Origin of the sequence: Knoellia koreensis, assembly GCF_013041615.1 — a bacterium.
GTDB classification, from domain to species: domain Bacteria; phylum Actinomycetota; class Actinomycetes; order Actinomycetales; family Dermatophilaceae; genus Pedococcus; species Pedococcus koreensis.
Genome location: NZ_JABEPQ010000002.1, coordinates 283,598 through 514,283 on the forward strand (window position 1 = coordinate 283,598; position 230,686 = coordinate 514,283).

Consider the following 230,686-nt stretch of genomic DNA (forward strand, 5'->3'; position numbering starts at 1 on the left):
GCCGGCACGGCGCACCCGCCGCTCGCGCAGCGTGCCGCCCGCCTCCATCCACGACCAGTGCTTGTCGATCGACTCCATGACCTCGTCGACGCCTTGCCCTTGCGCCGCAACGGTTTTCACGACCGGCGGCCGCCAGAGTCCGGGTTCGGTGCGATCGCCGAGGCTGATCATGTGGCGGATGTCGCGCACCGTCGCGTCGGCGCCCTCGCGGTCGGCCTTGTTGACGACGAAGACGTCGCCGATCTCGAGGATGCCGGCCTTGGCGGCCTGGATGCCGTCGCCCATGCCGGGCGCGAGCAGCACGATCGTGGTGTCGGCGAGACCGGCGATCTCGACCTCCGACTGGCCCACGCCGACCGTCTCGACGAGCACGACGTCGCACCCGGCGGCGTCGAGCACGCGCAGCGCCTGCGGCGTCGTCCACGACAGGCCGCCCAGGTGGCCGCGGCTGGCCATCGAGCGGATGTAGACGTCGGGGTCGAGCGCGTGGTCCTGCATGCGCACGCGGTCGCCGAGGAGCGCGCCGCCGGAGAAGGGTGACGAGGGGTCGACGGCGAGGATGCCGACGCGCTTGCCGCGTTTTCGGTATGCCGCGACGAGGGCGTTCGTCGACGTGGACTTCCCGACGCCGGGGCTGCCGGTGATGCCGATGATGTGCGCGTTCCCGGTGTGCGGGGCGAGGGCCGCCATCACCTCGCGCAGGGCGGGGTGGGCGTCCTCGACGAGCGAGATCAACCGGGCGACGGCCCGAGGCGACCCTGCCCTGGCCGACTCGACCAGGGCAGGGACGTCGACGGTGCGGGGAGCCAAGCGGTCAGGCCTTGGCCGGCACGCGCAGGATCAGGGCGTCGCCCTGGCCGCCGCCACCACACAGCGCGGCCGCGCCGACGCCGCCACCGCGGCGACCCAGCTCGAGCGCGAGGTGCAGGGCGATGCGGGCGCCGGACATGCCGATCGGGTGACCGAGCGCGATGGCGCCGCCGTTGACGTTGACCTTCTCCGGGTCGATGCCGAGGGTCTTGGTGGAGGCCAGCCCGACGGCAGCAAACGCCTCGTTGATCTCGACGAGGTCGAGGTCGGCGGGCGTGATGCCTTCCTTCTCACACGCCTTGGCGATCGCGTTGGCGGGCTGCTGCTGCAGGGTCGAGTCGGGGCCGGCGACGACGCCGTGGGCACCGATCTCGGCGATCCAGTCGAGCCCGAGCTCCTGCGCCTTCGCCTTGCTCATCACCACGACCGCGGCGGCGCCGTCGCTGATCTGCGAGGCGGAGCCGGCGGTGATGGTGCCGTCCTTGGCGAACGCCGGGCGCAGCTTCGACAACGACTCGGCGGTCGTGTCGGCGCGAATGCCCTCGTCGGTCTTGAACTCGATCGGGTCGCCCTTGCGCTGCGGGATCGAGACGGTGACGACCTCGTCGTCGAAGAGCCCGTCCTTCCACGCGCGCGCGGCCAGCTGGTGGCTTCGCGCGGAGAACTCGTCCTGCTCCTCGCGGGTGAACGCCTGGTCGCCGGTGTTGGCCTGCTCGGTGAGGGCGCCCATGGCCTGGTCGGTGAACGCGTCCCAGAGGCCGTCGAAGGCCATGTGGTCCTTCATCGACACGTCGCCGTACTTGTAGCCCTCACGCGACTTCTCGAGCATGTGCGGGGCGTTGGTCATCGACTCCTGGCCGCCCGCGACGACGATCTCGAACTCGCCCGCGCGGATCAGCTGGTCGGCGAGCGCGATGGCGTCGACACCGGAGAGGCACACCTTGTTGATGGTGAGCGCGGGCACGTTCATCGGGATGCCGGCCTTGTCGGCGGCCTGGCGGGCGGGGATCTGGCCCGCGCCGGCTTGGAGCACCTGGCCCATGATCACGTAGTCGACCTGGTCGGGCGCGACGCCCGCCTTGTCGAGCGCGCCCTTGATGGCGAAGCCGCCGAGGTCGGCGCCGGAGAAGTCCTTGAGCGAGCCGAGCAGCCGGCCCATCGGGGTGCGCGCCCCCGCGACGATGACGGAAGTGGGACGGTCGGTCATGACAGGAGGCCTCCAACGCCTTCGGGGAAACTGCCTTCCCTCACTCTAATGCCGCCGTGGACCCCTGACTCCGCCGCCTCGGGTGGCGCTGACCACACCCATCACCAGCCCCCGGTATGCCGCGGCCCCACCTCCCGCACGTGCTTGCGTCTGCGTTTTTGCCGCGCTGGTGGGCAACTCCGCAGACGTCACGAGTGAATGCTTGCTTGCGTCTGCGTCAGTGGTGGCCACAGCAACCGCTCACGCAGACGTTGCCGTCCGGGCTTCAGCCCTGCAAGCCTGCGCGGGCGCGGGACTCGACCGTGATCGTGATGGAGCCGCCGAGCCTGTCGAGCAGGACGCCCACGAACGGCAGGTCGGCCTCCCCCGTCAACCGCACCACGGCCGTCTCGCCGTCAGGGCTGCCGGTCCCGGAAGCGACGACCCAGTTGTTCATGCCCGGCGGGAGTGGGCGTTCGGCGAGGTACTTTGCCGCGGTGTCCCGCACGGTGGCGTCACTGACGGCCACGGCATCCCCGAGGCCGGCGTCGTAGACGCCCAGGTCGAGCGAGTCGGCCGCGTCGAGCGCCGCACCGTCGGCGGCATCCAGCAGCCGCACCCGTGACAACTGCGCCGACGTGACGGCGGCAGCACCCATCACCAGCAGGATCGCGATGACGGTGTAGCCGAGGATGAGGATCGTGACCTGTCCCCGCTCGCCGTTCGCGCGTCGCGCCCGGAGCCGCCACATCATGGCGCGCCCCGGAAACGGTCGACCACTGCGACGTGCGTGGCGCTGACGGGCACCTCGAGGGGAACCACCTTGCGTGCGAAGGAAGGCACCAGTGGGAGGGGCACGGAGACGCTGGCCTCCATGGTGATCCGGCCCTCGGGCCGCAGGCAGGGCGAGCCGTCACAGGCCATGGCCAAGGTTCCAAGGTCACCAAACCCCTGGTCCTGGAATGCAATTCGCGCCGCCGCGTCAGCCCGCGGCGCGGCCTCCCCCTCTGACTGTGCCGTGACGAACGCTCGGCCGGCTTCGCGCGAAGCCGCCGACACGGCATACGAACCGGCTTGGAGGCGGCCCAGCATCATCACGAGGTAGATGAGCGGCACCATCAGCAGCACGGCCAGGAACACGAACTCGACGACGGCGGTCCCGCTCTCCCCCACCCGCCTCAGCCGCAGGGCCCAGCTGCGGACCCCGAGGATCACTGCCGCTCCTCGAAGGCGCGACCCACGACGTCGAAGCCGTCGCCCGGGCCCACGAGACCGATCACCGGCAGGGGCGCCCGCACCCGGACCACGACGACCTGGACGCCGTCGGCATCCTCGACGGACACCGACACGTCCCGGGCGAATCGGTCCGAGAGGGACGAGGCGATGAGGCTGCGGGCGCGTTCCGCACCGATCGCCGGGTCGACGTCGGCGCGCGCACCGAACCGCGCCCCCTCGGACGCCGAGGCGATGAGGGTGTTGCGGACGTGCAGCGCGAGGCCCAGCTGGACGATCCCCAGGAAGAGGAACGTCAGCATGCTGCCGACCAGGACGAAGTCGACGACGGCCGCCCCGGTCTCCCGACGACGCACCATCGGCGTCAGTTGCCGCCCTTGCGGACGTTGTTGAGGGACTCCTCGAACAGTCCCACCAGGGCGTCACCGGCGAACTGCCACAGGACCACGACGATGCCGGCGGTCATGAGCGTGATCATGACCCAGCCCGGCACGTCGCCACGCTCACGACGCTGCGCAGCGAGCCCTCCCACGTGGTCGCGCAGCCTCAGCTGCGAACGGATCAGCATGCGGTGGATGGTTGTCATTTCTTCTTCCCCTTGTGTGTGGCAGTGGTGCTGTGGTCTCACATCGAAAAGCGCAGGAACGAGAAGCCCGGAAAGACGGCGAACAGGATCGTGACGGGCAGGACGAGAAAGACGACGGGCAGCATCATCGCGATCTCCTTCTTGCCCCCCGCCTCCATGACCGCGCGACGACCGTCCTCGCGGACGTCCTGGGCCTGGGCCCGCAACACGTCGGCCAAGGGCGTGCCGCGTTCGACCGCGACGATCATCCCGTCGACGAAGCGGGCCAGGCTGGCGAGCCCGGTGCGGTCGGCAAGGCCTTGCAGAGCGGTCGGGAGGTTGGCCCCGGCACGGGCATCGGCGAGGCACCGGGACAGCTCGTTGGAGAGCTCGCCGCGCGACAGGCGGCTCACCCGCTCCAGCGCCCCGACCGCGCCCTCGCCGGCACCCACGGCCAGGGCGAGCAGCTCGGCGATCGTCGGGAACTCGGCCAGCATCCGCTCCTCGCGGCGCTTCGCCGCCCGGGTCAGCCACTGGTCGCGCGCCACCACGCCGGCCCCTCCGCCGCACAGCGCGACGATGACGGCCGGGACGACAGAACCGCCCTTGCTGAGCCACATCAGGCCGCCGAGGACGAGCCCGATGGCGAGCCCCGCTGCGCCCCAGAGCACCTGTTCGGCGCGGAACCGGTCGACGTCCGGCGCCTGCCCGGCGCGCAGCTGCCGGCGTCGGACGGTGGCTGCGCCACCGAGGACTCGCTCCAGCCTGCCGCCCAGCTCGCGGACCAGGGGGCGCGCGAGCGTTGCGAGGGCGCCGCTACCACCGACCTGGCGGGTGGCCAGCAGTCGCGACGGTCGCGGCGCGTCACGCAGGTAGGGCAGCAGGCGGTCCTCGAGGGTTGCCTTGCGGTTGAAGGGAAGTCCGGCCCAGACCAGCAGGATTCCCAGGGCGAGGGCGAGACCCAGCAGGGCGCCGGCTGGGCTCAGCGGGAGGCTCGTGGGAAGGCTCATCGCAGCACCCGCTCGTCCTCGGGCAGGCGTCCGATGTGGACCATGACGCGGTACGCGAACAACGAGATGACCGCACCCGCGAGCAGCACCAGTGCACCCGTGGTGGTGCCGTAGGCGCGGATCGACTCCGGCCGGGTCGCCAGCATCGCCAGCACCGCCCACGGTGCAGCGACGGCCAGGCGCGCGGCATTCACCGTCCAGCCCTGTCGTGTCTCGAGCTCGGACCGGGTGCGCGCGTCCTCGCGCAGGAACGTCGAGAGGGTGCGCAGCAGCCGGCCGAGGTCACTGCCGCCGACCTCCCGCGCGATCCGCAGGGACTCCACCAGCCGGTCGCCGACCGGGTCGCTGAGGCGCTCCTTGAGCCGGTCGAGGCATTCCTGGAACCGCCCGGTCGTCCGGTAGTCCTCGGCGAAGGCCTGGAAGGCGGGGCGCAGCTCTGGCGGCCCGCGCCGGCTGAGCTGCGCCAGCGCCTCGGGCAGTGCCAGCCCGGCACGCACCCCGGAGGCGATGTTGTCGACGGCGTCGGGCCACAGCTCGCGCAGGCTCGCGCGCCGACGCCGGGCCCGCCCACGGACGAGCGCGAGGGGGGCGTAACCCGCCATGACGGCGAAGCACAGTGCTACGGGGGCCACCCCGGTGGTCGCCAGGATCGTGAGCCCCACGATGACGAAGGCCAGCACGCACGCGACCATCAGGCTGCGCGGTCCCATCGACTCGTACCCGGCCTGCACCAGCTGGTCGCGCAACCGCTCGGTCATGGTGACCCGCCGGGCCTTGTCCACCGCGGGGGTGGGCACCCAGAACGACCACCAGATGCAGAACACACCGCACCCGAGCAGCAGACCGACGACGACACCCATTTGCAGTCCTCTACTCCTGCGCCAGCAGGGCGGCCACGTCGTAGCCGGCCCGTCGGAAGCGCTCGGGGTGGGGTGGGAAGCCGTCAGAGCGCCGCAGTATGCCGTCGTGCTGGGTGAAGATGTCGGCCACCTCGACGACGTCGCCCTCGACGCGTCCGGGCACGGCCACGATCTCGCGCACCCGTCGGACACCGTCGTGCTCGAGGGCGACGTGGACGACGAGGTCGATCGAGCTCGCGACGGTCGGCACGACGAACCGGCTGCCGACGTTCTCGCCCGCCAGCAGTGGCAGGGTGCACATCTTGGTGATGGCCTCGCGAGCGCTGTTGGCGTGGATGGTGCACATGCCGGGCAGGCCGCTGTTCAGGGCGATGAGCAGGTCGAGGCTCTCGGCCTGGCGCACCTCACCGACGATGATGCGCGAGGGCCGCATGCGCAGCGCCTCCTTCACCAGGCGTCGCAACGGAATCTCGCCGGTGCCCTCCAGGCTTGGCTGACGACACTGCATCGAGGCCACGTCGCGCAGGGGGATCTTGAGCTCGAAGACCTCCTCGCACGTGACCACGCGTTCGCGTGAGGGAATGGCCGCACTCAGGCAGTTGAGGAGGGTGGTCTTGCCGGCCTGTGTTCCCCCGGCCACCAGGACGTTGAGGCCGGCCGCGACTGCGGCCCCGAGGAACCGCGCCGCCTGGGGCGTGATGGTGCCGAGCCCGACGAGGTCGTCGAGGTGGTTGGCGCGGACGACGAACTTGCGGATGTTGACCGACCAGTGGCGACGCGTGACGTCCGGGATGACGACGTGCAGCCGGGAGCCGTCGGGCAGGACGGCATCGACGAACGGGCTGGACAGGTCGACCCGGCGGCCGCTGGTCTTGAGCATCCGCTCGACCAGGTCCTGTACCAGGTCGGCGGAGAGGATCGTCGTCGTCAGCTCGGCAACGCCCCCGCGCGCGATGAAGACCTTCGACGGCTCGTTGATCCAGATCTCCTCGACCTCGGGGTCGTCGAAGTAGGGCTGCAGCGGGCCGTACCCGGCGACGGCGTCGAGCACCGACTTCACGGCGTCGTCGACGTTCGGCAGGGTGGGCAGCCCGCCGTGCAGCGATCGTTCGTCGTAGTCCGCCACCGCCTCGCGCACCAGCTTGTCGAGGCTGCGCGGGTCGCGGGCAGGGTCGATCCCCGATCGCCTGATCAGTTCCCGAACCTCGGACTCCACCGTGGTCACGGCGTCCATGCCGCCCCCTGTCTGCGCACGTCGTTCCCGCACGTCATCGGCATACTAGGACGAACCACGGCAACCCGGGGCAGTTCATCCACAGCTGTGCACAACGCACCCGACCGGCCTCATCCACAGCCGTAGCGTCGCCACATGCGACTGCAGCTGACCCTCACCCTCGCCGGGTCCGGTTCACCGCGGACGGTCGAGCTGGAGGTGGATGCAGCGCCTGGCTCCACGGCCCGCGACCTGCTGACGGCGGCGCGTTCGATGCACCCGTCGGTCCCGCCGGATGCCGCGCTGTCGGCGCGTGGCCGCCTGATCGAACCGGATGCTGTCCTGGGCCACCCACCGCTCGCGGACGGAACCGCGCTGACCCTCGGTGACGCACCGGCCACCACCGCTCCTGCCACCGCGGGCACGCCGGTCGCGCTCGCCATCGCGCACGGTCCCGATGCCGGTCGCACCCTGCACGTCGGGCGCGGCAGCCACGACGTCGGTCGCTCCCCGCAGGCGGGGGTCACCATCGATGACGAGCGTCTCTCCCGACGCCACGCGAGCATCGAGGTCGACGCCGACCGGGTCGCTGTGCTCGATCTCGGTTCGACCAACGGCACCCGGCTCGACGACGACGCCGTGGGGACGATCCCCCGCACGCTTGCGCCGGGGCACCGCCTGACCCTGGGCTCGAGTGTGCTGGTCGTCCGCCCTTCCGACCGGGTCCCCGCCGTCGTCGAGCAACGCCCCGACGGGACCGTCGCCGTGAACCGCCGCCCACGACGTCCCTTGTCGTTCCCCTCGGCCACCCTGACCGCGCCCAGCCCGCCCGTGCCCCCTACTCGTGGGCGCATGCCCTGGGTCGCAGCGCTCGTCCCACTGCCCGTGGCCGGGGTGCTGGCCCTCTTCCTGGGGCCGATGATGCTCGCCTTCGCGGTGATGAGCCCGGTGATGCTGCTGGGCACGGCCGTGACCGACCATTGGTCGGGACGACGTCGGTATGCCGCGGAGCTGGCTGCGCACGAGGCTGCGCTCTCCGGCGTGGCCGGCGCCGTGGCCGCGGCGGCGGTCGACGAGGCGCGGGTGGAACGAGCGCGGCACCCCGATGCGGCGGAGGTGCTCGAGGTCGCGGACGGACCGGGCGCCCGCATCTGGGAGAGGCGCCGCGACGACCCTGACTTCCTCGCCCTCTCCGTCGGCACGTGCACCCGGGCGGGTTCGGTCACCGTCGTCCGGCCGGACTCCGACCCCGGTCCACGCAGCTCCGTGTTGTCCCAGGTGCCGGCGGTGGTCCCGCTGCGCACCGTCGGGCCACTCGGCATCTGCGGCGAGCGTGCACGGCTCACCGGCCTCGCGCGGCTCCTGCTCGGGCAGGTCGCGACCCTGCACTCACCGGCCGACCTCGAGCTGTTCGTCCTCTGCGACGGGCCGGCGAGCGCGCAGGAGTGGGGCTGGGTGTCGCGGTTGCCGCATGTCCGGACGTCGGACGGACGGGTGCGCCCGGCCGCGTTCGGCGTCGGTGCGGGCTCCGACTCCGTGGCACGGGTCGTGGCGGCACTGCATCGCGAGGTCCAGCAACGCTGTTCCGCGCGTGGCGCAGCAGCCGCGCACCACGAGTGGGCAGGGTCCTGGTGCGTGCTGCTGATCGACGGGTCGGACGACCTGCGGGCCACGCCCGGGCTGGCGAGCATCCTCACCGACGGACCAGCGGTCGGCGTGGTCACGATCGCGCTCGCTGACACGGAGGGCGGACTGCCGCTCGAGTGCCGTGCCCTCCTCGACCTCGGCCGACCCGACCGGGCGGCCCTGTCGATGCCCGGGCCACCGGTGGCCGACCTGGTGGTGGACGGGGTCGGTCCATGGTGGGCGGACCGGACCAGCCGCGCCTTGGCCCGGCTCCGCGACGCCACCCGTGGCGACGACGACTGGGCCCCGGACGGCGCAGTCAGCCTTTCGGCTGCCGTCGGACGAAACCTCTTGGACCCCAGTCAAGTTCGCGACTGGTGGGAAGTCACGCCAGCCACCACGACGGCAGTCATCGGCGTGGATGCGGAAGGTGCCGCCTCGATCGACCTGGCCGCCGACGGGCCTCACGTGCTCGTGGGCGGCACCACCGGATCGGGCAAGTCTGAGCTGCTCCGCACGCTGGTCGCGTCCCTCGCCGCGGGCAACCGTCCCGAGCACCTCTCGTTCGTGCTCGTCGACTACAAGGGTGGAGCAGCCTTTCGCGCCTGCGCCGACCTGCCCCACGTCGCCGGCGTGGTCACCGACCTCGACGACCACCTCGCCGCCCGCGCGCTGACCTCGCTGTCGGCCGAGCTCAAGCGCCGCGAACGACTCCTGGCAGCTGCGGGAGTCACGGATTTCGCGGCATACCAACGCATTTCAGGGAGTGCGCCACTCGCGCGCCTGGTCGTTGTCATCGACGAGTTCCGCGCCCTGGCGCAGGAGCTCCCCGACTTCGTCGAAGGCATGGTGCGGTTCGCGGCCCTCGGCCGCTCGCTCGGTGTCCACGTCGTGCTCGCGACCCAACGGCCCGCGGGGGTGGTCACCGCCGACATCAAGGCCAACGTCAACCTGCGCATCGCACTGCGCATGCGTGACGCGACCGAGTCACTGGACGTCATCGACCATCCCTCGGCAGCCGACATCGACGCATCCACACCGGGGCGAGCCTTCCTGTCGTCCGGCGACGGGGCACCCCATGCTTTCCAGGCGGCGACCGTGGCCCCGGCGCCCACCGAGGATCGCAAAGTGCTCCGCGCCCGCGAACGACTCGGGCTCGACCGCACGGGGCCATGGGTGGACGTCGGCCAAGGGTCCGAGTCCGCTCGCACGGACACCGAGCTCGAGGGCCTGGTGCGGGCAATCCGTTGTGCTGCAAGCGATATCGGTGCGCGCTCCGCATCGCCCGCCTGGCTGCCCCCACTGCCCGATGCGATCGAGCAGGACGCGCTCGACGCGACTGGCGGCACACCGATCGGCCTGCAGGATCTGCCGGCTTTGCAGACCCAGCGGCCATTCGTCCTCGATCCCGATGCCGGTGGCCACTGGGCCTTCGTCGGCTCCTCCGGGAGCGGGCGCAGCACTGCCTTGCGCACCACCGCCTTCGCACTCGCCCGCACGTTCGGACCCGATGACCTGCACGTGTATGCCGTGAGCGGCGGGTCGCTCGCGGGTGTGGCCGAGCTGCCCCATTGCGGTGCGCACGTCACGTGGGACGACCTTCCCCGGTTGGCCCGACTGGTCACCTGCCTCGAGGAGCAGGTGGCCGAGCGCCGACGAGGCCTGAGCACGTCGGGTCACGCGAGCGTGTCCGGCTGGCGCGGCGCCGACGACCAGGCGCCAGCTCGGCTCGTGCTGCTCGTCGACGACCTCGACCTGGTGGTGCAGCGCACCGACGAGGTCGAGCACGGGCGGCTGACCGAGCGGCTCCTCGGCCTCTTCAAGGACGGCGCCGGCGCGGGGCTCACGGGTGTCCTGGCCGGTCACCGATCATTGCTCGTGGGCCGCATGGCCGCTCTCTCCTCCACGCGGGTGCTGCTGCGGCTGGCCGACCCCGGAGAGCTCGTCCTGGCCGGCCTGTCGGCCAAGGACCTGCCGGGCCACCAGCCACCTGGCCGGGGGTTGCTCGCCGATGGCACCACGGTCCAGCTGGCGAAGCCTCCCGGCGTCGCGGGGTCGGGTCCTGCTGCCGGGACAGGCTGGCGCGCACCGCGCCGGGTCGACGCGATCCCGTCAAGCGTCAGCACCGACCAGCTCGTGACCGACGAGCCGGGCCTCGCCCTGGGCATCGGTGGTGACGACTCACAGGTCCAGGTGCTCGACCCGGAGCGGGACGGGCGGCGTTGGCTGGTGACGGGACCGGCCGGTTCGGGCGTCAGCACGTGCCTCACCCTCATCGCCCACCAGCTCGCGCCGACGGGACGACAGGTCGCCGTGGTGTCGACCCAGGCCCTTCCCGCTTCCTCGCTCGCGGCCGCCGGCCACGTGACGGTGTGCGACCCCGCCTCGCCCGAGACCCTTGTCGCGCTGCGCCGACGGGTTCCCGACCTCGCGGTACTCGTCGACGAGGCGCACGACCTCCTCGACTCACCGATCGAGGGCGTGCTGCGTGAGATCAGCTCGCTGCTCGACCGCGACGGCGGGCTGCTTGTGTGCGGCGCAGACGCCGCGACCCTCGCGCTGCGGCACCGTGGCCTGGCCGTCGAGGTGGCTCGGCACCGCACGGGCCTTGTGCTCTGCGGTGACAGCTCCCGCCCCGTCGACCCGTGGGGGTTGCGGCTGCCGCCAGACCCCAGCGCCGGTCCCGGACGCGGCCACGTCGTGCGACGCGGGGTCGCCGTCCCCGTCCAGGTCGCCCAGCCCGAGGCTGCGAGCGCCACGGCCCGGCCCGCGCTGCCGGCACCGAGGGCGGTGGCCTAGTCCTGGTCGGGCTCCCTCGTGGTCTTCGCCCGGGCAGCCACGATCACGCCCGCGAACGCGAGGACCAGCAACGGCACCCCGACCAGGGGCTTCCCACCCGTGACCAGCGACCACGCGACGGGCAGCAGCAGGATGTTCCAGACGATGGTCGGGGTGTTGGGCCAGTTGTCACCGCGTAGCCAGCCGCGCGCCAGCACCCCGAGCAGCACCGCGAAGACGAGGATCAGAAGCGCTGACATGACCACCCGCGTCGCGTCGTCGCTCGCACCCAGGCCCAGCTCGACGAAGTAGAAGACGACCAGACCGAGCAGCACCACCGCGTGCAGCGCGCACAGCAGCCCGGCCGCCAGCCGGTAGGGATCGCGCTCGCGCGCCGCACCCTCCACGGGGCTGCCGGCGTGGGCGTCGGATCGGGCGTCAGGGGCCGGGCGCTCGGGCTCGTCGGTCACGACCACAGGCTACGGCCGCGACCGGGGCCGGCCACACGGGCGGTGAGCACGCGGCCTACCCTCGTCGTCGAGCACCCCACCCACCCGAGGTGAGTGTGAGCAATGCCTCACGTTTACGACGAAGTTACCTGGCGGCAACCCCTCCACAAACGCCGCAAGATCTGTGAGGCTGGAACAGAAACGCCGGACAACCCGTTGGCATGAAGGCTCCAGGGCCCCCACAATGTGTCCGAGAGCGTTTCACCATGCACGGACCACCGGGCCGATCCCCCCATCGGCCCTCTGCGCATGAGCACGACCCCGAGCACACCACGCACCGCCGCGCCCGTGCCGTGAGGTCCGCATCCTGGGCCCCACGCCCACGGCTGCGACTACCCCCTGCACGACAAGGAGCACGATCTTCATGGACTGGCGCGACCGCGCTGCCTGCCTCGACGAGGACCCGGAGCTGTTCTTCCCGATCGGGAACACCGGCCCGGCGATCCTCCAGATCGAGGAGGCCAAGGCTGTCTGCCGCCGCTGCGAGGTCCTCGACACCTGCCTGAAGTGGGCCATCGAGTCCGGTCAGGACGCAGGTGTCTGGGGTGGCATGTCCGAGGACGAGCGACGCGCACTCAAGCGTCGGAACGCCCGGGCCCGCCGCGCCGGCTGACCTCCAGCTGCACGAACCCTGACGCCGCTCAGCGAACGCTGGGCGGCGTTGCCATGTCCGCAATGCCCCGCAATGCATCGGTATGCCGCGTGGTCACCTCGGCGCCCGGGTCACGATCGCGCAGCTTGGCACCGGTCGCGCACCTGCGGGTGCGCGATCCGTGGCGAAGTGCGCGAACGTCCCTCGCTGGACCGGTTCAGCCCGTGGCGTCGCCGCGTCCCAGCGGGCGCAACCGCGCGACCAGCTCGACGCGCGTGCCCTTCGGCTCGGCGGCCATCCACTGGATGCGGCCGCGCAGGTCCTGCACGAGCGAGCTGACGATCTGGGTGCCGAGCCCGGACCCACCCGGCCGGAAGCCCTCCGGCAGCCCCACCCCGTCGTCGGTGATCGACACCGTCAGCAGGTCCTCCCCCGTCTCCGGCTCGACCGAGCGCTCCGCCGCCACGCAGATCGTGCCGCCACCGGCGCCTGCGAGGCCGTGCTCGACGGCGTTCTGCACCAGCTCGGAGAGCACCATCGCCATCGCGGTGGCGTCCTCGGGGCGCAGCGTGCCGAACGACCCCTCGACCCGTGACTCGATCGGCTGCTCGGTCTTGGCCACCTCGGTGATCGCCTGGAGCCCACGCACCGCGATCTCGTCGAAGTCGACCGTCTCGTCGAAGCCCTGGCTCAGCGTCTCGTGCACCAGCGCGATCACGCCGACCCGGCGCACCGACTCCTCCAGCGCCACCCGGCCGGGCTCGCCCTCGGGGATGCGCCGGGCCTGCAGCCGCAGCAGTGCCGCCACGGTCTGGAGGTTGTTCTTCACCCGGTGGTGGATCTCGCGGATCGTCGCGTCCTTGGTGAGCAGCTCCTGCTCGCGGCGGCGCAGCTCCGACACGTCGCGCAGCAGCAGCAGCGCGCCCACCCGGTGACCGCCCTCGGTCAGCGGGATCGCCCGCATCGACACGGACACACCGCGGCTCGTCACCTCGGTGCGCCACGGCGCCCGACCGGTGACGACGACAGCGAGCGACTCGTCGACCGGTGACTCGTCGCGCAGCAGGTCGGCGACGACCTTGGCGAGCAGCTCGCCGATGACGTCGCCGACGTGGCCCAGGCGGTGCACGGCCGACAGTGCGTTGGGGCTGGCGTACGTGACGATTCCATTGGTGTCCAAGCGAATCACGCCGTCACCGACACGTGGCGCGCCACGTCGCTGACCGGTGGGCGCCGACACGTTGGGGAACTCCCCCGCCGCGATCATCCGGGCGATCGAGTCGGCGAGCGCCTGGTAGGTCAGCTCGAGCCGGCTCGGTGTGCGCATCGCCGCCAGGTTGGTGTGGCGCGTGATGACCGCGAGCGCCTTGCCGTCGCGCACGACGGGGATGGCTTCCTCGCGCACCGGCATGTCGTCGCGGAACATCGGGTCCTTCTGCCGCACGATCCGCCGGTCGAGATAAGCCTGGTCGAGCAGCGACTGCCGGCCGCGGTGCGTGCGTCGCCCGACGACGTCCTCGAAGAACACCATCTGCCCGGTCGTGGGCCGCACGTGCGCGACCGCGAGCCACCCTTCGATCCCGCCGGGCACCCACAGGACGAGGTCGGCGAACGACAGGTCGGAGATGAGCTGCCAGTCGCCGACGAGCAGCTGGAGCCACTCGACCTCGTGGGGCGTGAGGTCGGTCGCAGACCTCAGCACCTCGTTCAGTGTCGCCACGCACGCGAGCCTAATCGGCGCGGCATACCAGCTCGTCGGCCGTCTCCCCGCGGGACCGCCCGCGGTGTCGGCGCCGTGTGGTTGGCTCAACCACGTGACCACGGTCGAGGTGGTGCGTGCGGTCGGGTTGGGGCTGCCGCGCACGCGTGAGGTGTTCGTGCGCGACCGACGCAAGTTCCGTGTCGGCCAGATCGTGTATGCCGCGTTCGCGGCCGACGAGCGCACGCTCGGCTTCGCCTTCCCGAAGGATGAGCGGGACTGGCTCGTCGCCTCGGAGCCGGAGACGTACTTCCTGCCGGGGCGCTCGGACCTGCGGTTCCACTGGGTGTGCGCCCACCTCGACCGGCTCGACGACGAGATGATGCGCGAGCTGCTCGTCGACGGGTGGCGCATGGTCGTGCCCCGGATGCTCCACGGGATGCCCGACCTGCCCGCACCGGCTGCGCAGGCGTGGGACGCGATCGACCGGCGCGACTGGGCGGACCTGCGACCGCTGCTGCACCCCTACCTGCACTGGCACGACCGCGACGTCGCGCTGCGCGGGCGGTCCCACGTGATGGCCCACCTCGCCGACCACCCGACACCGCGACCACCCGACGAGGTCGAGGTGCGCGACGGCCAGGTCTACCGGTGGGTGCGTCGGCTTTTGCCCCGCCCGGGGGTGCGCAACCGCTAGCGTCGCCGCCATGACCACCCAACCACCGGCCGATGCGTCGGCGCCAGACCCGACCGGACCCGCACAGGGGATCGTGCGACTGACGTTGCAGGGCAACATGTTCACCACCAGCATGGTCACGCCGACCGTGCGCATCAACGGCTACCCGATGCCGGCGAGCTATGGCACCCAGGACATCCCGGTGTGGGCCGGTCCGACCCGTGTCGACATCGAGACGCAGTGGACGAGGACGTACGGCCAGGCCGGGTTGGCCTTCGACGTGGCACCCGGGCAGGTGGTCGACGTCTTCTACGCCGCGCCGTACCACGTGTTCGCCAAGGGGGCGATCGGCCACACCAAGCAGCGACGTGCCGGGCTGGCGCCGCTGCTCATCGGGCTCGCGGTGTTCGTCGTGTTCGTGGGCCTGGTGATCGGGCTCGGGAGCTGAGCGGGCACCTGCACGGCCGGGCTTGACCCTGACACCGTGTGAGGCCCCAACGTCGGTGAGGTCATGTTCACCATCGGAGAGTTCGCCACGATCGGCCGGGTGTCCGTGCGCATGCTGCGCCACTACGACACCCTCGGCCTGCTGACGCCCGCGCGGGTCGACCCGCACTCGGGCTACCGGTCCTACGAGGCCGACCAGCTGCGCCGCCTCAACCGGCTGCTCGCCCTGAAGGACCTCGGCTTCACCCTCGACCAAGTGGGCCAGCTCCTCGAGGACGACGTCACCCCGGATGAGCTGCGCGGCATGATGCGGCTGCGCCAGACCGAGCTGGTCGAGCAGATCGCTGCCGACCGCGCCCGGCTGGCCAGGGTCGAGGCGAGGCTCCGGATCATCGAAGGAGAAGGATCCATGAGCACCACCGACGTCACCATCACCACGACCCCCACCGTGCGGCTCGCGAGCCTGCGCGGCCACGCCACGAGCGCCGACCACGAGGATGTCGGACCTGTCGTCTCAGGCCTTTTCGAGCGGGTCGGCGCGTTGGCGGCCGGCTCGCGGCACGGGGAGGCCATGGCGTGGTACCAGACGCTCGAGGACGGCAGCCTCGACTGCCGGGCGGGGTTTGTGCTGCTCGATGCCGCCGGCGCACCAGATGGCCTGGAGCTCGTCGAGCTGCCCGCACTGGAGTCCGCGGCCGTCCTGCAGCACCACGGCTGCATGGAGGACATCGGCGGCAGCTACCAGCGGCTCGCGGTGTGGATCGAGGAGAACGGCTACCGCACCGACGGCAGCGCGCGTGAGCGATACCTCGTGAGCTACCCCGAGCCTGAGGACGACTGGGTCACCGCGATCGAGATGCCGGTGTCGACCAGCTGACCGTGTCCGCGGGGCGGCTGGCCGGGCCTGCGTCAGCCGCTCCGCGACGCCAGCCACTCGTGGTGGACGGCGAGCATCCGCTCGAACAGGTCACGCAGATCAGTTTCGTCAAATCCCTTGAGGGACAATCCGATTCGATCCCGAATCGCGCTGCACCACTCCTCGAACCCCGTCAGCTCGCGCTCCTCACGGCGGCCCGGCTCGACGCGCGACCACAGGACGCCACGCACCGTCTCGACGCCGCCCGCGTCACGTCGCTGGCAGACCAGCAACCGGCGGAACGGTGACTCCGGGTCGCTCGCGAGGCGCCCGTGCGCCACCTCGACCGCAGTGGGATCGCTCGGGCGGCTGGTCACGGTGACCCCGCCGAAGGTGCCCCGCGCGTCGTGTCGGAACGACCAGCCGTGTACCCCGACGCTCTCGAGGGTGTACTCAAACCCGGCCCCGTCGGTCACCGAACCGTCAGCGAGCGGCAGCGGGTCGGCAAACCCGTCCCCCAGCCCGACGTCGAACCACCACCGGCCAGCCTCCCCCGGCACCTCGACCACGAGCACGAGGTGGTTGAACGGTCCCATGGGGACCGGGCGCCCGGTCCAGACGTGCCCGTGGCGTCTCTCCACGGCATACCCGAGGCTGCGCAGCAGCAGCTCGGCGGCACCGTTCTGGTGGAAGCAGTAGCCGAGCCTGCCCACGTCGCCGACGCGCGCGACCGAGTCGAGCGGGTCGACCGATGGTGGCTGGCCGAGCATGATCCCGAGGTTCTCGTAAGGGACCCGGGCGAGGTGGCGCCGGTGGATGTCGATGAGCGTGGCCAGCGTCGGGTCGGGTGCGTGGTCGAGCCCCAGACGACGCAGGTATGCCGCCCGCGCGCCTTCGTCAAGAACGCGCACCTTCACTGCCTGCCGGCATCGACCGGTCGGAGCGACATCATGGGTGGTCGCGCGGTGGTGGTGGACCGAGCAGGCCCATCAGGTCACGGGCCGTCGTCTGGGGCGTAACCGGAACGATGTCCTCGGCCCACTCTGCGAGGAGGGTGTCCTGATCGGACACCGGATTGGTCCTGCTGATCGCCGCCAGCAGCTCGGCAGCAAGTTCCGATGTAGTGACGATCTCGATCGTGACCACCAACCGCTCCTCGTCGACGACCAACTGCAGTTCGCCGACCTCGGTTCGAGCGACGATGACCACCTCACCGCTCTCGTCGTTCGAGGACGTCCGCCTCGTCTCATGTGACCCAAAGACTCCATCAACGGCACTTCCCACCCGCGTCAGGTCAAACTGCCACGCGCCCTCAGACGAGATGAGCATCGGCTCCCTGGACATCAGCCACTCCTAGGACTCATCTCGACGAGCAAGCGATGCCGTTCGTCTATCGTGTCCGGTTCGGTCTGCATCAGTTGGCGGGGTCCTCCGGGCGCGCCAGGAGGGCTTGACCGTAGGTCTTCTCCCCGTTGGTCTCGCTGGGCTCCCAGACGTTCGCATCATCGCCGTAGAAGAACTCGCCGGACAGCTTGCCGTCCCGACGCACGAAGCCCATGACGGCTGCCCGCCAGAGCTCACCGCGCTCACCCTCGGTTGCCGCCCGGAGCCGCTCGAGCAGTGGAACGTACTTGCGCTCGGTGATGTCGACGAAGAACGGCTCGCCACGACGGTCGTACGAGTACACGACCACGCGCGCGGGGTCTCCTCCGAACCACCCGATCAACGCGAACGAAACCCACTCGTCGTCCGGGAACTCGGCATCCTTCTGCAGGACCTTCACCAGCTCGTTGAGGATGGCGCTGCCATCCTGGTTGGCGACGATCCGCTCGTCCTTCTTGCGCCCGAAGATCATCGCGGCCGCGCCTTTTCCATCACCTGCATCGACGTCTTCGGCGTGATCCGCCACTCGTCGGCCTCGGCCCCCCAAAGAAACGTCAGGTCGGGCTCCTTCGACCCCTTGTCCAGCCGGAACAGGCATGCATCCCACGGCCCACGGTCGGGGTCGGACGTCTCTTCTCGCAATTCTGCGAACAGATCAAGCGATTTCCGTTCGACGTCTCCCACGCCGGCCCACTCCCAGTCATCGCCTCGATACACGAAACCTGTCATCGACGACACACCCGTCTCGAACTCGGCCCAGACGAACAAGTGATCCCACCGCTTCTTGCGGAGCTTCGGCTCACTCAGGAGCTCGGCGACCAATCGCTGGATGACGGGTGCGTCCTTGCTGCGTTTTCCAAACATCAGTCTCCTAGGCTAGTGAATCGACCATGTCACGGATGGTGGAGCGAGGCACTCGGTCAAAGGCTTGGTTCGCTGCATTGTCAAAGGTCTTCCTGAGTTCATACACGGCCCTTCCCGTCGCGGGGTCGACGACCTCGTATGACACGGCCACCTGATCCGGGCGAATGCTTTTCGGTGGGAGAGGGTTGCCGGTTACTCGAACCTCCATCCCATGCTCTGTCCAGTCCGCCCACTCGTTCTCCATCCGTTTCCATGCGCTGTTGTTGAAGTGGGCGTTCTGGGGGAAGAGATTCTTGCGCAAGGCACCCGGCAGGAATCGGTGGGCCAGGTAGTGGCCACCCTGGTCGCCCGCCTTCCCCAGTTTGCCAACTTCCGCCTGAAGCGCCTTGTCTGCGCTGGTTCTGGAGGTCTTGAACGTCTCCTTGATGGTCATCTCAAACTTGACCGTCAGTCCGCCGCGAGTCTTGAACTTCGCCACGTTCTGTCCGACGGTCACAACGGTCCGACGTCCGAGACCGCTGCGTAGACCAGCTGCCATCGCACGCAGGGCACCGCCACCTCTCGTCAGCAGACTCTTCAGTCCTCCCAGCGTGGTGAGGCCGCGGACGCCGGGTATGGCACCGAGCGCAGCCAACGCGACGTCCCACAAGGACGCTTGGCCCTTCAGGTACTTCATGATCGTGTCCGCCAACACCAGCAACGCCGCCGCGAACACCACCCACGCCAACGGCCCACCAATGATCAACGCCACGATCCCCAACACCGCCACCACAATCTTGGCGATCTTGATGATCACATCCCACGCTTCAGCAGCCCAGTCCTTGAACTTCTCCCACCGCGACCGCTCCGGAATCCCCGCATCAGACGCCTCCCGGATCCGACCCGCAGCCGTCTTCGCATCCGCCACCCGCAAACTGCTCGCCTCAAGAGCCAGCTGCCGCGCCGCATCCAGACGCGACTGCGCCGCCACCACCGCAGCATCCGCCGACCGCGCCGCCGCCTGCGCCGACGACAACCGCTGCTGCGCCGCCCGCACCGCCGACTCCGACGGCAACTCCACCCCCGCCGGCGGCGACGAATCCGCATACTTGCGCGCCGTCGCCAACACACTGCTACCAGCCGCCGACTCCACCCCACCCGACGCCACCGACGCCGCAGCCTGCGCCGCCTCCAAATCAGCCCGCGCCGCCCGACCCTTCACCAACGCCCGATCCGCATCCCCCTGATGCACCTCAAGACGCCCAGCCCACCACGTCAGAGCATCACTGGCCTGACGGTAGCTGTTCTTGCACTTACCCAACTGCCCCGGCAAATCCCCCGTCTTCTCCCGAAACGCATCCCCCGCCTCACCAACCCACTTACCAATCGCCTCATCACCAATCAACGCACGAAGCTTGCCCTCCGCATACTCCGCATCATCCGCCAACCCACCCCACGACCTAGCCATCGACCGGATCGTCACCGGATCACCCGGAGTCGGATCCGACCCCAGATCCAACACCCACCAATCAGACGGACGCGTCATCACTCAACTCCCCCTCGATGCGCTCTACCAGCCAGCAGGGTAGCAATCCTCTCTCAGGAGGTCGCGGCGCCGGAGCGGATGACCGAGCGCAGGGTGCGCAGGGCCACCGAGAGTGCGGCGATGTTGGGCTTGTCGAGCTTCTCGATGCCGGCCAGGGCCGACTTGGCTCGCGTCAGCGACTCGGCGTTCGCCTTGGCCCACTGCTCGTAGCGAGCGACCGGTTCGGCATCGGGCGACGACGCGTCCATGACGCTGCGCACCAAGCTCTCCAACACGGCATACAGGTCGTCACGAAGCGCACCGCGAGCCAGCGCGTCCCACCGGTCGTCGCGCGGCAGGCCCGTGACCCGGGTGAGCATGGCGTCGATGCCGAACTTCTCCGACAGCACGAAGTAGAGCCGCGCGACGTCGGCCGGAGCCGCGCCCGTGTCAGTCGCGATGTCGACGATGTCGAGCAGCGAGTACTGGTCGAGCAGGCTGGCGGACTGGACGGCGAGCTCCTCGGTCACACCGAGCTTCTCGAGCTTGGCGGCATTGCGCTCGAGCCGCTTGAGCTCGGCCCCCTTGAGCAGCTCGGGGATCTTCGGCGCGAACTCGGCCACCACCGGCCGGAACCGCTGCACCTCGCTCGCGACGTCGAGCCGCGAGGGTCGCGAGGTGAGGAACCAGCGGATCGAGCGGTCGATGAGCCGGCGGAACTCGAGGTAGAGCTGGCTCTGGACCTCGGTGGGGAGCTTGTTGTCGAGCGCCTCCACCTGGGCCACGAAGCCTGGCAAGTCGAAGATCTCGCGCGCCACCACGAACGCCCGGGCGATCTGCTCCGGCGTCGCGCCCGTCTCCTCCATGGCCCGGAAGGCGAAGGTGATGCCGCCCCGGTTGACCATCGAGTTGACCACCGAGTTGGTGATGATCTCGCGGCGCAGCGGGTGCTCGGCGAGCTGCTCGGCATACTCCTCGCGCAGCGCCGGCGGGAAGTAGTCGGTCAGCGTCTGCTGGAACCACGGGTCATCCGGCAGCTCGGTCGGCAGCAGGTCGTCCTTGAGGGCCAGCTTGGCGTAGGCGACGAGTACCGAGAACTCGGGCGACTTGAGACCGAGCCCGTCGGCGAACCGCTGGTCGATCTCGGCATCGGTCGGCAGGAACTCCAGCGCTCGGTCGAGGTCGCCGCGCTCCTCCAGCCAGTGGATGAGCCGCTGGTGCACCGGCAGCATCGGGTGCTCTTGGGCGCGGGCGTTGCCCAGCAGGACGTTCTGCTCGTAGTTGTCGCGAAGCACTTGTGCCGCAACGTCATCGGTCATCGACGCGAGCAGGGTGTTGCGCTGCTTGAGCGTCATGTCACCGCCCTTGACGAGGCCCGTGAGCAGGATCTTGATGTTGACCTCGTGGTCGGAGGTGTCCACCCCGGCCGAGTTGTCGATGGCGTCGGTGTTGACCCGCACGCCGTTCAGCGCGGCCTCGATGCGGCCGAGCTGGGACAGGCCCAGGTTGCCGCCCTCCCCGACGACCTTGACCCGCAGCTCCTTGCCGTCGACCCGGATGGCGTCGTTGGCCCGGTCGCCGATGTCGGCGTTGGTCTCGCTGGCGGCCTTGACGTAGGTGCCGATGCCGCCGTTCCACAAGAGGTCGACCGGCGCCTGGAGGATCGCCTTCATCAGCTCGGCCGGCGTCATCGTCGTCGTGCCCTTGGGCAGGCCCAGCGCCTCCACCATCTCGGGCGTGACGGGGATGGCCTTGAGCGACCGGGCGAAGACGCCACCACCCTTGCTGATGAGCGAGGTGTCGTAGTCGGCCCAGGACGAACGCGGCAGCTCGAACAGCCGCTTGCGCTCGGCAAAGCTTGACGCCGCAACGGGATCCGGGTCGATGAAGATGTGCCGGTGGTCGAATGCCGCCACGAGACGGATGTGTTCGGACAGCAGCATTCCGTTGCCGAAGACGTCGCCCGACATGTCCCCGATGCCGACCGCCGTGAAGTCCTCGGACTGGCTGTCGACACCCATCTCACGGAAGTGCCGCTTCACCGACTCCCACGCACCACGCGCAGTGATGCCCATGGCCTTGTGGTCATAGCCGGCGGAGCCACCAGAGGCGAAGGCATCGTCCAGCCAGAAGCCGTAGGACTGCGCGACCCCGTTGGCGATGTCGGAGAAGGTCGCCGTGCCCTTGTCGGCCGCGACGACGAGGTAGGGGTCGTCCTCGTCGTGCCGCACGACGTTCGCGGGCGGCACGATCTCAGTGCCCTCACGGTTGTCCGTGACGTCGAGCAGCCCGGAGATGAAGACCTTGTAGGACTCGATGCCCTCGGCCAGCCAGGCGTCGCGGTCGACGGCCGGGTCGGGCAGCTGCTTGGCGTAGAAGCCACCCTTGGAGCCGGTCGGCACGATGACGGCGTTCTTGACCATCTGCGCCTTGACCAGACCGAGGATCTCGGTACGGAAGTCCTCGCGCCGGTCCGACCAGCGCAGGCCACCACGCGCCACCGGCCCGAACCGCAGGTGCACGCCCTCGACCCGCGGCGAGTAGACGAAGATCTCGAACTGCGGCCGCGGCGCCGGCAGGTCGGGCACCTTCTTGGGGTTGAGCTTGATCGAGACGTACGGCTTGGGCTCACCGTCCTCGCCGGCCTGGTAGAAGTTCGTCCGCAGCGTCGCCTGAATCACGCCGAGGAAGGCGCGGATGATGCGATCCTGGTCGAGCGAGCTGACCTCGTCGAGACCCTTGGTGATCTCCTCCACGACCGCCGCCTCGGCGGCCTCGCGCTCCCCACCCGCCCCACCGGCATACCGGCTCGGGTCGAAACGAGTCTCGAAGAGGGACACCAGCTTTCCGGCCAGCCCACGGTTCTGCACGAGCGCCGACTCGACATAGTCCTGGCTGAACGTCGACCCGGTCTGGCGCAGGTACTTCGCGACCGTGCGCAGGATGACGACCTGCCGCCACGTCAGCCCGGCGCCGAGGACGAGCGCGTTGAAGCCGTCGCTTTCGGCCTGGCCCCGCCACACGGCTCCGACGGCGTCCTGGAAGAGCTCGCGAAGCCGGTCGCGCCCGCCGTCGCCGGCCCACACCTTCTCGCCCTGCACCCGCAGCCCGAAGTCGTAGACGTACATCGTCACGCCGTCGCCGCGCTGGATCTCGTACGGCCGCTCGTCGACGACCTCGACACCCATGTGGGTGAACATCGGCAGGATCGCGGTGAGCGACAACGGCTGCCGCCGGTAGAGCTTGAACCGGCGCTCGGTCGCCGGGGCGCCAGGCTCCTGGTACATGTTCAGGCCGGTCGCGTCGGCGTCGGCGAGGCCCTCCATGTGGCGGATGTCGGCGATGCCGACCCGCGGCGAGAAGTCCTCCTTGAAGGCCTCCGGGAAGGCGCGGCCATACAGCCCGGTCAGCCGCGCTGCCGCTTCCTCGCCGTGCTCGCTGCGCCCGGCCTCGCTGAGGTCCTCGTCCCAGGTGCGGGTCGCGTCGACGAGCTGCCGCTCGAGCACCGACTCGTCGACCGACGGGATCGACTCACCCGCCGGCACCCGCACGACGAAGTGCAGGCGGGCCAGCACCGACTCCGACACCCGGGTCGTGTAGTCGACCGTCGCGCCCGGAAATGCTTGACGCAGAATGGATTCCATCTTGAGGCGGACCGAGGTGTTGTAGCGGTCGCGCGGGATGTAGACCAGGCACGACACGAACCGGCCGAAGCGGTCACGCCGCAGGAACAGCTTGGTCTTGCGCCGCTCCTGGAGGTAGAGCACGGCGGTCGCGTTGTCGTAGAGCTCGTCGACGTCGGCCTGGAACAGCTCGTCGCGCGGGTAGGTCTCGAGCACCTCGAGCAGGTCCTTGCCGGAGTGCGAGTCGGGCAGGAAGCCACTGCGCTCGAAGATCGCCTCGACCTTGTCGCGCAACACCGGCACCCGGGTGACCGACTCGGTGTAGGCGCTGGAGGTGAACAGGCCGAGGAAGCGCTTCTCCCCCGTCACCTGGCCCTGGTCGTCGAACTGCTTGACGCTGACGTAGTCGAGGTAGGTGTTGCGGTGCACCGTCGCCCGCGAGTTGGCCTTGGTGATGATGACGAGCTCCTTGGCCCGTGCCACCTGGCGCGCCTGCTCGGACAGCGTGACGCCGTCCCCCTTGGGGTCGTAGCGCAGCAGCCCCAGCCCGGTGCCGTGGACGGCCTCGAGCCGGTCGACGTCCTCGCCGCGGTGCAGGGCGTACTCGCGGTAGCCGAGGAAGGTGAAGTGGTTGTCGGCGAGCCAGTCGAGCAGCTCGCGTGCCTGGTCCACCTCGGCGGCGGGTATGCCGGCCGGCGGCGACTTCTCGAGGTCGGCCGCCAGCTGCTGGCAGGTCGCCTTCATCTTGGGCCAGTCCTCGACCGACTCGCGCACGTTGCCGAGCACCTTGCGCAGGTTGGCCGCGATCTCGTCGCGGTCCTCCTGGTCGCTGTCCCGGTCGATCTCCAGGTGCATCCACGACTCGCGCACCTGCCCGAACTGGCCGTCGTCGCTCGCCCCGTCGAGCAGCACCTCCTGCAGCTCGCCCGCGGCGTCCCGGCGCACGGTCATCGCGGGGTGCACGACGAGGTGCACGAGCCGGTCCATGCGCAGCAGCTCGGAGGTCACCGAGTCGACGAGGAACGGCATGTCGTCGGTGACGATCTGGATGACGGTGTGCCCGCTGGCCCAGCCCTGCTCGTCGACCTCGGGGTTGAAGACGTCGACCTTGGCGGTGCCGACCGGCCGGCTCTGCGCGAGCTCCTTGTGGCACAGGGCGGCACCGAGCAGGTCCTCGGGCGCGCGGGCCAGCAGGTCCTCGGTCGCGACGTGGCGGTAGTACGCCCGCAGGAACTCCTCGACCCCCTTGCCTCCTGCGTGGTCCGCGCGCTCGGCGGCGCTGCGCAACAGCTGCTGACGGGACTGCTCCAGCGACCCAGACATGTCGGTCGGCTTCATCCTCACGTCTCGAAGTACCCACGAGGAGGCACGGCGATGTGCATCCGAGGACTGAGACTATCGCTCACCTCCGCAGGCGGGCACCCGGCCTTTGGACGGCCCCTGTCGCCCCCTGCCGGACTGCCTCCTCCAACCGGCCCCGGCAGCACGATTTTCGATGTTTTCGCAGGTCACGCGCGCGCCCAGCGTGCGAAATCGCGGAACCGGTGCTTGGCTGGACTGTCCCCATCAGTGGCTGAAAGGAAGCCCACAGTGATCATCCTCGGAGTCATCCTCATCCTCATCGGTTGGCTGGCCAGCATCAGCATCCTCACGACGATCGGCATCATCCTCGTCGTCGTCGGGCTGATCCTCACGCTGTTGGGCGCCGCCGGGCGCGAGATCGGCGGACGGAAGACCTGGTTCTGACGTAGCGGGCCAGGGGCCCGCCACCTGACGACGAGACCCTCGCGGGGCCTGTGGGAACCGCGGGGGTCTCTTCGCGTCTTCTCACTACAGTGGGGGTATGCCGTCGGAGCCGGGACCAGCGGACCTCACCTCCGCGTTGGGCGCGGCCCTCGCGTCACTGCGCGAGGGCGCGGGGTCGGGCGTCGACGACGCCCTCGACCTGTTCCCCGTGACCGGCGACCGGGACACCCAACGCGCGCTCGACACCTACCTTGAGCAGCTCGCCGACCTGCTGCGTGAGGTCGAGGCGTCCGCGGGTGAGCTCGAGGCGACCCTGCGCATCGCCGGATGCGGCAGGGTTCGCCCGACCGGTGTCGGGGCGAGCGCACCCGACGGGCCGGGTGCACCGCTGCGCGAGGACGTCAGCACCAGGAGGTCGCGGTGACCCTGACCGGTGACCCGGCGTCGATCTCCCAGGTCGGCTCGAGCCTTCGACGGCTGGCCGAGCAGCTGCGCCGCGACGAACGGCGGCTGCGGGCCGCCCTGCCCGCGGACCAGCCTCGCGGCGGTGCTGCGCTGGTGCGCGCACGACGCCGCTGCGACCAGCTGGCAACCACCGTCGAGCGCACCGTGACCCAGCTCGACCGGGTCGGGGCTGCCCTGCAGGACCACGCCCAGGACCTGGGTGAGGGCGTGGCCGTGGCTCGGACCGTCGGTCACCGCGCCGAGTCGGCTGGGCTCACCCACCGGCGTGGCACCGTGGCTCCCCAGTGGGGCGTGGCCGGCGTTGCCGACGAAGGGGCCGCCAGCGACCAGGCCAGGGCGCTTGACGACCTGCAGCGTGAGCTCGACACGGCCGCGACGATCCTCAGCCGGCGACGGCACCGGCTGGTCCAGCTGCTGCAGGAGTCGACCGAGGCACTGGGTCGCGAGGCCGAGTCCCTGCGCGGCTGACCTCGCAGGAGCCGGCGCACTAGGGTTGGCGGGGGCCGGGCCTGCCCGTTCCACCGACGATCCGCCTCGAGGAGACCTTGCATGAAGATCGCCCGCACGATCGAGTACGCCGCCCCGCCCGCGGAGGTGTTCGCGGTACTCGCCGATCCCGCCTTCCAGGACGCCAAGTGCGCTGCCACTGCGGCGATCTCGCACTCCGCGAACGTGGAGACCAAGGGTGACCAGACCGTCATCACCACCGAGCGCGTGCTGCCGTCGGACGACCTGCCCGACTTCGCCCGGTCGATGATCGGCGACACCCTCAAAGTGCAGGAGACCCAGACCTGGAGTGGCGCGGGCAGCGACGGCAGCCGCACCGGCACCGTCGAGATGTCGGTGCCCGGCGCGCCGATCACCCTCAAGGGCAAGCTGTCCCTGAAGCCGTCCTCGGCCGGGACGGTCGAGACCTTGGACGCCGACCTCAAGGCCGGCGTGCCGCTCATCGGCGGCAAGATCGAGAAGGCGGCCGCGCCCCCCATCGAGGAGGCCATCACGATCGAGACCCAGACCGCCAAGGAGTGGCTCGGCCGCTGACCTCAGCTTTTCCGCGTCACGCGGGAAAGCTGGCTTCGCTCGGTCTACTAATGCGAGTGAACCTCACACTTCCAGCATCACGCGGAAAAGCTGTGGCGAGGGAAGCGGGCGAGGTGAACACGCGGCATACCCACGACAAGGCCCGGAACCGATGAGGTTCCGGGCCTTGTCGCGCGTGGGGCGTCAGCCCATGTGCGGGTAGGTGTGGTTGGTCGGCGGGTTGAACGTCTCCTTGATCGAGCGCGAGCTCGTCCAGCGGAAGAGGTTCTGGGCGGCGCCGGCCTTGTCGTTGGTGCCGGACGCGCGGCCGCCGCCGAACGGCTGCTGGCCCACGACCGCGCCGGTGGGCTTGTCGTTGATGTAGAAGTTGCCCGCGGCGAAGCGCAGCCGGTTCGTGGCGTCGGCGATCGCGGTGCGGTCCTGGGCGATGATCGAGCCGGTGAGGCCGTAGGGCGCGAACGACTCCATCTGGTCGAGCACCTTGTCGAACTGGCGGTCCGGGTAGACGTGGACCGACAGGATCGGGCCGAAGTACTCGGTGCGGAACGACTCGTCGGTCGGGTCGTCGATCTCCAGGACGGTCGGGCGGACGAACCAGCCCTCGCTGTCGTCGTAGGTGCCGCCGGCGACGACGTCGACGCCGGAGGTGGCGTGCGCGCGGTCGATTGCCTTGCTGTGCTTGTCGAATGCGCGCTCGTCGATGACGGCGCCCATGAAGTTCGACAGGTCCGTGACGTCGCCCTGCTGCAGGCCCTCGGTGATGGAGACGAGGTCCGCCTTGATCTTGCGCCACAGGCTGCGCGGCACGTAGGCGCGCGAGGCGGCGGAGCACTTCTGGCCCTGGTACTCGAACGCGCCGCGGATCATCGCGGTGCGCAGGACGTCCGGGTCGGCCGATGGGTGGGCGAGGATGAAGTCCTTGCCGCCGGTCTCGCCGACGATGCGCGGGTAGGTCCGGTAGCTCGTGATGTTGGTGCCGATCTCGCGCCACAAGTGCTGGAACGTCGCGGTCGAGCCGGTGAAGTGCAGGCCCGCGAAGTCGGGGTCGGAGAGCGCGACCTTGGAGACGTTGAGGCCGTCGCCGGTAACCATGTTGATCACGCCGGGCGGCATGCCGGCCGCCTCGAGCAGCGACATGGTGAGGTGCGCGGCGAACTGCTGGGTGGGCGACGGCTTCCACACGACGGTGTTGCCCATCAGCGCCGGAGCCGTCGGGAGGTTGCCGGCGATGGCGGTGAAGTTGAACGGCGTGATGGCGTAGACGAAGCCCTCGAGCGGCCGGTGGTCGGTGCGGTTCCAGACGCCGTGGGCGTTGAGCGGCGGCTGCTCGGCGAGGATCTGCCGGGCGAAGTCGACGTTGATGCGCCAGAAGTCGATCAGCTCGCAGGCGGAGTCGATCTCTGCCTGGTATGCCGTCTTGCTCTGGCCGAGCATGGTGGCCGCGTTGAGGTGGGCACGCCACGGGCCGGCGAGCAGGTCCGCTGCCTTGAGCAGGATGGCGGCGCGGTCGTCGAAGGACAGCGCGCGCCAGCCGGGCGCCGCGGCCTTGGCGGCGTCGACGGCTGCCTGCGCGTCGCCGACGCTGGCGTTGCGCATCGTGCCGAGCACCTTGCGGCGGGCGTGCGGCTGACGCACCTCGATCTTGCGTCCCGAACCCATGACCCGCTTGCCGTCAATGGTGTGCGGCAGGTCGATCGGGTTGCTGCCCAGCTCCGCCAGGGCGACCTCGAGCTTGGCCCGCTCGGGGCTGCCGGGGGCGTAGTCGAGCACGGGCTCGTTGTACGGGGCGGGCACCTGGGTGACGGCATCCATGGCGGACTGGACTCCTCGGGGTTGCGAAGACATGGCGTGCCGGAGCGGTGATCCCGGCCCCACTTATGGTGACACGTATGCCGACCGCCGACGAAAGCGCCACCCTCACCTACCGCTGGGCCGGCCCCGCCGACCCGGCGACGCCGACCATCGTGCTGCTCCACGGTCTCGGCGACTCCGGCGACTGTTGGCCGGACGCCGTGCGACGGTGGTCGCCGGCACACCGCGTCGTGGGGGTCGACCTGCTCGGTCACGGGAGGTCGCCACGCTTCACACCGGAGCAGCTCACCTCTGCCGACCCGATGGAGCAGATGTATGCCGCCGCCGAGGCCACCGTCGCCCGGATCGTCGCCGACCGAGGGGGTCCGGTCGCTGTCGTCGGGCACTCCATGGGTGGCGGGGTCGCCACGGCGCTGGCTGCCCGCCGGCCGGACCTGGTCGCGGCGGCGGTGCTGGAGGACCCGGCCTGGCGCGACCCCGCGTTGCGCGTGCAGGGGCCGGACGTGATCCGTGAGCGACTGGCCGACGTGCAGGCCTGGCACGACGACCCCGACGCCCAGCTGGCCGAGGGACGCCGCGACAACCCGACCTGGCCCGAGTCGGAGTTCGGTCCCTGGGCGGAGTCCAAGACCCAGGTGGACACCGCCTTCCTGGCGCTCGGTGTCGCGTCCCTCGTGGCGCCGTGGGACGAGCTGCTGGCGTCGATCCGGGTGCCGACGTTGGCGCTGCTCGCCGGGCGGGGCGGCCCGGTGACTCCTGACGTCCGCGAGCGGGCCGGGCGCATCGACAATCCCCACTTGGTGATTCGCGTGGTGCCGGGTTCGGGGCACTGCATCCGCCGTGACGTGCCCGACGACTACCACGCCCTGGTCGACCCCTTCCTCGCCCGCGCCCTCACCCCTGCCGACCGCGTGACGTCTGCGTGAGTGGTTGCTCTAGCCACCGTTGACGCAGACGCAAGCAAGCGCGCGGGGTGAGGGGTCAGGGGTGAGGGATGCGGACGCCCGGTCAGAGGAGACGCAGGACCTCGTCGAGCTCGGTGGCGTCGTACCACAGCAGGTCGTCCAGGCCGGTGTCACCGGCGGTCTCGTCGAGGTGGAACGACACGATGCGGCGCAGCGGCACCGGCTCGGAGACGGTCACGGCGGACGTCTCGTCGCGGGTGCCGTCCGGCTCGACCGAGGCCGGGTCGACGTCGGCGGCCGCGATGACCCGCTTGCCGATCTCGTTCCCCTGCAACGCGAAGGCCGCCTCGGCCGCCTCCGTGAAGGCCGCGTGCTCGAGCTCCTCCTCGGCCAGGTCGGCGGGGTTGTCGCGCTCGAGCCGAGACGTCACGGCATACGCGGCAACGGGGGCGGGTCCGGCCTCGCGCGACTTCGCGAGCGCACGCAGGCCGGCGGCGGTCAGGGGCAGGTAGATCCGGGTCTGGCTCATCCCACGTCCTCGTAGTCGGATCGGTCGGGCAGCGGCGCCGGGTCGTGCAGGGCGACCGCGGACGTGCGCAGTGAGGTCTCGATGACGCGCGGCCTGCGGGTGACGTCCATGAGGTTGGACCCTATGGCCTTGAGGTCCTCCTCGCCCGGACCCAGGATCGTCACCTCGGCGCCGTCGTGGTGCACGCGGTGCAGCTCGCGCAGCGCCCGCAGGGTCACGCGGTTGCGCCACTGTCGTTCGACGCGGGTGCGCCACTGGGTCGGAGCGTCCTTGACGAAGCTCACCTGTGGGGCCAGCACGTAGACCTCGTCGAGCCCGAGTCCTGCCATGAGGTCGAGGTTCGTCGACGACCAGGCGCCACCGTCGATGTAGCGGTGGTCCCCGATCCGGACGGGCTGGTACCAGCCGGGGATCGCGCAGGAGGCCATCACCGCGTCGCGCAGGTCGACCTGGGGAGCCCCCTCACGGCCGAAGGCGACCCGCTCACCGGTGTCGTAGTCCAGCGCCACCGCCGTGATGCCCGGCCGCTTCACCCAGCCGGTCGGGACGACGTGCCCGACCATGGCTCCGACCGCTGCGATGCTGCCGCGCCCCTCGGGCATGATCGCCGACAGCACGGCCGTCGGCGGCAGGCTTCGCAGGTGAAGTGCGTTGCGCCGCAACAGTTCTCGCGACCCGACGCCCACCTTGGGCCAGCCGGGTCGGTCGCCGCCGGTGTCGTTGTCGTAGTCCCAGAGGAACCCCGCGAGCAGTCCGGTGTCGATGCTGCCGACGAGCTGGTGGTGCAGCAGGTCGGCCACCGGCACGCCCGCCCCGAGCAGGGCCGCCAGCACCGAACCGGCCGACGTGCCCACGATCTGTTCGAAGTCGCGAGCGTCGACGCCCACCTCGTCCTCGAGCGCCTTGAGGGCACCCACCATCCACGCGGCGCCGAGCACGCCACCGCCCCCGAGCACGAGCCCACGACGCGGAGCCGCGGTCGACCGGCGCGGGCTCACCGCTTGGACCGGTGGCTCTCGAGCAGCTCCCCGAGGGAGTCGACGATGCTCTGCCCGAGCACGTCGATGTCGGGCATCGAGTCACGATCGGCGTTGAGCCCGTAGTAGACCCCGCCGTCGTAGGACGTGAGCCCGATCGAGAGCGCCTGGCCGCGGGCGAGCGGCATCACGGGGTAGGTCGACAGCATGCGCGCGTCACCGGCATACAACGTGTGCTGGGGGCCGGGCACGTTGGTGATGACGACGTTGAACAGCCGCCGCGACACCGCCGACCCGAGGCGGGCGCCCAGCGAGTGCAGCGTCGGCGGCGCGAAGCCCGCGAGACCGGCCAGCGACTCCGCACCCACGGCCTGCCCGCCCTCCATCTGCTGGCGCATGGCGAAGGCGATCTGGTGCAACCGCATCGACGGTCCCGGCTCCCCCACCGGCAGGTCGACGAACGAGGCGGTGAGCCGGCTGCCGACGTGACCGCCGTTGTCGTCGTAGACGCTGATCGGAACCATGGCGCGCACCGTCGTGCCGGGGTGCACGGCCTCGCCGCGGGTGAGCAGCCACGACCGGAACGCGCCGGCGATGGTGGCCAGCACCACGTCGTTGATCGTCACGTCGTCGGCGTAGTTGCCGCGGGTCAGCTGGGTGCGGACCTTGCGGTAGTCCTTGAGGTCGGTGCCGATCATGACGTAGCGCCGCGCCTCACCGACGGTTGCGTTGAGCGGTGACTGCGGCGCCGGCCGCGCGGCCGTCCGGGCGAGCGTCGACACGACGTCACCCACGGCCGACAGCGCCCGCGAGCCGACCGCCTTGACGTCGACGATGCCGCCGCGGATGTTCTCGATGACCTCGCTCGGTCGCCGCACGACGTCGACGAGCGCGCCGGTGAGCAGCTCGACGTCGCTCGGCTCGCGCGACGGACGCCATGTGTCCGTCACCAGCCCCTCCGCCGCCGGGTCTCCGTCGACGATGACGTGGGCGATGTCGACGGCGTTGATGCCGTCGACGAGCGCCTGGTGCGACTTGGTGACGATCGCGAACCGCCCCTGCGCCAAACCCTCGACGAGGTAGACCTCCCAGAGCGGTCGGTTGCGGTCCAGGGCGCGCGGCTGGATCCGCGCGACGAACTCCTGCAGCTGCTCGTCGCTTCCCGGCTTCGGCAGGGCGGACCGGCGCACGTGGTAGGTCACGTCGAAGTTCTCGTCGTCGACCCACACCGGGTTCGCCAGCCGGCCCGGGATCTGCCGCACCCGCTGGCGGTAGCGCGGGACGAACGCGATCCGCGTCGAGATCAGCTGCACCAGCCGGTCGTAGTCGAACCCGTCGCTCGGCGGGTCGAACACCATGACCGACCCGACGTGCATCGGGGTCGTCGCCTCCTCGAGATAGAGGAACGACGCGTCGAGCGAGTTGAGGCGGTCGGGCACCCCCACATGGTGTCAGAAGTGGCCCCCTAGACTTCGATTCGTGACGAAGACCTCTCGACGTGCCGTGTCGTATGCCGCCGGGCTGGCCCTCGTGACCGCCCTCACCGCGTGTGGAGGTGGCGACCCGGCGGGCGGTGGCGGCGCCACGTCGTCGAGCTCCACGTCGTCGAACCCGACGTCGTCCGGCAGCCCCACCAGCAGTGCCACGTCGACCACCTCCGCGTCGAGCTCGTCGACATCGACGCCGGCCGGCCGCACAGTCGAGGTCACCATCACCGGCAGGAAGGTCGACCCGGCACCGGCCACCGTCAAGCTCGGGGTGGGCGAGAAGCTCACCCTGACCGTGACGAGCGACCACGACGACGTGCTGCACATCCACGGCTTCGACATCGAGAAGAACCTCAAGGCCGGTCAGCCCACGACCGTCGAGCTCACGGGTGACGCCCCCGGTGTCTACGAGGTCGAGACCCACGAGCCCGAGCTGCGGCTGCTGAAGATCGCGGTCCAGTGACCCTCGGCGTCCTCGCCGCCCTTCCGGCACACGGCGTCGGGTCCCGCGAAGACCTGCCCCTCCCGTTCTCCTACCTGCTGGTCGGCGCCGGGCTCGCCCTCGTCATCTCGTTCGTCGCGTTGGGCGCGCTGTGGAAGACACCACGGCTGCGCGACACCGACGGGCGGCTCGTGCCCAAGACGCTCGCCCTGGCCCTCGACTCCCCCGCGTTGCGCGGGATCGCCGTGCTGGCAACGCTTTTCGTCGCAGCCTGGACGCTCATGTCACTTGTCTTCGGGAAGGACAACGCCAACAACCCCGTGGCCAGCGTGGTCTACGTCTGGCTGTGGGTGGGCCTGGCCTTCCTGTCGATGCTGGTAGGCGGGGTGTGGCGCCTCGTCAACCCGTTGCGCTGGCTGCACGCCGGCCTGTTGCGGCTCGCCCGCGTCGAACCCGACTTCGCCCTGGCCGAGTACCGCCTCGGCTACTGGCCCGCCGCGGTCGGCCTGGCCGCCTTCGTGTGGCTCGAGCTGATCGCACCGGACAACGCCGACCTGCCCGTGCTGCGGGTGGCGGTCTTCGGCTACCTGCTCGTCGGCGTCATCCTTTCGCTCGTCTTCGGCCGCCCCTACCTGCGCCGTGGTGATGCGTTCACGGCGTGGTCGTCCCTCTACGGCACGCTCAGTCCCCTGGGGCGCCGGGCCGACGGGCGGTGGGTCTGGCGCACACCGCTGCACGGACCGCTCCAGGTCGGGTTCGACCGCGGACTCCTCGCGGTGTGCGCGGTCCTGCTGGGCACCACCGCGTACGACGGGTTCTCGGGCGAGTCCCGCTGGTACGGCTTCGTCCAGGGCCGCTCGTTCCCGAGGCTCTGGGAGACCGCCGGCCTGCTCGGGGTGTGCCTCGTCGTCGCCGGGTCGCTGGCCCTCGCGGCCTGGCTGTCGGCCCGGCTCGCCAGGGTGTCGTGGCACGGCGTGGCCAGCGCGTTCGCCCCGTCACTCATCCCCATCGCGGCCGGCTACCTCATCGCCCACTACTGGTCGCTGTGGGTCTGGGAGGGCACCAACGGCCTGTCCAAGTTCTCCGATCCCCTTGGTACGGGCGGGAACTGGCTCGGCACGGCAGGAGTGACCCCTGCGGCCGCTCTCATCACGCCGAGCCTCGTGGCCGCCATCCAGGTTGTCGCCATCATCACCGGGCACGTGCTCGGTGTGGTCGTCGCGCACGAGCGCGCGCTCGCGCTGTTCCCGCGCCGGGCCGCCGTGGCCGGTCAGGTGCCGCTACTGGTGCTCATGGTCATCTACACCGTCGGCGGGCTCACCCTGCTCTTCAGCTCCTGACGCGGCTCAACGCCCCAGCCGCACCCGGCCGCGCTCTCGTCGCGAAACCGGCTGTGCGGCATACCGATCGGCGAGGCTGGTCACGGCTCGCCGCAAGGGCGACTGGGGTGCGTGCTCGGCCAGTGACGTGCCCGCCAACATGGCCCCGTCGACCGCGGCCGGGTCCCACGGGAGGAAGACGACGTCGTCCATGCCCGCGAACCGGCCGAGCGCCTCACTGATGCGCCGCTCGGGGTGCGACCCGACCGCCGCGGCGCGTACCTTGTTGACCACGACAACCCGCGACGCCGGCGTGGGGACCACACCGAGGTCCTGCACCCCTCGCACGAGTCGCTGGAGACCGACGGGGTCGCCGGCACCGACGACCACCAGCTCGTCCGCCTCCTCGAGGGTCGTGAGCGTGGTGGCGTTGCGGCGTGGAGCGATGGTGTCGTAGGACAGCTCCTCGTCGTCCTCGATGCCGAACCCGCAGTCGACGACGACGAAGCGCACGAGCTGCCGGGCAAGGGTCAGCACGTGGGCGACGGAGGGGGCGCGCAACTCGGTCCAGCGGTGGGCGCGCGGTATGCCGGTGAGGATGCGCAGTCCGCCGCCCACCTCGGGTGCCAGGCGGGCGAGCGCCGGCAGGTCGAGCGTGCCCTGGTCGGCGGCTCGACAGGCTGCCGCGACGCCCGGGGCCTCGTCGAGCAGCCCCAGCGCCTGGGCCTGCGACGAGCCGTAGGTGTCGAGGTCGACCAACAGGGTCGGGGCGCGCGAGGCGAGCTCGACCGCGAGGTTCAGGGCGACCGTGCTGCGCCCGGGCGCACCCGTCGGGCCCCAGACGGCGAGCACGCGACCCGGTTCGGCGTCGGGGTCGGCTGCTGGCAGCTCCTCGGGTGGTGGCTCGTCGTCGGGGCTGAGGCCGGTGCCGGCGCCCTCGGTCAGCTCGTCGAGCCGGTCCTGCAGGTCGGGCGCCGGGGTGTCGGCGACGACCACGACCTCGAGCCCGAGCTGGCGCAGCCGCCGCTCCCCCATCTCGTCGCCCGGGGCGACCACTCCCGCGACCAGCACCGAGTGCTGGGTCAGCTCGTGCAGGGCCGCACGGTCCAGCGCTCGCAGGTCGGCCGACACCAACGCCACCTCGCCGAGGCCGGCGGCGGCCGCAGCGAGCAGGTCGGGCAGGTCCGCGCATCGGCGCACCACGGCATACCCGTCCGTGCCCTCGACGGTCGTGACGAGGTCGGACTCCCACGGGCCCGGAACCGCGGTGAGGACGGTCCGGCTCATCCGGCTTTCCCGTCGGCGGACACGACCGGGACCACCGTGATGCGGGCGCCGGCGTCGACGTCGCCGATGATGCCCTTGATGCGGTCCGTGGGTGCCATCACCTGGATGGCGCGGTCGCCACCGCTGGAGCCGAGGCTGCCGGAGGAGTCGGCGACGCCGGCCACCGAGACACCGCTGAGGGCCAGCTCCGGACCGCGGTAGGAGCGGGTGCCGCCCGAGGAGCCACGGTCGACCGGGTTGACGTAGACGTCGACCCGGGTGCCGACCCGCAGCGTGGCCGCCGACCCGGCGTCGACGCTGAGCGTCAGCGGCTGGACGTCGACCTGGTCGCGCCCACCGACGGCGGACAGGGGGACGAGCTCGCCGGCCGGCACCTCCCGCAGGACGAACCGGTCCGCGGGCAGTCCGGAGGTCGCGGAGACGTAACGCGCATCCTGCGAGCCGAGCTGGACGTCGACCCGGACCAGGTCGTCCTCGCTGAGCGGCTGGCCGGGCACCAGTGGTTTACCTGCGGCGAAGACGGGTACCCGGTCGTCGGCCCGTGACACGACGTACGAGCCCATGGCCACGGAGGCGAGCACCAGTACCAGACCGATCAGCAGGCGTGTGTCACGCCACCCCGGCTTGCGCAGGCGGTTGGCAGTGGGCACGGGCAGATCCGTCACGGTTCGTCCCCCTTGGTCCTGGTCTGGTGGCGGCCACCTCGCGGTGGTGCGGGCCCATCATGGCGCACCGACGTGGTCCAGCGTGGTGCGAATCCACAGCGGCGGGGTCATCCACAGGGCCAAAGTCGCAGGCGTCCTCGACCAATGTTTCTGAGAGAATTTCGTGTTCGACCGGACGTGAACGCAAGATCATGGTAAAAAGTTGGTCAAGAGCAGGTATGACCCCCGTCAAGCAGGGTGGGGATCAGTCGAGAGGGGTTGGCTGTGGCCAAGCGCTTCATCCAGTTGTCCGAGGTGTCCGAGGTGCTGGACATCTCCTCCGCACAGGCGTACGCCCTGGTGCGGTCCGGCGAGCTGCCCGCGATCAAGGTCGGCGGGCGCGGCCAGTGGCGGGTCGAGGTCGCGGAGCTCGAGAGCTACATCCAGCGGATGTACAACGAGACCAAGAACTTCGTCGCCGCGCACCCGTTCGGTCAGGGCCAGGACTGACCGACAACATCTGTTCACCGGGGTGGCCCACGACGGGGGTGGGCCACCCCGGTGGCTCTTGGTGGGGGCTCTCCCGGGGCCATGTCACGGGCACCCGCAGGCGACCCCGCGCGTCGCCGCCGGCGTGGGTCGGCAGCCCCACCTGACGGGTTGCCCCCGGTGCCGCGGCACGGTCGCCGGGCCGTCAGGCAGGGCGCACCAGGACCAGCGCGGTGAACGGCACGACCCGCCGACCGGTGACGTTCTCGGGACGTCGCGGCAGGTCAGCGGCATGTTCGGCGAGTTCCAACGCATCCGACCAGACGGCGTCGATCGTGCCCGTGGTGACCGCGCCGGTGAGGTCCGTGACGGCGACGACCGCCCGGTCCCGGCTCAGCCCGCGCAGCACGTACCCCAGGCCGAACGACCGGCCCATCCCCTGGCCCGCGGCCCGCGGCCGGAGGCCGACGAGCGAGACCAGCGCCCCGAACGGCACCACCATCGGCTGCGCCGACGGCCGCGGGTCCGACAGCAGGACCCACCCGTCCCCGACATCGGCGACCGGCCCGCTGACCCGTACTCCGGAGACCAGGACGGCATCGACCTGCTCGCCCCGGGCAGCCGAGAGCCGCTCGTAGAGCCCGATCGCGGCGCGTTCGCGCCGGGTGCGGTCGGCGACCTCGGCGTCGAGCTCGCGGCGCTGCTCCGCATCCCACTGCGACTCCAGGTCGGAGAACAGGTCCTCCCAGCGCATCCGGTCGCTCCTTCGAACTGTCCGGCTCCGTGGGCGGTCCGGGTGTCGGCGAGCCTAGCGAGATCCTCAGGCTTGCGCAGTCAACCAAGGCTGGCTAGCCTCAGTCACACGCAAACGAACGCAAACAGCCATATTGGCTGAATGGGGGCCACCATGACGACCACGGACCGCACACCCACCCGCGTCCTCACCACCGCACTGGCCGCGCTCGTGGCCACGGGGCTGGCGATCCTCGCCCTCGGCGCCCTCACGCGCTCGCTCTGGGACCGGGTCGCCGCCCCTGGCCCGAGCAGCCTCGACGAGGTCGTTGCCGCGCTCGCCGCGGCGACCGCCCTTGCCCTGGCCGTGTGGCTCGGCCTCGGTCTGGTCATCGGGGTGCTCGGCCACCTGCCCGGTCGGGTGGGCGCGCTGGCCCGCGCGGCGAGCGGCCGGTGGACCCCGGTCGTGACCCAGCGGCTGGCCGCCGTGCTCGTGGGGGCCGTGGTCGGCGCCGTGGCAGCGCCCGCCAGCGCGGTCGGCGACTCGGTCGTCCCCGCCCCGGGGTTCAGCGCGTCCGCCGCTGCCTCGTCGACGCCATCCGCGACCGCCACGACCGCGATGCCCCTCCCGCCCGCGGGTCCGGGCTTCACCTCGACGGCGCCGACGAGCGCGCCGACCAGTGCAGCGACCACCGGGCCGACCAGCGAGCCGACCAGCGAGCCGACGCCGGCCGCGACGTCGCCGGTCGCCCCGACGAGCGACATCGCTCCACCGGGGTGGACGCCGACCCGCCCCCTGGTGCGACCTCAGCCCTCACCCGAGCTGGTCACCGGACGCGTCGCGGACGGCGCCGAGGAGGGATCGGTGGTCGTGCGACGTGGCGACAGCCTGTGGGCCATCGCGGCTCGGCACCTCGACGCCGGAGCCAGTGACGCCGAGATCGCCCGCGCGTGGCCCCGCTGGTATGCCGCCAACCGCGACGTCATCGGTGACGACCCTCATCTGCTCCACCCCGGAATGGTCCTGCAGGTCCCCGGCAGCCGGACGGCGGTGACCCGATGAGCGCCCAGGGGCAGCTGCGACCCATCCGCATCCTGCCTGCGCCCCGTCAGCGCCCGCCGGTGATCCCCGATCCCGAGTGGTCACCGTCGGACGCCGCACCGTCCCCGTACATCCAGGACGCCCTCGCGGTCGACTTCACGACCCTCACCGACGAGCAGCTCTTCGGCGCCCAGCCGACCCGACGCGACGACCTGCCCGACCCGCAGGAGTGGGGCGCCCATGTCGCACAGGCACTGGTCGAGGTGATGGCCGGCTCCCGGCCCGCGCCGCAGCTCCTGCGATGGACCGTGCCCGAGGTGTATGCCGTGGTCGCGCGGCGCGCGGTCGTGTCGGCCCGGCGGGCGGGCTCGCGCCGGACGGGCAGCGAGGTGCGCCGCACCGTCGTGCGCCGGGTGCGGGTCTGCGAGCCCGCCGACGGGGTTGCCGAGGTCAGCGCGGTCGTGGTCGACGGCAGCCGGGTGCGCGCCGTGGCGTTCCGGATGGTCGGGCTCGACGGGCGCTGGCGTGTCGAGGCACTCCAGGTGGGCTGACCGCGGGAGCCAACCACGCGGCATACCGAATCGTGGTGCGGCACAACGCGAAGCGGCCGGTGCGAGGCCTCCCCCGCGCCGGCCGCTCGTGCTTCTGCCTGCTGGCTCAGGCCTTGCGGCCGTGGCACATCTTGAACTTCTTGCCGGAACCGCACGGGCACGGGCCGTTGCGGGAGACGCCCTTGAGCTGGTCCTCGCTCAGCTCGTCCTGCGCCGAGCCGACCCGGTGCTCGACCTCGCCGGTCTCGGTGGGCGCGGAGTACTGCAGCTGCTGCTGGCGACGCTGCGGCTCCTCCAGGCCCTTGGCCCGGAACGTCGGGTGCTGCGCCACCGGCTCCGCCGTGGGGTCAGCGGCCGGTGCGGTCGCCGCGAGCGCGTCGACCCGCTCCTGCTCGGGCTGGTCCGGCTCGCCCTGCTCGGGCGCGCCGCTCTCACGGCCACCCTGAGCGTCCTGTGCGTCCTGCCCGCCCGCGGCGGTGGCGTCGCTGCCGACACCCGACCCGGCGAGCATGTCGGTGACGCTGACCGGCTGCACCGCCGGCGCCGCGGCCTGCTGCTGGTCGACGTCGACCTGGACGTTGAAGAGGTAGCCGACCGACTCCTCCTTGATCGACTCCATCATCGCCTGGAACAGCTGGAAGCCCTCGCGCTGGTACTCCACGAGCGGGTCACGCTGGGCCATGGCGCGCAGGCCGATTCCCTCCTGGAGGTAGTCCATCTCGTAGAGGTGCTCGCGCCACTTGCGGTCCAGGACGGAGAGCACGACCCGGCGCTCGACCTCGCGCATGACCTCCTCGCCGAGCTCGGCCTCGCGGGCGTCGTAGGCGTGGTGTGCGTCGGAGGTGATCTGCTCACGCAGGTCGTCGGCGCTGATGCTGCCGCGACCACCGGCGGCCTCGGCCACCTCCTCGGGGGTCACGGACACGGGGTACAGCGTCTTGAGTGCCGTCCAGAGGCGTTCGTAGTCCCAGTCGTCAGAGAAGCCCTCGGCGGTCTCGGCGTCGATGTAGCCGTTGACGACGTCGTTGATGAACAGGCGCACCTGCTCCTCGAGGTCCTCCCCCTCCAGGACGCGGCGGCGCTCGTCGTAGATGACGGTGCGCTGGCGGTTGAGGACGTCGTCGTACTTGAGGACGTTCTTGCGGATCTCGTAGTTGCGGCCCTCGACCTGGGCCTGCGCGCTCTGGATCGAGCGGCTGACCATCTTGGACTCGATCGGCACGTCGTCGTCCATCTTGGCGGTCGTCATGAACCGGTCGACCATCGCCGCGTTGAACAGCCGCATCAGGTCGTCCTGCAGCGAGAGGTAGAAGCGCGACTCACCCGGGTCACCCTGGCGGCCGGAGCGACCACGGAGCTGGTTGTCGATGCGGCGCGACTCGTGCCGCTCGGTGCCGAGGACGTAGAGCCCACCCAGCTGGGTGACCTCGTCGTGCTCGGCCCGGACGGCCTCCTCGGCCTTGGCGAGGGCGCCGTCCCAGGCGGCTTCGTACTCCTCCGGGGTCTCCTCGGGGTCGAGGCCCTGCTGCTTGAGGGTGGCGACGGCCATGAACTCGGGGTTGCCGCCGAGCATGATGTCGGTGCCTCGACCGGCCATGTTGGTGGCGACGGTGACCGCACCCTTGCGGCCGGCCTGCGCGACGATCGCCGCCTCACGCTCGTGCTGCTTGGCGTTGAGCACCTCGTGCGGCACACCGTTGCGGCGCAGCTGGTCGGAGAGGTACTCGCTCTTCTCGACCGAGGTGGTGCCGACGAGCACCGGCTGGCCCTCCTTGTGCCGCTCGACGATGTCCTCGACGACGGCGTTGAACTTGGCCTCCTCGGTGCGGTAGACGAGGTCGGGCTGGTCCTTGCGGATCATCGGGCGGTTGGTCGGGATCGGCACGACACCGAGCTTGTAGATCGAGTTGAGCTCGGCGGCCTCGGTCATGGCCGTGCCGGTCATGCCGGAGAGCTTGTCGTACATGCGGAAGTAGTTCTGCAGGGTGATCGTGGCGAGCGTCTGGTTCTCGTTCTGGATGTCGACGCCCTCCTTCGCCTCGATCGCCTGGTGCATCCCCTCGTTGTAGCGACGGCCGGCGAGGATGCGGCCGGTGTGCTCGTCGACGATGAGGATCTCGCCGTTCATGTTGACGTAGTCCTTGTCCCGCTTGAACAGCTCCTTGGCCTTGATGGCGTTGTTGAGGTAGCCGATGAGCGGGGTGTTGACGGACTCGTAGAGGTTGTCGATGCCGAGGTAGTCCTCGACCTTGGCGATGCCGGCCTCGAGGACACCGACGGTCTTCTTCTTCTCGTCGACCTCGTAGTCGCCCTCGCCGGACTCGAGCTCACCGCGGGTGAGCTTCTGGGCGATGCGGGCGAACTCGGTGTACCACTTGGTCGCCGCGTCGGCCGGGCCGCTGATGATGAGCGGCGTGCGGGCCTCGTCGATGAGGATGGAGTCGACCTCGTCGACGATGGCGAAGTTGTGGCCGCGCTGCACGAGCTCCTCCATGGACCAGGCCATGTTGTCGCGCAGGTAGTCGAAGCCGAACTCGTTGTTGGTGCCGTACGTGATGTCCTTGGCGTACTCGGCGCGCCGCTGCTCGGGCGTCATCGACGCGAGGATGACGCCGGTCTCGAGGCCGAGCATGCGGTGCACGCGGCCCATCAGCTCGGACTGGTACTCGGCGAGGTAGTCGTTGACGGTGACGACGTGGACGCCCTTGCCCTCGAGGGCGTTGAGGTAGGACGGCAGGGTCGCGACGAGGGTCTTGCCCTCACCGGTCTTCATCTCGGCGACGTTGCCGAGGTGCAGCGCGGCGCCACCCATGATCTGGACGTCGAAGTGGCGCTTGCCGAGGGTGCGCTTGGACGCCTCCCGAACGGCCGCGAACGCCTCGGGAAGGATGTCGTCGAGGGTCTCGCCGTCGGCGAGGCGCTTGCGGAAGCTGTCGGTCTCGGCGCGCAGCTCGGCGTCGCTGAGCTTCTCGAAGTCCTCCTCGATCGAGTTCACCTGGGCGGCGATGCCCTCGAGCTTCTTGAGGACGCGGCCTTCACCGGCGCGCAGCAGCTTTTCGACGATCTTCGGCACGAAGTCTCTCCTGGATGGTTCACGGCCGACGCCATCCCTGTGGCGCAGCCCGACCTAGGCTAGTCGACTCGTTCACCCCGGGTGACCAGCACCGGACGGCGCCGCCGCGAGCGGGCGCCTACCCCAGCCGAACGCTTGGTGAGGCGCCCCTGTTCCGTCCCTGCGAGCGCCTCAGGTGGCGAGGAGGTCCTGGTAGTCGGGGTGCTTGTCGATCCACGCGGCGATGAAGGGGCAGAGCGCGACGACCTGGCGGTCCCCTGCCGCGCGCACCTGGTCGAGCGCGCCGCGCGCCAGGGCGCCGCCGACGCCCTGGCCACCGTACGCGTCGTCGACCTCGGTGTGGGTGAAGACGATGCGCCCGTCGCTGAGCCGGTATGCCGCGAAGCCCGCGACCTCGCCGTCGACCTTGGCCTCGAAGCGGCTCTCGTCGGGGTTGTCGATGACCTCGATGTCTGCCATGTCCACCACCCTCTCACCCGGGCGCCGGTCAGGCGACGGCTGCGACGTCGGTCTCCTCGTGGTCGGGGTTCCACAGGCCACGTTGCGGGGTGCGGGTGATCGCAAGACAGGCCAGGGCGGCGAAGAGGCACAGGCCGCCGGCGGTGAGCCACGCGGTGTCGTACGACCCGGTCCCCTGGCGCACCCACCCGGCATACGAGGCCGCGACGCCCGCCCCGACCATGTGCGCCGCGAAGACCCAGCCGAAGACGACGCTCGACCGCGCGACGCCAAAGTGCCTGCGGCACAACGCGATCGTGGGCGGGACGGTGGCGACCCAGTCGAGCCCGTAGAACACGATGAAGAGGAACAGGCTCGGGTGGATGTCGGGTCCGAGCAGCGCGGGGACGAACAGCAGCGACAGCCCGCGGAAGCCGTAGTAGCCGCACAGCAGGAAGCGTGGGTCGACCTTGTCGGTGAGCCACCCCGAGGCGATCGTGCCGACGAGGTCGAAGACGCCGACCAGCGCGAGCAGTCCGGCGGCGGTCGTCTCCGGCATGCCGTGGTCGTGGGCGGCAGGGATGAAGTGGGTGCCGATGAGGCCGTTGGTCGACCAGCCGCAGATCCAGAAGGTGCCGAACAGGATCCAGAAGACCGGCGAGCGGGCGCTGTCGCGCAGTGTTCGCAGGGCGAGCCGCGCGGGCCCGGGGCCGGTGACGGTGGGGTATGCCGAGTGGTCACCGCCGGCGGTCCCGGTCGCCGGGGCGCCGAACGGGCGCAGGCCGACGTCGGCCGGGCGGTCACGCACGACCAGCAGGACGATCGGCGCGAGCAGCAGTGCCGCGCCGGTGACGACGAGGGCTGCCCACCGCCAGCCGGGCCCCGTTGCGAGGGCGGCGATGCCGGGGAGGAAGACGAGCTGGCCTGCCGCCCCTGCGGCGGAGAAGATTCCGGTGACCAGCCCGCGGCGCGCCTCGACGAACCAGCGGTTGGCGACGACAGAGCCGAGGACGAGCGCCATGGCCCCAGTGCCGATGCCGACGGCCAGGCCCCACAGCAGCCAGAGCTGCCACGCCTGCGTCATGACGGTGGTGAGGCCGGAGCCGACAGCGACGAGCAGCAGTGAGGAGACCACGACCCGGCGGATGCCGAAGCGCTCCATCAACGCCGCCGCGAAGGGCGCGGTGAGGCCGTAGACCACGAGGTTGGCCGTGACCGCACCGGAGGTGGTGGCCCGCGACCAGCCGAACTCGGTCTCGAGCGGCACGAGCAGCGCACCGGTCGAGGAGCGGAACCCCGCGGCGGCCACCAGCGCGCCCAGGACCACGAGGGCGACCCACCAGGCGCGGTGGATCCGGGGCGTGTGGCGGGCTGGCGCTTCCGTGGTGTCAGCCGCAGCACCGGCGGCAGGAACGGTCACGGTCGCACGCTATCTGCCACGATGCCCGGCCGGACATGCGCGAAACGGCCAGCCGTCAGCCAGATCCCGCCACACACCCTGCAACGACCCCGGTGAGGCCGAGCCAGCCGGCCATCGCCTCGAGCTCCCCCTCGAGCGCCGGCCGGGCCTCGGGCGGCGCACCCGGCTCCCAGTGGACCGCGTGCACCCGCAGCACCCCGGCGACGCGGTCGGCCTTGAGGTCGCAGCGCGCGACGAGGTGTTCGCCGAAGAGGAACGGCAGGACGTAGTAGCCGTGGACCCGTTGCGGTGCAGGCACATAGATCTCGAGCCGGTAGTCGAACCCGAACAGCGCGGCGGTCCGGTCCCGCTGCCAGATGAGCGAGTCGAAGGGGCTGAGCAACGCCTGCGCGCGCACCTTGCGCGGTCGCCGGGCCAAGGGGTCGAGGTATGCCGGTCGGCGCCACCCCTCGATCGTGGCCGGCACGAGCGCCCCCTCGGCGACGAGCGACTCGATGGCCGGTCTGGCCTGCTCCGGCTTGAGCCGGAAGTAGTCACGCAGGCACTGCTCGGTGCCGACACCGTGCGCCCGGGCCGAGAGCCGGATCAGCTCACGGAAGGCCACCTCGTGGGGCGGGCGGTCCTGCGCCCGCTCGGCCACGTCGAGGACGGGACGCGGGAGCACGCGTGACAACGCGGCATACCGGCGCTCGAACTGACTGGTGCGCCCCGCGGACGTGATGCGACCACCCCAGAAGAGGTGCTCGAGAGCGTTCTTCACGAGCGACCAGTTCCAGCCCCAGTTGTCCTTGGCGCGCGGGAGGTCGTGCTCAAGCGCGGCCTCGAGCTGGCGCGAGGTGATGGGGCCGCGGCGCTGCACCTCGTCGAAGACCGCCTCCACGAGCTCGGGGTGGTTGCGGGCCACGGCCTGCATACCGCCCCAGGCGTCGGCGTGGGCGCGCTGCATGCGGAAGTCGAGCAGTGGCCACGTCGTCGGGGGCACGAGCGACGCCTCGTGGGCCCAGTACTCCACGAGCCGGCGGGGCGCGCGGTCGCGAGCCCGGTCGAGCAGCGCCGTGTCGTAGGGGCCGAGGCGGGAGAAGAACGGGAGGTACTGGCTGCGGGTGAGAACGTTGACGCTGTCGATCTGCACGACCTGCACCCGGTCGATGACCCGTTGGAGGTGGCGCATGGTCGCCTCGCCCGGAGCGGGGCGCGGGTCGAGGAAGCCCTGGGCCGCGAGCGCGATGCGCCGGGCCTGGGCCTTGGTGAGTCGGACGGGTGCGGGCCCCGTCATTCGTCCGGTTCGAGGAGGTTCTCGCGGACGGCGTACATCGCCGCCTCCATCCGCGAGTGGAGCTGGAGCTTCTCGAGGATGTTGCGGACGTGGTTCTTGACGGTGTTCTCCGAGATGAACAGCTCGGCCGCGATCTCCTTGTTGGCCAGGCCGCGCGCGACGAGCCGCAGCACCTCGAGCTCTCGCTCGGTGAGGCGGGGCGCATCCACGGATGCGGGGCGGTCGTTCTGCCGGCGGCTCATCAGCGCGAACTCGGCCAGCAGCTTGGACGCCATCGACGGCGAGATGAGCGAGTCACCGCTCTGGACGGCGCGGATGCCGTCGGCGATCTCCTCACCGGGGACGTCCTTGAGCAGGTAGCCGTTGGCGCCCGCCTTGACCGCCTCGTAGAGGTCGGACTCCTCGTCGGACATCGTGAGCATGATGATCTTGGTCGAGGGCACGAGCTCCTTGATGCGGGCGCAGGCCTCGATGCCGGAGGTGTGCGGCATACGCACGTCCATCAGGACGACGTCGGGCAACAGCTCGACCGTGCGGTCGATGGCCTCCTTGCCGTCCCCGGCCTCCCCCACGATGTCGATGTCGTCGTCCTGCGACACGACCATCTGCAGACCCCGTCGGTACAGCACGTGGTCGTCGGCGATCACCACCCTGATGGGATCGCCCGACACACCTTCCCCTTGCTCCCTCACGCCGGTCATCTTGTCACGCTGCGGTGACGGCGGAGTACGTCTTTCGCCGTGGACGTCCCGCGAATCCCGGACGCGCCGTCACCACCTCGGTCACCACTGCCGGCGACCGAGGTGGTGAAGCCGTCTGCGGGTGACGCGTCAGGAGACGCGTTCGGTCGCGCCGGCCGGTTCGACGTCGAGGTGGATGACTCCGTAGGACCAGCCGCGCCGGCGGTAGACGACGCTCGGCTGCCCGGTCTCCTCGTCGTAGTAGAGGAAGAAGTCGTGGCCCACGAGCTCCATCTCGCGGACAGCGTCGTCGAGGGCCATCGGCGCGCTGGCGTGGACCTTCTCGCGGACCTCGATGGGCGAGTTGCCCTGCGCGCCGAACTTGTCGTCGTCGAGGGGCGTGGCGTCGTGGTCGTGGTTCTCGGAAGTCGCGTCGAGGTCACCGGCGCCGTTGCTGCGCGCCGTCGCGAACGCCACCGACTCGGGCGTGCGGCGGCCGCGGTGCACGCGGCGGCGGTCCTGGGCGCGGCGCAACCGCTCCATGAGCTTGTCGAGAGCCACGTCGAGCGCGGCGTACTTGTCGTCGAGGCACGCCTCGGCCCGGACCACGGGCCCCTTCACGTGGCAGGTGATCTCGACCCGCTCGCAGGCCTTGGCCTGGCGGCGGTTCGGCTCGTGACTGACCACGACGTCGATCCGTTGCACGCGCGGGGCGAGCTGCGGCACCTTCGAGAGCTTCTCGTCGAGGTGGGCACGGAATCGATCGGAGACCTGCATGTGGCGTCCGGTGACGACAATTTCCACGGTGTCCTCCATGGGTTTCGGCGGTGTTGGGAGGTTGGGGTGGCACACCCCTTTTCAACCGCGGCACCACCTCCCCGACTCGCCGGGGAGCCGCCCCGCCCTGCTCGACAGGGCGCCGTTCGGACCGGGTCCGAGGCGCCCTGGAGTCGTGTCCTGCACACGGGCCAGGGGGGCCATGAACCGACGGTAGACCACCGGGGCGCGTTGCGACAGGCGGCCTGACCCAACGTTTACCGTGAGTATGCCGAGTGCAGGCTGGAAGTGGTCGCGCCGCCGCGTCGCTGGGTGGCGCACACGACGGCACACCGCACCTCGCTTGCCCCCGCTCGGCGCAGCGCCCTGGCCGCCTCGACGAGGGTGGCGCCGGTGGTGAGCACGTCGTCGACGACCAGGCACAGCGCGCCGGGCACGGCGTGCTGCCACCGCGACGCGACCTGCATCGAGTGCTCGAGGTTGACCGCGCGCTGGGTGGCGGACAGACCGGCCTGGTCGGCCACCCGACGCCGCGGTCGGAGCAGGTCGGTCAGCATGACCTCGGTCGGGGCGTAGTCGCAGACCGCGTGAGCGGCGAGCAGCGTCATCGGGGCGTCACCCCGGCGTCGCCGGGCGGCACGTGAAGAGGGAACGGGGACGACGAGGACCGGGCCGGCACGGTCCCGCCAGGCGGCCTGCGCTGCCGGCCACTGCAGGAGTGCCGCGTCCACCGCCTCGCCGAGCAGGTCCCCCAGGACCGGCACGAGGTCACGCCGGTCGTCGTCCTTGGCGGCCGCGACCAACCGGGCGAGCGCACCGGCATACCTGCCGGTCGAGGTGACCGGCGGGAGGCCCGGCGGTCGAGGGTCCGGGCTGGACCAGCGGGGCCCTCCCGCCCAGAGGGCGTCCCGGGCGTCGGCGGAGCAGCGCGCACAGACGCCCGGGCCGGGCTCGCGGCAGGCGGCGCACGACGACGGGAGGGCCAGCTCGGCGAGCGCTCGCAACGACTGCGTGAGGGGTGCGTGCATCCCGGGACGTATCGGTGCAAACATGACGAGATGGTTGCGTTCGCGGGGGAAGCCGTCGATTTGCCGGCCCGAACCTGTGGACACGACTACGCTGTGGCTCGCCTTGTGGACAACGCTGCGCGGGTCAGAGAGGGGTGAGCGGATGCGCTGGCTGCCTCAGCTTGCCGTCTCCACGCGTCTGCGGATCGCCCTGGCCCTGCTCGCCGGCCTCTTCGCCTACATCACGCACGAGCTCGTCACCGCGCTGCCCTGGATCCTGCTCGTGATGGTGCTCGACCTCGCGGCGTCCGGGCTCGCGGCGCTCTCGGGGGACGACGGACGTGGGCGGCGCCTGCAGGTGCTGGGCCTGGTCCTCGCCGCCGCACTGGTCGCGGGCATCGCGATGGGGTATGCCGGCGCCTGGGCAAAGCTGCTGATCCTCATCCCGGCGTACCACGCCGGGTTGCGCTTCTCGCATCGTGGCGCCGTGCTGGCGCCGGCCGCCACCATGGCGACGGCAGTGCCTGCGGCCTGGCAGCTCGACCACCTCGACGGAGCCGAGGGACTGGCACTGGGATTCAGTGCCCTCATGGGGCTGTTGTTCGGGATGCTCGGGGCGTGGTCGGCGAAGCTCGAGCCCGAGGTGAAGGTCGTCGACACCAACCATGCGGCCGAGGCGGGGCTGTTGCTGCGACGGCTGCACGAGCTGGCGGACACGCTCGAGACCGGCTTCGACGCGCCCGCGTCGGCCGAGATGGCCCTGCAGGACCTGGCCGCGCGGATGCGCTCGACCCGCAGCGCCATCCTTGTGGGGTACGGCTCGGACCCCGCGGTCCCGCTGGCGATCCGAGGGGCCGACCGGACGCCGTGGCCGGACCCCACGGAGACCGGCTCGGTGCTTGCCCCGGCCTGGCACGACCGGGTGGCCACCATGACCGACTGGGCCGAGGACCTCGTGGGCCGCTCGGTGATCGCCGTGCCCATGACCAACAACAACGGCGAACGCCTCGGTGTTCTCGTCGCCGACCGGCCGCTCGTCACTCCCTTCACCGAGGACGACCTGGAGTCGGCCGCCGAGGTGGCCACGCGGCATTCGACGAACATCGACCTGGCCGTCCTGTTCGCCTCACTGCGCGAACGCGCCGGCCTCGAGGAACGGGAGCGGCTCGCGCGCGAGATGCACGACGGCATCGCGCAGGAGATGGTCGCGCTCGGTTTCAACATCGACGCACTGCGGCACGCCGCGCGCAAGCAGGAGTCGCCGATGGCCGCCGACCTCGACGGGCTGCGCGAGGAGGTGTCGCGAGTGCTCGCAGACCTGCGGCTGCACATCGCGGACCTGCGGATCGCGGTGCGCCCGGACACGGGACTTGGTGCGCTGATCGGTGCGCGCCTCCAGAACTTCGGCTCGACCTCGGGCGTCACGACGCGAATGCACTTGACGGAGAACGGATTCCGGTTGCCAGCACACACCGAGGTGCTGATCTACCGTCTGTTCCTGCAGGTGCTCGCAGACGCTCGGCACTCCCTCGACGCGACAGATGTCGAGGTGCGGCTCAACGTCGCAGCGCCGAAGGCAGAGCTGTGGGTGTCGCACAACGGCACCAGCTCGTTGACGAGCCGGGACTTCAGCGAGAACCCACTGACCGGGTTGGGCGGCGAGATCACCGTCGAATCCCGTGTGGGCACTGGCATCATCGTCCGCATGCGCATGAGGGCACGAGGGGCGGCGTCGTCCGCCACGCTCTCCAACGAAAGGATCCCCCAACCGTCATGACCATCAACGTCGTGGTGATCGACGACCACACGCTCGTGCGTGAGGCCGTCTGCCGGATGATCGACAGCGAGGAGGACCTGGCCGTGGTCGGCCAGGCCGGAGGGATCGCCGAGGGCAAGGCGGTGCTGGCCGCCAACCTCATCCACGTGCTCGTGGTGGACGTGTCCATGCCGGACGGCTCGGGGCTCGTGCTCGCGCGGGCTGCCCGTGAGGCGTCCCCCCGGTTGGGCATCGTCGTCCTGACGATGCACAACGACGACGAGACGCTGTTGGAGGCGCTCGACCTCGGGGCGTCGGCGCTGGTGCTGAAGTCGGCGCCGTCGGACGAGGTCATCGCGGCCGTCCGGCGGGCGGCTGTGGCCCCTGACGCGTTCATGGCGACCGGCCTCGCAGAAGCGTTGCGGCGCAGGGACTCCAGCGACAAGCCGAGGCTCACGCCCCGCGAGTCCGAGGTGCTCGACCGGCTCGTCGCCGGCGACTCGATCGCGGCGGTGGCGAAGCGCCTCTACATGAGCGAGTCGACCGTCAAGACCCACGTGTCGAAGGTCTACGAGAAGCTCGGCGCCCACAACCGTGCATCAGCGGTGATGGCGGCCCTGCGGCTCGGTCTGGTGAAGACCGACGCCGTCGGGCACGCCCGCCGCTGACCCTGCGCGACCGGTCAGCCCATCCCGCTGAACGTGTCGACGATGCGGATGGCGCCGGGGCCGATGATCACGATGAACAGTGCGGGGAAGATGCACAGCAGCATCGGGAAGAGGATCTTCACGGGCACCTTCTGCGCCTTCTCCTCCGCACGCTGACGACGCACCAACCGCATCTGCACGGACTGCTCACGCAGGACGTTCGCGATGGGCAGACCGAGTCGGTCCGCCTGCACGAGGGCGCTCACGAAGTTCTTGGCCTCGGGCACCGTGGTTCGTTCGGCCAAGGATGAGAATGCCGCGCCGCGGGACTTGCCGATCTGGATCTCGGACAGCACACGGGCGAACTCGCCTGCGATGGGGCCGTCAACCGAACGCGCGACCTGGAGCAGCGCCGCGTCGAAGCCTTGGCCTGCCTCGACACAGACGGTGAGCATGTCGAGGGCATCGGCAAGGCCCCGCTGTAGCTCGTCCTGACGCTTCAAGCCCTGGTTGTAGAGCAGCAGGTCCGGCAGGAAGAAGAGGAGCGCGGCGCCGGCGGCCGCGTAGAGGAGGCCACGAAGGCTGATCCCGCCGATGACCAACCCGAGGGCAACGCCGATGAGGACGCCGACGCCCTTGCCGGTCATGATCCTCTCGGCAGTCCAGCCGGCCGGGTTGCCTGCGAGGTCGAGGCGCCGCTGCAGCTTCTCGGAGGTGCCGTTCGGTGAGAGCCGGAACGCGAAGCCGCGCAGCGCGCGCATGACGGGCAAGGCCAGCCGCTCGTAGGCGGGCAGCTCGGCGCGGCCCACCTCGCGCGTGTCGACACCATGCTCGATGAGGGCCAGCGAGCGGGCCACGCCGGTCGCCTCGCCCGCACCGTAACCGAAGGCCAGCACGAGCAGCGCGAGGGCTGAGCCGATCGCGACGACGCCCAGGATCAACAAGACAGAGCCCATCATCACACCTGCACATCCACGACTTTGCGCATCCAGTAGACGCCTATCACCAGACTCACGACCCCCATGCCCAACATGGCCAGCCCCAAGGGGCGGGTCCACAAGAGCTCCACGTACTCCCGGTTGGTCTGCATGGTGTAGAGGAAGATGCCGATCGGCAGCGCGATCAGGATGTATGCCGACAGGCGTCCCTCGGCGGACAGCGCGCGCACGTGCCGTTTGAGCGACTCGCGCTCGCGCAGGGTGGCCGCGGTGGTCCGCAGGGTCTCGGCCAGGTTGCCACCGACCTCACGCTGGATGCGGATGGCCATCACGGTCCAGCGCATGTTGCTGCTACCGGTGCGCTCGGACAACCTCTCCAACGACTCTCCGATGTCCGCGCCGATGCGGGTCTCCGCCAGCGCCCGGCTGAACTCCTTAGCCGCGGGCTCGGCTGCGTCCTTCGAGACCGCGTCCAGGGCTTGGAGGAGCGAGAAGCCGGTGGAGAGGCTCGAGGCCACGAGGGTGAGGACATCCGGCAGCTGCGCCTCGAACTTCTTGGAGCGCCGCTTGGCGAGGAAACGCAGCACGAACGCTGGAAGGACCAGGCCGAAGCCGACCCCGAGCAGCATGGCGAACAGCGTCGTCAGTGGACCGCCCCGCAAGAGCAGCATCGACGTGGCAGTCGTGGCGAACACCGCCACGATCCGCAGCACCCACCACTCCCCCGCCCGCAGCGGGAGGTCCGCACGCTCGATGAGGGCCATGGTCTTGCTCGTCGACTCACGGCCTTCCATGACGCGGTCACCGATGTTGACCAGGTTGGCAGAAAGGCTTGCAGCGCTCACACCGCTCGAGCCTGCGTAGGGCACGGAGGTGGTCGGGTTCACGTAGCGCTCGATCGCATCGACGCGCTTGGACCTGCGCGAGCGGAGCGTGGGAGCCAAGAGCGCCAGGGCGAGCACCATCAGGCCCAGGAACATGGCACCGACGGCGATGAACACCATCGTGTTGCTCTGGCTCAGGGCGTTGAGACGGGCCAGCGGCGGATGCGGCGCGGAGGGGTTCGACACGGGCGGCGCAGCGACCGCCGGCGTACTCGACGGCTTCGGAGCAGGAGCGCCGAAGTCGAATGTCGTCCTGACCGAGAACGGCCGGTCGCCCGCCATGCCCGTCAGCGTCACGGGCAGCACCGAGGAGAGCCCGGGCTCCGGTCGAATCGTGAAGTTGACCTGCGAGTCCAGGACCTTGGCGGCGGCCTCGAACGCGGCCTTGACCGCCTCGGCGTTTCCGGCAGCTGCCACGCTGCCACCGCCCGCCTGCGCGAAGTCCTTGAGCACCGAGGCATCGGCTTCGGCGCTCTTGAAGGCGATCGCCTCGGTACGGACCCCGTACTTCTTCACGGCGGCCGTGGCCGACGCCTGGTCTGCCTTCCGGCTGGCCGTGTCGCCACCGTCGCTCAGGAGGATGACACTGCGGTCGTCGTAGCCCTGGAGGCTCGCGGCAGCCAGTGCCACGGCGTCGTACAGCGACGTCTCTCCCTTGGACACCAACGAGTTCACGGCCTGCTGGACGGCTGCACGGTTGGTCGTGGGTGCGACGTCGATGCCCGCCGTGCCGGAGAACGACACCAGTCCGACCGCGACATCCTTGGGCGCATCCGCAAGGAACGCAGCAACGGACGCACGGACGGTCTGCATGCCGCTGGCACCCATCGAGCCGCTGGTGTCGACGACCAGCATGTTGGCCCGCTTCGTGGTCGCCACAGGCCGCGTGGACACGGGGTAGTCCTTGCCAGCGACGGTGGAGCGAAGACTGCCCGGATCGACCGTCAGGACCTCCTGCCCACCACGCACGGTGAGGACACCCGTGAGGTTGTCCGCGGCATACGCCATCGACCCGACGGAGGCGGGCACCGGCTCACCCGCGGCGCTGGAGGCGCCGGAGACCGTGACCCCCAACGAAGCCGCGAGCACCACTGCGAGCAGACCCCGAACAGGTCCGAACGGCATACGGATGGCCACTTAGTTTCCTCGGATGAACAGGTCGGGGGCGAAGTCGATGCCCAGGTCGTGCAGCTCCTCGGCGAACTTGGGTCGAAGACCGGTGCTGACGAGACTGCCGCGGAACCGACCCTGCTCGTCGCGGCCGGCGCTGTAGTTGAAGGTGAAGATGTCCTGCATCGTGATGACGTCGGACTCCATGCCCGCAACCTCGCTGATGGCGACGATCCGACGGGAACCGTCCTTGAGACGCGCCTGCTGGATCACCAGGTCGACGGCACCGGCCACCTGCTCGCGGATGGCCCGGACCGGAAGCTCGACACCCGCCATGAGGACCAAGGTCTCCAGACGCGAGAGCGAGTCTCGTGGGCTGTTCGCGTGCACCGTCGTGATGGAACCGTCGTGACCGGTGTTCATGGCCTGCAGCATGTCGAGCGCGGCGCCGTCACGGATCTCACCGACGACGATTCGGTCAGGGCGCATACGCAGTGAGTTCTTCACGAGCTCACGGATGGGGATGGCGCCCTTGCCCTCGATGTTCGACGGGCGCGACTCGAGCCGCAGGACGTGCTCCTGGTGGAGCTGGAGCTCGGCCGCGTCCTCGATGGTCACGATGCGCTCGTCCTCAGGGATGAAGGACGACACGACGTTGAGCAGCGTGGTCTTACCCGATCCCGTACCCCCGGAGATGATGATGTTGCGGCGGCCACGGACGGCGGCGTCCAAGAAGTCGCGCACGCGCGGGGTGAAGGTGCCGAAGGCCATGAGGTCCTTGGCCGTGAACGGGTCCGTCGAGAACTTTCGGATCGTCAGCATCGACCCGTCGAGCGCGATCGGTGGGATGACCGCGTTGACGCGCGAGCCATCAGGGAGTCGGGCGTCAACGAGCGGGCTTGCCTCGTCCACGCGACGGCCGACGCGGCCCACGATCTTGTCGATGGTGCGGCGCAGGTGGGCCTCGCTCGAGAAGCGGGTCTCGACCGGGTAGATCTTGCCGGCTCGTTCGACGTAGATGGACTCCGGCCCGTTGACCATGATCTCGGAGATCTCGCTGTCGCGCAGGAGCGGCTCGAGCGGTCCGTGCCCGAGGATCTCGTCGGAGACCTCCTGGGCTATGCGCGTCCGGTCGGCCAGCGAGAGCGGGGTCTCCTCCTGGTCGATGACGTCCTGGAGGGTGTGCCGGACCCGCGTCTCCAGCTCACCCTGGTCGAGGTGGGGGTCGTAGAGCTGCGGCCCCAACGAGTCGAGGAGTGCCTGGTGCACGCTTGCCTTCACCGAGGCGAAGGGGTCGAGGACGCGGTGCCGTTCGGGTGCAGCCGGGCCACCGCTCCTGCCCTCTTTTTCGGCGCTGTTCGGCTGGGCAGCGCGTCGAACGCTGTCCAGACGGTCGGCGAGGCTCACGAACGACCACTCCTTCCGAGGCTCCACCGACGCTGAGTGGCGGCTTCGTTCTTGGTTTCGGGGATCACCGGCCGACCCACGACACGGACGTACTTGTCGGTCAGCTCCTTGAGGGCTGCGCTCACCGGGTGGCGTGGCTCGTCGATGACGATCGGGACGCCCTTGTTCACCGAGGCAGGCACCTGCGAGCTGGTCGGCACCGTCAGGGCGATGTCCTGACGGATCGCGGTGACGACGTCCTCAGCGCGCAGGCCCACCTTGGCGTCCGACCGGTTGAGGACGACGAGACGCGACTCCTTGGGCGTGCCCAACAGGTCGAGCGTGTCGAGGCTGAGCCGCAGGTTCTTGACCGCCGGGATGTCGAGGGTGGCGATGAGGATGAGCAGGTCACTGTTGTCGAAGGCCGCGAGCACGTGCTCGGTGAAGGCTGGCGGCGTGTCGATGATGACGAAGTCGTAGACCGTCTTGGCGACTCGCAGCATCTCGTGGATCGTGCTGCCCGGAATGCGGTCAGCGTCGCTGGGGTCGGGGGGCGCGGCGGCGGCGTCGAGACCACTGGTGTGGCGAGTGACCACCGAGGCCAGACCTTGGGCATCGATGTGGCCGGCCATGCCGACCAGGCTCATGATCGAGTTCTGAGGGAGCATCTGCAGGCTGATCGCGACGTCACCGAAGGCGAGGTCGAGGTCGACGAGCAGGACCTTCGAGCCACTCGTGGCGAGGTATGCCGCGATGTTGGTCGCGAAGGTCGTCTTGCCCACTCCGCCCTTGGCCGAGAAGACCGTGATGACCTTGCCGTCGCGGCTTCCCTCGTTCGTGGTGTGGCCGGCGACCCGCTGGGAGATCTCGCGGCTGCGGCGCGCCGCGTCGGCCAGAGAGGTGAGGTCGTCGGCCTGGACGACCTCCCGGACACCGGCGCGCAACGACTGCGCCAACACGGTCATGTCGACGCGGCGGCGCAGCAGGATCACGCCCAGCTCGGGCCGTTCGAACCGCATCGCCTCGCTGAAGGTGCACGCAGTGCCGAACTCCACATCGGGGCCGATGACGACGAGCTGCTCACCGGGATCGGCGTCGAGGGCCCGGCTGATCGCCGTCGGTGAGTCGAGACGGTCGACATCGCCGAGCGCGACGCGGAAGCTCTCGATCGAAGCCGGGTCGTTGTCCCAGAGGATCGTCACTTCAGCACTCCCCTCAGGTCCACCAGGTTGGTGTCGTCCACCCGGGTCACGGTGCCCATCTTCAGGTCGGAGCTGCGCAGGCCTGCGTAGAGGTTGCCCTTCTGGATGGCGTGCACGAGCTTGACCGAGTCCTGGGGCTTGACGGCGACGGTCACGAGGAAGGCAGGGGCACCGGTGTTGGCGGCCGGCTTCGCTTCGCTGTCGGCCACGGTGGCGACCGGCGCTCCGGGCGTGAGGGCGGCGTCGCCCATGCCGATGACGAGGACGTCGTCCATGATCATGCTGGTGCCGCTGATCCCAGCTGCGTTGAGTGCCTTGGACTTGCTGTCGTCACCAATCGACTTGATCTGGTAGGTGTCGTAGATCGCGATGCGGCTGCCCGGTGTCACGAAGCTGCCGACGTGGGCGGGGTCGGACAGGCTGACCGAGATGGCGATCATCCCCTGCGGCACCTCGATGGCCTTCGCGCCCGTGGGCGTAGTGCCGAAGCGAGATGCCTGGAGGTATTCGCCGGGTGCGATATCGGTCAGGGCGAGGAGGTTCTCGTTCTTGGTGTCCACGTTGGTCAGGACGCCGACCGGTGCAGCCTTGGCCGGCACCTGGGTGCGGACGATGAGGCCGGACCGGACGGCATCCTTCAGCGTGGTTGACGTGGGCACCATCGCGGTCGACACGTAGACCGTCGTCGGCTGGTTGGCCGCGACCGCGCGGCTGTCAGCGCCGCGGGCGTAGAGGAACACTGCCACCACGCCCACGAGGGCGATGAGGGCTGCAGCGAAGATGGCAATGATACGACGTCCCATGATGAAGTCAGATTCCTTAGCCGAGGGGTCCGACCTGGGTGAGCCCGTAGTTGGGCGCACCACCGCCGGGTGGGTTGGTGAGTTGCTGGAGTTGGGCGGCGGTGATCAGGTCCTTGGTGAACCAACCACTCATGCACCTGTCACCGCCGGTGCAGGGCACGTTTCCCGTAACGATGGATGCCTTGGTGCTGCTGGAGAAGTACCAACCCGTCAGGTAGAAGGCCGCGTATCCCGACACGTGGTAGTACGTGTTGTTTCCATTGCCCGAATTGCAGTTCGTCGCTGGGTCAGTGGGATCGACGGACGTGGTGTTCGTCATGCAGTCGAAGATCGGCAGGTAGACGATCGTGCCCACAAGCGTGTTGAAGCTGGCATCGGGGCAGGGCGTCGAGTTGCCGGGCTGACCGTGGTACCAGTCGCCGTTGGTGGTGGCGACACTGCACGTCGTGACAGTGTCCAACTGCGAGAAACCACCCGGAGCGGTGTGCCCATTCCACGTCGGACAGGTCCCGATGGCCCCCTTGGTGTAGATGGTCTTCTCCCAGCTCGTCGACCAGGGGTTGCCAGGGCCGTAGCCGTACGGCGTGATGCTCCCATCCGGGCTCGGCGGGTAGACCGCTGGTGGCCCCGGAGGAGGTTTGTAACCAGTCTGTCGCGCCCATTCGCAGTACGACACGACGATCGGTAGCACGTTGAGTGTGGTGGGGTTGACGGGCCCCCAGCCTGCTCTGGCGCAAGCCACGACGGTGGATTGAGAGGTCCCCCCGACCAGCATCCGAGCGAACTTGTTCGAGATGGTCGACGTGCCCGCTGGTGTCTTCGTCTCGGTCCTCGCCTCGAGGTACGGCAGACCAGCGGCTCCGGTGGGAACCGTTGGGCAGTCGGTTACGCCTGGTGTCGCATTTGATGGGCAGGGAGTGAGCGTCGCGGGGCTCAGCGCAACCGCGGCCGCGCTGCCACACACCGACCGGACCCTGCTGACTCCGTCGTTGGCGTTCGCGTTGTCGATGGTGTCGAGATTGCTCCCGGCGGCGGCGCTGGGCGAGCAGGCGGTCGGGGCATCGGCGCACTTCTGTGCGGCCAACATAACGGTGGCGTCAGCACCGTTCTGGAGCTGACGACGCTCCCACATGAGGTTGCCCACATCCACACTCAGGGCCGCCGCACCGAAGAGCACAGGGACGAGAAGGATCACCGTGAGCACCGCAGAGGCGCCTCGCTCCCGCGACGAGCGGGACCTCGCGGACAGCCCAATGCAGTGCTTGCTCATGCGCATGTCATCGTCGCCGTTCCCTTGATCGCCGGCTTGGGAAGACCCGGCACGAACTTGAGGACCGTGTAGTCATACGGAGCCGCGACCGTCACCGTGATCTGGGATCCCGGACCCGCCGAACAGTCCCAAGCTGTCGAGCTGACGGTCAACGATCCGGAGGTCAGAGGGCTGGCGGCGTTCCTGATGCGTCCGTCGATGTAGCCCTGGCTCCAGCCGGTCGCCACCGAGGCGTTGGTGACGACCATGCGCGCCCCGTCACGGGCTGCATTGGTGAGGAGGATCTGCTTGTTGAACATGATCCCGAAGTCGATGATGCCACCGACAAGCAAGAGCAGAACGGGCAGGATCAGCCCGAATTCCACTGCGGCAGCGCCTCGTTCGCGACGCGACAGCCGCACTTGACGAGTTCGCATCACAAAGCGCTCGACGGCACGTTGAACAGCTCGATCATGTTCTGGCCGAACAGTGCCACGGCGCCGACGATCACGACGGCGATGAGACTCACCATCAGCGCGTACTCGACGGCTGTCGCCCCGTGGTCGGCTCGGTTGGTCCCGAGCCGACCACGGGAACCACCCGCCGGAGAATCGAAGCACCAGATCACGTTGACCGGCATATCGACGACGACCGAATCGCTGTACTGATCCTGGTTCATCCAACTCTCCTTCTGGCGCGTGGCATCCGACCCGTCGGTGCCTCCGTGTTGCTCAGACGCTGGTGGCGACCGTGTTGAACAGGTTCTGGAGGTTGCCCCCCAGCAGGGTGACGGCGACGATGATCACGATCGCGATTAGGGCCACCATCAGGCCGTACTCGACCGCAGTGGCACCCTGCTCACTACGAAGCATCATCCTGCGAATACGCGTGGTCACTGGTACTCCTCTGCGGATGGGGCCGCAGGCCCGGTTGCGGCGGGCTTGCGACTCGAGTGAATTCGTCAGACCGAGGTCGCGACGGTGTTGAAGAGGTTCTTGAGGTTGTTGCCCAGGAGGGTGACGGCAACGATGATGACGATCGCGATGAGGGCGACCATCAGGCCGTACTCGACCGCGGTCGCGCCCTGCTCGCGAAGGGCGAGACGGGTCTGCAGCTTGGCGATGAACTTGGTCATGGGTGTGAGTCCTTTCGAGACCTACGGTGGACAGACGGGCGTCTGCGGCGACAACACTCCCAGCGGCGGGACGCAGGCAAATCCACTGAGAAGGCACACCGCCCTCCCACCTTCGATCGGCCCACATCAGACGAACGGTCGATGACCTGCGAGCCGGCTTGCCCCTGAGGTGCCTCAGCCGAGAAGGTGGCGCCCATGTTCCGCTTGCCCAGATTGCGGAGCTTGCCCGAAACGGGCTGGATCATCGTGGCGGCCGGCTTGCTCCTGTCCTGCGCCTTGACCGTACGAGCGATCTCCGACCCCAGTCCTTGGTTGCACCTGAAGGTAGGAGAGTTCCTCCTCGACGGTGGCCGATTCGGCGCCGCTGACCCGTGGGCGCCCTACGCGCAAGGGCACTACGAACCGACGCAGTGGTTGCCGTCCGTGGTCGTGGCCAAGATCTACGAGTGGTGGGGTCTTCCAGCCGTCGCATGGTCGCGCACTGCGGGCATCACCTTGCTGGCGCTGGGACTGCTTCTGTCGCTTCGAACGATTGCGCGGTTGCCGGTCGCTCTCGTCGCAACGGCGCTGGCCATCGTGTGCGCGTGGCCGAGCCTGACCGAGCGACCCCAAGTGGGCGGTTTCGTCCTGCTCGTCCCTGTGATCGCTGCCTGGTGGCGCACCGCCGTCGACGGAAGGGTCCGGTGGTGGCTCGTTCCGCTCACCTGGCTGGCAGCTTGCGTGCACGGCATCTGGTCGCTCGGTCTCGGCACAGGCTTGCTGGTGGTCGCAGGACTGGTGGTGGAACGTCGATTCACGACCAGCCAGCGGGTCCGGATGATCGCCTGCCTTGCTGGGTGCCTGGCCGTGACAGCCCTGACTCCGCTGGGCCCCCGGCTCACGCTCGCCCCATTCACAGTGGGAAGTAACGCCCGGCAGTTCGTCTCCGAGTGGATGCCCTCGTCGGCACGCACTCCGGCCGTGGCTGTCACACTGCTCGCCCTGGCCGTGGTGTTCTGGCTCTGGTCGCGCAGGAGCGCGCGCCCCCAGCTTTGGCAACTCTTCCTCTGGCTGGCCGCCCTCGGCCTCACTCTCTTCATGCGGCGCACGGTCCCTGTCGGCGGCTTCCTCGCGGCATACCTCCTGGCCGACGCGTGGGCGACGCGTGGAACGTTGGCACCAGTGCGCTTTCGCCCCTCCCGGCACGAGGTCATCACGTTCGTGGCGGCGGCGCTAGCCACCCTGCTCGTGGCGATCCCCTTGGCACGAACCAGGGGTGACCTAACGCCGGGCCTGCCGACGCGCCTGGAGCATGAGCTGCGAGCCCTCCCCGCTGGCACCCACGTCATCTCCGACGGTGACCTGTCGGGATGGCTGATGTTCACCGCCCCCAATGCCCACCCGGTCTTTGACATCCGCGTCGAGGCCTACACGCCGGCCCATGTCCGCGGCTTCATCGCCGCGCTTCGCGCCGAACCATCGTGGCGGGAGTACCTGTCGCGAACGGGGACCCGAGCGGCCCTGCTCAAGGACGACAGCGCTCTCACCTCCGCCCTCACCGACCAGTGGCGCTGGCGCGTCGCCGGCCGCGACAGCGGGTACGTCCTGCTGGTGGTGCCATGAGCAACGAGCCCTCGCCGACTCGGCAGACACCAGCATTCCTCACGGTCACCGCAATCGCCCTCGTGTTCGTGGTGGCCCTCGCGCGGGGCCTTGGTTCCGTCGAGGAGCCGGACACCTGGTGGCACATCAGGGTGGGCGAGTACCTCCTCGACACGCGTCGGCTCGTGTGGCCGGACCCGTGGGCTCCGTTCACCGACAAGCCTTACGTGGCAACCCAATGGCTACCCGAAGCGATTGCCGCACAGCTCTACCGCTGGTTCGGCTTGGGCGGTGTCCTATGGTTGCGTGCAGTGGCCGTGGTGGCCCTGACCCTGGTCGTGTATGCCGCGTGCCGCCGGTTCGGTGGCCGTCTCGCGGCAGCCCTCGGGGCCGGCGTCGCCATCGTGGGAGCCAGTGCCAGCCTGAACCCACGCCCACAGCTCGTGAGCTTCGTGCTGTTCGCCGTGGTCGTCGGTGCGTGGATCGACACGGCTCGCGACCGACGTGCTCGCTGGTGGCTGGTCCCGCTGTTCTGGCTGTGGGCCTGCAGTCACGGACTGTGGATGTTCGGGGTGCTGGTCGGGGTCGTCACCACCGTGGGTCTGCTCCCCGAGGCCGTCCGGGCCGGCGAGCTCCGCCCGTTCCTGCGGCGGTTCGCCGCCTTGCACCTCGCCTGCGTCCTCGCCCTGCTCGTCACACCGCTCGGGCCTCGACTGATCCTGGCTCCATTCACCGTCGCGGCGAATGCGGCGGGCATCGCAGAGGAGTGGGCGCCGACACCGGTCAACAATGCCTTCTCCTTCATCACCATGACGGCCATCGTCGGCATCGCGACCTGCTGGCTCCTTCGGCCGCGACGCCGACCGATGTGGATGTACCTCTGGCTGGCCCTGTCGGCGGGCCTCACGCTCTACATGTGGCGGCTCGTGCCGCTCGGGGTCATCCTCGTCGCGCCACTGCTCACCGACGCCCTGCAGGAGCTCGTGACCGGAGCCCGGGAGCGCGTGAGCCGTCCGGAGCGCCGAGCCCTCGTGGGCGCGACGGTCGCTGCTTTGCTCATCGCAGCCGGGGTCTGCGCCACCCCGCACGGACGGACGGCATTCGGCTACCCCGACCGGATGGGTGCGATCAGCGCCGCCCTGGACCAGACACCGGCGGGATCGGTCGTGATGCCCGACTTCGGTGTGAGCGGATGGTTGATCTACGCACACCCTGAGCTGGCGCCCGCCGCGGACCTTCGGATGGAGTCGTACTCCCCCATCTACTTCCAGCGGTACCTCGACGCAGGGAACGCCCAACCGGGCTGGCAAGACTTCGTCCGTGACGTCCGGGCCCGATACGCGCTGGTCGAGCGCACCTCGGCCCTGGCCGACGCCCTCGTGCGGGAGGCCCGCTGGCAACTGGTAGCAACCAGTCCCCAGTTCGTGCTGCTGCGCGCACCCGCGGCGGGGTCATGATCGACGCCCAGCCACGCCGCCTCATCCTGCTCGCGTCGACCGGCTTGGCCGTTGCCACGGCCGTGGCGGGCATCGGCCCGCTCTCGGACCCGGATGCATGGTGGAACCTGCGCGCGGGTCAGTACCTGCTCGCCACCGGCCGGTTCGACGGTCCCGACCCCTGGAGCCGGTTCTCTTCGCACGACTTCGTCCTCACCGAGTGGCTCGGCTCCGTCGTCGCAGCGCGGGCATACGACCTGGCCGGGCCACCAGCCCTGGTCTGGTTGCGGACTCTGGGTGCCGTAGTCGTCGTGGCGGTGCTGCTCCTGACGTGTCGCGAGATCGCCCCCGTGCCCACCGCGGTGTCCGGGGCGTTGGTGGGCCTCGTCGGGCTGAGTGGGAGCCTGGCCGAGCGCCCCCAGACGCTCGGGCTGGCCTTGTATGCCGTGAGCCTGCTCGGGTGGCGACATGCCGCCCTGCGCTCGCGCGCGGCTACGTGGTGGATGGTCCCGCTGACGTGGGTGGCGGCTGCCAGCCACGGCTACTGGATCCTGGGCATCGCGGTAGGGCTGGCCACGACAGCGGGCCTGGCATTGGACGATCGGTCGCGGGATCGGTTGGGGCACAACGCTTTGGTGCTCGTCGCCTCGGTAGCCGCTGCTGGGCTGACCCCGGTGGGCCCTCGGCTGTTGACCATGCCCTTCAAGGTCCACGGTGCCGCTGCCGGACTGGTCGGCGAGTGGGACCGTGCATCCCTCGACCACCCGCTGGTCCTCATCTCGCTCGGGACCATCGCCGCGGTGTGCCTACTCTGGGTGCGGACGGGTACATCGTGGTGGCAGGCGAGCCACCTCGCCCTTGCGCTCGCCTTCACCGCCACGTACAGCCGTTTGACCGCGCCCGCGATGCTACTCGCGGCTCCCCTGCTCGCGGAGAGCTTGAATCGCCTGCTCAACCCGAGCCGCAAGGGCGTGGACAAGCCGGATCCGTGGGAGCGGAAGGCATTCGCCGTCGCGGCGATGGCCGTGCTGCTGCTCGGCGCGGCGCTGGCGCCGAGCACTGCTCGCGACCTTCGGCACACCCCGACGGCACTGGCAGCCACCCTTGCCGCGATCCCCGCAGGAACGGTGGTCTTCAATGACTACAACGTCTCGAGCTGGATGCTGTACCACGACCCGGACCTCCAGCTCGTGATCGACAGCAGGTTGGAGGTCTTCAGCGACGACTGGGTCAAGGCCTACTCGAACGCGCTCTCGGCCGGCCCGGGATGGCAAGACTTCGTCGGCTCGACTGACGCCAGTGAGGCCGTGCTGCGCTCAGACCGCCCCCTCGTCGCGCGACTGGTCAACCAGGGCTGGCTCGAGGTCGCTGCCGCCGACGGCTATCTTGTTCTGAGGAAGCCAGGATGAGCCAACCACGAACGGCGCTGGCCGATCTCCGCGACGAAAGAGGAACCCAAACCGCACGCTGGAGGGCACGGTCGCGGGTGGTGCTGTTCCCCTTGGCCGCCTACGTCGCGACGAGAGCTCTCGTGCTGCTGGTGATCGTGTTCGGGCCCCACCGCCAGGTGCGCGTCGAGGACGTCGCTGGATACAAGCAGACAAGCTCCCCCGCGACACCGGGAAGTCTCCTCGACGTGCTGACCTCCTGGGACGGGCAGTGGTACTGGGACATCGTCATCCACGGATACGCGGCCTCGGCAACGAACTCCGTCGGGCAGCCGGTGCAGACGAACCTGGCCTTCTTCCCTCTGTTCCCTCAGTTGGTCAGCTGGACCATGGACCTCACGGGTGCAGCCTTCGCGCCGGCTGCGGTTGCCACGAGCACGGCGCTGGGGGCGTTGGGGGTCACCATGGTGCACCTCTTGATCCGGACCATCGTTGATGAGCGACGGGCACGGGGGTGCGTGCTGCTCCTGTGCACCTTTGCGTCGTCACCCATTCTCAGTGCTGCGTACACCGAGAGCCTCGCACTGGTTCTGGTGGCCCTGATTCTCCTGCTCCTGCACCGACGGGCCTATCTATGGGCAGTCCCGGCCGTGCTGCTCCTCGGCCTGACGCGCAACGTCGTTCCCCCGCTGTTGGTCGTGGTCCTCGTGCACTGGGTCCTGCAGGTACGCAGACACGGCAGGGACCACCGGCGGGACCTGCGACTGGCACTCCTGACGGCCGCCGGCATCGTCGCTGTGGGGCTGTGGCCAGTCCTCGCCGCCTTGCACACCGGAGAACCCACGGCTTACACCTCGACCCTCAGTGCATGGCCGGGCTTCACTGGCAGCATCTTCCGGCCGGCATGGGTCTCCACGGCGATGCGCTATCCAGCCGTGGGAGTCCTGCTCGCCATAGGAGGACTCGGGCTCTGGCTGGCTACTCGGCTCCTCCCGGGACGTCGCCGCTGGGGGCCCGAGCTCGCAACGTGGGCGATCGCCTATCCGGCCTACCTGCTCGCGACCACTAGCCCGTCATTCAGCATCCTGCGGTATCTGATTCTCGCCTTTCCCCTCGGCCTCCTATGGCTCCCTGATGCTTCCTCGGGGGCCCAGCTCCGTCGACAGCGCTTTGCGCTCTGGGGCCTGGCCGCGACAGGCCTGGTGGGTCAGTGGTTCTGGGTGACCAAACTGCTCGTGTACGCCGGAGCACACGGGGGTTGGGGCTACCCCTAGGGCAACGCACCCGCGGGAACGATCAGGTCCGTTGCGGCCCCGATCCGCTGCCAGCGGTTGCCGGCTCGCAGCAGGACCTGGTGCTGGTCCGTCGTGGCCACGAGACCCCGTTCGCCGTTCACGGTGGTAATCGCTTGTGCCCCAGCGAGTTCCGGCCCAGCGCTGATCGGTCCGCCCAAGGGGACGAACCACGGCCGCACGACCTGGGCAGAGGTCTTGCGCCCCAGCACGGCCAGCTCGGTCTCGTCGACCCACACGACGTCTCGCATGAGCGAGAGGCTGGGCGCCAGGGTGAGGGGCTCTGCCAGCGACGCCGGCACGCCGCTGGCCTCGCGTTGGATCCCGGCCACCTGCAGGCGCGGGCTCTTGCCCTGCGGATCGGTCGACACGACCGCGAGGCGCTGACCGTCCGGCGAGACCTTCTGCGCGACGATGCGGCGCCCAGTCAGCCAGGATGCCTTGACCGTCACGGGACGTTGCGTGTCGGCCGAGTCACCGGCGGTGTTGATGGCCCACATGGCCGTCCGTCCGCCCGTGACACCGGAGAACCACAGGACGGCCAGCCGGTCGTACGTGGGCTGGGTGAGCAATGAACCCGGCCCGATCACCTGCACCTGCTCGCGGCCACGCCAACGGCTGAGCTGTTGCCGGTCGCCACTCACCGCCGCAAGCTCGTTGCCCGCGGCCGAGAGCGCCGGGAAGGCCCAGCCGAGCTGCAACGTGGGCAGGTCGTCGCTGCGCTGGCTCGCCGGGCGTCGATCCGGGTCGCTGAGCTGGTCCTTGTCGATGACCGTCAGTGACGTTCCGGTCCGCAGCAACGGGCGGCCCGTCGGGTCCGGCCGGGCGCCGAAACCCAATGACGCCAAGGAGTCGATCTCCCTCGGGGCACCGGGCACCTGGAGGTCTGCACCCTCGAGCTCCAGTGCAACGCGGTCCACACCGGGCGCCTGCGTGACGGTGTTGTAGAACTGTGCCGCGAGGTTCTGCCGGCGTTCCGGGTCACTGCCAAGTCCCTTGGTGGACAAGTCAACCCGCGCAATTCCCGAGTCGATGGTGACGGCGTCCACGGCCAGCCGCGTGCCTGCCGGCACGTCAGTGCGCACGGCTCCGTTGAGGTATGCCGGCACGCCCGCCAACAGCGCACGTGCCAGTCGCGTGGCCAGGCCCGTTCCCAAGGGGAACCACCGGATGTCGGGGACGAGCTGGCGTTCGACCGCCGACAGGAAGTAGATGCGGAACGGGTCGTAGAGGCGCTCGAGGTCGGCGCTGCTGAGCCACGACCCGAAGCCCTCCGGAAGCTGGGTGATGCGCCACTCGCCGTCGAGCTTGCCGACGCCGAACGAGGCCTGCATCGTCGTGTTGTCGGGCAGTTCGTGGTACCGCCCGTCCCCGTCGATGCGAGCCGTCGCGGTCACGACCGCGGTCACGGTGTCCGGACCGGTGGCCTTGATCTCCACCTGGTCCGAGGATGTGAAGACCACGACGGAGTTGTCGGGTCGCCACGAAGATGCCTGGCGTGGCCCGAGGAAGGAACGCGCCACCTGGTACTGGTCGTCGCTCGCGGCCGCGGCGCGGATGAAGCCGTTGACGACCTGCACCGGCGTCGAGCCCGGCGCGACCGGGTTGGCCTCGACCTTGACCTCGTTCTCGGGCGCGCTGCCGACCTCGAGGCCCGGGCGGACGGTGGACGAGGTGGACAGGCCGCCGCAGGCGGTCAGCAGCGCACACACCACCGCGCCGACCGCCCCGACCAGGACACGGCGTCTCACCGGGGCCCCACCTGGGCGCTCCACGGGCCCGTACCCGGGGCCAGGGACACGGGTCGTGGGTTCAGCAGGGGTTCGTCGGGCACGGGCGGAGCGTCGTTGGGCCGCAACGGCAAAGGCGATTCCGCGATCGGCGTACCTGCCCGCCGTGGCAGGGTCAGCCGGAACAACGACCCCTGCCCCGGCTCGCCCCACGCCTGCAGCCAGCCCTCGTGCAGCCGGGCATCCTCGAGCGAGATCGCGAGGCCGAGTCCGGTCCCACCCGTCGTGCGGGCGCGAGCCGGGTCCGCCCGCCAGAAGCGGTTGAACACCAGGGCCGCTTCTCCGGGCCGCAGGCCGACACCGTGGTCTCTTACCGTGACGGCGACAGCGGTGTCGTTGCCTGCGATGGCCACGTCGACCGGTCGCCCCTCACCGTGCTCGAGAGCGTTGACCACCAGGTTGCGCAGGATCCGTTCGACGCGTCGGGCGTCGATCTCGGCCTCGGTCGGCCCGTGGTTGCTGACCGTGACCGCGCTCCCCCACCGTTCGGCAATGGGCCGTGCGGCCTCCACGGCCCGCGCGACCGAGTCACGCAGGTCGGTCGCGTCGACGTCCAGAGCGGCGGCACCCGCGTCGAAGCGACTGATCTCCAGCAGATCCGCCAGCAGCTCCTCGAAGCGGTCCAGCTCGCCCCGCAGCAGCTCGGCGGACCGCGCCACGGCGGGCTCGAAGCCGGATCGGGAGTCGTGGATGAGGTCGACAGCCATCCGGATGGTCGTGAGCGGCGTACGCAGCTCGTGTGACACGTCGGAGACGAACCGCTGCTGGACCCGGGACAGTCCTTCGAGCTGACGGATCTGGGTCTGCAGGCTGTCCGCCATCTCGTTGAACGACTTCGCCAGGAGCGCCAGGTCGTCCTCCCCACGGGCGCGCATGCGTTCGTTGAGTCGCCCCGAGGACAGGCGTTCGGCGACGATCGCGGCGCGCCGCACCGGGTTGACCACCTGGCGGGTGACGACCCACGCGATGGCTCCCACGAGGAGGACGAGCACCAGCCCACCGATGGTGAACGTGCGGGTGATGAGCGCGAGCGTCGACTCCTCACGCTCCATGGGAAACACGGCATACAGGTCGTAACGGCCGGCGAGGGGCACGTCGACGACCGAGCCGACCACGACGGCCGGGACGGTCGAGTCACCTTGGGCACTGGGTATGCCGATCAAGGTCACCTGCTGGTGCCGCGGGTCGTCCCGCACGGCCTGCCGCAACTCGACCGGGACGCTGGTCAGGCGCACTCGGCCGGTGTATGTCGTCGGCACCACGTTGGAGTTGGTGTTGCCGAGGCCGCGCGTGAAGATGAGGAACCGCTCGGTATCGCCACCCGGACCCGCTGCGCTGATAATGGCTTGCTGCGCAAGGAGATTCAGGTCAGCGGAGGTGGTCCTGTCGCTGCCCTCGAAGGTCGCCTGCACCTCCGAGGTGAGCCGCGAGGCCTCGATCTTCGCCGACTCGGTGCGGTCGGCCTCGAGGCCGTCACTGATCGTCGAGAAGAGGTAGGAACCGAGCATCACCACGACCACGAGGCCGAGCAGCATCGTCGAGGTGACCACCCGGAACTGCAGCGACCCACGCCACAGGTGGGCGACCCGGCGGGTGCCGCTGACGACCCAGCCGCGCAGGATGGTCAGGATGGTCCGCACGTCCGGACCGGACCGGTCGGTCGTGTGCGGTTGCGCCCGGGGGCTTGCCGGGCGGACCCGCTCGGACATGGCTAGCTCGGGCCTGCCTTGTACCCCACCCCGCGGACCGTCACGACGATCTCAGGGTGCTCGGGGTCGTGCTCGATCTTGGAGCGGAGTCGCTGGACGTGGACGTTGACCAGTCGCGTGTCGCCGGCGTGTCGGTAACCCCAGACCTGTTCAAGCAGGACCTCGCGCGTGAAGACCTGCCAGGGCTTGCGGGCCAGCGCGACCAGCAGGTCGAACTCGAGCGGCGTCAGTGACAAGGCCTGCCCATCGCGCTTGACCGAGTGGCCGGCGACGTCGATCACGAGGTCGCCGATCTCCAGTCGCTCCGGCTCCGGCTCGTCCCCACGGCGCAACCGCGCCCGCACGCGGGCGATCAGCTCCTGCGGCTTGAACGGCTTGACGACGTAGTCGTCGGCGCCGGACTCGAGACCCACGACGACATCGACCGTGTCGGTACGGGCGGTGAGCATCACGATGGGCACCCCGGACTCGGCCCGGATCCGACGGCATACCTCCATGCCGTCCAGACCTGGGAGCATCACGTCGAGCAGGACGAGGTCGGGGCGGGTGTCACGGAAGGCCTGGACCGCGCTGGCACCGTCAGCGACATGCGTGACGTCGAGCCCCTCGTTGCGCAGGACGATGCCGAGCATCTCCGCCAACGCGAGGTCGTCGTCGACGACCAGCACACGACCGTTCACCTGTGTCAGCCCTTCCCCAGAGGTTGGTCAAACTTTCACAACGAATCATCACACATGCGGTATCGCTCGGACGTTGTCCTTCCCGCGGTGCGTCGCCGCGGGAATCGACTTCTTTCCGGTGGCATCTCCGCTGGATCCACCACGGACACACGCCGCCGTCCCCATCCGAGTGCGACTAGCCATGACACCGCCCACACCACGAAGGCAGCGCTGATGACTAGCTCGCCCGGGGAGTAGCCCTGCTGGTCATCGGGCCGTGAGTGCAGCACCCACATAGGGGGCACATAGAAGAGACCGGCTGTGAGCCCGGCGCCCCACCACCAGCGCCTCTGAACCATGACCACCAGGGCCGGCACCACCCACACCCAGTGATGGGTCCAGGACACCGGTGAGATCAGCAGTCCGAAGATGGCCACTGCCGTGAATGCCGACAGCCACTGACTCGATTGCAGCTGCGCTTTCGCTGCGTGAACGGTGAGCAGGAAAAGACCCAGCGCGGCGGGCGCCACGAACGCCACGCGCGCCCACCCCGGCGCCTGACTGCCTTGGAGGGCTCGCCGAGCGAGCGCATCCAGCGACTGGTTGCCCCAGAGCACGACCTCGGGTCCGAATTGACTCATCGAACCCAGCCCTTCAAACCAGAATCGCGCGGAGTCGTGGGGCATGACCAGCCATGCGGCCACGACAGTCCCGACCGCTGCGACGACCAGACGCCCGGCGCTCGACCAGTCCCGCCGTAGGACGAAGTACATGAGGAAGATCGCGGGAGTGAGCTTGATCCCGGCGGCCAACCCCGTCAACAGCCCTCGCCATCGACGGGGCAACAAGAACGCATCAATCATCACCAGCGCTGCCAGGATCAGGTTGACCTGTCCGAACAGGAGGGTTCGCTGCACGGGCTCCAGGGTCAGGGCGACCAGAACGACAAGAAGGGTTCCGCGTGCCCCGATGCCTACCGACCGTGCCGCTACGGCAGCCACGACACCAAGGGAGGCCAGCGACATCATCGCCATGAGGACCCCGGCGCACGAAGTGCTCAGCGCAGTCAACGGAGCGAAACACAGGGCGGCAAAGGGGGGATAACTGAACTCGAGGAGTCCACCATGACCGTTACTGACAGAAACCGAGTAGAGCTCATCACCGGTCAAGGCTGCTCGAGCCCCGGCGAGATAGACCCCGAGGTCGACATTGCTCCAAGGCACGGCCCACCACCTGGCCCACAGAGCGAACCCGAGTACGACCAGACCCACTGTGTTCACGGCAGCCCCCATGAACGGGACCGCACGCGCGTCGACGCAAGCGCGGGGTGAAGGCACGAACCAAGGCTAGTGAAGCAATGCCGCGGTGACGCCCAGCGGCCGGGCAGCTGCCCCCGGACAACCCTTCCGTCCCGATCTGGGTCATCCGAACGGTCGGCTCCTGGCCGGACCTCCTGACACCACCGGGCGTCCGGCCCACCATGGTCAACGTGAACCGCCGGCCTCGCCTCCTCATCCTGATCGTGGCGTACAACGCGGAGACGACGCTGGGTGCCGTCCTGGACCGCATCCCGAACTCGGTGCTCCTCGACCTCGACTGCGAAGTGCTCGTGATCGACGACGCCTCGACCGACAACACGTTCGACGTAGGCCGGGCATACCGGGCTGGCCGACCGATGTTGCCCCTCGTTGTCCTGCGCAACGCGACCAACCAGGGCTACGGCGGTAACCAGAAGATCGGCTACCACTACGCGAGCAAGGAGGGCTTCGACTTCGTCGCCCTCGTGCATGGCGACGGCCAGTACGCACCCGAGGAGCTTCCGAGGCTCCTCGAACCGCTGCTATGCGGCGAGGCTGATGCCGTCTTCGGCAGCCGGATGATGGTCAAGGGCGCAGCGCGACGTGGCGGGATGCCGCTGTACAAGTTCGTGGGCAACAAGGTCCTGTCCGCCACCCAGAACTTCTTGGCTGGCGTGGAGCTCAGCGAGTGGCACAGCGGCTACCGCCTGTACCGTGTCTCCACTCTGGAGAACGTTCGGTTAGCCTCGAACGCGAACGACTTCAGCTTCGACAGCCAGATCATCCTTCAGCTGATCGCATCCGACGCGCGGATCCGGGAGCTTTCCATTCCCACGTTCTACGGCGATGAGATTTGTCGTGTGAACGGAATGAAGTACGCGGGTCAGGTCTTTCGTGAGGGCGTCCGGCACCTCTTCCACCGCTGGGGCCTGCTCCAGCAGCACTGGCTGCGGCCGGTGAGGCCCTCGGCACCCCACTATGCGGTCAAGATCGGCTACGACAGCAGCCACACCCAAGCGTTGAGCCGAATTCCCGCCGGCACGAGCGTCATGGACCTGGGAAGTGGAGACGGGGCGTTCGCCTCGATGCTCGCAGGCCGGGGATTGAACGTCACGGCCGTGGACATCGCGCCGCCGGTCGTGCTGGACCCTCAGGTCGCCACCATCCGAGCGGACTTGAACCAGCCACTGGACCTGCCCTTGGACGACGTCGACTGCATCACCCTGCTCGATGTCCTCGGTCACCTCGACTCGCCTGAGTCGTTCGCAGAAGAGCTCCGGCACGGACTCGGCGCCACCCCTCGCCTCGTCATCGTGACCACCGCCAACGTTGCCTTCGTCGTGACTCGCCTGATGCTGCTCATGGGACAGTTCAACTACAGCGATTACGGCGTGCTCGACCGTCAACACAACCGGCTCTTCACGTTCCGGACGCTGCGGAGCCTGCTGGAGCACGCTGGCTACGACGTGTTGGAGGTGAAGGGCATCCCTGCACCCTTCCCGCGTGCGCTGCGGACCAGATGGTTGGCCAACCTGTTGCTCACCGTGAACCGTGCGCTCATTGGTGTGGCGCCACGGCTCTTCAGCTTCCAGGTGATGGTCGTGGCGAGGAGCCGGCCGCATCTGGACGAGCTCTTGGCAATCGCTCGCTCCAGTGCGGACGTCGCCGCCTGATGACTTCATCCAGCGCCCGCCTTGCCCTGGGCGGGGTCGTGGTGCTCGTCGCGGCGGTGATCGGGACCCGGATGCCCCACCTCGCGCCCCTCTGGGTTTGCACGATGGCGCTCGGAGTGCTGCTTGGCCTTCGAGGCGCGAAGGTGCCTGTCACCACCGCCGAGTACCGCGGCTGGCGGTACTTTCTGACCGCCACTGTGGCTCTTTCCTCGGTCCTCACCCTGCGCGAGACGCTTGGCGGGCACCCCGCAGTTTTTGTGGGCGGTGCGATAGCCGCCACCGCGCTAGCCCTCGCGGCGGGCGAACCGCGCTCACCGTCTCGCCTGTCAACCGCAGGTTTTGTCGGGCTCCTCGCCATCGAGGCCTTCGGCCTGATCAGGTTGGCATCCTTCGGGGATGGCGCCCACATCGACGTCCTGGTGTTCCTGAACGAGGGCTCGCACCGAATGGTGTCCGGTATCGACCCGTACCTGCCCGGTTACCCGAACATCTACGACCCCCGCGTCAGCCCGCAGCTCTACGGTCCCGGGATCGTCGGCCCGGACAACCGCCTAACCGTGGGCCTCCCCTATATGCCCGTCACCCTGGTAGCCACGGTGCCCGCCTACCTGCTCGGGGACGCCCGTTTCGCAGCAGTGGCTCTCATCCTCGCCGCCTCGGCATTGATGTTTTGGAGCGGGCCGGTGAACGCTCGCCCTGCCGCCATCCTGCTGGCATACGCTCCCGGTCTGGGACAGATGGTCCTCAACGGCTGGACCGAGACGATGATCGTCGCGGGGTTCGCTTTCGCAGTGGTCGCGGCTCGTTGTCGACGGTGGTTGCTGGCCGCGGCCCTGCTAGGGGTAGCTTTCGCCTCGAAGCAGTACTTCGTGGTTGCCGTTCCGTGCCTGTGGCTCCTTCGCCCCTACGCGACCAGGCAACGCATCGCGGCCTTTGTCACCGTTCCTCTGGTCGTCACTCTTCCCTTCCTCCTGTGGCACCCCCGAGCCTTCTGGCGTTCCATCGTGGAGTTCCAGCTGCTGCAGCCCCTCCGAGAGGACTCACTGTCGTTCCTGACCTGGTCGGTGTCGGAGTTCGGATGGTCCGGGTTCACCGCGGCTGCTCCCTTGTCGCTGGGTGCGGGCGTAGCCTGCGCCGCGGTCTTGGCCTGGCGATCGCGCCCGGGTGCCGACACCTTCCTGCTGGCGACGGGCGTGAGCCTCTTTGTCACGACAGCCCTCTCCAAGCAGGCATTCCTCAACTACTACTTCCTGGTCGGTGGGTTGCTGCTCCTGTCAGGTTGGGCACGTGCGGCGGCCAGAGGGTCCGAGGAGGCATCGTTACCCCACCATGACGGGTTCACGGAACCCTCGGCACCCACCATCGACGGACGTAGCGGCACGTCGTTGACCTTCGCAGCCAACCGGTGAGGCGGGCGAACCGGATCACGCCGGATGCGCAGGCCCTATTGGCGCGCTACCGCCAGGACCTCGTGGCCGTTTCCGCCTTCCTCGTCTTGCGGGCAGTCGGCGCGGTTCTCATGGCGACGGCCGGTCGGGGGCAGGTGGCCCTCGAGACCTCGTCACCGGCGTACCACGTCTTCGCGCCCACGCCCGCTGCGCCGGACTACCTGGGCCTGCTCGGCAACTGGGATGGCCAGTGGTACCAGCAGATAGCGACGGACGGGTATCCCGGCGTGACGACCACGGGCCAGAGCAGCTGGGCCTTCTACCCGCTCTTTCCCTTCTTGTGCCGGCTCCTCATGACGCTCGGGTTCGGCTTCGGGGCGGCAGCCACCATGGTCAACCTCGTCGCCGGGGTGGTGTCGACGGTGCTCCTTAACCGCATGGTGCGCGAACGGGGAGGGCCCTTCACGGCAATCGCCGTCGTGGTCGCCTTCAACTCCTTCGTGGCTGCGCCCATACTCCAGGCCGGCTACGCCGAGAGCCTCACCATCGCCTTGGTCCTCGCCTGTCTGCGCCTCCTCCAGTGCGGCCGATTCGCTCTGCTCTGCCTGAGCTTGGCCCTCCTGGGCCTTGCACGACCCGTAAGCCTCCCCATGGCCGTGGTCGTCAGCGTTTGGGTGGCCGGGGCCAGGTGGTCGCGGGCGGATCGGGCAGCTGGCCCTCGCACTCCGCCGTCGGCTTGGGCTGCGACCGGGGTCGCGTGGCTGGCCGTCGGGCTTTGGCCGGGCGTAGTCGGCCTGGCGAACGGATCCCTCGGCTCCTACCTCCAGACGCAGTCAGCGTGGCCGGTCAACGGCGGGTTGGACGCCGGATGGGCGAACTGGGTGTACCAGGGAGCCCGCAGCACTCCTGTCACGGTGCTCTGCGGGCTCATTCTGGTGGGCACGGCTGTGACAGTCGCGGCACGTCCAGCGGCCCGGGCATGGGGTGGCGAGCTTCGCGCATGGGCGGTTGCCTACCCCTTGTTCATCCTGCTGGCCACCCGGCCAGGACCGAGCGTGGCCCGACTGCTTCTGCCCGCCGTGGTCATCTTCTGGCCCTGGCCCACGCCAGACAGCCAGGTCCGTGTCTCGATGCGGCTGTGGATGCCCCTGGGAGCCGTGGCAGCCGTCGGCATCGTCTGCCAGTGGTGGTGGGTCGGTCACGTCTTCACGATCAGCACGAGCCCGGAGGTCCAGCCATACCCGTGAAATAGGTATGCCGCCCGCTTCGGTGAGCGGGCGGCATACCCAACGCGGTGCAGTGAGTCGGGGACGAGGAGCCCCGGGTGACTCAGTAGCGGTAGTGGTCCGGCTTGTAGGGGCCGGCGACGTCGACGCCGATGTACTCGGCCTGCTCCTTGGTGAGCTCGGTCAGCTTAGCGCCGAGCGCGTCGAGGTGCAGGCGGGCAACCTTCTCGTCGAGGTGCTTGGGCAGGACGTAGACCTGCTTGGCGTAGTCGTCGGTCTTGGTGAACAGCTCGATCTGGGCGATCGTCTGGTTGGCGAACGAGTTCGACATGACGAAGCTCGGGTGGCCCGTCGCGTTGCCGAGGTTCATGAGGCGACCCTCGGACAGCACGATGATCGAGTTGCCGTTGCTGAACGTCCACTCGTGGACCTGCGGCTTGATCTCGGTCTTGGTCACGCCCGGGACCTTCGCGAGGCCGGCCATGTCGATCTCGTTGTCGAAGTGGCCGATGTTGGACACGATCGCCTTGTTCTTCATCTGCTGCATGTGGTCGGCAGTGATGATGTTGAAGTTGCCGGTCGACGTGACGTAGATGTCGGCGATGGACAGGACGTCCTCGAGCCGGGCCACCTGAAAACCGTCCATCGCGGCCTGGAGCGCGCAGATCGGGTCGATCTCGGTGACGATGACGCGAGCACCCTGGCCGGCGAGCGCGGCCGCACAGCCCTTGCCCACGTCGCCGTAGCCGGCCACGACCGCGACCTTGCCGCCGATGAGGACGTCGGTCGCGCGGTTGAGCCCGTCGAGCACCGAGTGGCGGCAGCCGTACTTGTTGTCGAACTTGGACTTGGTGACCGAGTCGTTGACGTTGATCGCCGGGAAGAGCAGGTCACCGGTCTGGGCCAGCTCGTAGAGCCGGTGGACGCCAGTGGTGGTCTCCTCGGTGACGCCCTTGATGCCCGCGGCGATCTTGGTCCACTTCTGCGGGTCGGCCGCAAGGGTCTTGCGGACGAGCTCCTTGAAGACGCCGACCTCCTCGGAGTCCTTCTCGTCGGTGGGCGGCACCTGCCCGGCGGCTTCCCAGGCCTTGCCGTTGTGGACGAGCATGGTCGCGTCGCCACCGTCGTCGAGGATCATGTTGGGGCCCTCGCCGTTCGGCCAGGTGAGGATCTGCTCGGTGCACTCCCAGTACTCGGGCAGGGTCTCGCCCTTCCAGGCGAACACGGGCACGCCCTGCGGGTCCTCGACAGTGCCCTTCGGGCCGACGACGACGGCCGCGGCGGCCTCGTCCTGGGTCGAGTAGATGTTGCAGGAGGCCCAGCGGACCTCCGCGCCCAGGGCGACGAGCGTCTCGATGAGGACGGCGGTCTGCACGGTCATGTGCAGCGAGCCGGCGATCTTGGCGCCCTTGAGGGGCTGCGCCGCGCCGTACTCCTCGCGCAGGCTCATCAGGCCGGGCATCTCGTGCTCGGCGAGGCGGATCTGGTGACGGCCGGCCTCGGCGAGGCCCAGGTCTTTCACCTTGTAATCAAAGGACATGCGACATCTCCGTTTGAGTCTCGATGGTGTGGGACCCGGCGCAGCCCATCTGGGCGTCACTTCAGTGCGGGGCATCTCCCGCGCCGGCGGTGCCCCAGTCTAACGGGGTATGCCGCGTGGCCCGCCACGCGGCATACCTCGCCCGAAGTGCGCAGGAGTGCCGTTGCCCCTAGGAATGGAGGGACGACGAAGGGAGCGGGACATGTCTGAGCCGAGTAGCGCAGTGCCCAAGGAGATCGCCGACGCCGACGTCGAGGACCGCGGTGACGAGGCACCGGAGAAGGTCGAGCTCGATGTCGACGAGGAGAAGCTGAAGGCTTGGGACGAGGTCAAGAGCGACTACGAGGTCGACCCGGGCGGCGAGCCGGTCCCCAACAGCCAGGAGGAGTCGGCCCCCAGCGCTCGTGCCGACGACGGTGAGCCAGCCGGCGGACGCGACGAACCCTCGGCAGACGACGAAGACGCCGCGGAACGCCACTGACCTGCACTGCGCTGGCGGATCGGTAGGATTTCGGCCATGTCCGCAACGCCTGCGCCCAGCACCGACCGACGCGACGGGACCCTCTGATGGCCGGCGGGCTCTTTGCCTTGCTCGATGACGTCGCGGTGCTCGCCAAGGCGGCTGCGGCATCGGTTGACGACGTAGCCGCCGCCTCGGGGCGGGCCAGTGCCAAGGCCGCCGGCGTCATCGTCGACGACACGGCGGTCACTCCGCGTTACGTGCAGGGCCTGGAGCCGGCCCGCGAGCTGCCGATCATCAAGAAGATCGCGATCGGCTCGCTGCGCAACAAGCTCCTCTTCATCCTCCCCGCGGCTCTGCTGCTCAGCCAGTTCCTGCCCTGGGCCCTCACTCCCCTGCTGATGCTCGGCGGCACCTACCTGTGCTTCGAGGGGGTCGAGAAGATCTGGGAGCGGGTCAGCGGCCACGCGGAGGGCGCCGCCGACCAGGCCCACGAGGAGGGCAAGGTCGCGAACGAGGACGACATCACCAGCAGCGCGATCCGCACCGACTTCATCCTGTCGGCCGAGATCATGGTGATCTCGCTCAACGAGGTGGCGAGCGAGCCGTTCGTCAGTCGGGCAGTCATCCTGGCGCTGGTCGCGGTCGGCATCACGGTCCTCGTGTACGGCGTCGTGGGCCTCATCGTGAAGATGGACGACGTCGGCCTGCACCTGTCGCAGCGTGAGTCCGGCTTTGCCCGCACGGTCGGCAACGGGCTCGTCAAGGGCATGCCGGGACTGCTCAGCACCCTGTCCGTCGTCGGCGTCGCCGCGATGATCTGGGTCGGTGGACACATCCTGCTCGTGGGCTTCGACGAACTGGGGTTCACCGCCCCCTATGACCTCGTCCACCACGCCGAGGTGGCCGTCAAGGACGCGACCGGTGCGCTTGGCGGGATCCTCGGCTGGATCACCAACACCATCGGCTCAGCCCTCCTGGGCCTCATCGTGGGCGCCATCGTGGTCGCAGTGGTCAGCGTCTTCCACCGCTCCAAGGGTACGGAAACCGAAACCGAGGCAGCCGCCTCACACTGACGGCTCCCGGTGGGGCACCAGGGCTAACGTCGGGTCATGGCTACACCCGAAGGAACGCTGACCTGGGAGCCGGCCGACCGGCATCCCGACCTGCTGGCCGCACCGGTCGCGGCAGCCCTCGCCCAGGTGCCGGGTGCACAGGTCGCACCGATCGACCCAACGCTCGCCGACACGGCCGCCTTCTGCGAGGCGTACGACAGCGACCCCGCCCACTCGGCCAACTGCGTCGTCGTGGCGGGCAAGCGCGGCGGTGAGGTGCGACGCGCGGCGGTGCTGGTGCTCGCCACCGACCGCGCCGACATCAACGGCGTCGTGCGCCGGCACCTCGACGTACGCAAGATCAGCTTCGCCCCCATGGACGAGGCGGTTGAGCTGACGGGCATGGAGTACGGCGGCATCACGCCCGTCGGGCTGCCTGCCGACTGGCCGGTGCTCGTCGACGAAGGCGTCGTGGCGGCCGGTCGGGTCGTCATCGGCAGCGGCATCCGGGCGAGCAAGCTGCTCATCGCCGCGGCGGACCTCGCCGGCCTTCCCACTGCGGAGACCGTCGCCCTCGCACTCCCGCGCTGATCCTACTTGAACATGTTCAACTCTTGGCGCTATGGTCATGCCATCGAGTTGAACACGTTCAAAAAAGGAGTATGCCGTGGACCTCACCGTCGTCACCTACCTCACCTACCTGGCCATCGCCGTCCCCCTCACGATCTGGGTCGCCCGCACGCTGTCCCGCAACGGCAAGGTCTTCCTCGTCGACGTCTTCGAGGGCAAGGACGAGCTCGCCGCAGCGGTCAACCAACTGCTCGTCGTCGGGTTCTACCTGCTCAACATCGGCTTCGTCGCGCTCTACCTGCGCGTCGGCGACACGGTCTCGACCAGCCGCCAGCTGGTCGAGACGCTCAGCGTCAAGCTCGGCGTCGTGCTGCTCGCCCTCGGTGTCATCCATCTGACCAACGTCTGGGTCTTCACCCGCATCCGCCGGCGCCACACCATGGACAGCCTGCGCACTCCCCCGGTGCCGCCGCAGTTCACGGCGCCGGTCGCGCCCCAGCCCTTCCCTGCCCCGCCGACCGCATGACCAGGGTCCAGCGCGCGTTGCTTGTAGCCGCGGCAGTGTGGTCCACACTCCTCCTCGTGGGCGCCTACACAGTGCCTGTCTACCGCGGCGTGACCATGACCACCGACGACGCGGGGCGCACCACCGAGACCGCCACCACCGACACCCTTATCGGCCAGAACGGCACGGGAGTCCTTGTGCCCGTGACGATTCCGCTCGTCGCCACCGCCGCGTCCGTGGTCTTGCTGGCGCTGGCCGGGCGCCACAGGTGGGCCGAGTGGGCAGCCTGGGCTCCCGTAGCAGTGACCGCCGCGCTGACGCTGCTGGGAATGCTCACTATCGGCATCTTCATCGCCCCGGTCGCGGTCGCTCTCGCCGTCGCCACCGCCCTCAACCATCGACCAACCACCCTCCCAGGACGACCAGCGTGAACCACCTCTACGTTCTCTACGACGCCGGTTGCTCCCTGTGCACCCGCTTCCGCGAGTGGCTCGAGGGCCAGCCCCAGCTCGTCCCGGTGACCACGCTCGCGGCCGGCTCGGCCGCGGCATACCGGCTCCTGCCGGGACTCGACCACGACGCCACGCTGCGCGAGGTCACGGTCGTCAGCGACGCCGGCGAGGTCTGGACCGGGCCGCGCGCATGGGTCGTGACGCTCTGGGCGACCGCGTCCCAGCGCGCCCTCGCCGAACGCCTCGCCACCCCGGCCGGGCTCCCGGTCGCCCGGGCGATGGCGTATGCCGCGGCCGGCCTGCGCGAGGCCCTCGCGACCGCGGACACCACGCCGAGGGGCGGTGACTACATTGGCCGGTGTGACCAAGGCTGCGCCCACCCCGCCTGAGTCGACCCGCTCCGAGAAGGGTGAGGCGACCCGCGCCGCCATCGCCGCCGCCGCGCAGGACCTCTTCATGGAGCGCGGCTACGACAAGACGACGATGCGCGCCGTCGCCGAACGCGCCGGGGTGTCGCTGGGCAACGCCTACTACTACTTCGCATCCAAGGAACACCTCGTCCAGGCCTTCTATGACACGGTGCAGCGCGACCACGCCGCAGCGGTCGACCAGGCGCTGGGCGACGCCACCGACTTCGCCGACCGCCTGCGCATCACCCTCGAGTGCTGGATCGACGTGGCCGCACCGATGCGTGACTTCGCCGGCAAGTTCTTCAAGGTGGCGGCCGAGCCGACGAGCCCGCTGTCGCCGTTCAGCGAGGAGTCAGCGCCCGCCCGCGAGGCCAGCATCGGCCTCTACCGACGCGTGGTCGACGGCTCGGACCTCAAGGTGCCTGCCACGATCCGCAGTGAGCTGCCCGAGCTGCTGTGGCTCTACCAGATGGGGGTCGTGCTGTTCTGGGTCTACGACCGCAGCGATGACAACAAGCGTGCCCGCACCCTCGTGCGACGCTCGGTTCCGTTGGTGGACAAGCTGATTCGGCTCACCCGGGTGCCTGGCGTCAAGGGCGTCGCCGAGGACGCCATCGGCCTCGTGCGCAGCCTGCGCACCCTCTGACCGGGGCACACCGGCGACGTATGCCGCGCGGCCGGGTCAGCGGTCGCCGCGGCCCGTGCGGTCGGCCAGGTCGGCGACGTGCGGTGACACCGCCGGGTCGAGCCCGAGCCCGATCGCGAGGTAGGTCGCGGCGAAGTCGGTCGTGGCCATCAGCCCAGCGAGCCGCGTGACCGGTGCGCCGGGCTGCGCCGTTACCTCCGACACGGTGGCGCCCGCGTCGCGCGCGCCGCGCACGACGGCGTCGGTCAGGCCAACGGCCGCCGCCTGTTCCGGCGTGCTGGGCTCCTGCGGGGGCGCGTCGCGCAGCACGACGAGCGAGAGCCGCGGCGCGGGAGGTCCGTCGAGGTAGGGATCGGCGAAGATGTCGTCCACCGGCCGCCCGGCACCGACCGCACCCTCCTCCCCGCCGCCGAAGCTCGCAGTGAACGGCCCGTCGAAGCAGGCCACCACCTGGGCGGCGTCGTCGGGCAGCTCACCGGTGGTCGCCGGCATACGCGCCGTGCGGGCGAGCATCGAGGCGGCGCGGCCGGCAGCGACACCCGCGAGTGGTCCGTCGCCGAGCACCATCGGCACCCCGGCCGCGACGTCGGCCGCCAGCACCTTGGCCGGGTTGACGAACGACTCCGAGCTGGGGCGGCACGCCTCGGCCACTTCGTCGAGCCGGTCGGCGGTCGCGTGGAGCACCTGCTCGTCGACGTCGACGATCCCGAGCCGGCCGGCGCCCAGGAGTGCGGGGGCGAGCATCGACCACATCGCCGTCCGGGACGAGGTGCGCCCTCGGCCGCTGTCGATGTGCACGCCGCGCGCCTGCGCCGACACCTCGGCGAGCGGCGAGTGCGCGGCTCCCACGGTCAACAACGACGCACCGCGCCGCGCGGCCTCGGCGGCCAGCGCCAGCGGGCCAGCGGCCCGGCCCGACAACGACACGGCGATGACGAGGTCGAGCGGGCCGACCCACCCCGGCAGGGGGACGTTGCGCCGCACCGAGACCGGCACGGGTGACCCCGGCTCGGCCAGCAGGTCGAGCACGTCGCACACGACGGCAGACCCACCGAGCGATGCCACGAGCACCGACCGCGGGCGCTCTCCCCCGGCGACGCGGTCGATGCCAGCCTCGAGGGACAGGTCGACGGCCTCACGCACCTGGGCGCCGGCGGTCGCCAGCGCCCGCAGCGTCTGCCGCGAATCCAGGGCCGCGATCGAGTCCTCGCTGTCCATGCGGGCCTCGTCGAGGAAGGGAGCCATGGCGGCGTGGGTCAGGCCGGCTTGCGTGCTTCGTCGATGAGCAGCACCGGCACACCGTCGTCGATGCGGTACTGCAGCCGGCACTCGGGGTTGGTGCAGTGCAGCTCAGCCCCCGTCTCACCCGTCGCGTCGCTGAGCTCGGACCGGCACGCGGGGCACCGCAGGATCTCCCGCAGCCACGGCTCGATCTGGGCATCCTGCCCGGGCTGGCTCGTCATGCGCCTTCTCCTCTCACCAGGGCGAGGACATCGTCCCGCACCTTTGCCATCGTGTCCTCGTCAGCCGCCTCGACGTTGAGCCGCAGCAACGGCTCGGTGTTGGAGGCGCGCAGGTTGAACCACCACATCGGGTCACCGTCGGTGCCGTCCCCGGCGTGGGTCGCGGTGAGCCCGTCGAGCTCGTCGAAGGTGCACCCACGCTCGCCCGCCCACGCCTTCACCTTCGCAGTGGCCGCGGGCACGTCGGTGACGGTCGAGTTGATCTCGCCCGACGCGGCATACCGGCTGTATGCCGCCGCGAGCCGGCTGAGCGGCTCGGGCTGGCCGCCGAGGGCGGCCAGGACGTGCAGGGCCGCGAGCATGCCGGTGTCGGCGAACCAGAAGTCGCGGAAGTAGTAGTGGGCGCTGTGCTCCCCGCCGAAGATGGCGTCCTCGCGGGCCATCTCGGCCTTGATGAAGGAGTGCCCTACGCGGGTGCGGATGCCGCGCGCGCCCTCCTCGGCAATGACCTCGGGGACCGCGGCGGAGGAGATGACGTTGTAGACGATGCCCACGTCGGAGGCGTCGCGGCCCGCGGCCGTCTCGCGGGCGATCTCGCGGGTGGCGACGAGTCCGGTGATGGCGCTGGGGCTGACCGGTTCGCCGCGCTCGTCGATGACGAAGCACCGGTCGGCGTCGCCGTCGAAGGCGAGCCCGATGTCGGCACCGTGCTTGACGACGGCCACCTGGAGGTCGCGCAGGTTCTCCGGCTCCAGCGGGTTGGCCTCGTGGTTGGGGAAGGTGCCGTCGAGTTCGAAGTAGAGCGGCACGACCTCGAGCGGCAGCTCGGGCAGGCGGGCGGCGGTGCCGAGGACCGCCGGCACGGTGTGGCCGCCCATGCCGTTGCCGGCGTCGACGACGACCTTGAGGGGGCGGATCGTGGAGAGGTCGACGAGGCCACGCAGGAACGACGCGTAGTCGGCGAGCACGTCGCGCTCGGTGACCGTGCCGGGGGTGACACCGGCAGGTCCGGCGCTGACGCCGGCGTCGAGCAGGGCCTGCGCGTCGTCACGCACCGTGGCGAGCCCCGAGTCCTGCCCGACCGGGCGGGCGCCGGCGCGGCAGAGCTTGATGCCGTTGTACTGCGCCGGGTTGTGGGACGCCGTGAACATGGCGCCGGGCAGGTCGAGGGCGCCGCTGGCGTAGTAGAGGCCGTCGGTGCTGGCCAGCCCGATGAGGGTGGCGTCGAGTCCGTGAGCGGTCACCCCGGCCGCGAACGCGCGGGAGAGCTCGGGCGAGGACGGCCGCATGTCGTGGCCGATGACGACCCCTGTGGCCCCCTCGCCACCGACGAGACGGGCGAATGCCGCGCCGAGGGCCCAGGCCACGTCGACGTTCAGCTGGTCCGGAACGACACCGCGGACGTCGTAGGCCTTGACGAAGTCGGCGAGTACAGGTGCGGGCACCTGCAGAACCCTAGCGTCGTCGCCTCTGCGGCCCACGGCGTGGGCCGTTCGGACCACCACCTGCTCCGCCGTTTCGTTCGAACGACGCGTCCAGGGTTCGCAGCCAGCGCTGGTCACGAAATGCTGAGCATGCCCGATCCCTCCACGTCAGGACTGCACATGTCGACCGCAAGCCAAACCGCCGGCTCGACATCGGCCACTGCCCCAGAGGCACGGCGAACCTCCCCCTTCCGGGGCATGGACATGGGTCGGCTCGTGGGCATCCCGCTGATGAGCGGACTACTGGTGCTCAACGCACTGAGCCTCGTCGACCAAGTTCGGGACGACCGGTCCTGGGCCTCGCGCGGCGCCGGTCTGTTGACCACGACGCTGTCGGTCGCGTTCTACTCCCTGCTGATCGCTGCCTTCGCGCGACGCTCACCTGCCAAGGCGACGAACTCGTCCCGGCCAGCGGCCGTCGCAGCCTTCGTGGCCACCTGGATTCCGTTCTCGCTGCCTCTCCTGCCGCACGGCCGGCCGGGGGTCGGCCTCATGGTGATGTCGAGCATCCTGCTGGTCGTCGGCCTGGCCTTCTCCGTTTGGTCGATTCGCTTCCTGGACCGCAGCTTCAGCATGATGGCGCAGGCCCGAGCCGTCGTGCGTCAGGGCCCGTACCGATATGTGCGCCATCCGCTCTACACAGGTGAGCTCGTGGCGCTCGCCGGCACGGTTCTTGCCCGGCCGAGCTGGTGGACGGCTCTCGTGTGGGCGTCCGTTCTCGGGCTCCAGGCATATCGGGCCCACCACGAGGAGGCGGTGTTGTCCGCCACCCTGCCGGAGTACGGCGAGTACCAGAAGTCGACTCCCCAGCTCATCCCGTCCGTTCTACGGCGCCGCTGAGCTCACCGGGTCCAGCGCGGGGTCAGCCGTCGCGCAGGACGCGCAGGTGTCCCCGGCGGCCGGTCTCGATCGCGCCGGTGTCGGCCTCGGTGGCGCGTCGCGCCGGCTGTGCCGCCACCTGCTGGTCACCCATCCGTGGGCGGCCGGCCTCGCGCACGGCGTTGGCCAGGGCGAGGAGGTCGTCGTGCGAAGGCTCGGGCTCGACGTACTCGCCCGCGAGCCGCACGATCTCCCAGCCACGCGGCGCCGTCAGCCGCTCCGCGTGCTCGGCACACAGGTCGTAGGTGTGCGGCTCGGCGAACGTCGCCAGCGGTCCCACGACCGCGGTCTGGTCGCGGTAGACGTAGGTGAGCGTCGCGATCGCCGCGTGGGGGCAGGCGGTGCGGGAGCACCTTCTCGACAAGCTCACGCGGGGACTCTATGCCAGCTCACCGACGCCACCGACTCGGCGCGCCGTACGGCTTCGGTCGGGCTCGAACCGTGACCCGTACGATCCCGCCATGGCAGCTGAGGCGGCGGGGTCGCTGCGGGACAGGTCCCGCCAGCCCGGGCCCGGCGAGCGCCGTCGGCGGCCGGGCGACGGGGCACGGCTGGCGACGGTGGCATACGGCGTCATTGCGGCAGTGCTCGTGGTCTTCCAGCTGGTGGTGCTCGCCCGTCGCCAGTGGGTGAGCGACTCGTGGATCCACCTCGGCACGGTCGCCGAGGTGGTGGCTCGCCCGCTCGACCCGCGCGAACCACTGACCGGTGAGGCCGTCGACTTTCCCTACTACTCCCCCTGGGCCATGGTGCTCGGCTGGACCGCGCGGCTCACGTCGGTCGGCCCGGGCGTCGTCCTCGCCGTCGCGGGCACCATCTCGACCGTCCTGTTCCTGCTCGCCCTGTACGCCCTGGTGCGACGCCTCACCCGCCAGGTCTGGGCGCCCGTCATCGCCCTGCTCACGCTGCTGCTCGTCCACGGGACGCAGCAGTTCTTCTGGAGCGGCTTCGTCAGCCTGAACACCTTCTCGGTCGGCTCGACCTGGCCCTGGGTGCCGGCGGCGGCGGGGTGGTTCTGGCTCTGGCGTTGCACCCTCCCGCCGCCGCCGCCGGTCTCGCCGCTGCCGCCCCACCCGTCGCCCAGCTCAGCGGAGACCGCACCTGCAGTCACGACGACGGACTCGACGACGGTTTCGCCGACACCCGCGCGACGACCTCGCACCCCGTGGGCATTCCTCGTCCTGCCCGGACTGGTCCTGCTGGTCCACCCGTTCACCTTCGCAATCGCCGCGCTCTCGTGCGCGGTCACGGCGCTGGCGACGCGGCCGTGGTCCTGGACGTGGCGGGTGGGGCTGCTGTCCCTGGTGTCCGTATGCCTGACCTTGCTGTGGCCGTGGCAGGCGCTCTCGGGCCTGCTGGGCGACCCCGCCGGGTTCGACGGCTACCACGCGTTCTTCTACCGGGCGACGATGGCCAAGGTCGGGCTGTGCCTGCTCGCCGTTCCCGCCCTGGTCACCCGGTCGGTGCGGCTGCGCGGCCGGGACCCCCTGACGTGGTGCTTCGTCGCCGGGTGGGTCGTGTTCGGCGCCGGCTGGGCCATCGGGCTCGAGTCCCTCGCGCGGGTCCTGCCCCTCAGCGAGGTGAGCGCCGCACTGGCCCTCGCGGTGACCCTGACCGCCCGGGCGCGGGTTCTCCGGTACGGCCTGCGACTGGTCACCGTCGCCGCCCTGCTGGCCGGTTCGCTGGGCCAGCTGCCGGCCCTGACCCGGCTGGTGACGACCGAGGACGGCGCCCCGCCCGCGCGGATGCTCGTCGCGCCCTACCCACGGCTCGACGTGCTGTGGCGCCATGCGCGACCCGACGACGTGGTGATCAGCAACAACCCGATCGTCGCCCGCGAGTTCTCCTCCCACCGCCTGCGCGCGGTGGCACCGCAGTGGCCGAGCCCCGGGGTGGCCGACGCCGCGACCCGCATCGCGGACCAACGCGCCATGCTCGCCCGGGGCACCACCACGGCCAGGCGTGCAGCCCTGTTGGACCGGTACGACGTGCGGTGGATCGTGTGGCGGGGCCGCACCGTGCCGGCCTGGCTGGGCGACTCCACCTCCGTGGTCGAGCGGGGTCGTGACGACACGATCCTGCTCAGGGTCGACCGCCCGGCCACCTAGAGTTTGTCCCGTGACGCCCAGCAACGGACCCCTCGGCGGGTCGCGCCGACCGGCCCGGGACCGCCGTGGCCGCGGTGTGCGCGGACCGCTGGCGTGGCCGGCCGTCCCGGCCATGACCTCGCGCCGGCAGCGGTTCGACGACCTCGTCCTCGACAGTGCGGCCCGGCTGGAGAGCACGCTCGGCAACCGGCTCGACCAGGTCGAGTTCGCCGTCGAGGACGTGCCGCCGGCCGATCCGGCACCGTGGGAGTCCGGCGGGGTGCCCCTGGGTCGCGCCTTCCCCGCCCACGGCCGCACCCCTGCCCGGGTCGTCGTCTACCGGCGCCCGGTGGAGAGCCGCGCCGAGAGCCAGCGCGAGCTGTCGCTGATCGTCCAGGACATCGTCGTGGAGCAGGTGGCCGGCCTGCTCGGCATGTCGCCGGAGGACCTCGACCCGCGTTACGAGGAGTAGGCCGCGCTCAGCCCAGCGGCTCCCGGCGCACCGTCACCGCGTCGGTACGCAGCGTGACCTCGGTCAGGGCCGTCGTCGTGACGAGCGTGCCGTCGGCGTCGTCGGCCCACGTCAGCACCGCGGCCCGGACCTCGCCGGCACCCGCGACCCGGCGCACCCACACCGAGGTGGCGTTCCCCGGCAGCACCGCGTTGGACACGCCGTCCACGCCGAGCTTGATCTGCTGCCTGATGGTCTTGCCCGAGGTGTCCACGGTGACCACCTCGGCAGTGGCCTGGTCCTTGGCGGAGGTCAGGAGGAGCTGACGCTTCAGCCCGCTGGAGTCTCCCGACGGCGTCGGCACGGCGGTCCCGGCGAGCGCGCCGACCGGCATACTGCTCGCCGACCACGCGAAGTCGCCGGGCCGACCGGGCTGGCTCCGCTCGACCATCGCACCAGCCACGACCGGGCGATCGGCACGCACCTGCACGGCATACCAGCCGGGTTTGACCCCACTGAGGTCGATGTCGCGGACCGTCCCGCCGCCGACGCGCACCACACCGTCCTTGGGCAGCGCACGCGGCCCGTCCGGCGTGAGCAGGCGCGCCTGGACGACGGCCTCGTCGGGCCCGGGCACCACGACCCGCAACCGGGCCGCACCCGCGATGGCGACACCAGGCACCACCTGGTCGCGCGAGGGAGCCGCGGTGGGCCCGACGGTGTCGGAACCCGCGGCACGCACCCCGTCGAGCCAGGAGTCGTTGAGCGCCGCACCGACGACGCCGCCGTTGGCGACGACGTGGATCGCCGGGGAGTCGATGTCGGGGGCGATCGAGTCGACGAGGTATGCCGTGCGGCCGTGGGCCGGCACGACGATCCCCTCGCCCGCCCCGGAGGCGACCTTGCCGTCGGGGCCGTGGAGCGTGACGTCGACCGTGACGGGGTTGCCACCGGGGTTGGTCAGGACGAGCCGCTCCTGCCGGCCGGGTGCCCCACCGCCGGCGAGGAGCCACAGGTCGGTGCCCGGGCGGGTGCACGAGGTCGAGGCGAGGGCGCGCCGGTCGCCCGACCGCACCCACCAGGCCTGCGCGGCCGCGAGCCCGGGCGCGAGGGACTTGCTCGCGGTGACCTCCACGCCCACGGCACGCCCGGCGGCGCCCTGGACGCGGGCGCCCCGCTGCGACCCGGCGGCGGTGAGCGGCTTCCCGGCCATGGTGTTCAGCTTGACGGAGCCCTTGTCGCCGGAGGGCCGCAGGTCGCCCAGCACCGAGTCGGGTGCGGTCACGCCCGCCACCTGCGTGTCGGTGGGGATGTCGTCGACCCCCGGCACGCCGGACAGCTCCGACCCCGGGCAGACCAGCGACGCCGAGGTGACCGCGGCGCCGGTGGCTGCGGGGGCGGTGTCGGTCCGCTGCGGCTGCGAGCCCAGTGCGACCGAGCCCTCGACCTGCGTCGCGGCGAAGACGAGACCGGCACCCGCCGCCGCGACGACGCACGTGCGGGCGAGCCCGGCAATGGAGACCTTCATGCTCGCCTCCGGGACGCGCGGTTGCCGAACGGGATGGCGAGGAAGGCCAGGACGAGCAGCGTGATCCCCTGCGCCCAGCGCCACCACTGGTCGCCCGGGAGGACGTCCACCGTGACCGTGTGGGCGCCGGCCGGCAGCCGGTATGCCGCCTGCTCACCGGTCGGGGCCAGGACCGTTCCGTCGCTGGTCACCTTGGCGTGCCGGGTCCAGGCGGGCGGCTCGGCGAGCACGAGGCTGGCACCGGCCGGCACGTTCAGACGCTCGCTCAGGGTGCCGTGCGGCCCGTTGGACAGGACGACCTGCTCGCCCTTGGCGGTGACCAGGCGGGCGCGTGAGGGAGCGACGCTGTCCTCGGCGGTGCCGCCACCGGGCAGCACCCGCCAGAAGAGCGTGCCCTCGTGCTCGCCCAGCCGGCTGAGGCCGGCGGTGGCGTCGAGGGTGCGGACCCGCGCGTCGTCCTCGGTGGTGCGCAGGCCCACGAACCCGACCGCCTGGTCGGACAACGCCTTCGCCGGGGTCGCACCGGCACCCGACTCGGCGTCGGCGAACAGCGCGCCCAGCGTGCTGGTGAGGCGGCCGTCGTCGGAGGAGTCGGCGGGACGTGGTGGCAGGGTGCGGGCGACGTCTCCGGGCTCACGACCGAGCAGCGAGTAGGTGTAGCCGGACCCGGCCGGGGTCAGGAGCACCATCCGGTTGGCGAAGCCGTTCCCGGCCTGGTCGATGGCCACCGCCGGTCGCGGGTCGGTGAACGCACCGACCTCGTCACCCGTGGTGCGGACCGCGGTCCAGCCTGCGCTGAGCAGGACGGCGGCGATGAGCGCGACCCCGACCGGCCAACGTGTCAACGCCACCCAGCCTCCGCGCGTCCGGCTGACCGGCAGGCCGTCCGCGGCGAGCAGGGCCATCGCGACGAGGGCGAGCGCCCACACGAGGAGCCCCGTGCCGGCCCAGGCGGTGACGGGCTCACCGGCGCGCGCCAGCCCACCCGGCACGGTGCCGAGCTCGAGCCGCGGTGCGAGCACGGCATACGCGAGCCCGATGAGCCCCACGACCGCGACGAGCGAGGCGGCACGACCACGTCCGCCCACGCGGACGAGGCCCAGCAGGCCGGCGAGGACCAGCGGTGCCGACAGCAGGACGGGGTAGGAGCCGGGGCCGCCGGGGTGCAGGAGCGCGAGCTGCCACGGCAGCGCCTGCGGCGTGCCCCAGACGGACAGGCCGGGGCCGGTGAGGACCAGCTCGGGTCGTTCGAGCAGGGTCGCGACCCAAGGACCCAGCAGCACCAGCGGCAGCACCAGGAGGGCGAGCCCGCGCCACCGGGCCGAACCGCGACCGGCGACGACGAGGACGAGCGCCACTAGGAGCGCGAGGGCGGCCAGGGCCGGGACGAAGGCGCCGAGCACGGCGATGGCGATCGCGGTCGCCGCGGAGCTCGTCGTGGTGCCGCCCCGGCGCCCGGCGAGGGTGAGGCCCGCCGCCACGAGCGGCAGCAGGATCGCGGCCACGACGGCCCCGATGCGGCCGACCGCCACCGCCGTGACGAGCACGGCCGACGTCGCCCAGGCGAGCGCCGCGAGCGCGCGGGGCCACCGTGAGTGGGTGACGACGCGGGCGGCGAGGTATGCCGCGAGCGTCGCAAGCGGCAGCGCGAAGGTGAGCAGGAGGGTCACCACCGCACCGGCGGGTGACGCGGGTGCGGCGACGAAGGGCACGTGCGTGACGAGCCAGGCCAGCCCCGCCAGCACCGGTAGGTGCGGCCCGGCCTCGGCGGCGCTGCCGAGCCCGGCACCATGCCACCCGTCGAGCCAGCCGTGGAACAGCGCGCCCGGGCCGGCGGTGACGCCCTGGAGCTCTCCGCCGGTGACGCCTTGGTCGACGCGGGCGGCGAAGGTGCCACCCATCGCCCGGGTGGCGACGACGCTGACGACCGTCATCAGGACCACGGCGACGAGGCCGGGGTTGCGGATGGCGCGGGTCAGCCAGGTCTCGCCGAGGACGTTGAGGTCCTCGGCCTCGTCGGCCACGGGCCCGGACTCGCCGGAGGGGTCGGTCGGGCGGGTGACGGCCTGCGGGTCGTCGTCGAGGGTGACCTGGTCGTGGATGAGGTCGGCCGTGTGGCGCAGGACCACTCGCCGGGGCACGAACAGCCCGGTGAGGTCGCGGCGGCGCACGGCCCGGGTGCCGCGGGAGCGCCAGCGGGCGCCGAGCACGCGGCCGGGCGTGAGGACGGCGCCGATGTCGGCCAGCTCGGCCCAAGCAGCGCGGGGGCGCTTGGCCACGAGCAGGGCGAGTGCGGCCAGGACGCTCGACACGACCAGCCACAGCGCGAGGAACGGCAGGGCCAGCCACGAGCAGCGGGCGAGGGCGGCCCGGCGGGCCTGACGACGCACGCGGTTGACCGGGTCGGTGGGCGGGGCAGGGAGGTCGGTCTCGTCGTCCTCGCGGACCGGGGCGCCGGTGCGCAGGGTCGCACGCGGCACGACCACCACACGGCGGCCGGACTGCTGGGCCCGCCAGGAGAAGTCGACGTCGGCGCCGAAGTCACCGAGGGCACGGTCGGGACCGCCGAGGGAGCCGAAGAGGGAGCGCTCGACCAGCATGCCGGTGGCGGGGACCGCGAGGACGTCGGTGCGGCGGTCGTACTGGCCCTGGTCCGGCTCGCCGGGTGCCGGTGAGGGGATGACGCGGCCCGTGCGGGTCAGCTGCACCCCTACCGACCGCAGGCCGGTGGGGGCGTCCCACTCCATGAGCTTGGGGCCGGCGACGGCCACCGAGGGGCTGCGGCGCACGGCGTCGAGCAGCCGCGCCAGGGTCATGGGGGCGGCAGCACTGTCGGAGGTGAGCACCCACACGTGCTCGACCGGGGCCTCGGTCGGGGTCTCGACCAGAGCCGGGCCGGGATCCGCGGGGTCGTCGTCCCTGGTCGTTGTCGGTGGCTGCTGGTTCAGTGTGTCCAGCGCGAGCTTGACGGTGGCAGCCAGGGAGGAGGGTGCGGTGACGGTGACGTAGGAGATGTCGGGAATCGCCTCGGCGAGGGCGCGGTGTGCCCGCACCGCCTCGACGGCGTTGCCGTCGGTGCCGGGGTCGACGACGAGGAGCCGTTCGGGGCTGCGGGTCTGCCGGGCGAGGGAGTCGAGGGTGTCGCCCAGGGCAGACCGGGGGCCGCGCAGGACGAGGACGGCGGTCACGACGGCCCGAGCCGTCGGTGCGTCCGCGGGCTCGGTCAGGCCGTGCTGCGGTGGGGCAAGGGTCATGCGCTCGTCACGGGGTGCCGCCGCGGCGAGCCGCTAGACCGCACGCTTCTTGAGCTTGCGACGCTCGCGCTCGGACAGCCCGCCCCAGATGCCGAAGCGCTCGTCGTGGGCCAGTGCGTACTCGAGGCACTCGGCCCGCACCTCACACCCGACGCAGACCTTCTTGGCCTCGCGCGTCGAGCCGCCCTTCTCCGGGAAGAACGCCTCAGGGTCGGTCTGCGCACACAGCGACCGCTCCTGCCACGACAACTCGCCCTCATCGCCCCCGTCGAGGGCGATCAACTGAAGTTCCTGCACGACTTCCTCCTCGACCCTGACCGTGCCGCCGGCTCGTGTCGGCCGGTCACAACAATGGAATTACACGCGTGTCATACGTCGTTCGTCAAGCCGAACAGTGATATTTGCTCCAACCGGTGGACCTGACGTAATGGGGTTCGCGGCCCTCAGCGCCCTTCGCGGTCCGGCCCCCGCGCCCGCGCGGGTCGCCCGGTGCGCAAGACTGCTCGTCATGCGCATCACCGCCCTCGCGGGTGGTGTCGGTGGGGCGCGGTTCCTCCGGGGGCTGCGGGACCACCTCGACACCCGCGACGACCTCGCCGACACCTCGCTCACCGTCATCGGCAACACCGGCGACGACATCACGCTGTTCGGGCTGCGGGTCTGCCCGGACCTCGACACGCTGGTCTACACGCTGGGCGACGGCGTGCACGAGGGCCAGGGGTGGGGGCGCGCGGACGAGAGCCACCGCGTCCAGGGTGAGCTCGCGGCATACGGCGCGCAACCCCAGTGGTTCGCCCTCGGCGACCTCGACTTCGGCACCCACATCATCCGGTCGCAGTGGCTCGGGCTCGGGCTCAAGCTGTCCGACGTCACCGAGCGGCTTGCGCAGCGGTGGGGCCTGCCCGACCGGGGCGTCACGGTGCTGCCGATGACCGACGACCCGGTCGAGACCCACGTCGTCATCGAGGACGCCGAGGGTCAGCGGGCGGTCCACTTCCAGGAGTGGTGGGTGCGGATGCAGGCGGCCGTGCCGGCGCAGCGGTTCATCGCGGTCGGCATGGACCAGGCGACCGCCGCGCCCGGTGTGCTCGACGCCATCCGCCAGGCCGACGTCATCCTCCTGCCGCCGAGCAACCCCGTGGTCTCGATCGGCATCATCCTCGGCGTGCCCGGGGTGCGCGACGCGCTGCGCGGATCCCACGCACCCGTCGTGGGCGTCTCCCCCATCATCGGCGGTATGCCGGTGCGCGGGCACGCGGACGCGTGCCTCGACGCGATCGGGGTCGAGTCGACCGCGGCCGGGGTGGCGTCGCTCTACGAGGACTTCCTCGACGGCTGGCTGGTGTCCGAGGACGACGAGCGGGGCGTGCGCCTGTCCAGGGCACAGGTCCGGGGGCGGCCCCTGCTGATGTCGGACCGCGGTGCGGCGGCCGACCTCGCCGGTGCCGCGCTCGACCTCGCGCTCGAGCTGCGGAACTCCTGACGTGCCATCCCTGACCGTCACCGGGGTCGAGGGGATCCCCGAGGTCCGCGAGGGGGACGACGTGGTGGCCCTCCTGCTGGAGGGCTGCACCCGCACGGGGATCGAGCTGGCCGATGGCGACATCGTGGTGATCTCGAGCAAGATCGTGTCGAAATCCCTTGGCCTGTGGGCTGATTCGGCCGACAAGGCCGCCGTCGTCGAGGGCGAGACGGTGCGCGTGGTGGCCGAGCGGGTCGCCGGCGACCGCCTGACCCGCATCGTCCGGGCACGCAGCGGCCCGGTCATGGCGGCCGCCGGGGTCGACGCGTCCAACACCGGCGGCGTCGACCGGCTCCTGCTGCTGCCCCGCGACCCCGACGGCGAGGCGGACCGGCTCCGGACCGACCTGCTCGCCGCCACCGGCCTGCGCCGCATCGGGGTGGTCGTCAGCGACACGGCCGGGCGGCCCTGGCGCGCCGGGCAGACCGACTTCGCCCTCGGCGCCAGCGGCGTCGCGGTCGTCGACGACCTGCGCGGCGGCGTAGACGCCGACGGCGCGCCACTGAACGTCACCACGCGGGCCCTCGGCGACGAGCTCGCCGCGGCCGCCGAGCTGGTCAAGGGCAAGACCGCCCACGTGCCGGCGGCCGTGGTGCGCGGCACCGGCTGGGCCCTCGAGGACGCCGGTCCGGGCGCGCGGGCACTCATCCGGGTGGGCCGCGAGGACTGGTTCGACTACGGCCGCGCCGAGGCGGTGCGTGCCTCGTTGGGCGTCGAGCCTGGTGCGTTGCACGGTGCCGCGTGGCTCACCCCGTCGGTGGCACCAGAGGACGTCCGGGTGCGGGTCGAGCGCGCGCTGGCCATCGCGAGCATGGACCCCGCGGTGGGTGGGGGCGGTGGCGACGCCTCGGAACCCGGCGTGCTCGAGGTCAGCGCCGACACGGCATACCAGGTGGGTCTGCTGGCCGCGCGCGTCGCGGCAGCCCTGTGGGGAGAAGGCTTTTCGGCGACCATCGCGACCAAGCCGTTCGTCGGTGAGGCCGGCGACCATCGCGCCCGCCTCACCTACACCGCCCGTCAATTACCCACCCAAATGGAAGATCGTTGACGTCAACAACCCACCCATATGGACGGTTGTTGACCGTCAGCGGCGGGTCGGGAGGTGGGTGCGCGGCGCCATCCGCGGCCCCCGGCGCGGGCGCATCCCGGCGGACAGCTCGAGTAGACGCTGGGCGCGGAAGCGGTGCCCCCGATAGGGCTCGAGCAGCTCGGCCATCTCGTCGTCACCGAGCGCCTCACCCGTCAGCGCCCACGTGACGTTCTTGGCGATGTGGTAGTCGCCGAAGCTGACGGCATCGGGGTCGCCGAGGGCCCGCTGCGCCACCTCGGCAGCCGTCCAGACGCCGATGCCGGGCACTGAGCGCAGCCGCGCCCGCGCGTCCTCCCACGACAGGGTCGTGCACTCCTCGAGCCGTCCGGCCACCCGCGCGGCGCGCACGGCTGTCCCGGAGCGGGCGCCGTCGACGCTCGCCCGCAGCCACTCCCACGACGGGATCGCCGCCCACTCGGCGGCCGAGGGCGCCACCCACAGCTTGCGGGCCTCGCCGGGTCCGGGTGCTCGCGAGCCGAACCGGTGGACCAGCACGCGGTATCCCCCGAACGCCTCCTGCCCCGTCACCTTCTGCTCGATCGCGGCCGGCACCAGCGCATGCATGACCAGACCCGACTTCGGCACCCGCCACGCGGCATACCGGCGCACGGCGCTCGCCACCTGCGGGTGGTGCGGGACGAACCCGCTGTCGTCGTCCTCCCCGCCGAGGAGGGCAGGCACCTGGTCGAGCGCCCACGACGCACCCGCGCCCCAGGCGCTGGCGTGCACCTCGGCGAGGTCGTCACGCTGGACCAGCCGCAGCGTCGCCGGGCCCTGCGGCGTGGGCAGCCCGAGCCACCACCCGTCGCCGCGGTCGGACTGGAAGGTCGGGTCACCGCCGCCCCGCCGGAAGGCCGACACGATCAGGCCCACCGCGGTCGGTCGGCCCGGACGCCACACGCGGGTGGACCCGCTGGAGTCGGCGGCGTCGGCGGAGGGCGGCACCACACCAGTGTGACCGGTCGTGGTGACACGCCGCGCAGGGCCGCACCGTAGACTCTGCGCGACCTGCCACCCCCGCTCCCCCGAAACCCGAGGACACCGTGAGCAACAAGCGCGCGAGCAAGGACCGCAAGGCCCGCCTGGCCGAGATCCAGAAGCAGCAGAAGGCCAGCGAGCGCCGGGTCCGGATGATTGTGATCGCCGCCTGCGTGGTGCTGCTCGCCGGCATCGCGGGGGTCGTGGTCTACGCCCTGAACGACGCCCGGTCCAAGCAGCTGCCCAACCTCGGCGTGACCGTCGCCGCGGCGCACTGCGACCCCGTCACCAACGACGCGTCGACCGGCAGCGGCGAGCACATCGGCCCCGGCACCAACCAGCCCGACAAGACCTCGGCGACCTACGACACGGTGCCGCCGTCGCACGGCCAGCACTTCGCGCAGCCGGACATCAGCGGCCGTGACTTCTACTCCGCCACCGACCGGCCGCCGCTCGAGACCCTCGTGCACAACCTCGAGCACGGCTACACGATCCTCTGGTACGACGGCACCAAGGTGAAGGACACCAGCCTGCTCAAGGAGATCGCCGACAAGGCGAACAAGCTGCCCGAGGCGAGCGGCAAGTTCAAGGCGGTCGAGTGGGACCCCAGCCGCGGCGCGTTCCCGCAGGGCAAGCCTTACGTCCTGTCGCACTGGGCCAAGGAGGCCGGCCACCGCCAGCAGTGCGGCGATCTCTCCGGCCAGGTCGTGGTCGACTTCGTGAAGAAGTACCCGAAGGACGACACCCAGGAGCCGGGCGCCGCCTGATCGCCTACTCCCCCAAGCAGATTCGCGTATGCCGCCCGCTCACCGCGGGCGGCATACGTGCGTCTGGGGGTCGGCAGGCGAAGCCGACCGTCAACGATCGTCCAATTGGGTGGGTTACCGACGTCAACGATCGTCCAATTGGGTGGGTTACCGACGCGGACGACGCAGGCAGGGCGACCCTCACGTGCCTGGTGCGGGCGTCAGCTCCGGCGGAAGGTGAGCAGGATGAAGGTGTAGTCGAGCCCGACGCGGTCCCAGTGGACGGGGCGCTCGGCGTGGGCGAGGGAGTCCGAGGTCGACAGGTCACCGACGAGCTCGAAGCCCGCAGCCTGCGCGGTCTGGACGAGCTCGCTGATGTCGGCGGGGCCGAAGATGCGGACCTCGCTGCCGTATGCCGTGCGGCCGGTGGTGTCGGGCGGGTCCTGGTCGTAGTCGGTCGAGACCGCGAGGATGCCGCCGGGTCGCAGGATCCGGGCCGACTCGCGCAGGAACGGCTCGAGCGGCACGCCGTGCTCGATGACCGACATGCAGGTGATCGCGTCGAGCGAGCCGTCCGGCAGGCCCGTCGCGGTGACGTCGCCGTGGCGGAACGACACCCCGTCGCGGTGGACCTCGTCGCCGAACTCGAGGTTGATGCCGAGCAGCGCGTCGCGCGCCTCACCGAAGCCGTAAAGCCGCAGCCACGGCAGCACGGGTGAGTAGCGGGCCGAGCCGGCGTCCATCACCCGGGCGGTGCGTGAGCCGTCGTCGGCGAGGTTGAGCACGGCCGCCACGGCCCCGAGGGCGTCCCAGTTCTTCGGCAGGTCGCGGTGCAGGGGCAGGCGCAGGTGCTTGGCCTCGTCGACGGCGCGCTGCCAGTCGGCTTCGGAGCCGAGCACCGCGGTCGGCGGGACGCTGCGCGGGACCGGCCGGTTCGCGGCATACCCGCGCTTGGACTCGGCCCGGCGCTGGACGGCCACCCGCGCCCACAGGACGTGCTCGGCGGCGCGCTTCGCGACGGCCAGCAGCGGTCCCCCGGGTGGAGCGGCGACCTGTCCGGAGACCCCCGTCTCGTCTGGAGTGGTCATTGGGGAAACCTATCCCGCCTCGTCCTCGGGCACCATGATCCGGTCGGCGGCGCGTTCGGCGCGGGAGGTGATGAGGTGGTGCGACCGCGCCCACGCCCACCCGATCGCCGCGAACAGCACGTCCGCGAGGATCGTGAGGAAACGACCGACGACCACGACGGCCGCCGCCGCCGGCACCGAGATGATCGGGCCGAGCAGGAGAACGAGCAGCCCCTCACGCAAGCCCACCCCGGCCGGCAGCACGACCGTGAACATCGACACCGCCGCCGCCAGGGCGAACCCCGACATCGTCGCCAGCGCCAGCCGCCCCTGGTCGACACCCTCGGGCGCCAGGGTGCGGGCGAGGATCCAGACGGACACCCCCGAGCAGAACCACGACAGGCAGAAGCACACGACCGTGAAGACGACTGCCCGTCCCGAGAGCTGGTGCTCGAGGGGTTCGCGGCGCAAAACCTTGAGCCCCAAGGCAATTGCTGCGTTGAGCAGCCGCGGCCACAAGACGAGGATGAGCAGCGGCAGCACGAGCAGCAGCGCCCAGCCGGTCGATGCGGTCGACTCGCGGGTGATGAGCAGCGGCAGCGACGGGAGCCCGACGATGAACCCGCAGACGGCTGCAAGTCCGACGTTGAGCAGCCCGGTGACCGCCGTGCGCCGCCGTGGGATGTGCAGGCGGGAGGCCATCTCGGCCTGGGCGACGATGGCCCACACCGACCCCGGCACGTACTTGCCGAGCTGGCCGACGAAGAAGATGCCTCCGGCGGGCGCCAGGTGGATCGGCGACCCGAGGTCGGCCAGCAGCCTCCGCCAGACGAGGACGGTGAGGATCGGCGGGATGCAGCCGACGAGGGCGGCGAGCGCGATGGTGCCGGGGCTCATGCGGCGCAGGTCGGCCGAGACCTCGGTCCAGTTCGTGGCGATGGCGTAGGTGACGCCGGCGACCACGAGCACGGCCAGGACGATGCGCAGGATGGCGACGACGCGCGAACGGTTCACTCAGCGCCTCCGCAGGGTCAGTCGCAGGAGCCCGTATGCCGCGTCGGTGCGCCGGGAGGCGCCCCCCGCCTGGCGCATCCGGCCGGTGATGTCGCCGTCGAGGTCGCCGACGAGGACGAAGCCGAGGTCGTGCGACCGGGCGAGGACGCCGCGCACCTCAGCCGGGCCGAGTGCGCCTTCAGCCCCGGCGTGGCCGATGGGCAGGGTGACGCAGAGCAGGCCACCGGACCGAAGGGCCCAGGACGCCTGGCTCATCGCCTCGTCGATGTCGTCGGCGTCGCAGCCGCCGGGGTGGATGCGGACGATGACGTCGAGCGAGGCGGTGTCGACGTCGAGCACCTCGACGCTCGACCGGTGACCGGTCAGCTCGAGCTCGACCGGGGCGAAGCCGATCGCCCGGGCCCACCGCGACAACGGCGAGCGGCTGCCGCTCTCGTCGACGATGACGGCGCTGCGGCGGCCGTCGTCGCGGACGCGGACGATCGCCGCGAGGGTACCGAGCGCAGCCCATGCCGAGATGCCGTCGGTGCAGCGTGGCAGGCCGAGCTGGCGGGCGAACGACTTCGCCTCGTCGGCATCGGCGGCGTCGGCGAGGATGTCGGACGGCCGGATCCACTCGGGCAGGTCGGTGGGTCGCAGCTCGACCTCGGGTCGGGAGATCGCAACCACTTGTCGCGCAACGGATCCCGCGCGGTGACGCAGGTTGCCCACGAGCCCGCGGGGCTGGTCGTCGCCGCCGTCACCCGAGCCGCCACCGGCATCCGGCTCCGGCTCGACGGCCGGCTCCACCGCGGCGAGCGCCTCGAGGGCGCCGACGTACCTCGCCCACGGCCCCGACAGGTCGGGAGCGCGGACCGCGGCCCTCAGCTGCGCGGCATACCCGGGCTCGGCGAGGCGACGCAACGCGGCGACGAGCGCGTCCTTGTCGTTCGGGGGCACGAGGAGCCCGTCGACGCCGTCGCGCACCTGGCTGCCGAAGGTGCCCACGTCGGAGGCCAGCACCGGCAGGCCGTGCTGCTGGCCGAGGAGGGCGTTCTGCGAGGCGGTGGCGTGCCGGTAGGTCAGGGCGAGGACGTCGTGGGTGGCCAACAACGGCGCCAGTCGGTCGGCGGGGACATAGCCGCCGTGGACCTCGACGCGGCCACGCAGCCGGGGGTCGCGGGACAGGGCGCGGACGCGTTCGCCGCTCGAACCCCACATCTCCCCCGCCACGGTGAGTGTCGGGCCGGGCACCTGGGCGAGGGCCTCCATGAGCAGGTCGACGCCCTTGTAGTCGCGCACCATGCCCAGCGCGAGCAGGCGCGCGGGCCCGTCGTACGGCGGTCGCTCGACCGGCGGGCCACCGGGCAGGTGGGGCGGCAGGTCGGTGACCGACACGCGCGGTGCGTGCAGCTCGTAGGCGAGCCGGGCCTGCTCGTCGCTGTGGACCAGGACCGTGTCGACGCGCTCGAAGAACTGCTGCATCAGCTCGCGGTCGCCGACGTGGGTCTCGTGCGGCAGGACGTTGTGGGCGATGACCACGCTGCGCGGGCGACCGGTGTCGGCGGCGTGCGGTTTGGTCACCTTGCGCCCTGCCCCGGCGGCCCGTAGGAGCGCGAGGTGGGCGGGCACCATGGCCGGGATGACGTGGACGACGACGATGGCGTCGAAGCCGCGCAGACGCCGGCCGGTGCGGACCCAGGTGTCGGGGCGCGCCCACGACAGCGCGCGGACGGTGCGGGGGAACGGCTCCACGTCCGGGGCCCCGCCGGGGACGGCCTGCTCCCCGGGGTAGAGCTTGGACGGGTAGAGGTGCGACCAGGACACCAGCGTCACGTCGTGCCCGGCCGCCGCCAGCTCGTGGGCGAGGGTCGTCGTGTGGGCCGCGACGCCGCCCTTGTAGGGGTGCGTCGGACCGACGACCGCAACCTTGAGCGCGGCGCTGTCCGACGATGGCGTGGTCGCTGCGGAGCCCAGCCGCGCAGGGGCGCCCGTCATCGCCGCCCCCGACCACACGGCATACCGGCCCCCTCGCGCCCGCCCTCGCTCACACGCCCGTCCGCGATCTCACGACGAGGTCGGACAGCAGCGCGAGCGACCCGATCATGATGCCGCTGACGATGAGCAGCACCGTCGACGCCGGGAAGTAGAACGGGTGCCGCACCATGTCGACGATCGCCTTGACGACGCCGATCACGATGAGCCACAACGCCGGTGGCATGAGCACCTTGAGCGGGTCGAAGTACATCACCATGCGCAGCACCTGAAGGATGTAGCGGTAGGCGTCGCGGACGAAGTGGAACTTGGAGACGCCCGCGCGCTTGGCGTAGGTCGTGGGGACGTACTTGATGTCGTGCTGGTTGGACAGGAACGCCAGCGTGATCGTCGTGACGCAGCTGAATCCCGGTGGCAGCAAACGAAGATAGGGCAGCGAGACCTCGCGGCGGAACGCGCGCAGCCCGCTGTTGAGGTCGGGGATGGTCTGGTTGCTGAGCTTCTCGGCGATCTTGCGGATCAGCCACTTCGCGGGGACGCGGGCCCACTTGTGCGTGCCCTCCTCGGTGGTGCGGGCGCCGACGACCTGGTCGTAGCTCGGGTCGTCGCGCAGGATCCGCACGAGGTCGGGGATCTTCTCGTTCTCGTAGGTCATGTCGGCGTCGGTCCACACCACGATCTCGCCGAGAGCCTGCTGGGTGCCGATGCGCCGGGCGGTGCCGGAGCCGCCGTTGCGCCGGAACGGCATGACGCGGATGTTCGCGTAGTCGCGGGCCGCCTGCTGGAGCACCTCGAGGGTATTGTCGGTGGAGGCGTCGTCGATGCACAGCAGCTCGTAGGTGAACTCGCTGGCGTTCATCGCCGCGGTGATGCGGTCGATCTCCTGGAGCACGTGCTCGCCCTCGTTGTAACAGGGCAGCACGATCGTGACGTAGGGACGCGTGGGGGCCTCGCCCGGCTGGCCGGACTGGTGCGCCGCGGGGACGGGCGCCGGCAGGTATGCCGCGTCGGCCGGGTGGGCCTGCACGGGCACCGTGGGTGCCGCGGCGCCGTGGGTCGGGCCGGGTGCGGCACCGCTGGTCGCCGGCTGGGCGGCGGCAGGCGCGCCAGCGGCATACCCGGTCGTCTGGGGCGGGTCCGCGGGACTCGGCTGCGGCACGATCTGCGTGGGCTCACTCATCTCGCGGCGAGCCTACCTGCGCTGCGCTCCCCGCTCTCCCACCCCACGCACTTGCGAGTCTTCGGAACAATTCCTCCCTTGGAGCGTAGGCATTCTTCCGAAGACTCAGGGGTCGGGGGTTCGGATCATGCAGCCGGGACGGCGGCAGGCCCTCGGCGTGCCGGTCCAGCCCCGTGAGCGCAGGATCGCGGCGACGTCGTATGCCGTCTGGCAGGGCGTGATCGCCACGTCGGCGAAGAAGACGCGCGTGGTGACCCGGTCCTGGCCCAGCTGGCTCCGGTCGCGACGGCCGTCCCGGACCCGGTCCCGCCAGGTCTCGTGCCCGAGGCGACCATCCACCTCGAGGACCAACCGGTACCTGTCGTAGCGGTTGTCGTGGCGTTGGTTGCCGTCCGGCCCGACGGCCCGCGCCTGGCGAACTGCCCGCGGCAGTCCATGGGCCCGCTCGACATCGCGGATGTAGAGGACCTCGGCGCCGCTCTCGGCGCCCTCCTCCACGTCGGCGAGGGCGACCTTGAGCAGCTTGGAGTAGCGGTGGCCGCCGCGGTCGACGATCTCCTGGCGGAGCTGTCGTCCCGTGACCATCTCCTTCTGCACCGCCCGGGCGACAAGGGAGAGGGCGTCGAGCGGGGTTCCGTGGGTCGCCACGTCGAGGACCGACGCGACCACGGTGGTCCGGAAGGGGTCGCCGGTGGGGTCGATCACGGAGGCGAACCGCGACACCCGCCGCACGCGGACACCGTCGACCGGGGCCACGCGCCGCGTCTCCGGCACGACCACCTCGACCACCTGCGGCTCGGACCGCTCGAGCCCCCACAGGTGCAGGGCGCTGCGCCCGGCCAGCGCTGCGTGGATCGCGGGCACGCCCACTCCCGAGTAGAGGAGCGCGGCCCGCGCCCGGCTGATCCAGTCGGCCCGACCCGGCTTGGTCAGGTAGACCCCTTCGTGGACCAGCGACCACCGACCGGTCTCCAGCCGCCAGCCGATCACCCGGTCGGTCAGGCCGGCGGCAAGGCACTGGGCGCGCGTCACCAGGTCGGCCTGCCGGTCGGCATACCGCCGCAGCATGGCCCAGTCGACGTCGGGACGCGCACCACCCATCTGCCCACTGTGCCGAACCCGCGGACCGGCGCTGTGGCGTCATCCACAGGCCCCCCGGATCCGCGAGTCTTCGGAAGAATTCCGACGCTGGAACGTAGGTATGTTTCCGAAGACTCGCAGGCGTCTAGGGGGACGGGGCGGCTGCGATGACGGCCCGCGCCAGGGCGACGGCCTCGCGCGCATCGTCCTGGGTGAACTGCTGCCGGTCACCACGGCGGTGCGCGAGGACGCGCAGCGCGAGGCGAGCGTGCTCGGGGAAGCGTTCCGCGGCATACCTCGCCGCCTCGCTCTTGGAGATGAGCCGGTCGGTCGCGAGCAGCGCGTGCAGGCGCGGCACCCCGAGCGTCGGCCAGGTGACGACGAAGTCGAGCTCCCCCTCGCCGACCCGACCGGCGGCCAGGTGCGACTCCGCGTCCACCACCCACGGCAGCCAGTACGTGCGCAGGTTGTCGGCCGTCCACGCGCGCAGCGCCCAGTGGTCGTCGCGCACGACGAGGTGCGGCACGGCGCGCACCGGCACGGCATACCGGGCCAGCTCGGCCCACAGCACCGGACTCACCGGTGCGCCCCCGTCACCGGCGTCGAAGTGCCCGTGCATGACATAAGGAGCCACCATGCCGTCGACCGCCGGCGCCGCCAGCTGCCGCACGGTGAGATAGAAGACGTCGTATGCCGGGCCGTCGCCGGCCGCGTCGACCTCACCGTGGATGCCGCGCAGCACCTCGGGGTCGGGCACCGGCGTGCCGAGGACGACGACGGCGTCGATGTCGCTGTCCGGCGGGTGGAAGTCGTTCAGCCCCACCGAGCCGGTGAGGTAGAGGCCGAGCGCACGCCCGGGCAGGCGCTCATCGAGGAGGGCCAGGTGGCGGGCGGTGATCGCCGCGACGATCGGGTGCACGGGACCAGCCAACCACGCAGTGGCCCCAATTTCCTCCGGTCGAGGCGGTGTGGAACGGTGGGCACGTGGACACCCAGCAGGTGCTTGAGCTGATGCAACGCGTCGCCGCCGAAGTCATCACTCCTCGCTTCCGGTCACTCGCTGACGGCGAGGTCATGGAGAAGAACCCCGGCGACCTCGTGACCATCGCCGACCAGGAGGCCGAGGCCATCCTCACGCGCGAGCTGGCCGCGGCATACCCGGACGCCTTCATCCTCGGCGAGGAGCGCACGGCCACGGACCCGACGGCACTCGACCAGTTCGTCGCGGCCGACCACGCGTTCACGGTCGACCCGGTCGACGGCACCAAGAACTTCGTCCACGGCTCGCCCGACCACGCCGTGATGGTCAGTGAGGTGCGCGGCGGCGAGACCGTGCGCGGCTGGATCTGGCAGCCCGAGCACGAGGTGGCGTGGGTGGCCGAGAAGGGCGCGGGCGTCTTCCGAAACGGCGCGCAGGTCACGCGTGAGCCGGTCGCGGATGGCGTTGCGCCGCAAGGGGTCACGTCGATCTGGCCGCTGCGCGGGCACAGCCTCGGCGACCTGCCCCCGCTCACCGGGTCGTGGGTGTGCTGCGGTGTCGACTACCCGCGGCTCATCGAGGGCGCGACCGACTACATCCTCTACGCGCGCAACAGCCCGTGGGACCACTCCCCCGGCACGCTCATGGTGCGCGAGGCCGGCGGCGTGGCCGGGCACCCGGACGGGACGCCCTACGCACCGACCGGCCTGACGCCCGGCATCATCGTGGCCGCCGACAAGGGCACGTATGCCGCGGTGCGTCGCCTCGCAGCCGACGCCTTCGCCCGCCGCGACTGAGCCCCGCCGCGCACGCCGCGACGGCCGCGTTCGGCGGCGCCGCGGAACGCGGCGTGAACGACACCGGAACAACGCAGGAGGCCCTGCCGGGTTTCCTCCCGCAAGGGGGATCTGCGGGGCTATGCTCCGCTTGCGCCGGTCACGCCCGACCCGCGCCACGTCGGGAGGGGATCTGTTCATGCATCACACCACTGTGTCCACGACCAGGCCGCATTCAGCGACGGCGAGGGCATTGACCTGTCTGGCCGCGACCGTTGCGACCGTCGGCGCCCTGGGCCTGGCATCCGCGTCGGCTGCCTCGGCTGCACCGCTGCCCTGGGACATGGAACGCGCCGGCCTGCCCTGGGTGCCCAGTACCTCCGTGGACGGTGAGATCACCGTCGCGGCCGTCAAGGTCGACGACCCCAAGACCGGGGTGCTCAGGACGTTCAAGCGGGACGGCTCGCCGGTGACCTACGCCACCACCTGGGCGGGCGTGGACTCCCGCTGGGCGCCCGGTGGCGACAAGCTGCTCACCACCGCCACCCAGGGTTTCGACACCACCGCCATCGGTCCGAACGCGCCGGAGTACGTCTACTCGCAGCGCTACGGCACCAGCCACAACTGGTCTCCCTACGGCGAGAGCAGCACAGTGGCGTCCACGGTGATCGGCAACACCCCCTACACCTCACGCGCGTACTGGCAGGTGCGCAACACCACGCAGGTCCTCTCCCCGGCCACGGCGTCCGACCCGGGAGCCGGCGCACCGTTGCCCAGCGGTGACGGCTACGTCGTCGACATCGCCGGTGGTGGCACCGGGGCCCGTGACCTGGGCATGGTCGAGGCGAGCTTCCCGGTGTGGGCCAACCCCTCCCTCAACGCGCCGAGCTCCGCCCCCACAGCACTCGGGTACTCCGCGCTCGACGCCCACGACGCCGCCATCTCGAACGACGGCACCCTCGCGTTCGTGGGCACCTCGGGCGACGGACCCGCCATCTTCGTCGACGAGGGCACCGGGCCGGTGGCCGTCGCCCCGCTCACGACCGCTTGCGCCGGACAGCGCCCCGCGTTCGCGCCGAGTGGCCGGTCGATCGCCTACATCGCCCCCGTGGCGGGCGACTGCACCAGCACCGAGCTGCGCGTACTCGCCAAGTCCGGCAACACCTTCGTCGGTGGCACCGACGCCAAGGTGACCGACAGCCAGACCGGTGCGCCAGCGGGGATGACCTTCGCCAACCCCAGCTGGCGTCCCCGCACCCCGGCCGCCGAGAAGGTACGCCTCGGTGGCAAGGACCGGGTCGCCACGGCTGTCGCTGTCTCCCGGTACGGGTGGCCCGACGGGTCGCAGGGCGCGATCCTCGCCAGCTCGACGGCCTTCCCGGACGCCCTCGTCGGCGGCCCGCTCGCCGGTGCGATGGGCGCCCCGCTCCTCACCACCCCGACCAAAATGTTGGACAGCCGGGTCCTGGCCGAGCTGAAGCGGCTCATGCCGGCGACGCGTGACCGGTTCGTCTACATCGTCGGCGGCACGGGAGCCGTGTCCTCGTCCGTCCAGAAGACGTTGGAGAGCAACGGTTTCGGGGTGGTCCGGCTCGGCGCCAGCGACCGTTTCGGCACCAGCGTGGCGGTGGCCAAGGAGCTCGATGCCGGCTACACCGACTTCCCACTCCCCCGCAACACCGTGTTCCTCGCCAACGGCATGACCTTCCCCGACGCCCTGTCCGCAGGCCCGGCGGCCACGGGCTACTTCGCACCCGTCCTGCTGTCCAACGGCACGAAGGTGCCGGCAGTCGTCAACAACTACGTCTCCGGGCGCAGCCAGATCCGCAAGGTCAACGCGGTCGGCGGCAGCGCAGCCACCGCTATGCGCTCCTTCGGGGCGAAGGCCGGAGTCGCTGCCACGGGCGCGGACCGGTACGAGACCAGCGCCGTCGTCGCCCAGACCTGGTTCCCTGACGGCGCCGTCGTCGGGTACGCCAGCGGTGAGAACTTCCCGGACGCCGTCACCGGCGGTGCGTTCATGAGCAACTGGTACGGCCCGCTCATGCTGGTGCGGTCCGCGACCGTCCCGAGCCCGGTCGGGTCGACCGCACTGGCCTACCGAGCATCCACCGACCAGACGGTGACCTTCGGTGGCACCGGCGTCATCTCCACGACCGTGCAGAACACCGTCGCCTCGCGGGCCGGCACCCAGACCGCGGTGTGGGGCCCGACCACGCCGGTCGTCAACAACCCGGTCTACCCCGTCCCGCCGGCGGCCAAGGGCACGGCTCGCACGGACCGACCCGGCACGCCCGACCAGCGGGGCAACCGGCTGCGTCCCGACACACAGGACTTCCGCTCGGCCAACCAGCGCTGACCGAAGACCCTGCAGCTGCGGGCCCGCTCCTTCGGGGGCGGGCCCGCCGTCGTTGTCCCCCGCCCGTGTCCCCGGCCGAGTCCGTGGCAAGGCCTCGGTCGGTCCCAGCGCCGTGGGTCTCAGCGCGTCTGCGCCGACCCCGGGTAACCCAGCCACACCTGGACCGGCAGCTCGACGAGCGAGTCCGGGCGTCGCTCGAGCAGTCGGGGGTCCTCCAGGACGCGCGCGTCGACACCGACGACGGCGCGCTCCAGCCCCAGTGCGCTGAGGGTCTCGGTCCGGTCGGCGGCCACCAGCACCAGCCGGCCTCCACGGGCCGCGACGGCCCGGCCGATCTGGTCCACGGCAGCAGTCAGCCGAGCCGGATCCTGTTGCAGCGCACGGGTCGTCGACAGGGCAGGCATGCCGCACCACCCGCGGATGACCTGAGGCCATTCGTTCGCCGCACGTGAGTCGACCATGAGCGCGACGTCGCCGGGTTGCAGCTGCTCACACAACGCGTCGACGGCGGCCACCTCCCCCAGCTCGACCCGCTCGGCCCGGTGGGGCCAGCTCGCGAGCGCCGACGGCACCAACAACGACGCGGCGACCCCGGCGCTGACGGCGACGTTCACGGCATACGGCCATCGCCTCGTCGACCACCGCGAGACGACAGCGGCGCACCCGACGACGAGCAGGACGACGGTCGGCAGGGCGATGACGAGGCGCCGGTCCGCCCACGGGTGGTCAGGGGTGATGCCCGGGCGGTAGACCGTCAGCAGCGTCGACCCGACCCCCACCACGGCCGCGCCCACCCACGGCGCGAGGGGCTTGCCCTCGACCCATCGCGACCCGGCGCGGTGGGCCAGCACCGCGACGGCCACCAGTGCCAGCACCAGGGCAACCGGCCCGACCCACCACGACATCCAGACGAGCGACTGCTCGGCGTACGTGCGGCCTCCATCGACCGGAAGTCCTTGTCGCGCTTGCAGTCCCGCGACGACCCGCGAGCCCGGGTCGGCCGCCGACTGCCGCACGGTCTGCCACAGCGGGCGCGACGCCAGCACGACCCCCACCACCACGAAGAGCCCCGCGAGCACTCGCGGCAACCACGCCGAAACGAGGACCCCCAGCGACCACCCGCGTCGCGAACCGACGACCAGGACCGCCCCCACCACCACGACGGCCACCAGCAACGCCACCAAGGGCAGCAGCGACCCGCCGATGCTGCGCAGGTACGACGACGACGTCAGCCAGGTCAGCCCGAACCCGACCGCCGAGCTCGCGACGACGGACACCGTGAGTGCCCGTGCGAACGCCTGCCGCTGCACCGCCGCGAGCGCCGCGACGACGAGCACCAGCACCACCTCGCGCAACGCGTCGACGCGGATCGCGATCGAGCCGCCGAGCACGACACCGGCCACCACCGCCGACCGCCGTGCCGCCACCTCGTCCCCCACGACCGAGCAGCGCGCGGCCAGCGTCAGGGCGACGAGCGCCGCGGCGAGGGTGGGCAGCGCCACCGGTTCGGAGTACGTCGACCGCGCCACGTGCACGAGCGGGAAGAGCAGGCCGGTGGCCATTGCCGCGAGCGGTCCCCAGCGCGGCCCGACGAGCAGCGACCCGAGCAGCCCGACCCCGAGCAGGGTCAGGCCGAAGAGCACGGCCGGCAGCCAGAACACACCGCTCGACCCGCCGACCCACCAGGCCATCGAGTACCACGCGGACGGCCCGATCGGGAACTGCGGCTGCACCGCCGGCTCCTGCGCGGTCCCCACGGAGTAGAACGCCGGGCTCGCCAGCGTGACACCGGGTATCTCGAGCACCGCGGGTCCACCCACCGCGCGCGCCGGCACCTCGATCGGGCGGGCGTGACCGGACGCGAGCTGCACGGCCGACTGGAGGTAGGAGCCGGAGTCACGTCGCGGCAGCACCTGCTCGGAGTGCGTCAGCCCGGTCCACACGGTCCCCCCGACGGCCACGAGGAGCAGGAGCGCGGTCGACCACACCGGCAGGGGCCGCACCGGCAGCCAGCTCGCCAGCCGCCAGGCGCCGACGAGGGTCACGACGGCCGCGACGGCCGCGACCCAGGGCAGCCACCAGCCCAGCAGGGCCAGGACCGCGGCCAGCAGCGACAGAAGCACCAGCCAGGCGCCGCCCGCGACCACGAGCCGCGTCACCACCCGCCCGCCGAGCGCCTCGCCGCGCAGCAGTGGCAGGTCGCCCGGGTCGCCTGCGGCCACGGCGGGGGCACGGGTGCCGGGCGCGCGCAGACTCACGCCGCAACGCTAGCGCCAGAGCCACGTATGCCGTCGCACCTGCTCGGGTGCGGCCGCGCGACCACGCGCGAGGTAGCCTCTCCCGCATGTCCGACGCCCCCCAGACCAAGCCGCGCACCGTCATCACGTTCGGCACCTTCGACGTGCTGCACGTGGGCCACATCCGCATCCTCAAGCGGGCGGCCGAGCTGGGCGACCGGCTGGTCGTGGGTGTCTCCGCCGACGCCCTCAACATCAGCAAGAAGGGGCGCGCCCCGGTCTTCTCCCAGGACGAGCGGCTCGAGATCGTCAGCAGCCTCAAGTTCGTCGACGAGGTCTTCGTCGAGGAGAGCCTGGAGCTCAAGCGCGACTACGTCGAGAAGTACAGCGCGGACGTCCTCGCGATGGGTGACGACTGGAAGGGCCGGTTCGACTTCGTGTCCGACATCGCCGAGGTCGTCTACTTCCCGCGCACGCCGTCGGTGTCGACCACCGAGGTCATCGAGCACATCGCCAACAACGCCTGATGCCCGCGCCGACGCCCGCCCAGGTCTTGGCCGCCATGCTCGCGGCCGACCCGGGACGCCCCCGCGTCACCTACTACGACGACACCCCCGGCCCGACCCAGGGTGAGCGGATCGAACTGAGCGCCAAGGTCCTCGCCAACTGGGTGAGCAAGGCCGCGGGCGCGTTGCAGGACGAGTGGGACCTCGGTCCCGGCGACACCGTCCGGCTCGCCCTGCCACCCCATTGGCGCGCCCTCTACTGGGCCCTGGCCGCCTGGTCGGTCGGCGCGACGGTCGCCCTCGACCCCGAGCACGCCGACCTTGTGGTCACCGATGACCCGCTCACCGCCGAGCAGGAGCCGCCGGCGGTCCTCGTCACCCTGGCGGCGTTGGCGCGCGGCGCCCAGACGCAGCCCACCGGTGAGGTCTTCGACGAGGCGCGCCAGCTGGCGACGTTCCCCGACCAGTTCGTGGCGTATGCCGACCCGTCGCCGAGCGATGGCGCGTTGCGTCTCGCGGCCGGCACCACGGCATACGCCGACGTCGTCCCGCAGCGGGACTGGCCGGAGGGCGTGCGCGTGCACACGGCCGGCGACGAGCTCGATGACGTGCTGCGCACGGCGCTCGCCGCATGGGCCAGGGACGGGTCCCTCGTGCTCTCGCGCGGGCCGGAGCCCGAGGGTGGACGCGCGAACCGCCTTGCGGCAGAAGGCGTCACGCTCGAGCTGTAGCGGCGCAGGAGCGACCTACCGGCGACGCAGCTTGGCCTCGATCGCCTGCCACGTCACGGTCGCCACGGTCCCTGTGGAGGCCAGCTTGACGCTGCCCTGGAACTGCTTGACGGCGGAGACGACGCCCAGGTCGTAGACACCGGTGACCTTGAGGCCGAGGGCCGTCTGCAGGGCCTTGACCGCCGCGCCCTCGGAGCCGAGCCGGAGCACCGTGCCGTAGTAGGGCTTCATCGGGTAGTCGCGGCGCTCGAGCGCGGTCCACACGGGCTTGTCCGCGACGCCGGTGACCTTGAGCTGGTTGGCCTTCTGGAACGTCTTGACGGCGGTCGCAGTCCGGTCGCCGTACTGGCCGTCCACCGACAGGCCGCCGAGGGCGCGCTGCAGCGCCTTGACCGACTCCCCCCGCGCGCCGGTCTTGAGGACCGTGCCCATGAGGGCGGTGTATGCCGTCGCGGCGCCGGGGTTGGCGACCGTGCGCGTCTTGGTCACGCCGGTCTGGGTCTGGCCGGTCGGGGTGCCCGTGGTCGGGGTGCCGGTCGTGGGGGTGCCGGTCGTCGGGGTGCCGGTGGTGGGCGGCGTGCTCGGCGTGCCCGCGACGGGGCGGGACGGCACCAGGCGCAGGGCGATCATGCGCGTCCAGGTGGCCGCGTCGAGGACCCCGGTGACCGGCAGCTTCTGCGCCGTCTGCCAGGCCTTGAGGGCAGCGAGGGTCTGGGGACCGAACGCGCCGTCGGCGGTGACCTTGAGGGCCTTCTGCGCCACCGCCACGTCGGGCCCGTTGGCCCCGACGGCGAGCGTCGGGTAGGGAGTGTTGGCGGTCGGCGCGGGTGGCGCGGTCGGGGTCGTCGGGGTGGTCGGCGCGGGGGTCGAGCCACTCTTGCCACCCACGACGGTCAGCGCCTTGCCCGTCCACCACGAGGTGCGCTCCATCGCGCCGTCCCACGAGAACGAGAAGTGGATGTGGTCCGTGTGCGGCACCGGTCCGCTGTAGGGCGCCCACCCGCGACCGGGGTCGTAGGCGCGCCACATCTTGCGGTTCCAGATGATGTACATGATCCCGAAGCGCCGGGCCATGGCACCCGGCCGGCCCTGGGCGTCGGGGGCCGACAGCCACTGCGTCACCGAGTCGGCGATGGCCTTCTGGGTCGGGTTGTTGACGTTGAGCATCCAGTCGACCGCGCGACCCTCCGAGTGCTCGGTCACGCCGCTGTTGCAGTTGCGCGAGATGCCGTAGGTCGTCGCCGACGTCTGCGCGTAGTAGGCCTTCATCAGCTCGGCGAAGGCCACCGCGCCGGGCTTGGCGACCGGGTCGCAGGTGGTCTGCGGCTGGTACGGCGAGGCGATGTCGAGGGCTGCCGGGAGCGTCTTCGACGGCGGCTTCGGCACGGTGGCCGCATCGGCTGCCGCCATGCCCAGGGGCAGGCTGACGACGGGGATGGCGATGATGCCGACGGCTCGCAGCAGACGCGACACAGGGCACTCCGGTCATGGTTTCGGGCGGACCCGGGCAGGGCCGCATGGCGACGGGGGGACGATCGGAACGGCCCGGCACCACCGGTCACGCGATGCACAGGCAGGACATTTGTCCCAGTGGTTCACAGCCATCACAAGTGGTTCGCCCGAACTACAACCATGGAGTTTCGCGGGCCATCGTCCGACCGGCCGATGGGCGGCCGACGGCTGGCCGAGGGGCCCGGCGACGGCCGGTGGCGAGGGGTCGCGCGGCGAGGTTCGCATGTGGGCCGACCACGCGGCATACCCCCAGCTGTGTCCGGGGGCCACGCCCGGTGGAGCGGTGCCGGGAGATAGGGTCCACGGCATGGACAAAGTCGTCTCCTCCGCGGCCGAGGCCATCGACGGAATCGTCGACGGCTCCTCCCTGTCGGTGGGTGGTTTCGGGCTCTGCGGCATCCCGAGCGTGCTCATCGCGGCGATCCACGATGCGGGGGTGACGGACCTCGAGGCGATCAGCAACAACTGCGGCGTCGACGACTGGGGTCTGGGAATCCTGCTGAAGGACAAGCGAATTCGCCGCATGGTCTCGTCCTACGTCGGTGAGAACAAGGAGTTCGAGCGGCAGTACCTCTCCGGCGAGCTCGAGGTCGAGCTCACGCCGCAGGGCACGCTCGCCGAGCGGCTGCGCGCCGGCGGCTCGGGCATCCCGGCGTTCTACACCGTGACCGGTGCGGGCACCCAGGTCGCCGAGGGCGGGCTCCCCTGGCTGTATGCCGCGGACGGCACGGTCGCGAAGGCGTCGCCGCCGAAGGAGACCAAGACGTTCGAGGTCGACGGCGAGGACAAGGAGTTCGTCCTCGAGCGCGCCATCGTCAGCGACTTCGGGCTCGTGCGCGCACTCAAGGGCGACCGGCACGGCAACCTCGTCTTCCACGAGTCCGCGCGCAACTTCAACCCGTTGTGCGCCATGGCCGGTCGCGTGACGATCGCCGAGGTCGAGGAGCTCGTCGAGCCGGGCGAGATCGACGCCGACCAGGTGCACCTCCCCGGCATCTACGTGCACCGGGTGCTGCCCCTCACCCCCGAGCAGGCCAAGGACAAGCGCATCGAACGCCGGACGGTCCGCCCGCGGCCGGGCGCCAGCGACGCCGAAGCCACGACCACCAAGGAGGCCTGAGATGGCACTCACCCGTGAGCAGATGGCCGCCCGTGCCGCCGAGGAGCTGTCCGACGGCTCCTACGTCAACCTCGGCATCGGCCTGCCGACCCTCGTCCCCAACTACGTGCCGGACGACGTCGAGATCGTGCTCCAGTCCGAGAACGGCATCCTCGGCGTCGGCGCCTATCCCGTTGACGGAGAAGAGGATCCGGACCTCATCAACGCCGGCAAGGAGACCGTGACGCTGCGCCGCGGCGCCTCGTTCTTCGACTCGGCCACCAGCTTCGGCATGATCCGCGGCGGCAAGGTCGACGCCGCCATCCTCGGCGCGATGCAGGTCTCGGCCAAGGGCGACATCGCCAACTGGATGATCCCCGGCAAGATGGTCAAGGGCATGGGCGGCGCGATGGACCTCGTGCACGGCGCCAAGAAGGTCATCGTCCTCATGGAGCACAACGCCAAGGACGGCTCCTACAAGATCGTCGACGAGTGCTCGCTCCCCTACACCGGGCGCGGCGTGGTGCAGCGGATCATCACCGACCTGTGCGTCTTCGACGTCACCGACGACGGTCTGGTGCTGCGCGAGCTCGCCGAGGGCGTCACCGAGGACGAGGTGCGCGAGCGCACCGAGCCCGAGTTCACGGTCGACCTGGCCTGACGCAGCGGCGCCCGGACAGCCGCTGCTGTCCGGGCGCTCGCCACGTGCGGGCGGTGCGTCAGCTGTTCGCGGCCGCCCGCAGCGTGCTCTCCGACAGGACACCCGCGCCACCGACGGCGGTCACCGTCCCGAGTGCCGGGGTGGACTGCAGCGTCTGCGCCGCCGCTTCGACCAGCGAGCCCTTCTGGGTCAGGGCGATCAGCCGCTGGGTGGTGCCGGCGACGAGTGAGTCGACCAGCGAGCCGTCCGCGCCCGAGGTGAGGACGACCTCCGACGTCGTGGGCATCTTCGGCCGGTAGAAGGCGGCCACGGCACCGGACGTCTCGTACCGGTTGGCCCCGGCGAGCCGGTCCACCGTGGTGACCCCGGCGGCCTTGAGGTCGGCCACGACCTGGTCGCCCACCACGGACGTGCCGCCCACCACCCGTGCCGTCTTGGCACCGGTGGCAGCCAGGCCCTGCCGCGTGTAGGCGCTCATCGCCTTGGCGGGCGTGAGCAGGATCGGTTCCTTCAGCGCGGCCGCGGGACCGGATGCGCCGAGGGCATCGGCGAGCCCGAGCCCGCCGGCGACGACGACCGAGGGGACGGTGCCGCGCTTGGCCTTGATGGTCTGGGCGACGAGGGCGGACGTCTGGTAGCGGTCCCGCCCGCCGAGGCGCACGACGGTGAGCCCGCGCGCCTTCAGCTGGGACTCCACGCTCGCCCCGACGACGCCTGCCCCACCGACGATGTATGCCGTCTTGACGGCGCTGCCGCGCCGGTTCAGCTCGGTGACGGTCGCCGCCGGCAGCTTGGTCTGCTGGGTGAGCAGCAGGGGCCCGCCGACGGTCGTCGCGAGCGGTCCGGACACGGACGCGTCGGACAGCGTGGTGTCGCCACCGGCGATGACGACCGCGGTCGCGCTCGTCGGGACGCGACCGGCCACGGCGGCGGCGGACGCGTAGCGGTCGCTGCCGCTGAGCCTGGCGGTCAGGTGGCGGATCATCGTCGAGTTGACGGCACCACCGGGAGTGGCGCTGATGGCCCGCATCGAGTCGCCACTGATGGTCCGCGTCGCGCCGGAGCTCGAGGTGGCGGTGGCGGTGTGCACACCACCGTTGACCGTGCGGTCACGCAGGTCGAGGCGCACCACGTCGGGCAGTCCGAAGCGCGACGCCAGCGCCGACCCGGTCACGGTCTGGGTCCAGGCGCGCAGCGGGTTGGACGGCCGCAGGCTCCACGGGTCGGCCACGCCACGCAGGTACGGCAGGGGCGTACCACCCCAGACGTCCTCGTTGTTCTCCGTCCGGCCGCCGGAGGAGGACGAGAAGAGCGCCTGGATGATCTGGTCGTTGTACCGGGCGACGTAGCCGGTCGTGGCCGTGCCGGTCGCCCGGACGGCGTTCTTCCAGTTCTGCCAGTACCGCTGCTGCTGCGTGGGGTCGCTGGAGGTGCCCAGGACGGTCGAGTAGCCGCCGTAGACCTGGTCGTAGATCGTGTCCACGACGTGGCAGTTGCAGGAGGACTGCACCTTGCCGCCGAGCTTCTGGTACTTCGCCAGGACATACCCGCGCGCCGCGGCGGCCTGCGCCTTGAGCGCCTCGGGGCTCCACGACCACGGGCTCTCGGCGATGTAGTCGAGGTACTCGTCGTGCACGACCACCTGGTTGACGACGTTCATCGTGCTCGCGGTCTTCGGGGTGACGATGAGGGTGCCGTCGCGGTACTGCGCGCCACCGATGCGGATCAGGGTGCGGTCACCCGCGTAGGGCGCCTTGTCCCAGTTGAGCACCGCCTGCGGACCGCTGAGCGAGGTGGGGGTGCACGTCGAGCAGGAGGCGCTCACGACGCTCCCGGACACGGAGAACGCCACGGTGGAGGGCTTGGTCGCCGTCATGGTGCGCCCACCGAGGGTCAGCGTGAAGCCGCCACCACCGGACGCCAGGACACTGCTCGTCGCACTGGCCGTGGCCGCGCCGTTGACGATGTTGACGTTGACCCACATGTTGTCCGGCACGGCGTCATAGGTCGTGCCCGTGTAGTAGTGGCCCAGGATCTCGTCGGCCTTGTAGCCGTCCTTGGCCATCTCCCACGCGCCGTACTGGCTCATGCCGAGGCCGTGTCCCCAGCCGGATCCCTTGAGGACCCAGCTCGGGGAGGCGGCCGCCGCGCGCAGGGTCGAGCCCGAGCTCCCCCGCGCCTGCGGTGCCGTGGCGGTCCCCGGCTGGGGTGCCAGGTCCCCCGGCGGACCCACCGGGCGGGCCTGGTCGGCGCCCCACTGGACGCCGGAGCCGGCGCCCGGGTCGGGCTGCGTCGCCCCGGCCGCCTGCGGCAGCGCCGCACCGACCACACCGCTCGTCACGAGCACCGCGACCGCGCGGACGACGGCGCCCGAGGTCCAGTGTCGGGCCGTCATGACCGCACCGCCTGCTGCGCGCGCCCGGCCACCAGCTCGTTCACCGCTCCGGTGCCACCGAGGACGGTGACGCTGCGCAGTCCGGGCGCCTGGTCGAGCCAGCTGGCCGTCGCCGACGGCATCACGGTGCGGCGGGCGTAGAGCATGATCCGCCCGAGCTGGCCACCGGAGAGAGTGTCGACCAGTGCGGTCGCCTCCCCCGAGGACAGCACGACGTCCTGTGCCTGCATGACGCCGCGGGCCCACGTCCCGATCGCCGTGGCGGTCGCGTACCGGTCTGCTCCCGCCACCCGGCGCGGGCTCGGCAGTGCACGCACGACGGCGTCGGACACGACCCCGGTGCCGCCCGCGACGACGGTGCGCTTGGCACCGACCCTCGTCAGCGCCCACCGCGTCTCGGTCGGCACCTTCGTCGCCTGCACGAGCAGGACCGGCCGCTTGAGCGCGCTGCCTGGGCCGGACAGGACGAGGCCGTCGGACATCGACCCGATGTCACCGGAGGCGACGAGGACGTCGGGCGACGCACCGATCCGGGCCGCGACGCCGGCCGCGGTGTCGTAGCGGTTCTTCCCGGCGACCCGGTCGATGCTGGTCACCCCGAGCGAGCGCAGCTGTTGCTCGACCGCGCTGGAGATGACGCCCGTGCCACCGACGATGTATGCCGTGGTGACCCGGCGGGCGCGCAGGTCCGCCGTGACGACGGAGGGCAGCGACGTCGGCTTGGTCAGGAGCATCGCCGCGCCCTTGGCGCGGGCCAGCGGGGCCGAGACGAGGGCGTCCGGCATGGCGGCGTCCGCGCCGCTGGCGAGGACCACGGCCTGCGACTGCGGGTTCGCGGCCCGGGCCACCTGGACCGCGGTGTCGTAGCGGTCGGCGCCGCCGATGCGCGCCGGGCAGTAGCCGGGTGGTCCGCCGTCCGGTGGCGGGTTGATCTGCACCCGCGCGGTGTACGGCGGAACCGAGTTGGCGGTGCCGCTCCCGGCACTCGCGGACACGCTCACGGCATACTCCCCCGGCGGCGGCAGGGCGCCACCGAAGGTGCCGTTCCACGACGCGACGAGGCCGGCGGCCTTGGTCGCGGTGCCGCGCAGGGTCGTCAGCACGGCGGTGGAGCAGACGCTGCGCACCTGGAGGGTCCAGTTCATGGTGCGGTCGGGGTTGGCCCGCACCGTCGTGGTCACGGGCTGGCCGTAGTCCCACGACGTGACGTCGATGCGTGGGTTGAAGAACGCCGCACCCATCAGGGCTCGCGAATCAGCCCTGATGGTGGGCAGTTTCGCCTCCAACGCGTTGCCGGGGCACTCGGTGTCGTTCGGTGCTCCGTCGGCATCACGGTGGCCCGACACCGTCGAGATCGGCCGGGTCATGCCATCGAGGGTGACGGTGGCGGTGGGGTCGACGTGGGCGAGGCTCAGCTTCCAGGCGAAGAGCTTGCTGAACGCGTTGACGACGGCCGCCGGTGGGGTGGCCGTGTTGAACGTGCCGATGGCGGCTGCGCCGAAGAGCTGGCTGTTGAAGCCGCCGGTGTGTGCGCCGATGACCGGCTGGTCGACACCGCCGGCGCGCCCCTCCCAGGTGCGGCCGAAGCGGTCGACGAGGAAGTTGTAGCCGATGTCGCTCCAGCCACGGGACTTGGTGTGGAAGGTGTAGATGCCGCGGATGATGGCCGGCACCTGGCTGGCCGTGTAGTTGTTGGCGTTGACGGTGTGGTGGACGAAGCCGGCCTTGATGGTGCCGTACTCCGGGACACCGGTGCGCAGCGACTCGTCGGCGCCCCACTGCGCTCGCGTGTAGATGGTCGGCTTGGCGCCGGCACCGCTGGCCGAGCCCGCCGTGCTGGTCGGCTTGTCGGCCGGAGCGCTCGACGGGTCGATGACGTCGAGCTGGACGTCCGCCGGTGCCTGCGCGCTGGCATCAAGGACGCGGACCTGCACCGCGTCCGAGGTCACGACGTAGGGGTCGGTGCCGCCGCGCTCATCCTTGGCCTCCGCGCTGCCCGGGTCGGGACCGTGGTCGTCGGAGGTGGACATCGTCGTCCACGCGCCCCAGGCGCCGGCGTCGCGTGTGCGGTACTCGACCCGGCGGTCCGGCCCGAGCTCACCGGCCGGCCAGGTCACCCCGATGACCCGGAGCCCGCCGCCCGTCTGCTGGGCGCTGCTCTGCACGCCGGACCGGCTGGTGCCGGGCACCCGGGCGGTGCGGGCACCCTCGCGCGGGGCCACGGCACCGGCCGTCGCCGCCCGCAGGTCGTCGGCCGACATCGCCCGCAGCGGCACCCGCAGGTCCTGGGTGGGCACCGGCCGCGGTGCCGCCTGCGCGGCGGGCGGGCGGGTGCTGAGCACCGCGCCGGTCACCACCAGCACGCTCGACAGGACCAGGACGAAGACGGCGCGCAGACGCAGAACTCTCACGAGACAACCACCACAGGGGTCGGGGCACAGCGGGGAGGACACAGCGGACAACCCGACCAATGTCACACACCAGTCACACCCGTCACAGGCGCGAGCAGGAGCCGTGGCCGTTTCGTTACCACTGCTGCGGGACGCTCGTGTCCCCCCGGCGATGCGTGGGGATACGGCCGGTGAAGGTCAGGTAGCGCGGAGCGGCGGTTCCCGGCCCGGCCGACGCCGTCACTAGGCTGACCCTCGATGAACGAGGATGTCTGGCTGGTCGTCCCCCTCTACAACGAGGCGACCGTCATCGCCGACGTGGTGCGCCGCGCGCGGGAGGTGTTCCCCCACGTGGTGTGCGTCGACGACGGCTCGGCCGACGACAGCGCCCGGCTGGCCGCGCAGGCCGGTGCGGTCGTGGTCCGCCACCCCGTCAACCTCGGGCAGGGCGCCGCCCTCCAGACCGGGTTCGAGTACGCGCTGAGCGTGCCCGACATGCGTTGGGTGGTCACCTTCGACGCCGATGGCCAGCACCAGGTCGAGGACGTCGTGGCGATGCTGGACCTCGCCCGCGCCGAGGGCCTCGACGTCGTGTTCGGGTCGCGGTTCCTCGACGACCGCACCGACGCGGGGCTGCTCAAGCGGGCGGTGCTGCGGATGGCCGTGGCGTACACCAACCTCACGACCCGCACCAAGCTCACCGACGCCCACAACGGCCTGCGCCTGCTCTCGCGCGACGTGGTGAGCCGCCTGCAGATCACGCAGAACCGGATGGCCCACGCCTCCGAGCTCGTCTCCCAGATCGGCGCCCTCGACGTGCGCTACGCCGAGAGCCCGGTCCATGTCCTCTACACCGACTACTCCCGCTCCAAGGGCCAGTCGCTGTGGAACGCCGTCAACATCCTCGCGGAGCTGATCCTGCGATGAAGATCCTGCTGATCCAGATCGTCCTGATCGCGGTCGTCGTGGCCGTCGTGGCCCGGCTGTTCCGCTCGCGCGGCGCGCGCGCCCAGGCCATCCGCCGGCTGGGGCTGATCCTGTTCGCCGGCTTCGCGGTGGTCTCGATCCTCATCCCCGACGTGTGGAACCGCATCGCCCACCTGGTGGGGGTCGGCCGCGGCACCGACATGGTGCTCTACGCCCTCGTCGTCGCCTTCCTCTCCTTCACCGTCACGACCTACCTGCGCTTCCGGGACCTCGAGACGAGGTACACCAAGCTCGCCCGACGCCTCGCGCTCGACGAGGTCAGGGGCGACCGGGCGCTTCCCGATGACGGGGACGAGCCGCCCGCGGACGACCCGCCCTCCCCTCGCTGACCAGACGCGGGTATGCCGCGTGCCCACGCGGCATACCGGCTCACCACCGTGGGTGGCCGCCGTCGGTCAGGACAGCCGGCCCAGCGCGTCCACGGCTGCGTCGAACGCGGTGAGGCTGGTGAGGCCGCCACCATCGGAGGGGCGGCCGCCCTCGACGACGGCCCGCGCGAGGTCGGCCGCGTCGGGCGAGGCGAGCTCGACACCCACCGGTCGCGGTGCCGTGTCGGTGGCGACGACCCGGGCCCCGGCGGCGAGCGCTTCCCGGACGATGACCGAGTCGCCGTCCCAGGCGGTCGGGCGCAGGAAGACCGCACTGCGCAGGAGCACGTCGTGCACCTCCGAGGGCGACGCGTCGAAGCTGAGCTCCACCCACGGCAGCCCTGCCACCGCAGCGCGCAGCTCGGCGAGCTCGGGACCCGCGTGGCCGTAGGCGAGCACGCGCAATGCTGCATCGGGCCAGGATTCGCGCACCAGCTCGGCGGCGCGTACGGCCAGGTCGGCGTTGTAGTGGGCGAGGCCCGCGTTGGTGGCCACGCTGAGCAGGTGCGGCTCCCGGACCTGGCCGTCGCCCGCGGAGGCGTGCGCGGGCGAGGTGGCGTCGGCGGAGAACGGCGTGATGACGCGCACCGGGCGACCCGGCCCGTCCTCGAAGGCGAGCGCGATCTCGTCGTTGACCGGCCAGATCTCGTCGTAGGCGCGCAGCGCCGTGCGCAGGACCCGGCGTTGTCGGTGGCTCATCCGCTCGAGCTGGCCTGCGACCGAACCGCTGTGCAGGACCAGTGCGGTGCGGCCGGGCAACAGAGCGAAGACGGGGGCGAGGACCATGGCGCGCCACAGCCGAGTGATGTGCAACAGGTGCAGGCCGCGGCGGCGGACGGCTCGGGGCAGCGCGCCGAGCGCCCGGCGGGGCGAGCCGGTGTCGACGTAGGTCACCGGGTGGCCCGCGGCGCGCAGCTGGGCGGTCAGCTGGGCGTGGCTGGCCAGGACACCGCCGACCTCGCCGTGCTCCTGGGCCCACTGCACGACGGGGGCTGGTCCACGAGCAGGACGCCTCGCCATCAGCGCAGCCGTGAGCTGGTGAGGACGCCGAGGAGGTGGCCGCCGGCCGTGATGACCGCCAGCGGCACCATGACGGCCACGAGCACCCGGGTGCCGAGCAGGTCGCCGTGGGCGACGTCGACGATGCCGGCCAGCAACGCCAGCAGTGATGCCTCGATCGCGACGAAGGCACGGAAGACCGGCAGGTAGCCGAAGGCCCGGCGGATTGCCGCCAGCCCCGACACCCGCGACCGGGTCGTGGCGGCCACGTCCTCCAGGGGCGGGCGGCCGGTCTTGGCCCGGGCGACGTGGACGAGGTCGGTGAAGGCCTTGTTGAGCAGGACGAGGATGGCGACCAGCATGCCCAGCACCGTCCAGCCACCGACCCGGGAGGGGTCGGTGAGGGTCCACCCGTCCGCGCGCAGGCCGAGCGCCGCGGGGATGGCGGCCTCGGTGGCGTAGTGACCCACCCGGTCGAGGTAGATGCCGGCCGGTGAGAACCGTTGCCGCCAGCGGGCGACCTCGCCGTCGCTGCAGTCGAGGAGCAGCTGCAGCTGCATGCCGAGGACGCACAGGAGAGGGCCGACCAGACCGGGCAGCGGCAGGGCCAGCGCACCGCCGACGCCGGCGACGATCATCAGCCAGGTCACGCCGTTGGGGGTGATGCCGGTGGGCAGCAGGGCCCGGGTGACCGGCAGCGACAGGTGGCGCATGTAGAGCGCGCCGGCCCAGTGCTCGGCGTTGTAGCGGGCGATGTGCTCGGGCGGCTGCGCGACCGCGCGCAGCTGCGCCATGGTCGGGTGGTTGTCCCGCGGGTCGTGGGCCGTGGCGGTCGGGTCGGTCACGTGGCCACCTTGCCCGCGACGGGCTGCGCCCGGCGACCACGCGCCCAGGTGAGCCACGCGCTGGCCGACTCCGCGGCATACACGACGATCAGCGCGAGCGCGCCCCAGCCGAGCACCGGCTCGAGCGGCACGCCCACGGCCCACAGGACGGCGAGCAGCACCATCCGGCCGTCGGTGCCGAGCGTCACGAGCGTCACCCACGGCGCTGCCGGGAGTCCCGTGTCGCGCAACCGGTAGACCACGTCGTAACGGTGCCATGCCACCGCGGCGAGGTAGGCGAACACGACCCAGCGACGCGGCGAGTCGAGGTGCCACGCCAACCCGGTGACGAGCCCGGCCTCGGTGAGCCACAGCACCGACGAGAGCTGCCACGCGAGGCGATCGCGCAGCGGCGGGCGGCAGGCGAACCCGACCAGCAGCACCCCGACCACCACGAGCGCGACGACGAGTACGGCCCTGCCGTCGCGGGCTGCGGTCACCCCTGCGGCGAGCACCACGAGGGCACCGACGAAGGCGACCGGCATGGGGGCGCGCAGCACTCGGCCGGCGACCCGGGCCACGGGGCCGAGGTCGGCCTGGTGGTCCATGTCGCCCCACTGTCCGGCCAGCACGGACGGCGACGGCCGGAAGCCGTCGACACCCAGGAGTGCCTTGGCGGTGCGGCCGCCCTGGGTCCACACCAGCGCGATCGCGACCGCGACGACGATGAGCCACAGCAGCACCAGCGGCTCGAAGGTGAGCAACCCGATGGCCAGCAGCAGGTAGCGCTCGGCGATGGGCAGGTGCATGACCTTCTTGGTCCAGAAGACGACGCGCTGCCGGCGGGTCTGCCGCGGCGGGAGGGTCGTGCGCGAGCCCGCGTCGCCGAGGTCGTGGGGGGCGTCGACCGGCAGCAGGTCGGGGGTGACGTGGGCGCGGGTCGATCGGATGCGGTCGAAGTAGGCGTAGTCCTCCAGGTGACGCGTGGTCACGAGGACCAGCGCGAGCACGGCGAGCCACCACGTGTCCTCGCCCCGTGCGACACCGACCCAGGCAACCGCGGCAATGAGGGAGTACTCCTTGACCCGGTCGCCGACCGCATCGAGCCAGGCGCCCAGCGCGCTGAACTTCCTACGGAACCGGGCGATCTCGCCGTCGACGCAGTCGACGACGAGGGCGGTGATGAGCAGGACCGCGGCAGCGACCCACGTCCACCGGTTGTCGACTGCGGCCAGTCCGGCCGCCACGAGGCCGAGGCCGAGGCTGGTGAGCGTGACGACGTTGGGCGACCAGTCGTGGCCCAGGCCGAAGCCGGTGAGTCGGCGTGAGAGCGGCCGGATGCAGAAGGTCGAGAAGAACCCGTCACCTCCGCGGGAGGCGCCGCGAAGCCTTTGCTGCCAGGGAGATCCGTGCGATCCGAGGGCTGTGCTGCTGCCACGGTCCACGTCGAACGGCCCCAGCGGGAGAGTCCCGACGCGCACTCCCCCGCGCACCAGCGCGAGGAGGGCCAGGTCGAACGGGTCGACGTCGGCGTCCCGGGCGACCGGCGACTCGGCGGCCTCGCGCCACAGCCGGAGCGCCTCGGGGACGTCGGCTGCGGCGACGCGGAGCACGCCGGCGGCCACGTTCGTCGGGTCGGACACGGTCTGCCGCGCGGTGCCCACCGAGTGCACCAGCCGCTGGTCGCGGTCGATCCGCAGGATGGTGAAGTCGGTCGGCTCGTGCGGATCCCCTTGCAGGGCAGTGCCTTCGATGGTCGCGACGGTGGTCGCCTCCCCCGGGCGGTCGAGCTGGTCGAGCAGGGCCGCCGTGGCGATGCGCAGACCTGGCGCGACGAGGACGAGGGCCTCGTCGGGCGACGCGGCAGCGGCGACCTCGGCCAGGGCCTCGGCGGCGTCCGCAGCGGTCACGACCACGGGGCGCAGCGAGAGCTCGTGCCACGGGGTGAGGTCGGGTCCGCTGGGCTCGCCGGCGCCCTGGCCGGGACGAGCGAGGAGGTATGCCGCGGCGCCGGCGTCGTACCCGTGGACCGCCCGCGCCGCGTCGTCACCGACGAACGGCTGGAGGGCCAGGCTCACGTTCCGGCGTCCGCGTCGGCGTTGTACTGCTCGAGCACGTCCTCGATGTCGCCGTCACCGACGAGCCGGCCCTGCTGGAGGTAGAGGCCGCGCTTGGCGAACCGGCGCAGGTCGGACTCGCTGTGCGATACGAGGAACAGGGTCTTGCCGCCGCTGAGCATGGACTCCATCCGCGTGTAGCACTTCTCGCGGAAGGCCCGGTCGCCGACGGCGAGGACCTCGTCGACGAGCACGATCGGCTCGTCGAGGGTCGTGATCACCGCGAAGCCGAGCCGCACCTGCATGCCGGAGGAGAAGTGGCGGAACGGCGTGTCCAGGGCGGCGCGGACCTGCGGCCCGGCGAAGTCGATGATGCTCTCGAAGCGCTCGTCGACCTGCTCCTTGGTCAGCCCGTGCAGCCCGGAGGTGAGGTAGACGTTCTCCCGCGCGGACAGCTCGCCGATGAAGCCGCCGGTCAGCTCGATCAGTGGCGCCACGCCCCCACGCACCCGCACGGACCCGTGGTCGGGGAGCAGGACTCCGGCGATCATCTTGAGCAGCGTGGACTTGCCGCTGCCGTTGCCACCGATCAGCCCGACGGCCTCGCCGGGCTGGACCGTGAAGGACACTTGGTCGAGGGCCTTGAAGGTCTCCTTGTTGTGCGAGGTGCCACCGGTGTAGATCATCTCCCGCAGCGACATCTTGCGACGGCGGTTGCGGAAGAAGTCGATGCCCAGGTTGTCGGCCTGGATGACGGGTGCGGCCATCAGATCTCCTTCAGCACGCTGGACTCGAGGCGCTCGAAGACGAGCGTGCCGATCACGAGGATGCCGAACGAGATGACCGCTGACAGGACGACCGACTTGTAGTTGAGGTCATGGGGGAAGAAGCCGGCACGGTACAGCTCGAGGATGCCGGTCATGGGGTTGAACAGCAGCACCTCACGCAGCGACGCCGGCGCCGCGTGCACCCCGTAGATGATCGGCGTGGAGTAGAACCCCATCCGCAGGACGATCCGCACGACCCGTGCGGTGTCCGTGACGAGGGTGGTGATGGGCGCGAGGATCAGCCCGATCCCGGTCAACAGGACGAACTGGAGGAACAGCCCGACTGGCACCAGCAGCAGCCGGGCGTTGAGGTGTGCGTCGCCCTTGATGAGGTAGAAGATCGTGAACCCTGCCAGCACCGGCATCGACAGGATGAACTCGATCATCTTGGCGATCACGACCCGCACGACCCACAGTTCGCGCGGCAGGTTGGTCGAGCGGATGAGCCGCGACTCCGCGAGCAGTGCCCGCGAGGTCTCGGTGAGGGACCCCGAGAACCACTGCCACGCCAGCAGCCCGACGATGAGGAACAGCACGTACGGCTGGTAACCGACCGACCGGGCCTTGAAGATGAGCGTGAAGACCACGAAGTAGATCGCGGCCATGGCCAGCGGGTCGATGATCGTCCACAGGTAGCCGATCGGGCTTCCGCCGTACCGGACCCGCAGGTCCCGGCGCACGAGGGTCGCGAGTATCCGGCGCTTGGCCAACAGCCCGCGCATCTGCCGGACCAAGATCATGGTTGTGGTGACCTACCTGTTCATGGAGTGCCCGCGGGTGCCACGGTGAAGTGCTGGGCGATTCTATGCCCGCCGAGTCCTGCGACCGCACAGGCTATATCCTGACCGATCAGTCGTAACGGAGAAGGAGCATCACGCGTGGTCGACCCCGGGGCAGCCCGACCGGATGTCAGCGTGGTCGTCATCGTCTACAACGACGCGCGTCGCCTCCCGACCGCGGTGCGGTCGGTCCTGCGCCAGACCCTTCGCTCGGTCGAGGTCGTCATCGCCGACGACCACTCCACCGACAACACGCCCGAGGTCGCGGCCGAGCTCCAGGCCGAGGACCCGCGGGTGCGCTACGTCCGGCTGCCGGAGAACTCCGGCGGCTGCGGCCGTCCGCGCAACGTCGGCACCGAGGTCTCCACGGGTCGCACCATCATGTTCCTCGACAGCGACGACCGGCTCGAGCGGCACGCGTGCAAGAACCTCCTCGAGGCGTTGGAGGACAACGACGCCGACTTCTCGATGGGCTTGGTGCGGCGGCAGTACATGGACACCGGTCGGCAGACCAAGTGGTACCCGCACCTGTTCGAGGAGCGCCGCGTCGTCGCCGGCCTCGCCGAGGCGCCCGAGCTGATCGAGGACGTCCTGTCCGTCAACAAGCTCTTCCGCCGCGAGTTCCTCGAGCGCCACGACCTGCACTTCCCCGAGGACGTCCACTACGAGGACCAGGTCTTCAGCCTCAAGGCCTACAACTCGGCGTCGCGGATCGCGATCATCCCGGAGAACGTCTACGTGTGGCGCATCTTCCCGGTCCGGGCCCGGCGCTCGATCACCCAGCAGCGGGGCGAGATCACGAACTTCCACCACCGGCTCGCCGTGCACCGCCGGCTCGATGCCTACCTCGCCGAGCACGGCACCCCGGAGCTCCAGCGGGCCAAGGACCTCAAGTTCCTCCAGAACGACATGCGCCTCTACCTCGCCGACGTGATCGACGGCGACGGCACGGTCACGGCCGAGGTGCTGGCCGAGGCGGAGCCCTACCTGCGCGGCATACCCATGGACCGGTATGCCGCGCTCCCGCTCGCGCTGCGCGCGGCCTTCGGCATGGCCCTGCGCCACGACCTCGAGGGGCTGCGCCAGCTGATGCTGCTCGACCGGCGCAACATCCTCGCCTCGCGGGTGAGCGACCACGACGGGACGACCTACCTGTCGAACACCGACCGTGTGCCCGGCCCCGACCCGGCCCACGACCTCGACGCCCCCGAGAACGTCCTGCTCGTCGCCGGCCGCGACCCCATCGTGCGGGCACCGATCGGCACCTACCACCTGCTGCACGAGGTCGTGCAGGCCCGCGCGGTCGGGAGCGACCTGGTGCTGTCCGGGCGCACCTATGACGCCCTGGGCAAGCTCGCGGCGGCCGACGGCTGGTCCCTGACCCTTTCCGCCCGCCGCGCCGAGTCCGACGACCGGGTCGAGGTGCCCGTCGCCGTGGACCAGCGCGCGGACGACTGGGTCACGTGGACGGCCCGGCTCCACGCCGGTCGCCATTTGGCCCGGCTCACGGCTGACGCCAGCTGGACGCTGCACGTCGCCACCCGGATCTCGGGACACGAGTCCAGCACCCCACTGATCTGGCACCCCGGCACCGAAGCCGCGCAGCTGCCACTCCCCCTCGCCCTGCACCGCGGCGCCGGGCTGAGTGGCACCCTCGGCCCGGGAAACCTGGGCAACACCGAGATCACCGTGACCATGGCCCCCGGCCTGCGACGCAGGGTCACCAACCGCATCACCAAGCGCTACCAGCCCGCCCTCGAGGAGCAGGTGACGAAGCACTGGCGCGACGCCGACACCGCGAAGGCCCAGCGCCGCCTCTACCAGGGCTGGCGCCAGCTGCCCCTCGACCGACGGCTCGTGGTCTTCGAGGCCAACCTCGGAACCATCTACGGCGACAGCCCCAAGTACGTCTACGAGGCCATGCGCCGACTGCACCCGCAGATGAAGGCGGTGTGGGTGCTGCCACCCGACCATGAACCACCGCACCCGGACGTCGAGGTCGTGGAGCGCGGCAGCGCGGCATACCGCAGGGTCCTGGCGCGCGCGGCCTACTGGGTCGACAACCAGACCTTCCCCTCCTACATCCGCAAGCGGCCCGAGCAGCGGTACCTGCAGACGTGGCACGGCATCCCGCTGAAGAAGATGGGTCACGACGAACCGGGCGCGCCCCCACCCCCACCGCAGCCGGACCGTGGGGTGGGCGCCTGGGACGAGCTGTGCGTCCCCAACCGCTACTTCGAGGAGACGTTCGTCCCCGCCTACCGGTATGCCGGCGGGCTGGTGCGGTACGGCACGCCCCGCAACGACGCCCTGGTCGACGGGTCCATGACCCAGCAGGAGGCCCGGCGGCTGCTGGACCTGCCGCAGGACGCCCGGGTGGTGCTCTACGCGCCGACCTTCCGTCAGGACAACCGCTCGAAGCGGCTGGCGGTCGAGGTGCCCTTCGACGTGGAGGCCTTCCTCGAGGGCATGGACGACAACACCTACCTGCTGTTGCGGCCCCACTACCTGAACCGGATCCGCGTGCCGGCCTCGGTCCGGCACCGCACGCTGGACACCGCGAGCGTCGAGGACGTCAACATCCTCTACCACGCAGCGGACGTGCTCGTGACGGACTACTCCTCGGTGATGTTCGACTACGCCCTCCTGCGCAAGCCGATCGTCTTCTACACCTATGACTACGGCGAGTACCTCGCCACGAGGGGCACCTACTTCGACCTCCTCGAGGTCGGTCCCGGCCCCTTCGTCACCACCACCCGGGAGCTCGTGGCCGCCGTCGCGTCCGCGCAGACGGACCGTGCGGAGTATGCCGCGAAGTACCAGCACTTCCTCGAGCGGTACTGCGGCGACGAGGACGGCTCCGCATCCGAGCGAGCGGTCCGCGCACTGCTCGGAGAGGCGGGTGCACCATGACCAGACCCCCGGTGCTCATCCTCGCCAACCACATCGACGGTCTCGGCGGTGTGGAACGCGTCGCCCACGGCCTCGCGGCAGGCCTGTCCGGGCGCGGCTACGACGTGGCCCTGCGGGGCATCCGCCCGACGTCCGGCCCCTCGGCGCAGATGACGATGACCGGCTACACCACGGGGTTCATGTCCGACCGCACCGAACGCCCGGAGGGCGAGCGTCCCCACCCCGCGGTCGTGCGCAGGGCCATGCGCCGAGAAGCCCTCGACAACCTGCGGACCACGCTGGCGGACTACCGCGACGGCGTCGTGATCTGCATGCAGGTCTACTCGATGGAGCACCTCGTCGAGCTCGGCCTGGACGACCTCCTGGACTCGGGGACGCGGATCATCGGTCAGTACCACTGGTCCTACCAGGGGGCTCGGTCCAACACCGACTTCGATCGCCTGTCCCGCACCTACCGACGCATCGACAAGTTCCTCCTGCTCACCCAGGCCGACGCCGACAACTTCACCCGGCACAACTTCAACAACGCCGGCGCGATGCCGAACCCGTTGTGGCTCAAGGCCCAGGCGGCGGAGGACATCCCGCGCAGCAAGCGGCTCGTCGCGTTGTCCCGGTACGACGCGGTCAAGCAGCTCGACCATGCGTTGCGGGCGTGGGCACGGGTCGCTCCGGACTTCCCAGACTGGTCCTTCGAGCTCTACGGCGACGGGCCGATGCGCGCGGAGCTGGCCGCCCTCATCGACGACCTGGGGATCTCCGACAGTGCCCGGCTGATGGGTCCCACCAACGACGTCGAGGGAGTGCTGCGGTCGTCGCGGCTGTCGGTGCTCTCGTCCCAGTTCGAGGGCCTGCCCATGGTGCTCGCCGAGTCGCTCGCCTGTGGCGTGCCGGCCGTCGCGTACGACTGCGCGCCCGGGGTGTCCGAGATCATCACCGACGGCGTCGACGGCTTCGTCGTCCCGCAGAACCACATCCCCGGCCTGGCGTCGGCGCTACGCACCCTGATGGCCGACGAGGAGCTGACGGCCCGAATGGGAGCAGCCGGCCACGTCTCGGCAAGGCGCTACGACCGTGAGCACGTCATGGACCGCTGGGAGGACCTGATCGCGCGCGTCCAGCGCTGACCCGGGCGGTCACCGCAGCTGGTGCTCGGCCTCTTCCGCAGCCCGCTCGACCTGGGACTCGGACCGGTCCTCAGTGCCGCGTTCCGTGCGCCCATCGGCGTCGCCGCTCCCTCGCCGGTTGAACAGGTTGCGCAACCGACGCTCCGCCGGACGCTCGATGGCGTAGTAGAAGACAGCCGCGAGCGCCGTCGCCACGAGGGCCATGCCGAGCAGGTCGAAGATGTTGGCATCACTGGCCTTCCGCGGCCCGAACGCCATGGTGGACAGCCGGAGTGGGAAGTAGTGCACCAGGTAGAACGCGAAGGACCAGGCACCGAGCAGGACCATGGGCTTGCTCGCCAGCCAGGACACCCGGCCACGCACGTCGTTCCTGGCCGCCGCACCGATCAACCACGCGAACAGCAACGGCCCCACCACCTGGTCGAGGTAGACGATGAGGTCGGCCACCCCGCCGGGCAGCAGCGGACGGACGTTGAAGTAGACGAGGATCCAGGCTGCGAGCACGACCGCCACCAGCGCCACGCCCCCGCGGACCACGAGGCCGCGGCGCACCGCGAGCGCCAGGATGATGCCCAGCGTGAACTCCCAGATGCGGAAGACCGGGGTGCGCAGCGACCACGACTGCATGTAGTCGGTGAGGTTGAGGCCGGCATACGTCCGCCAGGCGAACGCCGCCAGCACGATCGCGATCGTCGCCACGAGGAGCTGCCGACGCGAACGCCTGGCCAGGACCGCGATGAGGACCGGGTAGCACAGGTAGAAGAACGCCTCGCACGACAAGGTCCACGACACGGTGTTGCCGGGGAACATCGGGGTGAGGTGCGGGACCCAGGCCTGGAGCAGGACGAGGCTGAGCAGGTAGGGACCCCACTCGAACACCTGCCGGCTGACCGGCTCGTAGAACACCCACAGCGCCACGATGCTGGTCGCCAGGTGCAGCGGCATGATCCTGGCGACGCGACGCCAGTAGAAGGTGGCGACGCTGCCGCCGGGCTTCCACATCCAGGTGAGCACGAAGCCCGACAGCACGAAGAAGAACGTCACTCCGTGGGTGCCATACGTGCTCTGGGGATAGATGAGCGGAATGCGTCCGTAGCCGCTGGCACCCGAGCCGACGAAGTGCGTCACGAACACGGCGAGCGCGCCGAAGTAGCGAAGGCCGGTCAGCGAGTCCAGGCGGGTCCTCGGTGGCAGCGCTGGCGCATTCCCTGGGGCCCGATCCTGCATGGGTGAGCGGCTCCCGTCGTGACTCGAAATCTGCAGGTGCCTGCGTCGCACTCCGCGTTGAGGCTTGATGCTAACGCGTTGCCACGCGCTGTCCGAGCACCTGCCGGACCGGTCCATCCCGGGATGTCACACTTTCCCCGTGGACGCCAAGGACCAGCCCGTTGCCCAGCCGGAACGCTGGGTCGGGACGGCGGTGCTGCGGCTGACGGGCGCTGTGCTCGTCCTCGTCGTCGCGCTCGTCCTGGTCAAACCGGCCGACCCGAACATCGCGTACAACCGGGCCCTCGTCCTGGTGGGCCTGGCGGCTTCCCTGCTCGTTGCGGTCGCCGGCAACCTGCTGGCCGCGCGGTGGCGGAGGCGTCCGACCCGACTCCCGAGCCAGCGGGGCGGCCGGCCGTGGAACACCCCGCACGGGGCCACGGTGCTCGCCGCCGGTCTGGCCCTGGCCGGGGGCGTCGCCGGCCACCTGATGTCCCTGCCGCTCAGGTTCACCTATGGCTGGGACGCGGGTGTGGCCACGAGGTTCTCCCGAGAGCTGTTCACCCAGGACCTCTTCTCCGCGTACGCGCACGACTACCTCTCGCGGTACCCGAACAACCTGCCCCTCATCGCGATCATGAACACGGCGCGGGCGGTCGGAGGCCCCACGGACGCCCAGATGTACGACACGTACCTGCGTCTCAACGGCGTGTGCCTTGCGCTCGTCCTCTTCAGCACGTTCGTGCTGGTGCGGCGTGTCCGGGGGACGGCAGCGGCCTTCGTGGCCCAGGCGATCGTGTTCCTCCTTGTGGGCTGTTCGCCCTGGATGGCCGTGCCCTACACGGACATCCCGGCGATGCCGTTCGTCGGGGGGGCGGTGACGCTGGGTGTCCTGGCGGCCGGCCGACGGTCTCGGTTCCGGCTGGCCTGGGTCGTCCTTGCCTTGGTGTGCGCAGGTCTCGGGTTCGTCATCAAGTCCACCCCTGCCACGACGGCCATCGCCTTGGCCCTCGTGCTGCTCGTCGTCCTGGTCGCGGGCTCCGCGCCCGGGCGACGACGCGTGGCGGTGGCGTTGTTGTGCGCCGTGGCCGCCTTCGGCCTCACCGTGCAGGGTGCGTTGGCAATCGCCGGAACGGTGTCCGGCGTGGACCGTGCGAGCCTGCAGACCGACCGCACGCCACCCGTCGCGTGGTGGCTGGCGAACGGCCTCACCACGACGTACGGCTCCGCCCCACGCCCCTACTACGGCGCCTACAGCCCGCAGATGGTGAAGGAGTCGATCAACCTGTCCGGCGAACGGCTCCATGAGTGGTCGCGGGACCGGTTGCGGCGCCAGCTGGACCAGATGGGGCCCGGCGGGGTCCTCACGTTCGAGCTGCGCAAGCTGGCCTTCAACTGGGGCGACGGGATGTTCTTCGCCTGGGGAGCCTTCGACTGGCAACCTGAGCGGCTCCACGAGCACGACCCGACTGCCCTGAAGGTCCAGTCCTGGCAGCACGCCCGCGGTGAGCACTACCCGCTGCGTTCCGCCCTGACCACCGGGGCCTGGCTTGCGCTCGTGCTCTGGGCGGGGGCAGGACTCCTGCGCGCCGCCTACCGCCGGGAGCTCTTGGTCGTCGCGGCGACGGTGCTGGGCATCGGCCTGTTCACCCTCGTCTTCCAGGGCGGCTCAAGGTACCTGTTCGCCTACGTGCCCGTCGTGGTCGCCCTGGCCGCCTGCGTCAACCCACTGCGTGGTTCCGCGAGGACGGCGACGCCGAGCCTCGAGGCAGCCAAGGCCGTCAGCACTGTCAGGGCTTGACGGCGACCCGGCCCTCGGCCATGCGCAGCAGGAGCAACCGCTCGCCCGTCTCCTCGAGCCACTCGTCGACAGCCGTCTTGGCGCCCTCCCACCAGCCATAGTCGTCGAGGAGCAGAACCCCTCCACTGACCAGCCGGGGGTACAGGTGGTCGAGCTCATGCTTGGTCGACTCGTACCAGTCCGTGTCGAGGCGCAGGATCGAGATCTGCTCGGGGGCCTGCTCCGGGATCGTCTGCTCCACCATCCCCTGGACGTAGTGCACCTTGTCCTCGGGGTAACCGATGCGGGCCATGCCGTTCTGCACGTCGTCCAGCGTGGCGACAGCCCACACCCCGGACTCGCGCGAACTCGTTTCGAGGAGCTCGGCAGCGGACGCGCCATCGTGTCCGCGCCGGTCCTTCTCGGTCGGCGCCGACATGCCCTCGTAGGTGTCGAAGAGGTAGAGGTTGCGGCTGGTGTCGCCCTCCTCCATCAAGGTCCGGGCTGCGGCCTGCATGCTTCCGCCGCGCCACACGCCGCACTCGACCACGTCACCGGGCAGCCCGTGCTTGACCACGTGCCGCACCGACAGGATCAGGGCGTTCAGCTTCTCCGGGGACGTCATCGTCCACGGCTTGACCTCGCGAATCGTCGCCTGTGCCGCGTCGTCGTAGTCGCGGGGCAGCTCCAGCTGCTTGGGAGCGGCAGGGGGCGTCGCCTTCTTGACGGGCGCCGCGGGCGCCGCGGGTGTCTTCGCAGCCGGAGCACTGGCAGGCTTCGCGACCGGTCCGCGCGGAGCCGAATCCCGGCTGGTGCGGGCCTTGCGGAGCTCGTACCCCGTGAACCGGGACAGGCCGCCGTTGACCTTGTTTCGCCAAGTCATCCCGGGACCGTAGCAGGTGAGTCGGCGGCGTCGGCACCGATGGCACGGTAGAACTCGTCCATCACCTCGGCGTTGTAGGCCTCGGCGACGAACGGCGGAGCCGGGACGTCGCCGGCCACCGCCGCCTCCATGCCGGCAGCGAGCGCCTTGACGTTGCGGTCGACGACGAGGCCCTCACCGGGGGCGAGCGCCGACGCCACGGAGGCGAATGCCGTCGACACGACCGGCAGCCCCAACGTCCTTGCTTCGAGGATCACCATGGGCTGCCCCTCGTAGTCACTGGACAGGACGAAGACGTTGCAATGGCTCATGATCGCCCACGGGTTCGGTTGTGCCCCCGCGATGACGACCGCGTCGTCCAGGCCGAGGCGGCGCACCAGGGCGTTCAGCTTGTCCTCGAGCGGACCGCCGCCGATGATGACGAGCCGCGTCTGCGGGTGGTCGTGGTGCACCCGGGCGAATGCCTTGACGAGGCGTTCGTGGTTCTTCTCGGGGGACAGCCGACCCACCGCGACGAACGTCGTCACGTCCGGGTCCTCGGGGACGACGGCGAGGGCAACTCGGCGCTGCACCTCCTCGGCGTGCGCGGCCAGGTCGTGCTCCTCGACGAGCGCCTCGGTGACCGCGCGAACATCGTTGTCCGGCACGACGATCCGGTGCTCCCCCGGCCACGCGGCATCAAGCGCCTCCGGGGCGCCCGGTGCGCCGAACGCCTTGCGCAGGACCCGCTCGTGGTCGATGGTGTTGCGCGCCGCGACGAACTTCTCCGCGGGTGCGAACTCGCCGAGTCGCTCGGCGTTGACGTCCCGGAGCGCCCGGGACACCGACACGAGGTGGTCGTAGCGCTGGTAGGTGGAGAACGTCGAGCCCAGGTTGTCGAAGTGCGGGCGGCGGCCGTCGACCTCGCGCATCTGGTCCGCGCGCAGGTCGTTGTGCAACCAGATCGATCGTGACGCACCGGGAGCCAGCGACAGCATGAACGCCCAGAACGAGGAGTAGCCGCTCCAGTCGATGATGTGGTCGAACCGGGCCGCCCCGAGCGAACGTGCCCACTCCTCGCGCATCAGCCCTTCCATGATCGCCAGGTCCTGCGGCCGCATCGTCATGCCCTGCGTGGCGAGGGCGCGGCGCCGGCGTCGCTGCGCCTTGCTCGGTGCGAAGCCGCCCACCCGCGCGAAGACCCTGGCCCGTGGGTCGATGGACTCGGCGTTGGACCTGCGGTCGGGATCGGTGCGGTGGTTGTAGAGCACCGACACGTCGAACCGGTTGTGGTCGATGTGGCGCAGCACGTTGAGCGCTGACGCCGTGATGCCGTTCGACTTCATGCCACCGAGGTAGAACAGGATCGTCTTGCGGTCGTCGTGGGAGACGGCACGCACACCGTCCTCGGACCGGCCGTGGAAGACCACGTCGACGACCCGGCGGGCCGCCCCGCCGTCGTCCCTTGGCGCGAACCGGTCGCGGGCCGCGGCATACCGATCGCCATGCGTGACCACGGGGTCGTCGCCCTCACCGGTGCCGACCGCGGCGCTCACGGCGGCGGCCTGCGCGGTCGTGACGACGCGTGGCCCCGGCAGCTCGTCCGGCTCGAGGTAGGTGCCGCGGCTGCCGTCGTACTCGTCGAAGTCGGGCGTGAGGAAGACGACCGGGCGGCCCGTCGAGAGGAAGTCGAAGAAGATGCTGGAGTAGTCGGTCACGAGCACGTCGGTGAGGCCGAGCACCTCGTTGGTGGCGATGTGGTTCGGCACGAGCAGCGGCGCGAGGTCGGGGCGGCGTCGGGCATGCTCGAAGACCTGCTGGTGCACCTTGAGCAGCACGCGGTGGCCTGGCGGCAGCTCGGCGGTCAGCTCCCTGACCCGCTCCCCCAACAGCGCCGCGTCGTCGACCGGGGTGTGGAACGACGAGCCCTTCCAGGTGGGCGCATAGAGCACGACCTTGTCGTCATCACCGAGCTGGACGCCGTTGTCCCGCAACCGCTTTCGCACGCCGGCTCGGCCGGCCGCATCGAGCTGCTGCCGGTCGGTGCGCGGGTAGCCGACCTCCACGAGGCGACCGGGCGCGATGTTCGTGAGCCGGTAGGCCTGCTCGTACATCCGCTCCGACATGAACGGGCTCGTCGACAGCAGGTAGTCGGCCATCATGAAGTTGCGGATGACGTTGCGCGACTCGATCGCACCCGACGGCTCGTCGTACCCCATGGCCTTCAGGGGTGTCCCGTGCCACGTGTTGACGTAGACCTGCCCCTCCCGCTTGCCGAACTCCGCGGGGAACGTCGCGTTGTTGAACAGGTACCCCGCGGTCGCCAGCGCCTTCCAGTACGCCATCGACCGGCGCTGGACGAACTTCACCCGCGAGTCGCCGGCGAACTCCGCCACCGTCTCGGGGAACGCCTTCGGGTCCGACAGCACCCAGACGTGGCGCAGGTGCTGGAGCTGCGGGTCGGCCAGCAGCTCGCGGAAGATCGCCTCGGGGTTGCACAGCATGCCGTTGCCCGCGAACGACTCGTAGACCACGAGGTCGCGCTGCACCGGCAGCATCCGGACCCGGGCGCGCCACTCCACCGGCACCGTCTTGACGACCTTGCGACCGGTCCGCACGATGCGTTTGGGGCGGACCGCCCGGCGGAGGCGCTTGAGGCGGGAGGCGACCGAACCCATGCTGGAGTGTGGATCCCATCTGTGAGGGGCGACCGGGGACGCCCCTGATGCTACGGCGCGCGGGGCGGTCCACCTGACTCGGCTCGCCTGACGGTACTGTGCCGGACGTGACTCCCGGTACCACGTCGTGGCTCGAGGCCGCGCCCGTGGTCCTCGCGGCAACGCTCCTGCTCTTCGTCCCGGGAGTGGTGACGGCCCGTCTCCTGCGCGTGCCGTGGGGCGCGTCGGTCGGCGTCGCTCCGGCACTCAGCACCAGTGTTCTCGTCGCGGGCGGCGTCGTCGCCGCCCGTGCCGGAATCGCTTGGGGCGCACTGCCGGTCGTCGTCACCGTGGCCGTCACGTGGCTGCTCGCAGCCGTCGTCGGGTATGCCGTGGTGCGGGCCGGGCGCTCCCGCGCGACGCCCGTCCGGGATGGCGACTCCAGCGTCGACGTGCAGTCTCGGCCGGCCGCGCCGTGGCTGATGGTGCTGGCCTGGGTCGGTGGGCTCGCCTTCGCGCTCGCGTCCGTGGTGCTGGTGATCACTGCCGTCGCCGGGACGCCCGACCACTTCCCCCAGCACCCGGACACGATCTTCCACCTCGCCGAGGCCCGGTGGATGAGCGACAACCGCGACGTGTCGGTGCTGCACTCCTACCGGGTCATGGAAGCGGGCCGGACCAACGTCTACCCCGCCGACTTCCACGTGGTCACGGCGACGACGAGCCTGCTCACCGGCGCGAACGTCGTGGTGGCCACGCAGAGCGCGGTCCTGGCGATGTCCGCCCTGGTGTGGCCGGCGGGCGTGATCGTGCTCGCCTGCGCCCTGTTCGGACGACGCGCCGAGGTGGTCGCCGCGAGCGCCGTCGCCAGTGTTCTCTTCACCGCATTCCCTTACACCGTCATGGGTTTCGGCGTGCTGTGGCCGAACCTCTTCGGCCAGTCGCTGCTGCCGGGCGTGCTTGCCGCGGCCCTGGCGGCCGGGGCGAGGCTCGTGCCACACCGCGCTCCCGCCATGCGGCCGTGGGCCGGCGTCGTGGTCACGCTGGTGACGGTTCCAGGCCTGACGCTCGCGCACCCGAACGCGCTCGTGACCTTCCTCGTCCTCGTGGCGTTCATCGTCGCCACGCGGGTCCTGCGGTTCGCGTGGGACGAGCGGCGTAGGCCCCTGCGGGGGCTCGGCGCCATCGGTGCCCTGGTCGTCCTGGCCGCGCTCGCGGCATACGCCACCGTCGTCGTCCGTCCCGCGGGCATGTTCGCCACGGGTGCGCCCGGCCCGGAGAAGGCACTGCGCGGGGCGGTGCTCGACACCGTCTACTTCGGCCCGCGGCACGCGCCCCAGCTGCAGCTGCTCACCGTCGTGGTCGTGATCGGCGCGCTGAGCCTGCTCTGGCGGCACCGGGCCTGTGCGTGGATCCCGCTCAGCTGCCTGGCTTTTGGCGCCCTGTACCTGCTCAACGTGGCGGTCGACGAGCGGTGGACCCGTGACTTCACCTGGCCCTGGTACAACAACGCGATCCGGCTGGCCGTGGCCGGTTCGCTGCCGGCGGTGCTCACCGCGACGGCCGGTTTCGTGGCAGTGGGTGCCCTGCTCGCCAGACTGGTGCGGCGCGCCGGTCCGTGGCCGCGCGTCGTCGCCACGGGACTGGTGCTGCTCGTCTTCCTCGTCGTCACCCGCGCCTACGTCTACCCGCACCGCGCGTTCCTCCAGCCCTACTACCACCCCAACACCGCCCACAGCTGGGCGAGCGACCAGGAGCTGCGGTCGCTGCGCGAGCTGAGCGGTCACATCCCCGACGGGGCGGTGACCGCCGCGAACGCCTGGAACGGCGGCACCTACCTGTACGTCGTGAGCGGCAAGCCAGTCATGCCACCCACGGAGAAGGCGCTGTTCGCGGGCGACCGCAAGCTCCTCGCGGCCAAGCTCAACCAGGCCGGCACCTCACCCGAGGTGTGCGCGGCCGCCCGCCGCCAGCGCGTCGAGTACGCGATCGTCGGCGGGCAGCCGTTCGCCTGGGCTGGCGCGAAACGCGTTGCCCTGTATGCCGGGATCGACAAGGTGCCGTCGTCCTCCGCGTTCCGGTTGGTGGCCGAGGCGCCCCCGTACCGGCTCTACCAGCTCACGAGCTGCGCGGGCGGCTGAGTCCGCTCAGCCGGTCCCGGCCTCGCCGAGGCGCACCCGGCTGGTGAGGAAGCCCCACCCCCACGAGAAGTGCATCGTGGGCAGCACGACCGGCATCCAGAGCCGGTCGATGAGGCGCAGCCGTGGGTCGCGGACGGTGAGTCCCCCGGCCGTCACGAGGACGAGGTATGCCGCGGGCGCCAGCCAGAGGGGCCACCACAGGAAGCCCCCGACGACCCCGGCGGCGAAACCGAGCAGGGCTGCGGGTGGGGCCAGGTAGCGCAGGTTGATGGTGCCGCGGTGGGTGCGCGCGACGACCCGCCGCCAGCGCCCGTAGTCGCGGTACTGGCGGGCGAGGGCGGCCAGGGACGGGCGGGGTCGGTAGGCGACCCGCAGCCGGGGGTCGAACCAGATCAGGCCACCCGCCTCGCGGATGCGGTGGTTGAGCTCCCAGTCCTGGGCCCGCACGAACCGCGGGTCATAGCCGCCGAGCCGCCGCAGCCACTCGCTGCGGAACACCCCGAGGTACACCGTGTCAGCGGCGCCCGGGTCGCCTCCGGTGTGGAACCGGGACGCACCGACGCCGAGCCGCGAGGTCATGGCCGCCGCAACGGCCCGCTCGAAGGACGTGACGCCCTCGGCGTCCATGAGGCCGCCCACGTTGGCGGCCCCGGTGTGGTCGAGCACCTCGACCGCCGTGCGCACGTAGCCGGGGTCCAGCACGCCGTGGCCGTCGACCCTCACGACGACGCCAACGGGGCCGAGCGCGGCGATCGCGGCGTTGAGTGCCTCCGGGGTGCGCCCCGACGGGTTGGGAACCGTGCGTACCCGCGCGTCCGCGGCAACGAGTCGGGCTGCGATCTCGTCGGTGCGGTCGCGGCTCGGGCCGAGCGCGAGGACGAGCTGGATCGGGCCGTCGTAGTCCTGGCCGAGGACGGCACCGACGGCCTCCTCGAGGTGACGCTCCTCGTTGAGGATCGGCATGACGACGCCGACGGCCGGTGCCCCTTCCCGTGTCAGCGGAAGGTCAGCCGGGTCCTCGGAGTGGGTGTGCTCGCTGCTCATGTGGCTGCCGAGCATACGGAGGAGAGATCGCTCTCCGCCGCATTCCCCGCAGCCTTGGCCGGGTCCTGCACGGCAGTCCCAGGCTGTGGGGTCGGCTTGGCCTTGGGCTTCGCCGCCTTGGCCGTGGTCGACTTGGATGTCGCCGGGGTCTTGGCCACCGTCGACTTCGACGACTTCGCGGAGGACTTCTCCGACTTGGCGATGGTGGACTCGACCGTCCTGGTGATCACGCCCGGGTCGTAGTCCCACGGCTTGATCAGCGGCGGGACGAAGTTGACGCCGCTGATCTTCTGGCTCCGAGTCTTCAGGGCCAGGTCGGCGAACCGACCGAGCTCGGACTGGGGCAGGTCGGTCTCGATGAGGCCCGAGCTCGCGGCGGCGATGTCCTGGAAGCGCAGCAGGACGGTCTGCGGGTCCAGCTGGTTCGCCATCGCGGTGATGACGCAGCGCTGCCGCGCCATGCGTTCGTAGTTCGTGGACCCCTGGCGCGAGCGCGCGTACCAGAGCGCGTGGTAGCCGTCGAGGTGCTGCTCCCCCGGCTCGATCCAGCCGACGATCGGTGACGTGCCGCCCCCGATCGGGGTGCGGTACTTGACGTTGACGTCCAGCCCGCCGACCGCGTCCACCATCTTGCGGAAGCCCTTGAGGTCGACCATGACGTAGTACTGGATCGGCAACCCGCTCAACGCCTCCACGGCCTCCCGGGTCGCGAGGACGCCCGGGTTGCGGGTCCCGGCGGGGAACTGCGAGGCGTGGTCCTGCGCCCACGTGTAGAGGCCGTTGAGCAGGCACTGGTCACCGCAGTTCCAGCCCTGCGGCATCAGCCGCGCCATGGTGGAGCCGGGGCGGAAGTTGATGTTCTCGGTGTCCCGGGAGAACCCGAACGTCACCGCCCGGCCGGTCTTCGCGTCGACGCTGACGAGCTGGATACTGTCGGGTCGGGTGCCGACCCGGTCCTTGCCGGTGTCCGCGCCCAGCAACAGGATGTTGTAGCGGCCGTCGACCGCGTCGGCCGCGGTGGTGCCGGTGAAGAGCGCCCCCAGGGCGTCACGTCCGGCACCCACGCTGTTCCCGGCATACACGAGGCCGCCCGAGGTGACCACGAGCAGGCCGGCGGTCATCACCGTCAGCCAGCGCCGGGTCTTGACGAAGAGGTCGGCCGGCCGGCCGAGTCGCCACGCGTCGACGAAGAGCACCGCCCAGAAGAGGGCGAAGCCGAACAGGAGCCACTGCAGCCCGGCCAGCACCCAGCCCCGACCCATCACGCCGATGGCCGTGGAGCGGCTCACGAGAAAGACCAGTCCGAGCGCGACGGTCAACGCAATCGCGGTGAGCCACAGGCGAATTGCCACGCGACCGAGGCGACGGTGGCCCGCGACGAGCTGCGCGCTGCCCGGCACGAGGAGGGTCATGACGACCAGGGTGAAGGCCCTCCGGCGGCGTTGCCGCGGACCCATCGAGTCGGTGTCCCCGATCCCGCGCGTGCCCGAGGAGAGGTAGACGCCGGGCTCGGCGGGTGCCGGCGGCGCAGCGGGTCGGGGACTCATGGTGGACCAGTATTGGGCAGGACCAGTGTGAAACATGTGACGCGTGTGATTGTGCGAGTGTCGCCCGAGCGCGCCCGGAAGAAACCCTTTCGTCCACGTATGCCGCGTGATTTGCGTGCCACGCCGACCGACGTGGCGTTTTGCCTCGCGGTGCCGCGGCACCGGACACTGAGGTCGTGGCACCACGACCTCATCACTCCGATGACGCCCGCGCGATCCCGACCGGCGGGTCAGCCGCCGGCGACCCCGACCGGGCCGGCGGTGACGACGGCGACGACGTCTACACGGTCGACGTCCGCGGTCGACGCCGCCAAGCGGTCGGTGGTGCGGCCGCGCGCAAGCGCCCCGCTCCGGCCCCGCGCTCGGCCACCCGTGCCATGCCGGTGCAGCAGTCCGACCGCCCCGCACCTCGCCCTCGCCGGAGCGCAGCTCCACCGCCGCCGCCCGACACCTCCCGTGACGACGAGTGGGACGAGGAGCCGCCGCGACGCAGGCGCCGGTTCCCCGTGGTCCGCCTGGTCGTCCTGCTCCTCGTCGCGTGGCTCGCCTTCCTGGTCTTCACCCCGATCCACGCGTGGAACTCGGTCACCAAGGTCGACACCGCTCCCCCCGGCCAGCGACCGGCCGACACCAAGGGCTACACCTACCTGCTCGTGGGTTCGGACAGCCGCGAGGGCCTGACCGCCGCGCAGCGCAAGGAGTACGCCACGGGCAAGGCAGCGGGCCGGCGCACGGACTCGATCATCCTCGTCCACGTGCCGAGCGGTGGCGGCAAGCCGGCGCTCATCTCGATCCCCCGCGACTCCTACGTGCCCATCCCCGGACACGGCAGCAACAAGATCAACGCCGCGTTCTCCCTCGGCGGCCCCAAGCTCCTCGTGCAGACCGTCGAGGAGGTCACCGACCTGCGGGTCGACGGCTACGTCGAGATCGGGTTCGCCGGTTTCGCCTCCGTCGTCGACAGCCTCGGCGGCGTGAACATCTGCGTGCCGTTCCACATGAACGACAAGAAGGCCGGCATCAACCTGCAGAAGGGCTGCCAGACCCTCGACGGCAGGAACGCCCTCGGCTTCGTGCGCGCCCGCTACTCCGACCCGCGTGGCGACATCGGCCGCGCCGAACGCCAGCGCCAGTTCCTCGCCGCCATCATGAAGAAGGCCGCGACACCGTCCACGGTGCTGGTGCCGACGCGATACTGGGGCTTCACCCACGCCGCGGCCCGCGGCGTCATCGTCGGCGAGGACACGTCCATGCGCGACGCGAGCCGGGTGCTGCTGGCGATGCGGTCGGTCTCCAACGGCGACGGGCTCAGCCTCGTCGTCCCGATCTCCAGCGAGAACTACCAGACCAACGCCGGCTCGTCGGTGAAGTGGGACACCCCGCGGGCCAAGGCGTTGTTCACCATGCTGCGCGAGGACCAGCCGCTCGAGGCCCCACCCGCCGGCACCGACGGGAAGCCCAGCGGGGGCTGAGTGTGACGAGCACCGTCGCTGCACCGACCCGGGTCCGGACCACAGGTCCTCGGACCCGGCAGGAGCGGCGGTTCCTGTTCCGCCGCGACATCGAGGGCATGCGGGCGGTGGCGGTGGGTCTCGTCGTGGCGTACCACGCCGGGATGCCGTTCCTGCGGGGCGGATTCGTCGGGGTCGACGTGTTCTTCGTGCTGTCGGGGTTCCTCATCACCGGGCTGCTGCTCGACGAGCTCGCCCGCAGCGGCCGGATCTCGCTCAAGGACTTCTACGCCCGCCGGGTGCGGCGGCTGCTGCCCCTGGCCGCGCTGGTCGTCACGGCGACGGCGCTGGGGTCGTTCCTGCTGCTGCCTCCCATCGACCGCGGCGGCCTGGTCGTCCAGCTCGTGGCCGCCATGGGGTCGGTCGCGAACTGGGTCTTCGCCGCGCAGTCCACCCAGTACATGGCGGCCACGGACCAGAGCCCGGTGCTGCACTACTGGTCGCTCAGCGTCGAGGAGCAGTTCTACCTGCTGTGGCCGCTGGCCCTGCTGCTCGTGGCCGGTCGGGGTGGCCTCGCGACGCGGGCGTGGCCCGTCGTCGTCCGGCGGCTCGTGCTGGTGCTCGGCGTCATCGGTGGGTTCTCGCTGTTCCTCTCCTGGCAGCAGACGGCCAGCGGTAGCACCTACGCCTACTTCGGGTTGCACACCCGCGCCTGGGAGCTCGCGGTCGGCGCCGCCCTCGCATTGGGCCGACCCGCCCTCCGGCGGGTCACCCGTCGGGCGGCTCGACTGTGTGGCACCACGGGCCTGCTGCTCGTCGTGGGGGCCGCGGTGGGCATGAACGAGGCCACACCCTTCCCGGGTCTGGCGGCCACGGTGCCCGTCCTCGGAACCGCCCTGCTCGTGGTTGCCGGGGCGCGCGCCCCCGACCACGGGGTCTCCGGCGCGCTGTCCGGCCCGGTGCTCGGGTTCGTCGGCCGGGTCTCCTACGCGTGGTACCTCTGGCACTGGCCCGTGCTGGTGCTCGCCAACGCCAGGTGGGGCACCCCGGAGCAGGTCGGCGGCCCGCCCCGCGTCGGGTTCCTCGCCACGACCGCACTGGTCGCCCTGTCGTTCCTCCTGGCGGTGGCGAGCCACTACGCCGTGGAGCAGCCGTTGCGCCGGGCCAAGCTGTTGCTACGCTCGCGTGAGCGGACGTTCGTCCTCGGAGGGGCGCTGGCGACGGTGGCTCTCGTCTCGTCGACCGCGCTCGCCGTGCCCAGCCACTCCCGGACCCAGGACCGGGTGGCCGCGGCGGCGAGCGAGCAGCCGGCGACGACGCTGACCAACCTCAAGGCCTGCTACAACGACTTCACGACCACCTCGGTGCCCGCTGCCGACGTGTGCCGCATCGGCCCCAAGGAGGGCGCGCGTCGCATTGCGCTGATCGGCGACTCCCACTCCCAGCACTGGATGCCTGCCCTGGAGCGGCTCGCAGCCGAGCGCGGTTGGACGGTCTACCTGTTCGCGAAGAGCTCGTGCGCCGTCGTCGACGTGCCGGTCTGGCTGGCCTCCACCAAGAGCGAGTACGCCTCGTGCGCCACCTGGCGCGAGTCCATGCTCCAACGCCTCGCCGGGATGCGGGTGGACGCCGTGCTCATCGGCCGGTGGATGGACTACCGCGACCTCGTCCTCGACGACAGCGGCCAACGGCTCTCCCGCACGGAGGCGGTCGACGCCTGGCAGGGCGCGGCCACCCGGACCTTCGCCCGGCTCAAGGAGACGGCCCCGCGGATCATCGTCATCCGTGACACCCCACGACCGGCCGGCGTCGTCCCGAGCTGTGTCTCGCGCAACCAGGGAGTCGCGGCGAAGTGCGCCTTCGACAAGGTGGCGAGCACCGGGCTCGACGCCGGTCTGGCACGGGCCGAGAAGGCCGCCGACCCGGCTCGGGTCCGCTTCGTCGACCTCACCGCGCAGCTGTGCCCGACCTCCCGGTGCCCGGTCGAGCAGGACGGCGTCCTGATGTACCGCGACGCGCACCACCTCACGGTCCAGTTCGCCAGGACCCTCGCCGACCCGCTCGGGGACGCGATCAGCGCCCAGCTCCGCTGACCGGCTCGCGCCGGTTCCCGCCTACCGCTGGCCGCAGGACGCCGTCGTCCGGGTGCTCCACAGCGCCAGCTGGCCCGCCTCGCTCGCGTTGCGCTGGGCCGCCGACAGCTGGCGCACCGGCTCCTGCACACCGCCCCGGTACCCACAGGCGTACGGCAGCAGGCGCAGGTAGCCCATGACGTCGCTCGCGGTCCGCGCCTGCGGGTCGGGGTGCACCCAGCCGCCGGGCATGACGAGGTCGAGCGAGCGCTGCCCGGCGACCACGTCGAGCTGGAACTGGAAGTCGATGCTGGCCGCGTTGTGGTTCCAGTCCTGGCGACGCGTCGGTGTCAGGGCGCTGTAGGGCCACCAGCCGTCGAAGTAGACCTTGAGGTCGTGCTGGTACAGCCGCTGGGCCAGCTCCTGCTGACCGGGCCGGCGCACCCCTGCGTCCCAGGCGGACTGCAGGAACCAGGCGGCGGCCGAGTTGACGTTGTAGACGCACGTGCGTCGGTCGCTCGGCGCGTTGGAGTAGGCCAGGCAGTCCTCGTCGCCCGTCACCCGTGGCCAGGCCAGGACGAGGTCGACCAGGCTGCCCACCTCGTCGGCCTGGACCGCACCGGCCCGCAGCCCCGCCAACATCCCGATCCCGACGTGGTCGGTCATGGTGACGAGGTACCCGGTCGAGGCGGGGTTCACCGAGCCGTCGCCGAAGGCGTCCCACGCCCGCTCCATGCCGTAGGTCCCGTCGGGCTTGCGCACCGACCGCATCCGGGTGAGCTGGGCCTGGACCTCCGGCTCCTGCCAGCCATACAGGGTGCCGAGGGTGGCCGCCTGGTATGCCGCGTCGTGGGCCGTGTAGGCACCGGCCGGCAGGTCCTGCTGGCGGCGCAGCAGGTCCAGCGAGAGCTGGAGCCACGGGCCCACCAGCCGGGCCCGCGCGATGTCGGCCGACAGTGAGGACAGCGCTCCGCGCTGGCCTCCGGTGAGCAGGACGGGTCCACGCGCCGCGGCCGCGGCGACGCCGCCGACGAGGGCGTCCGGGTATGCCGTGCCGGTCGCCACGACGACCCCGCTGGAGGCCGTGGTGCCCGTGATGAGGGCCGCGAGTGCGGAGGAGGTGGCGTAGCGGTTCGCGCCCGCTGCCCGCACCGGCACGGTGCGGGTGAGGCTCGCGACCGTGCGCTCGACCCCGGCGCTCACGGCACCGAGGCCACCGGCGATGACCACCTTCCCCGGGGCGAGCCTGGGCAGCTGGGCGCGCACGGGGTCGGGCAGGCTGGTCGGACCCGTCAGCAGGACAGGACCGCGCAGCGACGCCGCCACTGGTCCGGCGGCGACTCCGTCGGGGAAGGTCACGCCCGAGACGAGGACCGTGCCGGGGGTCCGTGCCGGGAACTGGGCCGCCACCTGCGCCGAGGTGGCGTACCGGTTCGGTCCGGCCAGGCGGCGCACCGCGACCCGGCTCCCGCCGGCTGCGGCCCGCGCATCCGCGACCACCTTGTCCGACAGCGCACCGGCGCCACCGATGACGGTGATCCGCGACGGCACGAGCCGCCGGAGCTCGGTCGCGACGGAGGCGGGGAGCCGGTCGCGGCCGGACAACAGCAGCGGGCCACGCAGACGGCTGGCAAGGGGTGCCGCGGACAACGCGTCCGGGAAGTCGGCGCCCGAGGCGAGGACCACCTCGCTGCTCCGAGCGGGTGCCACCACCCGGGAGACGGCGACGGCCGTCGCGTAGCGGTCCGAACCCGCCAACCGCGCGCCCTGCCCGGCCACGTCCTGGGCCCGGCGCAGCACCGGGTCCGGCACGACGGCCGCCCCGCCGAGCACGGAGGCCTTGATGACGGGGCTGGAGCTGGTCGCGACGAGACCACCGCGGATGGCGGCGGCTGCGAGCCGCGACGGCTCACGGTTGCGGTTGTCGGCGTGGGCCGGGCTGGCCTGCATGACGCCCACCAGGACGACGCCAATGGCAGCCAGCGACACGGCGGTCCGCCCCCAGGGCCAGCTCGGCATGGACCTGACCGTAACGGAGGGGTCGTGCCGGCGGGGGGTTGCCACGTCAAACCGGACCATTCGGACGAGTCGGGCGATCCGGTGCCGCGGACCCCGCCTCACTTGAGCAGCTGGCGGGCCATCACGAGGCGCTGGATCTGGTTGGTGCCCTCGTAGATCTGGGTGATCTTCGCGTCGCGCATCATCCGCTCCAGCGGGAAGTCGCGCACGTACCCGGCACCGCCGAGGAGCTGCACCGCATCGGTCGTGATCTCCATCGCCACGTCGCTGGCGTAGCACTTGGCAGCCGCGCCGAAGAACGGCAGGTCGGCGTCGCCACGCTCGGACTTGGCGGCCGCGGCATACACCATCTGGCGGGCGGCCTCGAGCTTCATCGCCATGTCCGCGAGCATGAACTGCACGCCCTGGAACTCGGCGATGTGCTTGCCGAACTGCTTGCGCTCCTTGACGTAGGCGACCGCGTGGTCGAGCGCGCCCTGGGCGATGCCGACGGCCTGCGCGCCGATGGTGACGCGGGTGTGGTCGAGCGTCGCGAGCGCGATCTTGAGCCCGGCGCCGACCTCGCCGACGACGCGGTCGCCGGGGATCGGGGTGTTGTCGAAGTGCAGCTCGCGGGTGGGGCTGCCCTTGATGCCGAGCTTGCGCTCCTTCTCCCCGAAGGTGAAGCCCGCGTCGGACTTCTCGACGACGAACGCGGTGACGTTGTTGCCGCGCTTGCCCTCGGGGTCGGTCACCGCGAGCACCGTGTAGTAGTCGGAGACGCCGGCGTTGGTGATCCACGACTTCTGGCCGTTCAGGACCCAGCCGTCGCCGTCCTGCTTGGCGCGCGTCTTCATCGCGGCGGTGTCGGAGCCGGCCTCGCGCTCGGACAGGCCGTAGGAGAACGTCGACTCGCCCGCGGCGACCGGGGTGAGGTAGCGCTTCTTCACGTCGTCGTTCGCGGCGAGGATCAGCGGCATCGTGCCGAGCTTGTTGACCGCCGGGATCAGGGACGCCGAGGCGTCGGCACGGGCGACCTCCTCGATGACGATGCACGTCGCGAGCGCGTCCGCGCCCACGCCGCCGTACTCCTCGGCGATGTGCGGGGCGAAGAAGTCGCTCGCCACGAGGGCGTCGTGCGCCTCCTGCGGGTAGCGCGCCTCCTCGTCGACGGCCGCGGCATACGGCGCGATCTTGTCCTGCGCGACCGCACGCACCGCCTCACGCAGCGCCTCGTGGTCCTCGGAGACCTGGAACAGGGGGAAGTCAGGGTTGCCGCTCACGAGGGTTCAGGTTACTCGCAGGTATGCCGCGTGGTCGCCGCCCGTGTCCGACCTCACCCGGGCGCTGGCGCCGACCGCCGCGGGGCGGCGCGGCGCACAGCCGCGCGGTCCATAGACTCATGCCCGTGAGCGCGCCCCGGATCCTGTGCATCTCGCTGTCGCCCCTCACCCGTGATGCCCGCGTGCTGCGCCAGATCGACGCCCTCGCGCGGCACGGGGAGGTGACGACCGTCGGGTACGGCCCCGCACCGGCCGCGGCGACCGAGCACCTCCAGGTGGAGGACTCACTGAACTCCCTCCCCCGGACACCTCTGGGCGTCCTCAAGCTGGCCACCCGTCGGCTGCACTCGGCCGAGCTCGACGCCCCCGGCCTGCGCCGCGGGCTCGAGCTGGTGGGCGACCGCACCTTCGACCTCGTGGTGGCCAACGACGCACGGTCGCTGCCCCTGGCCCACCGGGTCGCCCGTGGCGCGCCGGTGTGGGCCGACATGCACGAGTGGGCAGCCGAGGAGTTCTCCCACGTCCGGACGTGGCGCCTGCTCGTCGGCCCACTCATGGAGCACGTGTGCCGCGAGTACCTCCCCCGGTCGGCCGCCGTGACCACCGTGTGCGAGCCGCTGGCCGACCGGTACACCGAGCACTACGGCGTCCCGTGCGAGGTGATCCGCAACGCGGGGCCCTGGCGCGACCTGGCGCCGACGCCGGTTGCCGACGACCGGATCCGCCTGGTGCACAGCGGTGCCGCGATCCGCGGGCGCAACCTCGAGATGCTCATCGAGGCCACCCTCGAGCTGCCGCAGTGCACCCTCGACCTCTACCTCGTGCCGGCCGCCGACGGCGGGCGCTACCTCGCCGAGCTCGAGCGTCTCGCCGGCGGCTCCGACCGCATCACCATCCACGACCCGGTGGCCCCGGCCGACCTGCCGGCGACGCTCAACGCCTACGACGTGGGGGCGTTCTGCATGCCGCCGATCAACGTCAACGCCGAGTACGCGCTCCCCAACAAGTTCTTCGACTTCGTCCAGGCACGGCTCGCCCACGCCGTCGGGCCGGCACCCGAGATGGCGCGCCTCGTGCGCCACTACGACCTCGGCGTCGTGTCCACCGACTTCGACAAGGACTCCTTCGTCACCGCGCTCAAGGGCCTCGACGCCGCCTCCGTGCGGGCGGGCAAGCAGGCCTCGCACGAGCACGCCCACGACCTGAGCAGCGAGCGCGACGTCCTGGTCGTCGACGGGATCGTCGAGCGGCTGCTGTCGAGCGGCTCGTGACACCTCCGTCGGCCCTGCACGTGGGTGAGGCCGCCCGCACCGCCGAGCTCCTCGTCGCGCAGGCGCGACGCGAGGGGCTCCGTTGGGACCAGCGGCCGATCGTGCCGTCGCGCGACTGGAGCGGGCCCGTCGGCCGGGCGCGCAAGGCGGTCCGCGGGGCGGCCTGGCTCGCCGGGCTGCGGGTGGCCGCCGGCCGCCACGACGTCGTCCACGTCCACTCCGCCACCACGCTCCCGCACGTGCGGCCCGTCGTGCCGAGGTTCGTCCTGCACTGCCACGGCACCGACGTCCGCACCGCGCAGTACGAGCCGCAGCGCACGGCCGCGATCCGGGCGGGCCTGCGTGACGCGGAAGCCGTCTTCTACTCCACACCCGACCTGGCCGAGCACGTGCTGCCGCACCGTGCCGATGCGCAGCTGCTCCCCGTGCCGGTCGATGTCGACGAACTCCCTTCGTGGACAACGCAGTCCGGCGAGCGCCCCTATGTCGTCTTCGCCTCGCGGTGGGAGGCGGTCAAGGGTCTCGAGCCGCAGCTCGAGACGGCGCGGCGGCTCGTCTCCGCGGTCGGTGACCGTGTCGATGTCGTCGGTCTCGACTGGGGGCCCGCTGCGGCCGAGGCCGCCGCGCTGGGGGTGCAGCTACGACCGAAGCTCGACCACGCGGCCTACCTGCGGCTCCTGGCCGGGGCACGGGCGGTGGTCGGGCAGGGAGCCGGCATCCTGTCGGCCAGCGAGCTCGAGGCGCTGGGCAGCGGGGCGCCACTGGCCGTCCCCGCACCCCTGCCCCTGTATGCCGCGGACGCTCCCCCGGTGCTCGGCGACGACCCGGCCGGCGCCGTCGACGGCATCATCGACATCCTCGAGGGCGGCACCCACGACCCTGCCGCAGGGCGCGACTGGGTGCGGTCGCGACACGACCCCAGCGTGGGTGTCGCGGCGATCAGCACGGTCTACGCCGACGTGGTGGCGCGGCGATGAGCCCGGGGGCTGCCTTGCGGCGCATGGTCCGGCCCGTGGACCTCACCGACACGGGCAGCTCGTCACTGGTTCGCGGCGGAGTCCTGAGCACGACCGGCCTACTGGCACAAGGGATCCTGCGATTCGCGACCGCCTTCCTCGTCGGGCGCGTCGCCGGGAAGGCCGAGCTCGGCGTCGTCGCCTCGGCCATCGCCACCGCCACCCTGCTGGCCCTGCTGTGGCCGACGACGACGGGCAGCGCCGCGTCGAAGTTCATCGCCCGCGCGCGCGGTGCCGGCGACCTCGACGAGGTGCGGTCGGTGGCTGCCCACCTGTCCCGGCGCACCGTGCAGACCAGCCTGCTGCTGGCGGTCGTGAGCGCCCTGGTCTGGGTGCTGATCGACGACGGGTCGTGGGCGGGTGCGGCGTGCGTGGCCGGCCTGACCCTCGCCTACTCGGGCTACAGCTTCACCCGGGGCGTGCAGTTCGGGGCGATGCAGGTGCCGCGCGCCACGTCGTGGGACGTCGCCAGCGTCGTGCTCGGCCTCGTGGCACTGGTCGGGGCGCTCGCCGCCGGTGTCCGCGGGCCGGCGCTCGTGCTGCCCCTCGTCCTCGCGTATGCCGTGTACGCCCTGGCCGGGTGGCCGCACCATGCCGCCGGCCAGCCGGCGCGCGTCCTGCGGCGCGAGCTCGACGTCTTCGTGGCCCTGGGCGCGGCCGGGTCCCTGGCCAGCACGGGCTTCCTCCAGCTGTCGCAGATCACGGCCAAGGTGAACGCCGGCAACTTGGAGGCCGGCCAGTACGCCGCCGCCCTGAACCTCGCCACCCCCGCCTCGATGCTCGCAGCGTCGCTGAGCCTCGTCCTCTTCCCGTCGATGGCGCAGGCGTGGGGGCGAGGCGACCACGCTGCGTTCCACACGCAGACCGACCGGGCCACCCGCTCCCTCGCGCTGGTCATGGTGGCGATCTTCGGGTCGATCATCCTCGGCAGCCGGTTGCTGGTGCAGGTCATCTGGGGCTCGCGCTTCGCCGGCGCCGCCGACCTGCTGCCGCTGCTCGTGCTCGCCGTCCTCGCGACGAATCTCGGTGTGCCGAGCGTGAATGCGCTCACCACGAGGAACCAGCGCGGCATGTGGGTGACCACCGGGGCGAGCCTGCTGGGTCTGGCCGCCGGCGCTCTCCTGTGGCTCGTGCTGACCGGCCCGCTGGGCACGACCGGCGTCGCCCTGGGCTACCTGTGCGGCACGATCGTCATCGCCGCGATCCCGATCGTGGTCACGTGGCGGCACGGGCAGCACCGGTGGACCGGGGTCTTCGGCCGGGTCCTTCTCGCACTGGCGGTCATCGGGGGCCTCTTCTGGGCCCAGCGCGCGGCCGACCTCCCCGCCTGGACCGACCCGCTGGTCGTGCTGGTGTTCCTCGCGCTCTGGCTGCTCATCGACCGGCGCGACCTGCGGCTGATCCCCATCCCGGGACGACGGCGACCATGAGCCCGACCGACCCCACCCCCGACCGCCGGAGAACGATGCCCACCAACCGTGTCCTCATCGCCAGCCGCCTCTTCCCCCCGGAGGCCGGCGCCGCGGCATACCGCCTCGGCGCCCTCGCCCGGGCACTGGTCGGCCGCGGCACCCAGGTCGACGTCCTCACGACCCGTCCGCCGGAGAGCGCGGGACAGCCGGACGACCCCGCTGGGGTGCGCGCCTCGCGGTGGCCGGTCCTGCGCGACGCCGGTGGCAACGTCCGTGGCTACGTGCAGTTCGCGAGCTTCGACGGGCCGCTGCTCGTGCGGCTGCTCACGGCTCGCCGGCCGGACGTCGTCGTCGTCGAACCGCCTCCCACGACGGCGACGGTGGTGCGTCTGGTGTGCGCGCTGCGACGCATCCCCTACGTCTACTACGCCGGCGACGTCTCCTCGACGGCGGCGAAGGGCATCGGCGTGGCGGCACCTGTCGTGGCCGTGTTGAAGCGGGTCGAGGCCTGGACCATGTCCGGTGCGGCCGCGGTGCTCGCGGTCTCCGACGGCGTTGCCGACGAGGTGCGCGGCCTCACCCGTGGCCGGGTGCCGGTGACGGTGGTCGGGACGGGGGTCGACACCGATGTCTTCGCACCGACCGGCCGCGCGGCCACGGACGACGCGCCGACGCTGGTCTACGCCGGCACCATGTCGGAGATCCACGGCGCCGGTGTCTTCGTCGACGCCTTCGCGCGCGTCCTGCGCGACGTGCCCGGGGCCCGCCTGGTCATGTGTGGGCAGGGCAGCGAGGAGACCGAGCTGCGCGAACGCGCGGCCCGGCTGGCGGGCGACCGGGTCACCTTCCGCGGCCTGCTGCCCGGTGCCGAGGTGGCCACGCTGCTCTCCGGCGCCCGGGCCGGACTGGCGTCCCTGCACCCGCAGATGGGTTACGACTACGCGTTCCCCACCAAGATGTTCGCGACCACCGCCTGCGGCACACCGGTCGTGTATGCCGGGCCCGGCCCCGGACGCGCCATGGTCGCCGACCACGACCTGGGGTGGGCCTGCGACTGGTCCGTCGACGCGGTGGCCGAGGTCATGGCCGCGGCACTGCGCGCGGCGCCGACCGCGTCCACGCGGGCGCGGCTGCGCGAGTGGACCGTCGCCAACGCCAGCCAGCACTCGGTGGCGGCCCGCGCCGCCGACGTCGTCGAGCAGGTGGCCAGGGAGGGCCGGTAGCCCGCCGGGTCCTAGCGCCGACCCAGGTGCCAGAGGTGGCCGTGCTGCTCGCGGTCGGTCAGCTCGGGCATGACGTCGCGCTCGAACATCGCGATGCCGGTGGTGTCGTAGGCCGCCTCGTAGAAGTACGTGATGAGGTACTTCATGCCCAGGCCCTCGAGCTCGCGGAGGCGCTCCACGATCTGCTCGGGCGTGCCCGTGCCGGGGCTGCGGCGGATCCCCTCGATGCGGTCGGTGAGCTCCTTGTCGGGCACACCCGCGCGGCGCATGTGGTCCTCGAGCCAGGCGATCCGGTCGGCGACGTCGCGCTCGGTGGCACCGATGAAGATGTCGAGGTTGGTCGAGCGGGTGATCTCGTCGTAGTCGCGGCCGACGTCGGAGCAGCGGGCCGCCAGGACCTCGCTCTTGGCGGCGAAGTCCGCGGCGACGCCGGCACCGAAGTTGGTGTAGTCGGCATACTGCGCCGCGATCCGCAACGTCACCTTCTCGCCGCCACCGGCGATCCACATGGGTATGCCGTTCGCGGCCGACCCGGGGACCGCGGTGCCCTGCAGCGGCTGCGGGTAGCAGCGGGCGCCCTCGGTCGTGTAGTGCTTGCCGGAGAACGTCGAACGGCCCTCGGTCCACATCTGCCGGAAGATCTGGACGCCCTCGTCGAGCCGCGCGAGCCGCTCCCCCGCGCGGGGGAAGCCGTAGCCGTAGGCGCGCCACTCGTCCTCGTACCAGCCGGCGCCGATCCCCATCTCGAGCCGGCCCTCGGACACGATGTCGACGGTGGCGGCGACCTTGGCGAGGTAGGCCGGGTTGCGGTAGCTCATGCAGGTGCACATCTGGCCCAGCCGCACCCGACCGGTCACCCCGGCGAAGGCGGACATGAGGGTCCACGCCTCGTGGGTGGCCTCCTCGCTGGGCACCGGCACGGTGTGGAAGTGGTCGTAGACCCAGACCGAGCTCCAGTCCTCGTTGGCGTCGGCACGACGCGCGAGCCCGGCCATGACGCCCCAGTGCTGGCTCGGCTCGATGCCGACGAGGTCCATCTTCCAACCCTGCGGAATGAACAGTCCGAACTTCATCCGGTCGATCTCCTCGTGCTACCTGGTGGTGAAGTGCCTGGTGCGCGGCCGCGCTCGCGGCTCAGCCGTCGAGGACGACCGTACGCCCGCTCGTGGCCGACTCGATGCAGGCCTCGGCGACGCGCACCGTGGTGAGGCCCTGCTCCATCGTGACGATGTCGGCCTCCTTGCCCAGCACCGCGTCGCGGAAGTTCTCGTGCTCGACCCGCAGCGGCTCCGGCTTGGCAATGGCGTAGCGCACGACGTCGCCCTCGGACACCCCACGGAACTGGGCGAGGTCGCTCCACGTGTGCTCGACCTCGCCGTTGGCGTAGAACGTCAGGTCAGCGGTGAGGGTGTCGGCGACGAACGCCCCACGCTCGCCGGTGATGATCGTGACCCGCTCCTTGAGCGGCGAGAGCCAGTTGACGAGGTGGTTGGTCACCGTGCCGCCGGAGAGCTGCCCGACGACCGCCACGAGGTCCTCGTGCTCGCGACCCGACTTGTATGCCGTGCGCGCGGCGACCGAGGTGAACTCCTGCTGGGTGACCCACGCCGTGAGGTCGATGTCGTGGGTGCCGAGGTCCTTGACGACACCGACGTCGGCGATGCGTGCCGGGAACGGACCCTGCCGGCGGGTGGTCACCTGGTAGACGTCGCCGAGCTCGCCGGCCTCGAGGCGGCTGCGGGCCTGCTGCAGCGCGGGGTTGTAGCGCTCGATGTGCCCGACGGCGCCGACGAGGCCCTTGGCGGCGAACGCGTCGGCGACCTTGCGGGCGGCGGGGGTGTCCTGGGCGAGCGGCTTCTCCACGAGGGCGTGGACCCCGGCCTCGGCGAGGGTCAGTCCGACCTGCTCGTGGTAGATCGTCGGCACGGCCACCATGCAGTAGTCGATGCCGGTCTCGATGAGCTGCTCGACGTTCTCCAGGACGGGGCGGCCGCCGGCGACCCCGTGCACGTCACCGCCCGGGTCCGCCACGGCGACGAGGTCGACACCGTCGAGCGACCCCAGGACGCGAGCGTGGTGGCGACCCATCATGCCGAGGCCGATGAGTCCGGCGCGCAGGTTTGCCATCAGGCACCCGCCTTCGCAAGAGCGTTGACAGCATTGACGATTCGCTCGAGGTCACCCTGGCTGAGCGACGGGTGCACCGGCAGCGAGAGGCACTCGGCGGCGGCCCGCATCGTCTCCGGCAGGTCTGCGTCCGAGGTGTTGCCGGCGAACGGCTTCAGCTGGTGGTTGGGCACCGGGTAGAACATGCCGGACCCGACGGCATACTCCTCCTTGAGCGCCTTCGCGAGACCGTCGCGGTCCTCGGGGACGCGCACGGTGTACTGGTGGTAGACGTGCACCGCACCGTCGGCGACGGGGGGCGCGGTGACACCCTCGAGGTTCGCCGAGAGGTAGGCCGCGTTGTCCTGCCGCTGCTTGGTCCACCCGTCGACCTTGGTGAGCTGGACGCGGCCGATGGCGGCGTGGATGTCGGTCATGCGGTTGTTCAGGCCGACGACCTCGTTGTGGTACTGCTGCTCCATGCCCTGGTTGCGGTAGAGCCGCAGCAGCCGCTCGGTCTCGCCGTCGGCCGCGCTGACCATGCCGCCCTCACCGGACGTCATGTTCTTGGTCGGGTAGAGCGAGAACATCGCGAACTGGCCGAACGCACCGACGGGCGTCCCGCCGAGCGAGGCGCCGTGGGCCTGCGCGGCGTCCTCGAACACCTTGAGGCCGTGCTTGTCGGCGACCGCCTGCAGGCCGGGCATGTCCGCGGGGTGGCCGTAGAGGTGGACCGGCATGATGCCGACGGTCCGCTCGGTGACGACGCGCTCGACCGCCGCGGGGTCGAGGCAGAACGACTCCGGGTCGATGTCGGCGAAGACGGGGGTCGCGCCCGTGAGGGCGACCGAGTTGCAGGTGGCGGCGAAGGTGAACGACGGGACGATGACCTCGTCGCCGGGGCCGACGCCCGCGGCCAGCAGACCGAGGTGCAGACCCGAGGTGCCCGAGTTCACCGCGACGCAGGCGCGGCCGAGACCGAAGTGCTCGGCGAACTCCTGCTCGAACGCCTTGACCTCCGGGCCCTGGGCCAGCATGCCGCTGCGCAGCACGCGGTCGACGGCCTCGCGCTCCTCGTCGCCGATGAGGGGCTTGGCGGGCGGGATGAACGCCTGCTCCTGCGGGGTGGTCGTCTCGGTCATGACGCGGAGCCTTCTTCCGTCAGGGTGTCGTCGGTCTCGGTGTAACGGTCGCCCGTCGTCGGGCAGACCCAGGTGCCGGGCTCGTCGCCGGGCTCGAGTGGTACGCCGGCCTTGCCGACCCACCGGATGCGCTTGGCCGGGACGCCGGCCACGAGCGCGAAGTCAGGGACGTCCTGGGTGACGACGGAGCCGGCGGCAACCAGCGCCCAGCGGCCGATCGTCACGGGCGCGACGCAGACCGACCGGGCGCCGATGGACGCGCCGGTGCGGCAGGTCACCCCGACCGCCTCCCAGTCGGCGCCGCTCTTCAGCGAGCCGTCGGGGTTGATCGCGCGCGGGTAGTGGTCGTTGGTGAAGACCACCGCGGGCCCGACGAAGACCCCGTCCTCGAGGACGGCGGGCTCGTAGACCAGCGCGTAGTTCTGCAGCTTGCAGTTGTCACCCATCTGGACCCCGGTGCCGACGTAGGCACCCCGGCCCACCACGCAGTTCGCGCCGAGGGTGGCGTTCTCGCGCACCTGCGCGAGGTGCCAGACGGAGGAGCCGTCGCCGATGGTCGCCTCGGGCGAGACGTCGGCGGACTCCACGATCCGGACGCCCACCGCTCAGCTCACCTTCTCGGCCTGGCCGACCACGAGGAAGCGCACGCCGTCGAACCTGGCCGGGTCGAGGACGCGGCGGCCGTCGACGACGACCTGCACGCCCGGGAAGTCCGAAGCCGACAGGTCGCGGTACTCGGCGTGGTCGGCCTGGACGACGACGACGTCGACCGGCTCACCGACCGTGTACGCGTCCCAGCCGAACTTCGCGAGCTCGTCCGCGGCATACATGGGGTCGTGCACGACCACGTCGGCGCCCGCCTCGCGCAGCGCGTCCACGGTCGCGAAGACGCCGGAGAAGGCCGTCTCCTTGACGCCACCGCGGTACGACGCGCCGAGGACGGCGACCTTCTTGCCCTGCAGCGAGCCGCCGGCTGCGCCGACGGTGAGACCCACGGTGTATGCCGGCATGGCGGCGTTGGCCTCGCGCGCGGCGCGGACGACCGTGGCGTCGGGGTCGTTCCACAGGTAGAGCCGCGGGTAGACCGGGATGCAGTGGCCGCCGACGGCGATGCCGGGGCGGTGGATGTGGCTGTACGGCTGGGAGTTGCTGGCCTCGATGACCTGGAAGACGTCGATGCCGTTCTTGGCGGCGAAGGCGCCGAACTGGTTGGCGAGGCCGATGTTGACGTCGCGGTAGGTCGTCTCGGCCAGCTTGGCCATCTCGGCTGCCTCGGCCGACCCGAGGTCCCACACACCGTTGGCGCGGGTCAGGTCGGGGCGCTCGTCGAACTGCAGCACCTGCTCGTAGAAGTCGACCGCGCGCTTGGCGCCCTCGTCCGAGAGGCCACCCAGCAGCTTGGGGTACTTGCGCAGGTCCTCGAAGACGCGACCGGTGAGGACGCGCTCGGGCGAGAAGACGAGGTGGAAGTCGGTGCCCTCGGTGAGGCCGCTGCCCTGCTCCAGCTTCGGCTTCCACCGGGTGCGGGTGGTGCCGACCGGCAGGGTCGTCTCGTAGATGACCAGGGTGCCGGGCTTCAGGCCGCGCGCGATGTCCTCGGTGGCGGAGTCCATCCAGCCGAAGTCGGGCCGGGCCTCCTCGTCGACGAACAGGGGCACCACCACGACGACGGCGTCGCTGTCGGCGACGGCGGCAGCGGTGTCGGTGGTCGCCTCGAGCCGGCCGTCACCGACGACCTCGGCGAGGTAGTCGGCCAGGTGCGCCTCGCCCGGGAAGGGCTCGGTTCCGGCGTTGACGAGGTCGACGACCTTCTGGCTGACGTCGGCCCCGTGGACCTGGTGACCTGACTTGGCAAACTGGACGGCCAGGGGCAAGCCGATCTTGCCCAGGCCGACGACAGTGATCTTCACGGCGTTCCTTCGCGGTCGGGGTTGCAGGTCGCATCCTAGGGGCACGGACGCAGCGGTCCGCGCGGCGGCATGCGTGAGCGCGTCGCCACGGGTCCGGCTCGTGCGGGCAGGCACCGCTGCGTCACGCGCGCGTCACTGTCCATTCACCCGCGACCGTGTGATGCTGGGAGACGTGACCATGCGACACCAGAACGACCCGGACCTCATTCGTGAGCTGCTCATCGACCCCGGCATCTGGGTGGTGGTCGGCCTCTCGTCGAACCGGGAGCGAACGGCATACGACATCTCGCGCTGGCTCAAGATGGAGCTGGGCAAGGGCCTCATCCCCGTCCACCCCAAGGCCGAGACGGTCCACGGCGAGAAGGGCTACGCCTCCCTCGCCGACATCCCGGACGGCACCGACATCAAGGTCGTCGACTGCTTCGTCAACTCCGACCGCGTGGGTGCCGTCGTCGACGAGGTCATCGCCAACAAGGAGCGGCTCAAGATCGACGCCGTGTGGTTGCAGCTGGGCGTCGTCGACCAGGACGCCGCCGACCGCGCGCGCAAGGCGGGCCTCGACGTCGTCATGGACACCTGCCCTCGCATCGAGTGGCGTGGCGTGCGATCGGCCGGGATGGCGCGCTGAGCGCCGTCCCGGCCGATTGCGTATGCCGCGTGCCTGCGTGGGTGGGTCGGACCCGCCCGGTCAGCAGGGCTTGAGGTTGAGCGCGGCGTCGGAGACGACTCCGGTACCGCCCAGCGCCGTCACCTTCGTCGCACCGAGGCGGGCGATCTCGTTGAGGGTGGTGCGCGGGACGCAGTCCTTCTGGGTCAGCAGCAGCGGGCGGCCGTTCCAGTAGGGGGCGACGGCGCCGCCGGCCAGCGCGTCCGGGTAGGACGTGCCGTTCGCCAGGAAGACCTCCTTGGCCGAGCTGAGCGTGTTGGCCGAGACCTTCGCGGCGGTCTCGTAGCGGTTGGAGCCGCCGACCCGGGTCACCGGGACCGCCGAGCCCACCGTGGAGCGCACCTTGGTGATGACGCCGTTCGAGACGGCGCCGGTGCCACCCAGCACGACGACCTTGCTGGGCTTGAGGCGCTTGAGGGCGCTGGCTGTCTCCGCGGGGAGGCTGGTCGGCGCGGTCAGGAGCATGACGCCGCCGCGGATGGCGGCCGCGGCGCTGCCGCCGAGAGCGTCGGGGAAGGTGGTGCCGCTGGCCAGGTAGACAGGGAGGTTGGTGAGCGGCGGGTCGTACCCGTCCGAGGCGAAGGCCGCCGTGGCGTACCGGTTCGACCCGGCCACGACGTCGATGACACCGGTCTTGGCGTGGCGGTCGAGCTGGCTGACCATCGAGTTGCTCACCGCGCCGGGACCGCCGACCACGATGATCTGGTTGGTCTGGAGGCGGTCGAGCTCGGCGGCCACCGAGCTGGGCAGCGTGCCGTTCGTGGGCACGAGCAGCAGGGGCGCCTCGAGGAGGCCGCCCATCGGACCGGCGGCGAGGGCGTCGGGGAAGGCCTGGCCCGACGCGACCACGACGTAGTCCTGCGGGGCCACGAAGTTGGCCTTGGAGATGGCGACGGCGGTCTTGTAGCGGTCGGCACCGGCGAGCCGGCCCTTGGTGATCGCGGTGGTGGCCGACGGCGCAGCGGGGGCGGAGGGGCTTGCGGTGGCGGGGATGGCGCTCGTGGCGGCCACGAGCGACAGCGCCGCCACGAGGGGCAGGGCGAAACGGAGACGGGGCATCAGGGTGCGTCCTTTGGCAAAGGCGGGGCGGCCGTGGGAAACGCGGCCGAGGGAAGATTAAGCGCGCCAGCGCACCCTGTGGGTGCGTTTTGGCGGAATCCGGGCACAAATCGGGACAAATGACCGATGGGGGCGGCGCGGCTCGGCGCGCCCGCGGTGCCACTCGAGCCCTGGCGCCGGGCCCGCAGGCCGGGTGGCTCGGGCCTGGCGCCGGGCCGCAGGCCGGGTGGCTCAGCCCTGGCGTCGGGCCCGAAGCGCCGCGCCCTTGGCGTGCGCCTGGTCGCGCAGGTCGCCCTGGAAGGCGACCATCTGCTCGCGCAACCCCGCGGCATACTCCCCGTCGCCCGCGGCGAGGACCCGCACGGCGAGCAGCCCCGCGTTGCGCGCCCCACCGACCGAGACGGTGGCCACCGGCACGCCGGCCGGCATCTGCACGATCGACAGCAGCGAGTCCATGCCGTCGAGGTGCGCGAGCGGCACGGGCACCCCGATGACCGGCAGCGGTGTCACCGAGGCGAGCATCCCGGGCAGGTGGGCCGCTCCCCCGGCACCGGCGATGATGACGCGCAGCCCGCGGCCGGCGGCGTTCTGGCCGTAGGCGATCATCTCGTCCGGCATGCGGTGTGCCGAGACGACGTCGGCCTCGAACGGCACGTCGAACTCCTCGAGCGCCTGCGCCGCCGCCTCCATGACCGGCCAGTCGCTGTCGCTGCCCATGACGAGGCCGACGAGGGGCTGCTGCGGGGTCTGGTCGCTCATTCGGTGATCACTCCCGTGAGGTAGTCAGCGGCGTGCCCGGCGCGCTCGCGCAGGTCGGCGAGGTCGGTGCCGGTGAGGTTGACGTGGCCGATCTTGCGGCCGGGCCGGACGCCCTTGCCGTAGAGGTGCACCTTGAGCTCGGGGTCGCGTGCCATGACGTGCCGGTATGCCGGGTAGAGCTCCGGGTGGTCGCCGCCGAGGACGTTGGCCATCACCGTGAACGGCGCGCGGGGCGTGGGGGAACCCAGGGGGAGGTCGAGGACGGCACGCAGGTGCTGCTCGAACTGGCCGGTGACGGCTCCGTCCATCGACCAGTGGCCGGAGTTGTGCGGCCGCATGGCGAGCTCGTTGACGACGTATGCCGGGGCGCCCGTCCCCGGGTCGGTCACCTCGAACATCTCGATCGCGAAAACACCTGTCACTGAGAGGGATTCGGCGATACGCAGGCCGGCTTCGGTGACGACGGCGGCGAGGTCGGGGTCGAGTCCGGGAGCCGGCGCGAGGACCTCGGTGCAGATGCCGTCGGTCTGGACGGTCTCGACGACCGGCCACGCGGCGGCCTGCCCCATGGGGCTGCGGGCGATGAGGACGGCGAGCTCGCGGACGAAGTCGACCTTCTCCTCGAGCAGGATGCCGTCGGCGAGCGGGCCGGTGGTGCCGTCCTGCTGGGCGGCGAGGTCGAGCCAGTCGGCGACGTCTTCGGGTCGGTTGACGACGCGAACTCCCTTGCCGTCGTAGCCACCGCGCGGCGTCTTGGCGATGACCGGCCAGCCGTGCTCGGCGCCGAACGCCTCGACGTCGGCGGCGGTGCGCGCAGGCGCCCAGGCCGGGCAGGCGACGCCGATCGCGGTCATCCGCTCCCGCATGGCGAGCTTGTCCTGGGCGAAGTGCAGGGCGTCAGGGCTCGGGTGCAACGTGACCCCGTCGGCGGCGAGCGCGGCCAGGACGTCGGCCGGCACGTGCTCGTGGTCGAACGTCACGACGTCGCACTCGCGCGCCCACGCGCGGACCGTCTCGACGTCGGTGTAGTCGCCGACCGGTGCCGAGGGGATGACCTGCGCCGCCGCGGCGTCGGGCGCCTCGGCGAGGACCGACAGCGTGATCGCGAGCTCGGCCGCAGGGGCAGCACACATGCGGGCCAGCTGCCCGCCACCGATGATCCCGACGACGGGAAACCCTCCCGGGGCACGCTGCGGCGAAGTCACGCCGCGACGATACCGGCCCCGCAATCCGTCCCCACGACCCGCCCGCGGCCCCTCGCGGCATACCGGCACGGTCGGCGCGTGCGGCGCCCGTCGCACGGATAGGCTCACCCGGTGCCCGGTGCCCCCGCCCTGCTCGACCGCCTGCGCGGGACGGTCGGCGTCCTCTATCGCGAGTTGATCAAGTTCGGGGTCGTGGGAGGGGTGGCCTTCATCATCGACGTCGGCCTGTTCAACCTGTTGCGGCACACCGCCCTCGAGGACAAGCCGAGCACCGCCAAGGTGATCTCGGCCGGCGTCGCCACCCTGGTGGCCTGGATCGGCAACCGGATGTGGACCTTTCGCCGCCGCCGCAACCGGCCGGTGCACCACGAGGCGCTGCTGTTCTTCGTGACCAACGGTGTGGCGCTGCTCATCGGGGTGGGCGTGATCGCCTTCTCGCACTACGTGCTCGACCTCAAGAGCCTGTCCGCCGACAACGTCGCCAACCTCATCGGCATCGCTCTCGGGACGCTGTTCCGGTTCTGGGCCTACCGGACCTTCGTCTTCAGCCGCGAGCCCCTCGAGGACACCTCGCCGCTCGCCGAGCGCTGAACCGGCCGTCCGGCCTCAGCCCAGCACCACGCCCTCGGACTCGCTGAGGAACAGCGCGAAGATCGCCGGCTGTGCCTGGATCAGCTCGAGCCGGCCACCGTTGGACTCCGCCAGGTCGCGGGCCAGCGCCAGCCCCAGGCCGGTGCCCGTCGTCGTCACCGACCGCTCGAAGATGTGCGGCGCAATGGTGGCGGGCACCCCCTCACCCTGGTCGCTGACCTCGACGACGACCGACGGGCCCGACCGGCGGGCATGCACGTCGACAGTGCCGCGCCCGTGGGCCAAGGCGTTCTCGAGCAGCGTCGAGAGCACCTGGGACAGGTCGACCGGCTTGGCCTGCACGACCAGCCCGCGCTCGCCGTGGACCCGCACCGAGCGACGCGCCTGCTCGAATGCCGGCTGCCACTCGCGCTGCAGGGCAGCGATCACGGAGTCGAGCGACACCGTCGCCTTGGCCTCGTCACCGCCCCGACGGCTGCGGGACAGCAGGTCGTCGACGACGCCCGTCAGCCGCTCCACCTGCGCGATGGCGATGTTGGCCTCCTCCTGCACGACCTCCAGGTCGTCGGTGGCGGCGATCTCCTCGAGCCGCATCAGCAGCGCCGTCAGGGGCGTTCGCAGCTGGTGCGACGCGTCCGCGGCGAAGTCGCGCTCCGACGCCAGGCTCTTGGTCAACCGCTGACCGCTGCGCGACAGCACCTCCGACACCTGGTCCAGCTCGGCGATCCCCGAGTGCAGCGGCTGGATGCGGGACTCACCGGCCCCGAGCCGCTCGGCCCGCTCGGCCAGCGCCCGCATCGGCCCGGTGAGGTGATGCGCCTGTCGTAGCGCGACCAGGATGCCGCCGACCATGGCCAGGATGGCCAGGGCGACCACGACGAGGCCTAGGCGCATCGACGTGGCGGACGGTGTCCCCTCCTGGAGCCACTGGGCCACCATGCCGTGACCGTTGGCGCCGGCGTTCCACAGGGCGAACGCGACGGGCGCCATCGTGATGAGGATGGCGAGCCCCACGGCCAGGGCCGTGGAACGGATCAGTTGCTGGCGCATCGCATGCGCTCAGTCGTCGTCGCGCTCGAACCGGAAGCCGACACCGCGAACGGTCGCGATGTACCGCGGCTGTCCCGCGTCGTCGCCGAGCTTTCGCCGCAGCACCGAGATGTGCATGTCGAGGGTCTTGGTCGACCCGAACCACGCGGTCTCCCAGATCTCCCGCATCAACTGCTCACGCGAAACGACCTTGCCCTGCTCGCGCACGAGCACCCGCAACAGGTCGAACTCCTTGGCGGTGAGCTGCAGCTCCTCGTCCTTGAACCACGCGCGCCGGCCCTCGGGGTCGATCCGCACCAGCTCGTTGGAGGCGGGCGCATCGGTCGGGTTGCGCCGCAGCAGCGCCCGCACCCGCGCCAGCAGCTCGGCCAGCCGGAACGGCTTGGTCACGTAGTCGTCGGCTCCGGCGTCGAGTCCCACCACGGTGTCGACCTCGTCGGCGCGCGCGGTGAGGATCAGGACGGGCACGGTGCGGCCCTCGGCGCGGATCCGCCGGCACACCTCCAGCCCGTCGACGTACGGCAGCCCGAGGTCGAGCACGACCAGGTCGGGGTTCTCCGCGGACGCCTCGAGGGCGGCCTTGCCGTCGGCGCGGACATCGACGTCATAACCCTCGCGGCGCAGTGCGCGCGCCAGTGGTTCGGAGATCGCGGGGTCGTCCTCGGCGAGGAGCACTCGGGTCATGGGGGTGATCGTAGGCAAAACGCGGGGTCCTCAGCGACCGGGCCAGCTCGGTCGGCGTTTCTCGTTGAACGCCGCAACCCCCTCGGCCCGGTCCGCCGAGAACGCCGTCGAAGCCCACATCTCGTCCTCGATCCGCAGCCCGGCGGACAGGTCGGTGTCGTACCCCTGCCGCATCGCGGCCTTGGCGTTGCGCACCCCGATGGGCGAGTTGGCCGCGATCGTGGTCGCCAGCTCCAGCGCCCGCTCGCGGGCCGCCCCGGCCGACACCACCTCGTCGACCGCGCCCAGGTCCGCCGCCGCAGCCGCACCGAACCGCTCCCCCGTGAAGATCATCCGTGCCGCCCGCGACCAGCCGACCCGGCGCGTGAGCAGCTGCGTCCCGCCACCGCCGGGGATGACGCCCACCGTCACCTCGGGCAGCCCGACCGTCGCACCCTCGCCACACACGACGAGGTCGCACGACAGCGCGATCTCGAAGCCGCCCCCGAGCGCATACCCGTCCACCGCGGCGATCGCCGGGACGGGCAGGTCGAGGACGCCCCGGTATGCCGCCTGCGCCAGTGGGCGTTGCGCGCGCAGCTCCTCGTCGGTGAAGGAGTTGCGCTCCTTGAGGTCCGCCCCGACGCAGAACGCCTTCGGGTGCGTCGAGGTGACGACCACCGCGCGCACGGTCGGGTCGTCCGCGAGCTCCTTGGTCGCGCGGCCGAGCGCGTGGGCCATCGCGGTCGACACGGCATTCATCGCCTCCGGCCGGTCGAGCACGAGCTCGGCGACGTGTCCGCCCTCCCCGTGCCGCTCGATCCGGACGAGCTGGTCGGACTGGGGTGCGGGCTCGGTCATGAGGTGGCCTCTCTCGTGCTGGACGGCTCCGGTTCGCCTGGTTCGCCGGAGTCGCTTGGTTCGCGGGTGGTGCGGGTGCGTCCGCCGGCGGCGCGGCGCAGCGCGCTGGGCGTGACGGGTCCGATGCCGCGCAGGGTCCGACGGCGCAGCGCGGTGGTCTCGAAGCCGGACATCGTCGCGAGCGCCGTCGCGAGTGCGTCGTCGACGAGCACCTCGCCGGCGGGCGCGACGCTGGTGAGCCGGCTGGCCCGGTTGACGGTGGTGCCGAAGACGTCCCCGAGCCGCGACAGCACCGGCCCGTACGCCATGCCGACACGGACGTCCGGCAGCACCTCGTCCTCCTTCATCGTGTCGATGAGGTCGAGCGCGATGGCGGCAGCGGGCAGCGGTTCGATGTGCACGAACAGGATCTCGTCACCCACGGTCTTGATGACGCGGCCACCGTGCGCCGTGACGATGTCGGTCGCCAGGGCCTCGAACCGCTGCACCAGCACGGCCAGCTGCCGCTCGGTCATGCGGCGCACGAGCGAGGTGAAGTTGACGAGGTCGGCGAACCCCACGACCCGCTGGACACCCTCGGACGACGCGTCCGGGTCGGCGTCGGCGAGCATGCGTGAGATCGCGGCGGTCAGGTGGCGCCGCCACGCGTAGATCAGCAGCGGCTCGAGCTCGTCGACCATGTCGGCGAGCTTGAGCGCCGAGGCGCGGGCCGCCGCGAGGTCGGGAGCGGCGCGGGCGTCCGCCTCGTCGAGGGCGGCCTCGGTGTGGGGCTCCGCGAGCGCCTCGGCCATGAGTTGGGTCTGCCAGACGGCCAGCCGGTCGGTGGTGCGGGCGAACGCTCGCGTCATCGCCAGCGCGGTCTCCTCGTCGAGCTCCTGTTCGCGCACCAGCCGGGCCACGGACTTGAGCGCCATGAGGTCGGCCTCGGTGAACATCGCGTCGTCGTCCTCGACGATCGGGAAACCGAGCGCGTGCCAGAACTTGCGCGCCGACAGCAGCGACACCTCGGCGCCCCGGCTGACGTCGCGTCGCGCCATCGACGCGGGACGCCCGAGCAGCCGCGCCTCCAGGTCGTCCTGGGCGAGGGCCTCGGCGTCGTCGGGACGCACGATGCGGTGCCGCCCGACAACCTCACCGTCGCTCACGCCGCCAACCCTAACGAGCGCGCGGCCTCCTCACCGCTGCGCCTCACGACCGCCCGGCCGCACGTGCACGACGTCGCCGGCGGCGACGGCATACTCACCCGTCGGTCCGGCGACCACGAGCCGCCCCTGCTCGTCGAGGCCGGTGGCGCGCACCCGGCGCACCGCCCCGCCCGCCTCGTGCAGGTCGACCTCGCGACCGATGGTGGTGCAAGCCGACCGGTATGCCGCGTGCGCGGCCGAGCGCTCGCCGGCGCCACCGGAGAGGGCGGCGTGCCAGCGGACGAGGGACCGGAGCAGCGCGACGACGAGGTCGTGGCGCGAGACGTCGGTGGCGCCCGCGAGATGCAGCGAGGTGGCGGTCGGGACGGGTAGCTCGTCGCGGTCCTGGTCGACGTTGAGCCCGATGCCGACGACGATGCCGGCCGGGTGGAGCTCGCACAGGATGCCGCAGACCTTGCGGTCGTCGTCGGCGGGGAGCTGGACGTCGTTGGGCCACTTGAGGTTTGCCGCCAGGCCGGTCGTCTCGGCGATGGCGTCGCGGACGGCGAGCGCGGTGACCAGCGGCATCCAGCCGGCGGCGTTCGGCGCCGACGGAGCCGGGACGAGGGCCGAGAGGGCCACGGACGTCCGGGCCGGTGTCTCCCACGTGCGGCCGAGCCGGCCGCGACCGGTGACCTGGTGGTCGGTCGTGACGACGTGCCACGGCTCACCGATGCGCGCCGCCTCGGCATTCGTCGAGCCGAGCTCGGGATGGACGTCGATGCCGCGCCACGGCGAACCGGGCGTGACCAACGCCTCGTGCAATGGCTCACGCTGGAGGGGTTCGCGCATGGCGCCAAGGCTAGGCTCGCCGGCATGGCGCCAAGCAGTGAACCCCTCGACTCGTTCACCACCACTGGTGGCACGGACGTCCCCGAGGACATCGACATCCACTCGACCGCGGGCAAGCTCAAGGACCTCAAGCGCCGGGTGGCCGAGGTCGCGCACGCCGGGTCGGAGCGGGCCGTGGAGAAGCAGCACGCGCGCGGCAAGAAGACGGCGCGCGAACGGCTCGAGCTGCTGCTCGACGAGGGCTCGTTCGTCGAGATGGACAAGTACGCCCGGCACCGCTCGACCGCCTTCGGGCAGGAGCAGAACCGGCCCTACGGCGACGGCGTCGTCACGGGCTACGGCACCATCGACGGCCGCACCGTGGCCGTGTTCGCCCAGGACTTCACCGTCTTCGGCGGCTCGCTCGGTGAGGTGTTCGGCGAGAAGATCACCAAGGTCATGGACTTCGCCATGAAGGCCGGCTGCCCCGTCGTCGGGCTCAACGACTCCGGCGGCGCGCGCATCCAGGAGGGTGTCGTCTCGCTCGGCCTCTACGGCGAGATCTTCCGCCGCAACGTCCACGCATCCGGTGTGGTGCCACAGATCTCGCTCATCATGGGGCCGTGCGCCGGCGGTGCCGTCTACTCCCCCGCCGTCACCGACTTCACCGTCATGGTCGACCAGACGTCGCACATGTTCATCACCGGACCCGAGGTCATCAAGACCGTCACCGGTGAGGACGTGTCGTTCGAGGACCTCGGCGGCGCCCGCGCCCACAACACGAAATCCGGTGTGGCGCACTACATGGGCAGCGACGAGGACGACGCCATCGAGTACGTCAAGGCGCTCCTCTCCTACCTGCCGTCGAACAACCTCGAGGACCCACCGGCATACGAGGTGGAGAACGACCTCGAGGTGACCGACCTCGACCGCGAGCTCGACACGCTCATCCCCGACAGCGCCAACCAGCCGTATGACATGAAGACCGTCATCGACCACGTCCTCGACGACGGCGAGTTCCTCGAGGTGCACCCGCTGTTCGCGCCGAACATCGTCTGCGGTTTCGGGCGGATCGAGGGCCGCTCGGTCGGCGTCGTCGCGAACCAGCCGATGCAGTTCGCCGGCACCCTCGACATCGACGCGTCCGAGAAGGCCGCCCGGTTCGTGCGCACCTGCGACGCGTTCAACGTGCCGGTGCTGACGTTCGTCGACGTGCCCGGCTTCCTGCCCGGCACCGACCAGGAGTGGGACGGCATCATCCGCCGCGGCGCCAAGCTGATCTACGCGTATGCCGAGGCGACCGTCCCGCTCGTCACCGTCATCACCCGCAAGGCCTACGGCGGCGCCTACGACGTCATGGGGTCCAAGCACCTCGGCGCCGACATCAACCTCGCCTGGCCCACCGCGCAGATCGCCGTCATGGGCGCCCAGGGCGCGGTCAACATCCTCTACCGGCGCCAGCTCGCCGCCGCGGCAGAGGCCGGTGAGGACGTCGAGGCGGTGCGGCAGCGGTTCATCACCGAGTACGAGGACACCCTCGCCAACCCCTACATCGCGGCAGAACGCGGCTACATCGACACCGTCATCACGCCCTCGAACACGCGGATGAACGTCACCAAGGCCCTGCGGGCCCTGCGCACCAAGCGCGAGACCCTGCCCCCCAAGAAGCACGGGAACATTCCCCTATGACCGCGTCGCAGGCTCCGAGCTCAGGGGGACCCCACGCTATGACCTCGGCCGACTCCGGTCCCCCGCTGCGGCTGGTCCGCGGCGACGCGACCCCGGAAGAAGTGGCCGCGGTCCTCGCCGTGCTGGCCGCCGCGGGTGGCGACGCGGGCACCGAGCCGGCCCCGCGGCATACCTCGCAGTGGGCGTCCCGCGAACGCCTCGTCCGCCGCCCCCTCACCCCCGGCCCGGGAGCCTGGCGCGCCTCCGCCTGGCCCCGCTGAGCGACCCGACACACCGAACCCTGACCATCCCCCGTCGGCAAGTCACCCAAATGGAAGATCGTTGACGTCGGTAAGTCACCCAAATGGAAGATCGTTGACCGCCGACTTCACGCCGACAACGCGCGCGTTGCGAAGTGCCGCCGCCATTCGTCGCTGAGGACAGAGGGCACCGGTATGCCGTGCGCGGCGAGTTCGTCGTGAAGCCGGGCAAGGGTCTCGGCTGGCGTCTCGTAGACGTCCTCGGCACGGAGCACGACGAACGTCCACCCCCTGCGTGTGAGTTCGTCGCGCCGTGCCTCATCCAACGCCCGCTGCTCCGGTGTGTCGTGCCAGCGCCCGTCATACTCGATCGCGAGCTGCACGGCCGGGAACGCCAGGTCGAGGCGGTACTCCACGCTTCCGTCGGCCCTCTTGATGGCATGGTTGACGACAGGCTCAGGCAGACCCGCCAGCACCATGAGCAGCCGCACCTGGGTCTCCGATGCCGAGTCGACGCGTTCGCGCGAAAGTTTCGCGGCTCGCTCGGCGAGCGCAGCGCCTTGGCCGCCGTATTGGCGAGCGAACTCGGCGAGGTCGAACGGGGTGGTGACCCGACGCCGGACGAACTGGTCGGCGCATGCCACGAGCTGGACCAGGTCGAGCGGGCGCGCAAGGTGGAGCAACGTCTGTTCGGGTGTCGTCACAAGCAGCCCGTGCCGGCGATGCACAGCGAACTGCCGGGTGAACCTGTGCGTCTTGATGCCGTCGATCCCCGTGCCGACGTCCCGGGCGAAGGCCAGGTGGATGTTCGCGCTGTCCGGGACGACGCCTCGCCACAGCCGGGCGGCGGTGTGCAGACCGAGGACCGCATCGCTTGGCATGATCTTGAGCGCTGCGCGCGACCGGACCACCAAGGTGTCTGGGATCTCCCGCGCGACGTAGACGCCCTTGAACACCTTGCGGAACTCCGGCCCCCGGAGCGCTCGATCGGTGATACCTGCCGACAGTGCCTCCGCGCGGGTGAAGGGTGAGGCGAGGTCGAGGATGTGCATGCGTGCAACAGTGGCGGAACTCAAGGCGGTCGCGAGAGTTGTCCACAGGTTCCGGGCGACGTCTGGTCAACGACCTTCCATTTGGGTGACTTACCGACGTCAACGATCTTCCATTTGGGTGACTTACCGACGGGTGCGGGTGGCCACCATGGCGCGCAGCTCGGCGGCCTCGGTCTCGTTGAGGCAGTCGGCGGCCAGGACCTCCCGGGCCGCGTCGAGGTCGCCCATGAACGCGCGGAACGCGACCGGAACGCTCACCCCGTGGTCGGGGCGCGAGCGCACGACCACCGCGTCACCGGGGCGGATCGTCCCCGGCGCCACCACCGACAGGTAGGCGCCCGTGCGACCTGCGTCGCTGAACCGCTTGACCCAGCCTCGCTCCCCCATCCGCGCGGCAAAGGTCGAGCACGGGATCCGCGGGCCCTCCACCCGCAGGACCACCTCGTCGCCGATCGCCCAATCCTCGCCGAGCACTGCGCCATCCACGTCGAGTCCGGACGTCGTGAGGTTCTCACCGAACATGCCGTCGGGAAGGTCGCGGCCCAGCTCGCGCGCCCACCAGTCGAGCTCCTCACGCGCGAACGCGTAGACCGCCTGCGTGTCGCCACCGTGGTGCTTCGTGTCCGCGATGAAGTCGCCCACGACCCCGCTGCCGAGCCCCCCACGCTTGGGCCCCGGCGCGCGCACCTCGACCGACCGCGCCGGCACCTTGCCGATCCCGGTCGTCCCCACCTTCTTGGCCGCGTTGGGCTGGGGCGACCCGACGTTGACGGACAGCACCTTCCCGGACATGGCGCCAACCCTAGGCGCCCCACCCACGGGTCGACACCGGATATCGGGACGACCCCGGTCGGCCCGCTGGGATACGTTCGCTGTCGTGACGACCGACTCCAACGCCACCGCCCCTCGCCCTGCCACCGACGTCGACCGCATCGCCGACGACTTCTTCGCCAAGCTGGTCGAGCTCAGCCCGATCACGGCCACCTACCTCGGCATCCCGGGCCACGAGGAGGACCTCGACGACTTCTCCCCCGCAGGCCACGACGCCCAGTCCCAGCTGCGCCGTGACACCCTCGAGCAGCTCGACCGCGCCACCCCGACCGACGACATCGACCGCGTGACGATTGCAGCCATGCGCGAGCGGCTCGGCCTCGCCGAGGAGGTGCACGCCGCCGGGCTCGACGAGATGAGCCTCAACGTCATCGCCTCACCGCTGCAGGAGATCCGCGGCACCTTCGACCTCATGGCCACGGCCACCGACGAGGACTGGGGCGTCATCGCCCGCCGCCTCGCCAAGGTCCCGACCGCGCTGGAGCAGTGGAAGGAGAGCCTGCTCGCCGCCGCCGAGCGCGGTGACGTCGCCCCACGCCGCCAGGTCGAGGCCTGCATCAAGCAGTGCGAGGACCTCACCGCCGACGACGGCTACTTCGCCACCCTCGTCGAGGACGCGCGCCTGTCCGACGGCAATGACCCGGGTGAGCTGTCGGAGGCGTCGCGCGCCGCGCTCGCCGAGGCGGCCGGCCAGGCATCCGAGGCGTATGCCGCGTTGGGCGCCTGGCTGCGCGAGAACCTCCTCGACCGGGCCCCGGAGGCGGACGCGTGCGGGCGCGAGCGCTACCAGCTGTGGTCGCGCGACTTCCTCGGCGCCGAGGTCGACCTCGAGGAGACCTACCGGTGGGGCATGCAGGAGGTCGACCGCATCACCGCGGAGATGGAGCAGGTCGCCGAGCAAATCAAGCCGGGCGCGACCGTCAAAGAGGCCATCGCCGCCCTCAACGACGACCCGGCATACCAGCTGCACGGCACCGACGAGCTCAAGGCGTGGATGCAGGAACGGGCCGACGAGGTGATCACCAACCTCGGCAAGGACGACTTCGACATCCCCGCCCCGGTGCGCACCATCGAGTGCCTCATCGCGCCGACCCAGACCGGTGGCATCTACTACACCGGCCCCTCCGAGGACTTCTCGCGACCGGGCCGCATGTGGTGGTCGGTGCCCAAGGGCGTCACCGAGTTCGGCACGTGGAAGGAGCTCACGACCGTCTACCACGAGGGCGTCCCCGGGCATCACCTCCAGGTCGCGCAGACCGTGTTCCGGTCCGAGCTGCTCAACAAGTGGCGGCGGATGGCGGCGTGGACCTCGGGTCACGGTGAGGGCTGGGCCCTCTACGCGGAGCGGCTCATGGAGGAGCTCGGCTACATGGACGACCCGGGCAACCGGATGGGCCTGCTCGACAGCCAGTCACTGCGCGCCGCCCGCGTCGTGATCGACATCGGCGTGCACTGCGGTTTCGAGGCGCCCGAGGAGGTCGGCGGCGGGGAGTGGACCTACGACAAGGCGTGGACCTACCTCAACGCCCACGCCAACCAGGGCGAGGAGTGGCTGCGGTTCGAGCTCGACCGCTACCTCGGCTGGCCGGGTCAGGCGCCGTCCTACAAGATCGGCGAGCGGCTCTGGATGCAGCTGCGCGACCAGGTGCGCGAGCAGCAGGGAGATGCGTTCTCCCTCAAGGACTTCCACCGTCGCGCGCTCGACATCGGTGGGGTCGGGCTCGACACCCTGCGGGCCGCCGTCCTCGGCGAGCTCGCCGACGCCTGACCCGTCACCTGGGGCGCAACCGGCGCCGGGGCGAGGGCTGACCTCGCCCCGGCGCCGCTGCTTTGCGAGGATGCGTCCGTGGAAACTGCCGGCGCGATCGTCGCCATCGTCGCCACGGTCATCCTGGTGGCCGGGCTCGCCCAGCGGGCGCGCATCGCCGCTCCCCTCGCGCTGCTCGTCGTGGGTGTGCTCGTCAGCTACGTCCCGTTCGTCACCGAGCCCGAGCTGAGCTCCGAGGTCGTGCTCCTCGGGTTGTTGCCGCCGCTGTTGTATGCCGCGGCGATCCGGACCTCGCTCGTGGACTTCCGCGCCAACTGGAGCGTGATCCTCGCCCTGTCGGTTGGGTTGGTGCTGTTCACCGCGCTCGGCGTCGGCCTCGTGGTGTGGAAGCTGCTCGACGTGCCGTTCTCGGTCGCCTTCGCGCTCGGCGCGATCGTCGCGCCGCCGGACGCGGTCGCGGCAACATCCATCGGCCGCCGGATCGGCCTGCCGCGGCGGATCGTCACGATCCTCGAGGGCGAGTCGCTGGTCAACGACGCCACGGCGCTGGTGTCGCTGCGCACGGCGATCGCCGCCATCCCCCTCGTGGGGGCCACCGCGGGCGGGCACGCCGAGGCGGTGACGTTCGGCTCGGTGGGCCTCGACTTCGTCCGCGCCGTCGTCGTCGGTGTGGGGGTCGGCCTCGTCGTCGCGATGGTGATCATTGCCCTGCGCAAGCGGATCACCGACGCCGTCCTCGACACCTCGCTATCGTTCATCGTCCCCTATCTCGCCTACCTGCCCGCCGAGCACTGGCACGGCTCGGGTGTCCTGGCCGTCGTCGTCGCGGGCCTGCTCATCGGGCACAAGGCACCCGTCGTGCAGACGGCGTCGTCACGCCTCGGCGAGCGGATCAACTGGGCCACGATCCAGTTCATCCTCGAGAACGTCGTGTTCCTCATGCTGGGCCTGCAGATGCGCCGCCTCGTCGAGGACGCCAGCGACAGCGGCCCCGGATGGGCCCGCCTCATCACGGTCTGCCTCGTCGTCCTCGTCACGGTCATCCTGCTGCGCCCGGTGTACGTCTTCCCGTTCAAGTGGCTCCAGCACCGGTTCCTCGCGGACGAGGGTCGCTTCCGACCGGCCGCGGCCGCGATCATCTCGTGGGCGGGCATGCGCGGCGTGGTCACCCTGGCAGCGGCCTTCACCCTCCCCGCGGAGACACCGCAGCGCGCCACCCTCGTCCTAGCGGCCATGACCGTGACCGTGGGAACCCTTCTGCTGCAAGGACTTTCGCTGCCTGCAGTCGCCCGCGCCCTTGACGTCCGCGGTCCGGACCCGCGCGAGGACTCCCTCCAGGAGGCGACCATCCTCCAGGCCTCGGTGGGCGCCGGCCTCAAGGCCCTCGATGCCGAGCCCGACAAGGACCCCGACACCGTCGCGCTGCTTCGCGACCGTGCCGACAACCGCACCAACATCGTCTGGGAACGGCTGGGGCAGGGACGCGACGACGCAGCGGAGACTCCCAGCGCGGCATACCGTCGCTTGCGCCTGGTCATGCTCGACGCCGAGCGCGGCGAGCTGTTGCGGATCCGCGACTCGGGCACGGTCGACCAGGAGGTGCTCTCGCGCGTCCTCGGCCAGCTCGACATCGAGGAGTCGATGCTCGACCGCATCGACGAGCGCGATGCGGAGGTCGCCGACCGCCCGCTGTTGCCGCCCGACCAGCACACCGACGAGTGCGAGCATCTCGCCGCCTCGCACGAGAAGCTGGCACCCCCGCGGACCCCACAGGGCTGTGAGGAGTGCCTCGCGATGGGCGACACGTGGGTGCACCTGCGGTTGTGCATGCAGTGCGGCCACGTCGGCTGCTGCGACTCCTCGCCGAACAGGCACGCGAGCGCGCACTTCCGCGAGACCGGTCACCCGGTGATGCGCAGCTTCGAGCCGGGCGAGGCCTGGCGGTGGTGCTTCGTCGACGAGCAGCTCGGCTGAGCCTGCGCCCCCGGCGGGCAGGTATGCCGCGGACGCGCCTCCCGCTGCCCCGTCACCGGACGCTCGTGGCAGGCTGGCCCGCGTGACCGTGCCACTCGTCCTCGCCTCCGCCTCTCCCGCCCGCAAGAAGCTGCTCCACGCCGCCGGGGTGGATCCCAGCGTCGTGGTGAGCTCTGTCGACGAGGCCGCGGTCGAGGCTTCGGCGCGCGACCAGTACGGCGAGCTCGAACCCGCCGACGTGGCGCTGCTGCTCGCCCGGGCCAAGGCGGAGGACGTCGCCGGACAGGTGGGCAACGCCCTGGTGCTCGGCTGCGACTCGGTGCTCGAGCTGGACGGCGAGGTGCACGGCAAGCCAGCGGGTGCCGAGCAGGCGCTCGAGCGGTGGCAGCGGATGCGCGGCTCGACGGGCGTGCTGCACACGGGACACTGGCTCGTCGACGCCCGCGAGGAGGGGTCGGGCGCGACCCTCGGCGCGACCGCGTCGACGCTCGTGCGGTTCGGCAACCCGACCGATGCCGACCTCGAGGCGTACATCGCGACCGGTGAGCCGATGCGGGTCGCCGGCGCGTTCACCCTCGACGGTCTCGGTGGGCCGTTCGTCGACGGCATCGACGGCGACCCGAGCAACGTCGTGGGCCTGTCCCTGCCGCTGCTGCGCGGCCTGGTCGCCGAGCTGGGGCTCGGCTGGCACGACCTGCGCGCACCCGGCATACCCACCTGACGCCACACTCCGTGTGGGCGTGCGTGCGCTATGGAGCAGCGTCACCCACACGACTCGGTGAGCGCAGCGCCACTGCGAGCACACCCGCCGCGACCATCGCCGCACCGACGACCCACAGGCCCGTCTTCTGGCTGCCGGTGAGGTCGGCGAGCCAGCCGGTGATGTAGGGCGCGGCGAAACCGGCGGTGTTGCCGACGGAGTTGACCAGGGCGATGCCGCTCGCCGCGGCGGCCCCCGTGAGGAACGCGGTCGGCAGCGCCCAGAACGTCGGCAGTGCACACATGACGCCCACCGCGCAGACGGTCACGGCGACCATTGCTGTCACCGGGCTGCCGAGGTAGAGCGCCACGGGGATGGCGGCCCCACCGATGATGGCGGGCAGCGCGACGTGCCACGTGCGCTCACCGGTGCGGTCGCCATGGCGAGCCCACAGGAGCATCGCGACTGCGCCCACGGCATACGGGATGGCATTGATGAGCCCGCGCTCGAGGAGCGTGTAGCTCGTCCCGAACTGCTTCTCGAAGCCCTTGATGATGGTCGGGAGGAAGAAGCCGAGGGCGTAGAGGCCGTAGACGATCCCGAAGTAGACGAAGGCGAGCGCCCACACCCGCGGCCGCGTCAGGGACTGACGGATCGACACGTGGTAGCGCGCCTTCTCGGCATCGTCCTCGTCGAGCGCGCGCACCAGGGCGTCGCGTTCGTCGTCGGGCAGCCACGCAGCATCCTGCGGCCGGTCGGTGAGGAAGAACCACGTGACGACACCGAGCAGGATGGCGGGGATGCCCTCGAAGAGGAACATCGTGCGCCACCCGCTCATGCCGAACAGCCCGTGGCCGTAGTCGATCAACAGCGACGACAGCGGCGCGCCGATGGCCGACGACAACGGGATCGCAGCCATGAAGAGCGCCGTCATGCGGGCCCGGTCGCGCTGCGGGAACCAGAAGGTCAGGTAGAGGATGATGCCTGGGAAGAAGCCAGCCTCGGCCACGCCCAGCAGGAAGCGCAGTGCCACCAGCCAACCGGCGTTCGGCACGAAAGCCATTGCGGCAGCAACGATTCCCCATGTCACGAGGATGCGGGCGATCCACCGGCGCGCCCCGAACCGGTGCAGTGCCATGTTGCTCGGCACCTCCAGCAGCAGGTAGCCGATGAAGAACACCCCAGCCGCGAACCCGAACGCCTTCGCGGTGAGGCCGAGCTCGTCGTTCATGCCGTTCGGGCCGGCGAAGCCGATGTTGGTGCGGTCGAGGTAGTTGACGAGGTAGAGCAGCGCGAGGAAGGGCGTGAGCCTGCGCGCGACTCGTCTGGTGGCGCGGGCCAACGTCGCGTCGTGACTGTCGTATGCCGCGTGGTCGCCTGCCGTCGTCGTGGCCATCGGGTGCTCCTCGTGTCGTCGTCGGCCCCGGGCAGCCTTGCACAGCACCTGCCTGATCGCCCGTTGTGGGGCGGTCCGTCGCGCCTCCCGTTACGGGAAGTACTTGACATGATGGAAAGTACTTTCGTAGAGTCCTCGCCATGGACCACATGACTTCACAGCAGGCCAAGGCCCAGCTCGCCGCAGCGCAGGCGACAGAGGTCACCACCACCCACGACCGCCGCGTGCACGGGCTGGCGACAGCCGGGTTCGGCGTGGCGATGGGCGCCTATGTCGCGGTGCAGCGAGTCGTGGACGGCACCAGCGCCGAGACACCGCTACTTGCCGTCTACGCCATCGCCCTGCTCGGCCTCGTCACCTGGCAGACCCGGGCGGCCCGCAGCGTGCCGCGCTCCTCGCGACTGGTCGGCTACGTCGGGCTCGCCGGGTCGTTCGTGCTCATGATGGCAACCATCATGTGGCTCAACATCCGTGGCACCGGACGGCTCGGCGGCGTCGAGGGCCAGCCGGAGTCGTGGGGCGTCCTGCTCCTCGCCGGAGTCGTCATCGCCCTGCCGATGCTGGTCGCCGGGGTGCGCATCCTGCGCGGCGGCACCCGGTGACCGCACCCACGCAGCCCGCGGGCAGCACCAGCGGGCACGCGCGGCACCAGCTGGACGAGGTCATCCACGCACCCGTGCGGTTCAGCATCGTGGCAGCCCTCGCCAGCGCCGACGAGGCCGAGTTCGCAGCGGTTCGCGATGCCGTCGAGGTGTCGGACTCCGTTCTCTCCAAACAGGTCTCGACGCTCGAGGCGGCCGGCTACGTCAAGGTCCGCAAGGGCTACGTCGGCAAGCGCCCACGCACCTGGCTCAAGCTCACGCGAGCCGGCCGCGCGGCATACGACAAGCACCTCGCCGCCCTGCGCGCCATCGCCGGCGCCTGACGCACTTCGCCCGTTCGAGGTAATTGGCTACCGCATGATGGTCTGTCTTCGGAAGTCCCTTCAGAAGTCAGACCCGATGCTGGTCGCCGATTACCTCAAACCGGCGACTCTCAGACGGGGGGTATGCCGCGGCGCTTGGCGGAGAAGTGGCGGTCACGCCCGCGGGCGTAACCAACTCGGCGGGGCCCACAACATGCACAGTGACGTCAGGCAAAGCTCGCTGCTCCTGGGACTCGGACTCCACCGGATGATCCCCGCGCTCGCGGGGACAACCCGGTGCCCGGCTCGGGCGCGGTGCCGGTCGGGGGATGATCCCCGCGCTCGCGGGGACGACACGTTCGGCCCCCGCCAGTCCGAGCGTGGCACGGGATCATCCCCGCGCTCGCGGGGACGACAACCGCAGCGGGATCTGCGACCAGCCGTCACGCGGATGATCCCCGCGCTCGCGGGGACGACATGCTCATCGTCGGCGCCGTCGCCGTCAGCAACGGATGATCCCCGCGCTCGCGGGGACGACGGCCTGTCCGTCCTCGCCAGCCAGTTCGTGCTCGGATGATCCCCGCGCTCGCGGGGACGACACCCGGACCGTGCCGACGGTGAGGTGACCTTCGGATGATCCCCGCGCTCGCGGGGACGACAAACCCTTCACCCACGACACGAGCTCCCCGAGCGGATGATCCCCGCGCTCGCGGGGACGACCGTGCGCGAGCGCTGGTCACCGACCTCGCATGGGGATGATCCCCGCGCTCGCGGGGACGACCGCCCCGACGGGGTCGGCGCCACGGACGACGAGGGATGATCCCCGCGCTCGCGGGGACGACGTGGACTGGCAGTCGCGACGCCGCGCAGAGAAGGGATGATCCCCGCGCTCGCGGGGACGACCGCTCGTCCTGGATGAACTGGACCGGCTTGCGCGGATGATCCCCACGCTCGCGGGGACGACCTCACCCTCACCCGCGACGCGGACGACAAGCGGGGATGATCCCCGCGCTCGCGGGGACGACTCGGTGGCCGAGAACTGGCTGTCCGCGCCGAGCGGATGATCCCCGCGCTCGCGGGGACGACATGACGCCGCGCCCGGCCCTGGTGCGCTGGTGCGGATGATCCCCGCGCTCGCGGGGACGACACGTCCAAGGCCGACGTCGGACCGGGCAAGTTCGGATGCCCGCGCTCGCGGGGACGACTCGTCGTAGGCGATGTCGTCGAGCCAGTACGTGGGATGATCCCCGCGCTCGCGGGGACGACCTCACCAACCACGGCCAGCAGAAGGCCGCCATCGGATGATACCCGCGCTCGCGGGGACGACTCGATCTCGTGCTCCGCGGCTTCGTGCAACGCCGGATGATCCCCGCGCTCGCGGGGACGACGCCTGCCCGTCGGGGCAGGTGTAGGTGCCGGGCGGATGATCCCCGCGCTCGCGGGGACGACATCGGGGGCACATCGGCCATCGGTCAGGCGCCCGGATGATCCCCGCGCTCGCGGGGACGACGGGTACAGGGCAGCCCACGCTTCGAGCAGCGACGGATGATCCCCGCGCTCGCGGGGACGACCACTCGATGCGCGGGTGGGTGAGGCCGTACTCCGGATGATCCCCGCGCTCGCGGGGACGACCACTCGATGCGCGGGTGGGTGAGGCCGTACTCCGGATGATCCCCGCGCTCGCGGGGACGACTTCCTCCAGAGCAAGGGCTACAACCCGACGCACGGATGATCCCCGCGCTCGCGGGGACGACGGCACCCCTGTTCAACCGCCCGTCGAGGCCGACGGATGATCCCCGCGCTCGCGGGGACGACTGCACGGTCACCGGCACCTCCTGGCCGGGAGGCGGATGATCCCCGCGCTCGCGGGGACGACCTCTTCGACGAGCGCCCACAGGGCGGCGGCGGCGGATGATCCCCGCGCTCGCGGGGACGACTTCTGCACTTCGGCGAGGATCGCGTCGAGGGTCGGATGATCCCCGCGCTCGCGGGGACGACTACGCCTCGGTGGTGGTGCCGAGAGGCCAGCGCGGATGATCCCCGCGCTTGCGGGGACGACGGAAGCAGACGTGCTCGATCAGCACCACGTCCTGGATGATCCCCGCGCTCGCGGGGATCACACTTGCTGACCAGGCAGTTTCCCGACGTTGACGCGCCACCAGCATCAGTCCATCGAAGTCGACCGGTGACCACCCTTCACGACCGGCTGTGCGAATTGCCCAGCCTTGCTCCGTTACCGCGGGTTCGATCATGACCACTTGCCCATCCCTGATCCGCTCCGACAGCAGCAGCCAGAGACGGTCGCGCATTCGACGGCTGAGTTCGCCGACGAAGACACCGGCCTGGACCTCGATCATCCACCGGGTCAGGTGGCCTCGCAGCCCTGGCGGGGCTGCGACCATCACGATGACAGTCACCAGTCGACCGGATACTCGGGGATATCTGGACCCGTGACCGTTGCGTACCCATGGACGTTCAACTCCTCGAAGCCGCTCCAGTTCATACCACCTGCAACCGTCCCTCCGACGTCCTCCCAGAGCAGGTTGCGATCCAGCTGGTCTTGCGGCTCCGACGAGTCGCCCATTATGAGATCGAAGATGTCGTCGACTACGCGCTTCATGAAGCGCGTCTCCCGAAAATGATCTCGCGTCGCCAGGCGCACATCATCTTCCTCGACCATCTCTTGAGCAACCAGATCGAACGCAATCGGAATGGAGTAGTCGGCCTTGTACAGATCGGCGATGTCGAGAACGAACGACAACGCTCCGCCCGTGTGCACGAACCCCAGTGCTGGACTGGCTCCCACGCCAACTACGGCGGCGTGGCAGGCGGCATACAGGCAGGCGTGTGCCGCCGAAAGGGCCCGGTTGATGTCATCTCCCGCCTCAAATGCTTCGCCCGGCCGGTAGCTTCGCTTGGCCCACGGAACACCAGACCTTTTGCTCTCTGCGCGGTAGATTCGCTTGACGCGGCCCCCTTCCTTGCCTCGCAGCTGCTGCATGGTTGCCGAACTCACGTCCTCACCGGAAACCGCATCGCATACATCCGCCGCGCTACGGCAAGGCGTTCAGTCACATGAGACGCAAGGTGAGCCTGGCGGATCACGAGGTCGGCCCCACGTGAGGGACCAAGCCCCGCGGCATACATCCGCACCCCGTGCTCGCCCACCCAGCTGACAGCCGTGCCTGAGTCGGCCAACAGCCGCATTGCACCGTGCGTGACGCGCGATCCCGGACCAAGCATGAGCGCCGCGACATAGCCGGCCGGGACGCGCACCGTGCGCTCCTTGTTGATGATCACGACAGCGTTCTCGGCGCGGTCGACATGGCTCTTCTCCACGTAGAGAGTCGAGATGCGATCGCTGACCCGGTGCAGGTCGAGCGGTTCAGCGATCCACCACATGGCCATTCACCGGCGCCAACGTCAACAACCCGCACCCGTAGGCCTTCCCGCGCCCCAGCCCCCCGACCAGGACCTCGCGCAAACGATCCGCATCCGTCACGATAAGCCGTCCTTCAAAAGTCGCCCGATCCAGCGTGACTTTGTGCCTGGTTTCTCGCCCCTTGGAAAACGAAATATGTTCTCGCGCAACGAGACTCACGTGGGGATGGTCTTCATCACCTAGGACGGCAAAGCCCCATGCGGTGTCGTCTTCCCGTGTGCGTGCCAGGAACCATTCAAGTTGGTGCCCAGCCGTTCGATGCGCCACTCGTATGCCGCGTCGCCGCAGCCCGTCGTCCAGCGCCTTGCGTTGCGCAGCGGTCGGGCTCTGAGGCTTCGCGACGGAGGTCGTGGGGTTGGCTCGGACCCGGAAGCCGAACTCGCGACCATCGACCACCAGGTCGAGCAATGGGTCGAGACTGCGGACGAGGGGCGCCCCCTCGGGTGTCGCCCAACCTGCTTGCTCGACGAGGTGGGACCAGTCAGGCATCTGCGGTGTCAGCACCAGCAACTCGGGTCGAGCCGGCCCAGCCACCTCCCCCTTGGTCACCTCGTCTCGCCAGAGGACGCGCCCGGATGACCCCGGCGGCATGCCTCCGAGCACGGCCGCATGAGTGCGTTGCGGGTTGGCCAGGAGACGCTGCGTGCCCTGTCGGAGCGGATTCAGCTGGATCTTCGAGAGATAGGGCATTGCTCACCAACCCAGCAGCGCGAATGGGTCATGGTCCCGAGCATCGGCTGACCCGTCCCTGCCGTCGGTCAACGTCACCCAGCCGTGCTGCACCCGACGAGAGACCATCTGCCGTCGCTGCGGGTCGAAGGAGACCGGAACGTCACTCACGACGTCCATTCCCTCGGGGTCGTCGACGGTGTAGGCCATCGACGCGACCCCGTTCTGGCGATTTTGCCATGACTCGGATGCCTGCCAGGGCACGGCGAGAACCACCTCGGCCGCTGCTCCGGGCCAGATCGACTCCCCATCGGGGTTGTCATTCCGGGTCACGAGGAGCGGCCGAGCTGGCGGACACGAGCGACGACCAAGCGCCAGGGGGTAGGCCGGGCGGAGCACCGCCAACGCCAGATCCTCGAGGAGTTGGCGCGGGCCCTCGACGACGGCCACAAAGACCGCGTCCTGGACGTAGTACCGGCTCGTGACGTGGGTGAACTTCTTAGGGGATGTCGATGTCTGCCGGCCTTTCGCGTTGGTGCTTGCGCTCAGCAGCGGGACGCCTCGAATATCACTGACGGTGTGGTAGTCGCGTAGGAGCGAGCCTGGCTGGTCCACGCGAACCGCGAGCCGCAAGCCGACAAGGTCCTCGATCGAGTCAGCTCGTCGCCTCCCTTGCGCCGCCGCGAGCAGCCCGATCACCCCGGACTTGGTCGGCCGGTCCTGCGTCTCTCGACGGTTGAACTGGCTGCGGGCACCCCACGACTGCAAAGGCCCCGCGAGTCTGAGCACCAAGGAGGTCTCAGCCATCGCGGCCGCCAGCGCTCACGCTCTCCGTCACGCGAGTGACGAGGTCCGGCAGAGACGTGCTTTCACCGAATGCTTCCGTGAGGGCGCTGTCACCATTGCCCGACGCGGCATACGAAGCCACGAGCAGTCGTGGCTCGTCACCCCATCGCTCAGCCTCAGAACGGTGATGGCGCGCGAGCCGCTCCAGGGACGCGCCCATGTAACCCGTGCTGTGCCCGTCTTCGAACCGCGGTCGGACCGGCGATTCGAAGGCGCTGACCAGACTGACCGGTTGGTCGTCGCGCACCTCCACCAAGACCAACGCCGGACGCGTGTGCGCCGCGAACGTGTTCTGCTTGCCGGTCGGCATGGACTGCACGAAGGACTCGATGAACTGACCGATGCCTGCAATGGCTTCTTCACGATCGCCCATGTTCTCCACGAGCTGCTCGACACCGACGACGGCATATCGGTAGAGCGTCCCTGAGTTGAACTCGACCGTTCCGATCATGCCAGCGCCGGCTTCGTCCTTCTCCTGCTGGTCGTCGACCGCCGTGAAGTAGTCGAACTGCGTCGGGGCGGCATGGGTTGAGATCGCGTGGGCGACCTGGGCGGCTGCATCCACGTTGAGCTGCGTCATGTCGGCCACCATGCGACCGAAGAGCGCGACGTCGAGTGGGTGGGTCGACCCCAGGATCTCTGCGGCATCGACGGACTTGGCATCGGCGCCATCCGCGGCCAGTGCATCGGCGAGTTCCTCGAGCTGCCTGCGCCCGGCGAAGAGCAGGTACGAGGACTGCGCCTCGTTGTTCCTGTCAGGCGTGATCTTGAGGGTGCCGAGCGATTCCTTGGCCAGCGCTTTGGCTGCCTCGTGGTCTTTGCCTCGATCCTCGAGGGCCTTGGTGAGTATGCCGTGGAGGCGTCGCGTGCGAATGCCCTGAGCGTCACGGTCCATCCGTTCGCGAAAGTGCATCCGGGTGGCCCTTTTCCATGCCTGAGACGAGACCCGCAGGCGGTCTACGCCACCGTAGACCGCCTGCTTGGGCGTTCCGTTGTCGTCACGGTTCAGGTTGGCCGGCGGCACATCCTGGAGCACGTGCACGCAGACATAGGTGTTGCTCATAACGGGCCGTTCCTTTCCGAAGAGTCTGGTGTTGAAGGCTTGGCTGATCCGGGCTTGCGGAAGTAGTCGGCGCCGAGACGCCGTCGCACCCGCAAGCGCCCGTGCGGGCGTTGCCACGACAGGAAGTCGCGCGTCAGCGCGGTGTAGTCCAGGCCTTGAGGCTGTGGCAGCGTCTTAAGCATCGTGACGAGAGAGCGCAGGTGATGGGCGAACTCGTCCAGCGAGTCGGCCGTAGCGCACTGAGCCACCCGCCGATCGAGGGCCGACTCGCTGTAGCGCCCTGATTCCCGCAGGGCCCGCAATGCCTCCCCGAGTCGGACTCCGGGTCGATGCATGGGTGAGGTCTGGCTCTGCTGGTGCACGCCGAAGAGGGCGAGGGCATGATGCTCGGCGCGAAGCTCGGGGCTCACCGACCCGTCTGGTCGGAAAGTGGTGTACATCGGCCACATCAGGGGGATGCTGCCCGGTTCTGCCCCCACCCCTCGCCGCAGTGCTGCAAGGTCCTGACCCGGTGGGACGCCACCCCCCTTCTCGGGCCGGCGCTCCCAGTACGGGGGGGCGACGCCTCCGTCCGTGCTCGACACTGCATTGTCGCTGTCGACGGTCATGAGCGGACCTCCTCTAACTGGATCTCGCGCTGCGGAGCAGATGCCGGCAGTACCTTGTTGAGTTTGCTGCGAAAGAACGCCTCGGCGTTCTGCTGACGGACGGGCCGGTCAGGGTCATGGCCGAGAAACGCTGCAGGGGCAACGTTATTCAGCAGGGGATCGGCGAAGCTCCACGCGTGCGCCCGCAGAATCTGCTCCCATGCCAAAGGGGCATCCGACACTTTCGTCGGATCCTCAGCAAGACCTACCAACGCACGCATGGCGTGCGCCGCGACGGCACCCAGGAACAGCTCGCCGATGCGTTGCCCCGGTCCCACGGGAGCTTCTCTCCCCCCACTGCCCGCCGCAAGTCGTCGCCGAGATCATTCAGGGCTTTGGCGACGTCGTCGGCTTGGCGCGCCATCAGATGCAGCCACTCACGCGCCGGCCCCCCGGCCTAGCGATCCAAAGCGATCACCGGGAGGGGCGTCCGATCGCTGATGACGTCCTCGATGACAGCCGACTGGTTGCCATACTCAACCCCGACCAGGTGGACCGAGATCGGGTGATCCAGCGGTAGGACGCCGTTGTTCACCAGTTGCTCCATCTGGTCGATGACACCTGCGACGGGAGAGCGCTCACCCCCCACGTCCGCTCCCGTGAGCAGGGCCGCCAGGCCGCGCCAGGCCGCGCGCCCAGGCCGCAGGCGTCGGGGGCGCACTGCGGAGGAGCCTTTGTCCGGACGATTCCAGCCCGTGCGCTGCTCGACCCCTTGCGGCCGCGAGGACAGTCGATCACCGGCGGCTACGAGAACCTGAGGGATTCTGAGGTCTCCGTCGACGGTCACCGGATAGAGCCGGACACGCCTCGACTGCCACGTGTACAGGTCGAGCGTTCCCAACGGTTCCCGGCTCGCCCACGTCGCGTCGTGTTCGGCACGCCACGCAGGTCGATCTTCCTCGTGGACCTCACCAAGAGGAAGATTGAGCATCAGGGTCTCGAAGAGGTTCCGGCCAATGAGGGTGACAACACCCAGCTGGCCCATGGCCCCGGTTGGGTTGCCGGTTGTTTTCCCGGACTTGACCTGGGGGTCATTCTTGGCGCCGCTCTTGATCGCCGCCGTGTCCCACGCGTGACAGGCGACCAGCCGTCGGGCAGCATCGGCCGGGCTGAGTGCCGGGGCGCTGGTCTCCGTGGCCGCTGCGAAGATCGGGACGTTGTTCCCTGTCGCAACCTCGGGCACCAACAAGGCCGCTGGCTTCGGGTTGCCGCTCGCGGGTTCGAGCCCGCCGACCTGGAAGAACGGATGATCCGGATGGAACAGGTCGAAGCGGGACGAGTGCTCGGCCCAATGCAGGTCAAAGGCTCCATCCGGGAACCGGCCAGCTGCCCAAAGCCGCGTGAAACCGGCCATGCCCTCGACCCGAAGCGCGTCCTTGACCACTGCGACGAGCAAACTGAGAATCGCACTTGCCTCGAGTGGATTGCCCCAGTCGAGGTCATCGATCGCCTCTGCCTCATCGAGCAGCACCCTTAACGACACCGTGACAGGCCGACCAGCCCGCACGACCCTCAGCCAGGGCCTCTCGATCAACGAGAATTCAGGCTCCCCGGTCATCGAGTCACCTCTTCGTGGTTCATCAGCTCAACGTCCTCTCGATGACTAGGCCAATCTCCTCGTCGTAGGAGGCACTCCCCCACGCCCCGTACGCTCGGCCCTCAGCATCGAGGACAAGGGCGGGGACGCTGCGGAGCAGATCGCTTCCGGCCCACCCTGGCAGGGGTGGAGGGCCCTCCGGCGTCTCGTGCAACCGCTCGGTCTGACGCACCCGCACCGTGTCCGCGAGAACCTCGCGAGCCAACCCGTCATGGTGAGCCCCTTCGCCAGTAGGCCCCAGCACGCGCCCTCCCAAAGTGGTATACCGCTGACGCTCTTCGTCCCAACGCACGAGCGCCACCTCTCGGCTCGGTTCGCCGTCGCGCACGGAGATGCGCTCTGGTCGGCGCTCGACACCCGTTGCAGCGTGGAGACGATCGAGCGTGCGTCCGCCGTCGAGGGCATTGGGATCGGGCTGCAGAACACCTTCACTGGCCCGCAGACTGCGCTCGGCAGCTCGGGAGCGAGCCTCTGCCAGCGCCTCGCCGCCCTCGTTCTTCCAACCACCCGGCCATGGACCTGCCTCGTCGTATGCTGCCGACACCAGGCTCGGAATATCGCTCGGGATCGTCCAGGTCGCACCCGCCCCGATGAGCTGTGCGGTCCGCAGCAGCGAATAGCTGTCGTAGACGTAGCCGAATGCTCGCGGCATACGTGGCGGGCCCGACTCCACGGGAACGCAACCAGTCACCACGACCTTCGGTGCCGCCAGATGAGCTGGGCGCCCGGCGTCGTTGTCCTTATGCCGGTGCAGCCGCCCGATGCGTTGCAGCAGCAGGTCCATCGGTGCGATGTCGGTGACCAACACGTCAGCGTCGACGTCAAAGCTCTGCTCGGCAATCTGGGTGGCCACCACGATCTTGCGCTTCGGCCGGCGCGAGGATCCGCTACCCAGCTCGGCGACGAGGTGTCTTGTCCGGTCGGCTCGCGCCCCGGTGGTCAACCGCCCGTGCAGAAGGGTCGGGTGGCCACCCTGATCACGGATTGCCGCATAAACCTCCTGAGCGCGGCGGACAGTGTTGAGCACGACGAGGACGCACCCTCCATCCTTGCCTTGCTGCCCAACAACATCCGCGATTGCTGCAGTGTCGTCTGGATCGGCTATTCCGGCCCACAAGACCGCGACCTTTTTGCCCGTGGACATGGGTTCCGCGGACGAGGTGGTGACACCGTCGACAGGGTTCCAGCTCGTGATGCACGGATAACCGGAGCTGGGGGGCACTTCGGTCTCGAGGCCTCTCTCCAACCCTTCGGCATAGGCCGCAAGAAGAGCCTGTCGCTGGGCAGGAGGCAGGGTTGCGCTCATCAGCACGACAGGGATTCTCCCGTCGCCGCACCAGCGCAGGAGCTGCTCGAGGTAACGGCTCATGAACACGTCGTAGGAGTGGACCTCGTCGATCACGATGACCTTGCCAATCAGACCGGCATACCGCAGGGACACGTACTTCACCTGGGTCGCAGCCATGAGTGGTTGGTCGACGGTCGCCACGATGCACGGCGACAAGAGCCCCCGGTGGCGGCCGAGGAGCCACTCGGCTGGCGCCGCAGCTGGCGAGCCCGGGACGCGGCTGTTCGTGGCGAGCCCGTAGTCGTCGTCCCCGACGTCGCAGACGTCGTTCAGAAACACCGGAGCCAGCTGCTCGCGCCAAGCCTCGTTAGCCATCGCCTTGCCATGGTTGAGCGACACGATCGGCTGACTGTCGAGTGTCCTGGACCAGGCCCTGCACCGGTCGTACATGGCGTCGGTCGTGCCCTGGGTCGGCATCGCGAAGAGGAACCCGTCATAGCCAAATCGCGCAGCCATGACCTCGACCGCCGCCAGAGCCGCCTCAGTCTTGCCTTCACCCATCGGCCCCTCGACGATGAGCAGACCTGGGGCGCTCATGCGTTCAGCCACGTCGACCACCATCTGTTGCAGTGGACGCGGTGGGACGCCGAACCGCTCGCGGAAGGGCGCCGTTACTCCCGGGAAAGACGTCCTCCCCGCGAGCCCGAGCGAGAGCCACGCCGCGCGAGCCCGTGCCCGGGCGTCATCGACAGTCATCGGCTCGTCACCCATACCCGGGAAGAGGGAGGAGCTCGCAATCCAGTCGGCCATGGAGACCCACCCAGCAGCCGCGAGCTGCAAAGCCCGCGGTGGTGTATCCAGAGCCAGAGAGCCCACATCGACGCCGAACGCGTCGGCGACGCCGCCGGCCAGTGCGTCCTGTCCCGCGAGCCACGTGGCCGCAGCAGCAGACTCGCCCTGCTGCCAGACGCTCCCCTGGTATTGCCGCAGGGACCACAGCAAGAAGGAGCCGTGATGGCCGTGAATGATGGGGAGCAACCACTCGAACCCGCTGGCACCGGCGGCTGACAGGACTCGCTGTGCAATGAGACACCCGCTGGCACCATGTTTGAGCGGCACCCGGGTGTGTGGTGGCATCGTCCAACCGACTCGGGCAGCACTCTCGGCGAGCGCCGAGACCTGCGCCTGAAAGGCGGGCGTGGCCTTCCCGAGGTCGTGCCAGGCGCAGAGCAGGACCAGCACATCTCGTCCTCGGCCCGCACACCGCTCGTTCAGAGCACGACGCGAGGCGGGCGCCATGAACTCGTCCCAGATCAGCTCACCGACGGCGCCGCTATCCAGGAGATGCCCGGGCAGCGAATGCGTGCGCCCGGCAGCGTCAGACTTGGCCCAGAGCGACCACGGTGTCGCTCCCCCTCCATGGAGCATGCCCTGGATACTGGCACCGGCACACGACAACGTCCACCGCAAGCCTGCGCCCCGGCCGGCGGTTGCCCACTTCTCCACTGGAGTTGTGTGGGTGAGCACGCGCCATGACGCGTGCTCACCCACACAACTCGAGATCAGACGGGGGGTATGCCGCGGCGCTTGGCGGAGAAGTGGCGGTCGCGTCCGCGGGCGTAGCGGAGCCGGTGAAGGAGCTCGTCGCGCAGCACGTCGGCCTCGATGATCTGGTCGATGACGAGGTCGGCGGCGAGGCGCTCAAGGTCGACGTCCTCCTCGTACTCGGCCCGCATCTGGGCGACGAAGGCGTCCCGCGCCTCGGCGCCCTTCTCGGCCTCGATCGCTGCGATCTTGTTGGCGTACACAGCATTCACGGCCGCCTCGGGACCCATGACGGCGATCCGTGCGGTCGGTAGAGCAATGGTCGCGTCCGGCCCGAATCCCGGGCCGCCCATGGCGTAGAGCCCGGCACCGTAGGCCTTGCGCACCACGACGCAGAACTGCGGCACGGTCGCCGACGACACGGCCGAGACCATCTTGGCGCCGTGCCGGATGATGCCGCCGCGCTCGACCTCCGACCCGATCATGAACCCCGGCACGTCGGCGAGGTAGATCAGCGGGATCGAGTAGGCGTCACACATCCAGATGAAGCGGGCGGCCTTGTCGGCGCTGTCGGTGAACAGCACGCCACCCTTGACCATCGAGTTGTTGGCCACGATGCCGACCGTCTCCCCCGCCATCCGCCCGAACCCCACGACGAGCTCGGGGGCGAACAACGGCTTGACTTCGAAGAACGACTCGTCGTCGACCAGCCCGTCGATGACCTCGTGGATGTCGAAGGGCTGGCTCTCGCGCTCGGGCACCGTGTGCCGGGTCAGCGGCGCGGCCGGCTCCTCCGGCGCATAGGTCGGCAGGTCGCTGTGGAAGTTCTGCGGCAGGTAGGAGAAGAACAGTCGCGCCATCTCGATGGCTTCGGTGTCGTCGTCGACGAGCAGGTCACCGACGCCCGAGACGGTGCAGTGCATCCGCGCACCGCCCATCTCCTCGAGCGAAACCTTTTCTCCCACAACCATTTCCGCCATGCGCGGGCTGCCGAGGTACATCGACGCGTTGCCGTCGACCATGATGACGATATCGGTGAAGCTCGGGATGTAGGCGCCACCCGCAGCCGAAGGCCCGAACAGGCAGCAGATCTGCGGCACCTTGCCCGACAGCGCGACCTGGTTGTGGAAGATGCGCCCAGCGCCGCGCCGCCCGGGGAACATCTCGACCTGGTCGGTGATTCGCGCCCCCGCCGAGTCGACGAACCAGAAGACCGGCAGCTCCTCACGCAGCGCCATCTCGGTGGCCCGCACGATCTTCTCGACCGTCCGCGCGCCCCATGAACCAGCCTTGACCGTAGGGTCGTTGGCAATGACGATCGCCGGCCGCCCGTCGACCGTCCCCCGTCCCGTGACGACGCCGTCGGCCGGCAGGCCCGGCGCCATTGCGTTGGCGAACCGCCCGTCCTCGACAAAGCTCCCCTCGTCGAAGAGCAGCGCGATCCGGTCGCGCACATAGAGCTTGCCCTGACTGTCGAGCTTCGCCTTCGCCTTCTCAGGAGGCAGTGCCGAGGCGTCGTATGCCGCCGCGAGCCGGCCGCGCACGTCCGTCACCTTCGCGTCGGAGCCGGAGTCGCCGCCCGTGGCAAATGGTGCGGCGCTGGCAGGTGAGGCGGTCTCGGAAGGTGAGGTCACCGGCATACCCTCTCGCAGTTGGCTTTTCGGTTGAAGATCAGTGGCTCGGGGCTCAGGCGTTGGGGAGGCCGAGGCCGCGCGCGATGACCATGCGCTGCACCTCGGAGGTGCCCTCGCCGATCTCGAGGATCTTGGCGTCGCGGTAGAAGCGGGCGACGGGGTACTCCTCCATGAACCCGTTGCCGCCGAAGACCTGGGTGGCGATGCGGGTCGAGGTGACCGCGGCCTCGGTGGCGTAGAGCTTGCAGATCGCCGCGGCCTGCTTGACCTCCTTGAGGGTGCGGCGGCCGGCCTCCATCTCGTCCTTGAGCCAGGCGGCCTTGTAGGTCAGCTGGCGCGACGCCTCGACCATGACGGCGAGGTCGGCGATCTGGAAGGACACGCCCTGGTTGACGCCGATGGGCTTGCCGAATGCCGTGCGCTCACCGGCGTAGCGCGTCGTCTCCTCGAGCATCCGCTGGCTCATGCCGACCGCGAGGGCCGAGATGGCGATGCGTCCGTCGTCGAGGGTCTTGAGGAACTGCTTGAACCCGTCGCCCTCGGCGCCGAGCAGGTTGCCCTCGGGGACGCGGCAGTCGCTGAAGGTCAGGCCGTGGGTGTCGGACGAGTGCCAGCCGAGCTTGTCGTAGGCCGGCTCGACGGTGAATCCTGTTGTGCCGGAAGGGATCATGATCGCGCTGATCTGCGCTGAGCCGTCGTCGTTCGAGCCGGTGCGGGCGGTGACGGTGACGACCGAGGTGATGTCGGTGCCGGAGTTGGTGATGAACGCCTTGGCGCCATTGACGACCCACTCGCCACCGTCGCGGACCGCCTTCGTGCGCGTAGCCCCGGCATCGGAACCCGCGTCGGGCTCGGTCAGGCCGAAGCCGGCGAGCGCGCGGCCGGCGACCAGGTCGGGGAGGAACCGCTCCTTCTGCTCCTGCGTGCCGTAGGTGAGGATCGGGTTGATGCCCAGGCCCACGCCGGCCGACAGGGTGATGCCGATCGACTGGTCGACGCGGCCGAGCTCCTCGATCGCAACGCACAGCGAGGTGAAGTCGGCGTCGGCTCCCCCGAACTCCTCGGGTACGACGAGGCCGAAGAGGCCCAGGTCGCCCATCTTCGGCACGAGGTCGGTCGGGAAGTGGTGCTCGCGGTCCCACTGCGCGATGTGCGGCTCGACCTCGGCCTCGGCGAACTCCCGCACGACCTTGCGGAAGTCCTCGTGCTCCTTGCTCAGCTCGAACATCGTTCTCTCCTTCGTGAGTCCACCCGGCGGGACCCGTTCGATGGGCGCGGCGCGAGGACGGGGCTGGATGGACACGAGTCCCGGCCACGCGGCATACGGACGCTGCTTGACGTTGACGTAAACGTAAAGCAAGAATCGGCGCATGACAACCACGACCGAGCAGCAGACCTGGACCATCCGCGAGGTGGCCGAGGAGTTCGGCGTGACCCATCGGACCATCCGGCACTACGAGGACCTCGGGCTCATCTCCCCCGAGCGCCGCGGCCAGCAGCGGGTCTACCGGCGGCGCGACCGCACCCGGCTGGCACTGATCCTGCGCGGCAAGCGGCTCGGGTTCCCCCTGGAGGAGATCCGCACGATCATCGACCTCTACGACCGGCCGCGGGGCAAGGCGAGCCAGCTCGAGTACGTGCTCTCCCAGATCGACGAGCGGCGCGCCGACCTCGAGGCGCGACGTCGCGACCTCGACGACGCGCTCTCCGAGCTGGACCGCTGGGAAGAGCGCTGCCGCGAGGATCTCGCCAAGCTGTCCTGACTGGCGGACGGCACCCTCAGGACGGGATCGGCCGGTAGCCTGACTCGCGCCGACCACGGCTTGACTATTTGCAATCGCAAACCCTAGATTTGCTTTTGCAAACAAGACAACCGTTCTCGAGGGGGAACCACGATGAGCACCATCAGTCGCGTCACCGCGTCCGTCGCAGCAGTGGGGGTGACGATGCTCGCGGCCGCCGGCGCGCTATTGGCGAGCCCCGTTGCGGCACAAGCGGATCCGACCGCTGACGAGACGCCGGGCAAGCTGCTGCTGATGCTCGACGCATCCGGCTCGATGAAGGCCAAGGACCCCTCCGGGCTGACCAAGATCGCCGCCGCGAAGAAAGCCCTCACCTCCGTCGTCGGCGCCCTACCCGCCGACGCCCAAGTGGGCCTGCGCGTCTACGGCGCCACCCAGCCCGGCGTCGCACCGGGCGTCAAACCACCCGCCAAGGCGTGCACCGACACCCAGCTCGTCGCCCCCATCAAGACCCTCGACAAGCCGGGCCTCACCAAGGCCATCAACGGCTTCGCCGCCAAGGGCGAGACCCCCATCGCCTACTCCCTCACCCAGGCAATGAAGGACCTCGGCAGCACCGGCAAACGCAACATCGTCCTGGTCTCCGATGGCGAGGAGTCCTGCGTCCCCGACCCCTGCCCCGTCATCAAGAAACTCGTCGGCACCGGCATCGACCTCCAGATCGACACCGTCGGCTTCGGGGTGAACGCCAAGGCCCGCCAACAGCTCCAATGCATCGCCACGGCCGGAAAGGGCACCTACTACGACGCCGACAACTCCGACCAGCTCGCGGCCTCCCTGACCAAGCTCTCGCAACGTGCCATCCGCCAGTTCACCGTGTCGGGGACGCCGGTCAAGGCAGCCGTTCGGCCCGAGGACGCCCCGCAGCTCACCCCGGGCCAGTACACGGACACCTTCACCACCGGAGAGGCAGCGCGGTACTACCGGATCACCCGCGCGGCAGGCTCGACCACGATGTTCTCGGTGACCGCTCGGCCCGGCCCGAACCCGGACGACTACAACACTGAGCGACTCGCCGTGAGCCTCGGCCTCCCCGACGGCACGGAATGTGCCAGCGAGTCCGGTCTCCGATTCGGTGGACGCGGCTCGGTCGTCACGGCAGTGCGCGCGAGGGGACCGAAGAAGGCCGACGACACGGAACCGTGCCACACCGCGACCGAGCTCATCGCCAAAGTCACGCGCGAGAAAGGAGCTCCCGGTGCCGTACCGTCGAGGTGCTCCTGATCGAGGAGCCGGCCGTCACAAATCTTGGCTCGCTGCCTGCCGGTGAGGAACCCACGGCGGTCAAGCCGTTGATCGCCCCAGCCGATGGACCGGGCCGCCGCGTCACCGGTGGCGGCAGCTTCTCCGACGCCATCACCCTCACCCCCGGCACCTACTCGGACGTCATCCTCCCCGATGAGCAGATCTTCTACCGGGTGCGTGGCGACTTCGGTCAGCGGCTCGGTTTCACCGTGGACGCACCCACACCCGGCGAGACGATCAAGCTCGGCTCCACGTCCTACACCAGCTTCAACGTGGGCGTGTGGAACCCGTGGCGCTACCCGCTGACCCGTGCCGCGGGTCAGGACCCCGACAACGGAGACAGCATCGGGCCAAGCGGGGAGCCGCTGGTCCTGGGGGAGTTCACTCCGACCATCCAGTACCGGAACCGTGAGGTGTTCGGCAACGGGCGCTACTCCTATGTGCCGCTCCGCGAGGCATCCGTCGCCGGCTACTACTACTTCGCGATCGGCAGGTCCCAGGAGGACGCTGGAGACGACGAGGCTGCCCCCGTCACGGTCCGCATCCGCGTCGCTGTCGAGGGACAACCCACGGGTCAACCGCAGTATGCCGGTGGCGCACCCGCCGTGGTGACCGGCACCTCCTCGCCCAGCGAGACCGCAACGGGGTCGGTGACGACCAGCCCGTCTGGCAAGGACGCGAACGCGAAGGCCGTGTCGCAGGAGACCCGGTCCGAGGGTGGGTTGCCGGTGTGGGTGTGGATCGTCGGCAGTGTGGTCGTCCTGGCCGCGGCCGGTGGTGTCGCACTGGGCGCCATGCGCCGCGGATCCACCACGGGAGGTCACCAATGAGTCACCACACATCGCGCGCCGACGACCCGTCCCCGTTCGGCTGGATCTTCGGGGGTCTGCTCGCCGCTCTCGGTATCGGCGCACTCGTCTCAGGACTGTTGCGCCGCAAGGGAACCCGAGCCGATCGTCTTGACCAGGCGAAGGCTCAGCGACGCACCCACGTGTAACGGCCGTCGTCGTTACGCGTGCACACGACCGGCACACCGTCGGTGGTGGTCTCTCGCACTCCGACATCGCTGAACTCACAGGTCTGCCCGACCCGCGTCACGACCGTGCCGACCCCGACCGACCCCCGCGGCGTCGTGGTCAACGGCGTGGTCGTCGTCGGCGAGCCGGAGGTGGTCGAGGGGTTGGACGCCGAGGACGTCGTCGTCGACGGCGCCACCGGTGTCGACGGGTTCGGCGTGCGTGCAGGGGTCTCGTCCCCCGACCACGGCGACCACACCAGCACTCCGACGACGACGGCCACAGTCGCCACTGCAGCGGCCACGATCGGGCCGAGCCCTTGCCCTCGGGCGGAGTCCGGCACAGACGCCGACCCGGCCGACGCCTCGCGCGCGCCACCACCGTGGTCGCCGGATTGGTCGTCGACCGCTGGCGTCGCCACTGGACGCCGCCTGGTCGTCGCGTCGTCCGACGTCGCCCCAGCCGCCCCGAGGGTCGCCGCCTGGGGCTGGCCCGGGCTCGGCTGGGGCGCGACGGTGACCTCGTCCTCCGGTGGTGCGGCGGTGAGCTGGGAGGTCCCTGCGGGCGGCTGCGGCACGTGCCGCAACACCTCGACGTCGCCGATCGCCTCCGGCGTCCAGGTGAGGGAAGGGTCATCGAGACGACCACGCACCTCGGCTGCATCCTGGGGTCGCTTCGCCGGGTCGTCGTCCGCAAGCTCGATGACCAGCTGCCACAACGCATCCGGTATGCCGGACGGTCGCCCTTCCCAGCGACCGGGCCGCTCGCCGGTGAGCATCGTCAGCCCGACCTGGCCCACGGCATACAGGTCTGCGGTCGGGTGCGGTTCCGCGCCCCGCAACGTCTCCGGCGCGGCATACCCGGGCGTCCCCGACCAGACACCGGTCTGCGTCAGGCGCGGCCCCTCCATGTCGATGGCGATGCCGAAGTCGGTGAGCAGGACGTAGGGGCGGTCGGTGCCGGTGGCTGCGAGCAGGACGTTCGCGGGCTTGACGTCGCGGTGCAGGACCCCCGCCTCGTGCACCGCACCCACCGCCTCGGTCAGCTGGCGCAGCACCTCTGCCACGAACAGTGGCGGCAGGGCCCCGAAGTCGCCCACGAGCGTGGCGACCGATCCCCCTTCGACAACGGGCATCGTGAAGAGCACGCGGTCGTCCTCCCCCGCCCAGCCGACGGGCGTCAGGACGTGGCGGTGCCGCACCCGCATCGCCTGCTCACGCACGAACCGCAGCAACGACACGGCGTCGGACTGGCGCAGCACCTTCGCGGCGACCAGACGCTGCTCGCGGGAGTCCCAGACCCGCCAGACCGACCCCATTCCACCCTCGCCGATGAGGTCGACGAGCTCGTACCGCCCGGCGAACACCTCACCCACGGGCGGCCCCGGCGGCTCGACGCAGCAGCGCTGCGAGGGCGTCCGCACCGGCCACATCAGCCGCGGCTGCGACCTGCGACAGCTGCGCGCCCGTGGCGCTTGCTCCGAGGGCCTGCACTGCCGCCTCGGTGTCACTGTTGTCGCGACTGGTGCCCGTCAACGTGTGCTGCTCGTCGCGGATCGACTCGAGCTCACTCGCGACCTGGTCGGCCGAAAGACCGGAGGCGTTGCGGGACAACGTGATCAGCGACTGGAGGCGGTGCACCACCGACGGGTTGCCGATCTTGACCCGCTGCCCGCTCATGAGCTGGGACAGCATCGGGGCCGAGAGCCCGAGGGTGTGCGCGAGCTTGCCCTGGGTCAGGCCCAGCACCGACATCACCTCGGCAGCCAGCTCCCCCAACGGTGCTCCGTAGAGGGCACGTTGCTGCTCTCGGGCGTCCGTGGTCGTCACGCCGTCCATCCTAGGAGACCCGCTCGGCTCGCCACCGGTCATCGCCCGACGAGGGGTCACGGCTCGCCGACGGTCAGGCAGATGGTTCAGCGCGCCGTGACCCCTCGACCGATCAGCCCGGAGCCACACGGGCGAGGAAGTCGTCGATCTCGGCCGACGTCGGCGCGGTCGCCGGACCGCGCCGAGTCACCTTGATGGCACCAGCGGCGTTGGCGCGCCGCGCTGCCTCGACCCAGTCGGTGCCCCGCGCGCGTTCGGCCACGAGGACGCCGGTGTGCGTGTCACCGGCGCCGTTGGTGTCGACCGCCTTGGCGGGATAACCCGGCAGGTATGCCGTGTGGTCGCCCGCGCGGACGTGGCACCCTTTCGGGCCGTCACGCACGATGGCGACGCCGTCACCGCGCAACAGCTCGGCGACGGCGTCGACCGACGCGGCGGGGTCGGCCACACCGGTGGCGTCGTGGGCCTCGTCGGCGTTGCTGGTCCAGACGTCGGTGAGCGCCAGCACCCGCTCGCGCAGGGGCGCGTCCAGCGTCGCGAACGCGGCGCCCGGGTCGAGCACGACGACCACGGCGTCGTCCAGCGACTCCAACCACTCAAGCAGCGGGTCGCGGGTGCGCCCCACGAGTGAGAAGCCGCTGACGCAGGCGAGGTCACCCGCCACCGGAGCACTGGTCGCCAGCGACTCGGCCGTGGTCTCGCGCTCGGCGCCCTGAGTCGTCACGAACGTGCGTTCCGCGCTCGGCTCGACCAGCACGACGCAGATGCCGGTGTCGAGGTCGGCCACGGGCGGGCTGCTCACCGAGATGCCTTCCGCGGCAAGGGCTTCCCGCACCAGGTCGCCATTCTCCCCCGTGCCCACCGAACCAGCCAGCACCGACTCGGCGCCCGACCGGGCAGCCGCGACGAGGATGTTCACTGCTCCCCCGGCATACCGGTGGCACGACCCGGCCACGGCGTTCCCGCCACGTTCGGGCAGGCCCTCCACCTCCATGACGAGGTCGACCAGCGCCTGTGCCGTGTGGATCACCCGGGTCATGACGGACAGTCAACCGGACATGAGTGCCTGACACCGACCGATAGGGAGTTCTCAGGCACTCAACCCGGCGCAGGTGGAATGCTTCGGACATGGTGACCGGAGCGAAGACCAAGCCAAACAGCACTCCCACGACCCTGCTCATCCTCGGCGCCGGAGGCGACCTCACCCACCGGCTGCTGCTGCCCGGGCTGGCGAGCCTGCTCGTCGCCGAGCGCGACCGCACCGTGCGGGTCGTGGGCGCGGACCGCGCCGACCTCAGCCAGGCCCAGTGGAAGGCCCGCGTCAAGGACTCCTTCGCCACGGTGAAGGCACCCGCGACGGTGACGAACGCGGTCACGAGGCACACGGCATACGTCAAGGCCGACCTGCTCGATCCGCACGGCCTCGCCGACCTCATCGCCGAGTGCGGCGACGGCCCACTCGTCATCTTCTTCGCCCTGCCACCGCAGGTGTCGATGAAGGTGTGCGGTCTGCTGCGTGACATCACCCTCCCGAAGGTCACCCGCCTCGCCCTCGAGAAGCCGTTCGGCACCGACCGTGACAGCGCGGAGGCGTTCAACTCCCTTCTGCACCAAGTGGTTCCGGAAGATCAGGTCTTCCGAATCGACCACTTCCTCGGCCGTGCCACCGTGCTCAACCTCATCGGCCTGCGCTTCGCCAACCGCCTGCTGCAACCCGTCTGGAACGCCGACCACATCGAGCGGGTCGAGGTCGTCTACGACGAGGACCTCGCGCTGGAGGGGCGGGCTGGCTACTACGACGGCGCAGGTGCGCTGCGCGACATGATCCAGAGCCACCTGCTGCAGGTGATGGCGATGTTCGCGCTCGAGTCGATCGCCGTCCTCGACGACCAGGAGCTGAGCGACCAGAAGGCCCAGGTGCTGCGCGCGACCAAGGTCTGGGGCGGTTCGCCCAAGCGGTCCTCGCGTCGCGCCCGCTACACCGCCGGCACCATCGGTCGGCGCAAGGTCCCCGACTACGTCAAGGAGGACGGCGTCGACCCCGGGCGCGACACCGAGACGCTCGCGCAGGTCACCGTCGCGATCGACAACAACCGCTGGGCCGGCGTGCCCTTCGTCCTGCGCAGCGGCAAGGCACTCGGCACCGCCCGCAAGCAGATCATCGTGACGTTCCGCGACGTGGCGCACCTGCCCGGCGGGTTCAGCGCCGCGACCACCGAGCCCGACACCCTCACCCTCGACCTCAAGACCGGCGACGTCGCCCTCGGCCTGACCATGAACGCCGAGGGCGACCCGTTCGACCTCGAGCAGAAGGTCCTCACCACGACGCTCGCACCCGCGGAGCTGCTCCCCTACGGCGAGATCCTGGCCCAGATCTTCGACGGCAGCCAGCTGCTCACCGTCCGCGCCGACGCGGCGGTCGAGTGCTGGCGGATCGTCGAGCCGGTCCTGTCCGCGTGGGCAGCCGGAAAGGTGCCGATCGAGGAGTATGCCGCCGGGTCGGCCGGCCCCGACGGGTGGCAGTGAGGCGGACGCGTCAGGGGGCGACGCGACCGAGCGCAGCCGCGGGTCAGCCGCCGACGCGGGTGCGGACCGTGTAGAGCTCAGGGAAGAACGTCAGGTCGAGCGCGCGCCGCAGGAAGTCGACTCCGGACGAGCCGCCCGTGCCCATCTTGTGGCCGATGGTGCGGGTGACGACCTGCAGGTGCCGGAACCGCCACTGCTGGAAGTTGTCCTCGACGTCGACGAGCTCCTCGCAGGTCTCGTAGACACCCCAGTGCTCATCGGGGGCCGCGTAGACGGCGGCAATGGTGTCGACGAGGGCGTCGTTCTCGCGGTAGGGCTGAGTGACGTCGCGCTCGAGCACCGCCGCCGGCACGGCATACCCGCGCCTGGCGAGGTAGCGCAGGAACTCGTCGTAGAGGCTCGGCTCCGTCAGCAGCTCGGCGAGCATCGCGCGTGCGGTCGGGTCGTGGTCGAAGACCTTGACCATGTCGGCGTTCTTGTTGCCGAGCAGGAACTCGACCGCGCGGTACTGGTAGCTCTGGAAGCCCGACGAGGACGCGAGGAACGGCCGGATCAGCGCGTACTCGCTCGGGGTGAGCGTCGCGAGGACGTCCCACTGCTGGGTCAGAGTGTTCTGGATGTGCTTGACGCGGGCGAGACGCTTGAGCGCCGGGGCCAGGTCGTCGCCAGCCAAAAGCGTTCGGGCAGAACGCAGCTCGTGGATCATCAGCTTGAGCCACAGCTCGCTCGTCTGGTGCTGGACGATGAACAGCAGCTCGTCGTGCTGCGGCGGTTCGCTGCGCGGGTGCTGGGCGGCGAGCAGGGTGTCGAGGTCGAGGTAGTCGCCGTAGGACATCGCCTGGGTGAAGTCGCGCTGCACGCCGTCCTCGAGGGCCCGGACCGCGCGCCGGTCGCTGTCCGGCTGCGAAGGTTCGCTCATGCCGGACACCCTAGGCCCGGTGCCCGGCATGAGCGGGAGCTCCTCCTGCGGGGTCAGGCCCCCATGTTGAACTCGGCCGGGTCGGGGCCGGTGCGCTGTCCCCGGTCGAGCGCCGCGATCTCGCGCAGGTCGTCACCGTCGAGCTCGAACCCGAAGATGTCGAAGTTCTCCTCGATGCGGCTCGGCGTCACCGACTTGGGGATGACGACGTTGCCGATCTGGGTCTGCCAGCGCAGGATCGCCTGTGCCGGGGTCACGCCGTGCTTCTCGGCGATGCGACCGATCACCTCGTCGGCGAGGACGTCGCCACCGGAGGCGAGGGGGCTCCACGCCTCGGTGAGGATGCCGTTGGCCTCGTGGAAGTCGCGCAGCTCGGCCTGCTGCAGGTAGGGGTGCAGCTCGATCTGGTTGATGGCCGGGAACTCGCCCGTCTCGTCGCGCAGCCGCTTGAGGTCCTCGATGCGGAAGTTGCACACACCGATCGCCTTGAGGCGGCCCTGCTCGCGCAGCTCCTGCATCGCGCGCCAGGTCTCGACGTAGGCGTCCTTCTTCGGCACCGGCCAGTGGATGAGGTAGAGGTCGAGGATGTCGAGGCCCAGCTTGGACATCGAGGTGTCGAACGCGGCGAAGGTCTGCTCGCGGCCCTGGTCGGTGTTCCACAGCTTGGTGGTGACGAAGATGTCGCTGCGGTTGACGTCGCTGTCGGCGAGCGCCTGCCCGACGCCCTCCTCGTTGCCGTAGGCCGCGGCGGTGTCGATGCTGCGGTAGCCGGTCTGCAGCGCGGTCGTGACCGCGTCCACGACCTGGTCCTCGGGGACCTGCCAGACGCCGAAGCCGAGCTGGGGGATCTCGATGGTGTCGCCATCGGTGCGGAGCTTGAGGTTTGGAACAGAAGTCATGATCCGACCGTATGCCGCGTGGTCGCCGCGCGCAGCGCGGGCTCCCCGCGCGGTCGACAGTCGAGACGCGAAGGCGCGACCGCGGCATACCCGGGTGTTGTGAGGCCCACACCCGAGCCGGTGAGGTGACCCTGCGGAAAGCGGCTAGAGTCCGGAACCATGGCGCCGACGAAGCCGATCAGCAAGGTCCTCATCGCAAACCGTGGCGAGATCGCCGTCCGAATCGCCCGCGCGTGCAAGGACAGCGGGATCGGTTCGGTCGCGGTCTACGCCGACCCCGACCGGGACGCGTTGCACGTGAAGGTTGCCGACGAGGCGTACGCGCTCGGTGGCGCGACCCCCGGCGACAGCTACCTGGTGCAGGAGAAGCTGCTCGACGTGGCGGCCAAGTCGGGCGCCGACGCGGTGCACCCGGGGTACGGCTTCCTTGCCGAGAACGCGGAGTTCGCGCAGGCCGTGATCGATGCTGGGCTCACCTGGATCGGGCCGTCGCCGGAGGCGATCGACGCGCTCGGCGACAAGGCCAAGGCCAAGCACATCGCGGTCAAGGCGAACGCGCCGCTGGCCCCCGGCACCAAGGACCCGGTCAAGGATGCCGACGAGGTCGTCGAGCTGGCCAAGGAGTTCGGGCTGCCGATCGCGATCAAGGCGGTCTACGGCGGTGGCGGTCGCGGCCTCAAGGTGGCGCGCACCCTCGAGGAGATCCCCGAGCTCTATGACTCGGCGGTGCGCGAGGCCGTGGGGGCGTTCGGCCGGGGCGAGTGCCTCGTCGAGAAGTTCCTCGACAAGCCGCGACACGTCGAAACCCAGTGTCTCGCAGACGAACACGGCAACGTCGTCGTCGTCTCGACACGTGACTGCTCGCTCCAGCGGCGCAACCAGAAGCTCGTCGAGGAGGCGCCCGCGCCGTTCCTGACGGACGAGCAGAACGCCGAGCTGCGCCGCGCCTCCAAGGCGATCCTCAAGGAGGCGGGCTACGTCGGCGCCGGCACCTGCGAGTACCTCGTGGCCCAGGACGGCACCATCTCCTTCCTCGAGGTCAACACGCGTCTGCAGGTCGAGCACCCCGTCACCGAGGAGGTGACCGGCATTGACCTCGTGCGCGAGCAGTTCCGCATCGCGAACAGTGAGGAGCTCGGCTACGACGACCCCGAGCCGGTGCGGCACTCGATCGAGTTCCGCATCAACGGCGAGGACGCGGGCCGGAACTTCCTGCCCGCCCCGGGTGTCGTCGCTGTCTTCCGGCCGCCGTCGGGTCCGGGCGTGCGGCTCGACTCCGGTGTCGTCGAGGGTGACGTGGTCGCCGGTGCGTTCGACTCGATGCTCGCCAAGCTCGTCGTCACCGGCCGCGACCGGCACGAGGCACTCGAGCGGTCACGGCGCGCGCTGGCCGAGTTCGAGGTCGACGGCATGCCGACGGTCATCCCGTTCCACCGGGTCGTCGTCGACGACCCCGCCTTCGCCCCCGAGGGTGATGAGGCGTTCACGGTGCACACCCGGTGGATCGAGACCGAGTTCGACAACCAGATCGCGCCGTATGCCGGGTCGACACCCGAGGTGCCCGAGGCCGGCGATGGCGAGCGCCAGACCGTCGTGGTCGAGGTGGGCGGCAAGCGGCTCGAGGTCGTGCTGCCGGGCGGGTTGTCCTTCGGTGGCGGCAGTGGCGCCGGTGGTGGTGCCAAGAAGAAGGCGCCGCGGCGCTCGTCGGCCGCCAAGGGCGGGGCCGCGGCTTCTGGCGACTCCCTCACCGCGCCCATGCAGGGCACCATCGTCAAGATCGCCGTCGAGGAGGGCCAGCAGGTCGAGGCTGGCGACCTCGTCGTGGTCCTCGAGGCGATGAAGATGGAACAGCCCATCACCGCCCACAAGGCGGGCACCGTGACCGGGCTGAAGGCCGAGGTCGGCCAGACGGTCACGGCCGGCGCCGTCATCGCCGACCTCAAGGACTGAGCAGACGCACTTCGGGCCACTGGGGTGCCGACCCGGGTTGCCGGACCGGACCTCAGTGGCCCGAAGTGCGTTTGGTGGCTTGGTCAGCCCTGGCCGAACGGCGGGAGCTTCTTCTCCCCACCGCCGGGGTTGTCACCGGTGTCGGGTCCCGGCTCGGGCACGGAGGACGAGCCCGGCTCGTCGGTCGGCACCTGCGCGGGTCCATCGGTCGTCGCGTCGCTCGAACCGGCATCGCCCGAGCCGGCGTCCCCGCCGCGGTCCCACGAACCCGAGTCACCAGACCCGGTGTCGCTTGAACCCGTGTCGGCCGAACCCGAGTCGCCACCGCGGTCCCACGAACCCGAGTCGCCAGAACCGGTGTCCTGGCCGGGGGTCAGGGAGCCGTCGTCGGCCGCGGAACCGCCGGGCTGCGGGTCGCCGGTGCCGGGGCTGGGGTTCGGCGCCTCACCGGACGTCGCGTCACCAGACGACCCGTAGTCGCCAGCTCCGCTGTCACCCGAACCCGTGTCGGCAGAACCGGTGTCACCGTCGTAACGGCCGTGGTCGGCCGGTCCGGCTTCGCCGTCGCCGGACCGTGGCTCGTCCCAGCTGGGCCCGTCCTGGGTGGACCCGGTGGTGCTGTCACCGGCCGTCGTGTCGGTCGACGAAGGCGGTCCGGCCGTCGTGTCCGTCGAGGACGAGGGCCCGGTGGGCTCCGGAGCCGTCGGGTCGGATGCCGTCGAGTCGGAAGGGGCCGGTGCGGTCGGGTCCGGCACCGGCGAGTCGCCACCGCTCGGCGCGGGGTCCGGCGAGGGCACCGGGCCGGGCTCCGGGGTGGGCGCCGGACCGGGGTCGGGCGTCGGCACCGGGCTGGGCTCGGGGGTGGGCGCCGGCCCCGGCTCGGGGCCGGGCTGCGGCGTCGGGTCCGGCACGGGCCCAGGGGTCGGGTCGGGCGTCGGCGAGGGACCCGGCTCCGGCGTGGGCGAGGGGATCGTCTGGTCCGACTGCGTCTGGCCGGGTTGGTCACCCGGGACCTGGCCAGGGGCATCCCCCGGCGCCTGCGGGTCCTGCTGGCCCGGGATCCCGAGCTTGCCGCGGATCGCGTCGCCGCCCTTGTCGATCTGCTCCGAGTACTTGCCACCGGTCTTGGAGTCGATGGCGTTCTCGACCTTCTCGATGGCCGAATCGGCCTGTTCCGGATTGCCCTTGACGTAATCCTTGATCTTGTCCATCCAACCGTCGGCCATGATCTGCCTTCCAGTGCGTGTGAACTACAGGGAGACGGTCCCCGGGGTGCCGTCACGGCCGACCCTACTCACCGGTCGCGAGAATTGTCCGTTTCAAGCTTGGCTCGAACCACGCCTGCGGGTCGTCAACGATCTTCCATTTGGGTGGGTTGCCGACGTCAACGATGTTCCATTTGGGTGGGTTACCGACGTCAACGATGTTCCATTTGGGTGGGTTACCGACGTCAACGACGTTCCATTTGGGTGGGTTGCCGACGGCTGGGTATGCCGCGGGCGCGGCTCAGTCGCGGGCGTGGAGCTGGCGTGCCGCCTCGGCGATCGAGCCGGACAGCGACGGGTAGACGGTGAACGTCCCGGCCAGCTGGTCGACGGTGAGCGAGTGCTGCACCGCCAAGGTCACGGGGTAGATGAGCTCGGACGCCCGCGGCGCCACGACCACTCCCCCGACGACCGTGCCCACCCCACGGCGGGCGAACAGCTTCACGAACCCGTCGGTGATGCCCTGCATCTTGGCGCGCGGGTTGGTGGCCAGCGGCAGCATCACTGCCGTGGCGTCGACCGTGCCCTCGTCGACGTCCTTCTGCGAGTAGCCGACCGTCGCGATCTCGGGGTCGGTGAAGATGTTCGCCGAGACGCTGTGCAGGTTGAGCGGTGCCACCGCGTCCCCGAGGGCGTGCGCCATGGCGATCCGCCCCTGCATCGCCGCCACCGACGCAAGGGGAAGGACCCCCGTGCAGTCGCCCGCGGCATACACACCTCGCACGCTCGTGCGGGAGACGCGGTCGACCTGGATGTGACCGGATTCGGCGAGCCGCACGCCCGCCTCCTCGAGCCCGAGGCCGGACGTCTGCGGCACCGAGCCGACGGCGAGCAGCGCGTGCGAGCCCTCGACCTCGCGTCCGTCGACGAGCTTCACGAGCACCCCGGACGCGGTCCGCGTCACCGACTCCATCCGCGACTGCCCGAGGACCTCCATGCCGCGCTTGCGGAAGACGTCCTCGATCACGGTGGCCGCGTCGGCGTCCTCGCCGGGCAACACGCGGTCGCGCGACGACACGAGGGTGACACGGCTGCCGAGCCCGAGGTAGGCCTGCGCGAGCTCGGCACCGGTGACACCGGAGCCGACGACGACGAGGTGCTCGGGCAGGTCCGTCAGCTCATAGATCTGCTGCCAGGTGAGGATGCGCTCGCCGTCGGGCTGCGCACTCGGCATGACCCGCGGTGTCGCGCCGGTCGCGAGCAGGACCACGTCGGCGTCCAGGGTCGAGGTGGACCCGTCGGCGTGGGCGACCTCGACCTGCGAGGCGGACGCGAGCCGTCCGGTGCCGTCGAGGATGGTCACGCCATCGGTCGCGAGCCGGCCGGCGATGTCACGTGACTGCGCCGCTGCGAGCGCCCGGATGCGCTTGTTGACGGCGGGCAGCTGCGCGACCGAGTCGGCGACCTCGTCGCCCTCGTCGTCCTCGAGGTGCACGCCGAGGTCGGAGGCGGTCTCGAACTGCGACATGAAGTCGGCCGTCGAGATGAGCGTCTTGGACGGCACGCAGTCGGTGAGCACCGCGGCGCCACCCACGCCATCGCGGTCGACGACCGTGACCTTGGCCCCGAGGTGGGCTGCGACCAGCGCGGCTTCGTACCCGCCGGGGCCGCCACCGACGATGACGACGGAGGTGTCTGGCGCGTTCACGGCACCCATCCAACCACCCCCGTGGGCCGGTGCGGCGCTCGGCCCGGGCTCGCTACAGTGCGCAGGTGAGCGAGCAGAACGGCCCCACGACGGCCAACCTGGACCTGTCCGACCCGAGCACCGACCCGTTCGAGGTGGCCCGAGCCGCCGCGGCGGTGATCGCTGAGAAGACGGGCGCCGAGCGCCACGACGTCGCGCTCGTCCTCGGCTCCGGGTGGGGCCAGACCGGTGACCTGATCGGCGAGACGCTCGCGACGATCGACAACTCCGAGGTGCCCGGCTTCGCCAAGGCCGCGGTCGCCGGTCACTCCGGCACGATGCGCTCGGTCGCCATCGGTGACACCGGTCGGCGCGCGCTCGTCTACGGCACCCGCACCCACTTCTACGAGGGCAAGGGCGTGCGCGCCGTGGTCCACGCGGTGCGCACCGCCGCCGCGGCCGGTTGCCGGACCATCGTCCTCACCAACGGGTGCGGGGGCCTCAACCCCGACTGGGCACCCGGCACGCCCGTCCTCATCCGCGACCACCTCAACCTCACGGCCACCTCCCCCATCGAGGGCGCCAACTTCGTCGACCTCACCGACCTCTACACGCCCCGGCTTCGAGACCTCGCCCGCAGCGTCGACCCCGAGCTCGACGAGGGCGTCTACGTGCAGTTCCGTGGTCCCCACTACGAGACGCCGGCCGAGGTGCAGATGGCCAAGGTGCTCGGGGGCGACCTCGTCGGCATGTCCACCACGCTCGAGGCGATCGCCGCGCGCCAGGCCGGGCTCGACGTCCTCGGCATCTCGCTCGTCACCAACCTCGCCGCCGGCATCAGCGACCAGCCGCTCTCGCACGAGGAGGTCATCGAGGCGGGCCAGGCCGCCGCCGAACGCTGTGGTCGCCTCCTCTCCGCCGTCGTCGCCCAGATTTGAGAGGACCACGACCATGACGTATGCCGCCCGCCACGGCCGCGCGTCCGCCTCGCCTTCCGGCGGGGCCGACACCGAAGCCCAGGAGCTGATCGAGGCCGCGCAGGCCTGGATCGACGACGACCCCGACCACGACACCCGCGTCGAGCTCGGTGACGTCCTCGCCCGCGCCAAGGACGGTGACGAGGCGGCGCTGGCCGACCTCGCCGACCGGTTCTCCGGCATGCTCGAGTTCGGCACCGCCGGGCTGCGCGGCGCCATCGGCGCCGGCCCCAACCGGATGAACCGCTCGGTCGTCATCCGGGCGGCAGCCGGCCTCACGGCATACCTGCAGGAGACCAAGCCGGAGCCCCTTGTGGTGATCGGCTATGACGCCCGCACCAAGTCCGACGTCTTCGCCCGCGACACGGCGGCGGTCGTCGTCGGCGCCGGTGGCAAGGCTGCGATCCTGCCGCGCCCGCTGCCAACTCCGGTGCTGGCGTACGCGATTCGCTTCCTCGGCGCCGACGCGGGGGTGATGGTGACGGCGAGCCACAACCCGCCGCAGGACAACGGCTACAAGGTCTACCTCGGTGACGGGTCTCAGATCGTGCCGCCGTCGGACAGCCAGATCGCCCGGCACATCGCCCGCGTCTCGGCGGTGGCGGACGTGGCGCTCGCCGACGACGGCTGGGAGACGCTCGAGGACGACGTGCTCGACGAGTACCTCACCGCGACGGCCGCGGTCGTCGCCGACGACTCGCCCCGCGATGTGACCGTCGTGCACACCGCGCTCCACGGGGTGGGTGCGGAGACGGTCAAGGCGGCGTTCCTGCGCGCCGGGTATGCCGCGCCGATCCCGGTCGAGAGCCAGGCACGGCCGGACCCGGCGTTCCCGACGGTGTCGTTTCCCAACCCGGAGGAGCCGGGCGCGATGGACGCGGCGCTCGAGCTGGCCGAGCAGACCGGTCCCGACGTCGTCATCGCCAACGACCCCGACGCCGACCGGTGCGCGGTCGCGATCCCGGCGCCCGGCGGGTGGCGGATGCTGCGCGGCGACGAGGTGGGAGCGCTGCTGGGCGCGCACGTGCTGGCGCGCGGGGTCTCGCCGGACGCGGTGTTCGCCAACTCGATCGTGTCGTCGCGGCTGCTCGCCGCAATCGCGAGCGCGGCCGGGCTCCGGCACGAGGAGACGCTGACCGGGTTCAAGTGGATCTCGCGGGTCGAGGGCCTGCGCTACGGCTACGAGGAGGCGCTCGGTTACTGCGTCGACCCCGGCACCGTGCGCGACAAGGACGGGGTCAGCGCGGCGCTCATGGTGGCCGAGCTGGTGGCGACGCTGAAGGCGCAGGGCCGGTCGCTCGCCGACCTGCTCGACGCGCTGGCGGTCGAGCACGGGGTGCACGCGACCGACTCGTTCTCGGTACGGGTCGACGACCTCGCGCTGATCCCGCAGATCATGGCCAAGCTGCGCGACCATGCACCGGCCGAGGTGGCCGGTGTCGCGGTCACCCGCGCCGACGACCTGTCGGCCGGCAGCGAGGACCTGCCCCCGACCGACGGGCTGCGCTACTACCTCGCCGACGACTCACGCATCATCGTGCGGCCGTCGGGCACCGAGCCCAAGGTCAAGGTCTACCTCGAGGTCATCGAGCCGGTCGACGACGCCAGCCGGCTCGGGGAGGCGAAGGCGGCAGCAGTGAAGCGGCTGGCCGGCATACGCACCGACCTGGAGTCACTCACCCGCCTCTGACACCCCGCCCTTGCTTGCGTCTGCGTGAGTGGCGGCTCCAGCAACCGTTCACGCAGACGCACGCGAGCCGGAGGTCCACAGGAAGGGCACAAGGACGGCACAGGGCTCTCGCACGGGGGCGCGGTGTGGTGGTGGTCGACAGCAACCGACCACACCAGAACCGCAGGTGACCTCCGATGCGACTCCTCCCCCGATCCCGAACCCTCACCGTCGCGGCCGCCGGCGCCCTCGCGGTCGGCACCATCACCTTCGGCGGCGCCCAGCTGATGGCGCCCCCACCCGGCCATGCGGCGACCGTCGCGACGACCGCCGCACCGCCATGGGCTCGCGACGGATTCGCTTGGGGCTACGGCGATTCCGCCGCTCAGACGACCACTACCCAGGCGACCACCGAAGCATCCGACTCCCAGCTGACCGGGGTCGTCGACATCGTCACCACGGTGAACTTCGGGCAGGGTGAGGCGGCCGGCACCGGCATCGTCCTCACCTCGGGCGGGGAGGTCCTCACCAACAACCACGTCGTGTCCGGTTCGACGTCGATCAAGGTCACGGCGCTCTCGACCGGCCGCTCGTATGCCGCAAAGGTGGTCGGGACCAGCGCCACCAACGACATCGCCGTCCTCCAGCTCGAGGGGGCCAGCGGCCTGGCCACCGCACCGATCGGCACCGCGTCCGGCCTCGCGGTCGGCGACGAGGTCACCGGAGTCGGCAACGCGGGCAACGAACCCGGGACCGCCGCGAGCCCCGGCACCGTCACCGACCTCGACCAGCAGATCACCGCGAGCGACGGCACCGGCAGCGGTGAGACGCTCACCGGGCTCATCGAGACCAGCGCGGCCATCGCCTCGGGCGACTCCGGCGGCCCGCTGCTCGACGCGGACGGCAGGCTCGTCGGCATCGACACCGCCGCGCAGACCGACCGCACCGGCCAGACGGTCGCCGGCTACGCCATCCCGATCGACCACGCGCTCGACATCGCCAGCCAGATCCTCGCCGGCGCCGACAACGCGACCATCTCCCAGGGCGTGCCCGCGTTCCTCGGGGTGCAGACCAGCGCCTACGGCCAGTGGGGCGGGTGGGCGCCGCAGCAGAGCGCGTATGCCGCCGGCGTCACCATCGCGGGTGTCGTCACCGACTCGGCGGCGGACCGCGCCGGCCTGACCAGCGGCGACACGATCACCGCTGTCGGCGGGACCGAGGTCGCGAGCGCCGACGAGCTCACCGCAGCCCTCGCGCAGCGACAGCCGGGCGACAAGGTCGCGATCACCTGGACCGATGCGACCGGCACCAGCCACACGGCGACGGTCACCCTCGGTGAGGGACCCGCTGCCTGAGCCACCCGGCATACCCCCCTTGCTTGCGTCTGCGTCAACGGCGGCTATAATCACCACTCACGCAGACGCAAGCGGGCGCCGGGAGCGGGCTAGGATCGTCCGGTGAGCACCACTGTTGCCGCGGACTCCGCCGTCGACGCCACCGCGCGGGCGCGAGACCTGCTCGGCGTGACCCGCCTGACCAACACCGCCCTGACGAGCTGGTTGCACGGCCTGCCCGGTGTCGACCAGGTCGGCGCCGAGGCCCGGGCCGCCGCGCTCGGCACCCGGTCGATCAAGACCACCAGCAAGCAGTGGGGCATCGACACGGCGATCTCGATGATCGACCTCACCACCCTCGAGGGCGCCGACACCCCGGGCAAGGTCCGCGGGCTGTGCGCCAAGGCCCTCACCCCTGACGTGACCGACCTGTCGACACCGCGCCCCGCGGCCGTCTGTGTCTACGGCGACATGGTCGAGATCGCCAAGGACGCGCTCGGCGCCGACTCGCGCGTCAACGTGGCCGCGGTCGCGACGGCGTTCCCGAGCGGGCGCGCGTCGATGCCGGTCAAGCTGGCCGACACCCGGTTCGCGGTGGAGGCCGGGGCCGACGAGATCGACATGGTCATCGACCGCGGCGCGTTCCTGGCGGGTGACTACCTCACGGTGTTCCGCGAGATCGCGGCGGTGAAGGAGGCGTGTGGCGACGCGCGTCTCAAGGTGATCATGGAGACTGGTGAGCTCGTCACCTACGACAACGTGCGACGTGCGTCATGGCTGTCGATGCTCGCCGGCGGTGACTTCATCAAGACCTCCACCGGCAAGGTGTCGCCCGCCGCGACGCTGCCGGTCACGATGATCATGCTCGAGGCCGTGCGCGACTGGCTCGACCTCACCGGCGAGATGGTCGGGGTCAAGCCGGCCGGTGGCATCCGCACCAGCAAGGACGCGCTCAAGTACCTCGTGACGGTCAACGAGGTCGCGGGCGAGGAGTGGCTCGACAACCACTGGTTCCGGTTCGGGGCGTCGAGCCTGCTGAACGACCTTCTCCTGCAACGGCAGCGGATCGCGACCGGCGCCTACTCCGGCGCCGACTACGTGACCGACGACTCTCCCAGCCTCTACTGATTCCTGCGTGAGGACCAAGGACTGACATGGCCAAGTTCGAGTACGCACCGGCTCCCGAGTCGCGTGCCGTCGTCGACCTCAAGCCCTCCTACGGGCTGTTCATCAACGGCGAGTTCACCGACAGCGAGGGCGGGTCGGCGTTCAAGTCGATCAGCCCGGCGACCGAGGAGGTCCTGGCCGAGGTGACCGAGGCCAGCCCGGCCGACGTCGACCGCGCCGTCGCCGCCGCCCGCCGCGCGTTCAACGGCCCGTGGGGCCGGATGTCGGGCGCCGACCGCGGCAAGTACCTCTTCCGCATCGCCCGGATCCTCCAGGAGCGGGCGCGCGAGTTCGCTGTGCTCGAGAGCCTCGACAACGGCAAGCCGATCCGCGAGAGCCGTGACGTCGACGTGCCGCTGGCCGCCGCGCACTTCTTCTACCACGCGGGGTGGGCTGACAAGCTCGAGTATGCCGGGCTGGGAGCGGGTGCCCGCCCGCACGGAGTCGTGGGTCAGGTCATTCCGTGGAACTTCCCGTTGCTGATGCTGGCGTGGAAGATCGCGCCCGCGCTGGCGACCGGCAACACCGTCGTCATCAAGCCGGCCGAGACCACTCCCCTGTCGGCGCTGCTGTTCGCGGAGGTGCTCCAGCAGGCCGACCTGCCGCCGGGTGTCGTCAACATCGTCACCGGCGCAGGGACCACGGGTCAGGCCATCGTCGACCACCCCGACATCGACAAGCTCGCGTTCACCGGGTCCACCGGAGTCGGCAAGATGATCGCCCGCTCGATCGCCGGCACCCGCAAGAAGGCCACCCTCGAGCTGGGCGGCAAGGCGGCCAACATCATCTTCGACGACGCCCCCATCGACCAGGCCGTCGAGGGCATCGTCAACGGCATCTTCTTCAACCAGGGCCACGTGTGCTGCGCCGGCTCGCGGCTGCTCGTGCAGGAGTCCATCGCCGACGAGGTCGAGAAGCGGCTCAAGCGGCGCCTCGCCACCCTGCGCGTCGGTGACCCGCTCGACAAGAACACCGACGTCGGCGCCATCAACTCCAAGGCACAGCTGTCGCGCATCACCGAGCTCACCGACGCCGGTGAGGCCGAGGGAGCCGAGCGCTGGGACAACGGATGTCCGTTGCCGGACAAGGGATTCTGGTTCCGCCCGACCGTGTTCACCGGTGTCTCGCAGACCCACCGCATCGCCCAGGAGGAGATCTTCGGACCGGTGCTGTCGGTGCTGACGTTCCGCACCCCGCACGAGGCGGTGGCCAAGGCCAACAACACCCCCTACGGCCTGTCCGCCGGCATCTGGACCGAGAAGGGCTCGCGCATCCTGTGGATGGCCGACCAGCTCCGCGCCGGGGTCGTCTGGGCCAACACGTTCAACAAGTTCGACCCGACCAGCCCCTTCGGTGGCTACAAGGAGTCCGGCTACGGCCGCGAGGGTGGCAAGCACGGCCTGGCTGCCTACGTCACGACGGGAGACACCAAGTGAGCCCCACGGCCCAGCGCACCAGTCAGCGCGCCGACGAGCGCCTCGACGTGCGCAAGACCTACAAGCTCTACATCGGCGGCAAGTTCCCCCGCTCGGAGTCCGGCCGCTCCTACGAGGTCACCGACAGCCGCGGGAAGTTCCTCGCCAACGCCGCGCAGGGCTCGCGCAAGGACGCCCGCGACGCTGTCGTCGCAGCGCGCGGCGCCTTCGCCGGCTGGGCCGGCGCCACGGCATACAACCGCGGTCAGGTGCTCTATCGCATCGCCGAGGTGATGGAGGGACGCAGAGCCCAGTTCGTCGCCGAGGTGCGCGCCAGCGAGGGCGTCACCGAGCGTCGCGCCGAGGCGCTCGTCAGCGCCGCCATCGACCGCTGGGTCTGGTATGCCGGGTGGTCCGACAAGATCGCCCAGGTGCTCGGCGGGCTGAACCCCGTCGCCGGCCCCTACTTCGACATCTCCGCGCCCGAGCCGACCGGTGTGGTGGGAATCCTTGCGCCGCAACGCAGTTCGCTGCTCGGGCTCGTGTCGGTCATCGCACCGGCCATCGTCTCCGGCAACACCACGGTCGTCCTGACGAGTGAGCTGCGGCCGTTGCCGGCGATCACCTTCTCCGAGGCCCTCGCCACGTCCGACGTGCCCGGCGGGGTCGTCAACCTCATCACCGGGCGCACCGCCGAGGTCGCGCCGTGGATCGCCTCGCACCGCGACGTCAACGCGATCGACCTGGCCGGTGCGGCCGAGGCCGAGGGCGTCGTCTGGGGTGACCTCGAGCTCGCTGCCGCCGACAACCTCAAGCGCGTCGTCCGCCCGGCGGGCGTGGGCGCCGACGCGGTCGAGCCCGACTGGACCGCCGACCCCGACCTCTCGCGCATCCAGGCGTTCCTCGAGACCAAGACCGTCTGGCACCCCAAGGGCCGGTGAGTCCCCAGCACCCGACCACCGCGCGGGTCGTCGTCCTCGCCGGGCCGAGCGGTGCCGGCAAGTCACGCCTCGCCGGGCGGCTCAACGCCGCCCACGGGTGGCCGATCGTGCGGCTCGACGACTTCTACCGGGACGTCGATGACACAGGCGACCCGCCGATGCCTCGACAGGCCGAGCTCGGCATCGTCGACTGGGACGACCCGGGTTCATGGAACGCCACCGCCGCGGTCGCGGCCCTCGACACGCTCGTGCGCACCGGGGCCGTCGAGACACCCGTCTACGACATCTCGACCAGCCGCGCGGTGGGCACTGCCGTCGTCACCGCCCGCCCCGACGACCTCGTCCTCGCCGAGGGCATCTTCGCGGCCGAGATCATCGGCGCCCTGCGCGAACGCGGGCTGCTCGCCGGCGCCTACTGCGTGCACCACGACCGGTTCACGACGTTCGTCTACCGCCTCGTGCGCGACCTGTCCGAGCACCGCAAGCCGCCGTGGACCCTCGTGCGACGCGGCCTCGCGCTCATGCGCGACCAGCCGAAGGTCGTGGCGCGCCAGCGGGCCCTTGGCGCAGAACCGGCGCGGCCCCGGACGCTCGAGGCGACGCTCGCTCGGCTCGCCCGATGACAGGTATGCCGGTGCGCCCGGAACCGAGGGTCCGCGACCGGTGCGTCCGTTAGGGTTTCGAGCACGCACACGAGGGGGAGCACGAGATGACGGACCAACCGTGGGTCGCACCGGGTAGCGAGCGCCCGCACCAGCCCGGGCAGTCGCCTGCGCCCGGCCAGTCGCCCGCGTCCGGCTACCCGCCGGCGCCGGCTCCGGCTCCGGCGCCGACCCCGCCACCCGCCCCCGGGCAGCCGCCCTCCTCCGCCACCCCGCCGGCATACCAGGTCCCTCCCCCGGCGCCCGCGCCCGGCTACCGCCCACCGGTCATGGAGTTCCGGCCCGGCGTGATCCCGTTGCGGCCCCTCACCCTCGGCGACATCTACGGTGCCGTGGTCAAGACGATCCGGGGCAACGTCGCGGCCACGATGGGGCTGGCCCTGGTCACCACCCTGGTGTTCCTCGTGCCGACCACTGCGCTCGGCGCCTGGGTCGCGTCATTCGAGTCCACCGACTTCGAGCCCGACGCGACGGGTGGCGAGGCCCTGCCCCTCGTCGGAACCATCGCGCAGTACATCCCCAGCTTCGGCACCTGGCTCTCGACGGTCCTGTTGACCGGCATCGTCGCCTGGGTGGTGGGTCAGGCGGTCATGGGTCGCCGGGTGTCGGCCGGGCAGACGTGGGACGGCGTGCGCGGCCGGCTGCCCCAGGTCATCGGCGCCACCCTGCTCACCACCGCCCTGTACACCGTGGCGTTCGTCGTCATCGCGGCACTGCCGGTGGTCGCCATCGTCAACGCCATCCAGACCAAGGACGACGCATCGATCGGGATCGCCATCGGCGCCGGTCTCCTCGGCCTGCTCGCCCTGCTCGTCGTCATGTTCTTCCTGACCACCCGGCTGGCCTTCGTCACCGCCGTGGTGGTGCTCGAACGCACCGCGGTGGTCGAAGCCTTCCGCAGGTCCTGGCGGCTCACCGGCGGCAACCAGTTCTGGCGGATCTTCGGCATCCGGCTGCTCACGTCGTTCATCGTCGGCCTCGCCGCCCAGGTCGTGGCCGTGCCGCTGGGCATCGTCACGATGGTCCTGGCCGCCGGCGCCGGCGACCTCAGCCGGTTCTACATCTGGCAGGCGGTCGTCACCGGCGTGACCGGCCTCATCACCGGCGCCCTGACGACACCGTTCACGGCCGGCGTCGACTCGCTCCTCTACGTGGACCAGCGCATCCGGCGCGAGGGCTTCGACGTCCAGCTCGTCACCGCCGCCCAGCAGTCCGGCGCCGGCACCCCGACCACCGGGCCCACGGTGCGGTGAACGACACGCCACCCCTCGACCCGACCTCGCCCGAGGCGCGGCAGTGGGTGCTCGACGAGCTGGGCACCGGCCGCTACTCCACGGAACCCCCGTGGTGGCAACGGTTCCTGGAGTGGCTGAACCAGTTCTTCGACTTCGCACCCGGCGGACGAGCGCCCACCACGCTGCTCGTGGTCGCACTGCTCGTCGTCGTTGCGCTGATCGTCCTGGTGGTGCTGCGGCGCGTCCGTCCCGAGTCGCGGGTCGGCCGACGCACGCCACGCGGTGGCGCGGTCGACGACGAAGGCCTGGACGCCGCGGCATACCGTGACCGCGCCCAGCGCGCCCTCGCGCGTGGCGACTGGGACACGGCACTCCTCGACGCCTACCGCGCCATCGCCGCCTCGGCCGTCGAACGCACGCTCCTCGTCGACCTGCCCGGACGCACTGCCCACGAGGTGGCGGTCGGGATCGCACCCGCCTTCCCCGATCACGGCGCGGCAATCACCAGTGCTGCCAATGATTTTGACGACGTCCGCTATGGCCACCGCCCCGCGAGCAACGAGCAGGCGAAGGCCGTTGTCGACCTCGACACCGCGCTGCGTCACGCCCGCCCGGTCCTCACCGACGACTCGACGTCGCCGCAGGTCGTCGCCCGATGACCACCTCCCCCACCGTGTCGGCGACGCTCACCGACCCGGCACCCGCGAAGAGCCACGTGGCACCGCGCGCCACCCGGGTCCGACGCCGGATCGTGTGGGGCCTGGTCGTGGCACTCGGTGTCGGGGCCCTCGCGGCCATCGCGCTCAGCACCGCCGCGCCCGACCGCCTGCTCGAGCCCGAGGACCGCGGGCCGAACGGCGCCAACGTCCTCGTCCGGGTCCTGCAGCGCCACGGCGTCACCGTCGACGTGGTGCGCTCCATCGGTGAGCTCGCCGACGCCGGCATCGGGTCCGGCGCGACGGTCGTCATGGCCAACGGCGAGTACCTCGGCACCAGTGCCGCCGCCACCCTCGCCGAGGAGACCCGCAGCGCCGACCGCGTCGTGCTGCTCGCCCCGTCGACCGAACAGCTCGCGGCGATGGACCTGCCCCTCGCGGCGATCCCGGGCGACCCCACGGTCTCGTTGCGGGCCGACTGCACCAGCACCGTGGCCCGCGCCGACGACCACGTCGAGGGCACCGACGTGCGGCTCGTGCCGGCCGATGGTGCCGCCACCGACGCGGCGGTGCCCTGCTTCGCGGTACCGCCGCCGGACCAGTCGCGTCGCGGGTCTGGTTCCAAGTCCGGCAAGTCCGGCGAGAGCAAGCCCAGTGACCCGTACGCCTACGGGGTCGGCATGGCGACCGTCCCCGCCGGTGCCCGCGGCCCCGAGGTCGTCGTCATCGGCTTCGGCTCGAGCTTCACCAACCGCTTCGTCGACGAGGACTCCAGCGCCGGTGTCGCCGTCCGCGCGCTCGGGACGTCCAAGCGGCTGATCTGGTACCAGCCCGACGTGTCCGACCTCGCCAGCGTCGGCGACGACTCGGCTGGACCGACACCGTGGCCCCGCTGGCTCGGCCCTGCAGTCGCCCTGGCTGCCGTTGCCGTCATCGCGCTGGCCCTCGCCCGCGGCCGTCGCCTCGGACGCCTGGTGCCCGAGCCGCTGCCGGTGGTCGTGCGCGCGGTCGAGACCACCGAGAGCCGCGGCCGCCTCTACCGGCGGGCCCGCGACCGGGGTCGCGCCGCCGTGATCCTGCGGCGCGCCACGCTCGGGCGGCTGGCCCGCCGACTGGCCGCCGACCCGCGCGACGTGGACGCCGTGGCCGCCGCCGCGGCCGGTGCCAGTGGTATGCCGCTGGAGCACGTCCGCGCGCTGCTCGCCGGGGCGGCACCTGAGACCGACACCGACCTGGCGAACCTGGCCAGCGCCCTGACCGAACTCGAGGAGAAGGTCCAGATCCAATGACCGACCAGCCCCACCCGAACCCGGGCGTCGACCAGCCCACCGGCGTGCAACCACCCGCCGGACAGCCGTCCCAACCGGGGGTGACCCAGCCTGTCGCCACTGCGAGCGCACCCGCCTCCGCCGACGGCCCACCCGCGGCCGCGCCGGACGCCCGCGCCGCGCTGCTCGCGGTCCGCGCCGAGGTGGCCAAGGCCGTCGTCGGCCAGGACGCAGCCGTCGCGGGGCTGCTGGTGGCCCTGCTGTGCCGCGGCCACATCCTGCTCGAGGGTGTCCCGGGCGTTGCCAAGACACTGCTGGTGCGCAGCCTCGCTGCGGCCCTGTCGGTGGAGACCAAGCGGGTGCAGTTCACGCCCGACCTGATGCCGGGCGACCTCACGGGCTCCCTGGTCTTCGACGCCGCGGAGAGCGACTTCACGTTCCGGCCCGGGCCGGTCTTCACCAACCTGCTGCTGGCGGACGAGATCAACCGGACACCGCCCAAGACGCAGTCGGCGCTGCTGGAGGCCATGGAGGAGCGGCAGGTCAGCATCGACGGCCAGCCGCACCCGCTCCCACTGCCGTTCATGGTCGCGGCCACCCAGAACCCCGTCGAGTACGAAGGCACCTACCCGCTGCCGGAGGCCCAGCTCGACCGGTTCCTCCTCAAGGTGACGCTGCCGCTGCCGCCACGTGACGACGAGATCTCGGTGCTGCGCCGGCACGCCGACGGCTTCGACCCCCGTGACCTGGCCGCGGCGGGGTTGCGAGCGGTCGCGTCGGCTGACGACGTCGCGGCCGGCGCCGATGCGGTCCGCAGCGTCGAGGTGTCCGACGAGGTCGCGGCATACGTCGTCGACATCGCGCGCGCGACCCGCAACTCGCCCTCGCTCGCCCTCGGCGTCAGCCCGCGTGGCGCGACCGCGCTCATGGCGACGGCGCGCGCGTGGGCGTGGCTCGGCGGGCGCGGCTACGTCACCCCGGACGACGTGAAGTCGCTCGCCCACGCGACCTTGGCGCACCGGCTGTCGCTGCGACCAGAGGCCGAGCTCGAGGGCGTCAGCGTCTCGGCGGTGCTCGACAGTGCGCTCGGGACGGTGCCGGTCCCCCGCTGATGGCCCTCACCCTGCGCGCCGTCGCACTGGTCCTGCTGGGACTGGTGCCCGTCGCCGTGTGGCCGCAGGGCAACACGGTGCGTTGGTGGGTGCTCGCCGTCCTCCTGCTCGTGGCGCTCGACCTGGCTCTCGCCCCGTCGCCAAAAGCCTTGTCCTACAGGCGAATCGGGCCCAACCCGGTGCGGCTGGGCGAGCGCGACAGCACCACGCTCGAGATGACCAACCTCGGCACGCGGCGGGTCCGGGGTCAGGTGCGCGACGCCTGGCCACCGTCGGCCGGAGCCACGCCCACACGGCACCGCCTCGACCTACCCGCGGGCGAGCGCCGCCGGGTGGTGACCTCCCTCGCGCCCACCCGTCGGGGCGACCGGCATGCGGACCGGGTCACCGTGCGCTCCACCGGACCACTCGGCCTGGCCGCACGACAGCGGTCGGTCGAGGTGCCGGGACGGCTGCGGGCCCTGCACCCGTTCCCGGCGCGCAAGCACCTGCCGAGCCGGCTCGCGGTCCTGCGCCAGCTCGACGGCCGGGCCGCGCTGCGCACACGCGGCCAGGGCACGGAGTTCGACAGCCTGCGCGACTACGTCGAGGGCGACGACGTGCGCAGCATCGACTGGCGTGCCACCGCCCGCCGCCAGCACCTCGTCGTGCGCACGTGGCAGCCGGAACAGCATCGGCGGATCGTCATTGTCGTCGACAGCTCACGCACCGCGGCCGGCCGCGTGGGCGACTGGCCCCGTCTCGACGCCGCCATGGACGCAGCCCTCCTGCTCACCGCCCTCGCCGGGCACGCCCGCGACCGGGTGCAGGTCATCGCAGGCGACCGCGCCGTGCACACACGCGTCGGCGGCGCCGACCGGGCCCGCCTGCTGCACGACACCATCAGCAACCTCGCACCCGTCGACGCCCGGCTCGTCGAGGCCGACTGGACAATGCTCGCCACCGAGGTCACGCGGGCCAGCAGCCACCGGGCGCTCGTCGTCCTGCTCACCGCGCTCGAACCCTCCGCCGTCGAGCAGGGCCTGCTGCCGGTGCTCCCGGCCCTGGCCGCCCACCACCGCGTCGTGGTGGCCTCCGTGGCCGACCCCGCCGTCGCCGCCATGCGCAGCGAACGCGGGACGGTCGCGCAGGCCTATGACGCCGCCGCGGCCGAACGCAGCACCGAGCTGCGCGAACGCACCGCCGCCGCCCTGCACCGCCTCGGCGTCGACGTGATCGACGAACCCCCGGACCTGCTGCCGGTGCGGCTGGCCGACCACTACCTCATGCTCAAGCGCCAGGGCCTGCTCTGACGCACTCGCCGCCCCCGCGGCATACCGCCGGGTCAGCCGGCGACGGGGACCGCGTCACCGGCGTCGCGGGACGCCACGTCGCCCGTCGCACCGGCGAGGTGGGCGCGGCGGCCCAGGACGAGGGCGTAGGTGAGGAACGCGGCCTCGGCGACCACGCCGATGCCGATCCGCGCCCACGTCGGCAGGTCTGAGGGGGTGACGAAGCCTTCGATGATGCCGCTCACGAGGAGCACGCACGCGAGACCGAGCGCCATCGCGATGGCGGTGCGTCCCTCCGCTGCGAACGCCTGGAGCCGGGTGCGGCCACCGGGTTCGACCCACGACCAGAACAGCCGCAGTCCGATCGCACCAGCCACGAAGACGGCTGTCAGCTCGAGCAGTCCGTGCGGCAGGATGAGCCCGAAGAACAAACTGCCCCGGTCGTGCGAGATCGTCAGTGCCGCAACGACTCCCAGGCTCTGGGTGTTGGCGAACAGCACGTACGCAACCGGCAGCCCGAGCACCCCGAACGCGATCGCCTGAGCAGACACCCACGCGTTGTTGAGCCACACCAGGGTCGCGAACTCGTGGTGCGGGAACTCGCTGTAGTAGTTCTCGAAGTCGGTGCCGACATAGGCCTGGATCTCCGCCGGCGACAGCTGGCTGGTGTAGACCTGCGGGTTGCGCAGGGTCCACCACGCCACGAGCGCGACGACGGCGAGGTTGACCAGCGCCACGGTGATCCACCACCGACGAGTGCGGTAGAGCGCTGCCGGGAAGGTTCGGGTGAAGAAGCCCAGCACGTCGGACCACGTCGTGGTGCGGGTGCCCGCCATCGCCAACCGCGCTCGCGTCAGCAGCAACGAGAGGTGCGAGACGACCGACGGGTCCGGGCTCGCGGAGCGCACGGCCGACAGGTCGGTCGACACACGCTGGTAGAGGTCGAGCAGCTCGTCGCTCTCCGCCCCGGTGAGCCGCCGCCGCCGGCTCAGCTCGTCCAGGCGCGCCCAGGCCCCTTGGCGTGCGGCGACATAGGCATCGAGGTCCACGGTTGCAGCCTATGCTTCGGGACATGGACGCGGCGGCCGGTTACCGCAGCTACGGGACCGACGACCTGGTCACCGGCGAGGGGGTGGAGGTCGAGCTTCCCATCGCCGGGGTGCCGTCGCGCGCGGCGTCGGGGCTCATCGACCTGCTCGTGGCGGGTGCGCTGCTCCTGGGTGGCAGCATTGCCCTCAGCTTCCTCACCACCGGCGCCTCGGATGCCGTGGCCGGGGCCGCGGGGATCGTCCTGGCGGTGGGGGTCACCGTTGCCCTCCCCACCCTGGTCGAGACCTTCACCCGCGGGCGCACCCTCGGCAAGCTGGCCCTGGGGCTGCGGGTCGTGCGTGACGACGGTGGACCGATCACCGTGCGGCACGCCCTCACCCGCGCCCTCGTGGGATGGGTCGAGATCTACCTGCTGTTCGGGTCCGGTGCGTTGGTGACGGCGATGGTCAACCCGCGCGCCAAACGGCTCGGCGACATGGCTGCCGGCACCTACGTCGTGACCCAGCGCGCGCCCATGCGCATGCTTCCGCCGCCACAGATGCCCCCGGGACTGGCGCAGTGGGCGGCCAGCGCCGACCTCGCCGCCCTGCCGCCGGGGCTGGCGATCGCCGTGCGCCAGTTCCTCGGTCGGGCCCAGACCCTGTCACCGGCGTCGCGTCACCAGTTGGGGCAGGAGCTCCTCGGCGCGGTCCTTCCGCACGTCGCTCCCCCGCCGCCGCCGGGCGTCCACGCCGAGTACGTCCTCGCCGCGGTGGTGGCCGACCGGCGCCGTCGCGACGCCGACCGGCTGGCACGCGAGGACGCTCTGCGCCGGCGAGTCCTGCCCGCCGACCCGCTCGGCTAGCGGCCGCACTCAGTCGAGCAGCGCGGCATACCCGGGCTTGACGACGTCGTCGATGATGGCGAGTCGCTCGTCGAACGGGATGAACGCGGACTTCATCGCGTTGATCGTGACCCAGCGCAGGTCCTCCAGCGACCAGCCGGCCTCCTCGACGAGCAGCCCCATCTCGCGCGACATCGACGTGCCACTCATGAGCCGGTTGTCGGTGTTGACCGTCACCCGGAACCGCAACCGTTTGAGCAGCGAAATCGGGTGCAGCGCAATGGATTCCGCTGCGCCGGTCTGGACGTTGCTGCTGGGCGCCATCTCGAGCGGGATGCGCCGGTCCCTGATGTATGCCGCGAGCCGGCCGAGTCGCACGTCGTCGCCGTCCGCGGCAATCGCCTTGGCGACGTCGTCACCGAACGGGGCGCCCATGATGGTGAGGTCGTCGACGATGCGCACGCCGTGGCCGAGGCGGTCGGCGCCGCACCACTGGATCGCCTCCCAGATGCTGGGGAGCCCGAACGCCTCGCCTGCGTGGATGGTGAAGTGGGCGTTCTCGCGGCGGAGGTACTCGAACGCGTCGAGGTGCCGGGTGGGTGGGAATCCGGCCTCGGCGCCCGCGATGTCGAACCCCGCGACGCCCTGGTCGCGGTAGCGCACGGCGAGCTCGGCGATCTCGGTCGACTTGGCGGCGTGGCGCATGGCGGTGAGCAGTGCGGTGACGCGCATCGGGTGGCCCGCTGCGGCGGCCTCCTCCTCACCCTCGCGGAAGCCGGCGTTGACGGCCTCGACGACGTCCTCGAGCTCCAGCCCGGCCTGGAGGTGCTGCTCGGGGGCGTAGCGGCTCTCGGCGTAGACGACCCCGTCGGCCGCGAGGTCGAGCACGCTCTCGCGGGCCACCCGGCGTAGGCCGTCGGCGGTCTGCATCACCGCGAGCGTGTGGTCGAAGGTCTCGAGGTAGCGCACCAGGGAGCCGGAGTCGGCACTCTCGCGGAACCACTGCGCGAGGCTCGCGGCGTCGTCGGCCGGCAGCCCGGCATACCCGACCTCGTCGGCGATCTCGATGACCGTCTGCGGGCGCAGCCCGCCGTCGAGGTGGTCGTGCAGCAACGCCTTGGGTGCGCGCAGGATCTTGTCCGCCGTGGAGCCGGGCTGTGGAGCGTCGGGGCCGGGCTCGAGCTCGTCAGCGTCGTCGTTTCCCTTGCGGCCGAAGATCATTCGCCGTCCTCCTCGCGGTTGACGCTTTCCGGCGAGAACGCCGGGAGGCACACCGCGACGTACTCCGCACCCTCGCTGCCGGTGGAGTAGCGGATGCGCTCGCCCGCCCGCGTCAGCACGCTCTGCCCCGCCTCGACCCGCAGCTGTCCGCCGTCGTGGTCGACGAGCACCGCACCCGCGAGCACGAGGGTGTACTCGTCGAAGGCGGGCGCCTGGAACGGCTCGGTCCAGTCGGCCGGCGCCTTCATGTGCGCGATCGACACGGCGTCCGTGCCGGTGTTCACCCGGCCGACGTGCTCGTCGATGATCTTGCCGCCGGGGACGGGGATGGTCGTGGGTTTCGCGATGAGCTCTGGCACGGTCTCACCCTAGTGGCTTGTCCGGCTCGAACGGTCGTGCTTTTATTGGGTCATGGGCAAGGGCGAGGAGACGCGTGAGGCGGTGCTGACCGAGGCGCTGGCACAGTCCAGCCAGCTCGGCCTGCGGGGCATCACCATCGGCGGGCTCGCCGACTCGATGGGCATGTCCAAGAGCGGACTGTTCTCCCACTTCGGGTCCAAGGAGGGCCTGCAGACGGCGGTGCTCGACCACGCCGCCGACCACTTCACCCGTGTGGTGATCCGACCCGCCCTCAAGGAACCGCGGGGGGAGCCGCGGCTGCGCGCGCTCTTCGAGCGCTGGCTCGGGTGGGGTGGGTATGCCGAGTACGCACTGCCCGGTGGCTGCATCTTCAGCGCTGTGGCAAGCGAATTCGACGACGCACCCGATGGTCCGGTGCGCACCAAGGTGGTGCAGACCGAGCGCGACCTGCTCGACACGGTGGAGACGATCGTGCGCGGTGGCATCACCGAGGGGCAGTTCCGGCCGGATGCCGACGCGGCTGCGTTTGCGCAGGACCTGCTCGCCATCGTCCTGGGTTACAACTTCACGACCCGGCTGCTGCGCGACGACTCGTCGACGGCCCGGGCCACGGCAGCCTTCGACCGGCTGCTCGACCACATCCGGGCCTGATCGGCCATCACCTCGAGGAGTCCTGACATGTCTCCAGAAAAAAGCACGATCGTTCGTGTTATGCCTCAGCTCGTGTCGCCGACTCGAGCGGCGTCACCTCGTGGCGCGGGGCGGCGCGCGCGGCGCCGGCCGCGACCGTCGGCTGGTGCACAGGCCACCCGGGTGGCCGCTGCCCTGCTTCCCGGGCTCGAGCGCCGCTCCCCCGCAGTGGCCGGACGACTCGCGGAGTGGCTGTGGTTCCGGACGCCGCCCACCGCTCCCGCCACGCATCGTGCGGCCGAGACACCGCCGGGCGGCGAACCCTTCGAGCTGCCGTGGGGTGGCGGCGCCCTGCGCGGTCGGGTCTACGGCAGCTGGGGCGACCCGACGGCATACCTCGTGCATGGCTGGGGCGGGTGGTGGCAGCAACTGGGTGCCCACGTCACGTCCCTGCACCGCGCGGGCCTGTGCGTGGTCGCCTTCGACGCTCCCGCCCACGGCGGCTCCGGCCGAGGCCGCCACGGACGCCGATCGACCGATGTCGTCGAGATGGCCGACGCCCTGGCAGCGGTGGTGCGCGAGTTCGGCCACCCGACGGTCGTCGTGGCCCACTCGCTCGGGGCCCTCGCCGCGGTCCGTGCCCTCGAGCTGGGGGTTCGTCCCGAGGCCTACGCCTTCCTCGCACCGGCCCTCGAGGCCGCGCCGCTCGAGCGCCGCTTCGCCGCCGCCCTCGCGCTCGGGCCGAGGTCGGCCGCCGAGCTGACCCGCCGCGGCGAACGGCGCACCGGAGTCGCACTGGGCGAGGTCGACGCGGTCTCCATCGCATCCCGGCAGCGGAGCCTGCCGGCGCTGCTGCTCGTCCACGACAGGGGCGACCGTGAGGTCCCGATGAAGGGGTCGGTCGAGCTCTCCAGCGCGTGGCACGACGCCAGGCTGATGCTCACCGACGGACTCGGCCACCGACGGCTCCTGCGCGACCCGGCGGTCGTCGAACGCGTGACGGCACACGCGGTCACGGCCGCCGCGACGGTCAGGAGATCTTCTCGATGACCAACGGCAGCAGGTCGGGTCGCGAGCCCTCCGGCGCGATCGTCCAGGCGCCGTCGAGCGCCTCCAGCGCGCGCTCGAACCGCTCGGGGGTGTCGGTGTGCAGGGTGAGGAGCTTCTCGCCGGCGCGCACCGAGGCGCCCGGCTTGGCGTGCATCTCGACGCCCGCACCGGCCTGCACCGGGTCCTCCTTGCGTGCGCGGCCGGCGCCGAGCCGCCATGCGGCGACACCCACCTTGAGCGCGTCGAGCTGGGTGAGTATGCCGTCCGCCGGGGCGAGGACCTCGTGCGTCTCCTTCGCGACCGGCAGGTCTGCGTCGGGGTTGCCGCCCTGCGCGCGGATCATCGCCTTCCAGACGTCCATGGCCCGGCCGTCCTTCAACGCGTCAGCCGGGTCGACGTCGGTGTGACCGGCCGCCGCGAGCATCTCGCGGGCGAGCGCCAGGGTGAGCTCGACGACGTCCTCGGGGCCCCCGCCAGCGAGCACCTCCACCGACTCGCGCACCTCGAGGGCGTTGCCCGCGGTGAGGCCGAGTGGCACCTGCATGTTGGTGAGCATCGCGACCGTCTTCACGCCGGCGTCGGTGCCGAGGTCGACCATCGTGCGGGCCAGCTCGCGGGCGTCGTCGACGTTCTTCATGAAGGCGCCGCTTCCGACCTTGACGTCCAGCACCAGGGCCCCGGTGCCCTCGGCGATCTTCTTGCTCATGATCGAGGAGGCGATGAGCGGGATCGCCTCGACCGTGCCAGTGACGTCGCGCAGGGCGTAGAGCTTCTTGTCGGCCGGCGCGAGCCCGTCCCCGGCCGCACAGATCACGGCGCCGACGTCCTCGAGCTGGGCGAGCATCTGCTCGTTGCTCATCGCCGCCTTCCACCCCGGGATCGACTCGAGCTTGTCGAGCGTGCCGCCGGTGTGGCCGAGGCCGCGGCCCGACAGCTGCGGCACGGCGACACCGCAGGCCGCGACCAGCGGCGCGAGCGGGAGGGTGATCTTGTCACCGACACCGCCGGTCGAGTGCTTGTCAGCGGTCGGGCGCGACAGGCTCGAGAAGTCCATCCGCTCGCCCGAGGCAATCATGGCGGCGGTCCAGCGCGAGATCTCGCGGCGGTTCATCCCGTTGAGCAGGATGGCCATGCCCAGGCTCGACATCTGCTCGTCGGCCACGGCGCCACGGGTGTAGGCGTCGATCACCCAGTCGATCTGCTCGTCGGACAGCTCACCCTTGTCGCGCTTGGTGATGATGACGTCGACCGCGTCGAACTTCTCGCTCATGACCGCATCCTGTCAGACCCGTGCCCCTGCGTGATTGTCGGGCGAGTGGCCGAAAGTTCGGGCGATTCCCGACGCGAAGGGCGCGCTTTCGGGCGAGTGGCCGAAAGTTCAGGCGGGGTGGTCGCGCACCAGGTCGAGGTTGTCCGGACCGAACGCCTGCGGCAGCACCTCGCTCATCGGCAGCACACCCTCGGGCGTCATCAGCAGGCAGCTCGGCCCGCCGTTCTCCCAGAGCAGCTGACGGCACCGCCCACATGGCATGAGCGGCTGGCCGTCGGCGCCGACGCACGAGACCGCGATGAGCTTGCCGCCGCCGGTCGCGTGCAGCTCCGACACCATGCCGCACTCTGCGCACAGGCCCACACCGTAGGCCGCGTTCTCGACATTGCAGCCCGCGACGACTCGACCGTCGTCGACGATGCCGGCGACGCCGACCGGGAAGTTCGAGTAGGGCGCGTAGGCACGCTCCATCAGCTCGATCGCCTTGGCGCGCAACGCATCCCAGTCGACGTGCTCGGCGCCGTGCGGACCCTCGGGGCACGGAGCGGGAGTATGCCGCGGAGCCGGCTCCGCGGCATACCCCTCCTGCTCGTCGCTCACCTAGTGGCCCTCGCCCTTGCGGTAGATCTGCCCGTCCGCGGCCGGCATTCGCAGTCGTTGTGATGCGAAGGCGAGCACGAGGAGCGTGGTGACGTAGGGGGTGGTGCCGGTGAGCTCGGCCGGGACCGCGTCGGTGGCGAAGTACCACCAGGCGACGAGCGCGCCCACGACGAGCGCGAGGATGCCCTGCACCAGCCGGCGGTTGCGCACGATCTGCCACACGCCCACCGCCACGAGGATCACGGCGAAGAGCAGCAGGAACGCGTGCACCGTGCCACCGCCGCGCAGCTGGACCGCGTCGGTGTAGCCGAACAGCGCCGCGCCACCGAGGAGCCCACCGGGGCGCCAGTTGCCGAAGATCATCGCCGCGAGACCGATGTAGCCGCGACCACCGGTCTGGCCGTCGCGGTAGATGTTCGCGGCCACGAGCGCGAGGAACCCGCCACCGAGCCCGGCGAGGCCACCGGAGACCACCACGGCGAGGAACTTGTAGCGGATCACGTTGACACCCAACGACTCCGCGGCGACGGGCGACTCACCGCAGGACCGCAGCCGCAGACCGAACGGGGTGCGCCACAGCGCCCACCACGTCCCCGCGAAGAGCAGCAGCGCGATGATCGTGAGCACCGACATGTTGGTGCAGACAGCGCGCAGCACCGCGGCCAGGTCACTGACGAAGAACCAGTCCTTCTTCTCGATCGTGCCGAGCCCGGAGGAGACACCAGGGATGGTGAAGCTCGGCAGCGGGTCGATCGGCGGCGACTGGGTCGGCCCGCCGCCGGGCAGGCCGGTGAAGAAGCGCGCGGCGAGGTACTTGGCGACGCCGAGGCCGATGATGTTGAGCGCCACACCCGAAACGATCTGGTCGACGCCGAACGTGACGGTCGCGATGGCGTGGATGAGGCCACCCACCATGCCCATCACGATGGCGCCGAGGACACCGGCCCACGGCCCGTAGTGGTAGCCGAAGTAGCCCGCGCCCCAGGTGCCGAGGATCATCATGCCCTCGAGGCCGATGTTGACGACACCGGCGCGTTCGGACCACAGGCCGCCGAGACCGGCGAGGCCGATGGGCACCGCGAGCCCGATGGCGGCGGCAAGGGCGCCGGACGACACGATGTCGCCGGCACCGGTGACCACGCGCAGGATCGAGACGACGACAAGGGCGCCGAGGGCGGCGATGGCCCACTCGCGCGCGCCGAACCTGCGGCGCTTGCGCGGCGCGCCGACCACCGTCTGGGTGCCGACCTCGAGACCGGCGGCGCTCATGCCGGGGCTCCTTCCGTGGCGGGCTGGGCCTTTCGCTGGGCGGCCAGCTCCCGGGCGACCCGCTGCTGCTCGAGCCGCTTGTCGGTGCGGCGGATCAGCTCGTAGGCGATGACGACGGCGAACAGGATGACGCCCTGGATGATGAAGACGATCTCCTGGGCGACACCGGCCGTGATCTGCAGCGCGTTGGACTGGATGTCGAGGAACGCCCACAGCAGTGACGCGAACGCGATGCCGATGGCGTTGTTGCGCCCGAGCAGGGCGATGGCGATGCCGGCGAACCCGAGCCCCGACTGGAAGGTCGTGCCGTAGTTGTGGTCCTGGCCGAACAGCAGCGGCATGCCGATCAGGCCGGCGAGCGCCCCGGAGGCGATCATCGCGGTCATGACCATCCGCGGCACGTTGACGCCGCTGGCCACCGCGGCCGACTCCGAGCGGCCGGTGGCCCGCAGGTCGAACCCGAACCGCGTCCTGCCGAGCACGAACCAGTAGAGGAAGCCGACGACGACGGCCAGCACGATCAGCGTGTAGACCCGGTTGGTCGCGCCGGGGATCAGCTTGAGCCCCTCCAGCTGGGAGGACTCGGGGATCGTCTTGGTGGCGATCGCGTTGCTGCCCTCCTTGCGGTCGGCGACCTTGAGCAGCAGCCAGCTGACGACGCCGGTGGCGATGGCGTTGAGCATGATCGTCGAGATCACCTCGGAGACACCGCGTTTCACCTTGAGGTAGGCCGCGATGCTGGCCCAGAAGCCACCCGCCACCATCGCGACGATGATCGCCACGATGATGTTGAGGAAGCCGGGCAGCCAGGCCTGGCCCGCGAAGACGGCGGCGGCGAACACGGCGACGCGGTACTGCCCGTCGACACCGATGTTGAACAGGTTCATCCGGAACCCGACCGCCACGGCGATGGCCGACAGGTAGTAGACGGTGGCGGCGTTGATGATCTGCACGGTCTGGCGCGGCTTGGGCGCCTTGAGGATCGTCGACCACACCTCGCGGACCGGGTCGCCGAACAGCACCAGGATGATCGAGGTGATGACGAACGCCACGATGAGCGCGAGCACCGGGGCCGAGAGCCCGAGGAGGATGCGGCGCGGGTTCAGCCGGTTCATGCCTGGTCCTCCTTGTCGTGGGCGTCGGTCCTGTCGTGGGTGTGGGTGTCGGTATGCCGCGTGGTCGCCTCACCGTCCCCGTCACCAGTGCGCGGGGCGTCATCGGCGCCGTTCTTGTGGCCGGCACCCGTCATGGCGGCACCGAGGTCCTCGGCCGTGACGGTGTCGGGGTCGAACTCGCCGGTGAGCCGGCCGCGCAGGATGACCTGGATGGTGTCGGACAGCCCGATCAGCTCCTCGAGGTCGGCGGAGATGAGCAGCACCGCCAGGCCTTCGCGCCGCGCGGCCCGGATGTGGTCCCAGATGCTCGACTGGGCACCGACGTCGACTCCACGGGTCGGGTGGGCGGCGATGAGCACCTTGGGGTGGTGGCTCATCTCGCGGCCGATGATGAGCTTCTGCTGGTTGCCGCCAGAGAGCGAGCCGGCGGTGACGAAGATCGACGGCGTGCGGACGTCGTACTCCTTGACGATCCGCTCGGTGTCGGCCTTGGCGTCCTTGGCGTCGATGAGGAAGCCGCCCGCCTCGATGTTCGGCTCCTCGGTCTGGTGGCCGAGGATGCGGTTCTCCCACAGCGGCGCCTCGAGCAGGAGCCCGTGACGGTGCCGGTCCTCGGGGATGTACCCGACGCCCGCCTCACGGATCTCGCGCACGTGCCAGTCGGAGATGTCCTGGTCGCCGAGGAATACCTTGCCGGACGTGGGCTCGCGCATGCCCATGATGACCTCGACGATCTCGGCCTGCCCGTTGCCCTCGACGCCAGCGATGCCGAGCACCTCACCGGCGTGGATGGTGAACGAGATGCCATCCAGCACCGGTCGTCCGGTGCCGCCGCCGAGCACGAGGTGGTCGACCCGCAGCAGCACCCGGTCGGTGACCGTCGACTCCTCGGTCGTGGGCGACGGCAGCTCGGAGCCGACCATGAGCTCGGCGAGCTGCCGCGCGTTGACGGACTTCGGGTCGACCGTGTCGATGGTCGTCCCGCGCCGGATGACCGTGATCGAGTCGGCGACCTTGAGCACCTCGTCGAGCTTGTGGCTGATGAACAGGACCGTGAGGCCCTCGTCCTTGAGCTCGGCCAGCTGGTCGAACAGCTCGTCGACCTCCTGCGGCACGAGCACCGCGGTCGGCTCGTCGAGGATGAGGATCTTGGCGCCGCGGTAGAGGACCTTGAGGATCTCGATGCGCTGGCGCGCGCCGACACCGAGGTCGGCGACGAGGGCGTCGGGGTCGACGCCGAGCTTGTAGGAGTCGGAGATCTTGACGATCTCCTGCCGGGCCGCGTCGCCGATCCCGTGCAGCTTCTCCGCACCGAGCACGACGTTCTCGAGGACGGTGAGGTTGTCGGCGAGCATGAAGTGCTGGAACACCATGCCGATGCCCGCGTTGATCGCGTCCGACGGCGAGTGCAGCTCGACGACCTGCCCGTTGATCTTGATCGTGCCCTCGTCGGGGCGCTGCACGCCGTAGAGGATCTTCATCAGCGTCGACTTGCCGGCGCCGTTCTCCCCCACGATCGCGTGGACCGTGCCGCGCCGCACCGTGAAGGCGATGTCCTTGTTGGCGACGACGCCGGGGAACCGCTTGGTGATGCCCTCGAGCTCGACGGCCGGGGCGGCACCGGTCGGCTGCTGCGCCGCGGGCTGCGTCACTGGTGGTGAGGCGGTGATGGCTCCACACTCCTGGGTCTCGGCCCGCGGCTCTGCGGGGGTTCTTCACGCACGTGCTGGGGCAAGCACACGGCCCGGGTCAGACGCTACCGCGCCGCCCGGGCCGTGCCCATCAGCTCTGTCAGGGAGTGGTGGGAACAGTGATCTTCTTGTCGATGATCTGCTGCTTGTAGTCGTCCAGCTTGGAGGCGATGTCGTCGATGTGGCCACCGGTCTTGGAGTAGTCCACACCGCCCTTGGCGAGGTTGTACTCGTTCGGGCCGGTCAGCTCCTTGCCGTCGGCGGCCGACTTGATGAAGTCGTAGACCGCCACGTCGACCTTCTTGACCATCGATGTCAGGATCTTGTCGCGGACGTCGGCCGGCGCGGTCAGCGCCTGGTCGGAGTCGACACCGATGGCCCACTTGCCGTCGCCGGCAGCCTTGGCCGCGGTGAACACGCCACCCCCGGAGCCACCAGCGGCGTGGTACACGATGTCCGCGCCCTTCTGGTACATGCCCTCGGCAGCGGTCTTGCCCTTGGCCGGGTCACCGAAGCCGCTGAAGTCCGGCGGCTGGGTGAGGTACTGGGAGTCGATCTTGATGTTCGGGTTGACGGCCTTCGCACCCGCGATGTAACCGGCCTCGAACTTCTTGATGAGCGGCACGTTGACGCCACCGACGAAGCCGATGTGGCCCGCCTTGGACTTCAGCGCAGCCGCCGCACCGACGAGGAACGAGCCCTCGTTCTCGGCGAAGGTGATCTGGTCGACGTTGGCGCCCTTGGAGTCGTCCGACGCGTCGTCGACGATCGCGAAGTTGACGTCCGGGTTGTCCTTGGCCGCCTTGCCGACGGACGCGGCATACGCGAAGCCGACGGCGACGATGTGGGTGTAGCCCGCGTCCACGAGCTGCTGGAGACGCTCCTCGCGAGCGGCCTCGTTCTCGCCGTTGACCGCGGCGGCTTCCTTGGTCTCGACCCCCAGCTCCTTCTTGGCCTTGTCGAGGCCGGCAGCGGCGGCGTCGTTGAACGACTGGTCACCGCGACCACCCACGTCGTAGGCCATGCCGACCTTGAGGTCGCTCTTCTTGCCCGAGTCCGAGCTACCGCTTCCGCTGGGGCTCGAGTCGTTGCCCGAGTCACCACACGCGGCCAGCGTCAGTGCTGCCACCGACATGACCGCTGCAACCTTCATCGCGTGACGCAAGGCTGTCTCCTGTTCATTGTCTGTACGAGGCGCACCGATGCGCCGCTAGCCGGTGAGGATAACCCCAGACCAGACGCGACTCGCGCACGATCGTGCAGGACGGTGGGAAACCGTTACCTATCCGCGACGGGATGGCTCAGGCTCGTGGCCCGTCGCCCTTGACAACACCGGCCACGGCTGCTGCGGCCAGCAGCCGCGCCCCCTGCACGACGGAGCCGGGGTCGACCACGAGGTCACCCTGGTGCAGGTCGTAGCTGCGACCGCCCGGTGAGCGGGTCCCGAGTCGCGCCATGGCACCCGGCACGTGCCGCAGGTACCACGCGAAGTCCTCCCCACCGAGCGACTGGAGCGTGCCGAGGGCACTCATGCCGGCCCCGTCTGCTGCCTGGCGCAGCACCTCGATGGCGTCGGGGTCGTTGACGACCGGGGGCACCCCCTGGACGTGCTCGAGGACTGCCGTCACGGCATACGGGGCGACGATGTGCTCGAGCGCCTCGGCGAGCAGCGGGCCGATCGTGGTCCATGCAGTCGCGTCGAGCATGCGCAGGGTGCCGGCGGCGGTGCCGCTCGAGGGGATGACGTTGGCGGCCTGGCCGGCGTGCACCTCGCCCCACACGAGCGCGAACGCCGTGCGCGGGTCGAGACGGCGGGAGAGCACGGCGGGCAGCTCGGTGACGACCTTGGCGAGCGCGAAGGTGAGGTCCTCGGTGAGGTGGGGACGGCTGGTGTGGCCGCCGCGACCGCTGAGGTGCACGGTGACGCGGTCGGCAGCCGCGGTGATCGCGCCCTCGCGCAGACCGACCGTGCCGACGTCGATGCTGGGGTCGCAGTGCACCGCGAAGACGGCGTCGACACCGTCGAGCGCGTCGGCCGCGATGAGGTCGATGGCGCCGCCGGGGATGACCTCCTCGGCGGGCTGGAAGAGCAGGCGCACGGCGATCCCGCGCTCGCGCAGCCCGTCCTCGTGCGCCTTGAGCGCGAGCCCGGCGCCGAGGACCGCGGCGACGTGGACGTCGTGGCCGCAGGCGTGGGCGATGCCCTCGGTGGTCGAGCTCCACTCCAGACCCGTGCGCTCACCGACGGGGAGGGCGTCGAGGTCCGCGCGGAGGGCGAGTCGGTATGCCGGCTGCTCGGCTCCGAGGTCGGCGACCAGACCCGTGACCGGCAGGGGCCGCACGGCGATGCCGGCCTCCTCGAGCCGCTCGCGGACCGTCGCGGTGGTGCGGAACTCGCTGCGGGAGAGCTCGGGGTGGGCGTGCAGGTCGCGCTGGACCTCGAGCAGGGTGGGCGCGAGCTGGTCGACGCTGGCGCACACCTGGTCCAGCAGCGGGTTCGTGGTCATCAGGGTGGAACTGTACCCG

Annotated in this window: 204 protein-coding genes, 1 pseudogene and 2 CRISPR repeat arrays (1 of these 207 only partly in view); of the genes and pseudogenes, 84 read left to right on the plus strand and 121 right to left on the minus strand. The window is 70.8% G+C overall.

The genetic code is table 11. The features are described from left to right. The 9 genes from meaB to HJG52_RS09745 form a co-directional block, all read right to left on the minus strand. A protein-coding gene (meaB, locus tag HJG52_RS09705; RefSeq protein WP_171243400.1) for a methylmalonyl Co-A mutase-associated GTPase MeaB crosses the window boundary here: on the minus strand, positions 1-810 show its 5' portion. Its footprint begins 153 nt before the window's first position; 810 of the gene's 963 nt are visible here — the first part of the coding sequence; the start codon lies at positions 808-810; its stop codon lies beyond the left edge, outside the window. A 4-nt stretch (positions 811-814) separates the two neighbouring features. Continuing rightward, positions 815-2,017: an acetyl-CoA C-acetyltransferase gene (locus HJG52_RS09710; RefSeq protein WP_171243401.1), complete on the minus strand. Its 1,203-nt coding sequence runs from the start codon at positions 2,015-2,017 to the stop codon at positions 815-817. Positions 2,018-2,282: 265 nt separating this feature from the next. Next, positions 2,283-2,750 (minus strand): pilus assembly protein TadG-related protein, encoded by a 468-nt coding sequence (locus HJG52_RS09715; protein ID WP_171243402.1) that lies wholly within the window; start codon positions 2,748-2,750, stop codon positions 2,283-2,285. Continuing rightward, a complete protein-coding gene (locus HJG52_RS09720; RefSeq protein ID WP_346767666.1) occupies positions 2,747-3,211 on the minus strand; it encodes a TadE/TadG family type IV pilus assembly protein in 465 nt (154 codons plus the stop codon). Before HJG52_RS09720 ends, HJG52_RS09715 begins: the two co-directional genes overlap by 4 nt. Next, positions 3,208-3,588: a TadE/TadG family type IV pilus assembly protein gene (locus HJG52_RS09725; RefSeq protein ID WP_171243403.1), complete on the minus strand. Its 381-nt coding sequence runs from the start codon at positions 3,586-3,588 to the stop codon at positions 3,208-3,210. Before HJG52_RS09725 ends, HJG52_RS09720 begins: the two co-directional genes overlap by 4 nt. Before the next feature lie 5 nt (positions 3,589-3,593). After that, entirely contained in the window at positions 3,594-3,815 is a 222-nt protein-coding gene (locus tag HJG52_RS09730; protein WP_240977774.1) for a hypothetical protein, read from the minus strand. A gap of 38 nt (positions 3,816-3,853) precedes the next feature. Further along, positions 3,854-4,804 (minus strand): type II secretion system F family protein, encoded by a 951-nt coding sequence (locus tag HJG52_RS09735; protein WP_171243404.1) that lies wholly within the window; start codon positions 4,802-4,804, stop codon positions 3,854-3,856. After that, positions 4,801-5,664, minus strand: a complete 864-nt coding sequence (locus tag HJG52_RS09740; protein ID WP_171243405.1) for a type II secretion system F family protein — start codon at positions 5,662-5,664, stop codon at positions 4,801-4,803. The genes HJG52_RS09735 and HJG52_RS09740 overlap by 4 nt, the downstream gene beginning before the upstream one ends. Positions 5,665-5,674: 10 nt before the next feature. After that, a complete protein-coding gene (locus HJG52_RS09745; protein WP_171243406.1) occupies positions 5,675-6,898 on the minus strand; it encodes a TadA family conjugal transfer-associated ATPase in 1,224 nt (407 codons plus the stop codon). Positions 6,899-7,033: 135 nt separating this feature from the next. Between HJG52_RS09745 and HJG52_RS09750 the strand changes: the two genes are divergently transcribed. Next, entirely contained in the window at positions 7,034-11,302 is a 4,269-nt protein-coding gene (locus tag HJG52_RS09750; protein WP_171243407.1) for an FtsK/SpoIIIE domain-containing protein, read from the plus strand. Here HJG52_RS09750 and HJG52_RS09755 read toward each other — a convergent pair. Next, the gene (locus HJG52_RS09755) at positions 11,299-11,751 is read right to left on the minus strand and encodes a hypothetical protein (protein WP_171243408.1); all 453 of its coding nucleotides are present in this window, start codon (positions 11,749-11,751) and stop codon (positions 11,299-11,301) included. The two genes, HJG52_RS09750 and HJG52_RS09755, sit on opposite strands and share 4 nt — an antisense overlap. 403 nt (positions 11,752-12,154) lie before the next feature. Here HJG52_RS09755 and HJG52_RS09760 point away from each other — a divergent pair, with 403 nt between their 5' ends. Further along, a complete protein-coding gene (locus HJG52_RS09760; RefSeq protein ID WP_171243409.1) occupies positions 12,155-12,403 on the plus strand; it encodes a WhiB family transcriptional regulator in 249 nt (82 codons plus the stop codon). Between the two features lie 196 nt (positions 12,404-12,599). Here HJG52_RS09760 and HJG52_RS09765 read toward each other — a convergent pair whose 3' ends face one another. Next, positions 12,600-14,102, minus strand: coding sequence for a histidine kinase N-terminal domain-containing protein (locus HJG52_RS09765; protein WP_171243410.1), 1,503 nt, complete (start codon positions 14,100-14,102; stop codon positions 12,600-12,602). Positions 14,103-14,196: 94 nt separating this feature from the next. Here HJG52_RS09765 and HJG52_RS09770 point away from each other — a divergent pair, with 94 nt between their 5' ends. The 3 genes from HJG52_RS09770 to HJG52_RS09785 all read left to right on the plus strand — a co-directional run bounded on the left by HJG52_RS09770 (position 14,197) and on the right by HJG52_RS09785 (position 16,081). Further along, positions 14,197-14,778, plus strand: a complete 582-nt coding sequence (locus HJG52_RS09770) for an MmcQ/YjbR family DNA-binding protein (protein ID WP_346767667.1) — start codon at positions 14,197-14,199, stop codon at positions 14,776-14,778. 10 nt (positions 14,779-14,788) lie between these two features. Next, complete coding sequence (locus HJG52_RS09780; RefSeq protein ID WP_171243411.1) at positions 14,789-15,205, plus strand: hypothetical protein; 417 nt, start codon at positions 14,789-14,791, stop codon at positions 15,203-15,205. A gap of 63 nt (positions 15,206-15,268) precedes the next feature. Further along, positions 15,269-16,081, plus strand: a complete 813-nt coding sequence (locus HJG52_RS09785) for a MerR family transcriptional regulator (RefSeq protein ID WP_171243412.1) — start codon at positions 15,269-15,271, stop codon at positions 16,079-16,081. Positions 16,082-16,113: 32 nt separating this feature from the next. Here HJG52_RS09785 and HJG52_RS09790 read toward each other — a convergent pair whose 3' ends face one another. The 6 genes from HJG52_RS09790 to HJG52_RS09815 form a co-directional block, all read right to left on the minus strand. Beyond that, on the minus strand, positions 16,114-16,971 hold the full coding sequence (locus HJG52_RS09790; RefSeq protein ID WP_171243413.1) for an arylamine N-acetyltransferase: 858 nt from the start codon (positions 16,969-16,971) through the stop codon (positions 16,114-16,116). 37 nt (positions 16,972-17,008) lie between these two features. Next, positions 17,009-17,404, minus strand: a complete 396-nt coding sequence (locus HJG52_RS09795; RefSeq protein WP_171243414.1) for a hypothetical protein — start codon at positions 17,402-17,404, stop codon at positions 17,009-17,011. 70 nt (positions 17,405-17,474) lie between these two features. Beyond that, positions 17,475-17,915: a hypothetical protein gene (locus tag HJG52_RS09800; RefSeq protein WP_171243415.1), complete on the minus strand. Its 441-nt coding sequence runs from the start codon at positions 17,913-17,915 to the stop codon at positions 17,475-17,477. Then, on the minus strand, positions 17,912-18,307 hold the full coding sequence (locus HJG52_RS09805; protein ID WP_171243416.1) for a hypothetical protein: 396 nt from the start codon (positions 18,305-18,307) through the stop codon (positions 17,912-17,914). Before HJG52_RS09805 ends, HJG52_RS09800 begins: the two co-directional genes overlap by 4 nt. A gap of 7 nt (positions 18,308-18,314) precedes the next feature. After that, positions 18,315-19,832: a DNA/RNA non-specific endonuclease gene (locus HJG52_RS09810; protein WP_240977896.1), complete on the minus strand. Its 1,518-nt coding sequence runs from the start codon at positions 19,830-19,832 to the stop codon at positions 18,315-18,317. A 53-nt stretch (positions 19,833-19,885) separates the two neighbouring features. Then, positions 19,886-24,757, minus strand: a complete 4,872-nt coding sequence (locus HJG52_RS09815; RefSeq protein ID WP_171243418.1) for an NAD-glutamate dehydrogenase — start codon at positions 24,755-24,757, stop codon at positions 19,886-19,888. 267 nt (positions 24,758-25,024) lie between these two features. On the opposite strand from HJG52_RS09815, the gene HJG52_RS09820 reads away from it, so the two are divergent. The 4 genes from HJG52_RS09820 to HJG52_RS09835 all read left to right on the plus strand — a co-directional run bounded on the left by HJG52_RS09820 (position 25,025) and on the right by HJG52_RS09835 (position 26,686). Continuing rightward, positions 25,025-25,180 carry a DUF6131 family protein gene (locus HJG52_RS09820; RefSeq protein ID WP_171243419.1) on the plus strand — a complete coding sequence of 52 codons (156 nt, stop codon included), beginning with the start codon at positions 25,025-25,027 and terminating at the stop codon, positions 25,178-25,180. A gap of 97 nt (positions 25,181-25,277) precedes the next feature. Continuing rightward, on the plus strand, positions 25,278-25,604 hold the full coding sequence (locus tag HJG52_RS09825) for a hypothetical protein (protein ID WP_171243420.1): 327 nt from the start codon (positions 25,278-25,280) through the stop codon (positions 25,602-25,604). Next, positions 25,601-26,113, plus strand: coding sequence for a hypothetical protein (locus HJG52_RS09830; RefSeq protein WP_171243421.1), 513 nt, complete (start codon positions 25,601-25,603; stop codon positions 26,111-26,113). The genes HJG52_RS09825 and HJG52_RS09830 overlap by 4 nt, the downstream gene beginning before the upstream one ends. Positions 26,114-26,194: 81 nt before the next feature. Next, entirely contained in the window at positions 26,195-26,686 is a 492-nt protein-coding gene (locus HJG52_RS09835) for a DUF2505 domain-containing protein (RefSeq protein WP_171243422.1), read from the plus strand. A gap of 183 nt (positions 26,687-26,869) precedes the next feature. Here HJG52_RS09835 and pruA read toward each other — a convergent pair whose 3' ends face one another. Continuing rightward, on the minus strand, positions 26,870-28,498 hold the full coding sequence (gene pruA / locus HJG52_RS09840) for an L-glutamate gamma-semialdehyde dehydrogenase (protein WP_171243423.1): 1,629 nt from the start codon (positions 28,496-28,498) through the stop codon (positions 26,870-26,872). A 77-nt stretch (positions 28,499-28,575) separates the two neighbouring features. Between pruA and HJG52_RS09845 the strand changes: the two genes are divergently transcribed. Further along, a complete protein-coding gene (locus tag HJG52_RS09845) occupies positions 28,576-29,424 on the plus strand; it encodes an alpha/beta fold hydrolase (RefSeq protein WP_171243424.1) in 849 nt (282 codons plus the stop codon). Positions 29,425-29,506: 82 nt separating this feature from the next. Here HJG52_RS09845 and HJG52_RS09850 read toward each other — a convergent pair whose 3' ends face one another. The 3 genes from HJG52_RS09850 to HJG52_RS09860 are packed head-to-tail and all read right to left on the minus strand — an operon-like array spanning position 29,507 to position 32,348. Next, positions 29,507-29,932 (minus strand): DUF6912 family protein, encoded by a 426-nt coding sequence (locus HJG52_RS09850; RefSeq protein WP_171243425.1) that lies wholly within the window; start codon positions 29,930-29,932, stop codon positions 29,507-29,509. Further along, positions 29,929-30,930, minus strand: a complete 1,002-nt coding sequence (locus HJG52_RS21590; protein WP_171243426.1) for a patatin-like phospholipase family protein — start codon at positions 30,928-30,930, stop codon at positions 29,929-29,931. The genes HJG52_RS09850 and HJG52_RS21590 overlap by 4 nt, the downstream gene beginning before the upstream one ends. Next, entirely contained in the window at positions 30,927-32,348 is a 1,422-nt protein-coding gene (locus HJG52_RS09860) for a wax ester/triacylglycerol synthase family O-acyltransferase (RefSeq protein WP_171243427.1), read from the minus strand. The genes HJG52_RS21590 and HJG52_RS09860 overlap by 4 nt, the downstream gene beginning before the upstream one ends. Before the next feature lie 40 nt (positions 32,349-32,388). Here HJG52_RS09860 and HJG52_RS09865 point away from each other — a divergent pair, with 40 nt between their 5' ends. Both HJG52_RS09865 and HJG52_RS09870 read left to right on the plus strand, forming a co-directional pair. Next, the gene (locus HJG52_RS09865) at positions 32,389-32,859 is read left to right on the plus strand and encodes a cupredoxin domain-containing protein (protein ID WP_346767668.1); all 471 of its coding nucleotides are present in this window, start codon (positions 32,389-32,391) and stop codon (positions 32,857-32,859) included. Beyond that, the gene (locus HJG52_RS09870) at positions 32,856-34,178 is read left to right on the plus strand and encodes a hypothetical protein (RefSeq protein ID WP_171243429.1); all 1,323 of its coding nucleotides are present in this window, start codon (positions 32,856-32,858) and stop codon (positions 34,176-34,178) included. Before HJG52_RS09865 ends, HJG52_RS09870 begins: the two co-directional genes overlap by 4 nt. A 6-nt stretch (positions 34,179-34,184) precedes the next feature. On the opposite strand, the gene HJG52_RS09875 is transcribed toward HJG52_RS09870, so the two are convergent. Both HJG52_RS09875 and HJG52_RS09880 read right to left on the minus strand, forming a co-directional pair. Continuing rightward, positions 34,185-35,444 carry a CpaE/TadZ family protein gene (locus HJG52_RS09875; RefSeq protein WP_171243430.1) on the minus strand — a complete coding sequence of 420 codons (1,260 nt, stop codon included), beginning with the start codon at positions 35,442-35,444 and terminating at the stop codon, positions 34,185-34,187. After that, positions 35,441-36,109: a CpaB family protein gene (locus HJG52_RS09880; RefSeq protein WP_171243431.1), complete on the minus strand. Its 669-nt coding sequence runs from the start codon at positions 36,107-36,109 to the stop codon at positions 35,441-35,443. The genes HJG52_RS09875 and HJG52_RS09880 overlap by 4 nt, the downstream gene beginning before the upstream one ends. A 264-nt stretch (positions 36,110-36,373) precedes the next feature. On the opposite strand from HJG52_RS09880, the gene HJG52_RS09885 reads away from it, so the two are divergent. Beyond that, positions 36,374-36,598: a helix-turn-helix domain-containing protein gene (locus tag HJG52_RS09885; protein WP_171243432.1), complete on the plus strand. Its 225-nt coding sequence runs from the start codon at positions 36,374-36,376 to the stop codon at positions 36,596-36,598. Between the two features lie 184 nt (positions 36,599-36,782). Here the strand turns inward: HJG52_RS09885 and HJG52_RS09890 are convergent, their stop codons facing one another. After that, positions 36,783-37,331 (minus strand): hypothetical protein, encoded by a 549-nt coding sequence (locus tag HJG52_RS09890; protein WP_171243433.1) that lies wholly within the window; start codon positions 37,329-37,331, stop codon positions 36,783-36,785. A gap of 153 nt (positions 37,332-37,484) precedes the next feature. Here HJG52_RS09890 and HJG52_RS09895 point away from each other — a divergent pair, with 153 nt between their 5' ends. Together HJG52_RS09895 and HJG52_RS09900 are read left to right on the plus strand one after the other, a co-directional pair. Continuing rightward, positions 37,485-38,372 (plus strand): LysM peptidoglycan-binding domain-containing protein, encoded by an 888-nt coding sequence (locus HJG52_RS09895; protein WP_171243434.1) that lies wholly within the window; start codon positions 37,485-37,487, stop codon positions 38,370-38,372. After that, a complete protein-coding gene (locus HJG52_RS09900; protein ID WP_171243435.1) occupies positions 38,369-38,902 on the plus strand; it encodes an Rv3235 family protein in 534 nt (177 codons plus the stop codon). The genes HJG52_RS09895 and HJG52_RS09900 overlap by 4 nt, the downstream gene beginning before the upstream one ends. A gap of 106 nt (positions 38,903-39,008) precedes the next feature. On the opposite strand, the gene secA is transcribed toward HJG52_RS09900, so the two are convergent. The 7 genes from secA to HJG52_RS09935 all read right to left on the minus strand — a co-directional run bounded on the left by secA (position 39,009) and on the right by HJG52_RS09935 (position 47,618). Continuing rightward, positions 39,009-41,975, minus strand: coding sequence for a preprotein translocase subunit SecA (secA, locus tag HJG52_RS09905; protein ID WP_171243436.1), 2,967 nt, complete (start codon positions 41,973-41,975; stop codon positions 39,009-39,011). Between the two features lie 171 nt (positions 41,976-42,146). Then, the gene (locus HJG52_RS09910) at positions 42,147-42,434 is read right to left on the minus strand and encodes a GNAT family N-acetyltransferase (protein ID WP_171243437.1); all 288 of its coding nucleotides are present in this window, start codon (positions 42,432-42,434) and stop codon (positions 42,147-42,149) included. A 28-nt stretch (positions 42,435-42,462) separates the two neighbouring features. Continuing rightward, positions 42,463-43,833, minus strand: a complete 1,371-nt coding sequence (locus HJG52_RS09915) for an MFS transporter (protein ID WP_171243438.1) — start codon at positions 43,831-43,833, stop codon at positions 42,463-42,465. A 55-nt stretch (positions 43,834-43,888) separates the two neighbouring features. After that, positions 43,889-45,109, minus strand: a complete 1,221-nt coding sequence (locus tag HJG52_RS09920; protein ID WP_171243439.1) for a winged helix-turn-helix domain-containing protein — start codon at positions 45,107-45,109, stop codon at positions 43,889-43,891. Further along, positions 45,106-45,780: a response regulator gene (locus HJG52_RS09925; RefSeq protein WP_430413341.1), complete on the minus strand. Its 675-nt coding sequence runs from the start codon at positions 45,778-45,780 to the stop codon at positions 45,106-45,108. Before HJG52_RS09925 ends, HJG52_RS09920 begins: the two co-directional genes overlap by 4 nt. Before the next feature lie 159 nt (positions 45,781-45,939). Next, the gene (gene hpf / locus HJG52_RS09930; RefSeq protein WP_171244096.1) at positions 45,940-46,593 is read right to left on the minus strand and encodes a ribosome hibernation-promoting factor, HPF/YfiA family; all 654 of its coding nucleotides are present in this window, start codon (positions 46,591-46,593) and stop codon (positions 45,940-45,942) included. Between the two features lie 230 nt (positions 46,594-46,823). Beyond that, positions 46,824-47,618 carry a ComF family protein gene (locus tag HJG52_RS09935; RefSeq protein ID WP_171243441.1) on the minus strand — a complete coding sequence of 265 codons (795 nt, stop codon included), beginning with the start codon at positions 47,616-47,618 and terminating at the stop codon, positions 46,824-46,826. 118 nt (positions 47,619-47,736) lie between these two features. Between HJG52_RS09935 and HJG52_RS09940 the strand changes: the two genes are divergently transcribed. Both HJG52_RS09940 and HJG52_RS09945 read left to right on the plus strand, forming a co-directional pair. Beyond that, positions 47,737-49,350, plus strand: coding sequence for a histidine kinase (locus HJG52_RS09940; protein ID WP_171243442.1), 1,614 nt, complete (start codon positions 47,737-47,739; stop codon positions 49,348-49,350). After that, positions 49,347-49,997: a response regulator transcription factor gene (locus HJG52_RS09945; RefSeq protein WP_171243443.1), complete on the plus strand. Its 651-nt coding sequence runs from the start codon at positions 49,347-49,349 to the stop codon at positions 49,995-49,997. Before HJG52_RS09940 ends, HJG52_RS09945 begins: the two co-directional genes overlap by 4 nt. Positions 49,998-50,011: 14 nt before the next feature. Here HJG52_RS09945 and HJG52_RS09950 read toward each other — a convergent pair whose 3' ends face one another. From HJG52_RS09950 to HJG52_RS09995, 10 genes are all read right to left on the minus strand, one after another. Further along, on the minus strand, positions 50,012-50,920 hold the full coding sequence (locus HJG52_RS09950; RefSeq protein WP_240977776.1) for a type II secretion system F family protein: 909 nt from the start codon (positions 50,918-50,920) through the stop codon (positions 50,012-50,014). Positions 50,921-50,934: 14 nt separating this feature from the next. Beyond that, positions 50,935-52,935 (minus strand): type II secretion system F family protein, encoded by a 2,001-nt coding sequence (locus tag HJG52_RS09955; RefSeq protein ID WP_171243445.1) that lies wholly within the window; start codon positions 52,933-52,935, stop codon positions 50,935-50,937. Continuing rightward, positions 52,936-54,315 carry an ATPase, T2SS/T4P/T4SS family gene (locus HJG52_RS09960; protein WP_171243446.1) on the minus strand — a complete coding sequence of 460 codons (1,380 nt, stop codon included), beginning with the start codon at positions 54,313-54,315 and terminating at the stop codon, positions 52,936-52,938. After that, positions 54,312-55,496, minus strand: coding sequence for an AAA family ATPase (locus HJG52_RS09965; protein ID WP_171243447.1), 1,185 nt, complete (start codon positions 55,494-55,496; stop codon positions 54,312-54,314). Before HJG52_RS09965 ends, HJG52_RS09960 begins: the two co-directional genes overlap by 4 nt. Further along, the gene (cpaB, locus tag HJG52_RS09970; RefSeq protein ID WP_171243448.1) at positions 55,493-56,299 is read right to left on the minus strand and encodes a Flp pilus assembly protein CpaB; all 807 of its coding nucleotides are present in this window, start codon (positions 56,297-56,299) and stop codon (positions 55,493-55,495) included. The genes HJG52_RS09965 and cpaB overlap by 4 nt, the downstream gene beginning before the upstream one ends. 16 nt (positions 56,300-56,315) lie before the next feature. Beyond that, on the minus strand, positions 56,316-57,503 hold the full coding sequence (locus HJG52_RS09975) for a pilus assembly protein TadG-related protein (RefSeq protein WP_171243449.1): 1,188 nt from the start codon (positions 57,501-57,503) through the stop codon (positions 56,316-56,318). A 62-nt stretch (positions 57,504-57,565) separates the two neighbouring features. Continuing rightward, entirely contained in the window at positions 57,566-57,934 is a 369-nt protein-coding gene (locus HJG52_RS09980) for a TadE/TadG family type IV pilus assembly protein (RefSeq protein WP_206070501.1), read from the minus strand. A gap of 50 nt (positions 57,935-57,984) precedes the next feature. Then, positions 57,985-58,227, minus strand: a complete 243-nt coding sequence (locus HJG52_RS09985; protein WP_240977780.1) for a Flp family type IVb pilin — start codon at positions 58,225-58,227, stop codon at positions 57,985-57,987. Between the two features lie 52 nt (positions 58,228-58,279). Continuing rightward, the gene (locus tag HJG52_RS09990; protein WP_346767669.1) at positions 58,280-58,444 is read right to left on the minus strand and encodes a Flp family type IVb pilin; all 165 of its coding nucleotides are present in this window, start codon (positions 58,442-58,444) and stop codon (positions 58,280-58,282) included. Positions 58,445-58,509: 65 nt separating this feature from the next. Further along, entirely contained in the window at positions 58,510-58,683 is a 174-nt protein-coding gene (locus tag HJG52_RS09995; protein WP_171243451.1) for a Flp family type IVb pilin, read from the minus strand. Between the two features lie 312 nt (positions 58,684-58,995). Here HJG52_RS09995 and HJG52_RS10000 point away from each other — a divergent pair, with 312 nt between their 5' ends. The 4 genes from HJG52_RS10000 to HJG52_RS10015 are packed head-to-tail and all read left to right on the plus strand — an operon-like array spanning position 58,996 to position 64,362. Beyond that, a complete protein-coding gene (locus HJG52_RS10000) occupies positions 58,996-60,285 on the plus strand; it encodes a hypothetical protein (RefSeq protein ID WP_171243452.1) in 1,290 nt (429 codons plus the stop codon). Further along, a complete protein-coding gene (locus HJG52_RS10005) occupies positions 60,282-61,721 on the plus strand; it encodes a hypothetical protein (RefSeq protein ID WP_171243453.1) in 1,440 nt (479 codons plus the stop codon). Before HJG52_RS10000 ends, HJG52_RS10005 begins: the two co-directional genes overlap by 4 nt. Continuing rightward, positions 61,718-63,109, plus strand: a complete 1,392-nt coding sequence (locus HJG52_RS10010) for a hypothetical protein (RefSeq protein WP_171243454.1) — start codon at positions 61,718-61,720, stop codon at positions 63,107-63,109. The genes HJG52_RS10005 and HJG52_RS10010 overlap by 4 nt, the downstream gene beginning before the upstream one ends. Beyond that, positions 63,106-64,362 (plus strand): hypothetical protein, encoded by a 1,257-nt coding sequence (locus tag HJG52_RS10015; RefSeq protein ID WP_171243455.1) that lies wholly within the window; start codon positions 63,106-63,108, stop codon positions 64,360-64,362. The genes HJG52_RS10010 and HJG52_RS10015 overlap by 4 nt, the downstream gene beginning before the upstream one ends. Here the strand turns inward: HJG52_RS10015 and HJG52_RS10020 are convergent. The 4 genes from HJG52_RS10020 to HJG52_RS10035 form a co-directional block, all read right to left on the minus strand. Further along, positions 64,359-66,131 carry an LpqB family beta-propeller domain-containing protein gene (locus tag HJG52_RS10020; protein WP_171243456.1) on the minus strand — a complete coding sequence of 591 codons (1,773 nt, stop codon included), beginning with the start codon at positions 66,129-66,131 and terminating at the stop codon, positions 64,359-64,361. The two genes, HJG52_RS10015 and HJG52_RS10020, sit on opposite strands and share 4 nt — an antisense overlap. Continuing rightward, entirely contained in the window at positions 66,128-67,810 is a 1,683-nt protein-coding gene (gene mtrB, locus HJG52_RS10025) for an MtrAB system histidine kinase MtrB (protein ID WP_346767670.1), read from the minus strand. Before mtrB ends, HJG52_RS10020 begins: the two co-directional genes overlap by 4 nt. Before the next feature lie 71 nt (positions 67,811-67,881). Next, on the minus strand, positions 67,882-68,559 hold the full coding sequence (gene mtrA / locus HJG52_RS10030) for an MtrAB system response regulator MtrA (RefSeq protein WP_171243458.1): 678 nt from the start codon (positions 68,557-68,559) through the stop codon (positions 67,882-67,884). Between the two features lie 35 nt (positions 68,560-68,594). Beyond that, positions 68,595-69,761, minus strand: a complete 1,167-nt coding sequence (locus HJG52_RS10035; protein ID WP_171243459.1) for a glycosyltransferase 87 family protein — start codon at positions 69,759-69,761, stop codon at positions 68,595-68,597. 266 nt (positions 69,762-70,027) lie between these two features. Between HJG52_RS10035 and HJG52_RS10040 the strand changes: the two genes are divergently transcribed. Genes HJG52_RS10040 through HJG52_RS10050 form a run of 3 tightly spaced genes read left to right on the plus strand, consistent with a single transcriptional unit; the run spans position 70,028 to position 74,144 of the window. Next, positions 70,028-71,509, plus strand: a complete 1,482-nt coding sequence (locus tag HJG52_RS10040) for a glycosyltransferase (RefSeq protein WP_171243460.1) — start codon at positions 70,028-70,030, stop codon at positions 71,507-71,509. A gap of 38 nt (positions 71,510-71,547) precedes the next feature. After that, entirely contained in the window at positions 71,548-72,918 is a 1,371-nt protein-coding gene (locus HJG52_RS10045) for a hypothetical protein (RefSeq protein WP_171243461.1), read from the plus strand. Continuing rightward, positions 72,915-74,144 carry a hypothetical protein gene (locus tag HJG52_RS10050; RefSeq protein WP_171243462.1) on the plus strand — a complete coding sequence of 410 codons (1,230 nt, stop codon included), beginning with the start codon at positions 72,915-72,917 and terminating at the stop codon, positions 74,142-74,144. The genes HJG52_RS10045 and HJG52_RS10050 overlap by 4 nt, the downstream gene beginning before the upstream one ends. A gap of 82 nt (positions 74,145-74,226) precedes the next feature. On the opposite strand, the gene ahcY is transcribed toward HJG52_RS10050, so the two are convergent. Further along, positions 74,227-75,663, minus strand: coding sequence for an adenosylhomocysteinase (ahcY, locus tag HJG52_RS10055; protein WP_171243463.1), 1,437 nt, complete (start codon positions 75,661-75,663; stop codon positions 74,227-74,229). A gap of 202 nt (positions 75,664-75,865) precedes the next feature. Here ahcY and HJG52_RS10060 point away from each other — a divergent pair, with 202 nt between their 5' ends. From HJG52_RS10060 to HJG52_RS10090, 7 genes are all read left to right on the plus strand, one after another. After that, the gene (locus HJG52_RS10060) at positions 75,866-76,144 is read left to right on the plus strand and encodes a hypothetical protein (protein WP_171243464.1); all 279 of its coding nucleotides are present in this window, start codon (positions 75,866-75,868) and stop codon (positions 76,142-76,144) included. Between the two features lie 86 nt (positions 76,145-76,230). Beyond that, positions 76,231-77,199 carry a DUF808 domain-containing protein gene (locus tag HJG52_RS10065; protein ID WP_171243465.1) on the plus strand — a complete coding sequence of 323 codons (969 nt, stop codon included), beginning with the start codon at positions 76,231-76,233 and terminating at the stop codon, positions 77,197-77,199. A gap of 36 nt (positions 77,200-77,235) precedes the next feature. After that, positions 77,236-77,769, plus strand: coding sequence for a YbaK/EbsC family protein (locus HJG52_RS10070; RefSeq protein ID WP_171243466.1), 534 nt, complete (start codon positions 77,236-77,238; stop codon positions 77,767-77,769). A gap of 76 nt (positions 77,770-77,845) precedes the next feature. After that, the gene (locus HJG52_RS10075) at positions 77,846-78,274 is read left to right on the plus strand and encodes a hypothetical protein (protein ID WP_171243467.1); all 429 of its coding nucleotides are present in this window, start codon (positions 77,846-77,848) and stop codon (positions 78,272-78,274) included. A 56-nt stretch (positions 78,275-78,330) separates the two neighbouring features. Further along, the gene (locus tag HJG52_RS21595; protein WP_171243468.1) at positions 78,331-78,684 is read left to right on the plus strand and encodes a hypothetical protein; all 354 of its coding nucleotides are present in this window, start codon (positions 78,331-78,333) and stop codon (positions 78,682-78,684) included. Continuing rightward, positions 78,681-79,094: a DCC1-like thiol-disulfide oxidoreductase family protein gene (locus HJG52_RS10085; RefSeq protein ID WP_171243469.1), complete on the plus strand. Its 414-nt coding sequence runs from the start codon at positions 78,681-78,683 to the stop codon at positions 79,092-79,094. The genes HJG52_RS21595 and HJG52_RS10085 overlap by 4 nt, the downstream gene beginning before the upstream one ends. Further along, entirely contained in the window at positions 79,066-79,761 is a 696-nt protein-coding gene (locus tag HJG52_RS10090; protein ID WP_346767671.1) for a TetR/AcrR family transcriptional regulator, read from the plus strand. Before HJG52_RS10085 ends, HJG52_RS10090 begins: the two co-directional genes overlap by 29 nt. Before the next feature lie 36 nt (positions 79,762-79,797). On the opposite strand, the gene HJG52_RS10095 is transcribed toward HJG52_RS10090, so the two are convergent. The 3 genes from HJG52_RS10095 to HJG52_RS10105 are packed head-to-tail and all read right to left on the minus strand — an operon-like array spanning position 79,798 to position 82,669. Further along, complete coding sequence (locus HJG52_RS10095) at positions 79,798-81,006, minus strand: SIS domain-containing protein (RefSeq protein WP_171243471.1); 1,209 nt, start codon at positions 81,004-81,006, stop codon at positions 79,798-79,800. 11 nt (positions 81,007-81,017) lie between these two features. Next, the gene (locus HJG52_RS10100; RefSeq protein ID WP_171243472.1) at positions 81,018-81,224 is read right to left on the minus strand and encodes a Trm112 family protein; all 207 of its coding nucleotides are present in this window, start codon (positions 81,222-81,224) and stop codon (positions 81,018-81,020) included. Continuing rightward, positions 81,221-82,669, minus strand: a complete 1,449-nt coding sequence (locus HJG52_RS10105; protein WP_171243473.1) for a phosphomannomutase/phosphoglucomutase — start codon at positions 82,667-82,669, stop codon at positions 81,221-81,223. The genes HJG52_RS10100 and HJG52_RS10105 overlap by 4 nt, the downstream gene beginning before the upstream one ends. Positions 82,670-82,912: 243 nt before the next feature. Between HJG52_RS10105 and HJG52_RS10110 the strand changes: the two genes are divergently transcribed. Continuing rightward, positions 82,913-83,548, plus strand: coding sequence for a methyltransferase family protein (locus tag HJG52_RS10110; RefSeq protein WP_171243474.1), 636 nt, complete (start codon positions 82,913-82,915; stop codon positions 83,546-83,548). Between the two features lie 22 nt (positions 83,549-83,570). Here HJG52_RS10110 and HJG52_RS10115 read toward each other — a convergent pair whose 3' ends face one another. Continuing rightward, positions 83,571-83,957 carry a DUF3499 family protein gene (locus HJG52_RS10115; protein WP_171243475.1) on the minus strand — a complete coding sequence of 129 codons (387 nt, stop codon included), beginning with the start codon at positions 83,955-83,957 and terminating at the stop codon, positions 83,571-83,573. A gap of 91 nt (positions 83,958-84,048) precedes the next feature. Here HJG52_RS10115 and HJG52_RS10120 point away from each other — a divergent pair, with 91 nt between their 5' ends. Both HJG52_RS10120 and HJG52_RS10125 read left to right on the plus strand, forming a co-directional pair. Then, complete coding sequence (locus HJG52_RS10120; protein ID WP_171243476.1) at positions 84,049-85,695, plus strand: hypothetical protein; 1,647 nt, start codon at positions 84,049-84,051, stop codon at positions 85,693-85,695. A 10-nt stretch (positions 85,696-85,705) separates the two neighbouring features. Then, a complete protein-coding gene (locus HJG52_RS10125; protein ID WP_346767672.1) occupies positions 85,706-86,146 on the plus strand; it encodes a metallopeptidase family protein in 441 nt (146 codons plus the stop codon). A gap of 7 nt (positions 86,147-86,153) precedes the next feature. Here the strand turns inward: HJG52_RS10125 and HJG52_RS10130 are convergent, their stop codons facing one another. Genes HJG52_RS10130 through HJG52_RS10140 form a run of 3 tightly spaced genes read right to left on the minus strand, consistent with a single transcriptional unit; the run spans position 86,154 to position 91,204 of the window. Then, on the minus strand, positions 86,154-87,653 hold the full coding sequence (locus HJG52_RS10130) for a DUF5719 family protein (RefSeq protein WP_171243477.1): 1,500 nt from the start codon (positions 87,651-87,653) through the stop codon (positions 86,154-86,156). Further along, positions 87,650-90,907 carry a glycosyltransferase gene (locus HJG52_RS10135; protein WP_171243478.1) on the minus strand — a complete coding sequence of 1,086 codons (3,258 nt, stop codon included), beginning with the start codon at positions 90,905-90,907 and terminating at the stop codon, positions 87,650-87,652. Before HJG52_RS10135 ends, HJG52_RS10130 begins: the two co-directional genes overlap by 4 nt. A gap of 33 nt (positions 90,908-90,940) precedes the next feature. After that, on the minus strand, positions 90,941-91,204 hold the full coding sequence (locus HJG52_RS10140; protein WP_171243479.1) for a WhiB family transcriptional regulator: 264 nt from the start codon (positions 91,202-91,204) through the stop codon (positions 90,941-90,943). A gap of 211 nt (positions 91,205-91,415) precedes the next feature. Here HJG52_RS10140 and cofD point away from each other — a divergent pair, with 211 nt between their 5' ends. Beyond that, positions 91,416-92,390, plus strand: a complete 975-nt coding sequence (gene cofD, locus HJG52_RS10145) for a 2-phospho-L-lactate transferase (RefSeq protein ID WP_171243480.1) — start codon at positions 91,416-91,418, stop codon at positions 92,388-92,390. A 1-nt stretch (position 92,391) separates the two neighbouring features. After that, positions 92,392-93,477, plus strand: a complete 1,086-nt coding sequence (locus HJG52_RS10150; protein WP_346767673.1) for a coenzyme F420-0:L-glutamate ligase — start codon at positions 92,392-92,394, stop codon at positions 93,475-93,477. Positions 93,478-93,513: 36 nt separating this feature from the next. Here the strand turns inward: HJG52_RS10150 and HJG52_RS10155 are convergent, their stop codons facing one another. Beyond that, a complete protein-coding gene (locus HJG52_RS10155) occupies positions 93,514-94,464 on the minus strand; it encodes a DNA-3-methyladenine glycosylase family protein (protein ID WP_346767674.1) in 951 nt (316 codons plus the stop codon). Between the two features lie 98 nt (positions 94,465-94,562). Here HJG52_RS10155 and HJG52_RS10160 point away from each other — a divergent pair, with 98 nt between their 5' ends. Next, positions 94,563-95,264, plus strand: a complete 702-nt coding sequence (locus tag HJG52_RS10160) for a DUF3105 domain-containing protein (RefSeq protein ID WP_346767675.1) — start codon at positions 94,563-94,565, stop codon at positions 95,262-95,264. 200 nt (positions 95,265-95,464) lie between these two features. Here the strand turns inward: HJG52_RS10160 and HJG52_RS10165 are convergent, their stop codons facing one another. The 6 genes from HJG52_RS10165 to HJG52_RS10190 all read right to left on the minus strand — a co-directional run bounded on the left by HJG52_RS10165 (position 95,465) and on the right by HJG52_RS10190 (position 102,477). Then, positions 95,465-96,331, minus strand: coding sequence for a class I SAM-dependent methyltransferase (locus HJG52_RS10165; protein WP_171243481.1), 867 nt, complete (start codon positions 96,329-96,331; stop codon positions 95,465-95,467). 9 nt (positions 96,332-96,340) lie between these two features. Next, a complete protein-coding gene (locus HJG52_RS10170; protein WP_171243482.1) occupies positions 96,341-97,324 on the minus strand; it encodes a lysylphosphatidylglycerol synthase domain-containing protein in 984 nt (327 codons plus the stop codon). Next, the gene (locus tag HJG52_RS10175) at positions 97,325-99,301 is read right to left on the minus strand and encodes a glycosyltransferase family 4 protein (protein ID WP_171243483.1); all 1,977 of its coding nucleotides are present in this window, start codon (positions 99,299-99,301) and stop codon (positions 97,325-97,327) included. A gap of 49 nt (positions 99,302-99,350) precedes the next feature. Then, the gene (locus HJG52_RS10180; RefSeq protein ID WP_206070503.1) at positions 99,351-100,478 is read right to left on the minus strand and encodes a glycosyltransferase family 2 protein; all 1,128 of its coding nucleotides are present in this window, start codon (positions 100,476-100,478) and stop codon (positions 99,351-99,353) included. 105 nt (positions 100,479-100,583) lie between these two features. Continuing rightward, entirely contained in the window at positions 100,584-101,579 is a 996-nt protein-coding gene (locus HJG52_RS10185; RefSeq protein WP_171243484.1) for a type IV toxin-antitoxin system AbiEi family antitoxin, read from the minus strand. A gap of 124 nt (positions 101,580-101,703) precedes the next feature. Further along, on the minus strand, positions 101,704-102,477 hold the full coding sequence (locus HJG52_RS10190; protein ID WP_171243485.1) for a nucleotidyltransferase family protein: 774 nt from the start codon (positions 102,475-102,477) through the stop codon (positions 101,704-101,706). A gap of 65 nt (positions 102,478-102,542) precedes the next feature. Between HJG52_RS10190 and HJG52_RS10195 the strand changes: the two genes are divergently transcribed. Together HJG52_RS10195 and HJG52_RS21600 are read left to right on the plus strand one after the other, a co-directional pair. Then, a complete protein-coding gene (locus tag HJG52_RS10195; RefSeq protein WP_171243486.1) occupies positions 102,543-103,334 on the plus strand; it encodes an inositol monophosphatase family protein in 792 nt (263 codons plus the stop codon). A gap of 361 nt (positions 103,335-103,695) precedes the next feature. Next, positions 103,696-105,672, plus strand: a complete 1,977-nt coding sequence (locus HJG52_RS21600; RefSeq protein WP_171243487.1) for a cell wall-binding repeat-containing protein — start codon at positions 103,696-103,698, stop codon at positions 105,670-105,672. A gap of 119 nt (positions 105,673-105,791) precedes the next feature. Here the strand turns inward: HJG52_RS21600 and HJG52_RS10205 are convergent, their stop codons facing one another. Beyond that, positions 105,792-107,930 (minus strand): hypothetical protein, encoded by a 2,139-nt coding sequence (locus tag HJG52_RS10205; protein ID WP_171243488.1) that lies wholly within the window; start codon positions 107,928-107,930, stop codon positions 105,792-105,794. Between the two features lie 86 nt (positions 107,931-108,016). On the opposite strand from HJG52_RS10205, the gene HJG52_RS10210 reads away from it, so the two are divergent. Together HJG52_RS10210 and HJG52_RS10215 are read left to right on the plus strand one after the other, a co-directional pair. Further along, a complete protein-coding gene (locus HJG52_RS10210) occupies positions 108,017-108,436 on the plus strand; it encodes an FAD synthase family protein (RefSeq protein WP_171243489.1) in 420 nt (139 codons plus the stop codon). Next, positions 108,436-109,146: a TIGR03089 family protein gene (locus tag HJG52_RS10215; RefSeq protein WP_171243490.1), complete on the plus strand. Its 711-nt coding sequence runs from the start codon at positions 108,436-108,438 to the stop codon at positions 109,144-109,146. Before HJG52_RS10210 ends, HJG52_RS10215 begins: the two co-directional genes overlap by 1 nt. A gap of 15 nt (positions 109,147-109,161) precedes the next feature. Here HJG52_RS10215 and HJG52_RS10220 read toward each other — a convergent pair whose 3' ends face one another. Next, on the minus strand, positions 109,162-110,619 hold the full coding sequence (locus tag HJG52_RS10220; RefSeq protein WP_171243491.1) for a peptidoglycan-binding protein: 1,458 nt from the start codon (positions 110,617-110,619) through the stop codon (positions 109,162-109,164). Between the two features lie 346 nt (positions 110,620-110,965). Between HJG52_RS10220 and HJG52_RS10225 the strand changes: the two genes are divergently transcribed. Together HJG52_RS10225 and HJG52_RS10230 are read left to right on the plus strand one after the other, a co-directional pair. After that, complete coding sequence (locus tag HJG52_RS10225; RefSeq protein WP_171243492.1) at positions 110,966-111,778, plus strand: CoA transferase subunit A; 813 nt, start codon at positions 110,966-110,968, stop codon at positions 111,776-111,778. 1 nt (position 111,779) lies between these two features. Then, positions 111,780-112,418 (plus strand): CoA transferase subunit B, encoded by a 639-nt coding sequence (locus HJG52_RS10230; RefSeq protein WP_171243493.1) that lies wholly within the window; start codon positions 111,780-111,782, stop codon positions 112,416-112,418. Positions 112,419-112,476: 58 nt separating this feature from the next. Here the strand turns inward: HJG52_RS10230 and HJG52_RS10235 are convergent, their stop codons facing one another. Beyond that, entirely contained in the window at positions 112,477-114,813 is a 2,337-nt protein-coding gene (locus HJG52_RS10235; RefSeq protein WP_171243494.1) for a SpoIID/LytB domain-containing protein, read from the minus strand. Further along, positions 114,810-117,224, minus strand: coding sequence for a cell wall-binding repeat-containing protein (locus tag HJG52_RS10240; protein WP_171243495.1), 2,415 nt, complete (start codon positions 117,222-117,224; stop codon positions 114,810-114,812). Before HJG52_RS10240 ends, HJG52_RS10235 begins: the two co-directional genes overlap by 4 nt. Before the next feature lie 237 nt (positions 117,225-117,461). On the opposite strand from HJG52_RS10240, the gene HJG52_RS10245 reads away from it, so the two are divergent. Together HJG52_RS10245 and HJG52_RS10250 are read left to right on the plus strand one after the other, a co-directional pair. Then, positions 117,462-118,130, plus strand: coding sequence for a glycosyltransferase family 2 protein (locus HJG52_RS10245; RefSeq protein ID WP_171243496.1), 669 nt, complete (start codon positions 117,462-117,464; stop codon positions 118,128-118,130). Next, entirely contained in the window at positions 118,127-118,519 is a 393-nt protein-coding gene (locus tag HJG52_RS10250; RefSeq protein WP_171243497.1) for a DUF2304 domain-containing protein, read from the plus strand. Before HJG52_RS10245 ends, HJG52_RS10250 begins: the two co-directional genes overlap by 4 nt. A 66-nt stretch (positions 118,520-118,585) precedes the next feature. Here the strand turns inward: HJG52_RS10250 and HJG52_RS10255 are convergent, their stop codons facing one another. The 5 genes from HJG52_RS10255 to HJG52_RS10275 are packed head-to-tail and all read right to left on the minus strand — an operon-like array spanning position 118,586 to position 124,005. After that, on the minus strand, positions 118,586-119,578 hold the full coding sequence (locus HJG52_RS10255) for a glycosyltransferase (protein ID WP_171243498.1): 993 nt from the start codon (positions 119,576-119,578) through the stop codon (positions 118,586-118,588). Beyond that, positions 119,578-120,402 (minus strand): CDP-alcohol phosphatidyltransferase family protein, encoded by an 825-nt coding sequence (locus HJG52_RS10260; protein ID WP_171243499.1) that lies wholly within the window; start codon positions 120,400-120,402, stop codon positions 119,578-119,580. Before HJG52_RS10260 ends, HJG52_RS10255 begins: the two co-directional genes overlap by 1 nt. Continuing rightward, positions 120,399-122,459, minus strand: coding sequence for a DUF5941 domain-containing protein (locus tag HJG52_RS10265; RefSeq protein WP_171243500.1), 2,061 nt, complete (start codon positions 122,457-122,459; stop codon positions 120,399-120,401). Before HJG52_RS10265 ends, HJG52_RS10260 begins: the two co-directional genes overlap by 4 nt. Then, a complete protein-coding gene (locus tag HJG52_RS10270) occupies positions 122,456-123,205 on the minus strand; it encodes an ABC transporter ATP-binding protein (protein ID WP_171243501.1) in 750 nt (249 codons plus the stop codon). The genes HJG52_RS10265 and HJG52_RS10270 overlap by 4 nt, the downstream gene beginning before the upstream one ends. Then, positions 123,205-124,005, minus strand: coding sequence for an ABC transporter permease (locus HJG52_RS10275; protein ID WP_171243502.1), 801 nt, complete (start codon positions 124,003-124,005; stop codon positions 123,205-123,207). Before HJG52_RS10275 ends, HJG52_RS10270 begins: the two co-directional genes overlap by 1 nt. Before the next feature lie 138 nt (positions 124,006-124,143). Here HJG52_RS10275 and HJG52_RS21605 point away from each other — a divergent pair, with 138 nt between their 5' ends. Further along, complete coding sequence (locus tag HJG52_RS21605) at positions 124,144-126,957, plus strand: CDP-glycerol glycerophosphotransferase family protein (protein WP_171243503.1); 2,814 nt, start codon at positions 124,144-124,146, stop codon at positions 126,955-126,957. After that, positions 126,954-128,081, plus strand: coding sequence for a glycosyltransferase (locus HJG52_RS10285; RefSeq protein WP_171243504.1), 1,128 nt, complete (start codon positions 126,954-126,956; stop codon positions 128,079-128,081). The genes HJG52_RS21605 and HJG52_RS10285 overlap by 4 nt, the downstream gene beginning before the upstream one ends. Positions 128,082-128,090: 9 nt before the next feature. Here HJG52_RS10285 and HJG52_RS10290 read toward each other — a convergent pair whose 3' ends face one another. After that, complete coding sequence (locus HJG52_RS10290; protein WP_171243505.1) at positions 128,091-129,308, minus strand: acyltransferase family protein; 1,218 nt, start codon at positions 129,306-129,308, stop codon at positions 128,091-128,093. Positions 129,309-129,447: 139 nt separating this feature from the next. Here HJG52_RS10290 and HJG52_RS10295 point away from each other — a divergent pair, with 139 nt between their 5' ends. Next, positions 129,448-131,088, plus strand: a complete 1,641-nt coding sequence (locus tag HJG52_RS10295; protein WP_171243506.1) for a hypothetical protein — start codon at positions 129,448-129,450, stop codon at positions 131,086-131,088. Here HJG52_RS10295 and HJG52_RS10300 read toward each other — a convergent pair. Beyond that, positions 131,078-131,950, minus strand: a complete 873-nt coding sequence (locus tag HJG52_RS10300; protein WP_171243507.1) for a TylF/MycF/NovP-related O-methyltransferase — start codon at positions 131,948-131,950, stop codon at positions 131,078-131,080. The two genes, HJG52_RS10295 and HJG52_RS10300, sit on opposite strands and share 11 nt — an antisense overlap. Next, the gene (locus HJG52_RS10305; RefSeq protein WP_171243508.1) at positions 131,947-134,607 is read right to left on the minus strand and encodes a glycosyltransferase; all 2,661 of its coding nucleotides are present in this window, start codon (positions 134,605-134,607) and stop codon (positions 131,947-131,949) included. Before HJG52_RS10305 ends, HJG52_RS10300 begins: the two co-directional genes overlap by 4 nt. Positions 134,608-134,714: 107 nt before the next feature. Between HJG52_RS10305 and HJG52_RS10310 the strand changes: the two genes are divergently transcribed. After that, positions 134,715-136,727 (plus strand): DUF6541 family protein, encoded by a 2,013-nt coding sequence (locus HJG52_RS10310; protein ID WP_171243509.1) that lies wholly within the window; start codon positions 134,715-134,717, stop codon positions 136,725-136,727. A 6-nt stretch (positions 136,728-136,733) separates the two neighbouring features. On the opposite strand, the gene HJG52_RS10315 is transcribed toward HJG52_RS10310, so the two are convergent. After that, positions 136,734-137,771, minus strand: coding sequence for a glycosyltransferase family 2 protein (locus tag HJG52_RS10315; protein ID WP_171243510.1), 1,038 nt, complete (start codon positions 137,769-137,771; stop codon positions 136,734-136,736). Beyond that, positions 137,768-139,318, minus strand: a complete 1,551-nt coding sequence (locus HJG52_RS10320; RefSeq protein WP_171243511.1) for an LCP family glycopolymer transferase — start codon at positions 139,316-139,318, stop codon at positions 137,768-137,770. Before HJG52_RS10320 ends, HJG52_RS10315 begins: the two co-directional genes overlap by 4 nt. A gap of 176 nt (positions 139,319-139,494) precedes the next feature. On the opposite strand from HJG52_RS10320, the gene HJG52_RS10325 reads away from it, so the two are divergent. Both HJG52_RS10325 and HJG52_RS10330 read left to right on the plus strand, forming a co-directional pair. After that, positions 139,495-140,790 carry an LCP family protein gene (locus HJG52_RS10325; protein ID WP_346767676.1) on the plus strand — a complete coding sequence of 432 codons (1,296 nt, stop codon included), beginning with the start codon at positions 139,495-139,497 and terminating at the stop codon, positions 140,788-140,790. Between the two features lie 2 nt (positions 140,791-140,792). Beyond that, entirely contained in the window at positions 140,793-142,862 is a 2,070-nt protein-coding gene (locus HJG52_RS10330; RefSeq protein ID WP_171243512.1) for an SGNH hydrolase domain-containing protein, read from the plus strand. A 21-nt stretch (positions 142,863-142,883) separates the two neighbouring features. Here the strand turns inward: HJG52_RS10330 and HJG52_RS10335 are convergent, their stop codons facing one another. Both HJG52_RS10335 and HJG52_RS10340 read right to left on the minus strand, forming a co-directional pair. Further along, positions 142,884-144,860, minus strand: coding sequence for a cell wall-binding repeat-containing protein (locus tag HJG52_RS10335; RefSeq protein ID WP_171243513.1), 1,977 nt, complete (start codon positions 144,858-144,860; stop codon positions 142,884-142,886). Between the two features lie 98 nt (positions 144,861-144,958). Beyond that, complete coding sequence (locus tag HJG52_RS10340; RefSeq protein WP_171243514.1) at positions 144,959-146,122, minus strand: acyl-CoA dehydrogenase family protein; 1,164 nt, start codon at positions 146,120-146,122, stop codon at positions 144,959-144,961. Between the two features lie 125 nt (positions 146,123-146,247). On the opposite strand from HJG52_RS10340, the gene HJG52_RS10345 reads away from it, so the two are divergent. From HJG52_RS10345 to HJG52_RS10360, 4 genes are read left to right on the plus strand one after another with little or no spacing between them, the layout of a single operon-like run. Continuing rightward, positions 146,248-147,393: a glycosyltransferase gene (locus HJG52_RS10345; RefSeq protein WP_346767677.1), complete on the plus strand. Its 1,146-nt coding sequence runs from the start codon at positions 146,248-146,250 to the stop codon at positions 147,391-147,393. Then, positions 147,390-148,370 carry a glycosyltransferase family protein gene (locus HJG52_RS10350; protein WP_171243516.1) on the plus strand — a complete coding sequence of 327 codons (981 nt, stop codon included), beginning with the start codon at positions 147,390-147,392 and terminating at the stop codon, positions 148,368-148,370. Before HJG52_RS10345 ends, HJG52_RS10350 begins: the two co-directional genes overlap by 4 nt. Before the next feature lie 35 nt (positions 148,371-148,405). Then, a complete protein-coding gene (locus HJG52_RS10355; protein WP_171243517.1) occupies positions 148,406-149,839 on the plus strand; it encodes a polysaccharide biosynthesis protein in 1,434 nt (477 codons plus the stop codon). Next, positions 149,836-151,044 (plus strand): glycosyltransferase, encoded by a 1,209-nt coding sequence (locus HJG52_RS10360; RefSeq protein ID WP_240977786.1) that lies wholly within the window; start codon positions 149,836-149,838, stop codon positions 151,042-151,044. The genes HJG52_RS10355 and HJG52_RS10360 overlap by 4 nt, the downstream gene beginning before the upstream one ends. An 11-nt stretch (positions 151,045-151,055) precedes the next feature. Here the strand turns inward: HJG52_RS10360 and HJG52_RS10365 are convergent, their stop codons facing one another. From HJG52_RS10365 to HJG52_RS10385, 5 genes are all read right to left on the minus strand, one after another. Beyond that, positions 151,056-152,117 carry an LLM class F420-dependent oxidoreductase gene (locus HJG52_RS10365; protein WP_171243518.1) on the minus strand — a complete coding sequence of 354 codons (1,062 nt, stop codon included), beginning with the start codon at positions 152,115-152,117 and terminating at the stop codon, positions 151,056-151,058. 61 nt (positions 152,118-152,178) lie between these two features. Beyond that, positions 152,179-153,171: a Gfo/Idh/MocA family protein gene (locus HJG52_RS10370; RefSeq protein WP_171243519.1), complete on the minus strand. Its 993-nt coding sequence runs from the start codon at positions 153,169-153,171 to the stop codon at positions 152,179-152,181. After that, positions 153,171-154,292 carry a DegT/DnrJ/EryC1/StrS family aminotransferase gene (locus tag HJG52_RS10375; protein WP_171243520.1) on the minus strand — a complete coding sequence of 374 codons (1,122 nt, stop codon included), beginning with the start codon at positions 154,290-154,292 and terminating at the stop codon, positions 153,171-153,173. The genes HJG52_RS10370 and HJG52_RS10375 overlap by 1 nt, the downstream gene beginning before the upstream one ends. Continuing rightward, positions 154,289-154,894, minus strand: coding sequence for a DapH/DapD/GlmU-related protein (locus HJG52_RS10380; protein WP_171243521.1), 606 nt, complete (start codon positions 154,892-154,894; stop codon positions 154,289-154,291). Before HJG52_RS10380 ends, HJG52_RS10375 begins: the two co-directional genes overlap by 4 nt. A 3-nt stretch (positions 154,895-154,897) precedes the next feature. Continuing rightward, positions 154,898-156,202 (minus strand): nucleotide sugar dehydrogenase, encoded by a 1,305-nt coding sequence (locus tag HJG52_RS10385; RefSeq protein WP_171243522.1) that lies wholly within the window; start codon positions 156,200-156,202, stop codon positions 154,898-154,900. Between the two features lie 178 nt (positions 156,203-156,380). Between HJG52_RS10385 and HJG52_RS10390 the strand changes: the two genes are divergently transcribed. Beyond that, positions 156,381-156,830 (plus strand): CoA-binding protein, encoded by a 450-nt coding sequence (locus HJG52_RS10390; RefSeq protein WP_171244105.1) that lies wholly within the window; start codon positions 156,381-156,383, stop codon positions 156,828-156,830. 60 nt (positions 156,831-156,890) lie between these two features. Here HJG52_RS10390 and HJG52_RS10395 read toward each other — a convergent pair whose 3' ends face one another. From HJG52_RS10395 to HJG52_RS10405, 3 genes are all read right to left on the minus strand, one after another. After that, positions 156,891-157,928 (minus strand): cell wall-binding repeat-containing protein, encoded by a 1,038-nt coding sequence (locus HJG52_RS10395; protein WP_171243523.1) that lies wholly within the window; start codon positions 157,926-157,928, stop codon positions 156,891-156,893. 231 nt (positions 157,929-158,159) lie between these two features. After that, a complete protein-coding gene (gene purE, locus HJG52_RS10400) occupies positions 158,160-158,687 on the minus strand; it encodes a 5-(carboxyamino)imidazole ribonucleotide mutase (protein WP_171243524.1) in 528 nt (175 codons plus the stop codon). Next, entirely contained in the window at positions 158,684-159,892 is a 1,209-nt protein-coding gene (locus tag HJG52_RS10405) for a 5-(carboxyamino)imidazole ribonucleotide synthase (RefSeq protein WP_171243525.1), read from the minus strand. Before HJG52_RS10405 ends, purE begins: the two co-directional genes overlap by 4 nt. Positions 159,893-160,003: 111 nt before the next feature. Between HJG52_RS10405 and HJG52_RS10410 the strand changes: the two genes are divergently transcribed. Continuing rightward, positions 160,004-160,483, plus strand: coding sequence for a GtrA family protein (locus HJG52_RS10410; RefSeq protein ID WP_171243526.1), 480 nt, complete (start codon positions 160,004-160,006; stop codon positions 160,481-160,483). A 15-nt stretch (positions 160,484-160,498) separates the two neighbouring features. Here HJG52_RS10410 and HJG52_RS10415 read toward each other — a convergent pair whose 3' ends face one another. From HJG52_RS10415 to HJG52_RS10435, 5 genes are read right to left on the minus strand one after another with little or no spacing between them, the layout of a single operon-like run. After that, a complete protein-coding gene (locus HJG52_RS10415) occupies positions 160,499-161,533 on the minus strand; it encodes a sensor histidine kinase (RefSeq protein WP_171243527.1) in 1,035 nt (344 codons plus the stop codon). Between the two features lie 9 nt (positions 161,534-161,542). After that, positions 161,543-162,217: a response regulator transcription factor gene (locus tag HJG52_RS10420; RefSeq protein WP_171243528.1), complete on the minus strand. Its 675-nt coding sequence runs from the start codon at positions 162,215-162,217 to the stop codon at positions 161,543-161,545. Between the two features lie 30 nt (positions 162,218-162,247). Beyond that, entirely contained in the window at positions 162,248-163,057 is an 810-nt protein-coding gene (locus HJG52_RS10425; protein ID WP_171243529.1) for an enoyl-CoA hydratase/isomerase family protein, read from the minus strand. Further along, complete coding sequence (locus HJG52_RS21610) at positions 163,054-164,202, minus strand: adenylate/guanylate cyclase domain-containing protein (protein WP_346767678.1); 1,149 nt, start codon at positions 164,200-164,202, stop codon at positions 163,054-163,056. The genes HJG52_RS10425 and HJG52_RS21610 overlap by 4 nt, the downstream gene beginning before the upstream one ends. A gap of 30 nt (positions 164,203-164,232) precedes the next feature. Further along, a complete protein-coding gene (locus HJG52_RS10435; protein ID WP_171243530.1) occupies positions 164,233-165,033 on the minus strand; it encodes a biotin--[acetyl-CoA-carboxylase] ligase in 801 nt (266 codons plus the stop codon). Between the two features lie 24 nt (positions 165,034-165,057). On the opposite strand from HJG52_RS10435, the gene HJG52_RS10440 reads away from it, so the two are divergent. Further along, a complete protein-coding gene (locus tag HJG52_RS10440; RefSeq protein ID WP_171243531.1) occupies positions 165,058-166,701 on the plus strand; it encodes an acyl-CoA carboxylase subunit beta in 1,644 nt (547 codons plus the stop codon). A gap of 38 nt (positions 166,702-166,739) precedes the next feature. Continuing rightward, complete coding sequence (locus HJG52_RS10445; RefSeq protein ID WP_171243532.1) at positions 166,740-166,961, plus strand: acyl-CoA carboxylase subunit epsilon; 222 nt, start codon at positions 166,740-166,742, stop codon at positions 166,959-166,961. A 107-nt stretch (positions 166,962-167,068) separates the two neighbouring features. Here the strand turns inward: HJG52_RS10445 and HJG52_RS10450 are convergent, their stop codons facing one another. Further along, the gene (locus HJG52_RS10450; protein ID WP_171243533.1) at positions 167,069-167,992 is read right to left on the minus strand and encodes a DUF559 domain-containing protein; all 924 of its coding nucleotides are present in this window, start codon (positions 167,990-167,992) and stop codon (positions 167,069-167,071) included. A 123-nt stretch (positions 167,993-168,115) separates the two neighbouring features. Continuing rightward, positions 168,116-168,784 (minus strand): MOSC domain-containing protein, encoded by a 669-nt coding sequence (locus HJG52_RS10455; protein WP_171243534.1) that lies wholly within the window; start codon positions 168,782-168,784, stop codon positions 168,116-168,118. 85 nt (positions 168,785-168,869) lie between these two features. Between HJG52_RS10455 and HJG52_RS10460 the strand changes: the two genes are divergently transcribed. From HJG52_RS10460 to HJG52_RS10470, 3 genes are all read left to right on the plus strand, one after another. Beyond that, positions 168,870-170,591 carry a DUF885 domain-containing protein gene (locus HJG52_RS10460; RefSeq protein WP_346767679.1) on the plus strand — a complete coding sequence of 574 codons (1,722 nt, stop codon included), beginning with the start codon at positions 168,870-168,872 and terminating at the stop codon, positions 170,589-170,591. A 78-nt stretch (positions 170,592-170,669) separates the two neighbouring features. Next, positions 170,670-172,565 carry a Na+/H+ antiporter gene (locus tag HJG52_RS10465; RefSeq protein ID WP_171243536.1) on the plus strand — a complete coding sequence of 632 codons (1,896 nt, stop codon included), beginning with the start codon at positions 170,670-170,672 and terminating at the stop codon, positions 172,563-172,565. Between the two features lie 82 nt (positions 172,566-172,647). Continuing rightward, on the plus strand, positions 172,648-173,286 hold the full coding sequence (locus HJG52_RS10470; RefSeq protein WP_430413342.1) for a Maf family protein: 639 nt from the start codon (positions 172,648-172,650) through the stop codon (positions 173,284-173,286). Positions 173,287-173,314: 28 nt separating this feature from the next. Here HJG52_RS10470 and HJG52_RS10475 read toward each other — a convergent pair whose 3' ends face one another. Further along, positions 173,315-174,661, minus strand: coding sequence for an MFS transporter (locus HJG52_RS10475; protein WP_171243537.1), 1,347 nt, complete (start codon positions 174,659-174,661; stop codon positions 173,315-173,317). A 140-nt stretch (positions 174,662-174,801) separates the two neighbouring features. Between HJG52_RS10475 and HJG52_RS10480 the strand changes: the two genes are divergently transcribed. Beyond that, a complete protein-coding gene (locus HJG52_RS10480) occupies positions 174,802-175,263 on the plus strand; it encodes a hypothetical protein (protein ID WP_171243538.1) in 462 nt (153 codons plus the stop codon). Then, positions 175,260-175,586 carry a transcriptional regulator gene (locus tag HJG52_RS10485; protein WP_171243539.1) on the plus strand — a complete coding sequence of 109 codons (327 nt, stop codon included), beginning with the start codon at positions 175,260-175,262 and terminating at the stop codon, positions 175,584-175,586. Before HJG52_RS10480 ends, HJG52_RS10485 begins: the two co-directional genes overlap by 4 nt. A 244-nt stretch (positions 175,587-175,830) precedes the next feature. Continuing rightward, a CRISPR array of direct repeats spans positions 175,831-176,713; the repeat unit is 29 nt; unit sequence CGGATGATCCCCGCGCTCGCGGGGACGAC. Between the two features lie 89 nt (positions 176,714-176,802). Beyond that, positions 176,803-177,685: direct repeats of the CRISPR family, unit length 29 nt; unit sequence CGGATGATCCCCGCGCTCGCGGGGACGAC. A 51-nt stretch (positions 177,686-177,736) separates the two neighbouring features. Here the strand turns inward: HJG52_RS10485 and cas2e are convergent. From cas2e to HJG52_RS10540, 12 genes and pseudogenes are all read right to left on the minus strand, one after another. Then, positions 177,737-177,967: pseudogene (gene cas2e, locus HJG52_RS21260) on the minus strand (type I-E CRISPR-associated endoribonuclease Cas2e); the annotation flags it as partial. Between the two features lie 11 nt (positions 177,968-177,978). Then, positions 177,979-178,581 (minus strand): CRISPR-associated endonuclease Cas1, encoded by a 603-nt coding sequence (cas1, locus tag HJG52_RS21265; RefSeq protein ID WP_206070505.1) that lies wholly within the window; start codon positions 178,579-178,581, stop codon positions 177,979-177,981. Beyond that, complete coding sequence (locus HJG52_RS21270) at positions 178,578-178,973, minus strand: CRISPR-associated endonuclease Cas1 (RefSeq protein WP_206070506.1); 396 nt, start codon at positions 178,971-178,973, stop codon at positions 178,578-178,580. Before HJG52_RS21270 ends, cas1 begins: the two co-directional genes overlap by 4 nt. Continuing rightward, entirely contained in the window at positions 178,951-179,697 is a 747-nt protein-coding gene (cas6e, locus tag HJG52_RS10500; protein WP_171243540.1) for a type I-E CRISPR-associated protein Cas6/Cse3/CasE, read from the minus strand. The genes HJG52_RS21270 and cas6e overlap by 23 nt, the downstream gene beginning before the upstream one ends. 3 nt (positions 179,698-179,700) lie before the next feature. Continuing rightward, positions 179,701-180,483, minus strand: coding sequence for a type I-E CRISPR-associated protein Cas5/CasD (cas5e, locus tag HJG52_RS10505; RefSeq protein WP_171243541.1), 783 nt, complete (start codon positions 180,481-180,483; stop codon positions 179,701-179,703). Further along, positions 180,476-181,585: a type I-E CRISPR-associated protein Cas7/Cse4/CasC gene (gene cas7e / locus HJG52_RS10510; protein WP_171243542.1), complete on the minus strand. Its 1,110-nt coding sequence runs from the start codon at positions 181,583-181,585 to the stop codon at positions 180,476-180,478. Before cas7e ends, cas5e begins: the two co-directional genes overlap by 8 nt. Next, on the minus strand, positions 181,582-182,193 hold the full coding sequence (gene casB, locus HJG52_RS10515) for a type I-E CRISPR-associated protein Cse2/CasB (protein WP_171243543.1): 612 nt from the start codon (positions 182,191-182,193) through the stop codon (positions 181,582-181,584). Before casB ends, cas7e begins: the two co-directional genes overlap by 4 nt. Beyond that, on the minus strand, positions 182,190-182,510 hold the full coding sequence (locus HJG52_RS10520; RefSeq protein WP_171243544.1) for a hypothetical protein: 321 nt from the start codon (positions 182,508-182,510) through the stop codon (positions 182,190-182,192). The genes casB and HJG52_RS10520 overlap by 4 nt, the downstream gene beginning before the upstream one ends. A gap of 119 nt (positions 182,511-182,629) precedes the next feature. Then, positions 182,630-183,790, minus strand: coding sequence for a type I-E CRISPR-associated protein Cse1/CasA (gene casA / locus HJG52_RS10525; protein ID WP_171243545.1), 1,161 nt, complete (start codon positions 183,788-183,790; stop codon positions 182,630-182,632). Between the two features lie 22 nt (positions 183,791-183,812). Further along, positions 183,813-186,545, minus strand: a complete 2,733-nt coding sequence (cas3, locus tag HJG52_RS10530) for a CRISPR-associated helicase Cas3' (protein ID WP_171243546.1) — start codon at positions 186,543-186,545, stop codon at positions 183,813-183,815. 134 nt (positions 186,546-186,679) lie between these two features. Beyond that, the gene (locus HJG52_RS10535) at positions 186,680-188,302 is read right to left on the minus strand and encodes an acyl-CoA carboxylase subunit beta (RefSeq protein ID WP_171243547.1); all 1,623 of its coding nucleotides are present in this window, start codon (positions 188,300-188,302) and stop codon (positions 186,680-186,682) included. A 46-nt stretch (positions 188,303-188,348) separates the two neighbouring features. After that, positions 188,349-189,524, minus strand: a complete 1,176-nt coding sequence (locus HJG52_RS10540) for an acyl-CoA dehydrogenase family protein (protein WP_171243548.1) — start codon at positions 189,522-189,524, stop codon at positions 188,349-188,351. A gap of 142 nt (positions 189,525-189,666) precedes the next feature. On the opposite strand from HJG52_RS10540, the gene HJG52_RS10545 reads away from it, so the two are divergent. From HJG52_RS10545 to HJG52_RS10555, 3 genes are all read left to right on the plus strand, one after another. Continuing rightward, positions 189,667-190,059 carry a MerR family transcriptional regulator gene (locus HJG52_RS10545; RefSeq protein ID WP_171243549.1) on the plus strand — a complete coding sequence of 131 codons (393 nt, stop codon included), beginning with the start codon at positions 189,667-189,669 and terminating at the stop codon, positions 190,057-190,059. A gap of 132 nt (positions 190,060-190,191) precedes the next feature. Continuing rightward, a complete protein-coding gene (locus HJG52_RS10550; protein ID WP_171243550.1) occupies positions 190,192-191,322 on the plus strand; it encodes a vWA domain-containing protein in 1,131 nt (376 codons plus the stop codon). Then, entirely contained in the window at positions 191,313-192,173 is an 861-nt protein-coding gene (locus HJG52_RS10555; protein ID WP_171243551.1) for a hypothetical protein, read from the plus strand. Before HJG52_RS10550 ends, HJG52_RS10555 begins: the two co-directional genes overlap by 10 nt. Before the next feature lie 145 nt (positions 192,174-192,318). Here HJG52_RS10555 and HJG52_RS20390 read toward each other — a convergent pair whose 3' ends face one another. The 3 genes from HJG52_RS20390 to HJG52_RS10570 all read right to left on the minus strand — a co-directional run bounded on the left by HJG52_RS20390 (position 192,319) and on the right by HJG52_RS10570 (position 195,227). Next, the gene (locus HJG52_RS20390) at positions 192,319-193,734 is read right to left on the minus strand and encodes a protein kinase domain-containing protein (RefSeq protein ID WP_206070507.1); all 1,416 of its coding nucleotides are present in this window, start codon (positions 193,732-193,734) and stop codon (positions 192,319-192,321) included. After that, positions 193,727-194,188 (minus strand): DNA-binding protein, encoded by a 462-nt coding sequence (locus HJG52_RS10565; protein ID WP_171243552.1) that lies wholly within the window; start codon positions 194,186-194,188, stop codon positions 193,727-193,729. The genes HJG52_RS20390 and HJG52_RS10565 overlap by 8 nt, the downstream gene beginning before the upstream one ends. 112 nt (positions 194,189-194,300) lie before the next feature. Continuing rightward, positions 194,301-195,227 (minus strand): PfkB family carbohydrate kinase, encoded by a 927-nt coding sequence (locus tag HJG52_RS10570; protein ID WP_171243553.1) that lies wholly within the window; start codon positions 195,225-195,227, stop codon positions 194,301-194,303. An 89-nt stretch (positions 195,228-195,316) separates the two neighbouring features. Here HJG52_RS10570 and HJG52_RS10575 point away from each other — a divergent pair, with 89 nt between their 5' ends. Beyond that, positions 195,317-196,714: a glucose-6-phosphate dehydrogenase gene (locus HJG52_RS10575; protein WP_171243554.1), complete on the plus strand. Its 1,398-nt coding sequence runs from the start codon at positions 195,317-195,319 to the stop codon at positions 196,712-196,714. Between the two features lie 43 nt (positions 196,715-196,757). Here the strand turns inward: HJG52_RS10575 and kynA are convergent, their stop codons facing one another. Continuing rightward, positions 196,758-197,633 carry a tryptophan 2,3-dioxygenase gene (gene kynA, locus HJG52_RS10580; RefSeq protein ID WP_171243555.1) on the minus strand — a complete coding sequence of 292 codons (876 nt, stop codon included), beginning with the start codon at positions 197,631-197,633 and terminating at the stop codon, positions 196,758-196,760. Between the two features lie 53 nt (positions 197,634-197,686). Then, positions 197,687-198,532: an aldo/keto reductase gene (locus HJG52_RS10585; protein WP_171243556.1), complete on the minus strand. Its 846-nt coding sequence runs from the start codon at positions 198,530-198,532 to the stop codon at positions 197,687-197,689. Between the two features lie 159 nt (positions 198,533-198,691). Here HJG52_RS10585 and HJG52_RS10590 point away from each other — a divergent pair, with 159 nt between their 5' ends. Beyond that, positions 198,692-200,482: an acetyl/propionyl/methylcrotonyl-CoA carboxylase subunit alpha gene (locus HJG52_RS10590; RefSeq protein ID WP_171243557.1), complete on the plus strand. Its 1,791-nt coding sequence runs from the start codon at positions 198,692-198,694 to the stop codon at positions 200,480-200,482. Positions 200,483-200,565: 83 nt separating this feature from the next. Here HJG52_RS10590 and HJG52_RS10595 read toward each other — a convergent pair whose 3' ends face one another. Both HJG52_RS10595 and HJG52_RS10600 read right to left on the minus strand, forming a co-directional pair. Further along, positions 200,566-201,708, minus strand: a complete 1,143-nt coding sequence (locus tag HJG52_RS10595) for an Rv0909 family putative TA system antitoxin (RefSeq protein ID WP_171243558.1) — start codon at positions 201,706-201,708, stop codon at positions 200,566-200,568. A gap of 280 nt (positions 201,709-201,988) precedes the next feature. Then, positions 201,989-203,404 carry an NAD(P)H-quinone dehydrogenase gene (locus HJG52_RS10600; RefSeq protein ID WP_171243559.1) on the minus strand — a complete coding sequence of 472 codons (1,416 nt, stop codon included), beginning with the start codon at positions 203,402-203,404 and terminating at the stop codon, positions 201,989-201,991. Positions 203,405-203,460: 56 nt separating this feature from the next. Between HJG52_RS10600 and HJG52_RS10605 the strand changes: the two genes are divergently transcribed. The 12 genes from HJG52_RS10605 (at position 203,461) to HJG52_RS10660 (ending at position 217,102) form a co-directional block, all read left to right on the plus strand. After that, a complete protein-coding gene (locus tag HJG52_RS10605; protein WP_171243560.1) occupies positions 203,461-204,312 on the plus strand; it encodes a purine-nucleoside phosphorylase in 852 nt (283 codons plus the stop codon). A 13-nt stretch (positions 204,313-204,325) separates the two neighbouring features. Further along, positions 204,326-206,041, plus strand: coding sequence for a phospho-sugar mutase (locus HJG52_RS10610; protein ID WP_171243561.1), 1,716 nt, complete (start codon positions 204,326-204,328; stop codon positions 206,039-206,041). Positions 206,042-206,217: 176 nt separating this feature from the next. Beyond that, complete coding sequence (locus HJG52_RS10615) at positions 206,218-207,375, plus strand: S1C family serine protease (protein ID WP_171243562.1); 1,158 nt, start codon at positions 206,218-206,220, stop codon at positions 207,373-207,375. A gap of 102 nt (positions 207,376-207,477) precedes the next feature. Beyond that, positions 207,478-208,482: a deoxyribose-phosphate aldolase gene (deoC, locus tag HJG52_RS10620; protein WP_171243563.1), complete on the plus strand. Its 1,005-nt coding sequence runs from the start codon at positions 207,478-207,480 to the stop codon at positions 208,480-208,482. A gap of 26 nt (positions 208,483-208,508) precedes the next feature. Next, entirely contained in the window at positions 208,509-209,957 is a 1,449-nt protein-coding gene (locus HJG52_RS10625; protein ID WP_171243564.1) for an aldehyde dehydrogenase family protein, read from the plus strand. Then, positions 209,954-210,877, plus strand: a complete 924-nt coding sequence (locus HJG52_RS10630) for an aldehyde dehydrogenase family protein (protein ID WP_171243565.1) — start codon at positions 209,954-209,956, stop codon at positions 210,875-210,877. The genes HJG52_RS10625 and HJG52_RS10630 overlap by 4 nt, the downstream gene beginning before the upstream one ends. Continuing rightward, entirely contained in the window at positions 210,874-211,500 is a 627-nt protein-coding gene (locus HJG52_RS10635) for a uridine kinase family protein (RefSeq protein WP_171243566.1), read from the plus strand. Before HJG52_RS10630 ends, HJG52_RS10635 begins: the two co-directional genes overlap by 4 nt. A gap of 86 nt (positions 211,501-211,586) precedes the next feature. Further along, the gene (locus HJG52_RS10640) at positions 211,587-212,792 is read left to right on the plus strand and encodes a DUF7847 domain-containing protein (protein ID WP_171243567.1); all 1,206 of its coding nucleotides are present in this window, start codon (positions 211,587-211,589) and stop codon (positions 212,790-212,792) included. Then, on the plus strand, positions 212,789-213,433 hold the full coding sequence (locus HJG52_RS21615; protein WP_171243568.1) for a DUF4129 domain-containing protein: 645 nt from the start codon (positions 212,789-212,791) through the stop codon (positions 213,431-213,433). The genes HJG52_RS10640 and HJG52_RS21615 overlap by 4 nt, the downstream gene beginning before the upstream one ends. Continuing rightward, positions 213,430-214,719, plus strand: a complete 1,290-nt coding sequence (locus HJG52_RS10650; RefSeq protein WP_171243569.1) for a DUF4350 domain-containing protein — start codon at positions 213,430-213,432, stop codon at positions 214,717-214,719. The genes HJG52_RS21615 and HJG52_RS10650 overlap by 4 nt, the downstream gene beginning before the upstream one ends. Then, positions 214,716-215,810, plus strand: a complete 1,095-nt coding sequence (locus HJG52_RS10655) for an AAA family ATPase (RefSeq protein WP_171243570.1) — start codon at positions 214,716-214,718, stop codon at positions 215,808-215,810. The genes HJG52_RS10650 and HJG52_RS10655 overlap by 4 nt, the downstream gene beginning before the upstream one ends. Continuing rightward, on the plus strand, positions 215,810-217,102 hold the full coding sequence (locus HJG52_RS10660; protein ID WP_171243571.1) for a DUF58 domain-containing protein: 1,293 nt from the start codon (positions 215,810-215,812) through the stop codon (positions 217,100-217,102). Before HJG52_RS10655 ends, HJG52_RS10660 begins: the two co-directional genes overlap by 1 nt. Positions 217,103-217,134: 32 nt before the next feature. On the opposite strand, the gene HJG52_RS10665 is transcribed toward HJG52_RS10660, so the two are convergent. After that, complete coding sequence (locus HJG52_RS10665; protein ID WP_171243572.1) at positions 217,135-218,130, minus strand: stage II sporulation protein M; 996 nt, start codon at positions 218,128-218,130, stop codon at positions 217,135-217,137. A 23-nt stretch (positions 218,131-218,153) separates the two neighbouring features. Between HJG52_RS10665 and HJG52_RS10670 the strand changes: the two genes are divergently transcribed. Beyond that, positions 218,154-218,975: an RDD family protein gene (locus HJG52_RS10670; protein WP_171243573.1), complete on the plus strand. Its 822-nt coding sequence runs from the start codon at positions 218,154-218,156 to the stop codon at positions 218,973-218,975. Positions 218,976-218,984: 9 nt separating this feature from the next. Here HJG52_RS10670 and HJG52_RS10675 read toward each other — a convergent pair whose 3' ends face one another. Together HJG52_RS10675 and HJG52_RS10680 are read right to left on the minus strand one after the other, a co-directional pair. Continuing rightward, positions 218,985-220,175 carry an adenosine deaminase gene (locus tag HJG52_RS10675; RefSeq protein WP_171243574.1) on the minus strand — a complete coding sequence of 397 codons (1,191 nt, stop codon included), beginning with the start codon at positions 220,173-220,175 and terminating at the stop codon, positions 218,985-218,987. After that, positions 220,172-220,534 (minus strand): cupin, encoded by a 363-nt coding sequence (locus tag HJG52_RS10680; RefSeq protein WP_171243575.1) that lies wholly within the window; start codon positions 220,532-220,534, stop codon positions 220,172-220,174. The genes HJG52_RS10675 and HJG52_RS10680 overlap by 4 nt, the downstream gene beginning before the upstream one ends. A 52-nt stretch (positions 220,535-220,586) precedes the next feature. Here HJG52_RS10680 and HJG52_RS10685 point away from each other — a divergent pair, with 52 nt between their 5' ends. Then, positions 220,587-221,186 (plus strand): TetR/AcrR family transcriptional regulator, encoded by a 600-nt coding sequence (locus tag HJG52_RS10685; protein WP_171243576.1) that lies wholly within the window; start codon positions 220,587-220,589, stop codon positions 221,184-221,186. A 162-nt stretch (positions 221,187-221,348) separates the two neighbouring features. Next, positions 221,349-222,215 (plus strand): alpha/beta fold hydrolase, encoded by an 867-nt coding sequence (locus HJG52_RS10690; protein ID WP_171243577.1) that lies wholly within the window; start codon positions 221,349-221,351, stop codon positions 222,213-222,215. Here the strand turns inward: HJG52_RS10690 and HJG52_RS10695 are convergent. The 7 genes from HJG52_RS10695 to HJG52_RS10725 form a co-directional block, all read right to left on the minus strand. Next, entirely contained in the window at positions 222,196-223,485 is a 1,290-nt protein-coding gene (locus HJG52_RS10695; protein WP_171243578.1) for a thymidine phosphorylase, read from the minus strand. The genes HJG52_RS10690 and HJG52_RS10695 overlap by 20 nt on opposite strands. Positions 223,486-223,593: 108 nt before the next feature. Then, complete coding sequence (locus HJG52_RS10700; protein WP_346767680.1) at positions 223,594-224,085, minus strand: cytidine deaminase; 492 nt, start codon at positions 224,083-224,085, stop codon at positions 223,594-223,596. Continuing rightward, on the minus strand, positions 224,086-225,354 hold the full coding sequence (locus HJG52_RS10705; protein ID WP_171243579.1) for an ABC transporter permease: 1,269 nt from the start codon (positions 225,352-225,354) through the stop codon (positions 224,086-224,088). It abuts the gene before it with no gap. Continuing rightward, positions 225,351-226,469, minus strand: coding sequence for an ABC transporter permease (locus tag HJG52_RS10710; protein ID WP_171243580.1), 1,119 nt, complete (start codon positions 226,467-226,469; stop codon positions 225,351-225,353). Before HJG52_RS10710 ends, HJG52_RS10705 begins: the two co-directional genes overlap by 4 nt. Then, complete coding sequence (locus HJG52_RS21620; protein WP_346767681.1) at positions 226,466-228,121, minus strand: ABC transporter ATP-binding protein; 1,656 nt, start codon at positions 228,119-228,121, stop codon at positions 226,466-226,468. Before HJG52_RS21620 ends, HJG52_RS10710 begins: the two co-directional genes overlap by 4 nt. A 139-nt stretch (positions 228,122-228,260) precedes the next feature. After that, positions 228,261-229,313 carry a BMP family lipoprotein gene (locus HJG52_RS10720; protein WP_171243581.1) on the minus strand — a complete coding sequence of 351 codons (1,053 nt, stop codon included), beginning with the start codon at positions 229,311-229,313 and terminating at the stop codon, positions 228,261-228,263. Positions 229,314-229,461: 148 nt separating this feature from the next. Continuing rightward, positions 229,462-230,667, minus strand: a complete 1,206-nt coding sequence (locus HJG52_RS10725; protein ID WP_171243582.1) for an amidohydrolase — start codon at positions 230,665-230,667, stop codon at positions 229,462-229,464. Between the last annotated feature and the right edge of the window lie 19 nt (positions 230,668-230,686).

Coding starts and splice junctions, on each gene's coding strand:
- HJG52_RS09710 (WP_171243401.1), bottom strand. CDS start 2,017: ATGACCGACCGTCCCACTTCCGTCATCGTCGCGGGGGCGCGCACCCCG.
- HJG52_RS09715 (WP_171243402.1), bottom strand. CDS start 2,750: ATGATGTGGCGGCTCCGGGCGCGACGCGCGAACGGCGAGCGGGGACAG.
- HJG52_RS09725 (WP_171243403.1), bottom strand. CDS start 3,588: ATGGTGCGTCGTCGGGAGACCGGGGCGGCCGTCGTCGACTTCGTCCTG.
- HJG52_RS09730 (WP_240977774.1), bottom strand. CDS start 3,815: ATGACAACCATCCACCGCATGCTGATCCGTTCGCAGCTGAGGCTGCGC.
- HJG52_RS09735 (WP_171243404.1), bottom strand. CDS start 4,804: ATGAGCCTTCCCACGAGCCTCCCGCTGAGCCCAGCCGGCGCCCTGCTG.
- HJG52_RS09740 (WP_171243405.1), bottom strand. CDS start 5,664: ATGGGTGTCGTCGTCGGTCTGCTGCTCGGGTGCGGTGTGTTCTGCATC.
- HJG52_RS09745 (WP_171243406.1), bottom strand. CDS start 6,898: ATGGACGCCGTGACCACGGTGGAGTCCGAGGTTCGGGAACTGATCAGG.
- HJG52_RS09750 (WP_171243407.1), top strand. CDS start 7,034: ATGCGACTGCAGCTGACCCTCACCCTCGCCGGGTCCGGTTCACCGCGG.
- HJG52_RS09760 (WP_171243409.1), top strand. CDS start 12,155: ATGGACTGGCGCGACCGCGCTGCCTGCCTCGACGAGGACCCGGAGCTG.
- HJG52_RS09780 (WP_171243411.1), top strand. CDS start 14,789: ATGACCACCCAACCACCGGCCGATGCGTCGGCGCCAGACCCGACCGGA.
- HJG52_RS09785 (WP_171243412.1), top strand. CDS start 15,269: ATGTTCACCATCGGAGAGTTCGCCACGATCGGCCGGGTGTCCGTGCGC.
- HJG52_RS09795 (WP_171243414.1), bottom strand. CDS start 17,404: ATGTCCAGGGAGCCGATGCTCATCTCGTCTGAGGGCGCGTGGCAGTTT.
- HJG52_RS09800 (WP_171243415.1), bottom strand. CDS start 17,915: ATGATCTTCGGGCGCAAGAAGGACGAGCGGATCGTCGCCAACCAGGAT.
- HJG52_RS09805 (WP_171243416.1), bottom strand. CDS start 18,307: ATGTTTGGAAAACGCAGCAAGGACGCACCCGTCATCCAGCGATTGGTC.
- HJG52_RS09810 (WP_240977896.1), bottom strand. CDS start 19,832: ATGACGCGTCCGTCTGATTGGTGGGTGTTGGATCTGGGGTCGGATCCG.
- HJG52_RS09815 (WP_171243418.1), bottom strand. CDS start 24,757: ATGTCTGGGTCGCTGGAGCAGTCCCGTCAGCAGCTGTTGCGCAGCGCC.
- HJG52_RS09825 (WP_171243420.1), top strand. CDS start 25,278: ATGCCGTCGGAGCCGGGACCAGCGGACCTCACCTCCGCGTTGGGCGCG.
- HJG52_RS09835 (WP_171243422.1), top strand. CDS start 26,195: ATGAAGATCGCCCGCACGATCGAGTACGCCGCCCCGCCCGCGGAGGTG.
- pruA (WP_171243423.1), bottom strand. CDS start 28,498: ATGGATGCCGTCACCCAGGTGCCCGCCCCGTACAACGAGCCCGTGCTC.
- HJG52_RS09845 (WP_171243424.1), top strand. CDS start 28,576: ATGCCGACCGCCGACGAAAGCGCCACCCTCACCTACCGCTGGGCCGGC.
- HJG52_RS09850 (WP_171243425.1), bottom strand. CDS start 29,932: ATGAGCCAGACCCGGATCTACCTGCCCCTGACCGCCGCCGGCCTGCGT.
- HJG52_RS09875 (WP_171243430.1), bottom strand. CDS start 35,444: ATGAGCCGGACCGTCCTCACCGCGGTTCCGGGCCCGTGGGAGTCCGAC.
- HJG52_RS09890 (WP_171243433.1), bottom strand. CDS start 37,331: ATGCGCTGGGAGGACCTGTTCTCCGACCTGGAGTCGCAGTGGGATGCG.
- HJG52_RS09895 (WP_171243434.1), top strand. CDS start 37,485: ATGACGACCACGGACCGCACACCCACCCGCGTCCTCACCACCGCACTG.
- HJG52_RS09900 (WP_171243435.1), top strand. CDS start 38,369: ATGAGCGCCCAGGGGCAGCTGCGACCCATCCGCATCCTGCCTGCGCCC.
- HJG52_RS09910 (WP_171243437.1), bottom strand. CDS start 42,434: ATGGCAGACATCGAGGTCATCGACAACCCCGACGAGAGCCGCTTCGAG.
- HJG52_RS09920 (WP_171243439.1), bottom strand. CDS start 45,109: ATGACGGGGCCCGCACCCGTCCGACTCACCAAGGCCCAGGCCCGGCGC.
- HJG52_RS09935 (WP_171243441.1), bottom strand. CDS start 47,618: ATGTTTGCACCGATACGTCCCGGGATGCACGCACCCCTCACGCAGTCG.
- HJG52_RS09940 (WP_171243442.1), top strand. CDS start 47,737: ATGCGCTGGCTGCCTCAGCTTGCCGTCTCCACGCGTCTGCGGATCGCC.
- HJG52_RS09945 (WP_171243443.1), top strand. CDS start 49,347: ATGACCATCAACGTCGTGGTGATCGACGACCACACGCTCGTGCGTGAG.
- cpaB (WP_171243448.1), bottom strand. CDS start 56,299: ATGGGACGTCGTATCATTGCCATCTTCGCTGCAGCCCTCATCGCCCTC.
- HJG52_RS09985 (WP_240977780.1), bottom strand. CDS start 58,227: ATGAACCAGGATCAGTACAGCGATTCGGTCGTCGTCGATATGCCGGTC.
- HJG52_RS09995 (WP_171243451.1), bottom strand. CDS start 58,683: ATGACCAAGTTCATCGCCAAGCTGCAGACCCGTCTCGCCCTTCGCGAG.
- HJG52_RS10005 (WP_171243453.1), top strand. CDS start 60,282: ATGAGCAACGAGCCCTCGCCGACTCGGCAGACACCAGCATTCCTCACG.
- HJG52_RS10010 (WP_171243454.1), top strand. CDS start 61,718: ATGATCGACGCCCAGCCACGCCGCCTCATCCTGCTCGCGTCGACCGGC.
- HJG52_RS10015 (WP_171243455.1), top strand. CDS start 63,106: ATGAGCCAACCACGAACGGCGCTGGCCGATCTCCGCGACGAAAGAGGA.
- ahcY (WP_171243463.1), bottom strand. CDS start 75,663: ATGTCCTTTGATTACAAGGTGAAAGACCTGGGCCTCGCCGAGGCCGGC.
- HJG52_RS10060 (WP_171243464.1), top strand. CDS start 75,866: ATGTCTGAGCCGAGTAGCGCAGTGCCCAAGGAGATCGCCGACGCCGAC.
- HJG52_RS10065 (WP_171243465.1), top strand. CDS start 76,231: ATGGCCGGCGGGCTCTTTGCCTTGCTCGATGACGTCGCGGTGCTCGCC.
- HJG52_RS10070 (WP_171243466.1), top strand. CDS start 77,236: ATGGCTACACCCGAAGGAACGCTGACCTGGGAGCCGGCCGACCGGCAT.
- HJG52_RS10095 (WP_171243471.1), bottom strand. CDS start 81,006: ATGGCTCCCTTCCTCGACGAGGCCCGCATGGACAGCGAGGACTCGATC.
- HJG52_RS10100 (WP_171243472.1), bottom strand. CDS start 81,224: ATGACGAGCCAGCCCGGGCAGGATGCCCAGATCGAGCCGTGGCTGCGG.
- HJG52_RS10110 (WP_171243474.1), top strand. CDS start 82,913: ATGGGTCGGCTCGTGGGCATCCCGCTGATGAGCGGACTACTGGTGCTC.
- HJG52_RS10120 (WP_171243476.1), top strand. CDS start 84,049: ATGGCAGCTGAGGCGGCGGGGTCGCTGCGGGACAGGTCCCGCCAGCCC.
- HJG52_RS10130 (WP_171243477.1), bottom strand. CDS start 87,653: ATGAAGGTCTCCATTGCCGGGCTCGCCCGCACGTGCGTCGTCGCGGCG.
- HJG52_RS10135 (WP_171243478.1), bottom strand. CDS start 90,907: ATGACCCTTGCCCCACCGCAGCACGGCCTGACCGAGCCCGCGGACGCA.
- cofD (WP_171243480.1), top strand. CDS start 91,416: ATGCGCATCACCGCCCTCGCGGGTGGTGTCGGTGGGGCGCGGTTCCTC.
- HJG52_RS10165 (WP_171243481.1), bottom strand. CDS start 96,331: ATGACCACTCCAGACGAGACGGGGGTCTCCGGACAGGTCGCCGCTCCA.
- HJG52_RS10175 (WP_171243483.1), bottom strand. CDS start 99,301: ATGACGGGCGCCCCTGCGCGGCTGGGCTCCGCAGCGACCACGCCATCG.
- HJG52_RS10180 (WP_206070503.1), bottom strand. CDS start 100,478: ATGAGTGAGCCCACGCAGATCGTGCCGCAGCCGAGTCCCGCGGACCCG.
- HJG52_RS10185 (WP_171243484.1), bottom strand. CDS start 101,579: ATGGGTGGTGCGCGTCCCGACGTCGACTGGGCCATGCTGCGGCGGTAT.
- HJG52_RS10210 (WP_171243489.1), top strand. CDS start 108,017: ATGTCCGACGCCCCCCAGACCAAGCCGCGCACCGTCATCACGTTCGGC.
- HJG52_RS10215 (WP_171243490.1), top strand. CDS start 108,436: ATGCCCGCGCCGACGCCCGCCCAGGTCTTGGCCGCCATGCTCGCGGCC.
- HJG52_RS10225 (WP_171243492.1), top strand. CDS start 110,966: ATGGACAAAGTCGTCTCCTCCGCGGCCGAGGCCATCGACGGAATCGTC.
- HJG52_RS10230 (WP_171243493.1), top strand. CDS start 111,780: ATGGCACTCACCCGTGAGCAGATGGCCGCCCGTGCCGCCGAGGAGCTG.
- HJG52_RS10235 (WP_171243494.1), bottom strand. CDS start 114,813: ATGACGGCCCGACACTGGACCTCGGGCGCCGTCGTCCGCGCGGTCGCG.
- HJG52_RS10245 (WP_171243496.1), top strand. CDS start 117,462: ATGAACGAGGATGTCTGGCTGGTCGTCCCCCTCTACAACGAGGCGACC.
- HJG52_RS10250 (WP_171243497.1), top strand. CDS start 118,127: ATGAAGATCCTGCTGATCCAGATCGTCCTGATCGCGGTCGTCGTGGCC.
- HJG52_RS10255 (WP_171243498.1), bottom strand. CDS start 119,578: ATGGCGAGGCGTCCTGCTCGTGGACCAGCCCCCGTCGTGCAGTGGGCC.
- HJG52_RS10270 (WP_171243501.1), bottom strand. CDS start 123,205: ATGGCCGCACCCGTCATCCAGGCCGACAACCTGGGCATCGACTTCTTC.
- HJG52_RS10275 (WP_171243502.1), bottom strand. CDS start 124,005: ATGATCTTGGTCCGGCAGATGCGCGGGCTGTTGGCCAAGCGCCGGATA.
- HJG52_RS10285 (WP_171243504.1), top strand. CDS start 126,954: ATGACCAGACCCCCGGTGCTCATCCTCGCCAACCACATCGACGGTCTC.
- HJG52_RS10290 (WP_171243505.1), bottom strand. CDS start 129,308: ATGCAGGATCGGGCCCCAGGGAATGCGCCAGCGCTGCCACCGAGGACC.
- HJG52_RS10300 (WP_171243507.1), bottom strand. CDS start 131,950: ATGACTTGGCGAAACAAGGTCAACGGCGGCCTGTCCCGGTTCACGGGG.
- HJG52_RS10305 (WP_171243508.1), bottom strand. CDS start 134,607: ATGGGTTCGGTCGCCTCCCGCCTCAAGCGCCTCCGCCGGGCGGTCCGC.
- HJG52_RS10315 (WP_171243510.1), bottom strand. CDS start 137,771: ATGAGCAGCGAGCACACCCACTCCGAGGACCCGGCTGACCTTCCGCTG.
- HJG52_RS10320 (WP_171243511.1), bottom strand. CDS start 139,318: ATGAGTCCCCGACCCGCTGCGCCGCCGGCACCCGCCGAGCCCGGCGTC.
- HJG52_RS10335 (WP_171243513.1), bottom strand. CDS start 144,860: ATGCCGAGCTGGCCCTGGGGGCGGACCGCCGTGTCGCTGGCTGCCATT.
- HJG52_RS10360 (WP_240977786.1), top strand. CDS start 149,836: ATGAGCCCGACCGACCCCACCCCCGACCGCCGGAGAACGATGCCCACC.
- HJG52_RS10365 (WP_171243518.1), bottom strand. CDS start 152,117: ATGAAGTTCGGACTGTTCATTCCGCAGGGTTGGAAGATGGACCTCGTC.
- HJG52_RS10370 (WP_171243519.1), bottom strand. CDS start 153,171: ATGGCAAACCTGCGCGCCGGACTCATCGGCCTCGGCATGATGGGTCGC.
- HJG52_RS10375 (WP_171243520.1), bottom strand. CDS start 154,292: ATGACCGAGACGACCACCCCGCAGGAGCAGGCGTTCATCCCGCCCGCC.
- HJG52_RS10390 (WP_171244105.1), top strand. CDS start 156,381: ATGCGACACCAGAACGACCCGGACCTCATTCGTGAGCTGCTCATCGAC.
- HJG52_RS10395 (WP_171243523.1), bottom strand. CDS start 157,928: ATGCCCCGTCTCCGTTTCGCCCTGCCCCTCGTGGCGGCGCTGTCGCTC.
- purE (WP_171243524.1), bottom strand. CDS start 158,687: ATGAGCGACCAGACCCCGCAGCAGCCCCTCGTCGGCCTCGTCATGGGC.
- HJG52_RS10415 (WP_171243527.1), bottom strand. CDS start 161,533: ATGCGCCAGCAACTGATCCGTTCCACGGCCCTGGCCGTGGGGCTCGCC.
- HJG52_RS10420 (WP_171243528.1), bottom strand. CDS start 162,217: ATGACCCGAGTGCTCCTCGCCGAGGACGACCCCGCGATCTCCGAACCA.
- HJG52_RS10425 (WP_171243529.1), bottom strand. CDS start 163,057: ATGACCGAGCCCGCACCCCAGTCCGACCAGCTCGTCCGGATCGAGCGG.
- HJG52_RS10435 (WP_171243530.1), bottom strand. CDS start 165,033: ATGCGCGAACCCCTCCAGCGTGAGCCATTGCACGAGGCGTTGGTCACG.
- HJG52_RS10440 (WP_171243531.1), top strand. CDS start 165,058: ATGGCGCCAAGCAGTGAACCCCTCGACTCGTTCACCACCACTGGTGGC.
- HJG52_RS10445 (WP_171243532.1), top strand. CDS start 166,740: ATGACCTCGGCCGACTCCGGTCCCCCGCTGCGGCTGGTCCGCGGCGAC.
- HJG52_RS10450 (WP_171243533.1), bottom strand. CDS start 167,992: ATGCACATCCTCGACCTCGCCTCACCCTTCACCCGCGCGGAGGCACTG.
- HJG52_RS10455 (WP_171243534.1), bottom strand. CDS start 168,784: ATGTCCGGGAAGGTGCTGTCCGTCAACGTCGGGTCGCCCCAGCCCAAC.
- HJG52_RS10475 (WP_171243537.1), bottom strand. CDS start 174,661: ATGGCCACGACGACGGCAGGCGACCACGCGGCATACGACAGTCACGAC.
- HJG52_RS10480 (WP_171243538.1), top strand. CDS start 174,802: ATGGACCACATGACTTCACAGCAGGCCAAGGCCCAGCTCGCCGCAGCG.
- HJG52_RS21270 (WP_206070506.1), bottom strand. CDS start 178,973: ATGGCCATGTGGTGGATCGCTGAACCGCTCGACCTGCACCGGGTCAGC.
- cas6e (WP_171243540.1), bottom strand. CDS start 179,697: ATGCCCTATCTCTCGAAGATCCAGCTGAATCCGCTCCGACAGGGCACG.
- cas5e (WP_171243541.1), bottom strand. CDS start 180,483: ATGGCTGAGACCTCCTTGGTGCTCAGACTCGCGGGGCCTTTGCAGTCG.
- cas7e (WP_171243542.1), bottom strand. CDS start 181,585: ATGAGCAACACCTATGTCTGCGTGCACGTGCTCCAGGATGTGCCGCCG.
- casB (WP_171243543.1), bottom strand. CDS start 182,193: ATGACCGTCGACAGCGACAATGCAGTGTCGAGCACGGACGGAGGCGTC.
- casA (WP_171243545.1), bottom strand. CDS start 183,790: ATGACCGGGGAGCCTGAATTCTCGTTGATCGAGAGGCCCTGGCTGAGG.
- cas3 (WP_171243546.1), bottom strand. CDS start 186,545: ATGCTCCATGGAGGGGGAGCGACACCGTGGTCGCTCTGGGCCAAGTCT.
- HJG52_RS10535 (WP_171243547.1), bottom strand. CDS start 188,302: ATGCCGGTGACCTCACCTTCCGAGACCGCCTCACCTGCCAGCGCCGCA.
- HJG52_RS10540 (WP_171243548.1), bottom strand. CDS start 189,524: ATGTTCGAGCTGAGCAAGGAGCACGAGGACTTCCGCAAGGTCGTGCGG.
- HJG52_RS10545 (WP_171243549.1), top strand. CDS start 189,667: ATGACAACCACGACCGAGCAGCAGACCTGGACCATCCGCGAGGTGGCC.
- HJG52_RS10550 (WP_171243550.1), top strand. CDS start 190,192: ATGAGCACCATCAGTCGCGTCACCGCGTCCGTCGCAGCAGTGGGGGTG.
- HJG52_RS10570 (WP_171243553.1), bottom strand. CDS start 195,227: ATGACCCGGGTGATCCACACGGCACAGGCGCTGGTCGACCTCGTCATG.
- HJG52_RS10575 (WP_171243554.1), top strand. CDS start 195,317: ATGGTGACCGGAGCGAAGACCAAGCCAAACAGCACTCCCACGACCCTG.
- kynA (WP_171243555.1), bottom strand. CDS start 197,633: ATGAGCGAACCTTCGCAGCCGGACAGCGACCGGCGCGCGGTCCGGGCC.
- HJG52_RS10585 (WP_171243556.1), bottom strand. CDS start 198,532: ATGACTTCTGTTCCAAACCTCAAGCTCCGCACCGATGGCGACACCATC.
- HJG52_RS10590 (WP_171243557.1), top strand. CDS start 198,692: ATGGCGCCGACGAAGCCGATCAGCAAGGTCCTCATCGCAAACCGTGGC.
- HJG52_RS10595 (WP_171243558.1), bottom strand. CDS start 201,708: ATGGCCGACGGTTGGATGGACAAGATCAAGGATTACGTCAAGGGCAAT.
- HJG52_RS10600 (WP_171243559.1), bottom strand. CDS start 203,404: ATGGGTGCCGTGAACGCGCCAGACACCTCCGTCGTCATCGTCGGTGGC.
- HJG52_RS10610 (WP_171243561.1), top strand. CDS start 204,326: ATGACGTATGCCGCCCGCCACGGCCGCGCGTCCGCCTCGCCTTCCGGC.
- HJG52_RS10615 (WP_171243562.1), top strand. CDS start 206,218: ATGCGACTCCTCCCCCGATCCCGAACCCTCACCGTCGCGGCCGCCGGC.
- HJG52_RS10625 (WP_171243564.1), top strand. CDS start 208,509: ATGGCCAAGTTCGAGTACGCACCGGCTCCCGAGTCGCGTGCCGTCGTC.
- HJG52_RS10640 (WP_171243567.1), top strand. CDS start 211,587: ATGACGGACCAACCGTGGGTCGCACCGGGTAGCGAGCGCCCGCACCAG.
- HJG52_RS10650 (WP_171243569.1), top strand. CDS start 213,430: ATGACCACCTCCCCCACCGTGTCGGCGACGCTCACCGACCCGGCACCC.
- HJG52_RS10655 (WP_171243570.1), top strand. CDS start 214,716: ATGACCGACCAGCCCCACCCGAACCCGGGCGTCGACCAGCCCACCGGC.
- HJG52_RS10660 (WP_171243571.1), top strand. CDS start 215,810: ATGGCCCTCACCCTGCGCGCCGTCGCACTGGTCCTGCTGGGACTGGTG.
- HJG52_RS10670 (WP_171243573.1), top strand. CDS start 218,154: ATGGACGCGGCGGCCGGTTACCGCAGCTACGGGACCGACGACCTGGTC.
- HJG52_RS10675 (WP_171243574.1), bottom strand. CDS start 220,175: ATGATCTTCGGCCGCAAGGGAAACGACGACGCTGACGAGCTCGAGCCC.
- HJG52_RS10685 (WP_171243576.1), top strand. CDS start 220,587: ATGGGCAAGGGCGAGGAGACGCGTGAGGCGGTGCTGACCGAGGCGCTG.
- HJG52_RS10695 (WP_171243578.1), bottom strand. CDS start 223,485: ATGAGCGAGAAGTTCGACGCGGTCGACGTCATCATCACCAAGCGCGAC.
- HJG52_RS10705 (WP_171243579.1), bottom strand. CDS start 225,354: ATGAGCGCCGCCGGTCTCGAGGTCGGCACCCAGACGGTGGTCGGCGCG.
- HJG52_RS10710 (WP_171243580.1), bottom strand. CDS start 226,469: ATGAACCGGCTGAACCCGCGCCGCATCCTCCTCGGGCTCTCGGCCCCG.
- HJG52_RS10720 (WP_171243581.1), bottom strand. CDS start 229,313: ATGAAGGTTGCAGCGGTCATGTCGGTGGCAGCACTGACGCTGGCCGCG.
- HJG52_RS10725 (WP_171243582.1), bottom strand. CDS start 230,667: ATGACCACGAACCCGCTGCTGGACCAGGTGTGCGCCAGCGTCGACCAG.